Annotated in this window: 181 protein-coding genes (2 of these 181 running past the window's edge); 107 read left to right on the top strand and 74 right to left on the bottom strand. The window is 49.8% G+C overall.

All coding sequences use genetic code 11. The features are described from left to right. Window positions 1–135: the beginning of a glycosyltransferase gene (locus tag J2Y43_RS03880; protein ID WP_309981172.1), read on the bottom strand. 759 nt of this gene lie to the left of the window's left edge; only the first 135 of its 894 coding nucleotides appear in the window; its start codon is at window positions 133–135; its stop codon lies off the left edge, out of view. A gap of 142 nt (window positions 136–277) precedes the next feature. On the opposite strand from J2Y43_RS03880, the gene wecB reads away from it, so the two are divergent. Both wecB and J2Y43_RS03870 read left to right on the top strand, forming a co-directional pair. After that, entirely contained in the window at window positions 278–1,378 is a 1,101-nt protein-coding gene (gene wecB, locus J2Y43_RS03875) for a non-hydrolyzing UDP-N-acetylglucosamine 2-epimerase (RefSeq protein WP_309981173.1), read from the top strand. Between the two features lie 6 nt (window positions 1,379–1,384). Then, the gene (locus J2Y43_RS03870) at window positions 1,385–2,896 is read left to right on the top strand and encodes a polysaccharide biosynthesis C-terminal domain-containing protein (protein WP_309981174.1); all 1,512 of its coding nucleotides are present in this window, start codon (window positions 1,385–1,387) and stop codon (window positions 2,894–2,896) included. A 19-nt stretch (window positions 2,897–2,915) separates the two neighbouring features. On the opposite strand, the gene J2Y43_RS03865 is transcribed toward J2Y43_RS03870, so the two are convergent. Beyond that, entirely contained in the window at window positions 2,916–3,800 is an 885-nt protein-coding gene (locus J2Y43_RS03865) for an FkbM family methyltransferase (protein WP_309981175.1), read from the bottom strand. A 100-nt stretch (window positions 3,801–3,900) separates the two neighbouring features. Beyond that, window positions 3,901–4,617: a GNAT family N-acetyltransferase gene (locus J2Y43_RS03860; protein ID WP_309981176.1), complete on the bottom strand. Its 717-nt coding sequence runs from the start codon at window positions 4,615–4,617 to the stop codon at window positions 3,901–3,903. Between the two features lie 537 nt (window positions 4,618–5,154). Here J2Y43_RS03860 and J2Y43_RS03855 point away from each other — a divergent pair. The 3 genes from J2Y43_RS03855 to J2Y43_RS03845 all read left to right on the top strand — a co-directional run bounded on the left by J2Y43_RS03855 (window position 5,155) and on the right by J2Y43_RS03845 (window position 6,971). Next, on the top strand, window positions 5,155–5,775 hold the full coding sequence (locus J2Y43_RS03855; protein WP_106599727.1) for a response regulator transcription factor: 621 nt from the start codon (window positions 5,155–5,157) through the stop codon (window positions 5,773–5,775). A 78-nt stretch (window positions 5,776–5,853) separates the two neighbouring features. Beyond that, window positions 5,854–6,384, top strand: a complete 531-nt coding sequence (locus J2Y43_RS03850) for an RNA methyltransferase (RefSeq protein WP_309981177.1) — start codon at window positions 5,854–5,856, stop codon at window positions 6,382–6,384. A 140-nt stretch (window positions 6,385–6,524) separates the two neighbouring features. Beyond that, complete coding sequence (locus J2Y43_RS03845; RefSeq protein ID WP_309981178.1) at window positions 6,525–6,971, top strand: histone H1/H5 family protein, HCT subfamily; 447 nt, start codon at window positions 6,525–6,527, stop codon at window positions 6,969–6,971. Between the two features lie 65 nt (window positions 6,972–7,036). Here the strand turns inward: J2Y43_RS03845 and pgeF are convergent, their stop codons facing one another. Beyond that, window positions 7,037–7,807, bottom strand: a complete 771-nt coding sequence (pgeF, locus tag J2Y43_RS03840) for a peptidoglycan editing factor PgeF (protein WP_309981179.1) — start codon at window positions 7,805–7,807, stop codon at window positions 7,037–7,039. 204 nt (window positions 7,808–8,011) lie between these two features. Between pgeF and J2Y43_RS03835 the strand changes: the two genes are divergently transcribed. Continuing rightward, entirely contained in the window at window positions 8,012–8,998 is a 987-nt protein-coding gene (locus tag J2Y43_RS03835; protein WP_309981180.1) for a glycosyltransferase family 2 protein, read from the top strand. A gap of 50 nt (window positions 8,999–9,048) precedes the next feature. On the opposite strand, the gene J2Y43_RS03830 is transcribed toward J2Y43_RS03835, so the two are convergent. Then, the gene (locus tag J2Y43_RS03830; protein WP_309981181.1) at window positions 9,049–9,561 is read right to left on the bottom strand and encodes a DinB family protein; all 513 of its coding nucleotides are present in this window, start codon (window positions 9,559–9,561) and stop codon (window positions 9,049–9,051) included. A 215-nt stretch (window positions 9,562–9,776) separates the two neighbouring features. Between J2Y43_RS03830 and J2Y43_RS03825 the strand changes: the two genes are divergently transcribed. Next, the gene (locus J2Y43_RS03825) at window positions 9,777–11,006 is read left to right on the top strand and encodes a metallophosphoesterase (RefSeq protein ID WP_309981182.1); all 1,230 of its coding nucleotides are present in this window, start codon (window positions 9,777–9,779) and stop codon (window positions 11,004–11,006) included. A gap of 28 nt (window positions 11,007–11,034) precedes the next feature. Here the strand turns inward: J2Y43_RS03825 and J2Y43_RS03820 are convergent, their stop codons facing one another. Next, entirely contained in the window at window positions 11,035–11,220 is a 186-nt protein-coding gene (locus tag J2Y43_RS03820) for a hypothetical protein (RefSeq protein WP_106599721.1), read from the bottom strand. 386 nt (window positions 11,221–11,606) lie between these two features. Here J2Y43_RS03820 and J2Y43_RS03815 point away from each other — a divergent pair, with 386 nt between their 5' ends. Together J2Y43_RS03815 and J2Y43_RS03810 are read left to right on the top strand one after the other, a co-directional pair. Next, on the top strand, window positions 11,607–11,975 hold the full coding sequence (locus J2Y43_RS03815) for a hypothetical protein (protein WP_309981183.1): 369 nt from the start codon (window positions 11,607–11,609) through the stop codon (window positions 11,973–11,975). 98 nt (window positions 11,976–12,073) lie between these two features. Then, window positions 12,074–13,534, top strand: coding sequence for a gluconokinase (locus J2Y43_RS03810; protein WP_309981184.1), 1,461 nt, complete (start codon window positions 12,074–12,076; stop codon window positions 13,532–13,534). Window positions 13,535–13,589: 55 nt separating this feature from the next. Here the strand turns inward: J2Y43_RS03810 and J2Y43_RS03805 are convergent, their stop codons facing one another. The 3 genes from J2Y43_RS03805 to J2Y43_RS03795 form a co-directional block, all read right to left on the bottom strand. Next, window positions 13,590–15,965 (bottom strand): TonB-dependent receptor, encoded by a 2,376-nt coding sequence (locus J2Y43_RS03805; protein WP_309981185.1) that lies wholly within the window; start codon window positions 15,963–15,965, stop codon window positions 13,590–13,592. Between the two features lie 184 nt (window positions 15,966–16,149). Next, the gene (locus J2Y43_RS03800) at window positions 16,150–16,566 is read right to left on the bottom strand and encodes a cytochrome c (protein WP_309981186.1); all 417 of its coding nucleotides are present in this window, start codon (window positions 16,564–16,566) and stop codon (window positions 16,150–16,152) included. A 135-nt stretch (window positions 16,567–16,701) separates the two neighbouring features. Next, on the bottom strand, window positions 16,702–18,978 hold the full coding sequence (locus J2Y43_RS03795; protein WP_309981187.1) for a GH92 family glycosyl hydrolase: 2,277 nt from the start codon (window positions 18,976–18,978) through the stop codon (window positions 16,702–16,704). Window positions 18,979–19,155: 177 nt separating this feature from the next. Between J2Y43_RS03795 and hslU the strand changes: the two genes are divergently transcribed. Then, a complete protein-coding gene (gene hslU / locus J2Y43_RS03790; protein WP_309981188.1) occupies window positions 19,156–20,547 on the top strand; it encodes an ATP-dependent protease ATPase subunit HslU in 1,392 nt (463 codons plus the stop codon). 93 nt (window positions 20,548–20,640) lie between these two features. Here the strand turns inward: hslU and J2Y43_RS03785 are convergent, their stop codons facing one another. The 6 genes from J2Y43_RS03785 to fmt form a co-directional block, all read right to left on the bottom strand. After that, entirely contained in the window at window positions 20,641–21,051 is a 411-nt protein-coding gene (locus J2Y43_RS03785) for a putative toxin-antitoxin system toxin component, PIN family (protein WP_309981189.1), read from the bottom strand. Further along, window positions 21,044–21,271, bottom strand: coding sequence for a hypothetical protein (locus tag J2Y43_RS03780; protein WP_309981190.1), 228 nt, complete (start codon window positions 21,269–21,271; stop codon window positions 21,044–21,046). Before J2Y43_RS03780 ends, J2Y43_RS03785 begins: the two co-directional genes overlap by 8 nt. Window positions 21,272–21,395: 124 nt before the next feature. Then, window positions 21,396–22,484, bottom strand: coding sequence for an alpha/beta hydrolase-fold protein (locus J2Y43_RS03775; RefSeq protein ID WP_309981191.1), 1,089 nt, complete (start codon window positions 22,482–22,484; stop codon window positions 21,396–21,398). Between the two features lie 54 nt (window positions 22,485–22,538). Beyond that, on the bottom strand, window positions 22,539–23,039 hold the full coding sequence (locus tag J2Y43_RS03770) for a dihydrofolate reductase (RefSeq protein ID WP_309981192.1): 501 nt from the start codon (window positions 23,037–23,039) through the stop codon (window positions 22,539–22,541). Window positions 23,040–23,601: 562 nt separating this feature from the next. Further along, on the bottom strand, window positions 23,602–24,063 hold the full coding sequence (gene tnpA / locus J2Y43_RS03765) for an IS200/IS605 family transposase (RefSeq protein ID WP_309981193.1): 462 nt from the start codon (window positions 24,061–24,063) through the stop codon (window positions 23,602–23,604). Window positions 24,064–24,108: 45 nt separating this feature from the next. Then, window positions 24,109–25,029, bottom strand: coding sequence for a methionyl-tRNA formyltransferase (gene fmt / locus J2Y43_RS03760; protein ID WP_309981194.1), 921 nt, complete (start codon window positions 25,027–25,029; stop codon window positions 24,109–24,111). 229 nt (window positions 25,030–25,258) lie between these two features. On the opposite strand from fmt, the gene greA reads away from it, so the two are divergent. The 5 genes from greA to J2Y43_RS03735 all read left to right on the top strand — a co-directional run bounded on the left by greA (window position 25,259) and on the right by J2Y43_RS03735 (window position 29,886). Then, entirely contained in the window at window positions 25,259–25,744 is a 486-nt protein-coding gene (gene greA / locus J2Y43_RS03755) for a transcription elongation factor GreA (RefSeq protein ID WP_106596207.1), read from the top strand. A 192-nt stretch (window positions 25,745–25,936) separates the two neighbouring features. Continuing rightward, complete coding sequence (locus J2Y43_RS03750) at window positions 25,937–26,260, top strand: hypothetical protein (RefSeq protein WP_309981195.1); 324 nt, start codon at window positions 25,937–25,939, stop codon at window positions 26,258–26,260. 34 nt (window positions 26,261–26,294) lie between these two features. Continuing rightward, a complete protein-coding gene (locus J2Y43_RS03745) occupies window positions 26,295–27,365 on the top strand; it encodes a M42 family metallopeptidase (RefSeq protein ID WP_309981196.1) in 1,071 nt (356 codons plus the stop codon). A 90-nt stretch (window positions 27,366–27,455) separates the two neighbouring features. Next, window positions 27,456–28,508, top strand: a complete 1,053-nt coding sequence (locus J2Y43_RS03740) for a PA0069 family radical SAM protein (protein ID WP_309981197.1) — start codon at window positions 27,456–27,458, stop codon at window positions 28,506–28,508. A 115-nt stretch (window positions 28,509–28,623) separates the two neighbouring features. Continuing rightward, window positions 28,624–29,886, top strand: a complete 1,263-nt coding sequence (locus J2Y43_RS03735; RefSeq protein ID WP_309981198.1) for a DUF1343 domain-containing protein — start codon at window positions 28,624–28,626, stop codon at window positions 29,884–29,886. Between the two features lie 491 nt (window positions 29,887–30,377). On the opposite strand, the gene J2Y43_RS03730 is transcribed toward J2Y43_RS03735, so the two are convergent. Together J2Y43_RS03730 and J2Y43_RS03725 are read right to left on the bottom strand one after the other, a co-directional pair. Continuing rightward, entirely contained in the window at window positions 30,378–31,112 is a 735-nt protein-coding gene (locus J2Y43_RS03730) for a response regulator transcription factor (RefSeq protein WP_309981199.1), read from the bottom strand. A gap of 324 nt (window positions 31,113–31,436) precedes the next feature. Continuing rightward, window positions 31,437–31,601: a hypothetical protein gene (locus J2Y43_RS03725; protein WP_309981200.1), complete on the bottom strand. Its 165-nt coding sequence runs from the start codon at window positions 31,599–31,601 to the stop codon at window positions 31,437–31,439. 181 nt (window positions 31,602–31,782) lie between these two features. On the opposite strand from J2Y43_RS03725, the gene J2Y43_RS03720 reads away from it, so the two are divergent. Continuing rightward, window positions 31,783–34,041 carry a TonB-dependent receptor gene (locus J2Y43_RS03720; protein ID WP_309981201.1) on the top strand — a complete coding sequence of 753 codons (2,259 nt, stop codon included), beginning with the start codon at window positions 31,783–31,785 and terminating at the stop codon, window positions 34,039–34,041. On the opposite strand, the gene eat is transcribed toward J2Y43_RS03720, so the two are convergent. Beyond that, on the bottom strand, window positions 34,018–35,355 hold the full coding sequence (gene eat, locus J2Y43_RS03715) for an ethanolamine permease (RefSeq protein WP_309981202.1): 1,338 nt from the start codon (window positions 35,353–35,355) through the stop codon (window positions 34,018–34,020). The two genes, J2Y43_RS03720 and eat, sit on opposite strands and share 24 nt — an antisense overlap. 108 nt (window positions 35,356–35,463) lie before the next feature. After that, the gene (locus J2Y43_RS03710; RefSeq protein WP_309981203.1) at window positions 35,464–36,249 is read right to left on the bottom strand and encodes a phosphatidylinositol-specific phospholipase C/glycerophosphodiester phosphodiesterase family protein; all 786 of its coding nucleotides are present in this window, start codon (window positions 36,247–36,249) and stop codon (window positions 35,464–35,466) included. Window positions 36,250–36,446: 197 nt separating this feature from the next. Here J2Y43_RS03710 and J2Y43_RS03705 point away from each other — a divergent pair, with 197 nt between their 5' ends. Beyond that, entirely contained in the window at window positions 36,447–38,138 is a 1,692-nt protein-coding gene (locus J2Y43_RS03705; RefSeq protein WP_223402828.1) for an amino acid permease, read from the top strand. Window positions 38,139–38,182: 44 nt separating this feature from the next. On the opposite strand, the gene J2Y43_RS03700 is transcribed toward J2Y43_RS03705, so the two are convergent. The 3 genes from J2Y43_RS03700 to hxpB all read right to left on the bottom strand — a co-directional run bounded on the left by J2Y43_RS03700 (window position 38,183) and on the right by hxpB (window position 40,896). Further along, complete coding sequence (locus J2Y43_RS03700; RefSeq protein ID WP_309981204.1) at window positions 38,183–38,611, bottom strand: hypothetical protein; 429 nt, start codon at window positions 38,609–38,611, stop codon at window positions 38,183–38,185. Between the two features lie 242 nt (window positions 38,612–38,853). Then, window positions 38,854–40,167, bottom strand: coding sequence for an ATP-binding protein (locus J2Y43_RS03695; RefSeq protein WP_309981848.1), 1,314 nt, complete (start codon window positions 40,165–40,167; stop codon window positions 38,854–38,856). Between the two features lie 54 nt (window positions 40,168–40,221). After that, on the bottom strand, window positions 40,222–40,896 hold the full coding sequence (gene hxpB, locus J2Y43_RS03690) for a hexitol phosphatase HxpB (protein ID WP_309981205.1): 675 nt from the start codon (window positions 40,894–40,896) through the stop codon (window positions 40,222–40,224). Between the two features lie 180 nt (window positions 40,897–41,076). Between hxpB and thiM the strand changes: the two genes are divergently transcribed. The 8 genes from thiM to J2Y43_RS03655 all read left to right on the top strand — a co-directional run bounded on the left by thiM (window position 41,077) and on the right by J2Y43_RS03655 (window position 48,071). Next, window positions 41,077–41,874, top strand: coding sequence for a hydroxyethylthiazole kinase (gene thiM, locus J2Y43_RS03685; protein WP_309981206.1), 798 nt, complete (start codon window positions 41,077–41,079; stop codon window positions 41,872–41,874). A 185-nt stretch (window positions 41,875–42,059) separates the two neighbouring features. Further along, on the top strand, window positions 42,060–42,713 hold the full coding sequence (gene thiE / locus J2Y43_RS03680; RefSeq protein ID WP_309981207.1) for a thiamine phosphate synthase: 654 nt from the start codon (window positions 42,060–42,062) through the stop codon (window positions 42,711–42,713). Window positions 42,714–42,816: 103 nt separating this feature from the next. Next, the gene (thiD, locus tag J2Y43_RS03675) at window positions 42,817–43,638 is read left to right on the top strand and encodes a bifunctional hydroxymethylpyrimidine kinase/phosphomethylpyrimidine kinase (protein WP_309981208.1); all 822 of its coding nucleotides are present in this window, start codon (window positions 42,817–42,819) and stop codon (window positions 43,636–43,638) included. After that, window positions 43,635–44,285, top strand: coding sequence for a thiaminase II (gene tenA / locus J2Y43_RS03670; protein ID WP_309981209.1), 651 nt, complete (start codon window positions 43,635–43,637; stop codon window positions 44,283–44,285). Before thiD ends, tenA begins: the two co-directional genes overlap by 4 nt. A gap of 52 nt (window positions 44,286–44,337) precedes the next feature. Beyond that, a complete protein-coding gene (locus J2Y43_RS03665; RefSeq protein ID WP_309981210.1) occupies window positions 44,338–44,526 on the top strand; it encodes a DUF2281 domain-containing protein in 189 nt (62 codons plus the stop codon). Further along, the gene (locus J2Y43_RS33525; RefSeq protein ID WP_409021403.1) at window positions 44,498–44,929 is read left to right on the top strand and encodes a type II toxin-antitoxin system VapC family toxin; all 432 of its coding nucleotides are present in this window, start codon (window positions 44,498–44,500) and stop codon (window positions 44,927–44,929) included. The genes J2Y43_RS03665 and J2Y43_RS33525 overlap by 29 nt, the downstream gene beginning before the upstream one ends. Before the next feature lie 67 nt (window positions 44,930–44,996). Beyond that, window positions 44,997–47,312 carry a TonB-dependent receptor gene (locus tag J2Y43_RS03660; protein ID WP_309981211.1) on the top strand — a complete coding sequence of 772 codons (2,316 nt, stop codon included), beginning with the start codon at window positions 44,997–44,999 and terminating at the stop codon, window positions 47,310–47,312. A 258-nt stretch (window positions 47,313–47,570) separates the two neighbouring features. Continuing rightward, window positions 47,571–48,071, top strand: coding sequence for a pyridoxamine 5'-phosphate oxidase family protein (locus J2Y43_RS03655; protein WP_309981212.1), 501 nt, complete (start codon window positions 47,571–47,573; stop codon window positions 48,069–48,071). A gap of 74 nt (window positions 48,072–48,145) precedes the next feature. Here J2Y43_RS03655 and J2Y43_RS03650 read toward each other — a convergent pair whose 3' ends face one another. Then, a complete protein-coding gene (locus tag J2Y43_RS03650; RefSeq protein ID WP_309981213.1) occupies window positions 48,146–48,688 on the bottom strand; it encodes a ferritin-like domain-containing protein in 543 nt (180 codons plus the stop codon). 217 nt (window positions 48,689–48,905) lie between these two features. On the opposite strand from J2Y43_RS03650, the gene J2Y43_RS03645 reads away from it, so the two are divergent. After that, the gene (locus J2Y43_RS03645; protein ID WP_309981214.1) at window positions 48,906–49,826 is read left to right on the top strand and encodes an LEA type 2 family protein; all 921 of its coding nucleotides are present in this window, start codon (window positions 48,906–48,908) and stop codon (window positions 49,824–49,826) included. 186 nt (window positions 49,827–50,012) lie between these two features. Here J2Y43_RS03645 and J2Y43_RS03640 read toward each other — a convergent pair whose 3' ends face one another. Then, the gene (locus J2Y43_RS03640) at window positions 50,013–51,959 is read right to left on the bottom strand and encodes a beta-L-arabinofuranosidase domain-containing protein (protein ID WP_309981215.1); all 1,947 of its coding nucleotides are present in this window, start codon (window positions 51,957–51,959) and stop codon (window positions 50,013–50,015) included. A gap of 93 nt (window positions 51,960–52,052) precedes the next feature. After that, window positions 52,053–53,423 carry a sigma-54 dependent transcriptional regulator gene (locus tag J2Y43_RS03635; protein ID WP_309981216.1) on the bottom strand — a complete coding sequence of 457 codons (1,371 nt, stop codon included), beginning with the start codon at window positions 53,421–53,423 and terminating at the stop codon, window positions 52,053–52,055. Between the two features lie 374 nt (window positions 53,424–53,797). On the opposite strand from J2Y43_RS03635, the gene J2Y43_RS03630 reads away from it, so the two are divergent. Then, window positions 53,798–55,045: an efflux RND transporter periplasmic adaptor subunit gene (locus J2Y43_RS03630; RefSeq protein ID WP_309981217.1), complete on the top strand. Its 1,248-nt coding sequence runs from the start codon at window positions 53,798–53,800 to the stop codon at window positions 55,043–55,045. A gap of 59 nt (window positions 55,046–55,104) precedes the next feature. Here the strand turns inward: J2Y43_RS03630 and J2Y43_RS03625 are convergent, their stop codons facing one another. After that, window positions 55,105–55,464 (bottom strand): four helix bundle protein, encoded by a 360-nt coding sequence (locus tag J2Y43_RS03625; protein ID WP_309981218.1) that lies wholly within the window; start codon window positions 55,462–55,464, stop codon window positions 55,105–55,107. Window positions 55,465–55,550: 86 nt separating this feature from the next. Here J2Y43_RS03625 and J2Y43_RS03620 point away from each other — a divergent pair, with 86 nt between their 5' ends. From J2Y43_RS03620 to J2Y43_RS03610, 3 genes are all read left to right on the top strand, one after another. Then, window positions 55,551–56,228 carry an ABC transporter ATP-binding protein gene (locus tag J2Y43_RS03620; protein ID WP_015814280.1) on the top strand — a complete coding sequence of 226 codons (678 nt, stop codon included), beginning with the start codon at window positions 55,551–55,553 and terminating at the stop codon, window positions 56,226–56,228. 135 nt (window positions 56,229–56,363) lie between these two features. Further along, on the top strand, window positions 56,364–57,011 hold the full coding sequence (locus tag J2Y43_RS03615) for a hypothetical protein (protein WP_309981219.1): 648 nt from the start codon (window positions 56,364–56,366) through the stop codon (window positions 57,009–57,011). Between the two features lie 12 nt (window positions 57,012–57,023). Then, on the top strand, window positions 57,024–59,456 hold the full coding sequence (locus J2Y43_RS03610) for an ABC transporter permease (RefSeq protein ID WP_309981220.1): 2,433 nt from the start codon (window positions 57,024–57,026) through the stop codon (window positions 59,454–59,456). A 1-nt stretch (window position 59,457) separates the two neighbouring features. Here J2Y43_RS03610 and J2Y43_RS03605 read toward each other — a convergent pair whose 3' ends face one another. Both J2Y43_RS03605 and J2Y43_RS03600 read right to left on the bottom strand, forming a co-directional pair. Then, window positions 59,458–59,886 (bottom strand): PIN domain-containing protein, encoded by a 429-nt coding sequence (locus J2Y43_RS03605; RefSeq protein ID WP_309981221.1) that lies wholly within the window; start codon window positions 59,884–59,886, stop codon window positions 59,458–59,460. Continuing rightward, window positions 59,864–60,091 carry a hypothetical protein gene (locus tag J2Y43_RS03600; protein ID WP_309981222.1) on the bottom strand — a complete coding sequence of 76 codons (228 nt, stop codon included), beginning with the start codon at window positions 60,089–60,091 and terminating at the stop codon, window positions 59,864–59,866. Before J2Y43_RS03600 ends, J2Y43_RS03605 begins: the two co-directional genes overlap by 23 nt. 82 nt (window positions 60,092–60,173) lie before the next feature. On the opposite strand from J2Y43_RS03600, the gene J2Y43_RS03595 reads away from it, so the two are divergent. The 10 genes from J2Y43_RS03595 (at window position 60,174) to J2Y43_RS03550 (ending at window position 78,932) form a co-directional block, all read left to right on the top strand. After that, complete coding sequence (locus J2Y43_RS03595) at window positions 60,174–62,534, top strand: ABC transporter permease (RefSeq protein ID WP_309981223.1); 2,361 nt, start codon at window positions 60,174–60,176, stop codon at window positions 62,532–62,534. Between the two features lie 118 nt (window positions 62,535–62,652). Beyond that, window positions 62,653–65,037, top strand: a complete 2,385-nt coding sequence (locus tag J2Y43_RS03590) for an ABC transporter permease (RefSeq protein WP_309981224.1) — start codon at window positions 62,653–62,655, stop codon at window positions 65,035–65,037. Window positions 65,038–65,137: 100 nt separating this feature from the next. Further along, entirely contained in the window at window positions 65,138–67,519 is a 2,382-nt protein-coding gene (locus J2Y43_RS03585) for an ABC transporter permease (RefSeq protein ID WP_309981225.1), read from the top strand. A 55-nt stretch (window positions 67,520–67,574) separates the two neighbouring features. After that, window positions 67,575–67,877 (top strand): DUF433 domain-containing protein, encoded by a 303-nt coding sequence (locus J2Y43_RS03580; protein WP_309981226.1) that lies wholly within the window; start codon window positions 67,575–67,577, stop codon window positions 67,875–67,877. Between the two features lie 192 nt (window positions 67,878–68,069). Beyond that, on the top strand, window positions 68,070–70,526 hold the full coding sequence (locus J2Y43_RS03575) for an ABC transporter permease (RefSeq protein WP_310330802.1): 2,457 nt from the start codon (window positions 68,070–68,072) through the stop codon (window positions 70,524–70,526). Window positions 70,527–70,644: 118 nt separating this feature from the next. Then, window positions 70,645–73,059 carry an ABC transporter permease gene (locus tag J2Y43_RS03570; protein ID WP_309981228.1) on the top strand — a complete coding sequence of 805 codons (2,415 nt, stop codon included), beginning with the start codon at window positions 70,645–70,647 and terminating at the stop codon, window positions 73,057–73,059. Window positions 73,060–73,119: 60 nt separating this feature from the next. Then, window positions 73,120–73,344: a hypothetical protein gene (locus tag J2Y43_RS03565; protein ID WP_309981229.1), complete on the top strand. Its 225-nt coding sequence runs from the start codon at window positions 73,120–73,122 to the stop codon at window positions 73,342–73,344. Continuing rightward, window positions 73,341–73,889, top strand: a complete 549-nt coding sequence (locus tag J2Y43_RS03560) for a hypothetical protein (protein WP_309981230.1) — start codon at window positions 73,341–73,343, stop codon at window positions 73,887–73,889. Before J2Y43_RS03565 ends, J2Y43_RS03560 begins: the two co-directional genes overlap by 4 nt. Window positions 73,890–74,055: 166 nt before the next feature. Continuing rightward, the gene (locus J2Y43_RS03555; RefSeq protein WP_309981231.1) at window positions 74,056–76,470 is read left to right on the top strand and encodes an ABC transporter permease; all 2,415 of its coding nucleotides are present in this window, start codon (window positions 74,056–74,058) and stop codon (window positions 76,468–76,470) included. Window positions 76,471–76,556: 86 nt separating this feature from the next. Next, a complete protein-coding gene (locus tag J2Y43_RS03550; protein WP_309981232.1) occupies window positions 76,557–78,932 on the top strand; it encodes an ABC transporter permease in 2,376 nt (791 codons plus the stop codon). 11 nt (window positions 78,933–78,943) lie between these two features. Here the strand turns inward: J2Y43_RS03550 and J2Y43_RS03545 are convergent, their stop codons facing one another. Both J2Y43_RS03545 and J2Y43_RS03540 read right to left on the bottom strand, forming a co-directional pair. Then, a complete protein-coding gene (locus J2Y43_RS03545) occupies window positions 78,944–79,336 on the bottom strand; it encodes a type II toxin-antitoxin system VapC family toxin (protein ID WP_309981233.1) in 393 nt (130 codons plus the stop codon). Beyond that, complete coding sequence (locus J2Y43_RS03540) at window positions 79,337–79,546, bottom strand: DUF2281 domain-containing protein (protein WP_309981234.1); 210 nt, start codon at window positions 79,544–79,546, stop codon at window positions 79,337–79,339. Window positions 79,547–79,753: 207 nt separating this feature from the next. Here J2Y43_RS03540 and J2Y43_RS03535 point away from each other — a divergent pair, with 207 nt between their 5' ends. Further along, window positions 79,754–80,125, top strand: coding sequence for a hypothetical protein (locus J2Y43_RS03535; RefSeq protein WP_223402888.1), 372 nt, complete (start codon window positions 79,754–79,756; stop codon window positions 80,123–80,125). A 36-nt stretch (window positions 80,126–80,161) separates the two neighbouring features. Here the strand turns inward: J2Y43_RS03535 and J2Y43_RS03530 are convergent, their stop codons facing one another. Both J2Y43_RS03530 and J2Y43_RS03525 read right to left on the bottom strand, forming a co-directional pair. Continuing rightward, window positions 80,162–80,656: a hypothetical protein gene (locus J2Y43_RS03530; protein ID WP_309981235.1), complete on the bottom strand. Its 495-nt coding sequence runs from the start codon at window positions 80,654–80,656 to the stop codon at window positions 80,162–80,164. Between the two features lie 10 nt (window positions 80,657–80,666). Further along, entirely contained in the window at window positions 80,667–81,218 is a 552-nt protein-coding gene (locus J2Y43_RS03525) for a sigma-70 family RNA polymerase sigma factor (RefSeq protein ID WP_309981236.1), read from the bottom strand. 159 nt (window positions 81,219–81,377) lie between these two features. Here J2Y43_RS03525 and J2Y43_RS03520 point away from each other — a divergent pair, with 159 nt between their 5' ends. Then, window positions 81,378–81,719 (top strand): DUF6249 domain-containing protein, encoded by a 342-nt coding sequence (locus J2Y43_RS03520; protein ID WP_309981237.1) that lies wholly within the window; start codon window positions 81,378–81,380, stop codon window positions 81,717–81,719. Between the two features lie 278 nt (window positions 81,720–81,997). On the opposite strand, the gene J2Y43_RS33520 is transcribed toward J2Y43_RS03520, so the two are convergent. Then, entirely contained in the window at window positions 81,998–82,126 is a 129-nt protein-coding gene (locus J2Y43_RS33520) for a hypothetical protein (protein ID WP_409014396.1), read from the bottom strand. A 20-nt stretch (window positions 82,127–82,146) separates the two neighbouring features. Here J2Y43_RS33520 and J2Y43_RS03515 point away from each other — a divergent pair, with 20 nt between their 5' ends. After that, window positions 82,147–84,495: an outer membrane beta-barrel family protein gene (locus J2Y43_RS03515; RefSeq protein WP_409021404.1), complete on the top strand. Its 2,349-nt coding sequence runs from the start codon at window positions 82,147–82,149 to the stop codon at window positions 84,493–84,495. A gap of 33 nt (window positions 84,496–84,528) precedes the next feature. Here J2Y43_RS03515 and J2Y43_RS03510 read toward each other — a convergent pair whose 3' ends face one another. Beyond that, entirely contained in the window at window positions 84,529–85,737 is a 1,209-nt protein-coding gene (locus tag J2Y43_RS03510; protein WP_309981239.1) for an ATP-binding protein, read from the bottom strand. 226 nt (window positions 85,738–85,963) lie between these two features. Here J2Y43_RS03510 and J2Y43_RS03505 point away from each other — a divergent pair, with 226 nt between their 5' ends. The 17 genes from J2Y43_RS03505 to J2Y43_RS03425 all read left to right on the top strand — a co-directional run bounded on the left by J2Y43_RS03505 (window position 85,964) and on the right by J2Y43_RS03425 (window position 121,736). Next, complete coding sequence (locus J2Y43_RS03505; protein WP_309981240.1) at window positions 85,964–88,342, top strand: FtsX-like permease family protein; 2,379 nt, start codon at window positions 85,964–85,966, stop codon at window positions 88,340–88,342. A 91-nt stretch (window positions 88,343–88,433) separates the two neighbouring features. After that, complete coding sequence (locus J2Y43_RS03500) at window positions 88,434–88,856, top strand: hypothetical protein (protein ID WP_309981241.1); 423 nt, start codon at window positions 88,434–88,436, stop codon at window positions 88,854–88,856. A 148-nt stretch (window positions 88,857–89,004) separates the two neighbouring features. After that, on the top strand, window positions 89,005–91,386 hold the full coding sequence (locus J2Y43_RS03495) for an ABC transporter permease (protein WP_309981242.1): 2,382 nt from the start codon (window positions 89,005–89,007) through the stop codon (window positions 91,384–91,386). Window positions 91,387–91,567: 181 nt separating this feature from the next. Next, the gene (locus tag J2Y43_RS03490) at window positions 91,568–93,985 is read left to right on the top strand and encodes an ABC transporter permease (RefSeq protein ID WP_309981243.1); all 2,418 of its coding nucleotides are present in this window, start codon (window positions 91,568–91,570) and stop codon (window positions 93,983–93,985) included. A 103-nt stretch (window positions 93,986–94,088) separates the two neighbouring features. Then, window positions 94,089–96,518 carry an ABC transporter permease gene (locus tag J2Y43_RS03485; protein ID WP_309981244.1) on the top strand — a complete coding sequence of 810 codons (2,430 nt, stop codon included), beginning with the start codon at window positions 94,089–94,091 and terminating at the stop codon, window positions 96,516–96,518. Window positions 96,519–96,629: 111 nt separating this feature from the next. Then, window positions 96,630–99,011, top strand: a complete 2,382-nt coding sequence (locus J2Y43_RS03480; protein ID WP_309981245.1) for an FtsX-like permease family protein — start codon at window positions 96,630–96,632, stop codon at window positions 99,009–99,011. Window positions 99,012–99,121: 110 nt separating this feature from the next. Next, complete coding sequence (locus J2Y43_RS03475) at window positions 99,122–101,500, top strand: ABC transporter permease (RefSeq protein ID WP_309981246.1); 2,379 nt, start codon at window positions 99,122–99,124, stop codon at window positions 101,498–101,500. Between the two features lie 98 nt (window positions 101,501–101,598). Continuing rightward, a complete protein-coding gene (locus J2Y43_RS03470) occupies window positions 101,599–103,998 on the top strand; it encodes an FtsX-like permease family protein (protein WP_309981247.1) in 2,400 nt (799 codons plus the stop codon). A gap of 113 nt (window positions 103,999–104,111) precedes the next feature. Then, on the top strand, window positions 104,112–106,532 hold the full coding sequence (locus J2Y43_RS03465) for an ABC transporter permease (protein ID WP_309981248.1): 2,421 nt from the start codon (window positions 104,112–104,114) through the stop codon (window positions 106,530–106,532). A gap of 92 nt (window positions 106,533–106,624) precedes the next feature. Beyond that, entirely contained in the window at window positions 106,625–108,253 is a 1,629-nt protein-coding gene (locus tag J2Y43_RS03460; protein ID WP_309981249.1) for a serine hydrolase domain-containing protein, read from the top strand. 172 nt (window positions 108,254–108,425) lie between these two features. Then, window positions 108,426–110,831: an ABC transporter permease gene (locus J2Y43_RS03455; RefSeq protein ID WP_309981250.1), complete on the top strand. Its 2,406-nt coding sequence runs from the start codon at window positions 108,426–108,428 to the stop codon at window positions 110,829–110,831. Between the two features lie 92 nt (window positions 110,832–110,923). Continuing rightward, window positions 110,924–113,293, top strand: a complete 2,370-nt coding sequence (locus tag J2Y43_RS03450) for an ABC transporter permease (RefSeq protein ID WP_309981251.1) — start codon at window positions 110,924–110,926, stop codon at window positions 113,291–113,293. 125 nt (window positions 113,294–113,418) lie between these two features. Further along, window positions 113,419–115,788, top strand: coding sequence for an ABC transporter permease (locus J2Y43_RS03445; protein ID WP_309981252.1), 2,370 nt, complete (start codon window positions 113,419–113,421; stop codon window positions 115,786–115,788). Window positions 115,789–115,947: 159 nt separating this feature from the next. Continuing rightward, window positions 115,948–117,399, top strand: coding sequence for a capsule assembly Wzi family protein (locus J2Y43_RS03440; RefSeq protein ID WP_309981253.1), 1,452 nt, complete (start codon window positions 115,948–115,950; stop codon window positions 117,397–117,399). Window positions 117,400–117,565: 166 nt separating this feature from the next. Further along, on the top strand, window positions 117,566–119,962 hold the full coding sequence (locus tag J2Y43_RS03435; protein ID WP_309981254.1) for an ABC transporter permease: 2,397 nt from the start codon (window positions 117,566–117,568) through the stop codon (window positions 119,960–119,962). Between the two features lie 164 nt (window positions 119,963–120,126). Beyond that, window positions 120,127–120,414 (top strand): hypothetical protein, encoded by a 288-nt coding sequence (locus J2Y43_RS03430; RefSeq protein ID WP_106596148.1) that lies wholly within the window; start codon window positions 120,127–120,129, stop codon window positions 120,412–120,414. Between the two features lie 113 nt (window positions 120,415–120,527). Beyond that, window positions 120,528–121,736, top strand: coding sequence for a hypothetical protein (locus J2Y43_RS03425; RefSeq protein WP_309981255.1), 1,209 nt, complete (start codon window positions 120,528–120,530; stop codon window positions 121,734–121,736). A gap of 37 nt (window positions 121,737–121,773) precedes the next feature. Here the strand turns inward: J2Y43_RS03425 and J2Y43_RS03420 are convergent, their stop codons facing one another. From J2Y43_RS03420 to J2Y43_RS03410, 3 genes are all read right to left on the bottom strand, one after another. After that, complete coding sequence (locus J2Y43_RS03420; RefSeq protein WP_309981256.1) at window positions 121,774–122,703, bottom strand: serine hydrolase; 930 nt, start codon at window positions 122,701–122,703, stop codon at window positions 121,774–121,776. A gap of 6 nt (window positions 122,704–122,709) precedes the next feature. Continuing rightward, window positions 122,710–123,594: a carbohydrate-binding family 9-like protein gene (locus J2Y43_RS03415; RefSeq protein WP_309981257.1), complete on the bottom strand. Its 885-nt coding sequence runs from the start codon at window positions 123,592–123,594 to the stop codon at window positions 122,710–122,712. A 124-nt stretch (window positions 123,595–123,718) separates the two neighbouring features. After that, window positions 123,719–125,035 (bottom strand): hypothetical protein, encoded by a 1,317-nt coding sequence (locus J2Y43_RS03410; protein WP_309981258.1) that lies wholly within the window; start codon window positions 125,033–125,035, stop codon window positions 123,719–123,721. A gap of 1,017 nt (window positions 125,036–126,052) precedes the next feature. Between J2Y43_RS03410 and J2Y43_RS03405 the strand changes: the two genes are divergently transcribed. The 3 genes from J2Y43_RS03405 (at window position 126,053) to J2Y43_RS03395 (ending at window position 129,950) form a co-directional block, all read left to right on the top strand. Beyond that, the gene (locus tag J2Y43_RS03405) at window positions 126,053–128,011 is read left to right on the top strand and encodes a T9SS type A sorting domain-containing protein (RefSeq protein WP_309981260.1); all 1,959 of its coding nucleotides are present in this window, start codon (window positions 126,053–126,055) and stop codon (window positions 128,009–128,011) included. Window positions 128,012–128,129: 118 nt separating this feature from the next. Beyond that, entirely contained in the window at window positions 128,130–129,533 is a 1,404-nt protein-coding gene (locus J2Y43_RS03400; protein ID WP_309981261.1) for a GH1 family beta-glucosidase, read from the top strand. A 60-nt stretch (window positions 129,534–129,593) separates the two neighbouring features. Continuing rightward, window positions 129,594–129,950, top strand: a complete 357-nt coding sequence (locus tag J2Y43_RS03395) for a hypothetical protein (protein WP_309981262.1) — start codon at window positions 129,594–129,596, stop codon at window positions 129,948–129,950. A gap of 3 nt (window positions 129,951–129,953) precedes the next feature. On the opposite strand, the gene J2Y43_RS03390 is transcribed toward J2Y43_RS03395, so the two are convergent. Further along, complete coding sequence (locus J2Y43_RS03390) at window positions 129,954–130,184, bottom strand: hypothetical protein (protein WP_309981263.1); 231 nt, start codon at window positions 130,182–130,184, stop codon at window positions 129,954–129,956. A gap of 121 nt (window positions 130,185–130,305) precedes the next feature. On the opposite strand from J2Y43_RS03390, the gene J2Y43_RS03385 reads away from it, so the two are divergent. Together J2Y43_RS03385 and J2Y43_RS03380 are read left to right on the top strand one after the other, a co-directional pair. Continuing rightward, window positions 130,306–131,349, top strand: a complete 1,044-nt coding sequence (locus tag J2Y43_RS03385; protein ID WP_309981264.1) for a DUF4097 family beta strand repeat-containing protein — start codon at window positions 130,306–130,308, stop codon at window positions 131,347–131,349. A gap of 120 nt (window positions 131,350–131,469) precedes the next feature. Next, entirely contained in the window at window positions 131,470–132,432 is a 963-nt protein-coding gene (locus J2Y43_RS03380) for a helix-hairpin-helix domain-containing protein (protein ID WP_309981265.1), read from the top strand. Between the two features lie 45 nt (window positions 132,433–132,477). On the opposite strand, the gene J2Y43_RS03375 is transcribed toward J2Y43_RS03380, so the two are convergent. Beyond that, window positions 132,478–133,248 carry a TIGR00730 family Rossman fold protein gene (locus tag J2Y43_RS03375; protein ID WP_309981266.1) on the bottom strand — a complete coding sequence of 257 codons (771 nt, stop codon included), beginning with the start codon at window positions 133,246–133,248 and terminating at the stop codon, window positions 132,478–132,480. A gap of 126 nt (window positions 133,249–133,374) precedes the next feature. On the opposite strand from J2Y43_RS03375, the gene rpiB reads away from it, so the two are divergent. Further along, window positions 133,375–133,806 carry a ribose 5-phosphate isomerase B gene (rpiB, locus tag J2Y43_RS03370; protein ID WP_015814316.1) on the top strand — a complete coding sequence of 144 codons (432 nt, stop codon included), beginning with the start codon at window positions 133,375–133,377 and terminating at the stop codon, window positions 133,804–133,806. On the opposite strand, the gene J2Y43_RS03365 is transcribed toward rpiB, so the two are convergent. After that, window positions 133,803–135,215: a hypothetical protein gene (locus J2Y43_RS03365; RefSeq protein ID WP_309981267.1), complete on the bottom strand. Its 1,413-nt coding sequence runs from the start codon at window positions 135,213–135,215 to the stop codon at window positions 133,803–133,805. The genes rpiB and J2Y43_RS03365 overlap by 4 nt on opposite strands. A 205-nt stretch (window positions 135,216–135,420) precedes the next feature. Here J2Y43_RS03365 and rbfA point away from each other — a divergent pair, with 205 nt between their 5' ends. The 3 genes from rbfA to J2Y43_RS03350 all read left to right on the top strand — a co-directional run bounded on the left by rbfA (window position 135,421) and on the right by J2Y43_RS03350 (window position 139,720). Further along, window positions 135,421–135,804: a 30S ribosome-binding factor RbfA gene (gene rbfA / locus J2Y43_RS03360; RefSeq protein WP_223402948.1), complete on the top strand. Its 384-nt coding sequence runs from the start codon at window positions 135,421–135,423 to the stop codon at window positions 135,802–135,804. A gap of 16 nt (window positions 135,805–135,820) precedes the next feature. Beyond that, window positions 135,821–137,047, top strand: a complete 1,227-nt coding sequence (locus tag J2Y43_RS03355; RefSeq protein WP_309981268.1) for an FtsX-like permease family protein — start codon at window positions 135,821–135,823, stop codon at window positions 137,045–137,047. Between the two features lie 108 nt (window positions 137,048–137,155). Further along, window positions 137,156–139,720 (top strand): M1 family metallopeptidase, encoded by a 2,565-nt coding sequence (locus J2Y43_RS03350; protein ID WP_310226390.1) that lies wholly within the window; start codon window positions 137,156–137,158, stop codon window positions 139,718–139,720. Window positions 139,721–140,185: 465 nt separating this feature from the next. On the opposite strand, the gene J2Y43_RS03345 is transcribed toward J2Y43_RS03350, so the two are convergent. From J2Y43_RS03345 to rplU, 6 genes are all read right to left on the bottom strand, one after another. Further along, window positions 140,186–141,250 (bottom strand): substrate-binding domain-containing protein, encoded by a 1,065-nt coding sequence (locus J2Y43_RS03345; RefSeq protein ID WP_309981270.1) that lies wholly within the window; start codon window positions 141,248–141,250, stop codon window positions 140,186–140,188. A 423-nt stretch (window positions 141,251–141,673) separates the two neighbouring features. Continuing rightward, a complete protein-coding gene (locus tag J2Y43_RS03340) occupies window positions 141,674–142,726 on the bottom strand; it encodes a ferredoxin--NADP reductase (RefSeq protein ID WP_309981271.1) in 1,053 nt (350 codons plus the stop codon). Window positions 142,727–142,730: 4 nt separating this feature from the next. Beyond that, entirely contained in the window at window positions 142,731–143,843 is a 1,113-nt protein-coding gene (locus J2Y43_RS03335; RefSeq protein WP_309981272.1) for a hypothetical protein, read from the bottom strand. Window positions 143,844–143,923: 80 nt separating this feature from the next. Continuing rightward, window positions 143,924–144,520, bottom strand: coding sequence for a NifU family protein (locus J2Y43_RS03330; RefSeq protein WP_106596132.1), 597 nt, complete (start codon window positions 144,518–144,520; stop codon window positions 143,924–143,926). A 163-nt stretch (window positions 144,521–144,683) separates the two neighbouring features. After that, window positions 144,684–144,962, bottom strand: a complete 279-nt coding sequence (rpmA, locus tag J2Y43_RS03325; protein ID WP_015814325.1) for a 50S ribosomal protein L27 — start codon at window positions 144,960–144,962, stop codon at window positions 144,684–144,686. A 61-nt stretch (window positions 144,963–145,023) separates the two neighbouring features. After that, complete coding sequence (gene rplU / locus J2Y43_RS03320; RefSeq protein ID WP_015814326.1) at window positions 145,024–145,335, bottom strand: 50S ribosomal protein L21; 312 nt, start codon at window positions 145,333–145,335, stop codon at window positions 145,024–145,026. Between the two features lie 349 nt (window positions 145,336–145,684). Here rplU and J2Y43_RS03315 point away from each other — a divergent pair, with 349 nt between their 5' ends. The 7 genes from J2Y43_RS03315 (at window position 145,685) to J2Y43_RS03285 (ending at window position 150,576) form a co-directional block, all read left to right on the top strand. Then, window positions 145,685–146,311: a thioredoxin family protein gene (locus tag J2Y43_RS03315; protein ID WP_309981273.1), complete on the top strand. Its 627-nt coding sequence runs from the start codon at window positions 145,685–145,687 to the stop codon at window positions 146,309–146,311. A gap of 18 nt (window positions 146,312–146,329) precedes the next feature. Continuing rightward, the gene (locus tag J2Y43_RS03310) at window positions 146,330–147,238 is read left to right on the top strand and encodes an SMP-30/gluconolactonase/LRE family protein (protein WP_309981274.1); all 909 of its coding nucleotides are present in this window, start codon (window positions 146,330–146,332) and stop codon (window positions 147,236–147,238) included. Window positions 147,239–147,348: 110 nt separating this feature from the next. After that, window positions 147,349–148,029 carry a DUF1361 domain-containing protein gene (locus tag J2Y43_RS03305; RefSeq protein ID WP_309981275.1) on the top strand — a complete coding sequence of 227 codons (681 nt, stop codon included), beginning with the start codon at window positions 147,349–147,351 and terminating at the stop codon, window positions 148,027–148,029. After that, window positions 148,004–148,378: a diacylglycerol kinase family protein gene (locus J2Y43_RS03300; protein WP_309981276.1), complete on the top strand. Its 375-nt coding sequence runs from the start codon at window positions 148,004–148,006 to the stop codon at window positions 148,376–148,378. Before J2Y43_RS03305 ends, J2Y43_RS03300 begins: the two co-directional genes overlap by 26 nt. 79 nt (window positions 148,379–148,457) lie before the next feature. Further along, a complete protein-coding gene (locus J2Y43_RS03295; RefSeq protein WP_309981277.1) occupies window positions 148,458–149,585 on the top strand; it encodes a hypothetical protein in 1,128 nt (375 codons plus the stop codon). A gap of 48 nt (window positions 149,586–149,633) precedes the next feature. Next, window positions 149,634–149,930, top strand: coding sequence for a transcriptional regulator (locus J2Y43_RS03290; RefSeq protein ID WP_309981278.1), 297 nt, complete (start codon window positions 149,634–149,636; stop codon window positions 149,928–149,930). A gap of 121 nt (window positions 149,931–150,051) precedes the next feature. Further along, window positions 150,052–150,576, top strand: coding sequence for a hypothetical protein (locus J2Y43_RS03285; protein ID WP_309981279.1), 525 nt, complete (start codon window positions 150,052–150,054; stop codon window positions 150,574–150,576). Window positions 150,577–150,646: 70 nt separating this feature from the next. Here the strand turns inward: J2Y43_RS03285 and J2Y43_RS03280 are convergent, their stop codons facing one another. Beyond that, window positions 150,647–151,147 carry a DUF2911 domain-containing protein gene (locus tag J2Y43_RS03280; RefSeq protein ID WP_309981280.1) on the bottom strand — a complete coding sequence of 167 codons (501 nt, stop codon included), beginning with the start codon at window positions 151,145–151,147 and terminating at the stop codon, window positions 150,647–150,649. Between the two features lie 183 nt (window positions 151,148–151,330). On the opposite strand from J2Y43_RS03280, the gene recG reads away from it, so the two are divergent. Further along, window positions 151,331–153,451, top strand: coding sequence for an ATP-dependent DNA helicase RecG (recG, locus tag J2Y43_RS03275; RefSeq protein ID WP_309981281.1), 2,121 nt, complete (start codon window positions 151,331–151,333; stop codon window positions 153,449–153,451). Here the strand turns inward: recG and J2Y43_RS03270 are convergent, their stop codons facing one another. The 9 genes from J2Y43_RS03270 to J2Y43_RS03230 all read right to left on the bottom strand — a co-directional run bounded on the left by J2Y43_RS03270 (window position 153,452) and on the right by J2Y43_RS03230 (window position 163,340). Further along, window positions 153,452–154,795 (bottom strand): FGGY family carbohydrate kinase, encoded by a 1,344-nt coding sequence (locus J2Y43_RS03270; protein WP_309981282.1) that lies wholly within the window; start codon window positions 154,793–154,795, stop codon window positions 153,452–153,454. Between the two features lie 127 nt (window positions 154,796–154,922). Beyond that, window positions 154,923–155,618 (bottom strand): GDSL-type esterase/lipase family protein, encoded by a 696-nt coding sequence (locus J2Y43_RS03265; RefSeq protein ID WP_309981283.1) that lies wholly within the window; start codon window positions 155,616–155,618, stop codon window positions 154,923–154,925. Between the two features lie 83 nt (window positions 155,619–155,701). Next, window positions 155,702–156,394, bottom strand: coding sequence for a hypothetical protein (locus J2Y43_RS03260; protein WP_309981284.1), 693 nt, complete (start codon window positions 156,392–156,394; stop codon window positions 155,702–155,704). A gap of 6 nt (window positions 156,395–156,400) precedes the next feature. After that, complete coding sequence (locus tag J2Y43_RS03255) at window positions 156,401–157,075, bottom strand: hypothetical protein (RefSeq protein WP_309981285.1); 675 nt, start codon at window positions 157,073–157,075, stop codon at window positions 156,401–156,403. 241 nt (window positions 157,076–157,316) lie between these two features. Beyond that, the gene (locus J2Y43_RS03250) at window positions 157,317–158,630 is read right to left on the bottom strand and encodes a TolC family protein (protein ID WP_309981286.1); all 1,314 of its coding nucleotides are present in this window, start codon (window positions 158,628–158,630) and stop codon (window positions 157,317–157,319) included. 20 nt (window positions 158,631–158,650) lie between these two features. Then, a complete protein-coding gene (locus J2Y43_RS03245; RefSeq protein WP_015814340.1) occupies window positions 158,651–159,313 on the bottom strand; it encodes an ABC transporter ATP-binding protein in 663 nt (220 codons plus the stop codon). A 234-nt stretch (window positions 159,314–159,547) separates the two neighbouring features. Further along, a complete protein-coding gene (locus tag J2Y43_RS03240; RefSeq protein ID WP_309981287.1) occupies window positions 159,548–161,956 on the bottom strand; it encodes an ABC transporter permease in 2,409 nt (802 codons plus the stop codon). A 6-nt stretch (window positions 161,957–161,962) separates the two neighbouring features. Next, window positions 161,963–162,844 (bottom strand): winged helix-turn-helix domain-containing protein, encoded by an 882-nt coding sequence (locus J2Y43_RS03235; protein ID WP_309981288.1) that lies wholly within the window; start codon window positions 162,842–162,844, stop codon window positions 161,963–161,965. A 34-nt stretch (window positions 162,845–162,878) separates the two neighbouring features. Further along, window positions 162,879–163,340: a hypothetical protein gene (locus J2Y43_RS03230; protein WP_309981289.1), complete on the bottom strand. Its 462-nt coding sequence runs from the start codon at window positions 163,338–163,340 to the stop codon at window positions 162,879–162,881. Between the two features lie 229 nt (window positions 163,341–163,569). Here J2Y43_RS03230 and J2Y43_RS03225 point away from each other — a divergent pair, with 229 nt between their 5' ends. The 3 genes from J2Y43_RS03225 (at window position 163,570) to J2Y43_RS03215 (ending at window position 165,448) form a co-directional block, all read left to right on the top strand. Beyond that, entirely contained in the window at window positions 163,570–164,814 is a 1,245-nt protein-coding gene (locus tag J2Y43_RS03225; protein ID WP_223402990.1) for an MFS transporter, read from the top strand. 65 nt (window positions 164,815–164,879) lie between these two features. Continuing rightward, window positions 164,880–165,110 (top strand): DUF433 domain-containing protein, encoded by a 231-nt coding sequence (locus J2Y43_RS03220; protein ID WP_309981290.1) that lies wholly within the window; start codon window positions 164,880–164,882, stop codon window positions 165,108–165,110. Next, the gene (locus tag J2Y43_RS03215) at window positions 165,107–165,448 is read left to right on the top strand and encodes a DUF5615 family PIN-like protein (protein WP_309981291.1); all 342 of its coding nucleotides are present in this window, start codon (window positions 165,107–165,109) and stop codon (window positions 165,446–165,448) included. Before J2Y43_RS03220 ends, J2Y43_RS03215 begins: the two co-directional genes overlap by 4 nt. On the opposite strand, the gene J2Y43_RS03210 is transcribed toward J2Y43_RS03215, so the two are convergent. The 3 genes from J2Y43_RS03210 to J2Y43_RS03200 all read right to left on the bottom strand — a co-directional run bounded on the left by J2Y43_RS03210 (window position 165,449) and on the right by J2Y43_RS03200 (window position 172,901). Then, the gene (locus J2Y43_RS03210) at window positions 165,449–167,851 is read right to left on the bottom strand and encodes an ABC transporter permease (protein WP_309981292.1); all 2,403 of its coding nucleotides are present in this window, start codon (window positions 167,849–167,851) and stop codon (window positions 165,449–165,451) included. It abuts the gene before it with no gap. A 155-nt stretch (window positions 167,852–168,006) separates the two neighbouring features. Beyond that, a complete protein-coding gene (locus J2Y43_RS03205) occupies window positions 168,007–170,439 on the bottom strand; it encodes an ABC transporter permease (RefSeq protein ID WP_310226387.1) in 2,433 nt (810 codons plus the stop codon). Between the two features lie 65 nt (window positions 170,440–170,504). After that, window positions 170,505–172,901 carry an ABC transporter permease gene (locus J2Y43_RS03200; protein ID WP_309981294.1) on the bottom strand — a complete coding sequence of 799 codons (2,397 nt, stop codon included), beginning with the start codon at window positions 172,899–172,901 and terminating at the stop codon, window positions 170,505–170,507. A 273-nt stretch (window positions 172,902–173,174) separates the two neighbouring features. On the opposite strand from J2Y43_RS03200, the gene J2Y43_RS03195 reads away from it, so the two are divergent. From J2Y43_RS03195 to tnpA (J2Y43_RS03180), 4 genes are all read left to right on the top strand, one after another. Further along, window positions 173,175–174,659 (top strand): glycine--tRNA ligase, encoded by a 1,485-nt coding sequence (locus tag J2Y43_RS03195; RefSeq protein ID WP_309981295.1) that lies wholly within the window; start codon window positions 173,175–173,177, stop codon window positions 174,657–174,659. Window positions 174,660–174,825: 166 nt separating this feature from the next. Then, the gene (locus J2Y43_RS03190; RefSeq protein ID WP_309981296.1) at window positions 174,826–176,295 is read left to right on the top strand and encodes a nicotinate phosphoribosyltransferase; all 1,470 of its coding nucleotides are present in this window, start codon (window positions 174,826–174,828) and stop codon (window positions 176,293–176,295) included. A 10-nt stretch (window positions 176,296–176,305) separates the two neighbouring features. Continuing rightward, a complete protein-coding gene (locus J2Y43_RS03185) occupies window positions 176,306–176,539 on the top strand; it encodes a DUF3820 family protein (RefSeq protein WP_291199425.1) in 234 nt (77 codons plus the stop codon). A gap of 178 nt (window positions 176,540–176,717) precedes the next feature. Next, window positions 176,718–177,155: an IS200/IS605 family transposase gene (gene tnpA / locus J2Y43_RS03180; protein WP_309981297.1), complete on the top strand. Its 438-nt coding sequence runs from the start codon at window positions 176,718–176,720 to the stop codon at window positions 177,153–177,155. Between the two features lie 332 nt (window positions 177,156–177,487). Here the strand turns inward: tnpA (J2Y43_RS03180) and J2Y43_RS03175 are convergent, their stop codons facing one another. Together J2Y43_RS03175 and J2Y43_RS03170 are read right to left on the bottom strand one after the other, a co-directional pair. Then, window positions 177,488–180,298, bottom strand: a complete 2,811-nt coding sequence (locus J2Y43_RS03175; protein ID WP_309981298.1) for an insulinase family protein — start codon at window positions 180,296–180,298, stop codon at window positions 177,488–177,490. Window positions 180,299–180,353: 55 nt separating this feature from the next. Then, complete coding sequence (locus J2Y43_RS03170; protein ID WP_309981299.1) at window positions 180,354–180,977, bottom strand: GyrI-like domain-containing protein; 624 nt, start codon at window positions 180,975–180,977, stop codon at window positions 180,354–180,356. Between the two features lie 333 nt (window positions 180,978–181,310). Between J2Y43_RS03170 and J2Y43_RS03165 the strand changes: the two genes are divergently transcribed. Next, window positions 181,311–182,603, top strand: coding sequence for a hypothetical protein (locus tag J2Y43_RS03165; protein ID WP_309981300.1), 1,293 nt, complete (start codon window positions 181,311–181,313; stop codon window positions 182,601–182,603). On the opposite strand, the gene J2Y43_RS03160 is transcribed toward J2Y43_RS03165, so the two are convergent. Both J2Y43_RS03160 and dinB read right to left on the bottom strand, forming a co-directional pair. Next, the gene (locus J2Y43_RS03160; protein ID WP_309981301.1) at window positions 182,575–185,544 is read right to left on the bottom strand and encodes a DNA polymerase III subunit alpha; all 2,970 of its coding nucleotides are present in this window, start codon (window positions 185,542–185,544) and stop codon (window positions 182,575–182,577) included. The genes J2Y43_RS03165 and J2Y43_RS03160 overlap by 29 nt on opposite strands. A 24-nt stretch (window positions 185,545–185,568) precedes the next feature. Next, on the bottom strand, window positions 185,569–186,798 hold the full coding sequence (gene dinB / locus J2Y43_RS03155; RefSeq protein ID WP_409014398.1) for a DNA polymerase IV: 1,230 nt from the start codon (window positions 186,796–186,798) through the stop codon (window positions 185,569–185,571). Between the two features lie 133 nt (window positions 186,799–186,931). On the opposite strand from dinB, the gene J2Y43_RS03150 reads away from it, so the two are divergent. Next, window positions 186,932–187,699 (top strand): LexA family transcriptional regulator, encoded by a 768-nt coding sequence (locus J2Y43_RS03150; protein WP_309981302.1) that lies wholly within the window; start codon window positions 186,932–186,934, stop codon window positions 187,697–187,699. Window positions 187,700–187,709: 10 nt separating this feature from the next. On the opposite strand, the gene J2Y43_RS03145 is transcribed toward J2Y43_RS03150, so the two are convergent. The 3 genes from J2Y43_RS03145 to J2Y43_RS03135 all read right to left on the bottom strand — a co-directional run bounded on the left by J2Y43_RS03145 (window position 187,710) and on the right by J2Y43_RS03135 (window position 190,160). Continuing rightward, window positions 187,710–188,024, bottom strand: a complete 315-nt coding sequence (locus tag J2Y43_RS03145; RefSeq protein WP_309981303.1) for a type II toxin-antitoxin system VapC family toxin — start codon at window positions 188,022–188,024, stop codon at window positions 187,710–187,712. A gap of 77 nt (window positions 188,025–188,101) precedes the next feature. Beyond that, complete coding sequence (locus J2Y43_RS03140; RefSeq protein WP_223401214.1) at window positions 188,102–188,305, bottom strand: hypothetical protein; 204 nt, start codon at window positions 188,303–188,305, stop codon at window positions 188,102–188,104. Window positions 188,306–188,378: 73 nt separating this feature from the next. Continuing rightward, complete coding sequence (locus J2Y43_RS03135; RefSeq protein WP_309981304.1) at window positions 188,379–190,160, bottom strand: ABC transporter ATP-binding protein; 1,782 nt, start codon at window positions 190,158–190,160, stop codon at window positions 188,379–188,381. Between the two features lie 233 nt (window positions 190,161–190,393). Between J2Y43_RS03135 and nusB the strand changes: the two genes are divergently transcribed. The 6 genes from nusB (at window position 190,394) to coaE (ending at window position 194,144) form a co-directional block, all read left to right on the top strand. Beyond that, entirely contained in the window at window positions 190,394–191,560 is a 1,167-nt protein-coding gene (gene nusB, locus J2Y43_RS03130) for a transcription antitermination factor NusB (protein ID WP_309981305.1), read from the top strand. Window positions 191,561–191,661: 101 nt separating this feature from the next. Beyond that, complete coding sequence (locus J2Y43_RS03125) at window positions 191,662–191,967, top strand: YtxH domain-containing protein (protein WP_106596093.1); 306 nt, start codon at window positions 191,662–191,664, stop codon at window positions 191,965–191,967. A 3-nt stretch (window positions 191,968–191,970) separates the two neighbouring features. Continuing rightward, window positions 191,971–192,429 (top strand): DUF1573 domain-containing protein, encoded by a 459-nt coding sequence (locus tag J2Y43_RS03120; RefSeq protein ID WP_309981306.1) that lies wholly within the window; start codon window positions 191,971–191,973, stop codon window positions 192,427–192,429. Between the two features lie 24 nt (window positions 192,430–192,453). After that, window positions 192,454–192,753, top strand: coding sequence for a preprotein translocase subunit YajC (gene yajC, locus J2Y43_RS03115; RefSeq protein ID WP_090151062.1), 300 nt, complete (start codon window positions 192,454–192,456; stop codon window positions 192,751–192,753). 133 nt (window positions 192,754–192,886) lie between these two features. Further along, complete coding sequence (locus J2Y43_RS03110) at window positions 192,887–193,504, top strand: hypothetical protein (RefSeq protein ID WP_223401218.1); 618 nt, start codon at window positions 192,887–192,889, stop codon at window positions 193,502–193,504. A gap of 28 nt (window positions 193,505–193,532) precedes the next feature. Then, a complete protein-coding gene (gene coaE, locus J2Y43_RS03105) occupies window positions 193,533–194,144 on the top strand; it encodes a dephospho-CoA kinase (protein WP_309981307.1) in 612 nt (203 codons plus the stop codon). On the opposite strand, the gene J2Y43_RS03100 is transcribed toward coaE, so the two are convergent. The 4 genes from J2Y43_RS03100 to J2Y43_RS03085 are packed head-to-tail and all read right to left on the bottom strand — an operon-like array spanning window position 194,141 to window position 197,503. Then, window positions 194,141–195,955: a DNA polymerase III subunit gamma/tau gene (locus J2Y43_RS03100; RefSeq protein ID WP_309981308.1), complete on the bottom strand. Its 1,815-nt coding sequence runs from the start codon at window positions 195,953–195,955 to the stop codon at window positions 194,141–194,143. The two genes, coaE and J2Y43_RS03100, sit on opposite strands and share 4 nt — an antisense overlap. Window positions 195,956–195,993: 38 nt before the next feature. Continuing rightward, the gene (locus J2Y43_RS03095) at window positions 195,994–196,854 is read right to left on the bottom strand and encodes a glycoside hydrolase family 16 protein (RefSeq protein WP_309981309.1); all 861 of its coding nucleotides are present in this window, start codon (window positions 196,852–196,854) and stop codon (window positions 195,994–195,996) included. 17 nt (window positions 196,855–196,871) lie between these two features. Further along, window positions 196,872–197,060: a hypothetical protein gene (locus tag J2Y43_RS03090; RefSeq protein WP_309981310.1), complete on the bottom strand. Its 189-nt coding sequence runs from the start codon at window positions 197,058–197,060 to the stop codon at window positions 196,872–196,874. Beyond that, window positions 197,021–197,503 carry a DUF6934 family protein gene (locus tag J2Y43_RS03085; RefSeq protein WP_309981311.1) on the bottom strand — a complete coding sequence of 161 codons (483 nt, stop codon included), beginning with the start codon at window positions 197,501–197,503 and terminating at the stop codon, window positions 197,021–197,023. Before J2Y43_RS03085 ends, J2Y43_RS03090 begins: the two co-directional genes overlap by 40 nt. Before the next feature lie 150 nt (window positions 197,504–197,653). Here J2Y43_RS03085 and J2Y43_RS03080 point away from each other — a divergent pair, with 150 nt between their 5' ends. The 6 genes from J2Y43_RS03080 (at window position 197,654) to J2Y43_RS03055 (ending at window position 206,708) form a co-directional block, all read left to right on the top strand. Beyond that, window positions 197,654–198,655 carry a GSCFA domain-containing protein gene (locus tag J2Y43_RS03080; protein ID WP_309981312.1) on the top strand — a complete coding sequence of 334 codons (1,002 nt, stop codon included), beginning with the start codon at window positions 197,654–197,656 and terminating at the stop codon, window positions 198,653–198,655. 60 nt (window positions 198,656–198,715) lie between these two features. Further along, window positions 198,716–199,822, top strand: coding sequence for an Mrp/NBP35 family ATP-binding protein (locus J2Y43_RS03075; protein WP_309981313.1), 1,107 nt, complete (start codon window positions 198,716–198,718; stop codon window positions 199,820–199,822). A gap of 68 nt (window positions 199,823–199,890) precedes the next feature. After that, on the top strand, window positions 199,891–200,148 hold the full coding sequence (locus J2Y43_RS03070; protein ID WP_223401226.1) for a NifU family protein: 258 nt from the start codon (window positions 199,891–199,893) through the stop codon (window positions 200,146–200,148). Between the two features lie 162 nt (window positions 200,149–200,310). Beyond that, window positions 200,311–202,011: a D-alanine--D-alanine ligase gene (locus J2Y43_RS03065; protein WP_309981314.1), complete on the top strand. Its 1,701-nt coding sequence runs from the start codon at window positions 200,311–200,313 to the stop codon at window positions 202,009–202,011. 191 nt (window positions 202,012–202,202) lie between these two features. Continuing rightward, window positions 202,203–204,893 carry an MGH1-like glycoside hydrolase domain-containing protein gene (locus J2Y43_RS03060; RefSeq protein ID WP_309981315.1) on the top strand — a complete coding sequence of 897 codons (2,691 nt, stop codon included), beginning with the start codon at window positions 202,203–202,205 and terminating at the stop codon, window positions 204,891–204,893. Between the two features lie 51 nt (window positions 204,894–204,944). After that, window positions 204,945–206,708: a phospho-sugar mutase gene (locus J2Y43_RS03055; RefSeq protein ID WP_309981316.1), complete on the top strand. Its 1,764-nt coding sequence runs from the start codon at window positions 204,945–204,947 to the stop codon at window positions 206,706–206,708. Between the two features lie 54 nt (window positions 206,709–206,762). On the opposite strand, the gene J2Y43_RS03050 is transcribed toward J2Y43_RS03055, so the two are convergent. Together J2Y43_RS03050 and J2Y43_RS03045 are read right to left on the bottom strand one after the other, a co-directional pair. Continuing rightward, window positions 206,763–208,523 (bottom strand): M56 family metallopeptidase, encoded by a 1,761-nt coding sequence (locus J2Y43_RS03050; RefSeq protein WP_309981317.1) that lies wholly within the window; start codon window positions 208,521–208,523, stop codon window positions 206,763–206,765. Between the two features lie 33 nt (window positions 208,524–208,556). Next, a complete protein-coding gene (locus tag J2Y43_RS03045) occupies window positions 208,557–208,925 on the bottom strand; it encodes a BlaI/MecI/CopY family transcriptional regulator (protein ID WP_309981318.1) in 369 nt (122 codons plus the stop codon). Window positions 208,926–209,147: 222 nt separating this feature from the next. Here J2Y43_RS03045 and J2Y43_RS03040 point away from each other — a divergent pair, with 222 nt between their 5' ends. The 9 genes from J2Y43_RS03040 (at window position 209,148) to J2Y43_RS03000 (ending at window position 229,970) form a co-directional block, all read left to right on the top strand. Next, entirely contained in the window at window positions 209,148–212,267 is a 3,120-nt protein-coding gene (locus J2Y43_RS03040) for a SusC/RagA family TonB-linked outer membrane protein (RefSeq protein WP_309981319.1), read from the top strand. 6 nt (window positions 212,268–212,273) lie between these two features. Then, window positions 212,274–213,692: a SusD/RagB family nutrient-binding outer membrane lipoprotein gene (locus J2Y43_RS03035; RefSeq protein ID WP_309981320.1), complete on the top strand. Its 1,419-nt coding sequence runs from the start codon at window positions 212,274–212,276 to the stop codon at window positions 213,690–213,692. 21 nt (window positions 213,693–213,713) lie between these two features. Continuing rightward, entirely contained in the window at window positions 213,714–214,190 is a 477-nt protein-coding gene (locus tag J2Y43_RS03030; RefSeq protein ID WP_309981321.1) for a hypothetical protein, read from the top strand. A gap of 103 nt (window positions 214,191–214,293) precedes the next feature. Further along, entirely contained in the window at window positions 214,294–215,436 is a 1,143-nt protein-coding gene (locus J2Y43_RS03025; protein ID WP_310226384.1) for a carboxypeptidase-like regulatory domain-containing protein, read from the top strand. Window positions 215,437–215,789: 353 nt separating this feature from the next. Next, the gene (locus tag J2Y43_RS03020) at window positions 215,790–219,023 is read left to right on the top strand and encodes a TonB-dependent receptor (protein ID WP_309981323.1); all 3,234 of its coding nucleotides are present in this window, start codon (window positions 215,790–215,792) and stop codon (window positions 219,021–219,023) included. Between the two features lie 51 nt (window positions 219,024–219,074). After that, window positions 219,075–220,814: a RagB/SusD family nutrient uptake outer membrane protein gene (locus J2Y43_RS03015; protein WP_309981324.1), complete on the top strand. Its 1,740-nt coding sequence runs from the start codon at window positions 219,075–219,077 to the stop codon at window positions 220,812–220,814. A 105-nt stretch (window positions 220,815–220,919) separates the two neighbouring features. After that, a complete protein-coding gene (locus J2Y43_RS03010; protein ID WP_309981325.1) occupies window positions 220,920–224,471 on the top strand; it encodes a VCBS repeat-containing protein in 3,552 nt (1,183 codons plus the stop codon). Window positions 224,472–224,964: 493 nt separating this feature from the next. Beyond that, window positions 224,965–228,153, top strand: coding sequence for a TonB-dependent receptor (locus J2Y43_RS03005; protein ID WP_309981326.1), 3,189 nt, complete (start codon window positions 224,965–224,967; stop codon window positions 228,151–228,153). Between the two features lie 38 nt (window positions 228,154–228,191). Next, complete coding sequence (locus J2Y43_RS03000; RefSeq protein ID WP_309981327.1) at window positions 228,192–229,970, top strand: RagB/SusD family nutrient uptake outer membrane protein; 1,779 nt, start codon at window positions 228,192–228,194, stop codon at window positions 229,968–229,970. Window positions 229,971–230,069: 99 nt separating this feature from the next. Here the strand turns inward: J2Y43_RS03000 and J2Y43_RS02995 are convergent, their stop codons facing one another. Together J2Y43_RS02995 and J2Y43_RS02990 are read right to left on the bottom strand one after the other, a co-directional pair. Continuing rightward, window positions 230,070–230,474 (bottom strand): Hsp20/alpha crystallin family protein, encoded by a 405-nt coding sequence (locus J2Y43_RS02995; protein ID WP_309981328.1) that lies wholly within the window; start codon window positions 230,472–230,474, stop codon window positions 230,070–230,072. Between the two features lie 29 nt (window positions 230,475–230,503). Continuing rightward, window positions 230,504–230,686 carry the 3' portion of a hypothetical protein gene (locus tag J2Y43_RS02990; protein ID WP_309981329.1) on the bottom strand. Its footprint extends 78 nt past the window's final position, so the window shows 183 of its 261 coding nt (coding positions 79–261); its start codon lies beyond the right edge, outside the window; it ends in the stop codon at window positions 230,504–230,506.

Raw genomic sequence — 230,686 nt, 5'->3', positions numbered from 1 at the left:
GTGCTTCGGCCCGTCGGAATAGATATACAACTCGCTTTCGGAAGCGAGCGTATTCATTTGCAGACTTTTAACAGTCTGCTGCAAATGCGAGGGACGGTTGTAGCAAAAAAGAACGATAGGGGCATGGGCGCGCATGAGCTCATTTGTCGGTTATCGTTGCAAAAGTAGGTCGAATCGTTTCTAAATCACAACAAATGCGAAAGTAGTAAAAAGTCAGGACCGCGAGTTTTGGTGGCCAAACTGTACTACCTTTGCAGGAAAATCGTCATCGAAGTCGTTGAAAATAATATGCGTGATGGGGGCGCGGCCCAATTTTGTGAAGGTAGCGGCCCTGTACAGAGCCTTCTCAAAATGTCCGGAGTTTTCCGTCAGCCTGGTTCATACCGGGCAGCATCACGACGATGCCATGTATAAGGTATTTCTGACGCAACTGGGCCTTCCTGAACCGGATTTTTCATTGTGCATTCACGGCGGCTCCCACACCGAACAGACCGCCCAAATCATGCTGGCTTTTGAAAAGGTGCTTTCGAGCGAATCTCCGGACCTCGTGATGGTTGTCGGCGACGTCAATTCGAGTTTGGCATGTGCATTGGTAGCGGCCAAAGAAGGGGTTCCGCTGGCGCATGTGGAGGCCGGATTGCGCAGCGGCGACAAAAGTATGCCCGAGGAAATCAATCGTGTTTTGATCGATCATATGGCCGACGGGCTTTTCGTTTCAGAGGAAGCGGCTGTCAGAAACCTGCAAAATGAAGGGATACCGTCGGGTAAAATCCATTTTGTAGGTAATGTAATGATCGATTCGCTGGTTTATTGCCGGGAAAAAGCAATGGAGCTCCCGTTGCTCAATGATTTGGGATTGAAAAAGCGGGGGTATGTGGTGTTGACGATGCATCGGCCATCGAATGTGGATTCGCTCGCGGAACTGACGTTGCTGGCGGATTTGATACAGGCCTTGTGTAAAATCAGGCCGGTCGTTTTTCCGGTCCATCCCAGGACGAAATCGAGCCTGATCAGCCATGGAATCTGGGGTCAGCTTGAAAATTGCAGCGGCTTGCATTTGCTGCCGCCCCAGGGTTATCTGGAATTTATCAACCTGATTTCCCATGCTGCCCTCGTCATCACCGATTCCGGCGGCGTGCAGGAGGAAACGACATTTCTGAACGTGCCCTGTGTGACTTTCAGGAAGTCTACGGAACGCCCGTCCACAATCGGGGAGGGGACGAACCGGCTTGTAGGTGATTTGGATGTTGCTCATGCACTCGGCATTATAACCGAAGTTTTAAAAAAGGAGAAGAACCAGACATCTTTGCCTGCACTGTGGGATGGCCTCGCGGCGGATCGCATTGTGCAAATAATTCAAAAGAAGTATTTAAAATAGATTTACGTGGGAATTGTTGTACGACAAAGCTTAAAGGCAGGGCTGGGCTCTTATATCGGGGTTGGGATCGGGATTATTAATCAAATGTATGTTTCTACCAAATTCCTTTCGGTAGAAGAATTGGCACTGACCCGGTTGCTTTTCGAAAACAGTTTACTTTTTGCCGCTTTTGCACATTTGGGCACGCCGCTTATTGCAGACAAATTTTTCGCAAAATTCAGGGACGACGATTCCGGGCATAATGGCATATTGCCGCTCCTTTTGGGTTTGCCATTTGTGGGAGGTTTGTTATTCACGATCCTTTACCTGCTATGCTCGGGATGGATACAACAATACTACTCCGAAAACTCCCCGTTGTTGATCAAATACCATATTCTGGTAATTCCTCTTACGATATTCTGGCTATACCTGGCTGTATTGGAATCATATTGCCGGAATAATTCGCGCATTGCCGTTCCCAACTTTATCCGTGAAGTTTTCCTCCGACTGGCCAACATAATGGTCATTCTCATGTTCGGATTCGGATGGGTCAGTTTTCAATTAATGCTCTGGCTGCTGATCGCATCCTATGGTCTGGCCCTGATCTCGCTGATATTCTATATTCACAAGCTGGGGAAATGGTATTGGTTTAAACCCAATCCGCAAATACTCACCAGATCGTTGTTTCGGAATATGCTGGCTTATGGAAGCTTCTCGATTCTCGGAGGCATAGGCGTAAACCTGATGCTCTTTATCGACCGTTCCATGCTCGCGGGAGAGCGGGGGCTTATTCAAACAGGGATATTTATCATAGCCGCGTATATCGCCGGGGTAATTGAAATACCCAAGAAGGCTATTTCGCAAATATCCATTCCTTTATTGTCCACTTCTTTGGGGAAAGAAGATTACGAATTTGTCCGTCAGATCAACGTCAAATCCGCATTGAACCAATTGATAGCCGGGGGACTATTCTTTTTATTAATATGGAGTAGTATTGATGATATTTTCCTGCTCATTCCCAAAGGCGAAACCTACCGGGAGGGGAAACTCGTAGTGCTTTTCCTGGCATTGGTAAAAGTATTCGATACCGGAACGGGGCTCAATACGGAAATAATCCTGTATTCGAGGTTTTATAAATATGCGACGTATCTCATTCTCGGGTCGGCCATTTTGGGTTTCTTATTGAACGTTTTGTTCATACCCATGTACGGCTTTATCGGCGCGGCGCTGGCTACCATGATCACCACATTCCTTTATTCCATGTCCAGGTTATTTTTGGTCTGGCGCAAATTTGGCATTCAGCCTTTTTCACAGGGGACGGTGAAAGTGATACTAGTGCTGGCTGTGTTGTATCTATCTACTTTCCTTGAACCGGAATATACCGTCTCCAAATTGTCGGCTATGCTCGCCATCGTACTCCGGTCGGCGTTCTTATGTGTGGCTTTCGCCATATTGATCCTTAAACTGGACGTTTCGCCGGAGATAAGAGCGCTTTTTGAAACTGCCAAAAAGCGGCTGCCTTATGTGAATGGTAAATAATCCCGAGTGCGGGCGTTGTTTAAATATCCATTTTCCGGAATCGGATTCTCCTGGCGCTTTTAATGCGTTCCTGTACAAATTCCAGGTCCCGCAGGTAGATCGTGTCGTGTGAGCCGGTAGTTTCCAGCTTTTGCAGGACTCTTTTAAACGGATCGTAGCTGTGTGGTACAAATCCCAGGTCCAGCAGCTTGTTATGCAGGTAGTTTTGCCCGAATTCGTATTGATCTGAAAGGCCATTCGTTTCCATAATGATCACCCTCAAATTGGGATTGGCCAGGGTATCGGGTGCGCCGTTGATGACATTGGCCTCGAAGCCCTCCACATCGATCTTTAAAAAGTTCGCTGTTTTGTCTGCCAGCAGGTGGTCCAGCGTGTCGACAGGGACCTGAATCGTGGCGCCTGCCGACTCCTGGCTGTTACTGATTACGTGGTTAGTGGCGTCGAGATTGTTGGTGAAAACCAGTTTTTCCTCCTTATCACCGACTCCCAGGTTCCGCAGGTCAACCAGGCCTTCCAGCTGATTGTAGGTTACATTTCTTTTTAATTTCGAGAATGTCGACGGGATCGGTTCAAATGCGATGGCATTGGCGCCGGCTACGCCTGCGGCCAGGATCGTGTATACCCCCACATTGGCGCCTATGTCCACAAACGTGTCGCCCGGGCGCAGGTAATGCGTAAGGAAAAGCATTTCGTGGAGGTCGTACAGCCCCGTGTAAATCTGAAGTTCAGCACTGGACATTCCTTTTTCGACCACCAGCGAAGTATTTTCAAGAAAAGGATACACCATCGGGTGATGGTGCAAACGAATGACAATCCCTCTTTTGAAGAACGTCATCAAGGCCGGGAGTTTGTTGTTCTGATTTAAAGGGTGACTCAGTATGGTCTTGATCGTCTTTAACTTCATTAGGCTGTTCGAGGTTTTGTGCCAGGCCGGGAAAAATTTGGCTGCTAATGTAGCTATTTGCGCCCTGTAAGCAAAACGTTCCCGACCAGCTCTTTCATGTTCAGAGGATGGCCTCGTAAATAATTTTGGGGCATTCCCGGCCTCCTATGCGGCGTTTGAAACTGGCCAGTGATGCTTTTTCGTGACCGAAGTGGTCGAGGGAAATGCCGAGATCCAGGATTTCTATCCCGCTGTTCCTGCAATATTGATAAGCCGCTTCGAAAAGCATAAGGGAAGGACTGATTGTGCGGAATTCAGGAAGAAAGCCGGACAAAAAATGGTATAAAACATGGTCACTTACCCGCACCAATAATGCTGCGGCGACGGTTTGTTGCCCGTCTCTGACCGTCATACTGATGTAGCTTTCGGGTGTTGCATGGATGATCCTGGCTATTTCTCCCGGCTCTACCCGCCTATGCCGACCGTGCGCGCGGTCGCAGTCGTGAAGCAGGGTTTCTGTTGCCTCGTCACAAATCCCGATTTTCAGATCAATACCTAAACCGCTGTTTTTGCCTTTGGCTAATCGCCGTCGCTCCGCTGGCTCAATAATCTGGTCAAAACGCTGGTCAGTAATAGGAATATAATGATTAGAATAGGTATGATTGGGTGAAAAACCAGCAGCGAGGTAGCTGTGATGGCAAATTTCATGGATTAGCGGGTGGTAACATGCGGGCGCGGTTTTTATAGTAAGTGTTTTGCCTCCCATGCGGCTTACCCATTCCCGGGTGCATGAAAGCAGAAATATCAGCTGGCGTTCCGGGCAATGTGCTACTGGCATGATGCCGCCAAACGGGGCCAATGGTGGGGAAGTCCAGCCATGAGTGCCTGGCTGGCAGTGAAGTACGGCCAAAATATGACCGGATTCTTTGGAACTAAGAATAAATGAATAAATTAGGTCAGAAGTCTGAATAGCCAGTTGTTGTTTCCTGAAAAAAAGCCATGGAACGGCCGTGGGAAAGGGAGCGTCCTGCATTGGAAATACATCCACGATGCTGTCGTCATTGGTCCAGGAGCAGAGAGAAGTGCGTGTAAAACTATTACTTATCGGGCCCACAAGTTATAGTATGTGTGTTAAATGTGCTCAGATCAAGGATTTTGATAAATTATTGATATACTAATTTGATATTTTTTATGTTTAATACAATGCTGATTACTATTTTTGTTAATTCATCAAATCAGTTCAACCAGGATGTACAAAATAGTACTGGTTGGTAATCAGGATTTTCAGTTCAAGGGCAATCATCAGGCTGGAAATTGATTGTCCGGATTAATTTGACACCAGTAGTTTTTTACATCCATTGGACCCAACCCATCCATGAAACACATACTGATCGCCGAAGACCATGCTGTGGTAAGAATCGGTACCAAACACCTCCTCAAATCACTAATTCCGGATTCAACAATTTCGGACGTTGACGATTTTGATAAAATTCTTCAGGAACTTGAGACCAAAGCTTATGACCTCCTGATTCTGGATATCAATATTCCGGGCGGTAACACTACCAAAATGGTGGAAACCATCCGCGCGAAATCGCCGGGCGTCAGAATTCTCATGTTTTCGAGCTACGACGAACAACTTTACGGCCTGATGTACCTTCAAGCGGGTGCAGATGGATACCTGTCGAAGGATGCACCGGAGGAAGAGTTCAAAACCGCCGTTATGAGCGTCCTGAACAATAAGAAGTATATGAGCGAAGATATGCAGCAAATGAATATCAATCGCCTCATCAATCCGAAGGAATACATGCCGGATCCGATCGTGAGCCTTTCGCCGCGCGAGACCGACGTGATGAACCTTTTGAAGGAAGGCTTAGGAACCGCAAAAATTGCAGAAAAACTGAACTTGCAGCTATCTACCGTTAGTACTTACAAGGCCCGTATTTTTGAGAAGCTGGGCGTTAAGAACATCGTAGAGCTGATTACCAAGATTAAGTAATTTATTCTTACCATACCGAAAAAGGTTTCTGTACCAGGTGCAGAAACCTTTTTTTGTGAAATCAATCGAGTGAAATTCATGCGCAAGCTGAGTGTAGATGAAATGGACCGGATGTCGGTCGAAGAGTTTAGGGAATCGGAAAAATTCCCGTTTGTGATCGTGCTGGACAACATCAGGAGCCTTAACAACATCGGCTCGTTCTTCCGGACCGCGGATGCGTTGCGGGCGGAGAAAATAGTCCTCTGCGGCTACACACAGGCGCCGCCGCATCGCGAGATCACGCGCAGTGCCCTCGGAGCCGAAATGTCGGTGGCGTGGGAGAAGTGCCCAAGCGCGGCCGAGGCGGTTAAAATATTGAAATCGGAAGGATATAAGGTCTGGTGTGTGGAGCAGGCCGAGGGAAGTGTGCTGTTGCAAAATTTCGGGCCCGAAAGGGGAGTACCTCATGCCTTTGTATTTGGTAATGAGGTTGAAGGGGTGAGTGAGGCTGCCATCGCAGAATCCGACGGCTGTCTGGAAATTCCGCAGTTCGGGACGAAGCATTCTTTCAACGTTTCGGTGTCGGCAGGAATCGTATTGTGGGATTTTGTAAGGAGAAATATAACATAAAAATAATACCGAAAATTTGCTATTTATAAATTAATAATGGGTATTTGTAGGTTATTGCCTGATGGCAATTTTGACCTGGTATAGCTCCTCTGCGGAGCCGGGCTACATGTATTATTTATGAAATTCTTAATATCAGATTTATGAAATCCGCTACCAAAAAGTTATCGACAGAGATTGCTGAAACCCTTGCCGGAAAGATTGAAGCAGTCACTGCCGGTTCAAAAAAAATAAAGAAATCCATCGAGAAAGCGGCCGCGAAACTGGCTAAGAAGGTAGCCAAGTTTGAAAAGGAAACTCTCAAGAAAAAAGCCAAAGAGGCCAAGAATGCGGAGAAGAAAGTAAAGGATAAGAAGGAAGGCAAAAAGAGCAAGGCGGAGAAGAAAGAAAAAGTAGCAGCGCTGGTAGCGGCTGCATCGTCCAAAGCGCCTGTGGCTGCCCCTGCGAAGCCAACGGTGGGTAAAGAAGCGAGCGCTCCGAAACCGGCCGCAAAACCAGCCGCGCCGAAAGCTGCACCTGCCAAGCCTGCCGCGAAACCGGCAGCTGCTCCGAAAGCCGACGCACCTGCGCCGGCTCCTGAGAAAGCATAACGAGGCTGTGAATGCCAGAAAACGACCAGCAACGGATTTCCGTTGCTGGTCGTTTTGCTTTCAGGTTAGCTGGTGCGTCCTATTGTGACAAGTAACCGGCCGGTCAGGCCTTTCTCGGCGCGGTGTGAGAAATAATCCTGGTTGTGAAGTACGGTCGAATAAGGGGATATTTCCACATGTTCGGGCTTTATGCCGCTGCGGACCAGCTGGTCACGGTTGGAGGCTTTCAGATCCACGAAAAACTTGCCGGCGCCTTCATCCCAGCGTTTATAGGTCGGGGTGAAATGCTGTGCCACATCCTCGCCTACTTCAAAACTACATTCATCAATACAGGTACCCACATATCCGAAACAATCCCCGGGCCGGGTGCCGTAGTTGCCCTGCATGGTCGCAACCGTCTTTTCGACAATCCCACCCACAGTACCACGCCATCCCGCGTGAATAGCCGCCACCGCGCCCGTTACCGGGTCGTAGATCAGGATCGGCGTGCAATCGGCGACGGTCACCGCAAGCTGAATGCCCCTTATATTGGTCACCAGGGCATCGAATCCCTCGAATCGGGCCGGCGAGGTAACGGTTACAATGTCGGTCCCATGCACTTGATGCGATTTTGCGACGTTTTCGAAGGGTATGCCAAGTGCTCCAAAGAATATCAGGTTGTTTTGCATGATATTTTCGGGCGTATCCTGCGAGCCACCGAGGTTCAGCGACGCGTAGTGGCCGGTGCTTACACCGCCATGGCGCGTACTTTCGGCGGCAACCAACTCGGGGAACTGGCTAAATATCTGTGGTTTACGGAATATGGGTTGTTTGTCGGTCGTGGGGGAAGCGAGCATTCTTCTGAAATTAATGGAAAACGGTTCCAAAATTAAACGATCGCGCCGCCGGATTCATTTCGGGCTGAATTTATTTTGACGCATTGCCGTTATGTGCCCGGAAGTTCCCCGTAAAAGAACCGTAAAATAGCGGGGTACAGATTTTGCGTAGAATTCAGCTAAATTTGTGCCGAGCGACTCCGCTTATTCAATGAAACAGTGACTATGATAAAAGTGAGCGTGTGTGTAGTCACCTACAACCACGAAAAATTTGTAGCAAAAATGCTGGATTCGATCCTGATGCAGCAGACTACATTTGATTTCGAGATTATTGTAGGAGATGATTTTTCCAAAGACAACACCCGGGCGATATTAACCGAATACCAGCAGCGTTTCCCCGATAAGATAAGGCTATTGTTGCACCTGAAAAACATGGGCCTGAACGGAAAGTTCAATGCGCTGGCGACCTTTGCCGCTGCCAGAGGCGAATATATCGCCCAGTTTGACGGCGACGATTATTTACTTGTCCCCGACAAGCTGCAAAAGCAGGTTGAAATGATGGATGCCAATCCGCATTATTCGGCGTGTTTCCACAATGCGAGGGTCATATACGACGACAATTCGGCCCCTCCGCACCTGGTCAACTGGATTAATAAAAAAGAATTCACGGTGGACGACCTCATCGGCGAGGACGAGCTTTGCTTCATCGCGACGTCGAGCCTGATGTTCCGGACCGAGGATTTTGCCAAAAATCCGGACCCGGAATGGACGAACCTATCTACGAGCGGCGATATTCCCCGCAACATCATGCTGGCAACGCGCGGGCCGATCGGCTATATCGACGAGGTGATGTCGGTGTACCGGAAGCAACGCGGCGGTGCGAGTTTCGCGGATAACCATTACGGGAAGGATTTTCTTTTCAATCGCATTGAAATGTATTCCAATATCGACAAGGAATTGAAATACAAATACCACGACCGGCTCACGAAGAATATCGCGACGTACTATTATAAAATGCTGTTTTCGAGAGAGTATGGCGACACTTACTGGCCGCGCGTCAAATATGCGGTGAAGTACCTTTCGATGGCCGAGCCATCGCCGGAGCGGAAGAAAGAGGTGATCCGTGATTTCATCATTCCGCCGTTTTTTATGAAAATATACAGCTTTTTCGCGCTGAATCTCTATAACCTGAAAAGCAAGCTGTCGGGGTAGGGCTGATAGCAGCAAAAAGGGCCGGTTCGATTGAGCCGGCCCTTTTTGTTTTAAAACAGCTTCTCTTTCGGAGGCGTAGCACCCTTCATGCGAATGTAAGGGGTGGTTTGGCCGCGGTGGTGAGTCTGGTGTTCGAAAGCCTTTTCAAATGCAGTTCCGGCTGTCATATCCATCCCGAACACTTTGACATCCTTCGCAAGATCGGCGTCGGTCATGCCTTTCAATGCTGCGATCACGAAATCGTAGCTTTCCATCACACCTTTGGTTACGGCAGCTTTCGACTGATCGGCTCTTTTTTCAAGAGAACCCTCCGGTTTCGCCTTGCCGGTCGCGGATGACACAAACAGGTAGTTGGCGTCCCCAAGGTGGTCCATTTGCGCTGCAAACGAACGGATTTCAGGGGTAGGTTTCAATGCATAACCATCTTCGGGCATCGCATCCAGGTATTCTTTGGTGTATTCTTTTGCCCGTTCCCAATCTTTAATGTATTTGGCCGTCATGGTTTGTGCGGATGCAACTTTGCCCGCCACTAAAAGCATACAGATAATAGCGATTTTTTTCATTCGATTTTTGTGTTTGGTGGTTGATAAATTTTCGCGAAAGGTAACGGTAAGGAATGCGATTGTCAACATGGGAATCAAATATTTAAGTAATGGTAATGTGCCGAAGAGTGACATCTGATTGGGGCTGAGTTTCAAGAAAATCGTGCTGTAATCGTGGAGGTTAGGCGGGTTATTATTTTATTTACCATCCACAGCCATTTACGTAAAGGATCGCTATGCCCGGAACTTCCGAAGAACGTGCGCAGAAATACCTCAATCTCGGCCACAGTGAGGCCGAGAACCACGCGAAAACTCAACTAGAACTCTATGAAAAGCGGGTGGAACAAACGTCCTCGGTCACCAATGTCATCTCCGAGTTCTTCAAAACCAACCTGATCGGCTTTGCCTGGCATTACCTGCGCAGCCGGTTTGGCGCGAGGCATCCTTACCAAGCCTACCCGCGTAACGACGACACGGGCATTTACCCGCTGCAGTCTTCTATCGCTTCGAGGGATGAAATCAGCATTGCATTGCTTTCGGATTGGGCCAGCGATACGGCCGAATCCGATGCGGTAGCGAATCTGGTAGCACGCCATGCACCCGATTACACCGTGCATATGGGCGACATTTATTTTGTAGGAACGCCCAAAGAAGTGGAAGAGAACTTTACGGCTCCCTATGCTTCCTGGTATTATGGCGCTTCGGGCAGTCTGGCGCTTTCGGGAAATCATGAAATGTATTCCAACGGCAATGCATTCTTCCAGCACCTGCTTCCCGCGATGTACGCGCAGGTGGGCGATGTGCGCAAGACGCAGCAGGCCGGCTTTTTCTGTCTGGAAAATGAGCATTGGCGTATTATCGGTATCGATACAGGCTATACTTCGGTAGGCAGGCCTTTCTTTGAAATACTGTCTCCACCCGATTGCCATTTGCGGAAAGAGCAGGTAGCATGGCTGCGCGATGTGGTTAAGCTCGGTGACCCGCTGGATACACGCGGTATCGTGATCCTGAGCCACCACCCTTATATATCGGCATTCCGCGAAGAATATATCCGCCCGGGCGAGCAGTTGCAAAAGCTCATGGGCGATGCGCAACGACCGGTTGTCTGGATCTGGGGGCACGACCATCGCATGGTAGCCTACCGCTTCGACCGGAATGGCAAGGGGCCGCAGGCATACGGGCGCTGTATCGGGCATGGCGGCCTTCCGGTAGAAATCAGGCCGCCTGATGCGGGAGAATTGTATAAAATTGATTACTACGACACACGGGTGAGGAAGGAAATCAAGGGCCGTGCGCTGGGCTATAATGGGTTTGTGCGGCTGCTACTGCGGAATGAAAAGCTCGTGGCCGAGTACCGCGACCTGGAAGATACCTGTGTGATGGAAGAAAGTTGGATCGTAAACAAAGCGGACGGCCAACTCGAATGGGAGGTGGTTAATGTCCTTCCCGAGCTGGCCGTCCGTTGAATATGATCATGCCCATGCGGGCGTGGTGTCAATGATGATCGTCGTGGCTGTGGTCTTTGTAAAACGCTGCGAAAGTCACAACCAGACCGATGGTGCCAAGGATGAACACGAACAGGTCGCCAAATACTGCCAGGATGATAAAAAGGATAATAAACGCTGCGATGTAAGCGAAGGTTGGCAGCGAAGTAGACTCGGTATGCGATGTTTCAGACATATTCGGAATGTATTAATAGCTTTCGATGCTGCGAAAATAATAAATCGGGGTTAAGTTTCTCGCATTCACCTGTATTTTTTAGTCCTGTTTCAGCAATCTGTTTTGCTACGCGGCGGTCGTGCAGATTTCGGGATTTGGCTGCATTTTGCTGATTATCAGTGGCTAATTGTACTATTTAAACAAAGTGCATAGTGTTGGGTATTTTCGTGGTATCCTGCTAAGAATGGAAATGGCTATTTAAATAACTTTCAAGAGGCTCTGTATTTGGTAGTTGAATACTATTTTGGTATAAATTATTTTTGAGGTATCGATTTTCGAAATTATGTTCTGTAAATCGATGATTTAATGAAATAGAAATATTTTAATAAACCTAGCACCTCACTCCTATGAAAATCCTTTCCACTTTCGTGCTTGCCTTTTTATGCAACGCCTTTGCTGCCCGCGCTCAAACGGTAACAAATGCCGAACCTGACGCCTACTTCGCCGATTTTTATGTGATGCAGGTCAAACCGATGCAATTCGAGCTGAGTTACAAATACCCCAAAACGGACCGCGTGCTGGTGCGGATCAAAGACGAAGAGCAGAACGTTATTTTTGTCGAGAAGACGCTTATTTACAAGCGTTACCATAAGAATTTCGACTTGTCGGTGATGAAAGATGGCGAATACACTTTCGAATTGACAGACGGCAATGAGAAGTTTGTACAGACTTTCGTAGTAGCGACGAGAACGCAGCGTATGGCTACGGCCTTGTAGGTTGTTCGTTATTCCAAAATCCATACTTTTGTTTTAGTAATCGGTTGCCGTCTTTCTCGCGTTCGGGAATGCGGGTTTTGCCTCTAAAACAATTGCCAATGCCCTATATTATCGGTTGTGATATCGGCACAACAAACGTCAAATCTGTCGCCTTCGATACCGTTTCAGGAACAATCCTCGCTTCGCACAGTGAAAGTTATGAAATGCAGCACCCGCGGCCCGATTGGAGCGAGCAGGATCCGGAAGAGATTTTCCAGGCTGCCTGCAAGACTTTGAAAAAGGTTACCGAGAAATGCAGGCACCACGGCGAACCCGTCGGGATCAGTTTCAGCGCCGCGATGCATGGGGTACTGGCTCTCGACAAAGACGGCAGGCAACTTACTAACCTCATTATTTGGGCCGATAACCGCAGTGCCGACGTCGCGATCAAGCTGCGGGGATCACAGGTTGGCAAGAAGATCTACAACCATAACGGTACGCCCATTCATGCCATGGCCCCCGTGTGCAAGTTGTTGTGGATGAAGAAAAACGAGCCGGAGATCTATCGTAAGACGAGTAAGTTCATCGGTGTGAAAGAGTACATCGTATACAGGCTCACCGGTGAGTTCCTGGTAGATTATTCCATTGCCTCCGCCACCGGCATGTTCAATATCCGTGAACTGCAATGGGATGGCTATACATTGAAAAAATTGGGGCTGAAAGTTGAAAAGCTGCCCACGGCAGTATCGCCATATCACATTGTAAAGCTCCCGAAAGGCAATCCTGCCAAATTACGGGAGGGTACGCCGCTGATCATGGGCGCGAGCGACGGCTGCCTGGCCAACCTCGGCAGCGGGGCGATCAGGACGGGCTCGATGGCCGTCACGATCGGTACCAGCGCGGCCGTGCGCATATGCTCCGGCAAGCCATTCTCCGATCCGCTGATGCAGACATTCTGTTATGTATTGGATGAAAAGACGTACATCGTCGGCGGGCCGTCCAATAACGGTGCGGTCATTTTTGAATGGCTTATGAATACCTTCTTTCCAACGGATGAGTATGAGGCGGTTTTCAAAGAAGCCGAAGGCATTAAGCCCGGGTCGGAGGGACTGCTATTCTATCCCTATTTGCTCGGCGAGCGTGCGCCGCTCTGGAGTTCTTCTGTTCGGGGAGGCTTCTCGGGCCTCGACATCACGCATACACGGGCGCATTTCGCGCGGGCGGTCATGGAAGGGATTCTGCTGAACCTTTACAGCATTGGTAAAATACTCATGGAAATGCAGGGTATCGATACGATCTATGCCAATGGCGGTTTTGCGCGCAGTGCTACCTGGGTACAAATGCTTTCCGATGTTTTTGGGAAAACGGTAAAACTGAATGAGACCGTCGAAACAGGTGCAGTAGGTGCTGCTATGATGGGATTGAAGGCGCTCGGCGTTGTCAGTGATTTTTCGGAACTGACGGCATTTACACAGGTAGGGAAGGAGTTTGCCGCGCACAAAAACACGCACGAACAATATGATGCCCTCGGCAGAAAGTTCAGCAAAGGGGCTAAATTGATGATGGCCCACGCGGTATAGTCAACAAAAAAGGCCTCCCGCTGGGAAGCCTCTTTGTATTGATCTAACTATCCTATTAAAACTTGTAAGTAACGCTCAAACGATAATTTCTTGGAGGATCGGCCTGCCAGTAGTAGGCTTTCAACCAATCGTAATAACCGCCGCTGTACAGGTACTTGTCCAGAATATTGAACACGTTCGCTGTGAGGCGGATGTTGTCTTTCTCCCAGAACAGACCGCCATCCAGTTTGAAATAATCAGGCTGGTTAAGACTACTATTAGTTGACGACCAGTTAGTGGTAGCACGGCCTGCCAGATAAGTGAAACCCGCAGAGATACCGGCGTTTTTCAACGAGCCGTGTTGTACTTTATAGCTCAACCAGGCATTGGTTGTGTGCTTGGCATACCCGGGAATTAAATCGCCTACTTTCATATCGGTTACCCCCTCGGCCACTTTCGTAACTTCGGAAATCGTGTAAGCGTAGTTAGCTGTCAGGTTAAGTCCGTTGATGATCGTACCGCGAAGGTCGAATTCAACACCTTGGGCTCTTTTTTGGCCTAGTACCATGCTTAGTCCCGAGTTTGGATTGGTGGGATCACCTGTGAGCTCGTTGTTTTTCAAAATTCGGTAGAATGCGAGCGTGGTATTCCAGTGGCCTTCCGCCCAGTCGCGTTTTACGCCTATCTCGGTATTGTTTCCTGTAACCGGTTTCACCTTGCCGCCGCCGATCAACCGGCCTGCTTGCGGGATGAATGCCTGGTCGTACAATGCATACAATGAGGTATTCTTCGTTAGTGAGAGGCTCAGGCCCACACGCGGAGTGAAGTGCTTTGCCTCCTGGTCAGCGCCGCCGTATGCCGATTGCTTCACATACGTGTAACGGCCAGCCAATGTCAGGCGGACGCGGTTATCGAGGAAGCCCAGTTCGTCCTGCAAGTAGAGGCCAGTATAATTCTGATCCTGTAAACCTCCGCCTGCTGCCGCACGGGATTCAAGGGGCATGGAGCGATCGAATTGGGGGTAACCCAATACCGGTGTGCCATAATAGGGGTTTTTAGGGTCAAATTCAGCACCTGCGGAGTCGAGCGCGATAGATTGCGACCAGTCGGCGAAGTAATGCTTGCTACCAATATCAATCCCCCCGAGAATGCGGTGTCTTACCGCGCCGGTTTTCACATCGCCATTGACAAACACCTGTCCGAGCGTCATTTCGCTCTTGGCATCCCATAGTCCCACGGCCCGGATCAAAGTACCATCAGGGTTTACCACGTTGGGCCACATGCTGCTGCCTTGCTGGTTGTAATTGAAATAGCCAACCTGTGCGGTCAGTTTCCAGTCGGGGTTGAGCTGGTGCTGCAAATTCACAAACACACTCTGGTCGTTGATCCTGGTAGGAGCAATGCCGGGAGCCATGGTCGTGAAATCGCGCGGCAGCGTAGCGTAGCCATCGGGAGAGAACACATAGAAGGACCCTACGTTCGACATTTTCGCATATTGCAGCGTGTATTCAGCTGTCAGTTTCGTCTTCTCGTCGATTTGGTAAGAAATGACCGGAGCAATGCTGTAACGGTTGTTGTATTCATAGGGACGGAAAGAACCTTTGTTTTGCGCCGCTACATTGAGACGATAGAGGAACTTGCTATCCTTGCTCAATTTGCCATCGAGGTCGAGGGTGGCGCGGTAGAGGCCGAAGCTGCCTACATTGAAGCCCACTTCACCTTTGGTCTGACCGGTAGGTTTTTTGGTAACCACATTGTACAAACCGCTCGGATCGCCATTCGCAAGCATAAAGCCAGCCGGACCTTTTACGAATTCGATGTGATCGACGAAGCTCATATCCTCTGTCAATGGACCCCAGTAGGAGTTCACCACATTGAAGCCATTGCGGAATGCCTGGATTTGAGAGCCGCGCATGCTGATATTGGCATACATATCGCCCCAGTGTTCCAGACGGACCGCACCGCTGACGTTGCGGATCAGGCCGTCGCTCATGCTGATCACCTGTTGGTCGGCCAGTACTTTTGAGGTAACAACCTGCACGTTCTGAGGGGTTTCCAGGATCGGCGTGAGCAGTTTCATGCTGGATGAAAACTGGTCCGATTTGTAGGTAGTACCGCTCTTAACGATCACTTCCTGCAATTCGTTGGCGCTTTCGGACAGCGTGAAAGAAACGCTCACCGTTTCACCGGCAGCTACTTCCACATCCTTTTCCAGAGTGGCAAGTCCCACGAAGCTCACCAGCAATGTATAGCTTCCGGGTTTGATTCTTTCAATTGTGAATTTTCCTTGATTGTCCGAGACGGCACCGCGGGCAGATCCCTTTATTCCGACCGAAACTTGCTCGGCTGGTTGTCCATCCGAGCTGAGTATCTGTCCTGATATTCTGCCGTTTTGCGCAAATGCGGAAACGCTTATCAGCAGTAATAGGAAGAAAATATAAAATCTTTTCATTTATCTAAAATTGGACTAAATAGTTAACGAGCCGCAAATATCCGTCGGTAATTCTTACGAGGCAAGATTTTATTTAGATTTATTTAAAATAGTAGTTAACGGATTGTTACATAATGATTTTAGTCATAAAAAAGCCGCATTGTCCAACGGACAATGCGGCTGCATGCGGTTTGAAATGTTGCTGCTATTTTTCCTCGGCCGGTTTTACGGCTTCCACCATTTTCACGGTGATCATCTTTTTATCCGATGAATTGCCCCAGGAGTTCATGATGTAATTCATCACATCGGCGATCTGCTCGTTGGCTAGTCCTGGTTCGGGCATCATGTTGTCGTAGGATACGCCATTCACCGTCACTTTTCCGATCAACCCGAACTTGATCGCCTGGATCGCATTCTCGGGTGTTTTCATCAGGTAATCCGATTTGGCGAGCGGCGGGAAAGTGGCGGTAATGCCCTCGCCCGTGCCCATATGGCAGGAAATGCAGTTTTCGGAGTAAACCATTTTACCGCGTTCGATGCTTTTCGCAAGTTCATCGTCCTGGCCGGGAGATACCGCCGTGCAGAAGACCGCGGCTGAGAGTAATGTTAGTAATAGTTTCATGGTGATGTTTGGGTTAAGATAGTGCGAAGCTCCTGCTGCGCACACACTATTTGCAGGCCTCTGGCCGGTCTTGCATACCTGACCGGCCGGAGGCCTGCGAATATGCGGCACGAAGTGGGAGCATCGCACCATTTGTTATTTCGTGAGCGAGAAAGGAACCGCTTCCGGTTTCGTACCCCAGCTTTTCGAAGGCTTGCCGCTCAGATCGAATTGTACGTTTCCGCCTTTCTGAATATCTGCGTGTTCAAGGTAAGTCTTGTCGTAGGCCTTGCCATTCAGCTTCGCGCCCTGGATGTACAGATTGCTTTCGCTGCTCGCCGGTGCCTCGACGGTGAATTTCTTGCCGTCTTCCATCGTCAGCGTCGCTTTTTTGAACAGCGGTGAACCGATTACATATTGCGTGGTACCTGGTGTGACTGGATAGAAGCCCAGCGAAGAGAATACGTACCAGGCGGAAGTCTGGCCGTTGTCTTCGTCGCCGCAGTAGCCGTCCGGCGTTGCCTGGTAGAGGCGCTTCATTACCTGACGTGTCCAGTATTGTGCCTTATCGGGTGCTCCTGCGTAGTTGTACAGGTAAATCATGTGTTGGATCGGCTGGTTGCCGTGAGCATAGTTACCCATGTTCATGATCTGCATTTCGCGGATTTCGTGGATCGGGAAACCGTAGTAGCTGTCGTCGAATACCGGAGGCAATGTGAAGACCGTATCGAGTTTTTGTACAAATGCCTCACGGCCGCCCACGAGGTTGATCAGCCCCTTCACATCCTGGAACACCGACCAGGTGTAGTGAATGCTGTTTCCCTCCGTGAATGCATCGCCCCATTTGAATGGATTGAATGGCGATTGGAACTTGCCGTCCTTGTTCTTGCCGCGCATCCATTTGGTCTCGGGGTCGAACAGGTTTTTGTAGTTCTGGCTTCTTTTCAAATACAAATCCACTTCCGATTGCGGCTTTTTCAGCTCTTTCGCCAATTGTGCGATACAGAAATCCGCATAGGCGTATTCCAGCGTGCGGGCTGCATTTTCATTGATTTTGACATCGTAAGGAACATACCCGAGTTCATTGTAGTACTCATGTCCGAAACGGCCCACCGAGCTAACCGGGCCTGCATTCTGCGTGTTTTTCAGAATAGCCTCATAGAGTTTGTTGATATCATAGCCGCGGATACCCTTAATATACGAGTCGGCGATGAGTGAAGCGGAGTTCGATCCGATCATACAGTCACGGTGGCCGGGGCTGGCCCATTCGGGCAGGAAGCCGCTTTCGTCATATGCATTGGCGAGGCCCTCCATGATGTGCGCGTTCAATGTCGGGTACATCAGCGTGAAGAATGGGAACACCGCGCGGAAAGTATCCCAGAAACCGTTGTCGGTGAACATGTAGCCTGGACGTACCTCGCCATTGTAAGGGCTGTAATGCACGACCTTGTTGGCCTTATCCATTTCGTAGAACTTGCGTGGGAACAGCAGCACGCGGTAGAGGCATGAATAGAAAGTGCGGATCTGGTCGATATTGTCGCCTTCCACTTTAATGCGGGAAAGTTCGGTGTTCCACGCCTGTTCGCCTTTCGCTTTGGTAGCGTCAAAAGAATCATTGCCCAGCTCGCGTTGGAGGTTCAGGTCGGCCTGCTCGGGGCTGATAAAAGAGGATGCCACTTTGATACCTACCTGCTCGCCTCTTTTGGTTTTGAAACCGACAACCGCACCTACGTGCGCAGCGCTAAGTTCCAGCGTATCCTTTGCAAGCGTTTTACCGTGGAATGCGGAGGAGAATGTGAATGGTTTATCAAAAACCAAAACAAAGTAGTTCTTGAAGTTGGCTGGTACGCCGCCGCTGTTTTTGGTAGTATAACCAATGATTTTGCGCTCCTTAGGAAGGACTTTTACATAAGAACCCCTGTCGAATGCGTCCAACAGTACGTAGGAGGTATCTGCTTTCGGGAAGGTAATGCGGAATTGGGCAGCTCGTTCGGTCGGCGCGATTTCCGTGGTAACGTCGTAATCCGCCAGGTATACCTTATAATAGTGCGGTTTGACGGTCTCGGCCTTGTGCGAGAACCAGCTGGCGCGGCTTTCTTCGTCGATTTTCAGCTTACCGGTAATCGGCATGATCGCGAACTGGCCGTAGTCGTTGATCCAGGGGCTCGGCTGGTGGGTTTGCTTGAAACCGCGGATCTTCTCGGCGTCGTACATGTAGGCCCATCCGTCGCCCATTTTGCCGGTTTGTGGCATCCAGAAGTTCATTCCCCAGGGCAAGGCAATGGCCGGATAGGTGTTACCGGCCGATAAACTGAATTTCGACTGCGTACCCATCAGCGGGTTCACATAGTCGACCAGATTGGCGGTACCTTGCCCGTAGGATAATTGCAGCGAGGCAATAACGGTAAAAAGGCAGGACAGGAGTTTTTTCATGTTGGGGATAATTCTTTTTTATATTGGTTTCGGATTTTATAAATGCAGGGACAAAAGTAATCGAAGGGCAGAGAACAAAAAGTAATGGGGCCAAAGATTTACCAACGGCAGGTTTTCTGCCATTTTGTACCGGCATAATTCTTTTTAACGTTAGGTTTTGAATCCATAGCAATCAACATGACAGAACACCTTAACCGCCTTACACCGCGTCAGATCGTTTTCGAGCTCGACCAATATATCATCGGACAAAATGACGCAAAACGCAATGTGGCGATCGCCCTGCGGAACCGGTGGAGGCGCATGAACAGTCCGGAGGACATTCAGCGGGAGATTATCCCGAACAACATATTAATGATAGGAGCTACCGGGGTGGGTAAAACCGAAATCGCCCGCCGGCTGGCCAAGATCGCTGATGCGCCATTTGTGAAAGTGGAGGCTTCCAAATTTACGGAAGTCGGCTACGTGGGCCGCGACGTCGAAAGCATGGTTCGCGACCTTGTGGAGCAGGCGGTAGGCATGGTGCGGATGCAGAAGAAGGAAGAAGTGAAAATCAAGGCTGAGCAGGCCGTGGAAGACATTATCCTCGATGCATTGATCCCGCCGGTTCACGGTTCGGGGGCGGTGAAGCCTGTCGCTGACAACGGTTCCGAGGAGATGCCCCAGAGCGATGCCGAACTCAACCAGCGCACCCGCGAGCGTTTTCGCGAGAAAATCCGTAATGGTGAGCTCGATAGCCGGAAAATCGAAATTGAAGTGCAGCAAAACCAGGTGCCCAATGTGGGCATGATCGGCGGCGCGGTAGATGACGTTTCGATGATGAATATCCAGGAGATGATTGGCAATATGATGCCACGCCGGGGTAAAAAGCGCAAGGTAACCGTTGAGGAGGCACGCAAGCTGCTTTTGGACGAGGAAGCGTCGAAGCTGATCGATATGGACGAGGTGAAGCTCGAAGCCATTAAGAAGGCTGAAAACCTGGGGATCATATTTATCGATGAGATCGACAAAGTAGCATCCAGCCGTTCCGGTGGAAGCGGCCCCGACGTAAGCCGTGAAGGTGTGCAGCGCGACTTGCTGCCGATTGTGGAGGGAAGTGCCGTAAATACCAAGCATGGAGTGATCCAGACGGACCACATTCTCTTCATCGCCGCCGGTGCGTTCCACGTCTCCAAGCCGTCCGACCTCATTCCCGAGCTACAAGGCCGCTTTCCGATCCGCGTCGAGCTCAACAGCCTCACAGAAAGTGATTTTTACCAAATCCTGAAAGCGCCAAAGAATGCATTGACGAAGCAATACGCTGCGATGATGGAATCCGAAGGTGTAGAGCTGGAATTTGAAGACGGTGCATTACGCGAAATCGCCCGCATTGCATTTGAAGTAAACAGCGAAGTCGAAAATATAGGCGCCCGTCGTCTTCAGACCGTCATGAGCTCGCTCCTGAACGACTTCATGTTCGACATCCCGGATGTTATCGGCGACGGCTCTCAAATTTCCATTACCGCCGAAATGGTGCAGGAAAGGCTGTCAGCGCTGGTGAAGAATCGCGATTTGAGCCAGTATATTCTTTAAAGGAAAAAAGGAAGAAGGAGGATGGAGGAAAGGGAGGATGGATTTTTTGAAATTCCATTGTCCCTTTCCTCCTTCCTCCCATTCCACCTCTTTTCAAAACTCGGTTAGAAACTCGCTTCCGGATAGTATTGGGATTGACCTGAAAGGGTGCATTATTTTGAGATCTGCGTCACCCGTTACAATGCAGGCGGCTCCGCAGGTTATCGCGAGTTCGAGAATGATGTTGTCTTTTCTGTCCCGGCAATCACCGACTGTGATGGTTGGGGTAAACATCAAGGCATTTTCGATGATTTTGCGCAGAATGGCCTGTCTTTTTTCTTCGGACAAATATTTGTCGAGCTTCTTACGATAGATCACATTCATGTACTCTGAGAGTAGCGGCTCGCTTAGCGCGATATTGCCGACTTGAAGAATTTTGTCAAAGACCTGTGCGCTCGTAGAACCTTCGATTAGTTGAGCGCTGATGAACACGTTTGTGTCTATGACAATGAGTGGTTTACTCATCCCTGATAATGTTATCCAGCTCCTCCTGGGTAAGGCCGGCCGATGACATTTCAGATCTTAAAGATTGAAGGAACGAGATATAATCCAGAGTTGAGTCTTTGATAAGCTCGTGGGCAAGGGATACGTTGATTTTGTAGCGAATAGCCTCCCTAGCCGCTTCCGGCGCATTGCGCCAAGCCTCAGCCACACGGTCGTCTACTTCAATCACAATCGTTTCCATATCATTTGAGCTTAATCAAAGATACGAAAATTTAAGTTAAGGAGGAAAGGGAGGAAGGAGGAAGGGGAGGATGGAGTTGTAATTCCATTCTCCCTTTCCTCCCTCCTCCCTTTCCTCCCTTTTTTTAATAAAACAACCATTCAAAAGCCTTAGGAAACTCCTGGCTCCATTGTTTTTCGGCGTGTTCGCCTCGGGCGTCTACTGAAGACTTGATTTTTACGCGGCTGTAACCGAAGCTTTGTGTTTCGAGTGTTTCCTGAAGTTTCGTGACGTTCGGGATCATATGGGCGCCTTCCTTGCCGCCAGCGTAAAGGTAAATGCGCGTTTCGAACGGCTCGAAGAAATGCACGGCGTCGAAGTAAATCTTCTCCGAGATCCACAATGCCGGAGAAAATACCAGAAACTTGCTGAATGTCTGCGGGAACATCAGCGCCGCATAAGCGCTTAACAACCCGCCGACCGAACTTCCGCCGATGCCGGTATTCAACCTGTCAGACTTTGTACGGTACTTTTCGTCGATGTGCTTTTTAAGCGGTCCGGCGATAAATTGCATGAACTTGGCACCATAACCCTTGCCCAGTTTGGCATTATCGTATGGCGAAAGCTCCTGCACACGATCCTCTTCACCGTGGTCGATTGCTACGATGATCACACCGGCTTTATGGTCTTTCGCAAGCTTTGCGAGGCTTTTGTCTATTTCCCAGTTGCCATATTCCGAACCTTCACCAAAGAGATTCTGGCCGTCGGTCATGTAAAGGACCGGGTAGCGCTGGTCGGGATTTTCGTAGTAGTCGTGCGGGAGCAGCACGCGCACGCGGCGGGTACGGCTGAACTGCGTGATTTCAAATGCTTCCGAAACCGTTTCAACAAGCGGTGAAAGGTCTTTTTTTGTCGAAATGTCAGATTGCCAACGGATTACATTGTCTTTGACGAGCGTCTCGCCGGCTTTGATGAACCGGTTGCCGTAAGGTCGGCCGGCGCGGTCGAGTTCCACCTGGTTCCAGCCGCCGCGGGTATATTTATATTCGATCGGATCGGGCAACTCAGCGTCCTCGGGGAATTGAAAACGGTAGTTACCCGGACTTACAATTGTCATGCGGTACTCTTCCAGATCGGGAAGCCACTTGCAAAAATTGCCTGTGATGAAGACCGGACGATTATCGAAAGGTACTGTGCTTAGTTCAATGGTAAGGGTGTCAACTTCTACTTGCATTCTACTCTTGTACTTTCATTGAGTCACTATGGGTTACGAGGGGTACAAAAGTACTTATTTATCAGCTTTTTTAATATAATTAATGAATTCAAATGGAAAAAAATGACGCTCGTCAGGCTCGTGGAGGACTCTTTCGGTCTCAGTCCAGGCGTCTGGGTTTTCAATTTCGAAAAAAGTGTCGCCTTCGATTTCAGTATGTACCCTGGTGAGGTAAATGTGGGTAGCAATGTCTTGCGACTGTCGGTAAATCTCGCCGCCGCCGACAATGCAGGCTTCCTTTTCGTCAATTTCTTTCGCTTTTTTTAGTGCCTCTTCCAGGGAGTGTACAACGATAACTCCTTCAAATGCGAAATCGGCACTCCTGGTGATCACAATGGACGTCCGTCCCGGCAGCGGTTTTCCGATCGACTCAAACGTTTTCCGGCCCATGATCATCGGATGTCCTAATGTAAGTTGTTTAAACCGTTTCAGATCGTCCGGCAACCGCCAGAGGAGCTGGTTATCCTTACCGATCGCCCCATTTTCCGCGGCGGCTACGATGATTGAAATATGCATGTGATGGTAAATGTTTTTGCAAAGATGGGTCGAAATGTGGGTCTGGGGAAGCTTTCCTGGGTTGTTTTTGCATCTCTGACAGGATTGCCGGTGCAATATGCCATTGATAATGCTACCAATGTTACATCGCCGACTCGATTTCTAGTCGCACTGACAATCATCAGCACGACAATCAATGCCGTCAGGCATGTAATATCGGTAGAAAACCGTTGTCGTATGATGTCCGGGGAATGCCCTTGGGCATGTAACGACAATGCATTGCTTTTGCGCCGTTGTTGCATCCCTGAGGGGATTTGGCGATCGCCACGACATTCTGCATCTACCAATGTTACATCGCTAACGCGATTTTGCGGTTTCTTGCCACGATGACAATCATGCATTGACAATTAATTCCGTCAGGCATGTAATATCGGTAGCAAACCGTTGTCGTATGACGCCCGGGGAATGCCGTTGGGCATGTAATGACAATGCATTGCGTTGGCACTGTTGTTGCATCCCTGACGGGATTTTGGAAACGCACAATGCTTGGCGTTTCTACCAATATTACATCGCTAACGCGATTTTACTCCGGGGACTTAAAAATGTAACGTTCGTCGTATTCAATTTCGAATTTTTTGAGAAACGACAAATACTCCTGCCGGAACGTCAATTTTCGATGATGCTCTTTCTGTGTCTGAATGTAGTTGACCAAATTCGGTACCTGCGATTTGGAATAAGAAAATACTCCACACCCAGCCTGCCATTCAAACCGACTGCCGCAAAACCGATTGCCATTAATCCATTGCGACGAATCAGCCTTGACGTCCTGCATTAAATCGGCGATAGACTGGGTGGTACGAAAGCCTATCAGCATGTGCACATGATCACTCATCCCATTAATCGCAATCATTTTGTGTTGACGGGCTTCAACGATGCCGGTAATGTATTTATACAAAGACGTTTCCCAGCTATTGCAAATCAGCGCTTGCCGGAATTTGGGCGCAAAAATGAAATGCAGGTGAACCTGCGAATACGTGTTAGCCATGATATAGTTGTGTGTAAAAGTGTGTAAATGAAATGCCGGGTATATTTACAATTTATACCCCCTCAAAAAATCCCCAATTGCCATCCGTTTCTTCCCTTCAATCTGCAACTCCTCAATGGCCAGCCAACCATCGCCGGTCTTGAAATGCAGGTAGGATTTGCCGTCAGACCGGTATTCGCCAGGCAGGGCGTCGTCGGCCGATTCAGCAACTTTTGTTTTAAATACCTTACAAGAAAGCCCATTCAGGGTTGTCCATGCAGCTGGGTACGGCGAGAGGCCTCTTACAAAGTTGTGGATTTCGATGGCAGGCTTGTTCCAATCAATTTCGCAGGTTTCGCGGAAGATTTTCGGGGCGGCTTTAATGTCCTCGGGCTCCGATTGGGGTTCCTGCGGGTAGTTGCCTTCTTCGATGGCGTGTACGGTTTTCACAACCAGGTTCGCGCCCTTGCGCATGAGGCGCTCGTATAACGTGCCGGCATTGTCGTCTGGCGAAATGGGCTCCTTGTCCTGGAAGATGATCTTCCCGGTGTCGATGTCCTTTTCGATGAAGAATGTGGTGACGCCGCTTTCGGTTTCGCCGTTGATGATGGCCCAGTTGATGGGCGCCGCGCCGCGGTACTGGGGCAGGAGCGAGCTGTGCAGGTTGAATGTGCCTTTCGAAGGCATGCTCCATACCACTTCCGGCAGCATCCGGAACGCCACTACCACCTGCAAATCGGCGTCGTAGGATTTCAGCTCTTCGAGGAAGGCTGGGTTCTTCAATTTTTCGGGCTGCAATACGGGGATACCCTGTGATTCTGCGTATATTTTGACAGGTGAAGCCGTTTGCTTTTGCCCCCTGCCCGCTGGCTTATCGGGAACGGTCACAACGGCCACAACATTAGAATTGCTTTCGACCAGACTTTGTAAACTTGGGACGGCAAATTCGGGCGTCCCCATAAAAATAATTCTCAGCGGATTTGACATATCAGATGGCGCTTTTGGATAAAAATGGTGCTACCATTCACAAATATTGTTAATTTTGTCGTTCTTAACAGAAAATTATGGTGAACACAAAATCATATATCAACCGAAAAGAAAAGGTCTTCTAGCCTTCTACGAGAGTTTCGTTAACTCTGTAGAGCGGTCTTTGAGCCGTTCTTTTTTTTTATGCAGAATTTCAAAAATTAAAAGACTTATAAACAAAATAAAGGTCATGGCTAAAATTTCATACTATACGGAAGAAGGACTTACCAAGCTGAGGAACGAGCTGAATGAGATGAAAACCAAAGGCCGCACGGAGATTGCACGACAAATTGCAGAAGCGCGGGACAAAGGTGATTTAAGTGAAAATGCAGAATACGACGCGGCCAAGGACGCGCAGGGCATGCACGAAATGAAAATCGCCAAACTGGAAGAAATCCTGTCGAATGCACGCGTGATCGACGAGTCGACGATGGATACCTCACAGGTTTCGGTCCTTTCGAAGGTAAAGATCAAAAACCGTAAGAATGGAATGGAAGTGACCTACACGCTGGTGTCGGAAGAAGAGGCTGATTTGAAAGCCGGCAAAATTTCCGTAGGCTCGCCGATCGGCAAGGGGCTTTTGGGTAAAAAAGTGGGTGAAACGACAGAAATAAAGGTTCCTGCCGGCATGATGGAGTTTGAAGTGCTCGATATCAGCCGTTTCAGCGGGGAGTAATCTTTGACGGATATAATAGGTTGGGTTGTGGAACAAGCTGTTTCGCAACCCAACTTTTTTGTGGAGATTTGTTATGACCGCCGACCACCGACCGCCGATCGCTTGTTTGCGATATTAAAAACCATGTGATCGGCCGTCGGCCGTCAGTGGTCGGCGGTCACTTAGCAAATCCTAACCCAACACCACACCACTATGCGCATCAAAGGTTTCCTGCTCAATGTACCCTCCCTGCGAGTCGACGGAATGGCGCTGTTTCCATTCATTTTGTCGAAGCGGAAGGCCCCTTCGGAGGTCTTTCTCAATCACGAGCGCATTCATTTGAAGCAACAGCTTGAAATGGGGCTGGTTATCTTCTATGCGTGGTATTTGATAGAATATTTAATCCGATTCGTACAATTCAGGAACCATTATTTAGCCTATCTTCATATTTCGTTTGAAAAGGAAGCCTACACCCACGAGCACGACCTCGGTTATCTGCGGAAGCGGCGTTTCTGTGCCTGGTGGAAGTACCTTTGAGAATGCAGTTTTAGTCGTTATTTAATTAAAAAGTATGTCAGATCAGAGCACAGAGTTTCTTTATAAGTACCTGAACAATGCTTCGCCAACCGGCTTCGAATCGACCGGTCAGCAGATATGGCTCGACTATATCAAGCCATATATTGAAGAACAGATTATCGATGTGTACGGCACGGCTGTGGGCGTTATCGGTCCGGGCCAGGATTACAAAGTGGTGATCGAAGCGCATTCCGACGAGATTTCGTGGTTTGTGAACTACATTTCGGAGGATGGCTACATTCACGTGCGCCGTAACGGAGGTTCGGACGCGGCTATCGCACCTTCGATGCGTGTAAACCTGCATACGGCGAAAGGCGTGGTGAAAGGGGTTTTCGGATGGCCGGCGATCCACGTGCGCGACGTCGCCAAAGACCAGGTACCCAAAGTACATGAGCTTTTCATCGATGTGGGCGCAGCCAAGAAGGATGAAGTGCTTGAAATGGGCATTCACGTAGGTACCGTGGTGACATTCGCCGACGGCCTTGACGAACTGAACGGCAAATACTACCTGGGCCGCGCGCTCGACAACCGCATGGGCGGGTACATGATCGCGGAAGTGGCGCGTATGTTGCACGAGAATAATGTGAAGCTGCCGTTTACATTGTATGTGGTGAATGCGGTGCAGGAAGAAATCGGCCTGCGCGGTGCTGAAATGATCTCGCGCCGGCTGAAGCCTGATTTGGCGATCTGTACAGATGTTACGCACGACACACAGTCGCCGATGTACAATAAAAAGGAGCAGGGCGACCTGAAATGCGGCAGCGGACCGGTAATCTGTTACGGCCCGGCGGTACAAAACAATGTCCGCGACCTGCTGATCCGCGTGGCCGAGGAGAAGAAGATCCCGTTCCAGCGCCAGGCAGTAAGCCGCTCGACCGGCACCGATACGGATTCATTTGCCTATTCCACGGAAGGGATTGCGTCCGCATTGATCTCATTACCATTGAAATACATGCATACCACGGTGGAAATGGTTTCCAAAGAGGATGTGCAGAATGTAATACAACTGATGTACGACGTGCTGCTTTCGCTGAAAGGAGACGAGGATTTCCGGTACATTAAGTAATGCGTTGGCGGGGCCGCTAATTTCAGCCCCGCCAACTACACACACCTTTCGTTAGCATACTTCATAACTTCATCAACTTACTGGAAAACAATGGATAACCGGGCACGCGGGCGCGGGGCTGCTATCAACACGCCCAACAAATTCTTCAAGCACGAGATCGAATACACCTCCGAGGACTGGCAGCAGTGGGAAGATCCGGAGGTAAATCCCAAAACACAATTCATCGAAGAGGAGTCCAAGACGCTCATGAGTGTGTCGGACAGTCCTGATTTGCCCAATTTTCATTCGATCAACCCTTACCGGGGCTGTGAGCATGGCTGCATTTACTGCTATGCCCGCAATTCGCATGAGTACTGGGGGTTTTCGGCGGGGCTGGATTTTGAAACCAAGATTGTGGTGAAAAAGAATGCGCCGCAATTGTTGGAAAAGCTGTTCAATTCCAAGAAATGGGTGCCGCATCAGATTCATATTTCAGGTAATACCGATTGCTACCAGCCGGGCGAAAAGAAATACCGGCTTACCCGGCAGTTGCTGGAAATCTGTTTGCGGTATCGTAATCCGGTGAGCATCCTTACCAAGAATGCATTGATCCTTCGTGATCTCGATGTTTTGGAAAAAATGGCTAAGCTGAACCTCGTACACGCAGCACTGTCGATTACTTCTTTGAACGAAGAGCTGCGAAGTGCCTTGGAGCCGCGGACGGTGACAGGTAAAAGACGCTTGCAGGTGCTGAAAACGCTGAGTGAGGCCGGTATTCCCACGGGCGTCATGACGGCGCCGATTATCCCGGGGCTTAACGATCAGGAGATTCCTTCGCTGATCCAGGCGATTGCCGAAAATGGGGCATTATGGTCGCATTACACGGTGGTGCGACTGAATGGGGCCATTTCGACTTTGTTCGATGAATGGATCCACCATCACTTTCCCGACCGGGCTGCGAAGGTTCTGAACCAGATCAAAGAATGCCACGGAGGTGTGGTGAATGACTCGCGGTTTGGAATCCGGATGGTGGGAGAGGGTAACTTTGCCGAGCATATCCGGCAACTGCATGATCATTGTTGCCGGAAGTACCTTTCTGGTCGGGAGTTGCCGCCTTTGGATACTTCGCAGTTTATGCGGGCTGGGCAAATGAAGCTTTTCTAGATTTTTTTATGCCACGCAGGCACGAATATCCACGAATTCGTGCTAATTCGCGTCTTCACGGTCCGCCGCTGCGGTGACATTAAAAACCTAATTTGCCATTCCTAAATCTGACCCCATGAAAACGATAGCATTAGCCATAGGCCTCACAGCCGCATTAGCTGCCAATAGCAACTGTGTCAATTCTACCTCCCAAAAGAGCCCGACGATGGCGGATTCACTTTCCGCAGCGCCCGAAGATTTAACCAAAGCAAAAGGCCCAACTACCGGCGCGGACCAGATTTCGCAATATCTGGATTACCTGAAAGGCAAGAAGATTGGTATCGTAGTCAACCAAACTTCCATCATCGGCACCAAGCCGATTGTCGACAGTCTGGTAGCATTAGGCGTCAATATCGTCACCATCTTCGGTCCCGAGCACGGCTTCCGCGGCACGGCCAGTAACGGTGATAAGGTGAACGACAGCGTCGATCCGAAAACCGGTATTCCGGCTATTTCGCTCTATGGAAAGCTCAAAAAGCCCACCAAGGAGCAAATGGCGGCCATTGACCTGATGGTATTCGACATTCAGGACGTGGGTGCGCGCTTTTACACGTACATCAACACGCTCGGGCATGTGATGGAGGCATGCGCAGAGAACAACAAGGAAATGCTCATCCTCGACCGTCCCAATCCGAATGGCTTCCTCGTGGACGGCCCCGTTCTGGAAGACCATCTGCATTCAGGGATCGGGATGTACAAAATCCCTATTTCGCACGGCCTCACGATAGCGGAGTTAGCCCAGATGATCAATGGTGAGGGGTGGTTGCCGAACAAAATGCAGTGTAAGTTGAAGATCATCAAAGTGGCCAATTACGCGCACGACACGCCATACGTGCTACCCGTAATGCCTTCGCCGAACCTCAATACGCAGCAATCCGTAATGCTTTACCCGCACATCTGTATGTTCGAAGGCACCATTCTAAGCCAGGGACGTGGTACTTATATGCCGTTCACGGTACTGGGGGCGCCCTTGCTGAAAGGTAAGTACGACTTCACGTTCACCCCGCACAGTATTAAAGGCATGAGCGAAACGCCGCTGCATCAGGACAAGGAATGCTACGGCCTCGATTTGCGTAAATATGACCTGAAAGATATCCGCAAAAGCGGCAAGCTTCATCTGAAATGGCTCATCGAGCTCTACAAAGCCTATCCCGACAAGGAGAAGTTCTTCGATATGAGCCAAAGCAAGCAAATGGGTAACTTCGACAAGTTGGCAGGGACTGAAAATCTGAAAAAGCAGATCATCGCCGGGGTGTCGGAGGACGAAATACGCAAAAGCTGGGAACCCGGCCTCGGGCAATACAAAGAAATGCGAAAGAAATACCTGATCTACCCCTGACAATTTCTGACAATCCTTGACAATTCCTGACTATCCTTGATAACCCTGACGATTCTTCAAGTTCTTGATCATTAGTGGCTTAAAAACAAAACATCCCAGGGAAACTTCCCGGGGATGTTCAATTATTCTCAACGATATTTAATTAAAACTGATAGCGATTTAGTTTAGGTTTGATATGGTAAATATGGTGTGCGTTTGAGAAACAAATGTGTGCATAATGTTCAGTATCATGCCAAATATGCTCAATCGACCGTAATTACGTTTTTTGGAGTGAAACAGATGCCTGGACCTCAGAAAAATTTTAAAAATTTATTGAAGCCCAGGCCTTCTGTCGGGGTAAAGTATATATAAATAATAGAAGAGGGTGTTTACGTGCTATAAAATTACTTCGCACGTAACTCCTCAACAAATCAAAGTGGTGAAGTATAGCTTTTATGGGGTGTAGCCGGAGAAACAGTAAGTAACCGTTTTTCTGACGGATTGTACTAGTATCAGGAGAAGGTCCTGATACGGCTTAGCAGCTCGGTCCGGTTATCGTTCGTGATCGGGATCTCAATGTCGTTGATCATCACGTGCACGTAGTCGATCGCTGTGATGGCATTTAGGTTGATAATGAAGGATTTATGTACCCGGAAGAAGTAATTGGTGGGCAACTGCTGAAGCATGTTTTTCAGCGTCTCGCGGATGGTGTATTTCTTCTTGGTGGTGTGTAATTCGAGGTAGTTGTCGTCGCTCCGGATGTATAGAATATCAGTTAGCATGATCTTGGTGAACATGTGTTTTTCCTTGATGAACAGGGCGTCCTTGATCACCGTCGTGTCCTCTTTTTCCTCCGAAGTAGTTTCACCCGCCAGCGCCGCCAGACGGTAATTTTTCAGGGCCAGTTTTACAGCCGTATAAACGGTGATTTTCTGAAAGGGCTTTTGCAAAAACGCATGGGGCGCGGCCTGCAACGCGGCGTTCACCACCGCAATATCCTCATGGGCCGACAGAAATAGAAAGGGAATCTTGAAATTCTCCCTGATGTAATGCGCCAGGTCGATTCCCGTTTGATAGCCGTTGAGGTTGATATCCAGCACAGCGAGGTGAAAAACCTTGCTATGAAGCAGCTCAGTGGCAGTCGTATAATCGGTAGCGATATCGTTTGCGTCGTAACCGAAACCATTCAGCAGAAATTGGAGATGTTTCGCAATGATAAAGTCGTCCTCAACGATTAGAATATTCATCTTTGGTATATGTAGTCAGCCTTTGCCCTTCTTGAAAGAGATTATAAAATGGGTTATGTTCGGAAGCCGTCGTGGCGAAGTGCACAGCCGGTATACAAATAATAGGATAATATACGAATTAATTGCAAAGTGAGATTTGTGGAATTTGTCGAATTATCTTTCATAGAAAGTTCCCGAAGTAACCTCACGTTAAAATAACGGCAAAATGTGCTATCGCACAAGCGGTTGCCGTATTGTAGCAATAGTTTTACCCCGCAGCTTCCGGTGCATCCGAATCTTTTTAATTTGATTTATTTAATTTAATATTTACATAATTATACTCAACTATTTTCGGAACCATAGTTTTTTGCCTTTGGTACATCCGGGCGTTACGGTGGAAATGTATACAAGCCCGGATGGTTGGTAACACGGTGTTTGCCCTTCACCCACAATTGCTTCCGCGCTGACGGTTTCTTCGGTCAGCGGCTCGTTTTTGCAGATCACATTCATTCCAGTTTACGCATTTAAGCTTATTTACCTCATGCGAGTTTATCACGAACTGCTACGGGCGGGCCATCGAGGTTGCTACCGGGGATAAGGCCTGGGAAAACCGTTTGTTGGTGCAGGACAGAAAAACTAATCCTAGATTTGTGCTCTAAAATGCCAGGTTATATCACTCACCGACTCTTCTATGAAAAAAATTACGCTACTGTTTTCCTTTCTGATCGTCAGCTTGCGTGCACTGGCCCACCTGGGAGGAATTTCGGGTGTGGTGTACGATCAGTCGACGCGGCTACCGCTTAAAGATGTGACAGTGCAACTTTCCGGAACAGGAAAAGCGGCCATCACCAACGAGCTGGGCCAGTATCGTTTCGAGGACCTTGTACCGGCGCGGTATAAAATAGAACTCTCGCACGTAAGCTTCCGCACGCAGGTGTTCGAAGTGACAGTGGTTTCGGATGAGACGGCCTTTCTGAAAACGGAACTGCCCACTGCGAATGTGGAGCTCGGCGAGGTGACAGTTTCCAGCCGGCGGGCGCACGATCAGCAGCTGATCAGCAATCTCGACATACGGCTGCGCCCGATTACCAACTCGCAGGAGATCCTGCGCATAGTACCTGGGCTATTCATCGGGCAGCACGCCGGGGGCGGTAAGGCCGAGCAGATATTTCTGCGCGGGTTCGATATCGATCACGGTACCGACATCCGGCTGACGGTCGATGGTATGCCGGTGAATATGGTTTCGCATGCGCACGGGCAGGGCTATGCCGACCTGCATTTTGTGATTCCGGAGCTGGTGAATGCGGTAGACTTCAAAAAGGGGCCTTATACTACTGATAAGGGGAATTTTAGTACCGCAGGCTGGGCCGATTTCAGGACGAAAGACGCGCTCGACAAGTCGTTCGTCAAACTGGAAGCGGGGCAATTCGATACTTACCGCGCGGTTGCGGGCATTGATCTGCTGGGACAAAAAGGCAGGGAGAAAAATCAGGCGGCCTACATTGCTTCGGAATATTCATTTACCAATTCCTATTTCGATAACCCACAGAATTTCAACAGGCTGAATGTGGTGGGAAAATACCACGGACACATTACACCCAATACCAATCTGACATTGACCGGCTCTACATTTTGGAGCAAATGGAACCACTCCGGCCAGGTCCCGGACCGGGCAGTCGAGTCGGGGTTGATCGGTTTTTACGGTTCCATCGACCCGACAGAAGGCGGAGAAACCAGTCGGACCAATTTTAATGCCCAGTTTGTGACGGTTACTCCGCGCAACTTTGTAATCAAAAACCAGGTTTTTTACAGCAACTATAACTTCGAACTTTATTCCAACTTCACGTTCTTCCTGGAAGATTCGCTGAATGGCGACCAGATCCGCCAGAAAGAGCGGCGTAATCTGTATGGATATAATGGGAGTATTTCAAAAGAATCGTTTATTGGAAAATCCAGCTGGGTAACCACGCTGGGCGTCCAGTACCGCCATGATCTGACGCGCGGAACAGCGCTTTCCCACACCCAAAACCGAACCGAAACGCTCGAACAATACAAGCTGGGAAACATCAATGAACTGAACGCATCCATCTATCTCGATGAAGTGGTGCGCTTCACCGATCGTTTCTCCGTCAACGCGGGCGTCCGCGTAGATTATTTCAGGGATCAGTATAAGGACCTGCTCGGACAGCCCGTGAATAAAAAGCATGCAAGCGATGCCATAGTGTCGCCCAAGCTCAACTTTTACTATACATTTAACCCAAACCTGCAACTCTATCTCAATACCGGAAAAGGCTTCCATTCGAATGATACCCGCGTGGTGGTACCGCAAGGGGGCAAGCAGATTTTACCAGGAGCATATGGCTCCGATTTGGGGTTAATTTTCAAACCATTTCCCAAAATGGTGGTCAATGCAGCCGCGTGGTATTTGTGGATGCAGCAGGAATTCGTGTATGTGGGTGACGCGGGCGTGGTGGAACCCAGCGGGAAGTCGCGCAGGCATGGACTTGACTTGTCAGTGCGGTACCAGCTTACCAAAACGCTTTACGCGGATGCCGATTTCAACACAGCCAAGCCCAGGGCCGTGGGAGAACTGGACGGAGCAAACTATCTGCCCCTGGCGCCTGTATTTACTTCCGCAGGCGGGTTATCCCTCCAAATGCCCGGCGGCCTGAATGGCTCACTTCGCTATCGCTACATCGCGAACCGCCCCGCCAACGAGGACAATTCGATTGTGGCGAAGGGCTATTTTGTAAGCGATATGCAGCTGAACTATACCAAAAGCCAGTACAGCGTGGGTCTTTCGGTTCAAAATCTCTTCAATACCAAATGGAAAGAAACCCAGTTTGCGACGGAAAGCCGGATAAAAGGGGAAGCCGAGCCAGTGGAAGAAATTCATTTCACACCGGGAACACCGTTTTTCGCCAAATTAGGCGTGACGCTCTTCTTCTGAGTGCTGTAAAACTTCCAGTTTCTTGTGGCGGCCCGTCAGGCTGAAAATGACGGCTACCACCGCCAGCCCGCCGAAGAACCAGAGGCTGAGCTTCCAGTTGTAATACACGATGGCGATCAGGCACAGCACGGAAATCGCCAATGCAATGGCCGGGAAATAGGGGAATGCAGGTACGATGAAAGGTCTTTCGAGGTGCGGCTCTTTGCTTCTTAGTGCAAAAAGCGCCACCATGCTGATAATGTACATTACTACGGCACCCAATGCGGCAAGGATAATAACCTGATCGGTTGTGCCCAGTGATAATGCGAGGCAACCCGCGATCCCGCCGGCGACCAGCGCCCAATGCGGCGTTTGGAAACGGGCATTCACCCTGCCGAGGAATGAAGGCAAATATCCTTCTCGCGCGAGGGCGAAAATCTGCCGGGAGTAACCAATTACGGTCCCATGAAAGGACGCGATAAGGCCGAATAAGCCCAGACTGGCAAACAATTGCGTAAGCCCGCTGTCACGCCCGAGCACGATGCCCAATGCTGCGGGCAGGGGGTAATCGATGCCGCTGAGCTGCTGCCATGGCGCAATGCCTCCGGTAAAAATCATCACCGCCAATGCCAGTACCACCAGTGTAAGGATACCGTAAATGTAGCCTCGCGAAATGGTTCTTTTGGGGTCTTCCACCTCTTCGGCCACCATGGCCACCCCCTCGATGGCGAGGTAGAACCAGATCGCGAACGGCAGCGCGGCAAATACGCCGGCCCATCCGAAAGGCATCGGCTCAGAAACGAATGTATCATAAGAGAAATGCGGGGCGACGATACCGATGTAAATCAGCAGCTCCACCACGGCCAGCAATGTGACGACAAGTGAAAAAGTGGCCGATTCTTTGATCCCCATTAAATTAATGACAATAAAAATGGCGTAGCAGGCAAATGCGACTTCCAGTACTTGCAAGTTGGGGTAGAGGAAGTGGGTGTAACTCCCAAGCGCGAATGCAATGGCGGGAGGTGTCACCAGAAACTCCACCAGCGTGGCATAACCGGCTACGAGCCCGCCCCACCAGCCGAATGCGCGGTAGGCGTAAGAAAACGGTCCGCCCGCCTGCGGAATGGAGGTCGTGAGCTCGGTAAAGCTGAAAATGAAAGTCACATACATGACCGTCACCACGAGCGTCGCGATCAGAAAGCCGATGGTACCCGATACGCCCCAGCCGTAATTCCAGCCGAAATATTCGCCGGAAATGACCAGCCCGACGGCAATGGCCCAGAGATGGATAGGTTTAAGGACTTTTTTGAGCGCAGCGGTTTGTTCAGCAGACATGAAGGACAGGTTTGACTAATTGATGACAGTACAATATAGTCTATAACTCTTCCAAAGCCATTTGATACTACTGAAAAAAAATCGCAGGCCGTATTTTGTTTTGCAAAACTACCGTGGTGCAGTACGCAGATAGTCGCCGAGTTCGCGCACTTTGTCGGTATTGAGGTAATCGACGCTCAGCGCCATCATGGTTTTCCAGGAATTGATATTGTCGGGTGTGGCCCATATCCGCACTTTTTTGCCCAGGTCGTGCACGTCGTTGATCATCTTCTGGATCTTCTTTTTATCTTTTTCCAGAAGAGGCCCTTCGCCGTTCCATTTGGAATATTGCTGAAATGCCTGGCTGATCAGTCCCACATGCGCGAGTTGTGCGGGGGTGTAGACTTTTTCCGGGCGGCCATCGAAATAGATGAAGTTCGGATATTGCTCGAAGCGGGAGGGGTCGGGTACATTACCGCTGACCACGACTTTGACGCTACCGGTCGGCGCGAAAATATGCTTATGAGGTTCGAGCAGCTTGATCAGCGCCGCCAGTGTAGGCTCGCCTTCCGTTTTGAGGTCGATCAGCAATTGGAGCGGCACATTGTCCTGGGTATAAATGCGGCCGCCGTTTTGTTCCACCTTTTGAAGGATCGGAAGCAGGTATAATGCGGCAAAAGTCCGGTTGGGGCGAATGTCTTTCAGGTTATGGGCTACAAAAAGCGAATCGTTGACCAGGAAAATATCAGCCTCTATGGAACCGAACTGCTGTTCGTAAGCATCCTCAAACGGGCGTGCCCGTTCATAATCATTGTGCGAATGTGCCTGAGCGGTAGAATAGGACTTAACGCTTTGGGCTGCAATGAATTGAATAGATAGGATGACGCTGATGAAGCAGGTAGCGATTTTTTTCATGGCAAATTGGTGGAACGGAGTAACGGGGATTAGTTCGATAACGCAATCATAACCTGTTTGATTTCCCTTGCGAAGAATTTTCTACGGATTTTTTGGGATAAAAGGAACAAATTTTCAGCCAATGCCGCGATCGTTTTAGAATATCATTATTTTTAGCCCTGCTTATTACAAACTGATACCTGATAAATAGCGCCTGCATGAGCCAGAATTCTCCTCTATTCCGAAAAAAATCCGTCGACCAGATTCTGAAAGATGCCCATTCGGGAGGTGAGGGAGGTTTAGCCAAAGTACTGGGTGTCCGCGACCTGGTGTCACTCGGCATTGCGGCCATTGTGGGCGCGGGGATATTCAGTACTATCGGTCTGGCGAGCTACAATGGCGGCCCGGCGGTATCACTGCTCTTTGTATTCACGGCTGTGGCCTGTGTATTCACGGCGCTCTCGTACGCGCAGTTCGCGAGTACGGTGCCGGTGTCGGGGAGCGCATACACCTATGCATACGTAGCATTCGGTGAGCTGTTTGCGTGGATCATCGGCTGGGCGCTTATCCTCGAATATGCCGTTTCCAACATGGTAGTGGCCATTTCGTGGTCGGAATACTTTGTGAGTATGCTAAAAGGCTTTGGAATTACCCTGCCTGGCTGGCTCACGATCAACGGTGAATCGGCACGCGAGGCATTTCAGAAATTACAGAGTGTGGGGGCGGCACAGCTGTCGGATTATGAGCGCTTTGCGGCATCGGCTTACGAATCGGCCCCTACGATCGGGGACTTTCACATTCTGCTCAATCTGCCGGCGGGACTGGTAACCTTGCTCATTACGGCATTGGTTTACATCGGGATCCGCGAGTCGAGGACGGCCAGCAATATTATGGTGGTACTCAAAGTGGGTGTCGTATTGCTCGTGATACTAGCAGGTGCATTTTATGTAAAACCCGAAAACTGGTCTCCATTTGCCCCAAATGGTGTAAAGGGCGTGCTCAGCGGGGTAGCGGCGGTATTCTTCGCATTCATTGGTTTCGATTCCATTTCCACCACTGCCGAAGAGTGCCGCAACCCGCAGCAAGACATGCCGAAGGCGATGATTTACTGCCTCGTCATTTGCACGGTATTATATGTGTTGATCACGCTCGTACTCACCGGAATGGTGAATTACACGGAGCTGAAAGTAAGCGATCCGCTGGCATTTGTATTCCAAAAGAATGGCCTGGATTTTATGGCGGGCGTTATTTCGGTCAGCTCGGTTATCGCCATCACAAGCGCATTGCTCGTTTATCAATTGGGCCAGCCGAGGATCTGGATGACGATGAGCCGCGACGGCCTGCTCTGGAAACGGTTTGCTAAAATCCACCCCAAATACCAGACCCCGTCCTTCGCGACGATCGTGACCGGCTTTGTCGTGGGTATTCCCGCATTGTTTTTCAAGATGGATTTCTTCGTCGATCTCACGAGCGTCGGAACGTTCTTTGCATTCATCCTCGTGTGCGGCGGCGTGCTTTACCTCGATCACAAAGGGATTTCGGCCCGTTCCAAATTCCGTGTGCCTTATATCAATGGCAAATACCTGGTGGGAATACTGTTTGCCGTCGCGATTGTGGGCTTGCTCACTTATGGAAAGAGCGTCATTGTGGAATGGCGGATGCTCAGCTTCGCCGAAATCATGGAGCACAAGCTGCTGACCATTATCTTCTGGATTACCTGGTGCACGCTTTCTATTTTGAGTTACCAGCATAACTTCTCTGCGCTTCCGGTAGCCGGAATCCTGACAAACCTGTATTTGATGACCGAACTAGGTGCTTCCAACTGGCTGATTTTCGTCATCTGGTTGGCGATTGGTCTCGTTATCTATTTCAGCTACGGCTATAAACAGAGCAAACTGGCACAAAAATAGGGAAGCTGCCGGGCCTCCCTTTTTGAATATCGCTTGCCGATAAGTTACTTTTTCTCGATTTTCAGCTGTATCGAATACTTATCCTTGGTCCGTGTAGAATCGCCAAACTTGGGGTAGGGATTGACTGCGCTGAGCACAAATCTGTATTTTTCTCCGGCAAATGTCTTTTCCACTGTATCTGCGCCGGTCGAAGCATCGCATTCACCGAGGCACATTTTGACGTGCTCTTTAATGCCTCCTTCGGTAGTAACTCCCGACAACAGCAGATCAACCGCCGCACGACCTCCCCAAATACAAAGCAGGCCTTCGGGGCAACGGCTGTCTTCTATCTCAAAAAACGTCAGAGTAGCCGTCGGAACGTCATTCAATACGACGGTTTCCTTGTATTGGATGCCCTCATCTTTCTTATCCACACCAGTGCTCTTGCAGGCCACCGCCATGGCAGCAAAAAGCACGAAAACATACTTTTTCATCGGGTTCTCATTTAGGTTTGTGGAAAGACGCTGTGCGGTGGGGAATGGTTGTAACGTGGGGGATTTTGACTACCGACAGCCGACTGCCGACCGCTGACCGCCGATTTTTAGTTTGTAAATAAATGATATTTGAAGATTTTCAGATCGTTTTAATGATGCATTACAACACAACAACAACAAGAAATCGGCCGTCGGCGGTCAGCGGTCGGATGGTCCATGGTCGGCCGTCAGACCGCAGGCCCCTAAAACACCAACGTAAACACCGTTCCCTTACCCACCTGCGACTCAACGTTTAGCTGGCCGTTGTGTTGCTGTAAAATCTGGCGGGAGAGGCTTAGCCCGATGCCGGAGCCGGTTTTTTTGGTTGTATAGAATGGAATGAAGATGTTTTCCAATGCCTCGGGCTCGATGCCGTCGCCATTGTCGGCGACTTCGATCATCACGGTGCCGTCGACCTGGTAGGCCGAAAGCGTAATGAGGCGGTTGGTTTGGTGCGAGAATGCCTCGGAGGCGTTTTTAATGAGGTTGATCAGCACCTGCTGGATCTGGCTGGCATCGGCTTTCACGGTGAGCGTTTCCGGCTTTACCGACAGCTTCCAGAGTACGCCGGATTGTGTCAGGTCGGTTTGAAGCAATTGTAATACTTCCTGCAAAAGCTCTGCCACTTCCAGGCTGGCGAATACCGGTTTGGGCAACGTCGTGAAATCGCGGTAGGCATTCACGAACTGCATCATGCCTTTGCTGCGTTTTTCGAGCGTCGATAACGCTTCTTTCAAGTCATTTACGGCTTCCTGGTCATTTGTAGATTTCTCGATATCCTCGTTCACGATCAGGCGCATGGTGCCCACGAGGGATACGATGGGCGTCATGGAGTTCATGATCTCGTGCCGCAGCACCCGGGTGAGGTTTTGCCAGGATTCGACCTCCTGCTGCTGTAACTCGGTTTGGATGTTTTGTAATACCACAATCTTAACCCACATCCCGCGCAGCTGGATGGCGGCTGCCTGCAATGCAAGCGGCTGGTCGTTGGGCGTGCGGTAAAGATCGCGGACGCCTGTGTCGAGGTCGGAAAGCAGTTCGTAAAGGCGCGGGTGCTTTTCTTTGAGTTCGATGAGCTGGTGCAGGCGGTAAATACCCAGCATGCGCAGCGCGGCATTGTTGATGAGGTTTACCTGCCCGTTGGCATCAAATGTAATGAGCCCCGTCCCGATATGCTGAACGATGGTGTTGAGGTATTGCAAATTGGCCTCTTTCTCCGCCCGTGCCTGCCTGAATGCGAGCAGTACTTCGTTGAACTGCTGGTTGAGTTCTTTGAAGGTACGGCCCATTTTGTTGTCCGACCGGAAGTTGATCGTAAAATCCGAATACCGCACGGATTCGAGGAAGTAGGTCAGTTTGCGGTTGACATTCGTGACATACTGGTATAGCAGCGATCCCTGGATGAATATGAATATGGTGCCGAGGATGTACACCAGCGTTTCATTGGTATGCTTGGACGCCAGCCAGGCGAGGGCAATGACGCTCAGGACAATCACTACTATCCTGATCATAATCATAATACTGAAATGCCGGAGTCCGATCATACGGGGTAAGCGGGATAGGGTCGAGGTTTAGTTTTCGATCACACTTTGCGGCACACCCGACATTTCGCTCAGAATGTACTTTTCGAGCGAAGGGATTTTGTAATGTGCCATATCAAATTTTTTATCTTCAAAAACTTCCGCCGCGGGTACCGAAATCGTGATCATCCCCGCTGCGTGTGCGGCGCGCAGGCCCGCGTGCGAATCTTCGAAGGCAATACATTCTCCGGGCAAAACACCAAGTTTTTGGGCGGTAGTGAGGTACACCGCCGGGTGGGGCTTGGTGTGTTTTTCCAGCTCGCCGGAATGCCAGGTGTCAAAATAGTCAATAATTTCCAGTCTTTTTAATACCCCTTCGATGAGCTCCATATGCGAGGCCGATGCGACTGCGAGTTTCAGGCCCTGTTTTTTTAATTCCCTGACCAGCGCAACGGCGCCGGGCATGGCTTCGGCACGGGCCAGAATATCGTGGTGGGCCTTTTCCAGTATTTCTGTTTCAAGCTCTTCGAATGAAGGCGTGTTCCAGGGTTGGATCTGGTGGCACAAATCCAGAAATAGCTTGATGGACAGCCCGGTACTTTGAATGCGAATTGCGTCGGTGATTTCAAAATTGACTTTTTGCATGACAGAACGCGCTGCTTCCGTCCACATCGGTTCGGAGTCGATGAGCAGGCCATCCATGTCGAAAATTGCTGCTTTGATCATGATTAGGTGAGTGTGGGGATTTTTGATAACCACCCAAAACTACTACATTCGCTCGTGACCTGGAAGGAGTATCGGTTAAATGGGAGGAATGGGAGAATGGAGGAAGGGGAGGAAGTGCTGCATTTCTTTTTTCCTTTCCTCCATCCTCCCTTTCCTCCTTTTCTCCCAAACAAAGCAACAATGGTAATTCAACTCGAAACAAACCTCGAAAAACTGCGTGCTTCGGCGCCTTTGGTGCATAATATTACCAATTTCGTGGTGATGAATTTCACCGCCAATGCATTGCTGGCGGTGGGCGCGTCGCCGGTAATGGCGCATGCGGTAGAGGAAGTGGAGGATATGGTCTCGATCGCCGGGGCATTGGTGATCAACATCGGTACACTTTCGGCGCACTGGGTGGAAGCGATGAAGCTGGCAATGAAAAAAGCTGCCGAACTCGGCAAGCCGATCGTTCTCGATCCGGTAGGAGCCGGGGCGACACCCTACCGCAACAAGGTGCTAACCGAGTTGCTCGAAACTGCCCCACCGACGATTATCCGCGGCAATGGCTCCGAAATACTCGCATTGGCGGGCGCCAGCATCCAGACAAAGGGTGTGGACAGCACCGCCGACTCGATGGACAGCATCGGTGCCGCACAGGCACTGAGCGCGCGCTTCGGCTCGGTGGTGAGTGTGAGCGGTGCGGTGGATGTGGTCGTGCATGGCAGCCGCGCCGGCTGGGTTTCCAATGGCGTGCCATTGATGACCAAAGTGACGGGTATGGGCTGCTCGGCATCCGCTATTGCCGGCGCATTTGCCGCCATTTGCAGCGATCCGTTCGAGGCGGCGGTTTCAGCGGCTGCTACCATGGGCGTGTGCGGGGAGCTGGCTCACCGAGAGGCGAAATTACCCGGCTCGTTCCAGATCGCATTTTTGGATAAATTGGCGGAGATTAGCCCGGCACATCTGGCCGAATTGAGTAGGGTTAAATTTGAATAGTAACCAATCCCGTAGCGATTTAATATTGGTAGCGCCGATTGTAATCGTATGTTTCGAAATCCCGTGAGGGATGTAACGACAGAACAAATTCACATTGTTGTTACATGCCCAGGGGCATTTTCGAAAATTGATTGGAACATTTTATGCTACCAATATTACATGCCTGACGGCATTTAAATGAATGTATGATGTTGAATCTCGAACTGTATTTAGTCACTGACGAAGCTGCATGCCTGGGGCGCGATTTTTTCTGGGTCGTGGAAGAGGCTGTGAAGGGCGGCGTCACGATGGTGCAATTGCGCGAAAAATCACTTTCGACCCGCGCATTTATCGATAGAGCGAAGCGTTTGAAAAACCTTTTGGAATCTTATAATGTCCCTTTGATCATTAATGATCGGGTGGATGTAGCATTGGCGGTGGACGCCGACGGCGTGCATATCGGGCAGAGTGATATGCCTTTCCAAACGGCCCACCGGTTGCTTGGCGAAGGTAAAATCATTGGATTATCGGCCGAGAAACAATCTGACGTTATCGAAGCGGAGCATTGGAACCTGTCGTACCTTGCTGTGAGCCCGCTTTTTGCGACTCCCACTAAAACCGACACGGAGCAACCCTGGGAACTTGACGGGCTGCAATGGGTGCGGCAGCAAAGCAGGCATCCGCTGGTGGTGATCGGCGGGCTGCATACAGGCAACGCATACGAGGCCGTTCTGAACGGTGCAAGTGGTATTGCGGTCGTATCGGCTATTTGCAGCGCCCCTTCGCCAAGAGAAGCGGCAAAAGAACTTAAAAAAGCCATCCAGGACGCCATTCTCTGGCCCACCTCAAACAACACGTGACAACTCTTGGCCATACCTAACTATTTCTCACAATACCTGACTACCTCTGACAATACCTGTTTACACCTGACCACACCCGATTAACACCACCAACCACATTCCTATGAACCGTTACCCAACCGTACTTACCATTGCCGGATCCGATAGCGGAGGTGGCGCGGGCATCCAGGCCGACCTCAAAACGATTGCTGCGCTGGGTGCCTACGGAACATCGGCCATCACTGCGCTCACTGCGCAGAACACGCAGGGCGTGCGGGCCATTCATCCTGTACCGCCGGCTTTTTTGCAGGAACAGTTGGAGGCTGTTTTTGAGGATATTACTGTTGATGCCGTTAAAATCGGGATGGTGAATACGGGCGAAGTGGCGCATGTGATTGCCGAGGCGCTCGATCGTTTCAGGCCATCGTTTGTTGTTTTTGACCCGGTAATGGTTTCTACGAGCGGCTCCAAACTGATCCAGGACGAGACAGTCGCGGTGCTCTGGAAAGAGCTTTTCCCACGCGCGGACCTAATTACACCTAATCTCGATGAAGCGGAAATACTCATTGGCGGGCAAATCCGTACCGCAGCGACGATGAAGGGTGCGGCCATTCAAATGGTTGAAAAGGGCTGCAAGGCGGTGCTGCTGAAAGGCGGGCACCTGGTAGCGCCAACGATTTATGATGTGCTGGCCCAAAGAGGGCAGGAACCGTTGATCCTCGAATCGGACTATATTGAGAGCCGGAATGTCCATGGTACGGGCTGTACATTATCGTCGGCCATTGCCACTTACCTCGCTAAGGGTAACTCGCTGGCGGAATCGATCATTTTTGCGAAGGAATACATTGCCGGGGCGATCCGGGAGGGTAAAGACGTCGTTACCGGTCATGGGCCCGGCCCGCTGAACCATTCATTTTCACCAATTTCGATGCAGATTATATCATGAAATTCACTGACCTGCTTTGGGCCGAGGCGCTGCCGATATTTGAGAAAATACAACATCATCCGTTCAACCAGGAACTGAAAGAGGGCACATTACCACTCGAAAAGTTCAAATTTTACATTTATCAGGATTCCCTTTACCTCGCCGATTTCGCACGAGCGTTGGCGGTAGCGGGTACAAAGGCTGGTAATAGCCACGAGCTCCTCGATTTTCTGCAATTTGCCAAAAACGCCATCCTCGTAGAGCGCGCATTGCATTTAGGGTATTTCAAAGAATATGTAATTGATTACCAATCGGGGAAAGCACCGGGCTGTTTTGCGTATACCAATTACCTGATGGCCACCAGCGCATTCGAATCCTACGAAGTGACGGTAGCCGCATTGCTGCCCTGTTTCTGGATTTATAAGCAAATCGGCGACTATATTTACGCTAACCAGGCGACACCGAATCCCTACCAAAACTGGATTAATGCCTACGCAGGTGAAGACTTTGCGCATTCCGTGCAGAAAGCGCTGGATATCTGCGACCGGCTGGCCGAGAATGCTTCGGATGCTACGCGCGCGAAAATGATCGAGGCTTATCTGACGGCTTCGAAGTTGGAATATGTGTTCTGGGATAGCGCTTATCGGTTGGAAGCGTGGGGGGGTTAGGGGGTAGCAATTCGTAAGATATTTTTGTAAATTTGATTAAACACAAATTCTTATGACAGATACACGACTATACCTCACGCTATTGGAACTGTCTGACGAAAACAAAAAGGCAGTTCTGAAATTTATTGAATCACTTCCCAAGGAGCCAAGGCCACCGCAAAGACGCGTAGCTGGTCTGGCCAAAGGCATGATTGAAATGAAGGAAGGGTTTGATGACCCGATCGATTTTACCAGGCTTTAACATGGATTTACTATTGGATACGCATGCTGTCGTTTGGTATATTACTGAGGACAGTAGACTTCCTATGTTCTTACGTAGGCAGATAGAAGATTCAACCAATAATTGCTATGTTAGTATAGCGTCTCTTTGGGAGATGGGGATCAAACATGCCATCGGAAAGCTTGCACTTCATGAAGAGCTCAGTGTTGTACTGGAAGCCATCGAACGGAGTGGGATTAAATCTTTGCTAATAGGGACCGACCACATACTGTCGGCGAGTAGATTACCGCTACACCATAATGACCCATTTGACAGAATGATCATTTCTCAATGTCAGGCTGGTCAACTCATCATGGTTTCTTGCGACAAGCAGTTTCAGCATTACGACATACCCCTGGTTTGGAACCGTTCACATAACTGCTGAAAAATTTTCCCCCAAAATTTTTAGGGACATACCCGGCTGAGTTGTCAGAATTACAAAACAACCAGCCATGAAAAAATTTATCTTGACCTTAATGGCCGGGGCCATGAGCGCCCTGGCCTTTGCCCAGCCTGCCCAGACGGTCAAAGGACGCGTCGTTGATACGGAATCGCAGCAACCGGTGATCGGGGCGAATGTGATCGTGACTTCTGTGACGCCCATTATCGGTGGGGTGACCGATACCGAAGGGAATTTCCGCATCGAGAAAGTACCGGTCGGCCGGCATTCATTTAAAATTACCAGCATGGGTTACGACGATGCATTTGTTCAGGAAATCAATGTAGGCTCCGGAAAGGAAGTTGAATTGAATATCAAACTCGCGGAATCGTTCCGTGCTCTGAATGAAGTGGTTGTGAAAGCACAGAAGGAGAATGGAGCGCCTTTGAACGACATGGTAAGCGTGAGCGGCCGGTCATTTACCGTGGATCAGACGAAGCGTTTTGCAGCCTCGGTGAACGACCCGGCGCGGATGGCGATGTCGTTTGCCGGCGTGGCTGCGACTGACGACGGTAGTAATCAGCTGATTATCCGCGGAAATAGCCCGAAAGGAATGCTGTGGCGCATGGAAGGCGTCGAAATTCCCAATCCGAACCACTTCGCGCAGGAAGGAGCCAGCGGCGGGGGCATCAGCGCATTAAGTGCCAACGTGCTCGGCAACTCCGACTTTCTGACGGGAGCTTTCCCGGCTGAATACGGTAATGCAACATCCGGTGTTTTTGACCTCAAACTCAGAAAAGGGAACAATGAAAAACGCGAATACGCAATGCAGGCCGGTATTCTCGGGCTCGATTTCGCTGCCGAAGGCCCCATTGGCGCGAAGGGCGGCGCTTCTTATCTGGCCAATTACCGCTATTCTACTCTTTCCGTTCTTAACAAGATCGGCGTTAACCTTAACGGCGATGCTTCGATTGATTTTCAGGACGGCGCTTTTAAAGTATATATTCCTTACGACGACAAGGTGGTGGTGAGCGTGTGGGGGCTAGGGGGCATGAGCACCTCCAAAGTCGACGACGAGGACATGAAGGAGACTTTTAAATCGAATCGCGGGATGGTGGGTGTGAATTACCTGCGCTATATCAACAGCAAATCCTACATGGAAAATATCGTTTCCTACTCCGCTACAAGCCAGACAGGGGATTTTTACGACAAAAATATCGACGCCACCTACCAGCAGAAATTTGTAAACCAGGCACTTAGGCTCTCCTCTTTATATAATTACAAACTCAATGCACGTAACACGGTGCGGCTCGGTGTGATCATCAATCACCTGGATTTTAACCTGTATGACAAGGACAATGAAGACGGCCCGTATGAAATCAATGTGGACCGAAAAGGGAATACCCAGCTGTTTCAGGCCTATGCGCAATGGAAGTCGCGTTTAACGCCTACCGTTACATTGAATGCAGGCTTACAAGGCATGTTGCTGGGGCTCAACAACCGCTATTCGATCGAGCCTCGCGTAGGAGTGAGGTGGGCGGTCGCGCCGCGCTCGGCCGTGAGTTTCGGGGCGGGGTTGCATAGCAAGACGGAGTCGATTTCAACTTATTTCGCCCAGGTGAAGGTGTCTGAAGATAAGACGGATTTGCTGAATAAGAACCTTAAACTCACCAAATCGGCGCATTTGGTGGCGGGTTACGAGTTCAGGCCGTTGGCGAGCTGGCGGGTGCTTGCGGAAACGTACTACCAGCATCATTATAACATCCCGATCGGCCCTGCGAATACAACCACGCCCTATTTGCTCCATAACTCGCAGTTGAACGAGATCAGCGGTTTCGTGAGCGATTCGCTAACGAGCGACGGTAAGGGACGCAGCTACGGTTTGGAACTGACGGTCGAGAAATCGCTGACCGCCGGCATTTACCTGATGAGCACGACGTCACTGTACCAATCCAAATACACCGGCCGCGATGGTATTGAACGGGATAGCCGCTTCAATGGCAAATATGTACAGAACCTCCTCGCAGGCAAGGAATGGCGGGTCGGAAAGAACAAAACCAATATTTTCGCAGCGAATATCAAACTACTGGCCGCGGGTGGTAATCGTACCACGCCGATTGACCTGGAAAAATCACGGGAGAAAGGCCGCACAGAACGGGATTGGTCGCGGAGCTATTCGGAACAATTGCCTGCCTATTTCCGCACCGACCTGCGGGTGAGCTATACCAAAAACAAAAAACGCACGACGTCCACGATCTCGCTCGACATTCAGAATGTAACCAACCGGTTGAATGCGTTCGATCGCTATTATAACAAGAAGGAGGACCGGGTGAAGCTGATTACACAGACAGGTATGCTGCCGATCCTGAACTATCGCCTCGAATTTTAATGCTGGGGCGGTGGGGACGCCTGGTGGTTGCGACCGCCGATTGCATTTTTGCTACGGTAGTGGTCAAGTATGGTCAGTTGTTGTCATGCTTGGTCAAGTATTGTATTTCAATGACTATTCCTGACTACACATGACAACTTGGACTATGGTCGGTGGTCAGTGCTCGGAAACCCTCCGCTTTATCAGCCTGTCCTTGGAACGGTTGTTTTACAGACCTGGGTTCAAACCAAAATTTCAACAGATCTAAAAACAATTGTTATGGAGAAGGATTTTGAAGATAATCAGGCTATTAAGAAACTGAAATCGCTTGCGGAGGACATCCGGTTCTGCATGTACACGACCATCGAAGACGGTAAAATCGTGTCGCGCCCGATGACGACGCTCGATATCGACGCGGAAGGGAATGTGTGGTTCTTTACAAGCCGCCACACAGAGCTGGTGAGCGATGCGCGGCGTGGGGATACCGTGACGTTGATTTACTCAGATCCTAAAAATAATACTTACCTGAGTGTATCCGGCACGGCGTCGATCGTGGAAAGTGAGCACCGCAAGGAGGAACTGTGGAATCTGATGTCGAAAGCCTGGTTTCCGGGTGGGAAAGATGATCCGGACCTAGCGGTGCTGAGGGTTACTACGCAAGAAGCCGCCTATTGGGATAGTACTTCTTCCAAAATGGTCGTATTCTTCTCGATGCTGAAAGCAGTGATAACCGGCACCACGCCCGACGGCGGCGATCATGGGAAATTGAATCTGGTGTAGATGTATATATTGAATGCAAAAGAGGCGGTCGGGATTCCCGATCGCCTCTCTGTTTTTATAAAAGGCAAAAGCCTCTACTCTACACTTGCTTCCTCGTTCACATAGGCCTCTGCCAGTTCGGTGAGCTTATGGTCGGTTTCACCTTCCTGGTCAAGCGTTTGTTGCAATAGATCTGCGACGTCGCTGTGGCCGAGCGTGCGCGCGATGTTGCGCAGTGTGCCGTATGAAGCGATTTCGTAATGCTCCACTTTCTGAGCGGCCATAATGAGCCCGCAGTCGCGTACCATGGTACCTTTGTCGGTGCTTTCGAGGATTTCGTTAGCCTCTTCGATGAGCCCTTCCATGGCTGCGCATTTTTTGGCCTGCGCCTTTTCGCCGATCATTTCGAATACCTGCTCTACCACTTTAGCGTGCTCTTCGGTTTCGGTGGTATGTTGTTCGAAAGCCGCTTTCAGTTCCTCTGAAGTCGCGTTTTTCGACATTTTTGTTAATGCTTTTGCAAGGTTTTTTTCTGCCCAGTAAATGTCTTTAAGGCCATCTACAAACAGTTCTTTTAGTTTTGCACTGTCCGTTTCGGTGATTTGCTTGCTCGCTGTTTTGCCTTTTGTCGCTTTCATGATTACTAAGTTTTAATGGTCGTGGTATTGTTGAGATTCGTGGCAATCGCCATCGATTTGTCGCATCGTTTTTAAAAATCCATACCAAAACGAAAATCGCGTTTGTCCGGAAATTTTGGATGGTGCTTGAAGAGATTCCTACACATATACGTGTGGCGCGGGCACAAAAGCGGCAGGAATGCTTTTTGAAATAGTCGGGCATCAATCAATCGACACCATGAAAAAACGGAAGCCATTTAAATCAGTCATCATCGTTCTTCTGCTCGTCGGCGTCGCGTTCGCTGTTTGGTATTTTTTCAAAAAGAGCAAGCCCGATGCCGTTACCGGCCTTAAACCGCACGTGGAAATGAGTATCGCGCGCATCAGCGACGTTACCGACAGCACCATTAAAATGGAACTCAAAACGCTCGTCAATAACCCGCTGCCGGTGGGTATGCATTTAAAAAATATCAATTATGTGGTGAAAATGAATGGCAGTACGATCGTCGAGGACCATTATAACAAGCCGCTTGAAGTGAAGGCCGCCGACAGCTCGCTGCTCACATTACCCGCCAAAGTGAAAATCCGCAACCTGCGCGTGGAAGGCGACGAAGAAGCTGCGAAAGGCAACGACAGTGCCGATTACCATTTCAAAACGATCCTGCATTTTGAAAAATCATTTTTGGGAAAAGACTCCCTCGTTCTCGAAATGGACAAGCGATTGCCGCTCTACCGGCTGCCGATGATTAAAATGGCGGGTTATGATTTCAAAAAGCTCGGTTTGAAAGAGTCGGATATTGTGGTAAAAGTTGAGGTTACCAACCTGAACCCGTTCTCGCTGGAATTCCAGAATCCGAAATATGCCATGGATTTAGGCAAGCAAAAACGCTTCGCGGAAGGTGCTGTAACGGGCATTACGAAGGTGAAAGCGAAAAGCAAGGATATTTATGAAATCCCGCTTGAAGTAAGTTTAGGTAAAGTAATAAAGGCAGGAGCGCAGATAATCGGGAAAGGGAAAGAGTTGCCTTTCACATTCTATTTCAAAAGTAAAATCAAATCCGAAAGCGAGGTGCTGAATAATAGCGATATGAACCTGGTAATGGATGGCGAGTTGAAGGATGTGGAGGCGTTTCAACGGAACCTGGAAAGGAAGGAGTGAGGTTTTGACGGTCGACCGCCGACCGCCGACGATGGGGCCTGTCGGCCCGACCATAGACCGCCGACCATGTGGTTTTTGGAAAAGAGGCTACCTGTCAAATAATAGCTAACGTCCATGACACATGGTCCATGGTCCATGGTCTATGGTCCGCGGTCGGCCGTCAGCGGTCGGCCGCCGACCGTCAAACTACTCCCTCCCAAACCAGATCGTCATTTCATTCGCGCCGCGGTTGGCCCAGGCGTAATAGGGGATTAGCGTGATGTTTTGTTCTTTGGATTTCAGCACGTTAATACCGCCCAGCATTTCCTTCTGGTAAGTCGGGGTGAATTCCTGTGTTCCGGATATTTTGATCGCCAGCGCTTTTCCTCCATTATCATGTCCTTCCGCGCAGTAGAGCACCGGCCCGCGCTCGATTGCAACTTTTCCCTGGTTGGATTTCAGTTTTTCATTGGCAATTACCTTACGCACGGGCATATCCAGTATGAGTTCGATAACGTCGCCTTTTTTCCAGGTCCGATTTAACTTCAAATAGCCGTTCTCAATAGCAGTTTCCGCTTTTTTGCCATTAATAGTGAGGCTTACAGGTTTGGCGAGCTTGTCTTCATAACTATATAAATCGCCCGGGATGGCCTGCCCGTTGGCCCAACCGGGAATGCGAATGTGCAGCGGGAATGCCCCGCTTTTCTCAGGATCGACTTGAATGCGGATGTTGCCTTGCCAGGGATATTGCGTCTGTTGCGTGACCTGAATCTGCGTGTTGGGCAGTGCAATATTTGCTTTTGTGTCACCAAATAGGTTGATCACTAATGCATTACCCTGCGTAGCGTACATGTACGCAGGCATGGAAGGCAGGAAGCGCGAGACATTGGTAGGGCAGCACGCGGTACCGAACCACTCGTGCCGCACCGCGCCGGAGCCTTTGTTGAAATCGTTTTTGCCGTCGGACGACATTGGATTTACGTAAAAGAAAGTATTGCCTTTCACACCAATGCCGCCCAGGAAACCATTGTAGAGCACTCGCTCAAAAACATCCATATATTTGGCCTCACCGGTGAGCAGGTACATTTTGTGGTTCCAAAGCATATTGGCGATGGCGGCACAGGTTTCGGCGTAGGCGTTGTCGTTGGGTAAAATGTAGGGCTTATCGAAGGCTTCGCCGTCTTCCCGGGCGCCCATTCCGCCGGTAATGTATTGTTTTTTGTAAGTGGCGTCATTCCAGATCGCGTTCACGGCCGTTTCATCTTTGGGATCGGGGCGGAGGGTGAGCAGATCGGCTACGCCTGTGTACAGGTACTGTGCGCGCACGGCGTGCCCGACCGCCTCGCGTTGGCGCACGAAGGGTACCTGGTCCTGGAAATAGGCGGGGCCGAGCTTGTGCTCGTCGAGGAAGAGCGTGCGCTTGTCGGAGCGGCCGCGCATGTCGATGAAGAATTTCGAAAGATCGAGGTATTCCTTTTTGCCGGTGACACGGTAAAGGCGGATCAATGCGAGCTCGGTTTCCTCATGTCCCGGTACTACCACCATTTGCCCGGGTTTAGGCCCAATGGTTTTGACCAAATGGTCTGCATTCTTGATGGCTACATTCAGCAAAGTCTTTTTGCCCGTCGCTTCGTAATGCGCCACGGCGGCTTCGTACAAATGCCCGACATTGTACAACTCGTGGCTCCCATTCTCGAATGAATAGCGATAAGGTCCGGCAATCCAGTCGTAAGAGCCGGTAGTGTCCTTGTTAATGGTGCGGATTGTGTACAGGTAACCGTCGGGTTCCTGCGCGGCGGCGAAAAGTGTGATCAGCGAGTCGAGATAATGGTCCAGTTTAGGATCGTATTGATTTTGAAGTACATAAGAAGCGCCTTCTACGACTTTAAACACATCGGAATCATCGAATCTTGCCCCTTGGAATACCCCTTTTTTCAATCCGCCAGCTACCGCGAAGTTATCGAACCGGCCGCTTTCTTCGCATTGGTGCAATGCATGAGGAACGGTTACAGCCCGCGCCAATTCCACGCGATCGTGCCAGAAGCCTTGCGTTGTTTTAACGTTTTTAAGCGGCACCGGCTTGATCCCGCCGGTTTGGGCAAATGCGAAATGAGAGAAAAAAGTAAGGATAAATATGGAAAGTGATTTCGTCATCGGAAGTACAAAATTGGAACGCAGTTGAGCTTTGTATAGAAATTAAACCCAAAAAACATGCCAAAATTGTCCTTCCGCGCGGTTTGAAACGGATTATAAACCGTATTTCTCCATCCTCCGGTAAAGCGCTGCGCGGCTGAGTCCCAGCTCACGGGCGGCGTCGGTGATGTTTCCGTTGAAGCGTTTCAATGCTTTGATGATCATCGTTTTTTCCATGTCTTCGAGGTCGAAACCAGTGGCAGTGGCAGGCTGCCCGGCCGAACTTTTGAGGAAAAGATCATCAGGCTGCAAGGTTTTTTCCTGCGAAAGGATCACCGCACGCTCCACGGCATGTTGCAACTCACGGATGTTACCCGGCCAGTTGTACTGCTGCATTTTCTTCACCAATGCATTGCTGATGTCGTTGACGGGGCGGTTATACTTTTTGGCGTATTGTTTGAGATAATAGTCCGCCAGCGCACTGATATCCTCGGGCCTGTCGCGCAAGGGCGGCAGTTCGAGTTCGATGGTGTTGATCCGGTAGAGCAAATCCTGGCGGAAGGTTTTCTCCGTCACCATCTTTTCGATATTCATATTGGTCGCGCAAATGAGGCGCACGTCGAGTGCAATGGGCTTGTTCGAGCCAACGCGGGTTACTTTGCGTTCCTGGATGACGGTGAGCAGCTTGGCTTGCAATGGTAATGTGAGGTTACCGATCTCGTCGAGGAAAATCGTACCGCCTTTGGCTTCTTCGAAACGGCCGGCCCGGTCTTCTTTCGCATCCGTGAATGCGCCCTTCACGTGCCCGAACAGCTCACTTTCGAAAAGTGTTTCGCTGATCGCACCCAGGTCGACGGCCACGAATGGCTTGTCGGCCCGTTTGGAATGCTGGTGGACGTGTTTGGCGAGCTGCGTTTTACCCGTTCCGTTTTCGCCGAGGATGATCACATTGGCATCGGTCGACGCCACACGCTCCGCCGTAACCAGCACCTGCCGCATGCTATCGCTGGTGGCCACAATCGTGTCGGTTGTGGCTTTATTGTTCTTCTTATTATCGTCTTTGCTTTTTTCTTCTGCTACCGGCACTACTTTATCCTTGCCGCCTTCCAGCGCTGTGCTGATTGTCGCCAGGAGCTTATCGTTTTCCCAGGGTTTCAACACAAAATCAATCGCACCGGATTTGATCGCACGGATCGCCATTTCAATGTCGCCGTAAGCGGTGATCATGATCACTTTCGCGGCGGGGTTGATGTCGAGGATGCGGTCGAGCCAATGGAAACCTTCGCGTCCGCTGTTCACGTCGCGGGTGAAGTTCATGTCGAGCAGGATCAGGTTATAATCTCCGTTGGTAACGAGGAATGGCAGTTTTTGGGGATTCTTCTCAATGTCGACCGCTTTGGCGTGCCGTTTCAGTAAAAGTTTGGCGGCGCTAAGGACATCAACGTCGTCGTCGATAATCAGGATTTTGGCTTCTGATAGTAGCATGGCTGTTATTTCTTGTGGTGCGCAGGGCGGGTTAACACTGCCGGATAGGGACTTAACGGAATTGTTTGTCAAGATAAGGACGCAATTTGAAATATTATTTCCTAACAAGCTAAAATGTCGCTATTTTACCTTAAAAAGGCAGCTTGAAAGGCTTGTCCGCGCCCGAACAAATTTGTCCGATAACGAACAATATTAACCAAGTTCTGAATTTAAATTATATTGATTTTCAATGCATTAGATAGCGTAGCCTTCTTTGGCATAGTGATTGGATTAGTAAAGCCAAATACAAAAGCGAACTCAATCACTAGCATATAATGGAAGTTAAGACACCTAACTCGACAAGCACCAGTAACGGATTTTCCGGAGGATCAACAATGGACCGAGTAAAACCCAAGAAATTCTGGAATACCAAACGTATCAGCATCATCGGCGGTAGCGTACTACTGGCAGCGTTCCTGATTTACCAATTCATTTTTGCCGACAAGAGAAGCAAGCTGAATGTAGAGCAGGACAAGCTGACGATATCGACGGTCCAGAAAGGTAAATTCGACGAGTTTATCGTCGTGACCGGGGTTGTTCAACCCCTTAAAACCATCCAGCTTGATGCGATCGTAGGTGGTTATGTAACAGAAAAACTCATTGAAGGCGGTAATATGGTGAAACAGGGCGACGTACTGCTTCGCCTCGAGAACCAGAACCTGAAACTGAGCTTCCTTCAATCGGAAACAGAAGCAAGCCGATTGGTAAACGATCTTCAAAATACGCGTCAGAATTTGAAAGTGGCACGTTTTACACTCCAAAAGACATTAAGCGATCTCGATTTCCAGCTCGACCAGGCGAAAGACGCACATGAGCGTAACGTGAAGCTTTATAAAGACAAAGTGATTCCCGAGGCCGATTACCTGAAAACGAAACGGGATTACGAAAAACTGGTAAGACAGCGCGAAATCGAGATCGAATCGCAGAAATACCAGGAAGAAAACGCCAAAATGCAGATTACGCAATTGGAAGGTACCTTGGCGAGCACACAGAAAAACGTAAGCCTGTGGCGCCAGACGCTAGACAACCTCGTGGTGAAAGCACCGGTATCGGGTCTGTTGTCGTCCATGAACATTGAAGTTGGTTCTAACATCAGTCAGGGTCAGAATATCGGTCAGATCGACGATTTGAATGGTTTCAAAATGCGTGTCAGCGTGGATGAGCACTATTTGTCGCGGATTTTTGTCGGGCTGACGGGCTCTATGGAGTTCAACGGAAAAGACTACGGTTTGAAGATTATCAAAATATACCCGGAGATCCTGAGCGGGCGTTTCGAAGTAGATATGAAGTTCGACAACGGCGCACCGGAAATGGTGAAAAGAGGACAATCGGCACCGATCCGCTTGCAACTTGGCCAGCCTTCGCAGGCAACATTGCTGCCGGTAGGTGGTTTCTTCTCCGAAACAGGCGGAAACTGGGTGTATGTGGTGGCAGATGGTGGCAAGCGCGCCGCGAAACGCAAGATCACATTAGGCCGCAAAAATCCTGAATATTTCGAAGTTCTTGAAGGCTTGCAGCCCGGTGAGAAGGTGATTACCAGCTCGTATGAGAACTTTGGAGATAATGAAGTGTTAGAATTTTAGTTAGGGAGGAATGGGAGGATGGAGGAAGGGGAGGAACGGTGAGTGAATGGTAGGTGAGGTTAGAAGTTTGTTTCTCTTGTTTTGATCAGGTTTTGGATCATCGCAGATAAGAGGCGGCTCTTAGAGATTAGTTCTGTTCCTTTTTCCTCGGTTATCAAGCCCGTTCCTATGGCGATGTAAATTTGGCTTCTTAGTTCACCCGAAGATCCTTTTGCAATTCTTAAGAAACGTATAAACTCTTTATTTGAATGACGCTCGAAACCCTCAGCAATGTTAGACGGAACCGACACGGCAGCGCGGCACATCTGATCTTTGAGACTAAAATCGCGGCAGGCGCCAAGCGTTTGATAAACATGGATGGATAAGTTGATCCCATCCTGCCAAACCTTTAAATCTTCGAATTTTTCAACTTTTGACATAACTAGTAGGATTGATGAAAGATAAGGGCAATAATAACCATTTTCCCCTTCCTCCTTCCTCCCTTTCCTCCAAGCCTTTAAAACAAATGATCAAGATTAACAACATGCACAAGGTGTTTTCTACGGAAGAAGTAGAGACAACTGCCCTCAACGGCATCGACCTGGAAATTAAGGATGGCGAGTTTGTAGCCATCATGGGCCCTTCCGGTTGCGGGAAATCGACCTTGCTGAACATTCTGGGATTGCTCGATAATCCAAGCGAAGGTTCCTACGAGTTTTACGGCACGGAGGTCGCCAAAATGTCGGAACGCCAGCGTGCGCAGATCCGCAAGGGTAACATCGGTTTCGTGTTCCAGAGCTTTAACCTGATCGACGAGCTGACGGTTTATGAAAACGTGGAGCTGCCGTTGCTATATCTTAAAACCCCTCCGGCAGAACGCAAGGAGAAAGTAGAGGCGGCACTCACCCGTATGAACATGATGCACCGTCGCAACCACTTCCCCCAGCAGTTATCGGGTGGTCAGCAGCAGCGTACCGCCATTGCCCGCGCCGTAGTTGCGACCCCCAAGACAATCCTGGCCGATGAGCCGACAGGTAACCTCGACTCTAAGAATGGTGAAGAGGTAATGAACCTGCTAAGTCAGCTGAATGCCGCCGGAACCACGATCCTGATGGTTACGCACTCGCCTTACGATGCCGGTTTCGCACACCGTGTCGTGAACCTGTTCGACGGTAAGATCGTGACAGAGAAAATACATGTTTAGAATTCCTCCGGCTATTGACGACTAGCGCGGCTTTATAGCAGGAACATTTGATGCGGGGGCGAGCGCCTCCTGGAATGCAGTGTGGGGCTCCCGCGTGGTGCCAAAGCTAGTTTGAACAATATGCCAAATCTAACCATGAGAAAAATCCTAACCATCCTGTTGGCCGGCGTGAGTACGCTGGCCATTGCCCAGAAAAAGGCTTACCTGAGCAGAAGCATTGATGACGACGGCAAAAAGCTATCGATTAAAGTGTCCGGAACGCTGGACGGCAAAGAAGTTGATATCGACAAAACGTTTGATGTGGAAGGCATGAGCCAGGAGGACCGTGAGGCGCTGCGCGACAAGGTGTTGTCTTCGATAGCCGAGGGAAATCTGGAATTGCCTGCGCCAAAAGGCGTTTGCAAGGAATCGGTGGCCGTGGCGGCGCGTCAGCGCAAACCCAAGCCGCTTGTACCGCCGGTTGCTCCCGCCGCAGAGGCATCAGCAGATGAGCCTGAGACGATGGCATTCTCTTCCAATGAGGTAAATGCCGAAATGGTGTCTTCGGGGAAAGGATTTATCAAAGAACCTGCTTCGAAGTATCCGAAAGACTTCTCCAAACACGTGCGCTACAATTCCGAAACCGGTGAGATGTTTATCAAGTACCGGTTCATGAAGGATGGCGACGAGTATATCTACGAAAAGACTGTGAATGCCGCCGAGAAATCGGAGAAAGAACGGCAGCGGATCATTCAAAATTTTGAAAGTGAAATGGGCCTGCCGGGAAACGGCATGGAAATGTAAAAGCTTGAAATAATGCTGAAAAACTATCTGAAAATTGCCTGGCGGAATCTGCGTAAACACAAGTTTTACACGTTTCTGAACATATTCGGTTTGTCGCTTGGGCTGGCAAGTTGCCTGCTCATTACGCTTTATGTGGTGGACGAGTTGAGTTACGACAGCACATTCGCGAACGCGGACCGTATTTACCGGATCAATGCAGATATCCGTTTCGGCGGTGCCGACATGGCGCTCGCGGTAGCGCCCGATCCCCTGGCATTTACATTAAAAAAGGATTACCCGCAGATAGAGCAGGTGGTACGCCTGCGCGAAAACGGCAGCCAGCTTGTGCGTCGTGCCGATGCGACCGATAATCTGAAAGAAGACCATGTATACTACGCCGATTCGACATTCTTCAAGGTATTCTCGGTTCCCATGTTGCAAGGCGACCCGAATACCGCATTGCGCAATCCGCAGACGGTAGTGATCTCGGAAACGGATGCCCGGAAATACTTCGGAGATGCCAACCCGATGGGCAAGGCGTTGGTGGTGGATAATAACGCAACGTATACGGTTACCGGTGTCATGCGCGACATTCCTGCGCAGTCGCACATGCGAGACGTGAATATGCTGCTTTCTATGAGCTCGACCGAGGAAAGCAGACAAAATGCCTGGGGCAGTCATAATTTCAATACCTACATCCTTTTTCGTGAGGGCGTCGACGCGAAGCAGTTTGAAGCGAATTTTGAAACTGTTTTGCAGAAATATACTTCTAAATGGATCAAGAGTTTTCTGGGATCGACGCTGGATGAAGTCCGGAAAACGGGCAATTACCTCGTTTATACACTAATACCGCTTAGGAATATTCATTTGCATTCGGACCGTACGGCTGAGATTAATGCCAATGGCAATATCCAGTACGTGTACATTTTTGGAGTGGTAGCTATTTTCCTGCTTTCCATCGCCTGCGTCAACTTCATGAACCTCGCCACGGCGCGTTCAGCAAATCGGGCGAAGGAGGTAGGAGTGCGCAAAGCATTGGGGTCGGAACGCTCATCACTGGTGAGCCAGTTCCTGACCGAGTCGGTGATGCTGAGCTTCCTGTCGCTGGTACTCGCGATCCTGATCGCTTATCTCGCATTGCCGTTGTTCAACAATCTGGCAAGCAAGCAAATCCAGTTCCCCATCACGAATGTATGGTTTTGGTCGGTACTGCTGCTGACGGGCGGCATTGTCGGCGTGTTGGCCGGAAGTTATCCGGCATTTTTCCTGTCGGCATTTCAGCCATTAAAAGTCCTGAAAAATACGATCGAGCTGGAAGGCAGAGGAAGTGGTTACCTACGCAATGCATTGGTGGTATTCCAATTTGTGATTTCGGTGATGCTGATCGTCGGCACGGGTGTCATTTACCGGCAGCTCAACTACATTCAAACCAAGAAACTGGGCTTTAATAAGGATCAGATGCTGATTGTGAACGACGCATATGCGTTGGACAACCAAGTGAAAGCATTCAAAGAGCAGGTTTTGCAGCTTCCGAACGTCGAAAGCGCAACAGTTACCAGCTTCCTACCTACACCTTCTTCGCGTACCGACCATACTTTTTTCCCGGTTGGGGAAATGCAGCAGGATAAAGGCATTAATATGCAGAAATGGGCCGTGGATTATGATTTTGTGAAAACGATGGAGCTTCAAATGGCAAGTGGGCGTGCTTTCGAAGAAGCGTTCCCGTCCGACTCCACGGGAATCGTCATCAACGAGGCGGCGGCGAAAGTGCTGGGCTACGCGGACCCCATTGGCAAGAAGATATTCGGTTATGAAGACGCGGCACTAACGAAACGCGTCGACTATACGATCATCGGCGTGGTGAAAAACTTCCACTTCGAATCATTGCGGAGAAACATTGGTGCATTGAGTTTGATTCTCTATAAAAGTTCGGGTTCGGTGGTATTTCGCATGAAGGGCGGCGACGCACCCCGCACTGTGGAGCAAGTAGAGGCGCTCTGGAAGAAAATGGCGCCCGGTCAGCCTTTCAACTACAAGTTTATGGACCAGGATTTCGACAATGTCTATCGCAGCGAACAGCGGGTAGGGGAGATATTTATCACCTTTGCCACGATATCCATCATTATTGGTTGCCTCGGACTATTCGGTCTGTCAGCATTCACGGCCGAGCGCCGCACGAAAGAAATTGGCGTCCGTAAAGTACTCGGCGCGAGTGTGGTCAACATCGTGGCCCTGCTATCCAAAGAATTTATAAAGCTGATCGTGATAGCCATTCTGATCGGCAGTCCGATCGCCTGGTTTGGTATGAACCACTGGCTAAGCGATTTCGCCTACCACGTTGATCTGGCCTGGTGGATGTTCGCCGCAGCTGGCTTGCTGGCCATTGTGATCGCATTGCTTACGGTCAGTTTCCAAAGCATCAAAGCCGCACTGATGAACCCGGTGAAGTCGTTGAAGTCGGAATGAGTTATTGAAATTCGAGGTAGGGGTTGATGATTGTTAACTGATTTTCAACAATCATGTAATGTTGAAAATCTTCTGAATAAAGGATATTACATCCGGCCTGCAATGCTGATGCAACGATGATGCTATCAAAAACTTGGAAGTCATAGGTGACTACGAGTTCGCGTGCTTTGACAATGAGCTGATGGTCCATGCCGATCACAGTACAACCTTCGGTAAGTGTCAGACAATGATCGATGAGATGTAATTTAGGCGCTCGGAGCAACCGGTTTAGTACATTGATATATTCGGAAAGTACCTGACTCGATAGAATTGGGAAATTCCGAACTATGCTGTGAGAGACCTCGCATTTAAACGTCGGTGTGGCCTCATGGAGATAAACAAGGATATTAGTATCAACAGCTATTTTATCAGTCGTAATTGTTTGCTTCATTCCTATCGAACTTCCAGTTAGTAAGGTCTACTTTCAATTTGGATAGGGAATCGTTGAGTTTTTGCATTCTGGTGTCAATATCAGTCGGATTTGTGGGGCTAACTTCAACAGCGGTTACCTCGATTTGCTTTCCTACCATCTCCTTTGGCAGGTTCAGCATGTATGAGTCGGTTGTCGGGACGATAATTTTTCTGACTGGTTCCATAGCATTAGCTTTTACAGACAATCAAATATATCCAATAACATATTGCACATCCTATTTATTCCATCACCAATGAACAAACGGTATGTTTAAAAATTATCTGAAAATCGCCTGGCGGAATTTGTTGAAAAACAAGATGTTCAGTTCGATTAACATCCTCGGGCTGGCGCTGGGGATGGCTTGCAGTTTGCTGATCATGTTGTGGGTGCAGGACGAAGTGAAAATGGACCGCTTCCATGAGCATGATGCGCGGCTTTACTCGGTCATGGAAAATCAGCATTATTCAGGGGAGATCAACACTTTCGCGGCTACGCCTGGGATTCTGGCGGAGAATATCGTGAAAGACATTCCGGAGATTGAAAAAGCCAGTCAGGTACTCTGGGAGCAATCACCGGTTTTGAAAGTGGGTAATGTGTACGACAACGAAAAGGGCCGTTACGTACAGGGAGATTTCCTGACGATGTTCTCATTTAAACTGAAACAAGGCGATGCCCGCACAGCATTGAAGCGTCCCGATGGTATTGTAATTTCCCAAAAGCTGGCCGACAAGTATTTCAAGGGGCAGGACCCGATCGGAAAGGCCATGCGCGTGGATAATAAGGACGATGTAGTGGTTACCGGCGTGCTGGAAGAGATCCCACGCTATTCGTCTATGAAATTCGATTTCATGATGAGCTACGACCGGTGGCAGAAAGGCGCACCGTGGTCGAAGGAATGGGGCAACAATGGCCCGCGCTGTGCGGTATTGCTGGCCAAAAATGCGGATATCGACAAGGTCAATGCGAAAATCAAGGATTATGTCAAGACCAAAAACAAGGACAGCAACGTCGACCTTTTCCTGATCAATTACGGGAAGTCATACCTCTATTCAAACTGGGAAGCAGGCAAGCAGAACGGCGGGCGCATCGACTACGTGCGGATGTTTACCGTCGTGGCGATATTTATCCTGATTATCGCCTGCATCAATTTCATGAACCTCGCTACCGCGCGCTCGGTGAAACGCGCGAAAGAAGTTGGTTTGCGGAAGGTGGTAGGCGCTTATAAAACGAGTCTGATCGGGCAGTTTATGGGCGAATCCATCCTCATTACGCTGCTTGCACTGGTGGTTGCGATAGCCATTGTGCTGGCATTGCTGCCGGGCTTCAATTCGCTGACTGAAAAGCAGCTTTCCCTCGATTTTCTGGATCCGGCTTTCCTGCTCTTGCTGTTGGCGCTGACGTTAATAACGGGCCTGGTCGCCGGCAGTTATCCTGCATTGTTTATGTCGTCGCTGAACCCGGTTACGATTTTGAAAGGCGCATTGAAGTTCAAGCCTAATGCTACTTATTTCCGGCAGGGACTGGTCGTGTTTCAGTTCGGATTGTCGATCCTGCTGATCCTCTCGATGATCGTCATCTACCGGCAGATTGATTTTATACAGCATAAAAACCTCGGTTTTAGTCAGGAAAACCTGCTTTACATTCCTGATATTGAAAATACGATGAGTACCAACTTCGATGCATTCAAGCAGGCACTCGAAGCGGAGCGGGGCATCAAGTCGGTGGCGCGGTCGCAGGCGAACCCGCTTGCATACGGGAGCTCTACCATGGGCGTATCCTGGCCCGGGAAGGACACCACTAAGCAGCTGCTTTTCAACGTAAACCCGGTTGGTTTTGATTTCATTGAAACAATGGGGATCAAGCTCCTGGACGGGCGCGATTTCAGCCCTGCATTCGGGACGGATACTTCCAATTACCTGGTAAATGAAGCTGCCGCGAAGAAAATCGGTTATAAAGATCCGGTGGGTAAGGAACTGACGATGTGGGGCAAAAAAGGCAAGATTATCGGCTTGATGAAAGATTTCCACATTGGCTCTCTGCACGTGGCGATCGAACCTTTGATCATTAACCTTCAACCCAAAAAAGAAGCCTGGGGCGTAGGTATGGTGCGCGCGGAAGCGGGCAAGACGAAGCAAGCCCTCGAAAGCCTGGAAAGGGTTTTCCGGCGGTATAACTCCGGTATGCCTTTCAAATACCATTTTGCAGACGAGGAATTTGGAAATCTGTATAAAGCCGAAATGGTCGTCGGCAAGCTCTCCAACTACTTTGCATTCCTGGCCATTTTTATATCATGCCTGGGCTTGTTCGGTCTGGCCGCATTTACTGCGGAGCAGCGAACGAAGGAAATCGGAGTTCGGAAAGTGCTGGGCGCCAGTGTTTCGAACTTGGTAGGAATGCTCTCGGCCGACTTTCTGAAACTGGTGGGCATTGCGGCGGTGATCGCATTCCCTGTCGCCTGGTACTTCCTGACGGGCTGGCTTGAAAAGTACGCCTTCCGCATTGAAATGGAATGGTGGTATTTTGCCGTCGCAGGTGTGGCCGCATTGATGATCGCGCTGTTTACTGTCAGCTTCCAGGCGATTAAAGCAGCGCTGATGAACCCGGTGAAGTCGTTGAAATCTGAATGATGGAGGAAAGGGAGCAAGGAGGAAAGGGAAGGATGTAATCTTCCTTATAATTTTTCTTTCTCCCACTTTCTCCTTCCTTCCTACTCCCTTTCCTCCCTTTACTCCCTACAATTAAGCCATGCTAAAAAATTACTTCAAAATCGCCATCCGAAATCTCACGAGGAACAAGGTTTTCTCGGTGATCAACATCGCCGGCCTGTCGCTGGGGCTAACCTGCTGCATGCTCATTGTGCTGTACACGAAAGACGAAGTGAGTTTTGATCGCTTTCAGGCGAACAAGGACCAGTTGTACCGTGTGATGGTTACGAGCAAGGACGAGCATGAAACCCGCACATTCGGAAGTACCAATGCCATTCACGGGCCTACTTTCAAGCAGGATATTCCCGATGTAAAGGAGATCATCCGGGCGCAGACCAATTCTTTTGTGATTAAAAAGGGTAATGAGGTATTGAAGGAGGACGTGCTGTTTGCCGACGCTCCATTCTTCTCGGTTTTTTCGATGCCGCTGCTTTCCGGAGATCCCAAAAAGGTGCTGTCGGATATTCATTCTATCGTTTTGAGCGAAGACCTGGCTGAAAAGTATTTTGGGACAAAAAATGCGGTGGGGCAGACGATGCAGCTGAAAGTCGGGGATGAATTTGAGCCCTTTGTCGTGTCCGGCGTGGCGAAGCGTTGTCCGGAGAACTCATCGATCCAGTTTGATGCCGTGCTGCCTTTTGCATATCAGGAAGCAAAGGGCTGGACCGACAGCGAATGGATGGGTTTTTACATGAATACATTTGTATTGCTACATGAAAAGGCTGATTATCATGCAGTAGTGCGTAAAATGAATCAGGTCTCCAAGAGCAAAATCACCGCGGAGGCTGGTCAGGGTAGGGATATCAGGAATCAGGTTACCTTCGATCTGATGCCCTTCCTGGATATGCATTTGCAGAGCAATAACGGCGACCTGCGCAACGGCCTCGATCACGGCAGCAGCCCCATTTATTCTTATATCTTGTCGGGGATTGCGATTTTTATCCTGCTGATCGCCTGCATCAATTTTGTGAACCTCACCGTGGCACGTTCGCTCAACCGCGCGAAGGAGATCGGGGTACGGAAAGTGGTGGGCGGGTTACGGAAACAGTTGGTATATCAGTTTCTGGGCGAATCGTTTTTGCTCTCCTTTCTGGCATTTGCGCTGGCTATTGTACTCACGCAATTCGTGTTGCCCGTTTTCAATGAACTGGCCAACAAGCAGCTTGCGCTTTCGTATTTGCTGGATAGCGGGCTTGTATCGGGTTACGTGGCATTGTTTTTCATAACCGGCCTGGTTGCGGGCATGTATCCTGCATTGGTACTCTCCGGTTTCAGTCCGGTGCAGACGCTTTACAACCGCACCAAGCTGACACAGAAAAATTACCTGACCAAAGGGCTCGTCGTTTTTCAATTTGCATTATCGGTGTGCCTCGTTATCGGTACTATCGTGATTTATTCTCAATTCAAATACCTGACCAACAAGGACCTGGGTTACAACGACGAAAATCTGGTGAGTTTCAGCCTGGGCCGCGGCGGGCCGGGTAAGGAAGTTATGGAGGTTGTTCAGAATGAGTTGAAAGGCACCTCGGGCATTGCGTCGGTGGCGGCGTTTAATGGAAATTATAATGGAACAATTGCGAAAATAGACAACCGCGAGATCGGATTCGGCTACATTGGTGTGAGCGACGATTTCCTGAGCACATTGCAGATTCCCGTACTGAAAGGCCGGAATTTCTCCAAAAGCTTTTCTACCGATCCGGAGGAAGCGATTGTGGTCAATGAGGCATTTGTGAAGCGCGCGGGGCTTAAAAATCCGATCGGGCAGGAGGTGAACTTCGAATGGAAGAACAAGAAGATGAAGATTATCGGCGTGATCCGCGATTACCATTATGCATCGTTGAAAGACACCATCGCGCCATTGGTATTGACCCAGGATCCGAACTATCGCATTGGTACCATTATTGCGAAATTGGATAGTAAGGATACCCCGGCGACGATCAAAGCGATTGAGAAAATTTTCAGAAGCCATATCAAGAACCTGCCTTTCGAATACAAATTTGAAGACGAGGCAAACCTTAAACGCTACGAATCCGAGGCTAAATGGAAGCAGATGATCACTTTCGCGGCTGTGTTGTCGATTTTCGTTTCCTGTATCGGCCTGTTCGGGCTGGCGACTTTCAATGCCGAGACACGCGTGAAAGAAATCGGCATCCGTAAGGTACTGGGCGCGTCGGTAGCGAGCATTACGGCGCTGCTTTCAATGGATTTTGTGAAGCTCGTCGTCATTTCCATCGTCATCGCACTCCCGATTTCGTACTACGGAGCCAATTTGTGGTTGCAGGATTTTCCTTACCGCATCCCGATGTCGTGGACCTATTTCGCCTGGGCGGCGGTGCTGGCGGTCGCCATTGCCGTTCTGACGGTAAGTTACCAGAGCATCCGGGCGGCTATGCTGAATCCGGTGAAGTCACTTAGAACGGAGTAAGGGAGTAAGGGAAAAGATGGAGGAAGGGATGGATTTTTCCTTTTCTCCCCTTCATCCCTTCCTCCCTTTCCTCCTTTCCTCCCTTTTCTCCTTTTCAACCATGCTAAAAAACTACTTCAAAATCGCATTTCGCTCGCTGTGGAAGAACCGGCTGTTTACGGCGATCAATGTGCTGGGGCTTTCGCTGGGGTTGGCGAGCGCTGGCGTGCTGCTTCTTTTTATCCAGAGGGGCATTACCTTCGATACCTTCCACAAGGGCAACGATCAGATTTATTTTGTACAAACGGCCGACGTTTCGGGGCGGTATAATCAGACGGTATACCCGATTCTGGAACAGATGGTTAAGACCTTCCCGGAAATTGAAACCGGTACGCATGTACAGGGCTGGAATGACGTATGGCTGAATCACCATGGTAAGGACCTGCAACGGCAAACAAAGTATGTCGATAGTACTTTTTTTGATGTTTTCTCCTTCAAATTGAAATACGGTAATGCAGCGACAGCATTGAAGCGGAAACAGTCCATTGTGCTAAGCGACCAGGCTGCGGAGGCGTTGTTCGGGAACGTTAACCCGGTGGGCGAAACCGTGACGGTGGAGGACACCATGACTTTTACGATAACGGGCGTGCTCGAACCGGTTCCGGCGAATTCGTCTATTCAGTTTGAAGTGTTGCTCCCTGTTTCAAATCTCGAAGACAATAAGGGTTTTGCGTCGAATGCAGATTGGTACAACACCTTCGCCACCGTTTACCTCAAATTACGGAAAGGTACGGATCCCGGTAAACTCGAAGCGAAGTTCCCGGCCTTTGCGAAAACCCATTTTCATGCGGACGGGCAGAAGCGGAAAATCCACATAGCGCCGTTGGAAGAATACATTCATTATCAAAATCCTGGCTTCCGTTGGATGATTTACGGCGCCATCACCATTGCTGTTTTTATTGTGCTGATTATCAGTATAAATATGGTGAACCTGAACACCGCTATGTCGTTTACGCGCGCAAAGGAAGTAGCAGTGAGAAAGGTTACCGGTTCTACGCTAGGGCAGATGCTGGGGCAGTTCTGGACCGAATCGGCATTGGTACTGGCAGGTTCGTTGCTGATTGCCGTGGTCTTTGGCATATTGTATCTGGTGCCTCAATTCAATGAATTCAGGGAAGGTAGAATGCAGCTGGTGGTAAACTGGCAGCAGGATTCGGCTACTTTCCTCACTTTGATCGGCATTATCGGCATCATTGCGTTCGTAGCCGGAACCATCCCTGCGGCTTACCTCAATAAGCTCGATTTGCGGGACACATTGAAGGGGAAACTGTCGGGCAAACCCGGATCGAAAAGCTGGATGCAGGGAACGCTGATCATCGTACAATTGGTGATTGCCATTGTGCTGGTAGTAGGAGCGATTGCTGTTCGGTGGCAGATCAATTTCATGCGGCAGGCCGATACGGGTTTCAGGGGAGAAAAGGTGGTCGTGGTGTCGTCGGACTTGCAATACAAGGATGAGAATGCAGCCGTGCAGCAGTTTGTGCCTATTTTGAATGGATTGAAACAAAATTCGAAGATCGAAAGTATCGCTGTTTCAGGCATTGTACCGACGCGCTACTGGAACAACTATAATGTGTATACGCCCGAGGGCGAGGATCGGAAAAACATCCGGCTGCGCCACGTGGGTACGAGTACCAACTACACAGCCACCTACGATATCCGGATGGTGGAAGGAAGAGATTTCTCCGAAGAACTTGATAGAAACGGCGAACAGCATCCCGTGGTGATCAACGAGGCCGCACGTAAGGCTTTCGGCTGGACGACGGCAGTAGGGAAACGGCTCCGCCAGGGTAACAATGCGGAGGTTTATACGGTGGTAGGTGTGATGAAGGACTTCAATTATGGCCCATTGAAGGAGCGTATCGAGCCATTGCTGCATTGGTACGATGGCCCTCCCAGCCTGAATAGCTACCTTTCATTGAAGTTCACCGATATTTCACAAGCAAAGGGCGTTCTGGCCGGCCTTGAAACGGACATGAAGAAAATCCCGTCCAAACGCCCGTTCAAGTTTTTCTATATGCAGGAAGAACTCGGGCGCCAGTACAACGACCTCGATGGGATCTGGAAAATGGTCAATTTTGTGACGCTACTGGCAATTGTCATTGCCCTGGCAGGTATTTTTGGCCTCATATCACTTGCCGCGAGCAAGCGCACGAAGGAAATAGGCATCCGCAAGGTGCTCGGCGCGAGCGTTCAGGGGATTGCCATGCTGCTTTCCCGTGATTTTATCATTCTGCTGGTCGTTGCCATGCTGGTAGGACTGCCCCTGGCATACACTTTTGTGATTAAGTACCTGGCGAGTTTTGAATACCATGTCGACCTGCCCTGGTATATTTTTGTGCTTGTCGCCCTCGCGGCATTGCTTCTTACCATACTGACGGTTGGATTTCAGGGTATTAAGGCCGCACTGGCAGATCCGGTGAAGAGTTTGAGGAGTGAGTAGGGAGTTGAAGATATCTGTTTTGATGATATTTCTTAACTTTAAGAAAGAATGGTTTATGGAACTGAATAGAATCACTTTCGATCCCAATGTCATGGGCGGGAAGCCCTGCATCAGAGGAATGAGGGTAACGGTTGGAGCAATTGTGGGGCTTATTGCGTCCGGTAAAAGCTTCGATGACGTTGTTGCTTTCTATCCATATCTTGAAACACAAGATATCAGTGAAGCGCTAGCCTATGCGGCCTGGCGTGCTGATGAAATAGAAAAGTACAATTCTGAATTGGACGCAGCTGTGGCTCGTGTTAAATCCGGAAATTATTATACCCATGAAGACGTAGTCCTTGAAGTAAATAAATGGTAGGCTAGGTATTTGAGAGAATTTTTTGCGGCGAAACAACTAAGTCCAATACTGAACAAAGGTGTCCACTTTCGGACACCTTTGTTGTTTAATGTTGTATATAATCTATTGATTTTTAGATAATTATTTGCTTGTTGAGTGATTGGCACAATTCTTCATTCCAAAAGAACCGGAATGCAATCCAATGACCTAGCCATGATCCAGAACTATTTGAAAATTGCTTGGAGGAACGTCTTGAAAAACAAGATGTTCTCCGTTATCAATGTCTTCGGCCTGTCGGTCGGGATGACCTGTTGCATGCTCCTGCTGCTGTATATTCTGAGCGAGGTTTCGTTCGATAAGCATCAGGAGCATGTCAACGATTTGTACCTGGTTCGCTCCGAGAATGTGCAGCCGAACGGGGAGAAAATGGACAACCCGCGCGCACCGGCACCTTACGCACAAGCGCTGAAAGCCGAATACCCGGAAGTGGTACAGGTCACGCGCCTCTGGCAGAATTTCCTGGAAGATAAGGCATTACTGACGGTGAAACAGCCGGGAAAGGGCCCGCTCTCATTCTACGAAACGAAAGGAACACACGTCGATTCGACGTTTTTTGACGTTTTTACCTACCAATTCCTGGAAGGAGATCAGCGCACAGCGTTGGTTGACCCGCATTCCATTGTACTTTCCGATATTCTTGCTCAAAAGCTTTTCGGTAACGAACCCGCGTTGAATCGTACCGTGAAAGTGGGTGGCAAGACAGGCCATAACGAGAATTTCAAAGTAACGGGCGTGTTCCGCGACGAAAGTGCCCGCTCCCATATCGATGCGCATTACTTTGTGACATTTAAAGTGGGTTGGATAGGCGATTACCTGCGGCAGCCCGACCTCAATTTCACAAACAACAACATGTTTTACCATTACCTGCGCCTCAGGCCGGGTACCGATGGTGCGGCGTTCGAGGCGAAATTGCCTGCATTTATCGACAAGTATGCGCGGAAAGACCTCAAAATTGCGGGATATGATAAAAAACTGGTGCTGTTGCCCGTCCGGGATATACACCTTTTCAGCCAGATCGACCGCATTGTATCTTCCACCACGAGTTCAACTTATCTGTACGTTCTGGCAAGTATCGCGGTATTTACATTGCTGATCGCCTGTATCAACTTCATGAACCTGGCCACAGCGCGCTCTGCGAAACGGGCGGCTGAGGTAGGGATGCGCAAAGTGATGGGCGCAAACAAGGGTAGCCTGGTCGGCCAGTTCCTGGGCGAGTCGATGGTGCTGACGTTCCTTGGCCTGGTGGTTGCCATGGCGCTGGTGGTGTTGCTGCTACCATTCTTCAACCAGCTTGCCGACAAGTCGCTGGACTTGCATGAACTCCTGCAACCGAAAATTGTCGGCGGGTTTGTACTGCTCGCATTGATCACCGGTTTGCTGGCGGGAAGCTATCCGGCATTCTATTTGTCGGTATTTAACCCGCTGGATGTGATTAAGGGCCGGTTTGTGAACTCGGTATCGGCCACTACGCTGCGCCGGGGGCTGGTGGTGTTCCAGTTTGTGATTTCGATCGGGCTGGTAGTAGCTACGATCGTTATTCAGGGGCAGATCCGGTTTATGAAGGATCAGCCGCTCGGTTTCAACAAGGACCAGCAGATTGTAATCCCGTTCCGGAGCCAGGAAGCAAGGCAGGCATATACGGCATTGAAAAATGAACTTTTGCAGGACAGCAGGATTACGGCTGCCTCGGGAACTGCCTATTATCCGGGTATTCTCAATCCCAGTGACATGTCGGTTTATCTGCCGGGGCAAACCGTGAATGATGATAATCTGATTAAAACGAACTGGGTCGCGCCGGATTTCATGGAAACGATGGGTTTCAAGCCGGTTGTGGGCCGTATGTTTTCGAAGGAATTTCCGGCGGATACAAATTATAAAATAGTGGTCAATGAGGCCACGCTCCGCAAATTCAATGTGCCGTTGAACAAAGCCGTAGGACAGAAGTTTCTGTTCAATAACGGCGGAGATACGCCGGGTGCGGTGGAGGTGGTTGGCGTGGTGAAAGACTTCCATTTTCAGGATTTGCACAAGGTTATTGAGCCGTATGCTTTTTTCCTGAATATGGATCCAAGCTACAATTACCTGATTGCTCATATCGCAGGCAAGGATGCGGCATCAGCAATCCCATTTATAGAAAGCAAATGGAAATCGCTCGTGCCCGATGAGCCTTTCGCGTACACATTCCTTGATGAGGATTTTCAGAAAAATTACGCAGCCGACGCCCGTACTTCGAGGCTGGTGAATGCATTTACCATCATTTCGATCCTGATTTCCTGTCTGGGGTTGTTCGGTTTGGCCGCATTCGCCGCCCAGCAGCGCATCAAGGAAATAGGTGTGCGGAAAGTGCTGGGTGCTTCGGTGACAAACATTGTAGGGCTGCTCTCAGGTGATTTTGTGAAACTCGTAGTCGTTTCCATCGTGATAGCCACCCCGCTTACCTGGTACCTCATGAACCGCTGGCTGGACGATTTTGCCTATAAGATCAGCCTGCAATGGTGGATGTTTGCCGGGGCCGGGGCGCTGGCGGTAATCATCGCATTGCTCACCGTGAGTACCCAGGCCATCAAAGCAGCCGTAACGAATCCAGTGAAATCGTTGAAGACAGAGTAAAGGAGAAAAGGGAAGATGGAGGAAAGGGAGGACGGAGAAATGGGACTACGAATACTCTTCCTCCTTCCTTCATTCACCCTTTCCTCCATCCTCCTTTACTCCCTAAAAACACCTTCTTATGTTCAAGAACTATATCAAAATCGCATTGCGTAACCTTTGGAAGAGCAAGGGTTATGCTTTTATCAATATCGTAGGCCTGTCGGTGGCTTTTTGCGTAAGCGTTTTTTTGTTTCTGACGGCCTATTTCGCATTGTCGTACGACGATTTCCACGCCGATAAGGACAGGATTTTCGAGCCCTATTTCTTTGCCAATGATCCCGAGCGTGTGGATCGTACTGCATCCATGCCCTTTCCGATCACCCCCGCATTAAAGGCGGAGTATCCCGACATCGAGGCGATTGCGAGGGTTGTGAACGGCTCGGATGTAGTGGAATACAAAGGGAAGTATCTGGATAAGAATATCAAATTTACAGAGCCCGATTTTTTCAGGATATTTTCATTCCCTTTTACACAGGGTAGTGCCGAAACCGCTTTGAGCGACCTGAGCAGCATCGTCATTACCGATCATATGGCCAAGGCTGTTTTCGGCACTGAAAATCCGATGGGTAAGCACATTCAGGTGGGGTTGGAGGGAAGCAAGAAGGAGTACGTCGTAAGCGGCGTGCTCGCGGATTTTCCGGAAAATTCTTCCCTGCAATTCGACGCATTTGTGCGGAGTGAGAATGTGGGTGGTTATCAGCACCAGAAAGATCAATGGGACGCGTTTTCTCACAATATTTTCCTGAAACTAAAACCAGGAGTAGATAAGCTGGCATTTGAAAAAAAGCTCAAACCATTTACAGCCAAGTATTTCGCAGAAACGATCACGAAGCTCAAAAAGAAAGGGGCCAAGCCCGACGAACGAGGTGACTTCTATGCGCTCCGTCTTCAAAAACTGGATGATATACACTTCAACCGGGAGCTTTCCGGCGGAAAGGAGGGTTCCCTGATTTATGCATTAATGGGTATCGGTATTTTTATTCTGCTGATCGCCTGCATTAACTTCATTAACCTGAATGTCGCACGCTCGTTTATCCGCGCACGTGAGGTGGGTGTACGTAAGTCGCTGGGCGCATTGAAGCAGCAGCTTTTCTTCCAAATCTGGGGTGAAGCGGGGGTTGTTTGTTTCCTGGGCTTCTTGATGGGCGTAGTGCTCGCGGTCCTGCTTCTGCCGGTATTTAATGCCACATTCAGGGCGAAACTGACACTCGGGTACATCTTTGAACCCGATAAAATCGCCATGCTGGTCGGGTTGTTTTTGTTTGTTACCCTTGTCGCAGGCGGTTATCCAGCGCTTCAAATGTCGAAGTTCAATGCGGTGGAAGTTTTGAAAGGAAAGGTGTCGCTCAAAAAGCCGGGCATATTGCGTAATTCATTGATTGTAGCTCAGTTTGCGCTTTCCAGCTTGCTGATTTGCTGCACGATCATCGCCGTGCAGCAGGTCGACCACCTTCGGAAGCAGCCTCTGGGCTTTCAGAAAGAGGAGGTGATCAGTATTCCGGTTGGGAATAAGGTCAACGGCCAAACAGCGCTGCGCCGAATGCGCAATCGCCTGGCTAACGATCCCAACATCGTGGGTATTACGGGTTCAGGTGTGAACCTGGGCATGGGACTCGACCGAAGCAGCTCCCGCAGTTCTATTGGTTTTACATTCAAAGAGCGCGAGGTAGAGACCGACTGGCTGCACATTAGTTATGATTACCTCAAAACGCTCAATATCAAACTGATCGACGGACGCGAGTTCAACCCCGCCTATCCGACCGATTCGATGGGCAGGGTGATCATCACCGAAAGCATGGCGAAAGCTATCGGCGAAAAGGACCCGGTCGGCAAGTTCTTTCAGACCGATACGGCCGGTATCAAGCATCAGATCATCGGTGTCGTCCCTGATTTTAACCTGTACTCGTCCAAAGCCGAGAAAAAGCCCGTCACGATGTACCTTTCGCATACCGACGGCATCGGGTACATTTTCGTCCGTGTGACGCCTCAGAGCCTGACATCGTCGATGGAGAAACTGAAAAATATTTGGAAGGAGATCACGCCGGAATCGGAGTTTATCGGGTCGTTTCTGGACGAAAATACCAACAACTGGTACAAGGAAGAGGAGCGGCTTTCGCAGATTTTTAGTCTGGCGTCCGCCGTTGCAGTGATATTGTCGTGCCTCGGGCTATTTGCCGTCGCGCTGATCGTCATGGAGCAACGCACGAAGGAAATCGGCGTACGTAAGGTGCTAGGCGCCAGCATTGTGAGCCTGGTGTTCGTATTGTCCAAAGATTTTGTAAAACTGGTACTCATTGCCATCCTGATCGCCACGCCGGCGGCCTGGTATTTCATGCAGCTCTGGCTGGATAACTATCCTTACCGCATTGAAATCAGCCCGCTCGTATTTGTAGCCGTAGGCCTCGCCGCAGTACTCGTTGCCGTCGCCACCGTCAGTTTCCAAAGCATCAAAGCCGCGTTGATGAACCCGGTGAAGTCGCTGCGGAGTGAATAAGTACCGGATTGATGCAAAAGTAAGGTGTTGGGACTTAGGTTTCAACACCTTATCTTTGTAATGATCACACCTGAACTTATGAAAGACTACGTGGCAAGCAAAACCGGATTGATGAAGAAGCGTCCGGCGAAAATGAATGTGGAAGAGTTGCGTCAATGGAAAAAAGATTCCTACGAACGTGCCAAAGCCTATTTGTTTTCTATTGGGCAGCCTCTGGTCTATTACAACGCGGACGGGAAGGCTGTCGCGGAATATGCAGACGGGACGGTAATGCTCATTCAATGAACATTTACTTCATCGCCGGTCCGCCAGGCATTGAAAAGAGTACTTATGGGCGTGAACTTGTTCCCAACCACATTCCAATAGTAGATCACGATCTTGCGGCCTATCAGTACAAGAAAAAAGGATTTGCGGATTATTCAGAGCTCGCTTCGCTCAAAGCCAACGAATTCGTAGATTCCTGCATTAGCGATGGCCGGGACTTTGCTTTGGAATTGAATCTTGGTTATGAATCACACTACGATTATGTCAAAAGTCTGGCCGTATCTCGCAGAGATACCAAGGTCCACCTAATCCTGTTTTTTACTGACAGTGTAGAGCTCTGCCTGTTGCGCGCCAAAGTTCGCTATCAGAACGGAGGACATTTGGTGGAGGCTCATGTAATCCGTACTATGTATAGAGATACGATCCCATTGTTTAAGAAGCACAGTGCGCTTTTTACAAATGTGTCGTTCATTTCAGTTACGGACCTGGATGTTGAGGAGGTCACTCATAAATACTTACCCTACTGGATTTCTGCGAATAATTTAGGCCATTACGTTCGGAACTAAGCTAACTGAATGGGAAGTGCCTGATGTTCAAACGCGTACAGAAACTGTCCGAAAGCGGACGTGTGTATATTTTCTTATCTGGCTTAACCTGTTGAAAATGAGTGTCTATCTTGAATGGTACAGGATTTAGATATGTTAATCACGCCTGAAACCAATCAACCTAGCCATGATCAAAAACTATCTAACGACCTCATTCAGAAACCTTCGCCGCAACTGGAACTTTACGCTGATTAACATTACCGGCCTTACTTTGAGCTTGGCTTGCTGCCTGCTTATCTTCTTTACGGTGCGGTATGAGCTCAGTTTTGACAGCCATCACAAGCATGCCGACCGGCTTTACCGCCTGCTCAACCACAGCTTGGAGGACGGGGAAAAGGGTTTCAATGCAGGTATTCAGCTTCCGGCACTGGCGGCATTGCGCAATGATTACCCCGAGATCCGCGATCAGGTAACGTGTACCTATGGCCTCCGCGAGACATTGATTACGGTGACTCAAGGGTCGGAGAAAAAGAAGTTTTCGGATCCGGGCTACAATATTGCATTCATTGGCCCCGAATATTTCGGGATGTTCGATTATAAGTGGCTGAAAGGCTCGCCTTCGCAAGCGCTCAAAAATCCAGGTTCGGTGGTGCTGACTGAGGGACAGGCTTTGCGGTATTTCGGGAAAGTCGATCCGATGGGCAAGAGTATCCGGGTAAGAAACCAGATGGATTTCGTCGTGACAGGCGTAGTTGCCGACCCACCTGCTACTACCAACCTGCCATTTACGACCATGCTTTCCTTTGCCTCATTGAAGGAATTCGGCGCATTTACCAACTGGGACGATTGGGTTTCAACCTATGGCGGTGGCCAGGTATATCTGATGTTGCCCGAAAAAGTGAGCGAAGCGCAGTTTGAGCAGCAGCTATTGGCATTCAATAAAAAGTACAGGGAGCCGAAGGAGGATAAACGGGTCAAGTTCGTCCTGCAACCGGTTAAGGACATCCATTTTGCGACAAAAACAGGTAACTACGCCAGCCGCTCGATCAGCAAGGGGATGATCTGGGCCATGTCGCTGGTTGGGGTTTTCATCCTCATTACCGCCTGCGTGAATTTTGTGAACCTCGCCACTGCGCAGGCACTGCGCCGCTCACGTGAGGTGGGCGTGCGGAAGGTGCTGGGTAGTACCCGCGGGCAATTGTTGCGGCAGTACTTCTCTGAAACAGGGATCATAACCGTGTTTTCGGTACTGCTGGCATTGGTTTCGGCGCAGTTGCTACTGCCTTATATTGCCAATGTTCTCAATATCCAGACCCGCGACGTGGTGTTTTTTCAGGACCCGTCGATTTTGCTTTGCTGCATCGTATTGACGGTTGCTACCACTTTCCTGGCGGGTTTTTATCCTGCATTGGTGGTGTCGGGGTACCAACCTATTTTAGCATTGAAGGGGAAAATGCGCACAGCTGGCAACGGTCAGTCCAATTTGCGCAAAGGGCTTATCGTGCTTCAATTTTCGATTTCGCAGGTGATCCTGATCGGGACGCTGATCGCTTACAGTCAGATGAGGTATTTCAGTACGCTCGACCTGGGTTTTGAAAAGGACGAGATCGTGACCATCGCCATTCCCGATCAGCCGGAAGGCAAGCTGGAAGCACTGCGAGACGAGGTTCGGGCGATACCCGGCGTGAAGTCTGTTGCTTACAGTGCATTCACCCCGATGTCGAGAAGCAACTGGCAAACCGGATTCAGGTATGAAAATGATGCGGAAGAACTTGATTTTACCGTGGTAATGCGTCCCGCCGATACGGCCTATTTCAATACTTACGGACTGAAAATGGCAGCCGGGCGAATGTACCTGCCCGCTGATACCATCCGCGAATATGTCGTGAACGAAGCATTCGCCAAAAAGCTGGGTTTCAAAAATCCGGAGGGCATTATCGGAAAGCGGCTGACGATCGGTGGGGGAAGTTCGAAACTCCCGGTTGTAGGCGTTGTGAAAAACTTCAATACCTACACCCTTCACCAGGAGATTATCCCGTGCGTGATGACCTCCATGCGCAACAATTATCAGACATTAAGTGTTAAACTGGACAAAAACGCCGGGCTGGAACAAATCAACCGCATCGAGAAGCTTTGGACGGCCGCTTTCCCGGACTATTTGTTCAAATACACGTTCTACGACCAAACGCTGGATAGTTTCTATGAGAAGGAGGCCAAGTTCTTTTCCCTCTTCAAAATCCTGAGTTTCATTGCGATTTTCATCGGTTGTCTTGGTTTGTATGGTGTGGTCGCATTCATGGCCGAATCGCGTACAAAGGAAATGGGTATCCGAAAAGCCATAGGAGCTTCGGCAATGAACATTTTCGGGTTGTTTTCAATCGATTTTATCAAGCTAGTGGTCATTGCACTGGTGATCGCGTCGCCTATCGCCTGGTATTTCATGAATGAATGGTTGCAGGATTTCAGCTACAAAGTGAGCATCAGCTGGTGGCTTTTTCCTGTGGCGGGCGTCGCTGCGGTACTGATTGCACTGGTAACCATCAGCTTTCAGAGTGTCAAGGCCGCGATGACGAATCCGGTGAAGGCGTTAAGAAGTGAATAATCAAGAGTTTACAGATGCAACCAGCGCAGTGGTTTTTACATCTTTCGCGAAATGCGTTCTAAACTCCCATTATATCTATCCTGGCCATGATCAAGAATTATCTGGTAATCGCACTCCGTAACCTGCTTAAAAACAAAGTTTATTCCCTGATCAACATCGTTGGGCTGGCGGTAGGAATCGCCGTCACGATGCTGATCGGGCTGTGGGTCTGGGATGAATTATCCTTCAACAAATACCACAAAAACTACGACCGCGTCGTGCAGGCGTGGATCAGCCAGACTTTCAACGGTCAAACCGGGACTGGTACCGCGGTTTCGATTCCGTCGGTTACGGAAATGGCGACCAAGTATTCCGCAGATTTCAAGCATACCGCGCTCGCTTCCTGGAATTTCGGGCATTTGCTGGCCAATGGTGACAAGAAGATCAATAAAACGGGAATGTGGGCCCAGCCCTCGCTTCCGGAAATGCTGGGATTAAAAATGATCCGGGGTGACTACGACGCCTTGAAAAACCCGGGGTCGATCGTGATCTGTGAATCGCTCGCGAAAGCACTTTTCGGCAACGCGGATCCGCTGAACAAAGCACTCAAACTGGATATCAAGAAGGATGTGAAAGTGACGGGCGTTTATGAGGACATTCCTTTTAATTCGAGTTTCAATGAGTTGTACCTGATCCTGCCCTGGAACGATTACCTGCAAGCCGAAGGCTGGATAAAGGACGCACAGACGCAATGGGGCAACCACTCTTTCCAATGGTTCGCGCAGGTTGCGGACCATGCTGATATTGCGACGGTTTCGCGCAAAATCCGGGACGTGGAAATGCCGCACGCATTCTCCAAGACCGACAAGCCGCAATATATGCTCCATCCGATGAGCCGCTGGCACCTTTACTCCGACTTTAAGGATGGCCAGAATATCGGCGGGCGCATTCAGTTTGTGTGGTTGTTTGGTATCATCGGTGCATTTGTACTGCTTTTGGCTTGTATCAATTTCATGAACCTGAGTACGGCGCGGTCGGAGAAACGGGCGAAGGAAGTAGGGATCCGCAAATCGATCGGTTCGCTGAAAAGCCAGTTGGTATTCCAGTTTCTGAGCGAGTCGTTCCTGGTTGTGATGTTTGCATTGGTACTCGCGATCCTCATTGTGCTCGTTTCGCTACCGGCCTTTAACGACCTCGCGGGCAAGCACGTGAAGTTCCCGTTCTTCTACTGGCAGTTCTGGTTGCTGCTGATCTTTTTTGCGCTGTTCACCGGGCTTGTCGCAGGAAGTTACCCTGCCTTCTATCTGTCTTCATTCAATCCGCTATCGGTGTTGAAGGGCACATTCAAAGTGGGGAAATACTCGGGCGTGCCGCGCAAAGTGATGGTCGTGTTGCAATTCACGGTGTCGATCACGCTCATTATCGGGACAATTATCGTGTTCCAGCAGATTCAGCATGCAAAAGACAGGCCGGTTGGCTATGACCGTCAGGGGCTTTTGCAGATCAATATCTCTCCCAATTTGTGGGGTAAATATGATCCATTGCGTAACGATCTTTTGAAAACCGGCAGCGTGTACGAAATGAGCGAATCATCGAGCCCCACCACTGGTATTTATTCCAATCAAATAGGCTTCGAATGGGAGGGGTTGGAACCCGGCTCTGTGCCATTGTTCGGCACAATCGCCTGTACCCACGATTTTGGCAAAACGATCGGCTGGAAGATCATCGATGGCCGCGACTTTTCGAGGGAGTTTTCTACCGACAGCTCCGGATTCATTCTCAACGAATCGGCCGTCAAACTGACTGGTCTTAAAAATATCGTTGGCAAAACGATCCGTTACAATGGCAAGGAGCAACAGGTGGTTGGTGTGATCAAGGATATGGTCATGCAATCGCCTTACGAGCCGGCGGTGCCGACGATTTTTATGCTGAAATACGATTGGGCGAACCTGATCAACGTCAAACTTACACCCGGAGCACCGGTCGACAAAGCCTTGAAGAAAGTGGAGGCTGTTTTCCGCAAGCACGATCCCGACTCGCCATTTGAATTCAAGTTTGCCGACGAAGAGTATGATGCCAAATTCCGCGCCGAGGAGCGGATCGGGAAGCTGTCGCGGGTGTTCGCCGTGCTGGCCGTGTTCATATCTTGCCTCGGGTTGTTCGGACTGGCAGCGTATACCGCCGAGCAGCGCACCAAGGAGATTGGTATTCGTAAGGCGTTAGGAGCGAGCGTCGCGCAGATGTGGGCGATGCTTTCGAAGGAATTTGTATATCTGGTGGTGATCTCCTGTGTCATAGCATCGCCTATCGCGCTCTATTTTCTGCACGATTGGCTGGATAAATATGAGTACCATATTCAGCTGAGCTGGGTTGTATTTGTCGTAGCGGCGCTGCTGGCAGTCGCAATCACGCTGCTTACCGTCAGTTTTCAGGCGATTAAAGCAGCGCTGATGAATCCGGTGAAGTCGTTGCGGAGTGAGTGACGTAAGCCTCTTTACCAGATTAATTGTGCATTGGCATACAGAGGGAATTTTGGATCGTTTGAGATAATTTTCATGCTGTCATTTAATGCAGTGGCAATTATCAGACGGCCAAATGGATCACGATGCTCTTCAAAAAAAGGTAAAGCGTGATACGCTGTTAGTTGAGATGGAGAAATAGGTATGGTCTCTATTTGATTTGCAGTAGCTTTTGCGAAAATGAATTCGACGGAATCGGGAAGCGCTAGTTTCCCGATTTTTGTTTTGATGGCGATTTCAAACCAGCTGACGGCATGTATAAAGACTTCATTGCTGAGGTCTTCGATGAGTAGTTTGGCGTTTCTGGAAAGTCTAGGATTATCTTCAAGAAACCAAATCAGAGTGTGTGTGTCCAATAATATTTTCATTTACATATATTCTTTTAAATCATCGAGCGGTTCATCGAAGTCGTCGGCCATCCAGATTTTTGCCTTCAATATTCCAGCTTTGCGCTTTTTTATGGGTTTAGTGCCCTTGTCGGGAAAGGTAACGACTACCTCAGTGCGTGATTGGACGGGTGGCGTTCCTGTCAGCGTCACCTTTCCGTTTTCATAAATTCCCTTGACCGTCGTCTGCATAATTTTCCAGTTTAGACCTTATTCAAATTTAAAAACAAAAGAAAATTTTAGCAATTCTACCCAGCAGACGGTAGTCCATTCGTCGATCAAAAACCAGTCGTCATCTACTAGCAGTGACATTTCGCAGATTGTGTTTCCAGTGCGTTAAACTTGGGATGGAAATGTGCCTCTAAAAGACATAAACAAACAATTTAAATACTGGAAACCATGAAAAAGATCATTTTCGCCATCGCCGCAATCGTTACTTTCACCGCTGGAAATACTTTCGCTCAGCGATATAACAGACCCAACCCAGCCGTGATCGACGCCCGCGCCGACAATGCTGCCGAAGAGTTTAAGATCAATAAGCTGGACGAGATCGTGAAGCTGACCCGCAAGCAGGAGAACCAGATCAAAAAGATCGAAAACAAATATGATCGCCTGACCGGTAGAAACCAGCGATACCATACCTACCAGGGCATGAAGAGACTTGAAGAAGAGAAGCAAAAAGAGATCCTGGACGTGCTGACACCCGCGCAACGCCAACGTTTGTTCGCTTATCAGCACCGATTTGATAACCGTTACAACCGCAGAGGATAACAATTGAAAAAATAGCCATGAACGAACGGCCAGGTCTCAGGACCTGGCCGTTTTATTGAGCAGCATCCACTTGTTGCGTAGAAAATAATCGAGCAGCATAAGGCACGACAACCCGATAATCGTAAGTGTAACAGGCTGCGGAATGGCGGAGAATTTCTGGTTGAAAACCGGATTCGATACCATCATGCCATTCACTTTGCCCCAAAACGCCGGTTGGTCATTGCCGGGGACGAAGAAAGAGGCGACGATCAATGCCACCCAGGCAGCGGCGATCCAGTACCATACTTGCCGGGAAATGACCGGCTTCGGTGCTACGGTTGGCCGGGGAGCCTGGATTTGCGCGATAATGGCACTATTGAACGCCGGGGAAGGGGCGTCTGCAACATTCGTTTGCATCAGGGCACGGAATGCCGCTTCCTCGTGGACACGCCTCATCACCGCCCGCGTAAATGCGTCGGAAGGGGCGTCGGTACCCGTTTCGCCGATCAGTTTTTTGAAATGCGCTTCCTGTTTATCGTCTTGCTGTTCCATAATTCCTGCATTATAACAAAAACTGCAATTCTTTGCCCAAAACCTTTCGGGCCCTGAACAGCTTGATTTTTACGTTGCTGCCGGTTAATCCGGTTATTTCCGTGATCTCTTCAATCGTGCTGTCGTTCAAATAATACAAAGTGATCACCAATGCCTCGATTTTCGGCAGCCGGCTGATTGCATCTTTCACAAATTGCTCGCGCTCGCGCGCTTGTAACGCCTCGAATGGCGGCGGGCTGTATGCGTAATGGTAATTTTCTTCCAAATCTTCGTCGATGTTTTGCAGCGCGAGCCGTGGCTGCTGCAACTTCGATACTGCCGTTCGATAAACGATGGTGTATAGCCACGTCGAGAATTTGGACTTTCCCTCAAAGCTTCCGATTTGCATATAGGCCTTCACAAAGCTCTCCTGCGCCGCGTCCTCGGCGTCCTGAGCATTGGGCAGGATTTTCTTCGCAATGGTAAATGCCATGTTCTTATACTTCTCGACCAGATAAGTATAGGAGGCCAGATTGCCCTGCTTTACGTTTTCAATATAGGTCCGGTCGTCTTGGTTTTTCATGCATTTCATGGCTCGCGTGCCTATATGACCGTGCGGAAAGCATACCGGTTACAATTTTCGGTAAATTATTTTTGTGAAAATTTTTTTGAGAAAACTGTAACCGCACCCGCCGTAGTACCGTCCAATGGGTAACATTCGAAATTTAACCATCTTTTAGTCATGAATGCCGTACTTGTTTCTGTTGCAGCTTTTCTGGGCATTTTCGGGATCGTTTATGTGTTCCTGATGACGCGACATCGTGAACGTATAGCGCTGATCGAGAAAGGCGCCGATGCTTCCATTTTTACGGATAAGAACCAGGTCTATTATCCTACACTGAAATTCGGGATGCTTTTCGTGGGTATTGCACTTGGCATTTTGCTGGGCAACTGGCTGGACAAAACGTACGATTTCAGCAAAGGCGTAGCCTACCTCGCTATGGTATTCCTCTTTGGAGGGCTGAGCCTGATCCTCAATTTTCTCATCGAAAGACATCTGAACAAAACCAGAGTCCGCGAGTAGTACGAGAGCCTCGCCGGTCAACCGTATTATTCAGCCGCTCATCACTTAATCCGAAAAATCAGGCATAGTACCTTGCATCACAAAGTACCTTCCAATACATTTGTATAGTCAAATTTAGGTTAGTCTGTATGGGTGTGTCAATAGAATAGTTGCACATAATTCATTGATACACTGATCGCTGTCTGAAAGAGCCCAAAATCTCTTATCGGAATTCCTATGCCCGTTCCAAAATTTATTAGCCATGAAATTTTTCTCCATGAAAACATTATTCCAACTACTCATGTCCATCCTGATCCCGGGATTGGTTTGCTGCCAGTATTCATTCGCGCAAGTAGCGCCTGGCGCAGGTACACCTGCCGCAGGATCGCCTGTCGCAGGATCGCCTGCCGCAGGTACGCCTGCCGCAACCGTATCTGCGGGTGGGAGTATCAAAGGCATTGTAGCCGATTCTGCAACCGGTAAGGTGCTGGATTTCATCACTGTCAATCTGATGAAAGATAAAAGCACCGCGGTGAAGGCCGATTTTTCGAAGGCCGACGGTTCATTTACATTTCAAAGCCTGAAACCGATGAAATATGCGTTGGTACTGGTTGGGGTAGGATACAAAAACAAGACGATTGACGTGGATTTAACCGACAACACACGCCGGCACGTCGATCTGGGAAATATCACGATCAGCCAGCAGGCTGTCGGGCTCAAAGAGGTGACCGTTACCGCATTGAAACCGATTGTTAAACAGGAGGTCGACAGGATCAGCTACGACCTTGAAGCCGATCCTGAAAGTAAGGTTTACAGCGTGCTCGAAATGATGCGTAAGGTGCCGTACCTGTCGCTGGACGCCGAGGATAATATTTCCCTCAAAGGCAACACCGATTTCAAGATCCTGATCAACGGCAAGCCGTCGAGTATGGTTGAGCGGAGTTACAAGGATGTGCTGCGGAGCATGCCGGCGTCGTCCATTGTGCGGATAGAGGTGATCACGACGCCGCCCGCGAAATATGATGCGGAAGGCCTGGCCGGGATTATCAACATCATTACCAACAAAAAAATCGATAACGGATATAATGGAACGCTCAATGTCAGTGAACGCTTCCCGACGGGTGGACCGGGAGTCGGTGGCTCGCTCTCGGCCCAGCTCGGGAAGATTGGAATGTCGCTGAATGCGGGTTTGAACCAGTACAAAAACCCGGCTACGCAATCGATCACGAACCGTACGACTACGGGTACGAATCCTACCGAGCTCGATCAGCGCGGGTGGACCGAGATTAACAATAAGAATGGCTATATCGGCTACGAGATCACTTATGAGGTGGACACGCTTAACTTGTTGAGTGCACAACTCAACGTCAACGGCGGCAGGAATAGTCAGAATGGTTACCAGTCATCGCTTCTGAATGCCGATAAAGAAATCCTGGAACGCTACAACGTGACCAGCAATAGCTCCGATCGCGGTAATGGCCGGGATGCGGCGGTGAACTATCAGAAGAGTTTCAAAGCGGATAAAAATCGGTTGCTGACCTTCTCTTATCGCTACTATGGCTACGACAACAAACAAAACGGGAACATCGGGATCTCCGACCGGATCAATTACACACGCCCTGATTACCGGCAGGTTAACGACCAGAGCTTTTCAGAACAGACATTCCAGGTCGACCTGGTGTATCCTGTCAAAAAGCTGAATATAGAAGCCGGTTTGAAGGGGATTATGCGTGACAATAAGAGTGATTTTCAATATTTAGTTTTCGATTCGGAAACTCATTCTTATACACTGGACGCTGCAATGAGCAACAAATACAACAACACGCAAAAGGTATTTGGCGCTTATAACACATATTCGTACAATTTCAAAAACTGGGGCGTGAAGGCAGGCGCACGTGTGGAGCAGACGATCATCGACGCGGACTTTATCTCTACCGATTCGAAAGTGAAGCAAAATTACTTCAACCTCATTCCGTCCGTGTCGGTCAACCGGAAGCTTAAAAACAATGCGGGGATCAACTTCGGATTTAGCCAGCGTATTCAACGGCCCGGCATCTGGCAACTTAATCCGTTCGTCGACAGGTCGAACCCGAGCTTTGAGCGCACCGGTAACCCCGACTTGCGACCGGCCTATGTGAATGACCTGCAACTGAGCTACAACAAGGCTAAAAAAGGCAATATCAACTTCGGTGTGGGTTATACGCATTTTAAAGACCTGATTTTCCAGATCGCCGTCTACAATCCTGAAACACAGATTACACGTACCTCTTACGGGAATACAGGCCGGGCGCGGCTCATTAGCGGTAACCTGAATGCAAATTACCCGATCACAAAAAAATGGAATTTCAGCACCAACCTCCGCATTGCGCATGGCAAGGTGACCGGCATGGTGAATGGAATCGAAACGACCAACAGCGGGGTAATGTACCAGTTTTCACTTTCAACGGGTTACAAACTGCCGAAGGACTGGCGCGTGAATGCCAACCTGAATGCAAACGGGCCGGGTGTGAACCTGCAAGGCACTACCAATTCAATTCAAAGTACATCATTCAGCGTGAATAAGGATGTGGTGAAGGATAAGCTGTCGCTTTCAGCCGCCGTGAGTAACCCTTTCACGAAATTCAGAAGATTCCATAACTCTACTTTCGGTCCGGATTTCGACCAGTTCTCCGACCGCTGGAGTTATTTCCGCTCATTTAATTTCAGTCTGAACTATAAATTCGGAAAGCTGAAAGACGGTATCAAAAAGAACAAACGGGGCATTCGCAACGATGACGTGCAGAATGGAGGTAACTGATAAGCAGCGCCGGGCCCGAAAGCCCGGCGTTTGTCATTCTGCCAGATATCGGTGAGCGGGAACGACACGGGCTTTCACACCGTCCCGTTCGAATTCGTCGTTTTGATTGAATGTCACCAGCGTCCCTTCCTTTAACCCGAAATGCGCGATCGCCTCGAATAAGCCCTTCAATTCGCGATCCATATTATCGTGATTGAGATCATAGCAAACCTGCACGACCTGCCGCACAGTGCCTCTTTCCGATACCACGAAGTCGCACTCGCTTTTCTCCGAGAAATAGTAGATTTCCTTATAGTTTCTTCTCAAATGCAGGAAAATGAGGTTCTCGAATACGGCCCCGAAATCATCCGTAAACGATCCTGAATTAGCATTCACCAGCCCCGTGTCGATCGCATAAACCTTGCGGGGATTGATGAGCTGCTTGCGCAAGGAATAGCTGAATTTTGGAACGAAATGAAACAGGTAGGTATATTCAAAATACGAGAGATAATCCATCATCGTGCTTGTGGAACCCGCTTCGAACATCGTTTTCAGCCTGTTGCCGGTGATGAGCCTGCCTACGTTCGAAACCAGATACAATGCGAGCCGCTGCAAAGTCCGGACGTCGCGCACGCCGTAGCGCACGGCAATGTCGCGGATCAGGATATCCTCGAACAAATGGTGCATGATCTCTTCCAGCCCCGATTTTACATATTCAGGAAAACCGCCCGTTGCCATATAGTCACGGGTGATCTCGGCAGAAGGCGGTGTGTTTCTGTATGTGCTGAACTCAGCATACGAAAACGGGAAAAGCTCCTTGGTGATCTGGCGGCCGGTAAGCTTTGTGCCAAGTTCGCGGCTCAGGAGCGAGGCGTTGGAGCCGGTGATCACGATCTTGCAGCCTTCATCGAGCTTCTGCCGCACGTATGTTTCCCACCGGTCGACGATCTGAATTTCGTCAAAAAACAACACGGATTGCCCCATGTCCGTCACGAGGCTGTCGAGGCGGAGGAAATCGGAAGGTTCGAAATCGTATAGCCGGGTGTCTTCGAAGTTGAGATAAAAAGCATCGGGATGTTTTTCGCGCAGTAACTGATGCAGCAGCGTGCTTTTACCACAACGTCTCACACCGGAAACGATGAGCGCATGCGAGGTGATATCCGGCAATTTATCCAATGCGGCTCTCGCCAGTCCCAGTTCAAGGACGGAAAGGTTGGCCTTTTGTGCCTCCGCAACGCTCGCTATGGTGCTTTTTAAGATCATTGTTCAAGTTTGCCAATTCAAAAGTACAATATTGTATTTTGATATCAAACAAAAGTGTCCATTATTAATATACACTTTTGTTTGATGGTGGCGTGCACAATGTTGTGTGTCCGGTTTTGGACACTCTGGTTGGAGTAAATATTTGATATTGAGTATTTTGAATTGTTGGTACGACTTTGTTGTCTAATTGAGCTGAATCAGCAGTTGCAGCCTTTCTACGTTACCTATGTTTAAAAACTACCTCAAAATCGCGGTCCGAAGCCTTTTTCGGCACAAGACGTATTCACTGATCAACATCCTCGGGCTTTCCGGCGGGATATGCGTTTCTACGCTCATCCTGATGTTTGTGGTGCACGAGCATAGCTTCGACAGGTTCCATAGCCGGCACAGCGATATTTATCGTGTGCTGGGCAAAGTGAAAATGGGCGATAATGAATTCCAGATGAATAGTTTTGCGGCCACTTTTGCACCGGTGCTGCGGGAAGGTGTGCCAAGGGTAGCGGACTACGTCAGGGTTTTACCGTCGTACAGGAATACCGCCATGGCGAACCCGGCGCGGAAAGACGAGGCAATCCTCGAAAAGGATATTCTGTTTGCCGATCCGTCGTTTTTCAGTGTGTTTAGTTTCCCGCTGGAAAAAGGAAACGCAGCGGACGCATTGCAAAAGCCCTTCTCGATGGTGATTTCCGAACGTGCGGCGGAGAAATATTTTGGCAATACCGATGTGATCGGAAAGGCGCTGCTGTATGAGGGCAAGCACCTCGTGCAGATTAGCGGCGTCGCCCGGAATGCACCGTCCAATTCTTCGCTGGATTTTGATTTTGTAATTTCAAGTGCCACCTATCCTAAGCTTAGCGAGGCAAACAAGCAAAACTGGGAAGCGGGGGCAGGTATTTTCAACGCCTACTTGCTTCTGGATGCCGGCGCGTCGAAAGCGAAGGTCGAGCGGGGGATTAATCAACTGGGCTCTTTGAAGGAAACCGCAGGCGAACTTAAACCGCAATACACACTCGAAAGCCTTGATGATATGCACCTCGGCGGTGCATTCACCGACTCGGGCAATAGCAAGCTGATCCCGATTTTTGCGGTTGCAGCAATCGCGGTGCTGATGCTGGCCCTATTCAACTACATGAGTCTCACCACCGCCCGGGCGACGCAACGCGCACGTGAGGTGGGCGTGCGGAAGGTCGTGGGTGCAACGCGCGCAGGGCTGGGCAGCCAGTTTTATATGGAATCGGCATTGGTGTGTGCCCTGGCGTTCGGTTTGGGACTGTTGATGGTGTTTTATCTGAGCCAGCCATTTTACACTTTGCTGGGGCTGAAAATCGATACGTCCTTTGTGATCTCTCCTTTCTTTTTGTCGTTCCTGGCGGGTTTGCTGGCCATAACCGCATTGGTGGCGGGAAGCTATCCGGCATTTGTATTGTCCGGCTTTGCGCCTTTGGAAGTGATCAAAGGCCGGTTTACGGGTAATATCGGCGGGGTAGGTGTGAGGCGCGTTTTTATTGTATTTCAGTTTGCGGTTTCCATGGCGTTGATCGTAGGAAGCCTCATTGTGCGCGAGCAGCTGGTTTTCATGCAACGGAAAGAGTTGGGGCTCAATAAGGACCAGGTACTGAGCATTCCGCTCGGTCCGTCGATGGCGGCCAACTACATTCCGTTTCGTAATGCGGTGCGGCAGCAGGCGGGTGTTCTGAACGCTACTTTTGCGAACGCTGGCCTTTTCAAGGGGTATAACATGTTTTTTATCCCAAATAAAATCACCAAAAAGGATATTTCGCTGGCACAAATGGTTGTAGACGAACAGTTTGTAAAAACGCTCGGACTTCAATGGAAAATATCGCCGCCAGCCGGTACACAACGTAGTCAAGCCTTGTTGAATGAACAGGCCGTTACTGAATTGGGCTTTAAAGGTGACCCGATCGGACAACAGATCAGGGAAGGTATGACGCTAGATGGCATCGTAAAAAACTTCGATTTTTCGGACGTGCAACATGGCGGTAAGGCGATGATGTTGTCGGTAGCGACTGATACTACCAATATGCTCCGAATGCCGGGCGCAGCTCGGGGGGTAATGTACGTACGAATGGATGCGCAGACGGATATCGCAGCCAGCGTGAAAAAGATAGGCGAGCTTTTCAAAAAGTACGACCTCGAAACTCCCTTCGAATACTACTTTCTCGACGACGCATTCAATGAAACATTCAAAAACGAAATGCGGCTCTCGGGAATGTTTTCCGTGTTTACCGTGCTGGCTATCTTCATTGCCTGCATGGGGCTTTTCGGGCTCATCACTTTTACCACCGAAACCCGGACGAAGGAAATTGGCATACGCAAAATCCTGGGCGCTTCGGCTGCGGGCATTGTCGGAATGCTTTCGCGGGAATTTGTGGTGCTGGTACTTATTTCAGGGGTAATAGCCATGCCGGCCGCCTGGTACTTCATGTCGCATTGGTTGGAAGATTTTGCGTACCGGATCAGCGTTCCATGGTGGGTGCATTTCCTGACGATCACGATGATGTTGCTCATCACGCTTCTGACAGTGGGCCTCAAAGCCGTTCATGCAGCGATGGTTAACCCGGCGGCGTCATTAAGGAATGACTAGGTAGTCACGCTAAATAGGATTATTTTACAAAACGAAGAATATTTTGTAAAATTTGTATTCAGCTTTCCTCCATCCTTAGCCACCCATTACTATGAAAAAACGACTGTCTGTTTTAGGAGTGGTCTTGTTGTCGCTGTTTTTGTTCAGCTATTCATGTCAGGATCATCAGGTTCCGGGCGAGCCTCCCTTGCTGAGTACACACGAGTTGTTCTACGATTCGCTTCATGGCAAATGTTCGTTTACTACGGAGTTGGAGGTGCTCAATATCGGCACCATTCCGGTCACCGAATACGGCGTGGTGTTCAGCGCGGTGGGTGGCGGCGACGGGCCTTTCACCGATACCCCGGTGGTTGGAACCCATTCCAAGGTTATCTTTGACATGCCGTTCTCAACAGGGGTAAAAACCAAGGTGGGACCACAGATTTGTACAAGCAATAATTACTACCGTGCCTATGCCATTTTGAGCAATGGAACGGTTGTGTACGCGCAGACGCTGCATTTTACCAATCTTTGATCCGCCGTACAGGTGTAAAGCCCGGCTGTTCGTTTTCGGACAGCCGGGCTTTTATTTTGTTGTATTATGTGTTTGATTATCAATTAATTTGATTTCTGGTATGCATTTAATGGATGAGGAGATTGAAAGTATATCATACCTGACTGCCATGTTAAAAAACTATTTCAAAATCGCCTTCCGGAATTTGTGGAAGCATAAGGTGTTTTCATTTATCAACATTATGGGTCTGACCGTCGGGATGTCAGCCTGTTTGCTGATTTCTATGTACGTCAATTTCGAGCTGACTTATGATACTTTTCACACCAAGTCGGACCGCATTTACCGGCTGGTGACCGACGTGATTACGCCTTCCGAAACTATCAATGCAGGCATTACTTCATGGGCTTTCGGGCCGACCATCAAACAGGACTTTCCCGAGGTGGAAGCTTACACGCGGGTGAACGGGGGAAGTTTCCTTGTCCGGAAAGGAGATATCAAATTTCAGGAAGAGTCTACCGTATTTGCCGATTCGTCGCTTTTCCGCATTTTCGACTTCCCATTGATCCAGGGCGATCCCAAAACGGCGCTTATAGAGCCGATGAGCATTGTTTTCACGGAGAAAGCAGCCAAAAAATATTTTGGCGACGCCGACCCGGTGGGGCAGACGCTGCTGTTGTCGGGAGAGGGGATTCCGGCGAAAGTAACCGGTGTGATGAAAGACATTCCGGAGAACTCCCTGATCAAAGGCGATATGTTCGTTTCGATGACGACTATGACACAGCGCTTGAACCGTGGTATCGACGAACAGTGGGGTAATTTCGGTGCGAAAACCTACCTGCTCCTGAAACCTGACGCCGACAGTAAAGCATTGGAAAAGAAGCTCCCCGAATACCTCGAACGCCGTGCGGGCAAGCTCATGCGTGAGTCGAAAATGTCGTATAAGCTGTTCCTCGAACCGCTGCTGGATGTGCATTTGAAGTCGGAGCGGGATGTGGATGAGAAAGGCAGCATGAGTAACGTATATGTGTTCTCGGTTATAGCGGCATTTATCTTGCTGATTGCCTGCATCAACTTCGTGAACCTCACCACGGCGCGTTCCGCAGAGCGTGCCAAGGAAGTGGGCATTCGCAAGGTGGTGGGCGCCGCCAAGGGGCTGTTGGCAAGGCAGTTTGTGAGCGAGTCGATTTTACTTTGTATGATCGCATTCGTGCTTTCCCTCGTACTTTCCGCCGCGCTGGTGCCATTGTTCCATAACCTGGCCGGCAAAGTGATCGTTTCCGACCTATTTGCCGATCCGTCATTTTTGGTATACATGCTGTTGGCGGCGGTCCTTATCGGCATTCTGGCCGGCATTTATCCGGCGTTGGTATTGTCGTCGTTTGAGCCCGTTACCGTTTTGAAAGGACGTTTTTCGACCAGTTTCAAAGGTGTTTTGCTCCGAAAAGGGCTCGTTACCGTTCAGTTTTCGATTTCGATAGCGCTCATTATCGCTACGATGATCGTGTATATCCAGATGAACTACATGCGCAACCGCGATCTCGGTTTCAGCAAGGATCAAATGCTGGTGATTAATACCGAGGGTGATCCCAAGCGGGAGGTATTCAAAGAATCGTTGCGCGGGCTTACGGGTGTAAAATCCACTGCGGCATCGTCGAGTGTTCCTGGGAGCTCGAATCCCGGCGCATATTCCGAAATCGAGAACAGAAGCGGTGAGTTGCAGGTGGCCAACCTTGACCTCTATTTCGTCGATTTCGACTATATCCGGCAATTTGGCCTGAAAATGGCGGCTGGGCGGCCATTTTCGCGAGAGTTCGGTACGGATACCACCCAGGCCATGGTCATCAATGAAGCGGCTGTGAAGCTGCTGGGCTACGCCAAACCCGAAGATGCATTGGGGCGCCGCTTCAAGCAATGGGGGCGCGAGGGCAAGATCGTCGGGGTGATCAAAGACTTCCATTTCCGTTCTTTGCAGGAAAATATCAGGCCGCTTACCATGCGCATTGAACCAGGAGGGGCAAGCCTTGTTTCAGTCCAGATTGAAGGCAACCGCTTAAAGGAAACGGTTGCCGCCGTGGAGCAGAAGTGGAAAGAAGCGATTCCGGGCAGGCCGTTCTCCTACTATTTTATGGACGAATTCTTCGACCGGCAATACCGCAGCGAAGAGCGTTTTGAGAAGTTGTTTTTCAACTTTGCAATCCTGGCGATCTTCATTTCCTGCCTTGGTTTGCTGGGGCTGGCATCTTACAGCACCATGCAACGCACGAAGGAAATAGGTGTGAGGAAGGTCATGGGCGCGTCCATCGGCAGCATTGTAGGCCTGCTTTCTATGGATTTTCTCAAACTGGTACTGATTGCATTTGTGGTTGCGTCGCCGATCGCCTATTTCGGGATGGACCGCTGGCTGGAAAACTTTGCCTACCGCACCGATATTTACTGGTGGGTATTCGTGGTTGCTGCGGCATTATCTACGGTTATCGCTTTCGTGACAGTCAGTTTTCAGAGTATCAGAGCGGCCGTCATGAACCCGGTTAAGAGCTTGCGCAGTGAATAGGCTGTGTTCCACGCCCCGTTCCAAATCGAACGGGGCGTGTCCGATAGTGAACACCGCTGATTTGTTTTGTAAAAATATAAAAAATTGATTTTCAGTTTGTTGTGATATTGCTATCGACTGGTGCATAATTTGACTGTCGGAATGGGGAATCCATCCTTCAACCCCCGAAACCGGCGCAGTTATGATATCCAGCTATCTGAAAATCGCTCTCAGGAGCCTTTGGAACAAGAAGGCTTTTGCCTCCATCAATATTTTCGGACTGGCAATCGGGTTAGCGACTTGCATGCTGATCCTCCTGTTCGTGCAACATGAACTGAGTTATGATCGCTTCAATCTCAATGCTGACCGCATATTCAGGGTTACTTTGCATGGCCGGATCGGGGGGAATGATATCAACATCGCGGGCGCGTCCGCTCCCGCGGGGCCCGCTCTGATGCACGATTACCCGGGTGTGGAGGCTTACGCGAGGCTCAGCGGTAACGGTACATTTCTTGTTAAAAACGGCGAAAAGCGCTTCCTGGAAGAGCGTGTCATTTTTACCGATTCCAACTTTTTCAATTTCTTTTCCATACCCCTTTTGAAGGGCGATGCCAACAGCGTGCTGAAAGAGCCAAAGACAGTGGTTCTGACTCGGTCCACGGCATTGAAATACTTCGGGAATGAGGATCCGATCGGTAAGAGCCTCGAAATGGGTAATAGCGGTGCGTTCCGTGTGACGGGCGTCTGCGAAGATGTGCCCTCCAATTCGCATTTCCATTATGATTTTTTCGGATCGATGAAATCTGTCACGCTGGGGGATAAATGGTTGTCGAGCGGTGCGCATACCTATGTATTGCTGCGAAAAGGCTATCCGGTTGAAAAACTTTCGGCCCAGATGCCGCAGATGGTGCGGAAGTACATCGGCCCCGAAATCCAGGAGTTCCTGGGCATGAGCTATGACGAGTACCTGCGAAAAGGGGATAAGTTCGGTTTCGGTTTGCAGCCATTGACCGACATACACCTCACCTCCAATCTCGAAAATGAGCTGGAAGGGAACAGTAATATCAAATACATCTACATATTCACGGCCATCGCAGCATTCATTCTTCTGATCGCCTGCATCAACTTTATGAACCTGTCGACCGCTGGATCGGCCGGGCGGGCGAAGGAGGTGGGCGTCCGGAAAGTAATGGGTTCCGTGCGGCAGCAGCTCATGGTGCAGTTCCTTACCGAATCGGTTTTGGTAACGTTTTTTGCGCTTCTGGTGGCCTTAATGCTTGTAGCACTGCTTTTGCCGGGTTTCAACGACCTGGCGGGCAAGCGGTTCGATCTTCGATCCATTCTGAATGCACGGACGATCGGCTATGCCCTGGCAGGGTGCTTGGTCGTGGGGGTGCTTGCGGGCAGCTATCCCGCATTTTTCCTCTCGGCTTTCAGGCCGGTGGCCGTGCTGAAAGGGAGCATTCAGGCGGGCGTAAAAAGCGGATGGCTTCGGAATACGCTGGTTACCATTCAGTTTGTGGTTTCCATCGTGATGATCATCGGCACGATGGTCGTTTACCAGCAACTTCGTTTTATCCAAAATAAAAATTTGGGATTTGATAAAGAGCAGGTGCTGATCCTGCACGATACCCATTTGCTGGGGGATAAGGCAAAGGCATTCAAAGAGCAGCTGGGAGGCCTCTCCGCGGTGAGTAGCGTGACGCTGGCCGGTTATTTGCCTGCGGGAAATTCCAACAACGGTACAGATGGTTTTCTACCGGAAAGCGCCGACAACAACATTACGCCCTATCGTTTCACGACTTACCAGGTGGACGAAGATTATCTGAAAACGCTGGGGATCGGCTTGGTTACAGGCCGGAATTTTTCGAAAACCTTTGGCAGCGATAGCGCTTCCGTGCTGATCAACGAGGCGGCAGTGAAGCAATTCGGCTGGAAAGATCCGATCGGAAAGCGCATCAGGACCATTGGTAACGGCACGCCGGAAAGCAAGCGGTTTTATACCGTGGTAGGTGTTACCAAAGATTTCCACTTCCGCTCCATGCACGAGCGCATTGCCCCGCTGGTGATGTTCTACGGAGGTGACCAGTACCAAATGGCTGTCAAGATTAAAACGAACGATATTCCCGGGGTGATCAAAACATTGGAAAAGACCTGGAAGGCAACGACGGATAATCCGTTTGCCTATTCATTTCTGGATCAACGTTTTAACAATATGTACGAATCGGAGCAGCGGGTAGGGAAGCTGTTCGGGATTTTTGCCGGGCTCGCGGTCGTGATCGCCTGCCTGGGGCTGTTCGGGCTGGCAGCTTTCACGACGATCCAGCGGACCAAAGAAATAGGGGTGCGTAAAGTACTGGGCGCTTCGGTATTGAGCATCGTATCACTGCTTTCCAAAGATTTTGTAAAACTCGTGGGGATTGCCATCGTCATAGCTTCTCCGCTGGCGTGGTATGGCATGAGCCAGTGGCTGTCGGACTTTGCCTATAAAGTCAGTATCGAATGGTGGGTATTCCTCGTTGCGGGTGTACTGGCTGTGAGCGTGGCTTTGCTGACGGTGAGTTTTCAGAGTATCAAGGCTGCTTTGGTGAATCCGGTAAAGAGTTTAAAAAGGGAATAGTGGAGGAAGGGGAGAATGGAGGAAAGGGAAGAATGGAGAATGTATGAGAATTCCCTTTCATCCCCTTTCTCCTTCCTCCCTCTCCTCCCCAAAATAATACATCATGCTAAAAAACTATCTCAAAATCATCTTCCGCAACCTTTGGAAAAATAAGGGGTATTCGGCGATCAATATTGGCGGGCTGGCGATTGGTATGGGAGTAGCTATGCTGATCGGCCTGTGGATTTATGATGAACTTTCGTACAACCGTTATTTCAAAAGTTACGACCGAATAGGGCAAATCCTGCAAAACAGGGTAGAGAATGGCGAAAAGAAAACCTGGTTTTCGCTGCCTGTACCCTTCATTGCGGAATTGAAAACGCATTATGCCGGTCATTTCAAACGCATTATTGCTTCCACTCAAACTGGCGAAAACATTCTCACGGCCGGGAACACGAAACTGTCGCGCAATGGCCAGTTTGTTGATGGAGAAGCACCCGAAATGTTCTCGCTCCGCATGTTGCGCGGTTCGTGGTCGGCGCTGGAAGACCGCCAGGGCATTATCCTCTCGCAATCGACGGCCAGGGCACTGTTCGGCGATGCCGATCCGATGAACAAAATTGTGAAGGTAGATACCGATCTCGACTTGAAAGTGACGGGCATTTATGAGGACTTTCCGCAAAACACGAAGTTCAGCGACGTCCAATTCATGGGTTCCTGGGATTATTTTCTGGAAAAGAACCGCTACATGCGCGACAAAAAGTGGGATAATCACGCGATTTCGGTATATACCGAGCTAGCCGACAATACCGATTTCAAAACCGCCAGTGAGGCTATCCGCCTTTCCGAACTGAATGCGATCCGCAAAATGGACGACATGCGGGGGGAAATTGCCACCCACCCTGAGATGTGGGTACACCCGATGAAAGATTGGCACCTGTATTCCGATTTCAAAAACGGCGCAGCGGGCGACGGACCCGTTAAATACGTCTGGATGGTTGGTCTGATCGGCTTTTTTGTGTTGTTGCTGGCTTGCATCAATTTCGTGAACCTGAGCACCGCGCGGTCGGAGAAGCGCGCGCGGGAGGTGGGCGTACGCAAGGCGATCGGTTCGATGCGCATGCAGCTGGTTGGGCAGTTTTTCAGTGAATCACTTCTGGTGGTGCTGTTATCGTTTGTGGTCGCCTTGGTGGGCGTGGTAGTGTCGCTTCCGTGGTTCAATAACCTGGCTGCGAAGCAGATGGTTATTCCTTGGACTAATGCCTACTTCTGGGTTTGCAGCCTGGGTTTTGTGCTTCTTACGTCGGTGCTGGCGGGTGGCTATCCAGCCATTTACCTTACTTCTTTCCAACCGGTGAAGGTGCTCAAAGGCTCCGCGGGGTCATTGCGTACGCATTTCGGGCGTTTTGCCTACACGCCGCGGCAGGTGCTGGTGGTGTTGCAGTTCACTATTTCCGTCACATTGATCATCTGCACCAGCATGGTTTACCGGCAAATCAAATTCGCCAAGGAGCGGCCGGTAGGCTACTCGCGCGACGGACTGCTGATGGTACCGATGAAAACGACCGATTTTTACGGAAAAACCGACATTATACGCACCGAATTAAAGAATACCGGCATGGTGGAGGAAGTAGCCGAATCGCAAAGCCCGATTACCGGTGTGTGGTCGTCCAACGAAGGTTTCAGCTGGAAAGGAATGCCGGAGGGTTTTGTAGAAACATTTGCCACGCTGACCGTCTCGCCGGAATATGCCAAAACTGCCGGCTGGCAGTTCGTCGGTGGGCGCAATTTTTCGAAGGATTTCGCTTCGGATTCGTCGGGCTTCGTCATTAATGAATCGGCGGCACATTTGCTGGGCGTTACCGACCCGGTCGGAATGGTGGTTTCCTGGAAAAGCCAATGGATGACCGACAACATCCGCAAGCAGTTCACCGTCCTCGGAGTTGTGAAGGATATGGTCATGGAATCGCCGTTCGCACCCGTGAAACCGACCGTTTTCTTCCTGTTCGGTTCTCCCAACTGGATCAATATCAAACTAAGCGCGAATATAAGTCCGGCAGCGGCTTTGCCTGCTATTGAAAACGTGTTCAGGAAGCTGGTACCGGCGGCGCCGTTCGAATACAAGTTTGCCAGCCAGGAGTACGACGCCAAATTCCGGACCGAAGAGCGGATCGGCAAGCTCGCCGGATTTTTCGCCTCGCTGGCAGTCCTGATCAGTTGCCTCGGGTTGTTCGGGCTGGCCTCATTCACGGCCGAGCAGCGTACCAAGGAAATAGGCATTCGCAAAGTACTGGGAGCGTCGGTAGCGGCATTGTGGGGCATGCTTTCCAAAGATTTTGTTTTGCTGGTGGCTGTTGCGAGCCTTATCGCTATGCCGCTGGCCTGGTATTCCATGAGCGCGTGGCTGCAAAACTATCAATACCGCACCGAAATCAGTTGGTGGATATTTGCCCTTGCAGGCGCAGGGGCGCTCGTACTCACGCTCGCGACGGTCAGTTATCATGCGATTAAAGCGGCGTTGACAAATCCTGTAATGAGTTTGAAAAGGGAGTAGAGGAGTAAAGGAGTAAAGGGAGTAAAGGGAGGAAGGGAAGGAAAGGGAGGATGGATTTGTCCCCTTCCTCCCTTTCCTCCATCCTCCCTCTCCTCCCGAAAAAATAGAAGTATGATCAACACATCTGTAAAATTCACATTTCGGAGCCTGGCAAAGCATAAGGTTTATGCCGGTATCAATCTCATTGGCCTGGCCGTGGGGATGGCCGGTGCCATTGTGTTGTTCCAACTGGTGAAGTACCACCTCGGTGTGGACCGCTACCATGCCCATGCCGACAGGACCTACCGCGTGGTGGTGGACCTGCACCTGGAAGATGGTTCCGTGGAGCAGGAGCGGGGCTCGGCTTATGTTTTGCATGAAACGTTGAAAAAGGAATTCAGCTACGTCCAGGACGCCGCTTACCTGGCGCATAAGGAGCTGACTACCCGGGTCGATCACGGAGGGACTTCACGCAAGTTCATGGAAAAAGATCATCTGGCTTTTACAAACCCGGATTTCTTTAAAATATTTGATTATAAGTGGATTAGTGGCAGTGCTTCGGCGATGGCTGCGCCCAACCAGGCTGTGGTGACGGAACGGTATGCCCGGAAATATTTCGGAAACGGAAATGCCATGGGGAAGGTAATCCGCGCCAATAACCGTGAAAACCTTGTGATCGCAGGCATTGTGGCCGATTACCCCGATCAAACTAATTTCAGGCAGGATATTTTCGTTTCACTGCCTACGCTAAAAAAGATTGTCCCGGAATATGGCTACGAAGACTGGGGCTGGATCGAAAGCGGTCGCGAAACTTACATAACGCTTCGCTCGCCTGAGGATAAGGCTGCATTTGAAGCACAAATGCCGGCGTTCGCCAACAAGTATTACGGCGCCGACGGCAAGGTTTTCCATTACCATTTGCAGGATTTGTCCGATGTGCATTTCAATGTGGCCTATGGCGGGAAAATCAAGTACGACACCATTATCGTATTGGGGACGGTGGGTGTATTGCTTGTTCTCATCGCCTGTTTCAACTTCATTAACCTTTCGACAGCCCAGGCGTTCAAGCGCAGCAAGGAAGTGGGAGTAAGAAAAGTGCTGGGCGTTTCGCAGGCGCAGGTTTTCTGGCTTTTTATACAAGAAACAGCATTGCTAACCTTTGCCGCAGGCGTCATTTCCCTGGTACTCGCATGGGTTTTTGCACCGATGCTTAGCCAATGGCTGGATTTAAACGTGCGCATAGACATTCTGGGTGACCCTCAACTGCTGGCTTTCTGGGTGGCGTTGTTGCTGTTCGTGGTAGTGTTGGCAGGCGTTTATCCCGCATTTTTGATTTCAAGGTTTAACCCGGTGAAAGCCATTAAGGGAGTGTTGAAGGAAAATAGCCGAAGCTTTTTTTCGGTCAGAAAAGGGTTGGTAGTGACACAATTCAGCATTTCATTCGTCCTTATCGCAGTATCGACGCTCATCATCCTGCAATCCGAATTTCTGAAAAACAAAGACCTCGGAATGGATAAGGACCTGATCCTGCACATGAATTTGCCCGAAACTGAAACCAGCAAATTGACGGCCCTGCGCAACGAACTGTCGGCATTGCCCGAGGTTATCGATTTGTCGTTTTTCAGAAGCGCCCCGTCGGTTCAGATTAGCGGTGGCGGAACGATCAAATTTGAAAACCGCGACTGGGAGAAATTCGTAGCCCGGTCGAGGGCTGCGGACGACCATTTTGTAAAAACCTACGGATTGAGACTCGTTGCGGGCCGTGTTCCGGTGCATTCGGATACGCTCAACGAGCTGCTGATCAACCGGAAACTCGTGCGGTCATTAGGATTGAAATCGCCCGAAGCGGCGTTGAACCGCCAGCTGCATGTGGGCGACGCGGGCAAAACCGGTACCATCGTGGGGGTTTTGTCCGATTTCAACAACGGCGACCTCTACACGGGCATCGAGCCGACGATCGTATTTGCCGATCAGGCGCGCTACCGCAGGGCCGGGGTGAAGCTGAGCCGCATGAATGCGTCGACCATCAGCCGGATCGGTGCCGTTTGGCAGAAGCAGTTTCCCGAAAATGTATTTGAGTACAGTTTCTATGACGAGGAGATCGCGAAGTTCTACCAACGCGAAGAACTCGCGACGCGCCTGACGACCACTTTTGCATTGCTGTCGGTGTGTCTGTCGTGCCTTGGGCTGTTTGGGTTGGCCATTTTCGCCATCGAGCAGCGTACCAAGGAAATAGGAGTGCGGAAGGTGCTCGGCGCTTCCGTAGCCGGCATTACGGCTATGCTGTCGATGGATTTCCTGAAACTGGTGCTCGTCGCGATCGTGATCGCCAGCCCGGTTGCATGGTATTTCATGCATCGCTGGTTGCAGGATTTCGCCTACCGGATCGACATCCATTGGGGCATTTTCGCCTGGGCAGGTTTCCTGGCAGCCGGTATTGCTTTGCTGACGGTCGGTTTCCAGAGTGTCAGGGCGGCGCTGGTGAATCCTGTTAAGTCGTTACGGGCCGAGTAGCGACTTCGGCCAGACCATGGACGATGGACGATCGACCATGGATTTGTTAATGAATGATTAACTCAAAACAATGGTCTATGGTCGGCGGTCCATGGTCAAAATAAGCACCAATGTTCAAAAACTATCTAAAAATCGCATGGCGTAGCCTGATCAAGGATCGGCAATTTACGCTGCTCAATCTGCTGGGCCTTTCTACGGGGCTGGCTTGTACGCTGCTGATTTATCTTTGGGTGATCGACGAACTGCGGGTAGACAAGCACAATGCCAAGGATGCGCATTTGTTCCAGATCATGGTGAACCAGCCGCAGGAGGATGGTATCAAGACAGGAGAGCATACGCCGGGTCTGCTGGCGGACGCATTGAAAGCGGAGATGCCGGAGGTGGAGTTGGCGACGACGGTGGTGCCCGCAGAATGGTTTTCGAACAAAGGTGTGGTGTCGGTCGGAGAAACTCAGTTGAAGGCCGGGGGACAGTTTGTAAGCCGCGATTATTTCGATGTTTTTACCTGCCCGTTCACGCAGGGTGATGCGAGCGCTCTGACAGGCGACAAGAACACGCTGGCGCTGTCGGAAGAGATGGCCGAAAAGCTTTTTGGTACCGGGCAGAATGTGGTTGGAAAGACTGTGAAATGGGACGAAGGGCAGTTCAGCGGGCTTTACCGTGTGGGTGGTGTATTTAAAAGCAATCCACGCAACGCGAGCAACCAATTCGATATTCTCTTCAATTTTGAGCAGTTCAAGGCGCGGCGGCCTGGCATGGAAAACTGGGGCAACAGCGATCCGAACACATTTGTAATCCTTAAAAGCGGCGCAGACCTGACGTCGTTCAATGAGAAGATCCGCCATTTTCTGAAAACCAAGAATAAGGACAACGATTTCCAGCTTTTCGCGATTCGCTATTCCGATAAACACCTCCACGGGCAATTCGAAAACGGCGTGCAGGCGGGTGGGCGCATTACGTACGTGAGGCTGTTTTCGGTGATCGCGGTATTCATTCTGGTGATCGCTTGTATCAATTTCATGAACCTCTCCACGGCCAAAGCTTCGGGCCGCATGAAGGAAGTGGGGATCAAAAAAGTGGTGGGAGCATTGCGCAGCTCGCTGGTCGTGCAGCATTTGAGTGAATCGCTGATGCTCACGTTTGTTTCATTATTCGTCGCGGTGGGCATGGTCATGCTCCTGTTGCCGGAGTTTAATAGCATTACCGGCAAGCAAATTACGCTTTCACCGGACCCGACACTGATTTTCGCAGCATTGGCCATTACGCTGGTCACCGGGCTTTTGGCGGGAAGCTATCCTGCATTGTATTTGTCGGGTTTCGATCCGGTTTCTGTTTTGAAAGGCAGGCTGAAAAACACTGCGGGAGAATTGCTCGTGCGGAGAGGGTTGGTCGTGTTCCAGTTTGCAGTGTCGGTGATCTTCATCGTTTCGGTGATCGTCGTGTACCGGCAAATCCAGTTTATCCAGAACCGGAACCTGGGCTATAACCGCGACCACCTGATTCATTTTGAAATACCACTTGAAATGGACTCGCTGAAATTGAAAGCGGCAGAAGGATTTCTGGGTGAAGTGAAAAACACCCCCGGCGTCGTGAATGCTTCGAGCTATTACCACAACCTCACCGGCAAGCACGGTGCAATCTCCGGTTTCGAATGGCCGGGTAAGCCTGCCGGGACGGATATTGAGTTCTCGAACCTGGAAGTGGGTTATAATTTCATGGAAACAGTGGGTATGACGCTGCGCGAGGGCCGGTTTTTCTCCCAGAATCAGAATGCGCGCAACGAAATCATATTCAATGAGTCGGCTATTAAAAGCATGGGCCTCAAAGACCCTGTCGGCAAGACGGTGAAATTCTGGGGTATGGAGCGGCAGATTGTCGGCGTGGTGAAGGATTTTAATTTCGAATCGCTGTATGAGCCTGTGAAACCCTGTTTTTTCCAGATGTACCCCATTATGCCTAATGTGATGGTGAAAATTCAAAGTGGCGCCGAGGAGCAAACGATTGCCCGTCTGCGCAAGCTTTTCCAGGATCATCACAAGGGGCTGGTATTCGACTACCAGTTTTTGGACGAGAATTATAAGGCTCTGTACGCCTCGGAGCGGCGGGTAGGGGTGCTTTCACGCTATTTTGCCGGGCTGGCGATTGTGATTTCCTGCCTCGGGCTTTTCGGGTTGGCCGCATTTACGGCCCAGCGCAGGCAGAAAGAGATCGGTATCCGCAAGGTGGTGGGCGCCTCGGTGAGCAACGTGGTGCTGATGCTTTCCATGGATTTCGTCAAACTACTCGCGATCGCATTGCTCATTGCATTCCCGCTGGTAGGCTGGGTAATGTACCAATGGCTGGCCAATTTCGCATTCCGTATTGACCTCGATGCAGGAATTTTCCTAATCGCTGCCGCAGGTCTTGCACTCGTCACGCTCGCGACGGTAGGTTTTCAGGCGGTGAAGGCGGCGTTGGTGAATCCTGTAACGAGTTTGAAAAGGGAATGATGGAGGAAAGGGAGGAAGGGAGGAAGCGGTTTGTAAACTTCTCCCACTTTCATCCTCCCCTTTCTCCATCCTCCTTTCCTCCCCAAAAAAATACGATCATGTTTAAAAACTATCTAAAAATCGCGTTCCGTAACCTTGTCAAAAGCAAGGGCTACTCGGCTATTAACATCGGTGGATTGGCTGTGGGAATGGCTGTGGCCATACTGATAGGCCTTTGGGTTTATGACGAATTCGCGTTTAACCGCTATCACGCCAACTACGACCGCATTGCGAAGGTAGTAGAACGGGGTGTTTTTGACGGGAAAACCTATGACGGCGGTGAGCATACCTCGTACCCGTTGGGACAATATCTTCAAGAGCACCATAAGGACGATTTCGAATATGTGATTCAGTCGTCCTGGACGGATGAGCACATTTTAGCATACAAGGACAACAAGTTTACCAAAACTGGCGCGTACATGAGCGCGGGGGCACCGCATTTGTTCTCGCTGCAAATGCGCAGGGGCTCGCGCGATGGCCTCAAAGAACGCAATTCGATATTGATCTCGGAATCGGTCGCAGAAGCATTGTTCGGCAAGGAAAACCCGATGGACAAGATCGTGAAGCTGGATAACCAGTTTGATATGAAAGTGACGGGTGTTTATGAGGACCTGCCTTACAATACGGAATTCCGTGAATTGACTTTCGTCGCGCCCTGGGATTTGTACGTCGCGTCGCAGAATTGGGTGCGTGATGCGCGGGATAAGGAGCAATGGAACAACAATTCCTGGCAGTTGTTGACGCAAATCCGGCCCAACTCCACTTTCGAAGGGGTTACGGAGAGAATCAGGAATATCAAAATGGAACACACGCCGGAAGCACGGTTTTTGAAACCCCAAAACTACCTGCTGCCGATGTCGAAATGGCATTTATACGGCACCTGGGATGATGCCGGGCAAGCGGATGGGCGCATTCGTTACGTGTGGCTTTTTTCGATTATCGGGGCATTTGTGTTGCTGCTCGCGTCGATCAATTTTATGAATCTCAGCACGGCACGTTCCGAAAAACGGGCGAAAGAGGTCGGTATCCGAAAGGCAATCGGTTCGATTAGAGGACAGCTGATCAACCAGTTTTTCAGCGAGTCGTTTATGGTGGTGTTTCTGGCATTTGTGCTCGCGATCCTGATAGTGGTGCTTGCACTGCCGTCGTTCAACGAAATTGCCGACAAGCGGATCGGGTTCCCATGGGCAAATGGCTACTTCTGGCTGGCAGGATTTGCATTCTGTTTCTTCACGGGGTTGTTGTCGGGCAGTTACCCGGCATTGTACCTGTCATCGTTTCAGCCGGTGAAGGTTTTGAAAGGGACATTCAATGCGGGCCGGTTTGCGGCAGTGCCTCGTAAGGTGTTGGTCGTGTTGCAGTTCACGGTGTCTGTGACGCTCATCATCGGCACGGCTATTGTTTACAAACAGATCCAATATGCCAAGGACCGGCCGGTCGGCTACGACCGGAACGGACTCATTACCGTCGAAATGAACACGCCCGAATTGTACAGTCAGTATAACCGGATTCGCGGGGCATTGCAGGAAACCGGTGCAGTGGAGGAAATGGCTACGTCTTCGTCGCCATCCACATTCCTGGGCTCCAACAATGGCGGTTTCAGCTGGCCGGGCAAAGATCCTAACCTGCACGATAACTTTGGTACCATCGGTGTCTCCCATGATTTTGGCAAAGCCGTAGGCTGGCAGTTCATCGGTGGCCGCGATTTCTCCCGCCAATTCTCCACCGATTCTTTGGGGATGGTGATGAATGAATCTGCGATGAAGTATATGGGTTTCCGGCAACCGTCGGATATTGTGGGCCAAACGGTGAAATGGGGTGATAACCCTCACAAGGTAGTGGGTGTGATCCGTGATATGGTGATGGGCTCGCCGTTCAGCCCGGTACGTCCGACATTATTTATGGTTAATTACGGATGGGCGAACTTTATCAGCATCAAACTTAAACCGGGGCTTCCGCTGAGGCAATCGCTCGCGAAAGTGGCGGCAGTTTTTCGGGAGGTAAATCCCGGTGCGCCATTCGATTACAAATTCACCGATGAAGAATATGCCCGGAAGTTCGCGGCCGAAGAGCGCATTGCCACGCTGGCAACGGTGTTTGCCGGGCTGGCGATCTTTATCAGCTGTCTCGGATTGTTTGGCCTCGCATCGTTCACCGCAGAACAGCGGACGAAGGAAATTGGTGTGCGTAAAGTGCTGGGTGCTTCGGTATCCAATCTTTGGGCATTACTATCCCGCGAATTTGTACTGCTGGTTATCATCTCGCTCCTGATTTCAACGCCTACGGCATGGTATTTCCTGAACGGCTGGCTTCAAAAATATGAGTACCGAACCGAAATCCCATGGTGGATTTTCGCGGCAGCGGGAGGCGGAGCGTTGCTGGTCACGCTGGCAACGGTAAGTTACCAGGCAATCAGGGCCGCGCTGTTGGATCCTGTTAAATCGTTAAGGTCGGAATGAGGAAAATGGGAGGAAAGGAGGAAAGGGAGGATGGAGGAAGGGGAGGATGAGCTTTTTTTTACCCTTTCCTTCCTCCCTTTTCTCCATCCTCCTTCCTCCCAATTAAAAAAACAATGCTAAAAAACTACCTGAAAATCGCCTTTCGTAACCTCTTGAACAACAAGGGGTATACTGCTATCAATGTGTTCGGACTGGGGCTGGGGCTGGCGACTTGCCTGTTGATTGTGCTGTATGTTTCCGATGAGTTGCGTTTTGATAAACATCATCGGTCGGCCGACCGGCTTTTCCGCATTGCGATGGAAGCCCGGAATGAAAAATGGGCGGGCACGCCCGGGCCGTTGGCGGCGGGCCTCCAATCCGACTTCCCGGAAGTGGAATCGGTGGCGCGGGTACTGAAATTTTCGGGCATGGACCGTATGCTGCTCGAAAACCGTAATGGCGGGCAGACCACCACGCGTTTCTATGAAAACAATGGCTATTATGCCGATTCGACGCTGTTTGACGTATTAACCTACGATTTCAAATATGGGAATGCCCGCCAGGCGCTCAGTAGGCCTAATACCCTGATCCTTTCCGAGCAGGTAGCTGAAAAGTTGTTCGGAAGCGTCGATCCGGTGGGTAAGGTCATCCGCGTCGGGCTGACGTTCGGTGATTTTGACTATACCGTTACGGGTGTTTACCGTAACAATCAAAAATCGCATATCGATGCCCGCTTCTTATTATCCATGCAAAATGGCGATATGGGCGGCTGGGTTACAAGCCAGAACAACTGGGCAATGAACAATATTTTTCATACCTACGTGAAACTCCGCGAAGGCACCGACCCCGCTGCATTTGAATCCAAGCTAACCCCATTCCTGAACCGGCACGGTGCGGCGGACCTGAAAGCGCTGGGCATTTCCAAGGAGCTGTTCATGCAGCCGGTGACCGATATTTACCTGAAATCCAACATCGGGAACGAGATCGCCCCGAATGGCAGCATGACCTACCTGTACATTTTTGGTTCTATTGCGGTGTTTCTGCTGCTCATTGCCTGCATCAATTTCATGAACCTCAGCACCGCACGCTCCGAAAAACGTGCAAAGGAAGTAGGCGTGCGGAAAGTCCTGGGGGCTGTCAGGCATTCGCTGATGTACCAATTTCTGGGCGAGTCGATGATGCTGGCCGTCGTGGCCCTTGCGATTGCCGTGCTCGTGGTGCAGCTGCTTTTACCGTACTTCAACAATTTGACAGGCAAAAACCTGGATATGTTTGTGCATCCGGCGTTTCTATACTGGATGGCAGGAATTACCCTGTTCACAGGGCTTGTGGCGGGGCTTTATCCGGCCTTCTATCTGTCGTCGTTCAGGCCGGTGAGCGTACTCAAAGGCCGGCTGGTGAACATCACCTCGGCTGTATTGCTTCGAAAAGGACTGGTCGTGTTCCAGTTTACAGTATCCATTGTCCTCATTCTGGGAGCGATCGTGATCGGGCAGCAATTATCGTTTCTGCAAAATCAGAACCTGGGTTTTGACAAGGAACAGAAACTGGTAGTACCGTTCAGAAATGCGAAAGCGACGGCCCATTACAATACATTCAGAGAGGAAGTGCTGCGCATTCCTGGTGTGGAGAGCGCTACGAGCGGATCGGTGTATCCGGGCATTGAGAATATTGAAGACCTGCTTTTTTATGCAGAAAACAAGACTGTTCATGACGCCGTCGACATTCATTTCGCAACCGTCGGCGACGATTACGTTGAAGCCCTGGGCCTGAAAATGGCCGCCGGGCGTTCGTTTACCAAAGCATTCAGCGGCGATTCCAGCAGCATTATCCTGAACGAAACGGCCGTCCGGGAGCTGGGTTACAACGTGGCATCGGTAATCGGTAAAAATGTGTTTTTCGAGCTGGCAGGGAAGCGCCGGAGTTTGCAGGTAGTGGGTGTAGTGAAGGATTTCAACTTCCGCAGCCTGCATGAAGGGATTAAACCTTATGCGCTTACTACCAGCATTACCGATAAATACCAGTATTTCATTGCCAATGTAAAAACGCAGGACTACGCCCATGTAGTGGCATCGGTGGAAGCTACCTGGAAGAAGCTGAACCCTGATATCCCATTCATCTATTCATTCCTCGATCAGGATTTTCAGAAGAATTACGAAAAAGAGCACCTAACGGGCAGCATCGTGCTGTACTTCACTTGCATTGCGGTGGTGATTGCCTGCTTGGGCTTGTTCGGGATGGCGGCATTTTCGGCAGAGCGGCGGACGAAGGAAATAGGCGTCCGAAAGGTGCTGGGAGCGTCGGTAGGCAGCATTGTGGGTATGCTTTCGGGTGAGTTTCTCGTGCTCGTATGCGTCGCGCTCGTGATCGCCACGCCCGTTGCGTGGTGGGGTATGCGGGAGTGGTTGCAGGGGTTTGCCTACCAGGTAGGCATTCAATGGTGGATTTTCCCGGTTACGGGGCTTCTCGCAATACTTGTGGCATTGTTGACGGTCGGTTTCCAGAGTGTGAAAGCGGCCTTGATGGATCCGGTGAAATCGTTGAAAAGGGAATAAGGAGGATGGAGGAAAGGGACCACAAGTGTCCCTCCCCTTCTTCCCCTTCCTCCTTCTTCCCTTTCCTCCTTCCGTCCTACTACCCAAAAGCTATGAGATATATTCTGACGCTTCTTTGTTTTTTAGGCTCTTTTCAAGGATCGTGGTCGCAGGCCAGGGGCAGTTTTGAGAAGGACGTCGAGCATTACGCGCACATCATCGGCCTACCGGCGTATGCGCTGGGTGTGGCGGAGGGTGATAAGCTGGTGTTTTTCAAGAGCGCGGGATATGCAGATTCGGCGGGCAAGGTGCCTATTACCCAAGACCATATTTTTGAAATAGCTTCTATTACAAAATCGCTTACCTCCATTGCATTACAACAACTGGAGCAAGCCGGGAAGCTTTCGTTGAACGACCCGGTCGATAAGTTCCCGAACCGCTATTTTACGAGAGAGCGCTGGAATGCCCAGACAACCCTGGCGCATCTCGTGAGTCACACTTCGGAAAGCATGCCGCCGGGATCGTCGTTTGTGTACAACGGGAGCAGGTACAACATTGTTTTCAATGCATTTACGGCCATCAACCCGATGGATTCCACCGAAGAAATGACGCGTCCGTTTACGATACAGATCGAAAAAGGTATTCTAAACCCGCTTCAAATGACCCATACGCTCACGCGATTCTCGGAGCGGGAGTACGGGAGTTTGAGAAAATGGATAGCTGTAAAATATAGTTGGGATGCCGCAACCAATCAATACGTACCACGGCCTGTGAACCCGGCGGGTATGCAGAGCGGGCCGGGCTTCGGAATGATGAGCAGTATGCGCGACCTGGTACGCTACTCGGCAGCGATAGGTGAGGGGCGCATTCTGCCGGCCGATCGGTACCGCAAGATCACAACACCATTTTACCCCGGTAGCCCGCAGGGAATGGGCTGGTTTACCTATCCTGTGGCGGGCGTGGACCTGCATTGGTCGTATGGTTATGGCGATAACTGTTCGGCATTGCTGCTTCGCGTGCCGCAACGGAACTTGTCGTTGATATTGCTGTCACCTGCCAATGCGCATTCTGCGGCAGCACTCCTGGGCTTCGGCAATCCGCTGATGTCGCCTGTCGTAGCTTCGTTTGTTCGGAATTACCTTTTAAATGCATCGGAATCCATTGATTTTGAGGGAGACCCGGAGCGCATTGAAGCAAGTTTGGGAAAACGAAGAGCGGGGGATGTGGCCGATGTTTGGGTGCATGAAGCGTTTGGAACGGTGATGAGTCTCTCCTATTCGGGCAAAACCATCCGGGGTAACGCGGCGAAAAGTATTGATCTGTTGAAAATGCTGATCCGAAGGTACCCGGTTCACTCGCTTTGGCAGGCCGCGGCCGCGTTCGAGTTCATAGCGGAGGCGGATGATAAAGCGGTACTGGATTTTGGTAAAAAAATGGTTGCTGTTTTTGCCCGAACAGGCAAAGTACATCCCGCGAAATCCTTTTACGCCGGGTTGATACTGGAAAAGAATGGTGAAACGGAAGAGGCTATGGAATTTTATAATGCATTGGCCGCAGGTGACGATTTCAAAGAGCAGTCCTACAAGTTGGATGCGATGATGAAAGTGGCAAAGTACCAAATAACCCGGAACCCCGCCATAGCCAAGGCCATGCTCGAACGGCTCGTGCGCTATAAGGAATATGTGACGATGAAAGACAGGTTATATAACGATGCAAAAGAGATGTTGATCAAATTACAATGAAGGAGGAAAGGGAGGAAATGGAAATAGGGGAGGTATAGTCAGGCTTGGTCAGGTGTTGTGTGATACCAGGCAATTATAATAACACAATGCCTGACCATGTTTGACTAAACGTGACTAATTGTTCATTCTCCCTTTCCTCCATCCTCCCTTTCCTCCCAAAAACAAACAAGCCATGTTAAAAAACTACCTGAAAATTGCGTTGCGGACACTTGCGCAGAGCAAGGCCTATTCGGTGATCAATATCACCGGGCTGAGCATCGGACTGGCGGCAGCGATGCTGATCATGCTGTATACCAAGGACGAGGTTAGCTATGACGGCTTCCATGCCAACAACCCGAATATTTACCGGATCACTTTCAAGTCGGTGACCCCGGTCGGCGTGCTGGAAAATACCAGCGCCATTACCGGCTTTTTGCCGGGACCGAAGTTTTCGGCCGGTACTCCCGAAATCGAGGCATTCACCCGGTACCGGCAGCATCGGAACGACGTGAAGCTAGGCGACCAGGTGGTCAGCCAGGAAGTGTACCAGGCCGATCGCGACTTTTTCAGGATATTCTCTTTTCCACTGCTCAGCGGTAACCCGCTCACCGCGCTCGCGCAGCCGCGTTCGGTGGTTATTTCGGAGGCGATGGCGGAGAAGCATTTTGGTACCGTCAATGCGCTTGGTAAGACAATGCTTTTCAAGGATTCGTTTGACGAACACGCTGCTTTTGAACCCTTCGTGGTGACAGGCGTGGCAGCCAAATGTCCTCAGAATTCATCGATCCAGTTCGACTTTTTACAGCCATTGCCCGTTCCTGAATCGCAAATGCAGGGAGAGGCGTGGTTCAACAGCTCGCTCAACACATTTGTAAAACTGACTCCCGGGGCAAATCCCCAGGCAGTGAGCGCGACGATGAACCGCATTTACCAGTCCGACGCCCGCGACGCGATGAAAGCCGTTGCGGAAAAATATGGCCTGATCAACAAGCGGTATTATGGGTTGCAGTCATTTACGGCCATTCACCTCGATTCGCAATTAAGTGCTGAAAATGGTTTGATGAATGGCAGTAAGCCCTTGTTCTCCTACGTCCTTTCGGGTATTGCGTTGTTCATTTTGCTGATCGCGTGCATCAATTTCGTGAACCTGACCGTCGCGCGTTCGCTGAAACGTGCCAAGGAAATCGGGGTGCGGAAAGTGGTTGGCGGCGGGCGGTACCAGCTTGCGGCGCAATTCCTGGGCGAGTCCTTTGTGCTGTGTTTTGCGGCGTTCTTGTTGGCAGTTCTGCTGGTGGAGTCCGTTTTGCCTACATTTAACCAGCTCGCTAACAAAGCCCTGGCGCTTTCCTACCTGTTCGACTGGCAATTGATTGCCGGTTATGTTGCATTGTTTGTCCTCACTGCGCTGCTGGCGGGCTTCTACCCGGCCGTTGTGCTCTCGGGTTACGATCCGGTGAAAACGCTTTACAGCAGGTTTAACTTTTCGGGCAGGAATTATCTCCAAAAAACGCTGGTAGTAGTCCAGTTCGCGCTCGCCTCATTTCTGATCATCGTCACGCTGACTATGCGTTCACAATTCAATTTCCTCACCAACATGGAACTGGGTTATGACGATCAAAACCTGATTAGTATTGAAAAACAAAACCTCACGCGCCCGGAGGCCAGGCTATTGACCGACGAACTGCTGAAAAGCCGGTCGATTACGGCGGTTACGCCCAAAAATGGCGGGCAATGGGGGACGATAGCAAGGGTCAATGCGGGCACGGATATGGAGTTTTCATATGAAACGGTGGGCTCCAATTATCTTTCGGTGTTGCAAATACCTTTGGTACAGGGCAGGACATTTTCGGGAGAGCTGGCTTCGGATTCTACGAAAGCTGTGCTAGTTAATGAGGCATTTGTAAAAAAGGCAGGCTGGAAGAAACCGTTGGGGCAGGAGGTGGATTTTTGGTATACCCCAGGTGAAAAATATACCGTGGTGGGTGTTGTGAAAGACTATCATTTCCAATCGCTGACGACGACCATACGCCCTCAACTTTTTACCATGAAACCGGGCAATCCGTTCGGGAAAGTATTTATCCGCGTCAAGCCGGGGATGGAATCGGCCAGCCTGGCCCACATTGGAAAGATATTCCGTAAACTTTTCCCGCTGGTGCCTTACAGCTATCAGTTTGTGGACGAAGCCAACGCCAAAAGCTACGAGTCCGAAGCGAAATGGAAGCAGATCATGCTTTTCGGTGCGGTGCTGACGATCTTTATTTCGAGCATCGGGCTGTTTGGCCTGGCTACGCTCGCAGCGGAGCGACGCACGAAGGAAATCGGCATCCGCAAAGTGCTTGGAGCGTCCATTGCAGGTATTGTGGCATTGTTGTCCACGGATTTTGTGAAACTCGTGGCCCTATCATTTGTCCTCTCATTCCCGGCCGCCTATTATGCCATGCAAAAATGGCTGGAAAATTACCCTTACAAAGTCGAAATAAGTGCCTGGATATTCCTCTCGGCTTCGGGGTTGTCGTTGCTGATTGCCTTGTTCACAGTCAGTTTCCAATCCGTGCGAACGGCCTTAATGAATCCTGTTAAATCTTTGAGGAGGGATTAGGGAGGAAAGGGAGGATGGAAAAGGGGCCACTCCTTGCTTTCTCCTTCCTCCCTTTTCTCCCTAATCCCTTTCCTCCTAAAACAAACAAAACAATGCTAAAAAACTATATTAAAATCGCCGTGCGCAACCTTGTGAAAAACAAGGGGTATGCTTCGATCAACATCCTGGGATTGGCGATGGGAATGGCGGTGGCGCTGTTGATCGGCCTTTGGGTGCGGTACGAATGGAGCTTTGATAGCTTTCATGAAAACCGGGCAAGTATCGCGAGGGTCATGAAAAAGACCTATTTCAATGGCCAGAAGGGTACGGGGGACGGTATCATGCTCCCACTGGCGACGGAGCTGCGTACGAATTTCTCAGAGGCAAAGTATGTCACTAGGCTCGATTGGGGCGATAAACATAGCCTGGTAGCCGGGGACCAGAAATTGAGCAGGCCGGGCCATTATGCTGATCCTGACTTCCTGAAAATGTTCACATTCCCGCTCGTGAAAGGCAACGCGGAGCAGGCTTTGAAGAACCCTTATTCCATTGTGCTCACGGAGTCGCTCGCGCATGCGATGTTCGGCAATGCGGAACCGATAGGCAAGGTGATCCGGGTCGACAACCAGTTTGATGTGATGGTAACGGGCATATTAAAGGATATTCCCAAGAACTCGTCTTTGGAATTCGACTATCTCATGCCTTATGAATTGAATATCGCTACTTCCGACTTCGTACGCGGAGCGCAGGACCAGTGGGGCAACAATTTTCTGCAAACATTTGTGCAGCTGAACGATGGCGTTTCGCCGGAGGCATTTTCGGCTCGCATTGCCAACCTCGTGCGGACAAAGATGAATGATAAGGACGAAAGCCTGCTCTTTGTGCACCCGATGCCGAAATGGCATTTGTTCGGCGAGTTCAAAGATTGGGTGAACACGGGCGGCGCGATCGAGTATGTGCGGCTTTTTGCGGTGATAGGCGCACTCGTGCTGCTCATTGCCTGCATTAACTTTATGAATCTCAGCACTGCGCGTTCGGAGAAGCGGGCGCGGGAAGTGGGAATTCGCAAGGCGGTTGGTTCGCAACGGCAGCAGCTCATCGCGCAGTTCCTCATGGAATCGATGCTCACGGCATTCCTGGGCTTTGTGATCGCGCTGGTAATTGTCGGGTTTACATTACCTTTTTTGAAAGATGTTGGCTTTGAGAATATTACATTTAGTGTGAATGATATTCCGTTGATGGCAGTCGCCTTGGCGGGCTGCATTATCACGGGCTTGCTGGCGGGGAGCTATCCGGCATTATACCTGTCGGGGTTTGTACCGGTGAAAGTGCTGAAAGGTACTTTCCAGGTGGGCAGGGCAGCCAATTTACCACGAAAGATACTGGTCGTTAGCCAGTTCACATTCTCGATCGCCCTCATCATAGGGACAGTGATCGTTTTCCAGCAAATCCAGCATGCGAAGAGCCGGCCTATGGGTTATAATCCCGATAAACTGATCTGGCTGAGCCTTTCCAGCGACCTCCAAAAGAACTTCTTCCCGATGAAGACCGAGCTGCTGGGAAGCGGATATGTGGAGGCCGTGAGTAAAACTTCGAGTCCGATGACGGGCGTTTACAATCAATGGGAAGGGTTCTCGTGGCCCGGGAAGGACCCGCAGAGCCAGCCATTGTTTTCAGCATTGATGGTCGATCCTGCTTATTTCAAAGCCGCGGGCCTCAAACTGAAAGAAGGCAGGTTTTTCGAGGAAAAAATGCTTTCCGATAGCAATGCGATCGTTTTGAATGAAGCATCTGTGAAATTAATGGGTTTCAAGAACCCGGTCGGCAGCCATGTGAAGTTCGGCGATGACGATATGACGGTAATAGGGGTAACCAAAAATGTGATCCAGCAAAATCCTTACGAAGAAGTGCAGCCGGCAGTCATGCTCATGCGCCCCTATTTCACCTTTCAGGGGCTGATCCGTTTCAAGGACGGGGTTGATGTAAAGAAAGCGCTCGCGGCTATCCAACCGGTCATCGAAAAATATAACCCGTCCTACCCGTTCGAATACCGATTTGTGGATGATGAATATGATCAGAAATTCCGCAGCGAAGACCAGATCGGCCAACTGGCGGGGATTTTCGCCGGGCTGGCTATCCTGATCAGCTGCCTCGGACTTTTCGGACTGGCTTCGTTTATGGCCGAGCGGCGAACGAAAGAAATCGGCGTGCGCAAAGTACTCGGGGCTTCGATACCACAGCTCTGGCTCTTGCTTTCGCGCGATTTTGTGTTCCTGGTGCTGATCAGTTGCGTGATCGCGTCGCCTTTGGCCTACTATTTCCTCCAAAACTGGCTTGCTAAATACAATTACCATATCAGCATCAGTCCGTTCGTGTTCCTGGGCGCTGGCGTAGCCGCGGTGCTCGTGACACTCGCGACGATCAGTTTTCAGAGTATTAAGGCGGCATTGATGAATCCCGTTAAATCTTTGAGGACGGAGTAAGGAAGAAGGGAGGAATGGGAGAAAGGGGAGGATGTGAAGAAAAGATATCCCGATTCCTTTCCTCCATCCTCCATCCTCCTTTCCTCCCTTTCCTCCTTTCTTCCAATATTTCCATTCCCAAAAACATGATACGCAACTACTTCAAAATCGCATTACGGAACCTGCTGAAAAGCAAGGGGTATTCTGCCATTAATATTGGCGGGCTTTCGGTAGGGATGGCCGTGGCAGTGCTGATCGGCCTCTGGATTTATGACGAGGTGTCATTCGACCATTATCACCGGAATCATGGGCGCATCGGGCAGGTGTGGCAGTTTGTGCAATTCGGGCCGGAGAAGTCGTCGTATAATGTGGTACCATTACCACTGGCGGCTGATATGCGGGAGAAGTATCCCGACTTCGAAGAGATCAGTAAATCGGCTTACCGCGATATCATCATTTCCAACGGAGATAAGATGTTTTCCAAATCGGGGCAATATGTGGAGCCTTCCTTCACGAAAATGATGTCGATCCGGATCGTTGCCGGCAGTGATAACCTGGGGGATGTGAACTCCATCCTGCTTTCGGAATCCTTTGCCCGGTCGCTTTTCGGAAACGCCAATCCGGTTAACCGCATTGTAAAGCTCAACAGCACTCGTAATGTGAAGGTAGCAGGGGTGTTTGAGGAACTTCCCAATAACAGCACATTCAGGGACACGCAAGTGCTGGCGCCGTGGGGCCTTTTTATTGCTACCGATCCATCGATCGGGGGAGCTGAAAAGAATTGGGACGAAAACTCCTACCAAATATTTGTGCAGCTTCGTGAAGGCGCTGATTTCGCGGCGGTTTCAGCTAAAATAAAAGATTCGCGCATGAAGCGTGAAAATCCGCCGGGGTATAAGCCGGAATTTTTTCTGCATCCGATGGATAAATGGCACCTGTATTCGGATTTTCAGAATGGGGTAAATACGGGTGGGCTGGTCACATTTGTATGGCTGTTCGGAACAATCGGCGTTTTTGTGCTCCTGCTGGCCTGTATCAATTTCATGAACCTGAGCACGGCCCGGTCCGAAAAACGTGCCAAAGAGGTGGGTATCCGCAAAGCGATCGGCTCGGTACGGGCGCAGCTGGTGAGCCAGTTTTTCAGTGAATCGGTGCTGGTGGTGATGGTCGCATTTGTGTTGTCGCTGGTATTGGCCGGACTTGCATTGCCCGCTTTTAATGAAGTGGCGGAGAAAAAGATCACATTACCGCTGGCTAACCCGCTGTTCTGGGTTGCCGGGATTGTTTTTGGTTTACTCACTGCATTCATAGCCGGAAGCTATCCTGCATTGTACCTTTCCTCTTTCCAACCCTTAAAAGTGCTGAAAGGCACATTCAAAGCAGGCAGGTTCGCCGCATTGCCCCGGAAAGTGCTGGTGGTGATGCAGTTTACAGTGTCGGTCACGCTGATCATCGGTACGGTGGTTGTTTTCAGGCAAATACAGCATGCTAAAAACCGTCCGGTAGGCTACGACCGGCAGGGCTTGATAGAAGTGGCTATGACCACCCCGGCACTCTACGGGCATTATAATGCATTGAAAAACGACCTGATGAATACCGGCGTCGTGAGTGGCTATTCGCAATCATCGGGTTCGATGACGACACAGGCCGGAGGGATAACCAATTTGTCCTGGCCAGGCAAGGCCCCCGATGCGGTGCCGCTGCTGATGTCCAACAACATTTCACACGACTATGGTAAGACGGCCGGCTGGCAGTTAATTCAGGGCAGGGACTTTTCCCGCGCTTACCCGACGGATTCTACGGCGATGATTATCAATGAATCGGCATTGAAGCTGATGGGTCTTAAAAAGCCGTTGGAATCGATCCTGAACTGGGGCGGAAAGGAGTATAGAGTGATCGGCGTTGTGAAGGACATGGTGCGCGAGTCGCCGTTCAGCCAGAATAGCCCGGCGTTTTTTGTGGTTAATTACAGGAATACGAATGTGATCAATATCCGGCTCTCACCTTCGGTCGGGGTAAGCGATGCGCTGGAAAAAGTAGGTGCTGTTTTCCGTAAATATGACCCCGGCAGCCCGTTCGCCTATCAGTTCGTCGACGAGCGGTTTTCGAAAAAGTTCGCGGATGAAGAGCGGATCGGGAAGCTGGCTTCCTTCTTTACGGTGCTGGCCATATTTATTTCCTGCCTGGGGCTCTTCGGACTGGCATCTTTCGTGGCAGAGCAGCGTACGAAGGAAATAGGGATCAGGAAGGTGCTCGGCGCGTCCATCGCCAATTTGTGGCAGCTACTTTCCACCGATTTCATCATACTGGTTATGCTGGCATGCGTTATTTCGGGGCCTATCGCCTGGTACTTCATGAGCGGGTGGTTACAAAATTACTATTACCGCACCGAGCTATCCTGGTGGATTTTCGCGGGTACCGGCTTCGGAGCGCTTCTGATCACACTGCTGACCGTCAGTTTCCAAGCCATCCGCGCCGCGCTGATCAATCCGGTTAAAAGTCTTAGGGCGGAGTGAGGGGGGATGGCTGACGGCCGACGACTGACCGCCGACCGCCGGCCCCCCACAATTCATTCTTCGGTAACAAATATTCCTCCGCACGTTCCTATCTTGCAGCAGGAAACCTTTATCGATCGGAATCAATTGCGCAGAACCTTTACCCTTAGTGTCTTTGCGGTGTTTGCAATCATTTCCGGGCAGCTTTTTGCTCAGAAAAATACGATTGTGTCCAATCTCGAAGCGAGTGCGGAGGCCGGGGCGTATTTGTCTTCCAATGGCGAAACGCCGTTCTGGCTTCGTACCAATCAATTCGGAGCCGTTCCCGACCGCGCTACGGCCGGCGTGTTGCAGGCCACTGCGCGAAGGAACTATGTTTTCTACGACAGCCTTACTAACAGGAAGCGAAAATTCGATTGGAGTGCGGGCGTAAGTCCGGTAGGAGTGTATAATAAGGCAAACAAGTTTGAATTCGTGCTTCCTGAGGCGCATGCGAGCGTGCGGTTCAAGCGCGTGGAGCTGTGGGTAGGGCGCAGGCGCGAGGTAATGGGACTGGGGGATACCACGCTGTCGTCGGGCTTTTACGCGATGTCGGGGAATTCATTGCCAGTGCCCAAAGTGCAGATCGGGACGGTGGGCTTTTCACCGCTGAAATTCACCGGGAACTTCGTGGCCGTGCATGCGGGGTTTGCACATGGGTGGTTTAATACAGACTACATCCAGGGTGTGCGGTTGCATCAGAAGTTTTTGTATCTGAGACTGGGGAAACACAAAAGCAAGTTCTACCTCGGCCTGAATCACAATGTCATGTGGGCGGGGCATTCGGACTACCTGAAACTTCATCCCGAACTGGCGGTGAATGGCGAACTGCCGTCGTCGTGGTCTATCTACCCGAATGTAGTGCTGGCGTTCACCTCCAAAAACTGGTTTGAAAAAAATGGATATGGTGCGTTCGATAGCTACCGCGTTGGGAACCACCTGGGCAGCTACGATATCGCTTTTGAGACCAAAATCGATCGCTACCGGCTTTTTGTATACCACCAGCATCCTTTCGAGGATGTTTCGAGCATGCTTTTCAAGAACATTCCCGACGGGCTCTATGGCGCTAACCTGAAACTGCTGCCAGGCCAGGGAAATGCTGTGGCTCTTACGCATCTGACACTGGAATTCCTCACTACCAAAGACCAATCCGGCTCAGAGTTTTACATTCCCGGAAGCAAATACCAGGGGGCCGATAATTATTTCAACCATACCCAGTATTCGGAAGGGTGGTCGTACCAGGGCCGGACGGTGGGTACGCCGTTTATCATTCCTGGCAAGGATATGGACCAGTCGAAGCTCGGGAATTACCGGTATTTCCCCAACAACCGGGTGAATGTATATTACCTGGGTGCACAGGGCAGGGTAGGCCGTTCGCTGGCGCTTACCTTGAAATTCTCTTACAGCAAAAATTTCGGAACACCGGGTGCCGACTTCGATCCGCCGAGGGGGCAGTTTTCATCGGTTCTGGGAGCACAATATGCGGTTCCGGGTTTACAAAACACGAGCATCATCGCCCGTGTGGCTACCGACCAGGGCGATATTTTTACCAAAAGGACCGGTGGCTACATCGGTATTCGTAAGAACTGGTAGCAGCTTTCGCAAGGTATTTTTCCGCATTGTCCATCGGTGAACAAGATTGTCCGAATTCGGACAGTATTTCTTTGTTTTTGTGTATTAAAATATTGAACATCAGGCTGTTGTTCGATCTGGCATAAATTTGTTGCCGGGTGTTTTTAACCCTATTCAGAACAGCAGCATGCTCAAAAACTACCTCAAAATTGCCCTCCGGAACATCTGGAAGAACAAGGTTTTTTCGGCTATCAACATCGTGGGTTTGGCCGTTGGAATGGCAGCCTGCATTGTGATCATGCTGTTCGTTTTTTACGAACGTAGTTTTGACCGGATGCATTCCGGCGATATCTACCGGCTGAATGAAGTACAGACATTCGATGGTATGACACCGCAGAATGTGGCGCTTTCCATGTATCCAATGGGGCCGACGTTAAAACAAGAATTTTCTGAGGTCAAAAGCTTTGTGCGGATTAATGGAACGGGCAAGATTCCAGTATTCTATAAAGGCAAAAGGGTGGAGCTTGCGCAGTCTTTCCTGACAGACCCGGATTTTTTCACAATGTTCGATTTCCCACTCGAACAAGGCGACCGCAACCACGCCCTCATCGATCCCAACTCAGTAGTACTCACGCGCAAGGCCGCCTCGAACCTTTTTGGCACTGAGGCTCCTATGGGGCGGACTATCCATGTGTATGGCAATGATACCCTGACCCTCAAAGTAACCGGGATTATGGCCGACGTGCCGGGCACCTCGCATTTGCAATTTGACGCATTGGTGTCGTTCAATACGATTGCCAAGCCCGATTTTATGGAAAATTGGGGAAGTAACTGGCTCAATACCTATCTCCGGCTAGCCGACCAGACCGACGTGGCCGCTTTGGAAAAGAAATTTCCGGCCTACCTGAAAAGACACATGAAAGATGAGCATTGGAAGCATTTCGAGCTTTTCTTGCAGCCGCTGACCGACATCCATGCGGGTTCGACGGATATTACCCATGACTACGTCAATTTTCAGAAGTTCGACATCAGGTATACCTATGTGTTTTCAATCATAGCCGCGATTGTCCTGGTCATCGCGTGTGTGAATTTTATGAACCTCTCGACCGCCCGCTCGGCAGCGCGAGCCAAAGAGGTCGGAATCCGTAAATCGATCGGGGCGAGGCGTGCAGAACTGGCCAGGCAATTTATCGGAGAATCGGTGCTGCTGGCGTTGCTTGCATTGGTGCTAGCGCTCGGTATGGTATGGTTGTTGATGCCGGCAGTCGCGAATTTTAGCCAGCGGCCCCTCAATTTCTCTTTTCTCGAAACCCCCGGGTTGTTGCCGTTACTGCTGGCCGGTACGGTTTTGATCGGTGTGATCTCCGGCATCTATCCTGCGTTCTTCCTTTCAGCGTTCGAACCTGTGAAAGTGCTCAAAGGTGTTGTGCGTTCGGGTAAAAGCCGTTTCAGGAATGCATTGGTTGTAGCACAATTTTCCAGTGCTGTTTTCCTGATCGTTGCTACTGCTTTCGCCGCGCGACAATTGAATTACATGATTAACAAGGATCCGGGATTCGATAAGGAGCAGGTGGTAATTATACCGCTGGATTCGCGATCGGATACCAAATATGATGCTTTGAAAGGAGAAATGCTCCGTAGCGCGTTCATTAATGGCGTCACGGGTTCCCAGCAGCGATTGGGTAACAACCTTCATCAGACGGCTATTCATTTTCAGGGAACGGGTCCCAAAAGAGAGCTTACATCATCGCAGATCATTGTCGATCCCGACTTTTTGAGTTTGTACAAAATAAAACTGATCGCAGGTCGTGACTTTACCGATAGCCCGGCCGACAACGCAAAAACCTATATCATCAACAAAGCGCTGGCGCAGGAACTCCTCAAAAATGAACCGGATCTTACTCTGGAATCTCTGGTCGGTAAACAGTTTGGTTTCTATGGAATGGACTCACTGTCCCGCATTGTGGGTGTCGTGGAAGACTTTAACTTCAATTCACTTCACCACAAGATCGAGCCGTTGTGCATTTTCAATCAGAAGGACTGGAATTACTCCGAAATATCGGTACGTGTAAAGGGTAAGGATGCGCAGCAGGCCGTGGCAGCGATGCAGGCGGCATGGAGCAAAATACTCCCCGAAGAGCCATTTACCTACTCATTCCTCGACGAGCACTTCGATGAAATGTACCGTGCCGACAGCCAGGTGAGCGAGATCGTGGGCATACTGGCCGGGCTGGCGATTTTTATATCCTGCCTGGGGCTGTTCGGGCTGGCTTCCTATTCGGCGGAAAGACGGATCAAGGAAATTGGGGTGAGAAAAGTAATGGGCGCGTCGGTAGCGGGCATCGTCGCATTGCTGTCAAGGGATTTTCTCAAACTCGTGCTTGTAGCCATTCTGATCGCTACGCCGGTCGCCTGGTGGGCCGTGCGAACCTGGCTGAATGACTTTGCGTACCGCATCGATATCGAATGGTGGATGTTCCTGCTGGCCGGCGCGCTGGCAGTGCTTGTCGCATTGTTCACGATCAGCTTTCAGAGTATCAAGGCCGCATTGACGAATCCTGTTAAAAGTCTTAGAGCGGAATAGGGCCTGCGGCCCAGACCGCAGACAGCCGACCGCTGACCGCCGGGGATTTAAAGCGACACCCGACAAATCCGGAAATAAGGAGACCGGCGGTCGGTGGTCAGCCGTCCGCGGTCAAAAACAACAACGACCAGCACCAATGATTTGAATTTTAACCAGATAATACCATGAGCCACATTGCAATCCCTATCCCGCCGCTTCAAGGTAAGCAGGAGATCAAAGTTGAGGTAACGATCAACGGAATCAAGCAGAACCTGTTTTATAGGGTCGAGCTGTTTTACTGGGAAGATTGTACCAATCCGGTAGCGCACCGTGCCGATTGTATCAGCGAAATGCTGGCGCATCACGATCCGGAATGGACCGTCTATTATATCGGCGCGCCTAACGACGAGTTTGTGCCCATCACATTCGTGAAAAAAGAGAGCAGGAACCTGTTACGAGAGGCAATAGCCTGATAGGGGATTCAGGGGGCTCTTTAATTCTTTTTTAATCTTTATATGCAACATTGTTGCATTTGTAGTTTTTCTGAAACTACATTTGCATCATTGTTGCATATAAAGATTTTTTTATGAAAAAGCATTTATTCAAAGTAGTACTATCGATGGCATTCGGCGCATTGCTGCTGGCTTGCGACGACAAGGAGAAAGATGACGTAACACCGGTAGAGGACACCGAGTACAAGTTCATCCGTGTGATGGTGAATGACGAAGTTTCGAAGGAGCTGGTGCTGGTGGATCCGGTGAAACTTACCGCGGAGAAGTTTGAAGCACAATTTGCCAAATCGACATTGTATGGCACGCAGGGTGGGCGTTTTGGGGCTATTTTGAATGGGGCCAACAACTTTGTACAACTTTTTGACACAGGTTTTGAAGGCCACGGCGACCATGTGGATGTAAAAGGAACGCCGAAGTTCGGTGCGCTGACGGGCGACGGTAACAAGCCTACGCATTTCAAAAGCAAGGGGGATGAGATTATCACGTTCAACGATGGCGACGGTACGCTGAGCATTGCCAAAGAAGCGGATTTTCACACCGCAGGCAAGAAAATGACGCTTATCAATGCCGGGAACGTGGCGCACCACGGTGCGATGACGAAATTCGACAATGGCACCTATGCAATTACGGAAAAAGACGGGTCGGCGGCCGGAACATTGCCGGAGCGCGTGAAGATCATCGACGTTTCTGGCAAAACGCTGTTCGCCTCGACCATTCAAACCAAAGGTATTCACGGCAATGCGACGAACGGCAGCGTTTCACTGTTTGGCTCTTCCAGCGGCATTCTGGCAGTGGAGCCTACGGGTAATCAGCAGCTTATCGCGCATCCCGCCGACTTTGGCGAGGCATGGTTCGGGTCGATCCTGGAAGCGAAAGGTGCAGGCAAATTCCTGGGTTACACTGCCGCAAAAGGGGTTTACATCATTGATGTTGCTGCCAAATCGGTGACACCCGTGCTCGCCAGCACCGACATTATGCAGGCGAAGGTGGACTACGCGGGGAACAATGTGGTGATATTGCTGCACAGCGGCGAGCTCCGTATCTACGATTTGAAAACCAATACTTTGAAAATAAGCGGTGCGGTAACAGGTGCTACTGCCAAAGACGAAACGCAGAAGCCGCAACTGGAAGCGACCTCACGCTACATATATATTACCCAACCCAAGACGGGCGAATTACTCGTGGTAAATGCGGCGAATTTGTCCAAAATCAACAAGGTGAAAGTTTCCGCTACGCCTTACCGGCTGGCTATCCTGGGCTTCGAGTCCAGCGAAGGGCACTGACAAAAATCCCGGCAAGTGTTGCGCTTGCCGGGATTTTTCAGAACCAGAATTTTTCGGATCCCTCTACCGGTTTCCATTCGTTTTTTGGCTCAAAATGTTTCCAGATGATGGCCGATACCTTGCGGATCAACGCGTAGCCCTCGTTGTCCTTCTGCCACCGCTGATCCTCCTGGTCTTTGGTCGCAATGCAGAACACGTAGTCACCGTGCGGCGCATGTACCACCAGTACCTCCGATTTGGCCTGGTTCACGGCCCCGCTTTTGGCGGCTATTTTTACATTCGAAGGTAACTGGGAAATGGCCTCGCCGTCCCAGAATTGCATGCCGAGGTAGCGGTACATCCTGTCGCTCGCCGCCGGGCTGACGGCCTTCCCGTTTCGGATCATCGCCACCAACTCGGCCATTTCCCGTGGTGTAGTGACGCCCCAGCCGTAACGTGCCTGAAACTCCTTGCGCCCGGGTGTACGGGAGTTCACGCGCGTGTTCGCGAACCCGTTTCCATCCAGCCATTGGTTAATCGTCGCGCCGCCGCCGGCCATTGCCTGTAACCACAAGCTGCCGGTGTTGTCGCTTTGGGAGATCATCAAATGGACGACTTTCGACAGGGCGATTTTCGTGCTGTCGCGGAAAGAGCCCACGATTCCATTGTCGTATTTCAGTGAATCGCGGTAAACGAGTTCCTGATTGAATGCGATTTCCCCTTTTTCGATCTTGTCAAAAATGCCGCACATGATCGGCACCTTCACCATGCTGGCCGTAGGGTAGAGCGAATCGGCATTTACAGCGGCAATGCGGTTGGTTTTCAGGTTGCGCACATACACACCCACCCGCCCGTGAAAGCCCGCGAGCGCGGCTTCGAGCTGGGCTGTCAGTTTTTGATCGACTACCGTTTTGCCGGTTGCCTGTGGTTGAGCGGATAATGTCCCCGTTAACAGCGTGAGGAAAAGTAAAATAGCGGGCCTGGTCATACTTTATCAGTTTTGAGCGGTGGTTACTTCTTTGATTTTCCCGGCCTTCGAGCCGCTGAAAACCAATTTTCCCCAGTATTCGGGATAATGCATATTGATAATGCCTTGCGGCGACCATACCCAATTGTATTCGGGGATGATCTTTCCGGTTTCTGCATTGCGTTTGCGCTTATAGCGGCCATCCTCGCCGATTTCGTGCTGCCAGTTCACGCGGGAGAAGTTGATCCGCCACTCGGAGCCGTCGGCTGGGATTACGGGTTTTACATTTTCAGTAGATAATGATTCGAAAGGAATGGCGATTTCCAGAATCCACCGCTTGTCCTTGTCCTTTGCATTATTGACGGTGCCAATCACTGATACTGCCGATTTCAGGCCCTTGATATCCCATTTGAGTTGTGCTTTGCCGCCTTTACGGTAGGGTTTAGGCAAAAAGAGGTCGAATGTGTTATTAATGGCATTGATTTCGAGCTCATAGTAGTTTTCGGTGTCGCCGTCCGGGTCGATGAACACCTCGAAATCGTTTTCCAGGTACACAATCTGGTCCTTTTTGTCCTGATATGCCCAGATGTGCTCTTCCTCGATTTGCGCGGCAATGTAGAGGTATTGGTCGTCCCAAAGCATTTTCACGCGGGTCTCTTGCAGCGGCAGCGGTTTTTTGTCCCCTTCAATGTCCACGAACGAGGAAGTCCAGGCGGCTTTCTTCCATGAATGCTCGTTCATACGACCGTCGATAGCGATGCTTTTTTCAGTGCGGTAACAGGTGTAGGTTTTAGGAGAAGGTGAGGTTTGAGCCTGTGCACTGGCGTTGATCAGGGCCGCCAGTGTCAGTGCGGCACCGGTTTGGAAAATGTTAGGGCTGTTCTTTTTGGTGAGTAAATTAAAATTTTTCAAGATTGGTAAAAGGGAGTAGTTCAAAATGCTGAATATAGGCCATTTTACCCGCATTTTGAAGCGAAATCGCCAGTTTTGGCGACATTGGGTTCGGCCATTACTTCACGCTCCACCCATTGTTTTTTCACGGTGCGAGCAGGTCGCTGGCTTTGTTTTCGTTGCTTAGTAATGTTTCAAAAAGCTTCCATCGCTTATCGGGAGCGGCGGCGGTGCCTCCCTGTGCTTCTATGTGCTTCCGGATAATGTCCTGCCCGTAATTGTAGTTGATCACGTAGCTCCGGTACTTGCGGATGAACCGCAGGTAATCCGACGCGCCTTTTTCGGGCAGCAGGCAATAGTCGGTAAGCCAACGCCTGGCATCTTGCTCACTCATGCCGTTGCCGAGCAGCCCACGGGCTACTTCGTTGCGCGCGTAATTCAATGCCAAGCGGATCGCCAGGGCTTCGAAGTAGGCATTAGCCATTGTGGTGTCGAGGCCCGCGAGCGGGATCAGCACGGTTTTACAGAACTCCCGCTGTTCATTCCCCGGGAAAGCCATGGAAATGCCGTAGTTGGCGCTTCCTTCGGCGATCAGCGACTGCGGGCTGAACAACGGATAGAGCGAGATCTCCATCCAGCCTTTATCGTGGTAAAGGTTCTTTTCCAGCAATGCATTGTACACATGATGCCCCGGATATCCCTCGTGGCAAGCCAGATCTATGGCCCTTTCGATGTAAATCGGCTGACTTACGTTGATTTGGATCACACTTTTGTAATTGCCTTTGTACCAGTTATACCCCGACCACGGTTTATCCCGCACATATTCGAGTTTAAAATCCTCGCCCGCAGGTAGCGTGTAATGCGCCAGCGTGCGCCTACGGGCCTCTGCGATGGCCGTTCTGAATACGGTATCGATCTTCTCGGCCGGTATCAGGAAGTGATCGGCGAGCTTCTGGTAGCGTGCGGGAATAGGCCCCTGGCCAGGTAGCAGCCGGTCAAGCTTTGCAATGAGGTCCTGAAAATGCTTCTCGTCATATACCGGCGCCACGGCGTCGAAAAGGTCTTTGGATTCGGCATCAAAGGATACAAATGTGCCTGAAAACAGGTGTATGCGTCTTTCAAATGCCGTTAGCTGGGCCGTGAGCCAGGCAGCGCGGCGTGTGAGGGTGTCGTTTTGAGTGTTCGTTGCAAATGCAGCCAGCACCTTTTTCAGGGAGCCGGTTCTTTGCAGAAATGCATCTTTCGGGAATTGCGAGGTATCCGTTTTGGCCGGTCGCAGGGAGTCCGGGCCATAATAGGCATCCACAAAATCGCCGTCGTATTGGCCTATCGCCAGTCCGAGTCTGACGTACTCGCGGGCGATGCTGTCCAGGCGGGAGCCCTGATTAACCGTTGTCTTGCGTGTGCTGCACGAGCCGGCTAGCATTGCAAGTGTGAGTATAGTAAAGTATCGTTTGAGCATAATAACATGGATTGAGGCCTTGTACTGCAATTCGGACTTAAAATACACAGGTTATTCGGAAACCCGTCCTAATACAGCGAAACAGGGGGCGTAAGGAGCACCTAATTTTTGATTCCAGCGTGTTTTGAGCTCAAAATCCCATCATACATGGACTTAAATCCTATTTCAGGTTCGATTCCCTTTGTAAAAATAACTCGAGAGTTATTTGGTTTAACGACCAGTTTAATCATCGTTTGTTTTGTCAAGTTCCCGTGAATGCAGTATTTTCTATCGCATAACGAATATTTAGTCTAAGTTTATTTGGATGTTGTGGTGGGTAAATCCGAAGAAAACTTAGCTAAATGGCTGTGATACAGTCATGAAATGGCTGCATTTTGTTCGTAGTCAATAGAAATCTTGTAGAACCCGGGGTTTGGGTGAAAAAAAGTTTTGTCGAAATTCTTCAGTGAAAGTTCATTGATATCCACATTTCCGATCATTTTTGGCAACTGCCGTTGGTTAGTCAAAACAGGCATTTTGTCTCTAAAAACGACCCATATGCCATTTAGAAGTGTAGAAGTTTTACTTGCGGAGCCGTCACTATTGTGACTATGAGATGATTTCGAAGTAAACGAATAAGGTATCGGTGTGCTTATATAGAAAGCCATGATGACCTGGGATCGGACAAAATTTTCTTTTGTTTTCATGTAACCGAAGGGTATCTGAGAAAGGCGGGTAGTTGCTTGTGTTTATTGAAAAAGTACTATTATTAATTTTAAATTGATATGTAACCAATTGGCAATGATAATAGAATTGTTTTTGTCATAAATCAGCTAAGACGACAAATAAATGCGTATTTTTTTGTAGAAATACTTTCTAAAAATTACTTAGAAATAATTGAAAAATCGACATAAACATAATTTTTACGCACTTGTCATATAAAAAAAGTGCTATTTTGAGAGAATCTAATCTATACCTTTGTAGCGTACATTTTGTTGACAGGCCAGTGCAGCTAATCAATTACAAATCAAATACGTTATGAAAAATTTTACGTTCCTCTTTACCCTATTACTATTGAGCCTGGGCTTCGCCTTCCAGGCCAATGCCACAACCAGTTGTGGTTGTGACAACAACGTTCTGACCAACGCCAGTTTCGAAAACGGAACTACCGGCTGGTCGAAATCAACCAACACCAACTTCGGTACGGACGACGCGTACAACATGTGCGGTGACAAGAATGGTCTGATCTCCGGTTCGGGATCTGTCTGGCAGGACGTTAATAACGTTGTGGCCGGAAGCACAGTCAACCTGAGCGTATATGGTGGTACGCACGATAATAGCAAAGTGCACGAGTTCAAACTGATCTTCCTGACATCGGGTGGGAGCCAGATCGGTGATGCGGTAGTGAAGGCCATGAACTTCGAAGTAGGCAGTGGAAATCAGTTGCAACTTTACAGCATGTCGGCAACGGCACCTGCGAATACTGCAAAAGTTCGTTTCCTGCTGTATTCAAGCGGTAACTATTTCAAAGTAGATGCGGCATGTATGAAGATCACACCTCCTGCAACCCCGGTTGACTGTGACTGCGTGAACTCCAACCAATATATTAAAAATGCAAGTTTCGAAAACGGAACTGCAGACTGGTCAAAGTCGAGCGGTACAAACTTCGGTACCGATGGTTCTTATAAAATGTGTGGTAACTACAACGGTTTGATCACCGGCGCGGGATCTATCTGGCAGGATATTAATGTAGTAGCAGGTGCGAAGGTGGATGTCACTGCCTACGGCGGTACGCACAATACAGGTGCAACCCACCAGTTCAAGCTTACTTTCTACGACGGTGCCGGAAACAAAATCAATTCAGGTGAAGCGGTTGTAGACATGAACTACCAGGTGGTAGACAGCAAACTGAAACAATTCTCGATTTCAGCCACTGCGCCGGCAGGAGCTGTGAAAGTTCGCTTCTCGCTTGTTTCATCAGGTGATTATTTCAAAGTAGATGCAATCTGTACAAACATCACGCAGCCCGTTACCTGCCAGGAATGTAACGGCAATACATTGCAAAACCCAAGCTTCGAAAACGGTACCAACAACTGGAACGTAACCGGTACATTGACGGTAGAGCCAACCTACGCGGTATGCGGTGTGAACGGAGCGAAATTGAGCGGTGCAGGCAAATTCTGGCAGGATGTAGAATTGCAGACTACCACCGGAAACCAGGTTACACTGAATATCTACGCGGCATACAGCACTTCCAATAGCCAGAAAATCCAGCTGGTATTCCTCAGCGAAGCGCAGGTTGAACTTGGTCAGATCACGAAGGACATTACCAAAGCGCTTACCAGCGGAACATGGGGTCTTGAAAAGTATACATTGGCAGGAACCGTTCCGTCGGGCAGCAAATATGTACGCGTGCTGCTCTCGTCTAACGGAAACGATTTGCTTGCAGACAACGCATGTCTTACTTTCTCAGGTCCTCCATTGCCGGTAACATTGTCTGCATTCTCCGCGAAAAAAGAAGGTTCGGTTGCACAGCTGGCCTGGGCTACTACCGCTGAAACCAACTCGGCTTACTTCGAAGTGCAACACAGCCAGGATGGTAAAAACTGGACTGCGCTCGCACAAGTGGAAGCGAAAGGCGAAAGCAAGGAACTCAAAACATACACCTATACCCACACTAATCCATTTGCCGTGAACCTTTACCGGTTGAAAATGGTGGATTTGGACGAAACATTCGCTTACAGCGCCATTAAGAGCCTGAACTTCGACGGCCAGGAGCAGCTGAATGTTTATCCTAACCCAACCGCAGACCGTATCAAAGTGAGCAGCAACCAGCAGGTCACGAATGTAAAGGTTTATGCTCAGACAGGTGCCTTGGTGTTGAGCACTACGCCGGATTCGGCTAACGAAGTAGACCTGACGAAACTGGCGCAGGGAACCTACTACGTGAAAATCAACAATGGTCCGTTGATGCGCAAAATCCTGGTCGTACGGTAAGCTCCCCGAGCTCCGGATCGGTATTCGTGAAAGCCCTTCGTCCGCAGTTTCCGGACGAAGGGCTTTTGTTTACATATTAGTTTTAACTTTCGTATCTGAAAGTAACCGGTACACAGACTTGACAACAGTTATTAACCAACATACGAAGCAATCGGGGCACAGGCCGTCGACGACGAGCCCTTTGGCGCGGGAGGATTTTGGAAGTGATTTTAAATGGGGTGTGGCAACGGCGGCGTACCAGATCGAGGGCGCCGTACATGACGATGGCCGGAGCGATTGCGTCTGGGATGTTTTTGCAAGAAAGAAAGGCAAAATCCGGAATGGTGATCATGCACGGCATGCCTGTGACTTTTATCACCGTTACGAGCAGGACCTGGAACTGGTAAGGGAGCTGGGGTTTGAACAGTTCCGGTTTTCAATTTCGTGGTCGCGCATATTGCCCGACGGGCACGGGCGTGTGAACCAGGCGGGGATCGACTATTATAACCGGCTGATCGACCGGTGCATTGCGCTGGGTATCGAGCCGTGGATCACGCTGTACCATTGGGATTTGCCGCAGGTACTGGAGAAATCAGGCGGCTGGAAGAACCGGCGCATTGTGGAATGGTTTGCGGAGTACACCGCCGTGTGCGCCCATGCATTTGGTGACCGCGTGCGGCACTGGATCGTATTGAATGAGCCCATGGCCGTAGCCGGGCTTGGCTATACCACCGGCGAGCACGCTCCCGGGAACAAGGGAATCCATAATTTCCTGCCCGTGGTGCATCACCTGGCCCTCAGTCAGGCGGAAGGTGGCCGGGTGCTGCGGCGGCTGTTGCCCGAAGCGCGCATTGGCAATGCAATTTCCTGCTCTTACGTGGTTCCTAATAGCCAGAGTGCCGCGGATATTCGGGCGGCGCGTCGGGCGGACGCGCTCATGAACCGGCTTTTTATCGAGCCGGCATTGGGGCTGGGTTATCCCAAGGATGCATTTCCTTTTTTATCCAATATCAAAAGGTTCATGCGCGAGGGTGACCGCGAACGGTTAAAATTCGATTTTGACTTCTGGGGCCTGCAAAACTATTTCAGTGTGGTGGTGCAGCATTCGTACCTGGCGCCGGTAATGTGGCTAAAGGAAGTGCCGGCCACGCTCAGGAATGTTCCTACGACCGGTTTGGGCTGGGAGGTCAGCCCCATGGGGATGTATGAGATCTTAAAGCAGTTTCACCGATACCAGGGTGTTCGCGAACTGGTGATTACTGAAAACGGGGCTGCATTTAAAGATAAGCCGCAGGATGGTAAAGTGGATGACCAAGAGCGGACGGGTTACTACCAGGAATACCTCGATGCCGTTAAAAAGGCGAAGAACGAGGGGGTCAATATTACCGGTTATTTTGCATGGACGTTGCTGGATAATTTTGAGTGGGCGCACGGTTATTCGGCCCGCTTTGGTCTGGTATTTGTAGACTTTAAAACGCAGGAGCGCACGGTGAAGGAGTCGGGGAAATGGTTTGCCCGATTTCTTAAAAAGACAGAAAAGTAACTTTGCTTCCAACTAATTCGGAAAAGGGTGTGTCTAACCGAAATATAAACCCCTTTAACCATGAAAGCCCTGATTGTTTTATTCGGTTTGCTGGCCTGGATAGGCTGCCACGATGAAAGTGGCGACATCAATGAGCAGGTGTACGAAGAAGATGCAACCTGGACGAATATGCTTGCCACCGACGGTTGTTCATGGCACTTCTCGATCGCCTCCAAGGATTCGACCTATTCGGTGCTGCCAAGCGAAGCGTCCAGGGCGAAAATAGAGAAGGAACTGGGTAAGATCGAAGACTATTACAGCTTCACGCCGGTCCATTTGAAATACACCCTGACAGGTTCAAAGAGCACTGTACAATGCGGTTGGGGCCGCACTGCAACGTATGACGAAATCAACGTCGTTGAAATTCACAAAAAATAATCCTTACAAATGGAGGATTTTCTTTGCCTCCTGTTCGGAATAATAAGGCATCAACTCCGCTTCATCAATAATCTCCTGCACCTGCTCTTCCGTGGCAGGTGTAGTTGCTTTAGGCTTTGGTTCTATCTGTTCTTCTTCGAACACAATCGTTCCTTTTCGTTGGAGGTTTTGGAGGATTTCGAATACCAATGCTTCCTCGGTTTCACGGACGGCTTTTACGCGATATGTTTTCATGGTTTTACCTGGTTTTGACTCTAAAGTAGCAAAAATTGTACCGGGTTGTAACTTTTGAAGATACTACATGCAACCTGGGTGCCGGCTTTTACATCCTTGGTCAAACAAATCACAGACTTCCATGAAAATGAAACAATTACTAACTTTCGTCCTGTCCGCGCTGTGTTTCGTAAGCGCGTTTGCGCAAGGCGATGATGACAAACCTTACGTTACAAAAAACTTCAACGGCTCGTCCCTGAAAGAATTACAGGTAGAAACTTCCGGTGGCTCCATTTCGGTGCTGGGTGGTCAATCGGATGGATTCAAAGTAGAGATGTACATACGCAGCAATGGCTGGAACGGCAATAAGGAATTGAGTAAAGAGGAGATCGAAGATCGTCTCGAAGACTACGATATCCTGATCGGTACCGAAGGTAGCAAAGTGGTTGCCACCGCAAAAAGAAAAAGCAACCTGCAATGGAATGAAAAACGGAGCATCTCCATCGCGTTCAAAGTGACAGCCCCTCGCAATGTGGCTACGAATCTTAAAACCAGCGGCGGAAGCATTAAAATCGCTTCTCTGACCGGGCCTCAAAACTTCCAGACTAGCGGCGGCAGCCTGAAAATCGACGACCTCGACGGTGTAATTCATGGCCGTACTTCGGGCGGCAGCATTGATGTGGCGCATTGCAGCAAGGAAATTAACCTGCATACCAGTGGCGGAAGCATTAAAGCGAATGAGTTGAAAGGTAAAATCGAGTTGAAAACTTCCGGCGGCAGTATCGAACTGAACAAGTTGAATGGCGATATCCTGGCGCATACGAGCGGCGGAAGCATTCGTGGCGAGGGCGTTGACGGTTCACTCGATGCCGGTACCTCGGGTGGCTCGGTGCGGTTGGCCGACGTTTCGGGCAGCGTTCGCGCCAATACCAGCGCCGGCAGCATCGAGCTGGAACTGAAATCGCTGGGTAAATATGTTGACCTTTCTACATCCGCAGGCAGCGTGCGCGTCACGATGCCGCTGGATAAAGGCGTCGACCTGAACCTGAGAGGTAACAGAGTGGCTATTCCGCTTAAAAATTTCGATGGCTCGGCTGAAAAAGACCGTGTTCAGGGTAAAATGAATGGAGGAGGAGTTCCGGTAACATTGTCGGCCAGCGCGGGCGGTGTTTATGTAAATCAATAATTACATACAATTAAGGTTCACAAAATGGGCAGGCGGCTTACCGTCTGCTCATTTGTGTTTTAAAACCTGTTACCAAAATGCCGGTGCTGCGTCAAAAGGAGAAAACAATCCCGACGACGTATGTATCAGAGAATTTTAAATGGTTTAGAAGACTTTTTCGGAATATCCCGGAAGGAAGCGCGCGGTGCCCTGGTGATGATGGTATGCTGCGCGGTGATTATCTGGATGCCCTTCATTTTCCGACGCTGGATTTTGCCTTTCGTGCCAACCGGCAGTCCGCCGCCTGAGCGGAGGGTGCTGGATAGTATTGCATTGCTCTTGGAGAGGCAGCAGGCAACAAAGTACAAGCCTCGGAACAGGCCTGCTGCAAACGAGCCGGCTGCATTGAGGCCTGAACAAATAAAGCTCGTCAGGTTTGATCCTAACACAGCCTCGGTACGTGAGCTGATGGGGGTGGGCATTTCCGGGTTTCTGGCGGGACGCATTGAAAGGTTCAGAAATAAGGGCGGGCGCTTCAATCGGAAGGAAGATCTGATGAAGATTTACGATTTCCCGCCGGACCTCTATGCGCGGTTGGAGCGATACATGGTGATCAGCGACCAGAAACGGGGTTTTAATGCAGCGCAGCAAAGTTCTTCAAAACGTTCCCCGGGCACAGGTGGTAAGTACGAGGTAAAAAACAGCATTCAGGTATTCGACATTAACCAATGCGATACGACTGAGCTGATCCGCTTGAAAGGAATCGGCAGCAAGCTGGCTCTGCGGATTGTGAAGTTCCGTGACGGGCTGGGCGGTTTCCATTCTACCGAGCAGTTCAATGAGGTTTACGGACTCGATTCTCTTGCCTTATCCGAGTTGAAGCGCTTCGCGAAGGTGGGTAGCGCGGTTAAAAAGATCAACATTAATACTGCTACCGCGGAGGAACTTGGGCGGCATCCCTACCTGAGGAACAGAAAGCAAATGCAGGTTTTGATCAACTATCGCACACAGCACGGGGCGTTTCGTTCGCTGGAAGAGTTGCGGAACGTAAAAGTGCTGGACGAGGCGGTGATACAAAAAGCCGGGCCATACCTGTCGTTCTGATGATATGGCCCCGTTTGGAGAACCCGGTTAGGAGAATATCTGTTGTTAGAAGTTGGGTTTCAGGAGGTATTTCGAATAGAACATGTCGATCACTTTCACGGCCTCGTCGGGAGTATCCACCAGGCTGATCAGTTTCAAGTCTTCCGGATTGATATTATGCTCGGTCAGCATGGTTCCTTTGATCCATTCGATCAGACCTGACCAATAGGCAGTGCCCACGAGAACGATCGGAAAACGGCCGATTTTTTTGGTCTGTATCAACGTCATCGCTTCGAAAAGTTCGTCGAGCGTACCAAAACCGCCCGGCATGACTATGAAGCCTTGCGAATACTTAACGAACATTACTTTTCGCACGAAGAAGAAATCGAAGTTGATGCTCTTGTCGTGATCAATGTACAGGTTACTATGCTGCTCGAACGGCAGTTTGATGTTCAGTCCGACGGACTTACCGCCCTGCTCGAATGCACCTTTGTTACCGGCTTCCATGATACCGGGCCCGCCGCCGGTGATCACACCGTAGCCGTGACGGACAAGCTTTGCCGCAATTTCTTCCGCGGTTTTATAATGAGGGTTGTCGGGCAATGTACGGGCGGAACCGAAAATGGAGACGCACGGGCCAATTTTAGCCAGTTTGTCAAACCCTTCTACGAATTCGGCCATTACTTTAAATACAACCCATGAGTCGGCACTCTTGATTTCGTTCCAGTTGCGGTCTTCAAACGCCTCCTTGATCCTTTTCTCATCTTCCGGGACCGCCGGATTGAGGAGAGAAACATCCACTAATTCTCCGTTGGTAGGTTTTACTTCTTCACTCATATTTAGCATTCAATTGAGTTGTTGATCAGTATAATGGTAACTTTGTACCATTAACCCAATAATAAAAAACTTTTCACTCTGTCCGCTTTCGCTAACGAACGGTGGACTGTAATTAACAAAAAAGTAATGAGAAAAATTGCTATCGGCTCCGATCACGCAGGTTTCCCCTACAAGCAACCGGTTATCGACTGGCTTACCACCAATGGTTTCGAAGTAAAGGATTTCGGAACATACAGTGCTGACTCGGCGGATTACGCAGATTTCGCGCATCCGGTGGCCAGCGGTGTGGAAAGCAAGGAGTTCGAAAAGGGCGTGTTGCTTTGTGGAAGCGGACAGGGCGTGTGCATCACCGCGAACAAGCACCAGGGCGTGCGCGCTGCGCTCGTGTGGGATTTGCCGCTCGCGCCTTTGGCCCGCCAGCATAATGATGCGAACGTGATTTGTTTTCCCGTGCGGTTCATTGAGCTGGAAACTGCTCTGGCCAGCCTGGAAGCATTTTTAAGTACCGAATTCGAAGGAGGCCGTCACCAGACGCGCGTCGACAAGATTTCGTGCTAATAAGCTCTTTGGTAAATACCTTTCCAGGGGCTTAGAATATATTGCTTTTTCAATGCCGGAACCCGGTTCAGGAGTTTCGGCATGATATTTACCTTGTCGATCACGAATTCGGGCGGATCTTTGCGGAAGTTGTCGTAGACGTGGATCACGCTATCGAAGTTATCGAGGTTCTGCAAATCGTAGCTCGCCAGTTCCCAGTTGAGGTAGGGAGTGGCTGTGAGGTTATTGATGTACTCCCCTGAATTTTGTCCCAAAACCAGAATGCGCTTGTTCTGGATCTGCTCCGGCAAACTGGCCGGCTTGGCCCGCAGGTTTTCCAGCTTACCCATGGCCACGCCGGGTAGCACGCCGCGTAACCCCTGATACTGTATTAAAACGATCATCGCGCCCATGAGGGTGAACTGCAACTCATCGGCCCAGCTGTTCTTTTTGAAACTCTGGAAGTAATGCGTGGCGAAGAATGCCGCCGGCGGAATGAATATCACGAATTGCATGGGTGCCAGGAACTGCATCAACGGGATCGTAAATACCGCGGCAATAAACCAAAGAGCCATTACCTGCTGAATGCGCGTTTGATAGTTCACGAACCGGAGCGTCGTGAAAATCCGCATGAAACCCATGATCCCGAAACCCAGCGGCAGCAAAAGCGACGCAAGCAGGGACGAAAAGTCGTTGAGGTTGTATTGTTTTACCTGGAATACCGAGGTGAGCAGGTTCCGGTTCAGGCTCTCCATGCCGTTGTTCAGGTAGAAAAACAGCACGACCATCAGCAACGGGAATATCGAACCGAACAGGCCGAGCAAATGGTGGCGGAAAGTGGAACCGGTATAGAACAGCAATGCCAGAAATGCCCATACCATGAACAGCGACGCGGGCAGGTAAAACAGTGTAGCGATACCGATGTAAAGCCCCAGCTCGAAAACCTGCGTGGTGACCTCTCTCCTGACCAGCATTTTAACAATGGAGCCGAATGCGAAAAGCAGGAAAGTATTGGCCAGCAACATAGGCGACAATGTGCCCATATCGAAAGAGATATTCAGAAACAGTGCGTACAATGCGCCTGGCAGGAACGTGCGCTCGGGGAACACGTCGCGCGAGTGGATCACGTAGTTGAAATACAATATCTGCACAAGCGAAACGCCCATGGCCGCAAGCTGGTACACCCATTGTGCACGGCCGAAGAGGCTGTCGATGAGCCAGTAGGTAAGGCCCGAGAACGGGCTTACGTTGTCCCACACATCGCGGTAGAGCATAAACCCGCGCCCCATTTGCTCACCCACGAGCATCCAGCTCAGCTCGGGTATCAGCAACGGCGCGCCGCCCAGGAAAAAGGGGAGACGGAGCAGCAGGAAGAATACTACTAAACTGATGGTCTGGTACCGTGCATTTACGCGAAAAAAACTAAGCAAGCGGCTGGTGGATTAGGTATCTTATGGGAATAAGTTTCACGAAATTACAATGCCGGGTTCTACAAAAACAAAATAAGTATGGATATTTGTACTTATTGAAAGGAGAGAGGGAATGATTTAGGAGATGTTAGTTTACATCATCCTAACTGGTGAACCAGGATGTGCGGTCAGGACCGGATAAACCCCTCCGTTTAACATTCAAGACATGGAATCGAAAAGACAACAAAAAGTAGGCAGACAAATACAGAAAGACCTGGGCGAGATTTTCCAGAAGGATGCCCAGCATTTAACAAGTGGTGCTTTTGTGACGATCACGGCCGTGCGGGTAACGCCCGACCTGAGCATTGCGCGCGCGTACCTGAGTTTCCTGCCCGATAAAAACAAAACGATGCTGCTGGAAACGATCCGGGAAAATACCCGTTTCATCCGTCAGAAGCTTGCCGAACGTGTCCGCCACCAGCTAAGGATCGTTCCGCACCTGCAATTCTATATCGACGATACTGCCGAATATGCGGCTAAAATGGATCAGTTGTTTGCGGATCTGGTGATCCCGCCTGCACAGCCCGACGAGGAAGAAGATAGCTACTGATTTCAAGTTCGAGCCCATGGACATTTCCTACCGGATTGCCGTTCGCTACTTTTTTTCGCGTAACAAAAGGAGTTTCATCAGTCTGATCGCTCGCATCGCTATGGCCGGCGTGGCGGTCGGGACGATGGCTATGGTAGTGGTATTGTCGGTGTTCAACGGGATGGAGGACCTCAACCGGCAGATTTTCAAGACGTTCGATTCGGACGTGCGCATTGTACCCGCAGAAGGCAAGCGGTTTAAGATGACGCCGGCTTTGATGGATGAACTGAAAGCGGTAAAAGGGGTGAAACTCGTTACGAAGGTGGTCGAAGATAATGCACTGGCCCGCTATGGAAGCCAGCAAACGATTATCCGGCTGAAAGGCGTCGACAGTACATTCGAACAGCAGAAACAGCTTGATACCGCCATCATAGAGGGCTCGGTGAAGCTTGTCGGGGATAATGGCACACCCTACGCGATCATCGCCGAAGGTATCCGGAATGCATTGTCTATCTCTCTCGAAGACATATTCACGCCACTTGAACTGCTGTACCCGCGTACCGGCACGAAAACGCTTAACCTGACGTCCCCCGAGGCATTCAATCAGCTGAACCTTCGCCCGGGTGGTGTTTTCTCCATCGAATCGCGCTATGACGATTACATTATTGCCCCGTTGAAACAGGTTGAAAGCCTGATGGGATACAATGGGGAGCTTTCCGCCCTGGAAGTTTACACAGCACCGGGCTACACCGAGAAGGAAGTGAGCGAGGAAATCGGTGCGAAGCTGGGCAAGGCTTTTGTAGTGAAAGACCGGGATTCGCTGAATGCGGATCTGCTCCGGGCAATAAAAATGGAAAAGCTTTTTGTGGCAGTCACCCTTTCGCTGATTATTTTAGTAGCTGCAATCAATATCTTTTTCTCGCTCAGTATGTTAGCGATCGAGAAGAAGAAGGACGTTTCGATGCTGTTCGCGATGGGTGCAACGCAGTCGCTGGTCCGGAGGATCTTTTTGGCCGAAGGGGCGATTGTGGCATTTTCGGGCGCCATTGCGGGGCTTTTGGGCGGCATTGCGATTTGCTGGCTGCAAATGCGGTACGGCTTTGTTTCGATGGGTATGACCACCTCGCTGGTGGATGCTTATCCCGTTAAATTAATTTGGGAAGACATACTCTACACGGGCGTAATTGTCGTTATGATAACTATGGTTGTTTCGTACATCCCGGCCAGAAGGGCCGCAGAGGCGGGTGCGCTGCTGCGGGTATAGCAGTGGCCTGAAAACACCAGAAAATCGTTTATTAACTTATTTACATTGACTTACTTCCTAGCAATCAATCAGAAAGCGGATATGACCGGTGATATTAAAAGGCCTTCTTTGAACCGATTGATCTTTACAGTTTTTGGCATACTTTCTCTTTCATTCAGCGCTCCGGCCCTGGCTGGCGTCGATGCTGACACACTCTACAGAAGAAATCCAGGTACGGTAACCAAGCAGGGACCTTACCGGCCCGAAAGAGCCCGCAAAAGCGACATTTTATATACCCGGCTGGATTTGCAGCTGGATTGGGTAAAACAGCAGGTACCCGCATCCGCGATATTGAAGTTCAAACCCCACTTTTATCCGCAGAATACACTCGAACTCGATGCAAAAGGGTTTGAAATTAAGGGTATTTCCATGCTGGATGCCGCTGGTGAATATGGCGACCTGACTGGGGAGGAAATTGCGGGAAAAGTCAAAAAGAAGCTCGAATTTACCTACGACAAGCGTAAGCTCACCATTAAGCTGGGCCAGGAATATACCCGTAAGGATACGCTTTTCGTGAAAATCGATTACGTCGCGAAGCCAAACGATGTGCCGAGAGGAAAGGAGGACGACAGTGCATCCGATAAAGGGTTGTACTTTATCAATGCCGACGGCCTCGACGAAGGCAAGCCGCGCCAGGTATGGACGCAGGGTGAGACCGAGGGCAGCTCTTGCTGGTTCCCGACGATCGACGCGCCTAACCAGAAGTTTACCCAGGACATTTACATCACTGTCGACAGTACCTATAAAACCCTCTCCAATGGCTTGCTCGTGGGGCAGGAGGAAGGCAAAAAAGGCTTGCGTACCGATCACTGGAAGCAAACCCGCCCACACGCTCCTTACCTTGCGATGATTGCCGTGGGTGATTTTGCGGTAGCGAAGGATATGATGCCGAATGGTCTCGAACTAAGCTATTACGTGGAGCCGAAATATGGTGCCGACGCGCACGCGATCTTCGGGCGGACGCCGGAAATGATGGGTTTTTTTACCAATATCTTCGGTGTGGAGTATCCGTGGGAGAAATATGCGCAGATTGCCGTGCGTGATTTTGTAGCCGGCGCTATGGAGAATACCACGGCGACAGTGCATGAGGAAGGCGTGCAAAATGATGCCCGCTCGCTCGTTGACGGAAATTCCGATGCTGTAATCGCTCACGAGCTTGCACATCACTGGTTCGGCGATTATGTGACGGCCGAAGAATGGGGGCAATTGCCTTTGAACGAGTCGTTCGCCAACTATGCCGAATACCTTTGGAGCGAGTATAACGATGGTCGGTTCGAGGCCGACTGGGGGAATTTGCAGGAAACGAAAGAATACCTGGCAGAGTCGGAAACCAAGCAGGTGCCGATGGTCCGCTACTTTTATAAGGACCGCGAGAATATGTTCGACGCGCATTCTTATGCCAAGGGAGGCCGCATTTTGCATATGCTGCGGTCGCTGGTGGGCGACGATGCATTCTTCGCGGCATTGCAGCTGTATCTTAAATCACATGCATTCGGTACCGCCGAGATAGACGAGTTGCGCATTTCTTTCGAGAAAGTGACAGGCCAGGATTTGAACTGGTTCTTCGATCAGTGGTTCCACAGGCCGGGACATCCGTCGTTGAAGATCGACCAGCAATTTGTGCCGGCTCAGTCAAAGGTGGTTTTGAAAATAAAACAAACACAGGATACGCTGGCTACGACCGTTTATCGCCTGCCTACGAAAGTGGATGTGTGGGTTTCGGGCAAAAGAAGCCGTTACGATGTGGTGGTAGATAAAGTAAACCAGACGCTCGAATTCCCGGCGGCAAAAAAGCCCGACCTCGTGATATTCGATGCCGATGCGAACCTGCTGGCGGTTGTCGAGCATGAGAAGAATAGACCGGAAATGGAGTTTCAATATGTCAATTCCGACCGGTTCCTGCATAAATACGAAGCATTATCCTCACTCGAAGGAGCGCTGGCCGATACGACCGCACGCAAAATCCTGGTGAAAGCCATGGACGATCCTTTCTGGAAACTGCGCCAGATGGCAATCAGTAACTTCGCTGAATATGCCGGGGAAGGCTTTGCAGACATTGAAAAAGTGATCCAGAACCGCGCACAAAAGGACCCGCATCCGCAGGTACGCTCGGAGGCGATCATTACGCTGGCTTCATTCGGCGACAATAACAGCGATCCGATTTTCAAAGCGGCATTGGCCGATAGCTCTTACCTCGTAGCGTCGGTAGCCATTGAGAAATACCTCATGAGCCAGCCCAACGACGCGGCGGAAGTGGCGGCGCAGTTCGAAAATTCGCCTAATGACGCCATCATTACCTCGGTAGGTAATTATTACGCCGGCCTGGCCCAGCCCGAGCGCTTCGACTGGTTCCTCACGAAGATGAACGCAATGAAGCCGACGGAGAAATACAACTTCCTGCAAGTGTTTGGTAAGTACCTCATCAAATCGAAGCAGGACATCCAGCGCAAAAGCATTCCGATCCTTGAAGGCCTCGCACGCGACAATTCTTCGTATTTCGTACGTTTCGGCGCATTTCAGGCGCTGGGATTGCTCACGGACATTCAGGGCGTGACAGCGCTCCGGAAAGACATCCGCGCAAAGGAAACCGAGCCGAAACTCAAAGAAATGTATAGCCAGTTTGGGGATTTGTAACCTTTATGCGTAATGCAACTTGGAGGAGAGGTTGTCAAGTGTGGTCATTGATTGTCAAGAGAATCAGGTGTTGTCATTTGTGGTCAGGTGGTGGTCAAGGGTTGTAGGGTGCGTTTCGTTTTTAAATTGAACAGGAGCCCAATGCGATCAGGCATGTAACATCGGTAGGAAACGCAATCCGATGGATTATGTTAAAATGCCGTCAGGCATGTAACAACAATGCACTGTTGCTACATGCCTGACGGCATTTTTCGAAATATAGCATGCGGTCCGATTGCTACCTACATTTCATCGCTACGCGATTTATACGCTGCATTTTCCTTCGTCACAGAGTATAATTCCGACCATACTTGACCACAAATGACCATACCTGACTACAAATGACTACACCTGACTACACCTAACCATACCTGACTATAAATGACCACACGTGACTACACCTGCCCACCCAGCACCGTCGTTGCATCATTGCGGATCGAGATAGTAATCCAGATTTTCTTTGGTAATAATATCGAGCGGCAGGAATTTGATCGCAGGGATTTCCTTTTTGAAAATCAAATGGTTGGCCAGCTGGTGAATGCCCCAGTAACCCTGTCCCAGCGGATTTTGATTGATCAGGAAGTCGATAATGCCTTTGTTGAGGTATTGCTGGTTACGGCCGATAAGGTCATAGCCGATCAGTTTGATGTCCTTCAATGCGTTCTTTTCAAGATATGCTGCTACTTCAAATGCCTTGGAGTTGGTAACGTATATCGCACTTAGGTCGGGGTATTGCTTGCGTAGGTCGTCGAGCTGCTTATCGGGACCTTCATCGTCCGGGAAGTTGATTTCCTTGCTGATCACCTTAAATGTATCTTCCAGCTGCTCACTTTTGAAATAATCGCGAAAGCCTTCTTCCTTGGTGATCAAATGCGCCGAGTTGGAAATGTCCTCATTCACGTGTGCCACCAGCACAGTACCCGGTGAATGCAACCCGAAACGCAGTATTTTCGCCGCCAGCGAGCCGCTCCGGTACGAATCCTGCCCGATGTAGCACAGCGGGTTCACGTGCTCGATCTGCGTGTTAAAAAGGACATAAGGAATACCCATTTCTGCCCACTCTTTGAAGAACGGTAACGCTTCCTTATAGAATATCGGCGCGATTAGCAGGCCGTCGGGATGTTCGCGGCCTACTTCTTTGGCTTTGGCAATAAAAGAAGTGTCGGAATGCGAATTGAATATGAACTTGGTAATGCGTACCCCGTACTGCCGGAGTTCTTTCTCGGCCTTTTCAAGACCATTGTGGGGTGCTTCCCAGTAGGAGTCGAGGTTAGGGTCGGGGATAAGGGCCGCGAGATTGAAAGCCCGCTGGGATTTCAGCGATTGGGCGATCAGGTTTGGCTCGTAGTTCAACTCTTTAATGATGGCCAGGATTCGCTCCCGTACATCGTCTGCCACTCTGCCGCGGTTGTGCAACACGCGGTCCACGGTGCCTTTGGAGGTTTGTGCCCTTTCGGCTATATCTTTGATTCTGACAATTTTCTTTTTCACACTCGACTATTATTCAGGGATTTTTCGGTTCCGTTCAGCAAATCTAACAAGTAATTATGAAGATGGGTTAAATAGCGTGTTTCTAGTGAAAGGCAACTATGCTGAACAAAATTTTTCAAATTTTTTTTATGATAAATTTGAGATTATTGATGCCGCACATTAGCTTTACCTGACCAAAAACCACTATTAGTAGTCCTATGCGTGCACGAGCCCAATGTGCTTTTTTTAATGCGTGCTCGAACACTTTTTTAAATTTTGCTAGGAAAAACCAATTTGGCAAGTAATTTTGTAAATAAGATAAGAAAGAAAATTTTATTCTTTAATATTCCTAACACTTAACCTTTTCAGGAATTCATTCATTGAAATTCCTCTAATCCTAAACCTAAATGAAGCGTACGGCATCGTCTGTACGCTTCTTTGTTTTTATTCCTGCCTGAATTCGATCGCTACGTCGTCGCTATCGACGTAGGAGGAACAGGTTAAGATCCAGCCTTCTGCGAGGTCGCGATCGGTGAGGACCTCGTTCACGCTCATATGTACCTTCCCGCTCGTGCACGCGGCCGCGCATGAGGCGCAGCGCCCGCCTTTGCAACTGTACGGAAGCTGTATGCCCCCGGCTAATGCAGCATCCAGGATGGTCGAGTGTGCGGGAACGAGCAGGTCATACATCGACCCGCGGAAATCGAGCATGATGCGATGCGGGTATGAAACGGGCGGTGGCGGAGGCGGGGAGGGGATCACGAAGTTCTCCTTGCGGATCTGCTCGCTCCGGAAGCCCATGAAATGCAGGGTAATGCCCGCGGAACGCATCAGTTCAAATGGTCCGCAAATGAAGAAGCGGGCGTCTTCGTGCTTGAAACGGATGGATTTACTCACGAGCTGTTCCAGGCGGGTGTTGTTAATGCGCCCCTGAATGCCGCCCCAGTCTTCTGCGGGTTGGCTGTGGATGTGGATCACGCGCAGCCGTTCGGGAAAGCGTTCCTGCCATTCGATAATATTGTTCCAGAAAAGTGTGTTGCGTACGTTTCTGCTCGCGTAAATCAGCGTGACCTGGCTCTCGGGATCTTGCGTAAGTGTATGTTTTAGAAGGGAGAAAAGCGGGGTAATGCCGCTTCCCGCGCCGATCAGGACAATGTCCCGTACCCCGGTATCTTCTTTTTCCAGTACAAACCTCCCCGAAGGTGCGAGTACTTTGAAAGTATCCCCCGTTTTCACAGTGTCGATCCAGAACCGTGAAATCTCCCCGTTAGGCACTCTTTTGACGGTTATGGCGGGAAATGCATCCACGCCCGGTGCCGAACTCATCGAATAGGAGCGCCGCACCTCGTGGCCATGCATATCGATAAGGAAGGTGAGGAACTGCCCGGCTTTGTAGGTTAATGTGCTCCCGTCGAGTGTTTCGAAAACGAAGGTTTTGGCGTCGTCGGTTTCGCGGATAATCTCTCGGAGCTTTAATGATATCGTGTGGTCTTCCATTTGCCTAGCTGGGATTGGATAATGGTAAAGCGTCCTGGGGCTGCTGCTGGTTCCAAACTGCCTCATATTCTGCCAGGAGCGTCCAGCAATGGGCCTCGCACGTCCAGTGCATGTGCACGAGCGGGTTCACCGACAGCCTGTAAAGCACAGGGTTTTCATAGGCCGTCAGCAGGCCGGCTATAAAAAAGTAAAAGCCTTTGAAATCCTTCGCCGAATAATCCTCTACCGGGATACGCTCCGTGGCGCGGCCGAGCCGCATAAGCGACGTCGCAAGCAGGACCCGGTCCATGCGGTTGCGAGTGGTTTTCAAAATGTTTTCCGCGTCGTTTGCCAGCTGTTCCCAAACCGGTAGCAATGCGGCGGGTTTGAATGCCGCCATGAGTCGCGAAACATGGTAAATGATCAGCGGTGTGCGTGGGTACTGGTGTGCACAGCGGAATGGTGCATCAATATACCGGCGTGTTTCAATGACCGAACGGATATATTCGAAACTGGCTTCGTCGTGGACATTCAGCGGGAGATTATAATGTAGAATGCAGTACAGCATATTGCTCAGCACGCTCACATCAAACTCTACGTACATATTCTTGCCAAACCAGGTCGAGTATGCTGGCAGCTTCTGGTACTCGGGATAAGTGTTTTTAATCCAAAGCTTGGCACCGTTGGCGTGGAGCGTCAGTTTTTCTTTTAACCAAAATAATTCCTCTTGTGAAGGATCCGTGGTTAAATAGGCAAATGCAGTATCATCAATATCGTCGGGAATGCGGAAATGCTCGAAACGGTGGAACCAACGGCCATTCGGGAAGTGGCGTGAAGGTTTGGTTTTCCAGAAATTATAGGTTTTCAGGCCGTCTTTATTCTGAAAATCGGGATAGTTGGCGGTTACCCGGCTGCGGATAGTATCAATCTGCGCCTGGCTTTCGGAACTGCAATATTTGCGAATGGATAGCAGCGTGAATGCCGTGATCGCCGAAAAGAACATCGTCGTATCGGGCCGCCGGTAGCCGATCAGGTGGTTGGACCGTTGCGCCGGAAAGATGCCTTTGGGAAACAATGCATTACCGGTCGATTGTAATGCCTCAATGCGGTCGATAAATGCATCCAGCGGTGGCTTCATGCGCCGAAGCTAACAAAACGCCTCAAAAAAAGAAACCCTGTCGGGTTTCGACAGGGTTTTCAATGTATATGTATGAGGCATTAAACGCCTTCTGCTACCACTTCTTTCACGTCAGGCACCATGCGGGTGAGCAGGTTTTCGATACCGGCTTTCAGCGTGAGCGTTGACGACGGGCAGCCGCTGCAAGAACCTTGCAAAAGTACCTTCACCACGCCCGAACCTTCATCGAACGAATGGAAGTTGATCGCACCGCCATCCGATTCTACCGCCGGACGCACATATTGATCCAATGCAGCCTTAATTTTCTGTACCGTGTCTGAATCCCGCGCATCGACGATCAACGTATTGCTGTCGATCGTTTTTTGCTCGAATACCGGGTGATTTTCTTCGAAATAGATCTTGATGAACTGCTTCGTATCGCGCAATACTTCTTCCCAGGCAATGTCGTCGCCTTTGGTAATGGTAATGAAGTTGCTCGCGATGAATACGCGCTTCACGTGCGGGAACTGGAACAGGTCGGCCGCCAGCGGCGATGACTTGCCTTCTTCCAGCGCAGCTTCCAGGGAAGGGTAATCGAACGAGAGTCCATCGGGTACCAGCTCGAAATTCAGGACGAACTTCATCGAGTTGGGGTTGGGGCTCAGTTCGGTATATACAAAAATAGGTCGTGACAACATGGGGATGGTCGATAATGATAGGGTAAAACAACTTTCCGGTTTAGAGAACACCGAATGCGGCCTTTTGGTTTGGCATCGGGCGTATTAGCCAATAAAAAACCCGTCAAACTGGTGCCTGACGGGTTCTTTTTAGCTTCTTTGGGAAGTACTAACGGTGCATTGATTATGCTTCCGCAGCAGCTTCAACCGCGATCGGTTCGATGTGAACGTAAGATCTGTTTTCACGGGTCTTACGGAACACCACGTTACCATCAACCAATGCGAACAATGTGTGGTCGCGGCCGATACCTACGTTCTTACCTGGGTTGTGCTTGGTTCCACGCTGACGAACCAGGATGTTACCTGCTTTTGCCAACTGGCCACCGAATAATTTTACACCAAGACGTTTACTTTCCGATTCACGTCCGTTTTTCGAGCTACCTACACCTTTCTTATGTGCCATGATATCTTATACTTAAATTGTAGTTTCCTGTTTAGAACTGTTTCAGGCTTCCGCCCGATGATTAGGCAACGATTTCGTCGATGCTGATTTTGGTCAGATACTGACGGTGACCGTTTTTAACACGGTATCCTTTGCGGCGTTTCTTTTTGAAAACGATCACTTTCTCACCTTTCAGGTGTTCGAGAACAGTTGCTTTTACAGAAGCACCTGCTACTGTCGGAAGACCTACCTGTACTGTGCCTCCGTTATCAACGAGAAGGACTTTGTCAAATACAAGTGCAGCGTTCACGTCACCTTCAAGCCTATGCGTGAAGATTTCGCGACCCTTTTCAACTTTAAATTGCTGACCTGCGATTTCTACGATTGCGTACATGTTAATAATTATATTAAACTGGATTCAAAATTTGAGGTGCAAAGATAAAAAGAGAGTGACAGAATTACAATGTATTAAGCGGAATATTCCGGTTTTTTTAATATCTCGCAGGAACCCGGCCCGGTAACCAGGGTAAGACGCGATTCGGTTGTCATTAGTGGGGCTTGCCTGTGTTTGAATTATAAATGGCCGATGTAGTTAAAAATGCGCAAAAAGTTACCTTTATATGGTTCAGGGGAACTCCCGCGTTTAGACATGGAGCGTCAAGGGTTGCCTTAACAAAATTTAACAGGTCGCGCTTTTACTTTTACCTATTATTGGGGTCTTAGAGATAGTAGATTTAGAAAACATGAAGATAAAAGTCAGTCGGTGGGTTTTGATGGTCCTGTTTCTTGCATCGCTCGGGCGCCTCGCTCAGGCGCAGGGCCAGGGTGGTTACCAGGTAGGCGATGTCGTATCGAATTTCCGTTTGAAAAATACCGACGGAAGCATGGTATCGCTTTCGGACTTTACCAGTTCGAAGGGTGCGATTGTGGTTTTTACAAGCAACCATTGCCCGTTCGCAAAGGCCTATGAGGATCGCATTATCGCCCTCAACAACAAATTTGCAGGGCAGGGCTACCCGGTCATCGCCATTAATCCGAGCGACCCGGGAACACATCAGGACGACACTTTCGAAAAAATGAAGGAACGTTCTGCGGCCAAGCATTATGGTTATCCTTATCTTGTTGACGACATGCAGCAGGTGGCCCGCAAATTCGGGGCCGGTCGTACACCACAAGTGTTTGTGTTGCAGAAAAACGGCGCACAGTTTGCGGTGCGGTATATGGGTATGATCGACGACAACCCCCAGGACGCCGCCGGCGTGACGAAACTGTACGTGGATGAAGCGGTGACCAACCTCGTGGGCGGTAAACCGGTGGTAACCACCATCACAAAACCAGTCGGCTGCGCCATCAAGTGGAAAAATCAGTGATTTTGAAGATATTACCCCATGACCAGAATTTTAGCAATCCTCCTCACCGCCGCGTTGTTGTCGCCGGGAATCAGTCTGGCTCAGACAAAAAGTAAAAAGTTCTCCAACGAAGGAGAGTTCACCGCTAATTGCGAAGGCCCCGCGGTGGACGAAGACGGCAACGTCTACGCGGTGAACTTCGCCCGCGACGGTACGATCGCGCAGCTCAGTAAAAAGGGCAATGCGAGCTTTTTCGTGACCTTGCCGAAAGGCAGCACGGGCAACGGAATCCGGTTTGTGAACAAAAACACTTTCTATGTGGCCGATTTTACGGGACACAACATCCTGAAAGTGGATATGATCACGAAGGATGTTTCCGTTTTCGCGAACGAACCGAAAATGAACCAGCCGAATGACCTCGCTGTAACTGCTTCCGGTCACGTTTTCGCTTCCGATCCGAACTGGAAAGACGGGACAGGGCAAATCTGGCACATCACGCCCGAAGGAAAAGTGAATCTCGCCTTTGGCAACATGGGTACAACCAATGGCATTGATGTCAGCCCCGACGAGAAGAAACTGTACGTCAACGAAAGCGTGCAGCGGAATGTGTGGGTGTTCGACCTTGCGGCGGATGGTACGTTATCCAATAAAAAGCTGCTGCACCATTTCGAAGACGGCGGCATGGACGGAATGCGCTGCGACGTCCATGGCAACCTTTACATTACCCGCCACGGGAAAGGAGAAGTGGCGGTACTCTCTCCCGAAGGAAAAGTAATCCATACCATTCACACAATAGGAAAGAAGGTTTCGAACATCTGCTTCGGAGGTAAAAATGGCAAAACCTGCTACATTACCTTGCAGGACCGTGGCTGCCTGGAAACTTTCAAGGCTAAAACTGCAGGCCGTGAGTGGGCGATGATGAAAGCTTTCGCTGCCGATAAGAAGTAACCGTTTAATCAAAGTAACCTTTTCTGGACTTAATCCGGCCGGTGTGCTTGGAGTTATAAAATGTTTTATATTAACTTTGTATTTCAAAGTACTTTAAAAAATCTTAAACGATGCTTAGAAACCTGGTCAACTATTTGGAGAGCAATTTGAAAGTGGCGCTCCTTGCATTTGTTTCCGCCGCTGCGATGGCGTTATTGACTGTCAGGATTACCCTGCAAAACTGGGATTTCGTTTTTCTGGCCTGGAACCTGTTTCTGGCGTGGCTACCATTGCTTTTCATCAAGTGGGTGTGGGAAATGGAGAAGCGCAAATCGGCGCGGTTTGGGATTCTGATGGTCTATCTGGCGGTTTGGCTGCTGTTTTTCCCGAATGCGCCCTACATCATCACCGATTTGAAACACCTCCGCTTTGTGCCCGAAAACATGCTTTGGTACGATGCGTTGATGATTTTCACATTCTCGCTGGCTGGTTTTATGACCGGTCTTTACAGCATCCGCATTGTTCACCGCATTATTGCTCACCGCTGGAACGAGCGTTTGGCGTGGTTCGCGATCCTGAATTCGATGATTCTGAGCGGTTTCGGGATCTTTCTGGGGCGTTATGGCCGTTGGAACAGCTGGGACATCGTTACGCAGCCAGGTGCGCTCGCGAAGGGCATTTACCATAGTTTAAGGGATCCGCTGGCGATCAAACACACCATTACGTTTTCGTTCGTGCTCATGTTGTTGTACTTTGCGTTCCATATTTTTGCCGAACTGAAACAACATGAACGGACCCATCGATATTCTTAAAGCCGTCCGAAGCTTCCGTTACGCAGGTGCTGGGATTTACAGCCTGTTCCGCTACGAAAATAATGCGCGCATTCACCTGATTGCCTGCGTAGTGGTGGCCATTGCAGGTATATTTTTTCAGATATCAACTATCGAATGGTGCATTATAGTGATCCAGATCGCGCTCGTGTGGGCGGCGGAAGCATTCAATACCGCTATTGAGAAACTAGCCGACCTGGTTTCGGCCGATTACCATCCGGTGATTAAAGTAGTGAAGGACACCGCCGCGGCCGGCGTATTATTGTTGGCTATTTCGGCGGTTATAGTAGGAGGAATTGTGTTTATCCCAAAAATCCTGCTGCTCTTTTAACACGATGCCTGACCATACTTGACAACACCTGACTATTTCCAATAATCACTGACCGTTATTTTTACATTTTTATACGCTTATGAACCCGAATCAGGATTCTTTGCATACTTTGAACGAGATCCGCGACCTGATGGAGCGCTCGTCGAAGTTCCTATCCCTCAGTGGTTTGAGCGGGGTTTTTGCCGGCATTTTCGCTCTGATCGGCGCGGGGGCGGCGTATGTTCGCTTTAAAACCGACTGGCTGACCGACATCTTAGCTCCACTAGGTACCTACCAGGGGCATTCACGCGAGGATGTGATCGATTTTTTGTTTGTCGACGGCCTTTGTGTGCTCGTATCGTCGCTCGCGGTGGGGATTATTCTTACGGTACGCAGAGGGCGGAAAAAAGGCCTCACGGTTTGGAATGGCAGTTCAAAGCGGTTGTTGGTCGCGATGCTGATCCCGCTGGCAACAGGCGGTATATTCGCTCTGGCGATGCTGCATTATGGCTTTATTTGGCTGGTATTCCCGGTAACGCTGTTATTTTACGGACTGGCGCTGGTGAATGCGAGCCGGTTTACTTACCCGGAAGTGTTTTATATGGGTATTTCCGAAATAGGGATAGGTTGCATCGCATTGTTCCTGACAGGCTATTCGCTGATATTCTGGGCGGTAGGCTTTGGTATTCTGCATATTGTTTACGGCCTTACCATGTATAACCGGTATGAAAGAGAGAAGTTGCCAAGCGGAGAGTTACCTGGCGGGAAATCGGGCCTTGCAGTGGTGCTGCTAATACTCGCTTCGGGCTCGGTTTGTTCGGCGCAGGTGCGGATGCCATCCGACAGTACTGCATCAAAAGCGCGAAAATGGTACGATAAGGAGACCATTTATTTGAGAAATGGGAATAGTTTTGTCAAAAACAATGTCGTTTACGCCGGACAAAAGGCATTGCGGAACGAATTTATGGTTTCGCCGGAAGGCCTCGGTCTTTATTTGAAATCCAGGAGAACGCGCAGTATCGGGCTGGTTGTTTCACTGGCCGGGTCGGCTGGTTCGGTGATATCGCTGTTGTCGGGCAATCGCGACCATTTGAGGACTTTTTTCTGGATTTCGGTCGGTACAGGCCTGGTGGGCTCGGGGTTTACCATGGCCGCCAATAATCAACGCGACCAGGCAGTTTGGATCCGTAACCGGGATGCCATGCTGTTTCTGGAAGCCAATCAATAACGCGTTCGGCGCAATGCGGTCGGGCGTCCGCGTAACAGGGAATTTGTAATGGAGTGGTTAGAAAAGTTTAACAAGATATTCGAAAGCAAGATCAGGCTTGGGCTTATGTCCGTGCTCGTGGTCAACGATTCCCTGAGTTTTAACGAACTGAAAGAGCTATTGCAGCTCACCGACGGTAACCTCGCCTCGCATTTGAAAGCATTAGAAGAAATTAAATACATCGAATTCCAGAAGCAATTCAACGGCCGTAAGCCACTCACTACCTACAAAGCCACCGAGGACGGGCAGAAGGCCTTTACGGAGCATTTACAGGTTTTGGAGAATATGATTAAGCAGAATTTGTAGTCACCTTATCATTCCTCTTTTTCCTTTAATTTTTTCGCCCCTGCCGTTCGAGAGTTAGATTGTTTCACAAAAGAATCTGGACGTTTCTTGAGGTTAATGTTCATCTTTAAACATTCAGCCTATGAAAAAGTCGCTTTTGCTCTTTGTAATCTTGGTTGCCGTCCTTTGTTGTAAAAGCCATAGAGATAAAGATAGTGAAAACACCTTAGAAGCTGGAAATTACCTGTTGGTCGATAGTGAAAGATATTTGTTAGACAGCTTATCCGTGACTTATCAAAATGTTCCGGAAGGAAGGAGTTACCAACTAATGGCAATTAATAGGTCAAGTGGTGTATTTGTGGCTGTCCAATATTTGATTTTAAATACTAATCAGGATTTTCTGGCCGGCGAATTTGCTTACAAGAATTCCAAGGATCTAAAAAACTTACAGCGCAACCATTTCTACAACATTGTGGTTCGGTGCAAGGTTTCAAACGGTGCAATGGTATTGTTGGATGGGCTTGGAGGAGCGGTGATCGAGGGAGGAGCAGTGAAGGTCGCACAGGATGGTAAAGCATTCTATTTGCTGGTAGCCTGTACAATCAATGAACGGAAAGTGATGTTCAGATATGAGGGAACAATCAAGAGCGAGGAGTTTGATTGGTAGGGTGTGTTTAGTTAGAAATGACAAAGGGAGCTGCATTGCAGCTCCCTTTGTCATTTCTAACTAAAAAAAATCAGAACTTCACAGGCACCGAGAAACCAACCTTATCCCATTGGAAATCCAGCGAAGTGTCTTTCACGGTAAAAGTCAGTTTTTCTTCGGACGATGGATAGTTCTTGTTCGGAACGGTAATGTGTGCTACGTCTTTGCTTTTGTGCTTGTCGTACTCGTATGCACCCCATTGTCCGAGCTGGCTGTTCAGGATAATGGTCCATTCTTTTTCGTTGGGAGTTGCAAACAGCGTGTAGGTGCCTGCCTTGATAGGCTTTCCGCCGAATGTGGCGTCCTTTTTGAAAGTAATGGTTGTAGCGCTGTCCGCTCCGATACGCCATGGCTTGCCGTATGGTTCGAGGCTGCCGCTTCCCGCTTTGCCGAACAATACACGGCCTTTTTTAGAGGGTTGGCCGTATCTGACGCTCAAATTCTTGCCGTTCGCGGTTACGTGCGGGCTTTGTGCGGATGCCCAGGTGAATGCGATCAGTGTGAGGAAAAGCGATAACAATGTGGTTTTCATAAGTCGTGTAGATTTGATAATGGATTGGTGGTTTAAGAAATACAAAGCAGCAAGTAAAGCATTCAAAAGTTGCGAATCAAGCAGCTTGTAGCCGAAATTGATGGAATAGCTACTCCATTAACAGAGATTAACATTTGGGCCGTCAAAACCGGGTTTTTGGGTATTTCGGTTTATATTTGAATAATGACTTCTGAAACAAACCCATCTGTTAGAACCCGTTTTTTCGATACCAAGATCGAATTCCTGAAAGGCGTAGGTCCGCAAAAGGCCGCATTGCTGAACCAGGAACTGAATATCTTTACCTTCGGCGACCTTATCCAGCACTACCCTTTCCGGCACGAGGACCGCAGCGTTTTTCACAAGCTTAGTCAACTGAATGAACAAATGCCTGCGGTGCAGGTGAAAGGGCGGTTGCGTGATTTTGGCATAATAGGAGAGGGAAGTAAGAAGAGATTAGTAGGCACATTTCAGGACGGAACCGGCTATCTGGAACTGGTGTGGTTTCAAAGTATTTCCTGGTATGAAAAGTGGCTGAGGCCTGGCGGAGAATATATTGTTTACGGAAATCCCATAGCTTTTGGAGGTAAATGGAGTATTACCCATCCTGAAATAGAGGTCCTAACCCAGGAAAATGCGGCCGCCGGGTACTGGCAACCGATTTACCCGCTTACCGAAAAGTTGCGCAAGAAATTTCTCGATAGCAAGGCTTTAAGTAAAATGATGCGGAGCCTGCTCGAAATCGCGCACCCGCATATACGCGAGACATTGCCTGCCCCGTTGGTGGAAAAATACAGGCTGGTTTCGAAAGCGCAGGCCCTCTGGCATTTCCATTTACCGCAGGATGCCCGTACGCTTCACCAGGCGCAGCGGCGATTGAAATTCGAGGAGCTGTTCTATAACCAGTTCAGACTGATCAAGAACAAGCTATTGCATAAGACCGAGTACCCGGGATTGATTTTTGACAAAACTATGCTGGTAAAGGAGTTTTATGAGCAGCATTTGCCTTTCAAACTCACGGGCGCGCAGATACGTGTGTTGCACGAAATTCACGAGGACCTTAAAACCGGCAAGCAAATGAACCGCCTGCTGCAAGGCGATGTGGGTTCGGGAAAGACGATCGTGGCATTCATTACCATGCTTTTTGCATTGGATAACGACGCACAAGCCTGCCTCATGGCGCCCACCGAGATTCTCACCGACCAGCATTACCAGGGCCTCAAAAAGTTCGCGGATTTGCTTGGCGTCAACATTGCCAAACTCACGGGTTCTACCAAGAAAAAGGAGCGGGAAGTCATCCACCGCGAATTGCTGAATGGTACCCTCCATATTATTGTCGGTACGCATGCATTGATCGAAGATGCGGTACAGTTCAAAAACCTCGGTCTTTGCATTATCGATGAGCAGCATCGCTTCGGCGTAGCTCAGCGTGCCAAACTTTGGGCCAAAAATTCGCGCGTTAACCCGCATATGCTCGTCATGACGGCTACGCCCATCCCGCGCACGCTCGCGATGACGCTGTACGGCGACCTGGATATTTCCGCCATAAACGAGTTGCCCGCCGGTCGGAAACCCATTAAAACGGTGCACCGGTTCGATAAGCATCGCTTGTCGGTATTCGGGTTTTTGAAGGAAGAAATCGCGAAAGGGCGGCAGGTGTATATGGTGTATCCGCTGATCGAAGAGTCCGAAAAAATGGATTTGAAGGATCTGATGGACGGGTATGAAAGTGTTGCACGGGCATTCCCGGGCGTGCCGCTGAGCATTGTGCACGGCAAGATGCGTTCGCAGGACAAGGATTTCGAAATGGCACGCTTTGTACGGGGTGAGACCAAGATCATGGTCGCGACGACGGTGATTGAAGTGGGTGTGAATGTGCCGAATGCATCGGTAATGGTGATCGAGAATGCGGAGCGGTTTGGGCTGTCGCAGTTGCACCAGCTACGAGGCAGGGTAGGACGTGGCGCCGAGCAGTCGTATTGTATTCTGATGACGGATTATAAGCTCAGCAAAGACACCAAGCTGCGGATTGACACGATGTGCAATACTAACGACGGCTTTGAAATAGCGGAAGTGGATCTGCAATTACGCGGCCCCGGTGACATTTCGGGAACGCAGCAAAGTGGTTTGGTGGATTTATTGGTGGCGAATCTGGCCCAGGATGGGGAGATATTGAAAGCCGCGCGGGCGTCAGCAGAGGAAATCCTGACGGCCGATCCCGATCTGCTCCAGCCGGTTCACCATCCTATACGCAACCATCTCGAAAATTTGCGCAAGGAAGAAACCAACTGGAGCCGGATCAGCTAATCAAGGTTTTATTTCACGGATTTCGTTGGCAAACTCATACGTCTGCGGGCGTGTCACGTGCAATGCAGCGCCTAGCGACGTCGCATAGGGCAGATCGGATACGTAAACTTTGTGATTCGGATAATGCCGCGCCAGGAGCCTTGTGAATATTTCGTTCCGGGCAAATCCGCCGTCGACGTAAATAGCGTGTACGTCGTTGATATTCACCAAGTCCAGCGAAACGAAGAGCAGCTCGGTCAACCCTTTTATTAAATGATGGTATGCGGCCTCTGCCGAAGCAAACGCGCTGATCTGCCATTCCTGGGTATTTGGTTCCGGGAACGGACCGTTGCCGGTCATGCAGGCGGTGTAGAATTTCGGAGTGTCCTGTTTTAATATCTCTTCATCGAACACTACCCTTTTATAAAAATCAGGTGCTACTTTGAAATACTCCACAATGCGTGCCACTTGATAATCGTGCTCACGGCCCATGAACAGGCGTGATGCGGTAACGCCGCTACCTTCGGGTGTGAGGTAGTTCATACAGTCGCGTTCGAGCTGGTAGGAAGTCAGCGGTTTCGATGCGAACGAGTTGAAGTTGATACACCAGGTTCCGGTCGAAAGTAATACGAATGGCTTTTTGACAGCCATGCGGTAAGGTATCAATGCCGACGAGCTGTCATGCAACCCGAAACCCGACTGAATACCCTTGTCGCCATGGCGGTAAATAAACGACGACGAAGCGAGTACCGGCGCAAGTTTCTTGTGAATTGCTTCCTGCTTTACCCACTCGTGATAATCCCACATTTCGAAGCTCCATAACGCCGTATGGCAGCCCAGAGAGGTGTAATCGCTCACTTTGCGGCCAGTGAGCAGGTACAGGATATATTGTGGTAAATGTAAAGTCGTCGCGATCTGGCTGTAAATCTCCGGTTTGGTATGTTTGAGCCAGTACAGCTGCATCCCCGAGTTGAGCATACCCATCGCCGGCGAGCCGGTTTGGAGGGAAATGCGGGTAGGGTCGCCGTAGGTGCTGTAAAATTGCTTTAATAGATCTTCCGGGAAGGGTTTGAGGTAAGAATACAGCGGCGTAAGCGGACGGTTGGCAGCATCGAGGTGCACCAGGCTGGCGCCGTAACCGGCCACATTCACAGCCTTGATGTCAAATTCCGGATTGGCCAGTAATTCGGCCCAGCGGTCCTGCACCCATTTGGTCAACAATTCACAATCTTCGGTAGGGAAGCCGTCTTCGTCAACTGTTTCTGGGAGGGATTCTGAAAACTCATGAACGATATCATACTTCTCGTTGAAAAGTATATACTTCTTATTGGTCCTGCCAATATCAAAAACCGCTGTTACTTTCATTACTGGAATATCACTTTTTTACCCGGAAATGTATTTTTTCGGTCAATATAGTGACTTTACGTTAAAACCAATACCCTTATCTGTTCTTTTAAAATCTTTGTAAAAAACCGTAAAGTGCAGGATACTTTCAGACTGATTTTTCCAGTATCGGGCGGAACACTTTTGTCCATCTTCTGTAACCTTCTTCGTTCATATGCAGGCTGTCGCTCACGAAGATAGCGCCGTCCGGCCGTCCGTTTTTGAGCATCACCGGCCACACATCAATGTAGTGGTGATTCTTGTCTTTCTTAATGTAATCCTGAATGAGCTTGTTCGCCTTGATCACATCCTCCCGCTTCGCCCAGCGCGACGGTGAAGGTTTCAGCGACACCCCGTAAAGTTGCACATCTGGTTGTTTCTCGCGCAGCTTCTTCACGAGCGCCACGTACGCATCGCGCACCTGCTCGGGCGACTTCGGCTTTTTACCGAACATATCGTTCTCGCAATAGATCACGACCGTCTTCGGTTTGTATTTGGTAATCGTGCGATCGGAATAATGGATTACTTCCGGCAAGGTAGAGCCTCCGAAGCCACGGTTAATGATCGGTAGCGGCGCGAGGTCGTTTACTGCATTGGGCCATTTGGTAAATGAAGAGCTGCCTGTGAAAACTATTCCGCCTGGCGCCGGCATGTGCTCCGCATCTTTTCTCTCGAATTCCTTAATAGCACCTTCGGAGCGGGTCACATCGTAATCGGGCTCCCACGGGCCGGCGAGGTTGGTTGTTTGTGGTTTATGACAAGCGCTGAATGCAGCGAAAAGGACAATCAGAAGGTGTTTTTTCATTACTAAAAAAAATGGATATGGCCTTAAAAGCCATATCCACGGGGTTTTTAATGGTTTTTGGACGATTATCTTCGATTTTGAGCTCAGTAGAAATATCGGAAACCGAGCCCGATCGAACCAGATGAAAGCTGCGGCGCAAAGTTGTAGGCAAACCCTCGCGTATTTGTTTGCGGATACTGGCCATCCGGGCGAGGGTTGACGGTGTGAGTGATCTTACCAAATCCGTAGGATATATAGATCGGGTTTGAAAATGCAAAACTGCCGTACATGACCCATTTGGGTGCGAGACGCCATGCAATACCCGCACTTATATCGAAACCCAGTAAAAAGGAGTTGTCTTGGGTTTCTCTGGCGATCCTGTCGTCGATGACGTCGAAAGAATTTTTCAATGTGTAACTTAAACCTGCATCAGGACGGACATACAATGCAAACTTGTCGTTTAGCGGCTTATAAAACTCCCAAAAACGTTCTATCCCGAAGCCCAGGGTTTGAAGCGGTTTGGGATCTATATTGAAATTTTCCAATTTTTGGAAGGCCAGGCTATGGCTGAGTCCCCAGCCGGTGGCCATCGTGTTGCTCTTGAACTTACCCATCGATACGCCGATCGTATGGTTGTATCGCCTGTATTGGCTATCAATATCTTTTACTTTGTTGTCAAACAGATTCAGGTAGAATGAGCCCGATATAAATTTCTCTCCTTCTTTGAATTGTGCGAGGGCAGGCGATTGCGCCGTCACAAAGGCGCCGGTTAACAGGCAGATGATCAAATTTTTCATGGTGGGTCAGTTTTTAGGTTGAAGGTACCTTGCTATACGGAGCGAAAAATAGGAGGGAAAGCCGGTGCCAAACCCGGAGTCAACAGTGAATTGCCGCCCGTTATCTTCAGGAATGGGCATATAGTTGAAACTGAGCGAAAGAAAATTGGTATAAGCCTCCACCGACCATTTTTTGTTCGGGAATGTGTAAACTACACCGGGTTTGACCGCCAACCCGTATTGCCAGAGATCCCTCTTAGTGGTTATCGTTGTAACATCTTCGCTTTTCGATTTCCACCAGGAATAATTGGGCGCCAGCTCTCCGTGGATAAATAATGCCCATCTGTTTCCCAGGCCGTAATACTGTCGGACAAATGGTAGCAATTGCAGCGATTGGCTTAGCGTACTTGATTTATGACCGGATGGTTCGTAGATGGTTTTCTCCTGCTGTATGCTATACCTCAATCCAACGCCAAGCATGGTTTTATCAGAAACAAACCAGCCAAGTTGAGCCTCAGGGGAGATAATTGGCCTGCGGGTTTTGCTCACATTGTCCTTGTCGAATTTGTCTTGGTTATGATTCAAAGTACCGTTGAAGCTAATCGTGCCTCCCCAGTATTTCGTCCCTTTCTGCAACTGCGCCTCCGCACTTCCTGCCAGAAACACCATCCCCGGCAGTAACAATAGAAAAAGTTTTTTCATGGTCCATAAAATTAGTTTGCACCTAATTTACACACCATAATGTAACCACCTAACAATTTAGGTTTATTTAACAAAAAGAGGCAGCCAATGCGCCTGGCTGCCTCTAAGAATTACCGATACCAAATTTAACCTAACAGTCTTTGGGGCTTTAAGCTGTAAGCCTTAGGCTATAAGCTGATCCCCTTTTATGTCTTAATGCTTCGAGCTTACAGCTTAGAGCCTAAAGCTTACAGCCTATCATCTAAAACACCCCTTGCCAGTTGCCCTGACGGTAGTATTGCAATAATCTCTGTTGCATCAGGTAGTCATATTTTGCCTGAATAGCTATGCCTTGTGCCTGTGCGAGTTTCGCTTTGGAAAGGGTGTATTCGAAAATGCTTGATACACCCGCATTGAACTTGCTTTCCACCACCGCGAAGGCTGCTCCGAGTGATTCTACCTGACCTTCCGCTGCCGCGTGTTTGTCGGCCATGGCGTTCAGGTTCAGCACAGCGGTTTCAATCGCCTGGCGAAGCTGCTGGTTGGTGATGTCCAATGTATTCTGTGCCTGGCGCTCCTGCACTTTCGCCAGCTCTACACGTGGGCGGGTTACCCAACGACCCATGATGGGGATGTTCAGGCCGAGGTTGACGTAGCCGTTGCGCGTTGCATTCAGCTGTTTGAAATAATCGAGGTTGTCATTCGTCGACGCGTAGAATGCCCGCACATTGGTGCTGAGGTTCAGCGAAGGATAGTTCAATGCCTTGATCGATTTCACCAGGTACTTGTAGCTCTGGCGGTTCAGCTCAGCGCTGCGGATTTCCGGGAAAGACTTGGATGCATTTTCGTACAACTCCGTGGCATTGGCAGCAGCGGGCGTAATGCTTTCCTTCGGTAATAGCGGCTCGAATTCCACATTGTCGTCCGGCGTGATATTCATTCGCTGAAACAAAGCAAGGCGTGCCGTACGGTAATTACTGAGAGCCGTTACCTGCAAATATTTGTCATTCGAAAGCTGCGCCTTGATCTCGGCAAGGAGGTTGTTTCCGGCTGTTCCGGCGTTTACCTGTTTCTGTACTTTATCTACCTGCTGTTGCGAAGACGCTACTTGCTCGTTGGCGGCTTCGAGCAATGCCTTCGTCGCGAGCACATTCACGTAGCCCTGCATGAGCAGGATGGTTTGCGCATTCAGCACTGCGGTGCGGTTTTCCATCGCCGACTCTTTCAGTAATGTACCCTGGCGCGTCTGGTTTTGTAATTTTCCTGCCTGGAAAACGGGCATTTGGAACCCCGTACTGATTGAGTTGTAGCTGTAAAGCTGGTCTATATACGTGTTGGTGTACTGGTCGATACTGCGGCCGAGGTTAAGGCTTTGATCGGCCGAAATGTATATCTGCGGAAGGATTTGTGACTTTGTCTGCCGCAGCTGTGCCTGCGCTGCTTCCGCCTGCAATGTGCCTTGCTGGTAAATGAGGTTGTTTTTGGCCAGCAGATCCACGCAGTCGGCGAGGCTCAGCTTGGACTGTGCCTGCCCCAGTAATGGCAGGAGGCAGAAAAGAAAAATAAAACGTTTCATGGCTAATAGATTGAGTTAGGTCACGCCAGCCATCCGTCCTTCAACCGAACGATCCGGTTGCCGTAACCTGCATTGGTTTCCGAGTGGGTTACCTGAACGATGGTGACTTTATCTTCCTGGTTAAGTTTTTGAAATAATTCCATGATCTCGATCGCCTGTTCCGAATGCAGGTTGCCGGTCGGTTCATCGGCGAAAATCACTTTCGGATTGTGTACGATCGCCCGGGCAACGCCTACGAGCTGCTGCTGGCCGCCCGAAAGCTGATGCGGGAACAAGTCTTTCTTCGCAACCATATTGAAGCGATCGAGTAATTCCGCCACGCGGCTCTTGCGCTCCGACGACGACGTGCCTTTGTACAAAAGCGGCGTCTCAATGTTTTCATAAACCGTCAGTTCGTCGATCAGGTGATAGGCCTGGAACACAAAACCGATGTGGTGGCGGTGCAATTCGGTACGCTTCTTTTCAGAGAGTTTCTGAACCGGCTCGTCGAGGAAGAGGTATTCACCTTCGGAAGGCTCTTCCAGCAAGCCCAGTATATGTAACAGGGTGGATTTGCCTGAGCCAGACGGCCCCATGATCGACACAAATTCACCTTCTTTAATGTTCAAATCAATGTGGCGCAACACGTATGTTTTGCCAAAACCTGCCGGGTAATATTTGGATATCTTTTCTAACTGGATCATAAAAAATTGGAGTTTGAGATTTGGTATGTAATTACGGACAACCTGTTTTAAAAACAAATGCTTACATCCGCGTCTCTTATGCCAGTCCTATTTTAAAAAGCCTTGCCAAAAGTGTAAATAATTGATTTTCATGTTGTTTTAAAATAAGCGTGGCAGACGTTCGTCCGATACCGTACAAAATGTGTACGCAATCGGACGCGTTCCGGACACGGCGGTTGCCGTGCGAAATGGAGGCTATTCGGTCCTTAAAACCTTCACCGGATTGGCGGCGGCGGCTCTCAACGCCTGGGCGAATACCGTAACCAATGCCAGTGCCAGCGCCACGGCGCCCGAGCAGGCATACACCCACCATGGCAGACCCGCGTGGTAGGCAAACTGCCCCAGCCATGACTGCATCAGGTAATGCCCCGAGACGGAAGCCATGAGAATGGCTATAAAAATGATGCGGATGAAGTTTTTGGAAAAACCCAGGGCAATGTCGTAGCCGGTAGCGCCCAGTACAACCCGTATGCCCGTCTCGCGCCGGCGTTGCGTGATGGCGAGATGGGCGAGGCCGAACAGTCCTAGGCTGCAAATGATGATTGCTACGATGGCCGCCAGCGTGATGATCTGTTGCCAGCGAAGCTCCGTTGCGTAGGCGCGGGCATTGGCGTCGTGCAGGAATGTGTATTCAAAAACGGCATCGGGGACGACCTTCCTGAACGTCGTTTCAAGCCTGCTGATGGCATATGACTTCCGGTTTTGGGCAATTTTAATCCATAAATCCCCGCCTCCGTAATATGTGCTCATGGGCATGATCATAGGTCCTATGCGCTCTTTGAGGGAATTGAAATGGAAGTCGCCGACGACGCCGAGGATGGTCAGGCCCTGCTTACCGAAATGGTCATCGGGGATCAATGTTTTGCCGACAGGCTCGGTAATTCCTGATTTTTTGACGAAGGCTTCATTTACCAGAACACCGAACTTCTCGTCCGAAGAAAAGGCGCGGGAGAAATTACGGCCTTGGAGCAGTTTCATTTCCAGCATCGGGAGATAATCGGTATCGACCGTACGCACATTTGCAAGGAATTTTTGCCCCTTCACCACTACATCACGGTTGCCAAATTCGCCCGCAAGCGAGATCGCCCCGAATGCGGGATCGCCCGCGAGTTCGTTTTGAAAGCGGGTATGCACCTGACGAACATCCCGCACGCCCTGAATCGCTATCTTGACGATCTGATCAGGATTGTAACCGAGGTTTTTGGACCTGATAAAATGCATTTGCCTGTAAAATACCACGCTCGCAATGCCCAGTAGCACAGCCATCGCAAACTGAAAGACCATCAGCACATTTCCCGCCGGGTTCCTGCCCGCAAGCCGGGTTTTGGAATAAAGTGTTTCAATGGGAGTCAGCCCGGCAATCAGCCAGGCAGGGTAGAGTGCGGCGCAGGCGATGTTTACCACGAAAATAAATGCGAGCCACCCCATAAGTTCCAAGCTCCATAGCTGGTTCAGTGCGATTTGTTTTTGAGCCAGGTGATTGAATGCCGGGAGCAGCAATATCACAAATAAGACGGCAAAAACCATTGAAATACCTACCAGAATCGCCGATTCACCGAGAAATTGCATGATAATGGGCCCTCTGCCGCTGCCCGTGGCCTTGCGTATCCCGACTTCCTTTGCGCGCTTCATCGAGGAGGCAATGTGGATGTTGACAAAATTGATGCTGGCCATGATTAGAATAAATCCGGCCATACCGATGAAAATGTAGAAGTAAACGGGCCTGCTCGTGTTCACAATGCCGGATTCGCCGTTTTGGTTGGGGATTTCCTGCGTATTCAGGTGAATGTCGGTCATTTTTTGCAGGCCATAAGTAATGGTGGTGGCTTCGGGATGGTCTTTTCGCTGGGTTTGGGACAATGCGCTGGCAATGCGGTTGAATTTCCGTACTACCTGGTCTGGCCGGGCATCGGGGCGCAGCACGACGAACGTTCCCAGATAGGCATTGAGCCAGCTCGTATCGTCGAACGACACCTTCATGAATTCGAAAGGAAACAAGATGTCGAACTGAACCGAGGAATTGGCAGGCGGATCTTCCGCCACACCCGTAATGACCAGCGGTTTCCCGATCCGCATCGCCGACGGGTCGGCGTCCATTTGGAGCAATTCACCCAGTACATCGGTGCGGTTAAAGAATTTCATCGCGGTACGCCTGGTAATCACCACCGAATTGACGTTTTGTAATGCGGTACGGGCATCTCCAAGCAATAGCGGGAATGTAAACACATTAAAGAAAGAGGCGTCCACAAAAAGCAACTGCAATTTGAATGCATGATGCTCATGCCGCACGTCACCGTAGATGTCCCCGCCCATCACCCGCGCATAATGCATGATCTCGGGCATACGTGCCTGAAACGCGGGACCTTGTACCTGCCCCGTGCCACCGGACGAGATGCGTTCGCCGCGCTCGTGGTAGGAGCTGGTAATGCGATAAAGTTGGGGATTGTGGCGATGAAAGCCGTCGAAACTGCGTTCGTCGCTCGTGTAAATCGCCGCGAAAAGCATACAGGCAGTGCCAATTGCCAGGCCGATGACGTTGATCACGGCATACAGGCGTCCCTGCCAGAGCTGACGCGCTGCTATTTTCAGAAAGGTTTTGAACATGGATTTTTAGGAATGAACTTCCATTTTGTAGCCTACGCCGTGAATGGCGGTGATTTTGACTTGCGGATCGGCGGCCAGCATTTTGCGGAGGCGGGATACGAATACGTCCACGCTCCGTCCGACGGTGACGCCCTCATCCTCCCAAACCGATTTCAGGATCGCGTCGCGTTCCAGGACCTGGTTGATGTTTCGGACAAACAAGGTGAGCAGCTTAGCTTCGCGGAACGTAAGAGTATGGGTGGCTTGGCTGTTGTAAAGCGCCTGGTTGGCGGTATCCAGCCAGGAATTTCCGAATGCAATGCGCGAATGCGGGGCTTCCTGTGGCTCGGTTTCGTGCCTTTTTTTGTGCCGCGACCGCGTCCAGGCGATAAAGCCCAAACCTGCCAATGTCCCGCCCGCCGTAATCAACAACCACGTGTTACCGGCAGCTTGGGGTTTGGCGGCTTCTGGCGTGAAGCGTACCTGCAGCGTATAGCAGCCCGCTTCGCGCGAGCGCCCCCGGCACGGTACCCCGCCGGGTTGGTTCAGGTCGAAGAACTGGTAACCGAGACTTACCTTGCCGGTTTCACAGTTCAGTACGGCGACGCTGTACGGCCTGTCGATATGATAGGAGTTAAACGAGCGCTGTAATGTTTCGGGCAGTTTGTCGTAGTCGAACATATGGTCCATTTGCACCGAAAATGTGTTGGCGTCCGTCTGCTTTACCGGCGGGATCTGCGAGAGCGAATCGCCATTGGCCCGCAGTAGCAGGTCGACCGTCCGTCGGAGCGACAGGTTAACATTTTCGGAGAAGCGCACGGCGTCGCTATTGGCCATAGCCGGACGTGCCGTACATACGGATGCTACGAGCAGGAACCCTCCGAAAATCGCTTTGAAATACCGCATCATAAAGCCTCGAACCAATGATCAAATTTAGCGAATTTCAGCAATTGTCCTTTTTTTGCTTCAAAACATAAAACCACTGGAATCGCGGGACGATTTGCGTTTTTTTGATGGTGATAACTTTCCTCGTGGCGGTATTATGCGGTTTGACGAGATCGATGATGAGCTGGTCACCGGCTTCGGCATATTCCAGCATATCGCGAACGTCGGAGCTCCATACCGCAAAGTTGTGTGCATGGGATTCGGGATTCACGATCCTGCCGTCGCGTTTCAGGTAAATCAGGAAAGGTACAGTCGTGTTTTGATGTGAAACGGGGTTGCTTTTTGCGATTGTGAGAATGCCGCTGGTGACATATGCAAACTGTTCCGTTGTAACTACACGGCCGTTGATGAGCAAGGAATTCTCGTCGGGTGTATCGGCTGATTTTGGCAGTGCCACCGACGCTTGCAGGGCGAACAACAGGAGGATTGCCGGGATGATTTTGATTGCTTTGAAGTTCATGTCCGAATGTGTTTTGGATGAATGTGACTGCTTGATCCAAAAGTAGCTACACCCGAAGGCTACGCGAACAAATGCCTGTAAAACATTGTAAAGGAAATGTAAAACATTGATTTTGGGACTTTAACAGCTTTTTATAGCATTGGGATAGTAAATGGCATTAATTTTCAGTTAAAGCAGAACATTCTTCCCGACCGCCGGTGTTAGTTTTTTACAACACCCAAACACTCACTTGAAAACAGTAGCAACCAACGATCCGTACGCAGCACTCCGCTATTCTGATTTCCGGTTTTTTGTATCCAATTCCTTTCTTTTCTCTGCCACGATCCGCGTTCAGGAAGTGATTGTCGGTTATGAACTCTACAAAACCACGCACGACCCGCTTGCATTGGGCCTGGTGGGGCTGGCCGAGGCCATTCCATTTATCGTTACGTCGTTGTTTGGAGGCTATGTGGCCGATCAGAAGAATAAGATCACGATCATGCACATTAGCCTGGTGGTGATTTTACTGGGTTCGGGGATATTGTACACTGCTTTTCAGCCCGGGGTCTACAACCGGTTGGCGGAGTGGCAGCACCTGGCGGTCATTTATGCAGTGTTTGGGTTGATAGGTTTTGCAAAAGGATTCTATTCCCCCGCGGCAAGCTCGCTCAAACCCTTTCTGGTACCACGGGCGATTTACCATAACTCATCTACTTGGAGCAGCTCCTTTTCACAGGCGGGAGCGATTATAGGTCCGGCGGCTGCGGGTTTTCTGTATGCCTATATGGGGCTGACGCACACCTTGCTGATTGTGATCGTTAACTTTCTGATATGCTGGGTTTTGCTGGGGATGATCAAAACGCGTCCGGAGTTTCCGAAGATCGTGACGCCCATCATGGAAAGCTTGAAAGAGGGTTTTAAATTCGTGTTCAAAACGCGCATTGTGCTGTATGCCATGACGTTGGATTTGTTCTCGGTGCTTTTCGGTGGTGTAATCGCCTTGCTTCCCATTTTCGCAGAGGATATCCTGAAAGTCGGGCCGGAGGGGCTGGGCTTGTTACGCGCAGCGCCTTCGATTGGCTCCATGCTGACGATGTTCGCGATGGCTTATTTCCCGCCTACGCATAACGCGTGGCGCAACATGCTCGTGGCAGTGGCCGGTTTTGGCATATTCACGCTGGTGTTTGCGGCTTCTACTAACTTCATGCTCTCCTGCGGTGCCCTCTTCGCGACCGGCGTGTTCGATAGCGTCAGTGTGATCATCCGTCAGACGATCCTGCAAATCTATCCTCCCGATGAAATGCGTGGCCGAGTGGCGGCCGTCAACGGCATATTCGTCAGTTCTTCCAACGAACTTGGCGCCTTTGAATCCGGCGTAATGGCCAAGGCATTCGGCACCGTTCCATCCGTCATGATGGGAGGCATGCTGACGCTCGTTGTCGTCACCTGGGTGTACTTGCGTTCGAAGGATTTGTTTTCGGTTAAGCTGAGTTAGTCAGTACTTTGGTTTATGCTGTGGTAATTCGTTATTTTTGTTAAGCATCAGACAGATTACACAGTATGTATATCTACAAAAATATCATAACGCTGGAACCTGGGAAAAGAAGTGGTAAGCCCTGTATCAGAGGCATGCGTATCACAGTCGAAGATATTTTGCGCTGGCTGGCTTCGGGGATGTCATTTGATGATATTTTGGAGGATTTTCCTGAGTTGGCCAGAGAAGATATTACTGTTGCTTTGGAATTCTCCGCGGACCAGCTGAAAAGGACGCTTTATGACGTTGCTGCATGAAGGTTCTGATTGATCAGAATATCTCGCAACGGATTTTGCCGCTGCTGGCACATCAGTTTGATACTTTGAACCACGTAAGGCAGTTGGGGCTTACAGACGCAGATGATTACGAGATTTTTATGTTTGCCCGCGACAACGGTTATCAGGCGGTGATTACAGCCGACGAAGACTTTATCAAACTTATCAATCAGTTTTCACAACCTCCTAAAATTGTCTGGATCAGAGCAGGAAATTGTTCTACCAGAGTGCTGTCAGAACTGCTTACCGAAAAGGTCCAAATGATTAGAGAATTTATTATTGGTGACGATTTCGATATTTACGAAATTTTTAAACCCTGATCAGTCACTCTTCAAACTTTTCACAGGATCCGTTATCGCCGCCTTATACGTTTGCGCGCAGACGAGCACGGTGATCATCATTCCGAATAACATAGTAATTCCCGCGAACACTTCCCAGCCAATTTCTACACGGTAGGCATAGGTTTTCAGCCATTGATTTCCCAACAGTACAGCCAATGGGAATGCAATGAGTATTGCCCCGGCCAGGATTACCAAAAACTCTTTCAGAAATAGCATTACCACGTGCATACTGGTAGCACCAAGGACTTTGCGGATGCCGACCTCACGTGTGCGGCGGGCTACATTGAGCGAAACCATGCCTAAAATGCCCAATAGCACAATGACGACGGAGAGAAACGTCGCGACGCGGGAGGCTTTTTTGAGCTGTATTTCCGACTGATATAGTTTTTGCAGTGTTTCGTCCATGAATGCGTATTCGAACGGGGCGTCCGGCATAAGCGCGCGCCATTTTTGCTGAACGGCTGTCATTGCGCTGCCGATATTGCCCGGGTTCAGGCGAATGCTGAGGTATCGGTAGGTATTGGTGCCGCGGACGTCGGCAAACACCAGCGGTTTGATAGTCTGATGCATTGACTCAAAATGGAAATCTTGCGCGACGCCGACGATGGTCAGTGGGTTCGGATAAAAATGTACCCGTACCTGCTGCCCCAACGCTTCCTGCGCACTGGTGTACCCGAGCGACTTGATCGCCGTTTCGTTCAGAACGATGCGGTCGGGCTGGTAGGCAGTGTTGGAACGTTGAAGGTATTCGCCTGCCAGGAGCTTCACACCGTAGGTTTCGGCATAGGATACGTCGGTGCGCAGCAGGGTGGCCAAAACGGCTTCGGTGGAATCCTGGCCGGGTTTGTAGAAGCCAAAATAGCCGCCATTTCCATTCGGGATTTCGTAAGAAAGGGAAATGCTTTTAACCTGGGCGAGCCGACCTAGACCGTCACGTACTTGCTCCATTTTGGTCAGTCCGTTGGGTGTCCAATCGCGGGGTACGCCCAGTGTGACCAGTGATTCTTTATTATACCCGAGGTTTTTATTGAAAAAATAATCGACCTGCTGTGCTACAATACCCGCGCCGGCAAAGACGAACAACGCAATGATGAATTGCACCGCGATGAGCGATCGCCTGAATACAATACTACCTCCGACCGATTTGAGTTTGCCTTTCATCGATTCTACCGAAGGCACCCGCGAGAGTACCAGGGCCGGGTACAGTCCCGCCAGCATTCCCACGAGCAGGGAAACCAAAACCGGAGCGACTAGCGTGTAAGGCATCAGCGACCACAAAGAGGCTACTTCTTTGCCTAGCATATCACCGAAAAAAGGCCGTAGCAGCTGATACAACCCGAGCGAAATGAGCATTGCCAGAAATGCGAGGAGAGTGGATTCTGCCAGAAACTGTCCGATCAGCTGGCGCTTCTGGCTGCCCAGCACTTTTCGCACACCTATTTCTTTCAAACGCGACGAGGAGCTGCCTATGGAGATGTTGACAAAATTGACAATCGCCATCAGCAAAATGAACAGCGTAATGCCCGATAGGGTAAGGATCATTTTGTTGACGACGCCATTATTGGCTTCACGGTAATACTCGCTGAGAGGGGTGAGGTATACTTTGAGATTGGCATTGATAGCTTCCGGCGCGTGTGTTGCTACCTCTCGGGCTATCGGCTTGGCCAGGTCGGCAGGGGTGACGCCTTCTTTCAGCTCGATGTAGTTGACCATAAAAGCAAAGCCCCAGTTATCTTCCGAGCCTTTGCGGCCTTCGAGGCTGCTGAACGGGAAGAAAATCTCCGCCTCACTCGTCAGCAAATGCGTCACAGAATTGAAGGGCGGCTTTTTCATGACAGCGGTGATCTGGTACTCCTGCTTGCCTCCCACGAAATTATGCAGCGTAAGCGATTCACCCACCACGTCCGTCCGGCCGAAGTACTTTATCGCCTTGTTTTCTGTGATGACGATCGAATTGGGCGCATTCAATGCGGTTTCTGCATGCCCGTGCAGGAGCGGGAAGCCGTACATGGCCAGCAGGGTGGAGTCGCCCGTCTGCACATCCTCCCTGAAATGTTTATCCCCATGCGATACCGCTACGGTAATGGCGTCGTAGCGATAGTAGTTGGCAACCAGGTTGGGATAATCTGTTTTCAACGCTTTCCCCAGCGGCCCCAGCGTGGTCAGGTCCAGACCCATACCCGGGTCGGTCCATTTGCTGCGGATGATGTACTGGTTATCGGCATTGGCCAAATGCCGGTTGACCTGCCATTCACCCCAGACGTAGCTCATCATCAGGAACGAGAACGTCATCCCGACAGCCAGGCCGAGGATCGTAACCAACGCGTAAAAGCGGCGTTTCAGCAAATTCCGCCAGGCAGTTTTGAAGTAATTTTTTAGCATACTTCAAAACTAATGGTTTGTCAACTTGCTGATTATCAGAGGCGCTTTCTTTAACTTTTTTTAACAGAAAGAGAGGAGAGTAGGATGGAGGAAGGGGAGGAAGGGAGAAAGGAAATCTTCCATCCTCCCCTTCCTCCATCCTCCCTCTCTTCCCATTAATCATTCCGCAATGTCTCGGCCGGGTTGGTAACGGCTGCTTTGTAAGTCTGCACGCCGATGGTCAGCAGGCCGATGAGCCCGAGGCTACCGATGCAAGTAAGGAATACGCCGGGGCCCAGGTTGGGATGATAGGTGAAAATGTTGAGGAATAATGCGCCCAGCCCGTAGCCGATCGGCATCGCGATGATGGCCGCGATCAGGATCAGTTTTACAAATGAGCCGGAAAGCAATTGCATGATCTGGGCTGTACTTGCGCCCATTACTTTTCGCACACCTACTTCTTTTACACGCTTGGCGGTCGAATAGGTGACCATTCCGAGCAAGCCCATCGCTGCGATCGTGAACACGACGAACACCAGCAAATCGGTGATCTTTTGATCCTCATTTTCCAGGTAATCCTCGTGAAGCTGGTCTTCATACCAGGAGTACACAAACGACTCGTGCGGGTGATATCGTTTCCAGGTCTTGCCCAATGCCGCAGTGAGGCGTTCATGGTCGGTCCCGGCGGCTACTTCGAGCGAAAGCACCTTGATTTCCCGCGGATCGAATGCAAGCACAAGCGGTGCTACCGGCAGTTCGTAACGCATAAAGCAGAAGTTTTTCACAATCCCCGACACGATTACCTGTGTTTCATTTAGCAGAATGGTTTGTCCAACAGCCTCCTTGGGATTTTTCCAACCAAGCCATTCCGCCGCTTTCTGGTTCAAGACCACGAAATGGACTGTCGTGTCGATGGTAGCAGGTACATTTTCGCCGGCTATGAATTGCAGCCGCATATTCTCAATAAAATTTCGGTCGGTAGCGTAAATGAAGGTTTCCACCGCATTGGCGGGGTCGCGCTGCGACAATGGCGCCAGTTTGGCCTTTCCTGCGCTTTCGTTCAGCGTAGCGGAGGTGAGCCCCACGCGTTTGACACCCGCTTCCCGGCTCATTTCATTGGCCAGCAGTTTGAAATCGCTGTCAGGTGCCAGCGGGACGTTCAGGATGTTTCTCCGGTTGAAATTCTGGTTATCGTTCGCCATGAATTCAAACTGGCTGTTCATAATACCGGTGCCGGTCATAAACACCAGCGCGACCACGAATTGAATAATGGTGAGCGTCTTCCTGAACCCGAACTTGCCGAGTCCGGTAGGCGCCATTTCACCTTTCAGGATTTGCACGGGCTGGTAGGATGACAGTATACGCGCAGGTAAAATACCTGCCAGAAAGCCCGTAAACAATGTAAAGCCGACGAAAATTGCCCACAGCATGCGCGTGTCGCTCACCTCCCACGTGAGCCAGCCCACATGGATATACGCCTGCAAAAGCAGGAGCCCAAGATACCCAAGCCCGAATGCCAGCAATGCGATCACGATGGTTTCGACCAGGAACTGGCTCACCAACTGGAATTTTTTCGCGCCTGCGACCTTGCGTACGCCCACCTCACGTGCGCGGCTGAGCGACCGTGTGAGTGTGAGGTTAATGTAGTTGAAACCCGCCAATACGATAATCACCAGCGGAATGAGCAGGCTGACGCCCATTTTCCAGATCGGTTCCACGTCCGGGTTGTCCAGCAAGCCCTCCCAGTCGGGCGAAATCTCCGACAGCGCCTGGCTGCGGAATGAATGCGTTTTAATGTCCTTGAAACGGACAGTCTTTTGATTTTCGGCAGAAACTCGCGCCAGGGCCTGGTCGAGGTCGGCGCGGGAGGAGCCTTTGGTGATCAATGCGAAGGTATACGTATTGTAACTCAGCCAATCATCGGTCTTGATATTCTTGTTCACCAGCGGCAGGGTCGCCATCGATATCACAATGTCGGCATCCAGATGCGTCCTGAATTTTTTAACGGGTTTAAAAACGCCGGTAATGGTGAATGTGCCTATTTCGCTATTGGTGAGCGTCTTGCCAATCGGATTGGCATCGCCGAAATAACGTTCGGCCATGTCGTGCGTGAGGACCGCCGTCCAGGGCTCGGTGGCTGGTTTTCCTTTTTCCAGCGGGAAGCCGAAGATTTCGAAGTATGCCGGTTCCACATAAAGTCCGTAGGTACGGAGCGTTTTGATGCCGTTGCTGAGATTTGAGCTGAACGAGCGGTTAATGCGCACGGTCTTTTCGATTACACTCTGCCCATCGGCCAGCTTTTGGCCCAGGGGAAACGGCGTCGAAGCGAGCGAATGCTTTTCGCCGATATTATCGGTGGCGTCCGTGAGAACGCGGAACGTACGCTCCGGATAGGGGTGGAAGGAATCCTTTTCAAAGCTGCTTTGCACCTGTATGAGCTGCATGAAGCAGAACGCCATCGCCAGGCCCAGGCCGGTAATGTTGATAAAAGAGAACAACTTGTGCTTCCAGAGGTTGCGGATGGCGATTTTGAGGTAGCTTTTGAGCATGATGGTATGGGTGACGGTGGTGGTTTGAGGGCCGACGGCCGACCACCGACCGCCGACCATGGATCATGGTCAATTAGATTCAACAAAAGAACGGCGGTCGGCGGTCCATGGTCGGGCCGCAGGCCCTATTCCGCTCTCAACGCCTTCACTGGATTAGTAAGCGCCGATTTCAATGCTTGCGAGCTCACAGTTGCCAGTGCGATCACGATTGCGATGATGCCGGCCAGGGCGAAGACCCACCAGGACAGCGTTTCGCGGTATTCGAAGTTTTGCAGCCATTTGCTCATCGCGTAAACGGCGATAGGCGTGCCTATGACAATGGCGATGAGTACGAGTTTGACAAAATCTTTCGAAAGCATCAGTACTACATCCTGCACGCTCGCGCCAAGCACTTTGCGGACGCCGATCTCTTTGGTACGCGCTTCGGCTGCAAATGCGGCGAGCCCGAACAAACCCAGACAGGCGATCACAATGGCCAGTATTGCAAATGCCAGCAATACATTACCCTGGCGCTGTTCCGCCTGGTATTGTTTGGCGAAATTCTCGTCGAGAAACTGGAATTCCGGGCGGGCATCGGCGTCGAAGGCCTTGTAAACCTGGCTGATGTAGGCGAGCGCTTCGGATGTTTTGGTGGCGTTGATGCGCACATACATGTTGTCCTGCTCCTGAGGCGGCGCTAGCTGGATCACCAGCGGCTCGATTTTGTGTTGCAGCGAATAGATATGGAAATCGTTGGTTACGCCCACAACCGTCAGTTCTTTCACATTGCCATCCTTATCCGCAGGGTAACGCAATTTCTTCCCGATCGGATTGGCCCAGCCCTGTTTTTGGACCAATGCTTCATTCACCAAAACTGAACCGGCAAGGTCGGCGGGGGAATTTTTAATGAAATCGCGGCCTTGCAAAAGCTTGATCTCCATAGTGCGCAGGTAATCGGCGTCGGCCATGAAGCGCTGTGTTATTTGGGTTGTGGAAGGGATATCGCCGTTATTGGTTTCAACAAACAATGCAGCCGATCCGATGGTATTGTTGCCGATAGGGTTACTGGCTGCGGCGGCGCTTTCGATCACCGGGTTCTGTTCCAGTTTCTCCTTTAAAGAACCTACCTGCGTTCTTACTTCGTTTTTATCAATATGAAATGTCAGGACCTGGTCTTTATTGAAACCTAAATCCTTGTGATTCACATACCGGATCTGCCGGTACACAATGCCCGAGCAGGCGATCATCACTACCGTGGCAGCGAATTGGAATACTACCAATGACTGCCGGAAGCCCGCTCCGCCCGTTTGGCTGCCCAGCTGGCCTTTCAATGCGATAACCGGCCGGTAACCCGAGAGCATCAACGCCGGGTACAATCCGCTGAGCAAGCCGATCAGCAGGAGGAATGCGCCGCCGATAGCCATTGTGATAATGCTATTGTCATGAAAATCCAGACTCAGTGATTTCTCGGCAAGTCGATTGAAAAACGGTAATGCAGCTTTGGCCAACAAGAAACCTACAAAACCGGCGAGGATAGTCATCAGGAACGACTCCGTCAGAAACTGCGCGATCAGCTGGAAACGCTGTGACCCGATGGCCTTGCGCACGCCTACCTCACGTACCCGTTTGAGCGAGCGGGCGGTGTAGAGGTTCATATAATTAATGCAGGCGATAACGAGGATCAACAAGGCAATGGCCGAGAAAATGTAGACTGTTTTGATATTTCCTTTGGCGCCGATCTCAAATTCCAGGTCCGAATGCAGGTGAATGGAGGTCAGCGGTTGCAGCTTCATGCGGTACTCGGCGTCACGTATATATTTTTCGAGGTATTTGGCATAAAAAGTCGGGAATTTGGCTTCAAGCTTTTTAGCGTCGGCGCCCTGTTTCAGAAGGAGGTAAGTATAAATATCCCCATCCTGCCATCCGCCAGTGTAATCGACGGGTAGTGATCGCAATGCGCTGAAATTCAAGTGAGAATTGGCCGGGACGTCCTCGATGACGCCTGTGACGACATTGGGATAATTATTGGAAAAGAAAACGGTTTGCCCCACAGCCTTCGAAGCATCGCCGAAGATACGTGTTGCCAGGGTTTTCGTCAATACGATTTTCTGAGGCTCGCGCAAGGCCGTTGCCGGATTACCATACAGGAATGAATAAGAGAATATATCGAAAACGGACCCGTCGGCAAAAAAGACATCGGGCGCATCTACCTGCTTCTCACCGAACCGGATCTTGCCGCCACCCTCCGCACTGATACGCACGGTCTTGTCGATTTCAGGATATTCATTTTGTAATGCCGGCGCGAATGGTGGCGAAGTAGGCGCGAGTTTGAAGCTGCCGGTTGCCCATTCGGCCTCCTGCGTCACGCGGTAAATGCGGTCGGCTTTGGCGTGGAAGCGGTCGTAGCTCAGCTCGTCGGCCACATAAAGTACCATGAGCCACACGGCGGCGATGCCGATCCCGAGCCCAAGTATATTCAGCCCGCTGAACAACCGCTGCTTGCGGAAGTTCCTGATCGATATTTTGAGGTAGTTGAATAGCATAAGTCAAGGTTTGTTAGTCAGTGATCCTAAACCAATAAATTATATGCCAATGGTATTTCTGGTTGATTATTAGTGTTTTATGATAAGAAATGGCGCTCTGGTTGTTCACTAGCGGACATTCCTGTTCAGCGGCGCACGCGTGGTAATGAAAAATTAACGAGGGATTTCCCTCAGGCGAAGAATGCGCAATGCCGCCAAAATCCCTAATTTTGCCAAATTCATGATTTTGATGGATTTAATAGTCTTTTTTCTTATTGATTTTAAACGAATAGAATGAGCCAGGCATCTGCTACCTCTCTGCAAGACATTGTTGGGCATGCGAAGGAATACGGTTTTGTATTCCCGTCTTCCGAAATATATGATGGATTACAAGCCGTTTACGATTATGGTCAGAACGGTGTTGAATTGAAAAACAACTTGAAAGCGGCCTGGTGGAAGGCTATGACGCAGCTCCACGACAACATCGTGGGTATCGACGCGGCGATCTTCATGCACCCGCTTACCTGGAAAGCGTCCGGGCACGTCGATGGCTTCAACGATCCGATGATCGACAATAAGGATTCGAAAAAGCGTTACCGCGCCGACCAGTTGCTGGAAGGCAAAGCAGAACAATATGAAAAGGACGGCGAGCCCGAAAAGGCCAAAGCATTGCTCGCTGAAATGGGCCGTTTGCTCAGCGCCGAAGATCTGAACGGCGTTCGTGATCTGATCATCGCGGAAGGTATTAAATGCCAGGTGTCGGGTACCAGCAACTGGACCGAAGTTCGCCAGTTTAACCTGATGTTCAGCACGCAGGTAGGATCGGTGGCTGAGGATGCCAATATGATTTACCTCCGCCCGGAAACGGCGCAGGGGATTTTTGTAAACTTCCTGAATGTGCAGAAAAGCGGTCGTATGAAGGTGCCTTTCGGTATTGCACAGATCGGTAAGGCATTCCGTAATGAAATCGTGGCGCGCCAGTTCATCTTCCGTATGCGCGAGTTCGAACAAATGGAAATGCAATTCTTCGTACGCCCTGGTACCGAAGAAGAATGGTATAACAAATGGAAAGAGGCGCGGTTGAAGTTCCACAAGGCGATCGGTCTGCCTGCTGAAAAATTGAAATACCATGACCACGAAAAGCTGGCGCATTACGCGAAAGCGGCTGTGGATATCGAATTCGAATTCCCATTTGGCTTCCGCGAAATCGAAGGTATCCACTCGCGTTCGGATTTCGATTTGCGCAACCACCAGGAGCTTTCGAAGAAAAAACAACAGTATTTCGACGCGGATCTGGACGAAAATGGCAAGCCATACGGTAACTACATTCCTTACGTGGTGGAAACATCTGTGGGTGCCGACCGTTTGTTCCTGGCCACATTCTGCAATGCTTACACAGTGGAATCGGTAGGAGAAGGCGACGCCGCAAAAGAGCGCACATTCCTGAAACTGCACCCTGCATTGGCGCCATTCAAGGCGGCAGTGCTGCCGTTGGTTAAAAAGGATGGGCTTGCAGAAAAAGCGCAGGCATTGGCCAACTCGTTGAAATCGTCATTCCGCACCGTTTATGACGACAATGCGGCGATCGGTAAGCGTTATACCCGTCAGGACCTGATCGGTACGCCGTTTTGTATCGTAGTCGATTACCAGACCATGGAGGACGAAACCGTTACCATCCGTCACCGCGATTCAATGGAGCAGGAGCGTGTGCACATCAGCGAATTGAAAGAAAAAATTGGTTATCAGGTAGCAATCGAGCGTATTCTCGAAGCAATCTGATCTGATTTGAAGCAATAATGCCGGCGGGGTTGCTTTCGGAGCAGCCCCGCTTTTTGTTTTTGTGGTTAACCTTTCGGTCAATGGGTGTGCAGCAAACTCACTATTGGTAGCTATAATGCCGATTATTTAGTAACTAGGCGGTTTTAAGACACCAATCCGAAGTGAAATGATCAACCAGCTTTACGATACTTCGATGAGCCTTCTGACCGATCTGTACCAGCTCACCATGGCTTATGGCTACTGGAAATCGGGTAAGGCAGAGCAGGAGGCTGTTTTTAATCTCTATTTCAGAAAACATCCATTTCAGGGCGGATTTACCGTCGCGTGCGGGCTGAGCAGCGTGATTGAGTACTTGCAGGAATACCGTTTCAATGAAGAGGACCTGGCCTATATCGCTTCATTGACCGGTAGCGATGGCAACAAGCTTTTCGATGACGGGTTTATCGATTACCTCCGCAAAATGGAGCTGCAATGCAGTATCGACGCCATTCCGGAAGGTACGGTGGTGTTTCCGAACGAGCCGTTACTCCGTATTCAAGGACCGATCCTCCAATGCCAACTGCTCGAAACGCCGCTTTTGAACCTGATCAATTTTCAATCGCTGGTGGCTACCAAAGCAGCCCGTATGCGCCTGGTCGCCAAAGACGATGCGTTGCTCGAATTCGGCTTGCGCCGCGCACAAGGACCCGACGGAGGCGTTACAGCGAGCCGGGCCGCCTACATTGGCGGGTTCGATGCTACCTCCAATGTACTTGCGGGGAAATTGTACGATATTCCTGTGAAAGGCACCCACGCGCACAGCTGGGTGATGTCGTTCGACAGCGAACTGGAAGCTTTCGAAACTTACGCGAAGTACATGCCCAACAATGTGACTTTGCTGGTGGATACCTACGACTCGCTGAACGGCGTCCGGCATGCGGTAGAGGTGGGGAAACAGTTGCGCGCACAGGGGCACGATCTCGCAGGCATCCGGCTCGATTCGGGCGACCTTGCTTACCTGAGTATCGAAGCGAGGAAGATCCTGGATGATGCGGGCTTCGAAAAGACCAGCATTGTAGCCAGCAACGACCTCGATGAGTACATTATGGACAGCCTGAAAATCCAGGGAGCGAAAATAAATGTATGGGGAATCGGGACAAAACTCGTCACAGCATTTGATCAGCCTGCATTGGGTGGGGTTTTCAAGCTCGCAGCGATTCGGACGGATTCGGGGGAATGGGATTACAAACTGAAACTATCGGAGCAGGCGATCAAGGTATCGACGCCGGGGATCCAGCAGGTGAGACGTTTCAGGGATGCGAGCGGCTTTGTTTCGGATATGATATTCGACATCGAAACTCCCCTGATCGGCAAGGCTACGATGGTGGACCCGTATGATTTTACAAAAAATAGGTCATTCGACGAGTCAGTGCACTACGAGGATTTGCTCGTCCCCGTTTTCGCAAAAGGCCAGCTGATCTACAAATTGCCGTCCGTGCACGACACACGAAAGCGTTTGCAACAGCAGCTGGCACATTTTTATAAGGGAATTAAACGCTTTGTAAACCCGCACACCTACCCGGTAGGTCTTGAAAAGGAATTATTTGATTTAAAAACGAACCTGATTTTTAAACTTCGCGCAGGTAATCAGGCGTGAAAACAAGAGTATGCAAGAGTTAACACATCCGAACAGCGAGATCCTCAAAGATCTGATTAACTACAAAATGCCTTTCGGCAAATACAAAGATTGGGTCATTGCCGACCTCCCTGTTTCTTACCTCGAATGGTTCTACCGTGAGGGGTTTCCATCCGGCAAGCTCGGTATGTTGCTGGGAACGATGCTGGAAATCAAAATGAACGGATTGGAATTTCTGATCCAGGGTTTGCGAAAAGTCGCATAGCATCATTTCCGACACATGTACAACACGTGCACCTGGGGCCATGCTCCGGGTGCGCGTGTTATATAGTTTTCTACTTCACCGGAACAAATTCCCACAGTATTCTACAAGATGTGACCCTTTCGGAATCCTTACGTATCAAGGACATTAGTTATTGATTCACTTTCAATCCCGTACATCAATGTCTTACGTAAAAATCTGGATACATGCCGTTTGGGGGACCAAACACAGACAGCCCGTTTTACAGCCACCTATTCTGGCACAACTTTGCGCGCACATCCGGGAAAACGCGAAAAGCAACGATATATGCATCGACCGGATCAATGGACATCACGACCATATTCATGTGCTGATGCTGCTGAAAAGCGAGTATGGTATATCGAAGCAAATACAATTGCTAAAAGGTGAAAGTGCCTTTTGGGCCAATAAAATGAAATTGGTGCGCGGCAATTTCGAATGGGCTGACAAATATTTCGCAGCGTCCGTCAGCGAAAGCAGGATCCGTTTTGTAAGAAGGTATATCGATAACCAGCAGACGCATCACGCAAAGCGGAAGTTCCAGGAGGAGTTCGATGCCTTTGCGCGGGGGATAGGGTATGATGGTGGGGACTTGGAGTGATGAGGGCACTAGGCTGAAGCCTAGGGTTGCGGTATGGTTATCGGGTGGCTGTCACTGGCCTGTGATTGCGGGCGCTATCCCCTAGGCTGAAGCATAGGGTTGAGGGGGCTGTGATATAGATGACCGGCGGGTTGTATCATACATCCGCTCTGATGGCGATCGGGATTGGTAGACGTCGTGCGGCTAGTGACCAAGGGCGTTAAGCCCAGCATATGGCTTAGGACGAAGTGCATGATACGTGGCTCCGGATGGGCGAGGTAGCCTAACCGAGGGCTTCAGCCCTGGGTTAGGCAGCACCTCAGACGATCGGCTTTAGCCGAAGCTGATCAGCATCACTTCTTCTCCGGCATAAGCACCACTTTGATGAAATTGTCATCATTGAAGTACTTCTGCGCAGCAGCTTTGGTACTGGCCACGGTCACTGATTTCAATAGCCGGTCCTGCTCGAAAATTTCATTCAGGTCGTCGCCGAGGAATGTATTATCGTCGAGGTAATCGAGCCAGAAGCCGTTGGTTTTAAGCGCGGTTTCTGTTTTGCGCTGAGTTTCCGCGACGAACTTCTCGATATCCTTCTGATCCGCGCCGTTTGTTTTGATCTTGTTGATCTCTTCCTGGGCTCTTTTGATCAGTTTGTCTACATTCTCGGGCGCACAGCCGAAGCCGATGGAGAACCGGTAATGACCGGTCGGGAATTTGTCGGTACCTTCTGAAACACTCACTCCGTAGACGCCGCTTTCTTCCTCCCGCAGTGATTCGATCAGTTTGATCTGCAAAATCTCCTGCAATGCCTCAATCTGCACATTGTTTTCAGGGTTATAGTCATACTCCCCGCTCGAAACGAGTGTTACCCTGCTTTTAGGTTCCAAACCTTTGTAAATCACTTTCTCGATGCGCCCTTTCGGCGGGAAAATATTCGGGTGGCTGAACGTATCGTCCCGATCGCTCGATGGCAGGCTGCCCAAGTATTTCTCGATCAATGGCTTGATCGTCTCCGGCTTGAATGCGCCCACAATCGTGAATACAAAATCCGAGGCGTCGGCGAAGCGGTTTTTGTAAATTTCAAATGCACGGTCGAGGTTCACTTTGTCGATGCTCTCCGGTTTCAGCGGTTGGCGTTTGGGGTTGTGGCTTGTCAACACCGCATTCAATGAATCGGAATAGACTTTTTCAGGCGTTAAAGTCTTTTGCATATTTTCCAGGTATGCCTTCTGATTGGCCAGTATGCCTGTTACCACGTCCGCATCTTTACGGGGCTCTGTGAAATAGGCGTAGATCAGCTGCAATGTCGTTTCGAGGTCCTTCGGGTTGGTATTGCCGCCGACGCCTTCGGTGAGCTCACTCAGGTACGGGCCCGCGCTCGCTGTCTTGCCCGCGAGGAATTTTTGCAGTTGGGTCTGATTGTAAGGTCCTACACCACCCGATTGAACGAGGTAGCTCGTGAAAATGCCCGTCTCGCGCTCGCCCGGGAAAAGCGAATATCCGCCCTTCGCAGTCGCTTTGATCAGGATTTCGTCATTTTTGAAGTCGGTTGGCTTCAACAGCACCTTCACACCATTCGAAAGCGTCAGCTCGGTGACGCCGAGCTTGTCGAGCGATTTTTCGGCTGTGATTTTACCTGCAACAGGTTCGGTCTTTAGTAACGGTGCATCCACAACGTCGTCCACATAGGCTGTCACATCTTTGCCGGCTTCGTTCAACAATGTACGGATCTCGGCTTCGGTAGGAAGGGCATCCTTGCTTTTTTCTGGTCCCATGATCACGACCGCCCTGTTTTTATCGGTAATGTATTTTTTAGCCAGGCCGTTGATTTCGGCCAGTGTCACGCCGTCCAGGTGCTTCTTCACGAATTCGAAATAGGCGTCGGCACCCATAAAAGCCTTGTCGTGAAGGAAATGATTGAGATATTCCTGGACGTGGTTGGCCGATTTCGTTTTGTCGCGCTCCTTGTAATCTTCTTCAACGGCATTGTAAAAGTCTTTCTTTGCGCGGTCAAGTTCAGGTTGTGTAAATCCGAACTTCTGCACCCGCGCGTTTTCTTCCAGGAGCGTGGTCAATGCGGTTTTCATCGAAGCTGCGTCTTTGGCGAGCGCGATGGAAGTGTATGAATCCAGGTTTCCAAGGAAATCACCGTATTGGCTCGCGCCGTAGAGGAACGGCGGATTGGCCTTTTGGGTAAGTTCCTGCATCCGCTGGCCCATCATGGCATTGTACAGTTCCTGCGCAAAGCTATTCCGTACATCCTGCAACGATTTTTCTTTCGTATTAGGCTGTTTGTAAATCAACTGAATGAGGTTCTGCGGGTATTCAGGGTCGGTTACGATAGCCACTTTGGTAGAACCATCCAGCGGAATATCATAGCGAATGCGTTTTTTGGGATTGACAGGCGGTTTAATGGAGCCGAATTTCTGCGAAATGAGGGCTTCCACTTTGGCTACATCAAAATCACCGACTGCGATCACAGCCATCAGGTCGGGGCGATACCAATCCTGGTAAAATGCTTTGATCGTCTCCGGTTTGAAGTTTTTCAGAATGCTGTCTTTGCCAATCGGCAACCGCTCGGCGTAGCGCGAGTTGTTGAGGATCACTTTCAGGAACTTGTCGCGCATGCGCTGTTGCGCGCCCCGCCCCATGCGCGACTCTTCGAGCACCACACCGCGTTCTTTTTCAATTTCGGAAGGATCGAGCAATGCGCCGTGGGCCCAGTCTTCCAGCACTTGAATGCCTTTTTCGAGTAACCCCGCGGAATCTGTCGGGATAGGCAGCATGTAAACGGTTTCATCAAAACCGGTATAGGCATTCAAGTCGGCGCCGAAGCGTACCCCCGTCTTTTGCAGGAAATTGACCAGCTCATTTTTAGGGAAATGCGTGGTGCCGTTGAAATTCATATGCTCCATGAAGTGCGCCAATCCTTGTTGGGCATCGGTTTCGAGCACCGACCCCGCTTTTACCGCCAGCCGGAGTTCTGCGCGGTTCTTGGGTTCCGCGTTCTTTTTAATGTAGTAGGTGATTCCGTTTTTTAGTTTTCCAGTTTTTACACTGGGATCGAGAGGGATTTTTTGAGTGCTCAGGTTCTGCGCGTGCACCGTCGCAACAGAAACCACACCCCATCCGGCCAAGCATAGTGCTATGAACGCCTTTTTCATTTTTCTAATTTTAATTTTGATGAAATTCAGGAGGGGCGAAAGATATTGAAATAATCTATTTAACCGGCTCGCGTAGAATGCTTTTTAATTTGTGGGGCGGCGTCTTGCGAAAATCGGACAGATAAATCTCGTGATGCAGCCCATTACGTCCGAGTGCGTGGGCCGAAATAAAGTCATTCAGCTTTGCGAGTGTTTCAGGTTCATTATCAAACGGTCCGGTATGCAGCATTTGTACCACTTTCCCTTCATTCATTTCAAAATAGGAAACTTCCCTGATCGCCGCCTGGCCTTTTGATGCGAAACTGGCCTCTACGGCGGTTTCTACGTCTTTTTTCTCCACATAATCCGGAATGCGGATCAGAAGCCGGTATTCCCATTCGCTGCGGGGAATGGCCTTCGGCGAATCGGCGATCGAAATGCCGGCATACCGTACTTCGTCATACCACCACAAACCTTCCAGCTTGGCCACTGTAAAGTCCTTGCCCTGTGCTTTGAATGCGAATTTCAATGCATAAGCCACCGGGTAGATAGCCTGGATTTTTTGTGCAAAATCCTCCCCCGAAGGATCTCCTTTACCGGTAATAGACAGGTACCGGGCCTTTTCGATGTGCAGCACCTCGGGTTCAGCCTTTGCGGTGTAGTAACTTTTGAAATGTTTGGTAAGATCCAGTTTTTCCATAGCTCTGTTGGTTTCAGGTTGACAATGAGCGCAATTAATGGCCGGCCATTGACAACAGTATGACAGTAACCCCCGGAAAATTTTGGTGCGTAGGACAAATGCGACCCGTACGAATCAAAAAACATTTCGTAGGGTCATAATAGTTGGCGGAGCATTGTTTGAAAGCACCCGGAAATTGCTAGTTTTATATGATTTCTTCAAAGACAGACTAAAAGTGAAAATGTAACCGGAGAGTTATCCGGTATGCATGCCCAATGGTGCATGACTAATGGTGCATGACTAGTGCCGCTACCCACACCCGAAGGATGTAACCCCCGTAAAGCGTCCCGATGTATGTCTGAATTTAAAATCCCCGGAATACAGGTTGTCGCAGACAACGCTGTTGTCAGAAAGTACCTGATCAAAAGCCCGCGTCATGTTTTGGTGCTGTCGGTAATCCTGGTTTATCTTGCCCTTGAAAGCTATTACCTGTTTTTTCGCTTCCATGGCCACATTCAGGATCTCTCATTGTACCGAAGCATTACGTCCAAAATAATGGACGGCCAGGTGCCATTTCGTGATTTTCGCATTGAATACCCCATTTTTGCGCTCATTCCGGTATTGATTCCGGGCCTTTTGAGTCAATTAGCAGGCGGGTCGTTCGAAAGCTATGCTTGTTGGTTTGTGCTGCAAAATCTGGTGCTGGGGGTGGTGACGGCCTGGATGATTTCCGGCCTGGACGCCAGCGGCAAAGCACTTCCGCGGTATGTGATCACCACATTGTTCGCTTTCCCGATCTTTCTTTTTCGGTTCGATCCGTTCCCGGCTTTGCTGACCTTGATCGCGATCGTCAACGTTTCACGTAAACCGTTCGTTGCCGGAATGTCGCTCATGGCTTCCGTGGCCGCGAAATTGTATAGCGTTGTGCTCATTCCGGTTTTTGGCCTGTATTATGTTTTCAACCGTGATACCAGGAAAATGCTCGGGCTGATGGCGGGTATTGTTTGCATTTGCGCCATCATATTGGGCGGCATCGCCTGGCTTAGAATGGATGCAGCCGCCGATTTTATGCATTACCACCTTTTGCGCGGTATTCAGATCGAGAGCCTTGCGGGAGGGGTTTTACTGCTTTTTGAGCAGTTTGGGGGCGTGGAACTTGACGTGGCGCATAGCTTTGGCGCCATGCATTTGGTTACATCGCTTTCGGGCCCGGTTTTGCAATGTATTAATATCCTCACGCCGGTTTGCTTTGTGGCGATGCTGGCTTTTCTCGGTTGGTCATTTTACAAAACGGTATCGATCTCGGGTACGATTCCCTTCCGGCAGCTGAATGCTGCTGCGGCGGCACAGATACTGTTATTTATCCTCCTCAATAAAGTCCTGTCCCCGCAATACCTGATCTGGCTGTTGCCGTTAGTCCCGTTTTGCAGGTTTAGAGCATCGCTGATTTTTACAGTTACGCTAATGCTTACAATAATTATATTCCCAGGTCACTATTATAGTTTGATTTCAAAACAACTGCTGATGGTTATTATTCTGAACATACGGAACGCCCTGCTGATCTGGCTTTTCATTGAGCTTAGTTCGGAAATCGCTCCTGCGCGCGTTACGCGGAGCATCAGCGCGCCGCCGACTCCATCCGCGTAATTTCTGCTACTTCCACGGTGAGGAAGCCGAATTCTTCCGTCACGACGCCGCGGATTTTGTAAACGCCTTTCACAGACCCATTCACTTTGGCCGCCGCCGTGGGGAAATGGACGGTATCGATAAATTGCCCTTCATAATCCAGAAAAGTACCAAACTGCATCGACTCGCCGCGATTTGTCCGGGTGTTTTTCAAGGCCACCAGGTAGCCGTATTGGACCACTTCCTGGTTTATATAATTATGCAGGTCGCGCGACATGATACTCTTGGGCAACGGGTTTTTAAGCAGGTTGAAAGGGCTGCAAAGCGGAAAACCGAGCAATTCGATCTGGTCATAGGCGTCATCGAGAATCGACGAGTGGAATTCCGGCAGGTTGAAATCCTTGATTTCGGTATGGAACAACTGCTTTTGCGGTACTTTGACGGGCGTGGTACTCAGCCGGAAATGCGCCTTCCAAAGCAGTGTTTTTTTGCCGATACCCGTAAACCGGAATGCGTCGATCCGGATGAGGATCGTCAATTGTTCTATCGAAATCGGGACGCGGTCAAGAAAGTCGTTGAGGGATGTGAACGGGCCGTCTTGCCTGCGGGCACAGAGGATCCTTTCGATCGTTTTTTCTTCCAGTGCATTCAGGAATTGCATGCCGAGGTAAATCTCATGTCCTTCGATGGTCGCCTGGGCTTCGCTGTGGTTCACGCATGGTGCATGTACCAGCGCGCCGAGCATGCGTGCCTCGTGTATGTACAGTTCGGGTGCGTAAAAGCCGCCGCCGTTGTTGAGCACAGCTACCATGAATTCCAGCGGAAAATAGGCTTTCAGAAACAATGTCTGATAGCTTTCGACGGCATAGGAAGCGGAGTGCCCTTTGGCAAAGGCAAACCCGGCGAAGCTGGCGATCTGGTTCCAGATTTCCATCGTCATTTCTTCGTCATAACCCTTGCTCCGGCAGTTTTTGAAATACTTCTTTTTAACGCGCTCAAACTCTTCACGCCCGCGAAACTTGCCGCTCATACCGCGGCGGATCACATCGGCCTCTCCGAGCGTCAGTCCGGCAAAATAATGCGCGACCTTGATCACGTCTTCCTGATACACCATAATGCCGTAAGTCTCCTCCATCAGCTCCAAAAGGCGCGGGTGCGCCTCGTTCCGCTTTTCGGGATGGCGATGGCGGAGAATGTACTCACGCATCATCCCGCTTTTTGCGACGCCGGGCCGGATAATGGAACTGGCCGCCACAAGCCCGAGGTAGTTGTCCACTTCCAGCTTTTTGAGCAGCATCCGCATCGCCGGAGATTCTACGTAAAAACAGCCGATGCACTGCGCCTGCCTGATCAGGTCGTTGATCTTTGGGTCGGTTTTGAATTTCCGGACATCGTTAATGTCAAAATCTGCGGCATCGGGGCGGTTATAGCGAATGATTTCAAGCGTTTCCTTGATTTTCGCAAGCCCGCGCTGGCCCAGGATATCGTATTTATTCAGCCCGACATCCTCCGCAATCACCATATCGAATTGCGTGGTGGGAAAGCCTTTCGGCGGCACGTCGGTAGCGGTAAAGTAATGCATAGGCCGTTCCGAAATGAGGATACCACCCGCGTGGATACTCAAATGGTTCGGCTGGTTGTTGGTTTGGAAATAATCAGCATACCTGATCACCAGCCCGGAAAGCTGATCGAGCTTTTTCGGGTCATATTTACCATTGCTCAATGCATCGATTTCATAGGCAGGTAAACCAAATACTTTCCCCAACTCGCGCACGGCCGAGCTGTGCTGAAACGTGCTGTACGTCGCCAGCAGCGCCGCCTGGCCATTTTTACCGTAGGTGTCAAAAATATAACGCGTCACATCCTCGCGGTCGCGCCACGAGAAATCGATGTCGAAATCGGGTGGGTTTTTGCGGTGAAGGTTGATAAACCGCTCGAAATACAAATCCAGCTCGATGGGGTCGACATTCGTAATGTTGAGTAAATAGGCGATGATACTGTTCGCCCCGCTGCCCCGGCCGACGTAGTAGTACCCCTTCCGGCGGGCATAATTCACGATGTCGTGATTGACCAGAAAAAACGGTACGAAATTCTGCTGCCGGATCATATCCAGTTCCTTGGCAATGCGGTCAAAAATTTCATCGGTAATATTGTCGCCGTAACGATAACCAAGTGCCTGATAGCTCATCGACCTCAGCCGTTTGAAATCTTCTTCTTCGTTTTGGCTGAAAACTTTTAGATTCTGGTGCTCACGTTCATTCCCGAAACTGAACTGGATATTGCATTCGTCCATCAGTTTACGCGTGTTTTCGAGGATGGTGCGGAAGTCCTTTTGTTTAAAGTTGTATTCCAAAACCTTGGCCTGTACAATCTGTTCGTTCTCTTTGCCTGTTTCGCCGACTGTGAGCTTGCTGAGCAGCGTATTGCCGTCGATGGCCCGCAGCAACCGGTGCGCATTGAAATCCTTTTTGTTCCGGAAAGTTACCGGCTGCTGGATGATCAGCCTATCCATGAACCGGTGTAGCGGCGAGTAGTGCAGCTTATCCAGGTCCTGCATCGAAATGCCGATGTATTCGTTGGGCCGGAACTGCTCGCGGCGCTCTTTGTTCAGTTTTTCAAAAGGATAAATAATTGCGACATGCTCCATTTCAGGTGCGCGGTCGGGGAAAGGGACGTCCGTCAGTTTCTGGGCCGAGAGATAAGCATTCATAGTCTGAAAGCCGATGTTGTTTTTCGCCAATGCCACAAATTGCTGCGTCCCCCCATTCCGGAAATCGATCCCGACAATGGGTTTAATATCGAACCTGGGCGCCATACGAATGAAATTCAGGCAGCCCGAGGTGTTGTTGATATCCGTCAGCGCGGCACAGTCGTACCCATTCTCCCGGCAAAGCGCAAGGAGCTCATCCTCAGGAATCGTCCCGAAGCGAAGGCTGAAATAAGAGTGGCAGTTGAGTAACATGAGTATTTGAAAAACGGAACATCGCTAGGCATTTCTATGCGCCGGGATAATGGGCGGCTCACCGTTGAATGGGTTTCCCATTGCGCCGATATCCGAGATTCCCATTGTGCTGGCCCAGGTGAGGATCTGGTCGCCTTCCTTATTATAGGCGTATTTGGTTTTAATGTAATCCATGGCCTGATAGAGGTTGAGCCGCTCTTCGGTATCGTCGAAAAGGTTGATCTGGTAATTCCCCGTCACGAGGTCACTGAAACTGACTCCTACCAACCTTACCATCATTCTCCGGTTATAAAGCTGGTCGAAAAGCCGTTCGATATGCGGGATCAGCACATGGTCCGCGGAAGTGTAGGCGATTTTCAACTGTCTGGAAAATGTGTTGAAATCGGAATAACGGATTTTAACCGAAACACAGGAAGTGAGCTTTTCGCCCGTCCGCAGCTGAAAAGCCAGCGTTTCCGCCATCGCCCGTACCATTTCACGCATTTTTTTTACATCGCCGGTATCTTTCCCGAAAGTTCGTTCGCTGGAAATCGATTTGCGCTCGTGGAACGGGACGATGGGAGAGTTGTCGAGACCGTTGGCGCGGTTCCAGAGCGAGATTCCATTTTTGCCTAACACCTGCCCCATGATTTCCATAGGCATTTCCTGGATTGTTTTCACATACCGAATCCCGAGGTTGTTGAGTGTCTGGTTCATTTTTTCGCCTACCATCGGAATTTTCTGCACTTCCATCGGCGCCAAAAACGGTTTTTCCTGCCCGGCATCCACTTTGAGCTGATTGTTCGGCTTGGCCTCCCCGGTAGCAACTTTCGACACCAGCTTGTTGGTAGCCAGCCCAAACGAAATAGGCAGGCCGGTTTCGCGGATAATGCGCTGCCGGAGCTCGCTGGCCATTCCATAGCAACTGTGGTATTTGTCCATTCCCGACAGATCCGCGTAAAACTCGTCGATACTGGCCTTCTCAAACACAGGGACGCTTTGGCTGATGATCTCGCTCACTTCCTTCGATTGCTTGGAATACGCTTCCCCGTTTCCACGAATAACAGTCGCTTCGGGACAGAGCATGCGGGCCATCTTCATAGGCATACCGGAATGCACTCCAAACTGCCTGGTTTCATAGCTGCAAGCCGCTACCACACCGCGGTCGCCTGTTCCACCTACGAGTATCGGTTTGTGTTCAAGCCGGCTGTCTTGCTTGCGCTCTACGGATACGAAAAAGGTATCCAGGTCAAAATGTAATATCGCACGGTCCACTACTATTTGGATTTTTTACTAAATTATGGATTTATTCCAAATATATGGATCATATCCATTTGTTAAAAGGAAATATTCCAAAATATTTGTATGTTTGAAGAGTCAAGACATTGTCAACCGGTAATCATCACACATGCTTATGGCCATTGATGAAGAATTCAGGCGTTTCAAGCAAATCAGAGAGGAACTCAATCTGACCCAGGCGGCATTTGCCGAGGAATTGGGCATCAGCGCCACCACTGCCGACATCGAGCGGGGGCGTACGCGCATACCCGGGCAGGTGGTAAAGGAACTGCTTAAAAAATACCACATCAACCCGCTTTGGCTGTTCGGAGACAGTTCGCAGAAATACCTATATACGGACAGGGTATTCGTCAATCCGAAAGTAGTGACGGTCGATCAGGCGGGTAACGACAATATTGTGCTCGTCAGCGCGAAAGCGGCGGCCGGCTATCCCAACAATATCGGTGACGCGCAATGGTTTGAAGCGTTGCCAGCCTTTACAATACCGCTGCCGGAATACCGTAATGCGACGTTCAGAGGGTTTCAGGTCGATGGCGACAGTATGACACCGGCGTTGCAGTCAGGTGAATGGATTTGGGCTCGCGCGGTGGATGACTGGGATGCGCTGAGTGATAAACATATGTATGTCATCGTCACGATCGACAGCGTGCTGGTCAAAAAGATCCGGAAGGAAAAAGATTCCCTTTTTGTGAACCTGGTATCGCTCAATCCCGACTATGCACCGATTCGTGTTGATCGTAACGAGATCCGTGAAATATGGCAGGTAAACAGTAAGTTGTCTTTCAATCTGGAAGACGACAAGACGGAAATAAGTTTGCAAGGCCTGTATCAGGAAATGCGGGAGTTGCGCCAGGAGGTGAAGAAGCTGGCTAAATAGCGCTGCTAAACTATTGAGGATCGAATGGGTTAAGTAAACTCAATTTTTCGATTCCTACGAAATCTGTTGTGTTATCTGTAATCAGCGTAAGCCCGTGAACTATGGCAGTAGCTGCGACAATCGCATCGGGTAGTTCCAAATCATATTGTCTACGCAACTCAGATGCCTTTTTTCTGATATCTTTTTTGAGTTCTAACAGAACCGACATGTCTACAAACATATTGACTAAGTCGAAATCAAATTGAGCAGCTGATTTCCAGCTGAATAATTCTATTTCTGTGATTACTGAAAAACAGATTCGGGAATTTCCGGCAATGTCATCCATTACGTTCCCTGCATATGGAGGGAGCTGCTATTGAAGATAGTAGATGGCAATATTGGTATCCCAAAGATAGGCTTGGTTCATTTGCCGCGTAATCGTCTAAATTCCCGCTCAATTTCCTCAACTGGCTGCTTGGTCATTTTGCCCTTAAGAAAACGGATAGCGCTCGTGTCTTTCATCTGCAGAGTGCTTTCGCGCAGACGAATGACGCTCAGGTTTTCGAGTTTCCTTAAAAGTTCAAGCGCATTGTCGTCGAGGACATCGATTGTGACTGTATAGTGCATAGTGTGATTGATTAATTTTTGTAATTATTCAAAGTTAATCAATCACTACTGCATTTCAAGAATAGGGTGTATTTTACACCTCTTCGGAAATCAACTGCTTTTCATACAGTTCTTTATATGCTCCGTTTAATGCCATAAGCTCCGTGTGGGTGCCTTGCTCGACTATGTGGCCTTCGTCGAGGACTACGATCTTATCGGCGAGTTTGGCGGAGGAGACGCGGTGGGAAATGATCAGGGAAGTCCGCTGGTCCATGATCCGCTTCATATTGTTGAGAATAATGTTCTCGGTGTTGGTATCGACTGCGGAAAGACAGTCGTCGAGTACGAGGATTTTCGGGTCGCGGGCGATGGCGCGGGCGATCGATAGACGCTGCTTTTGGCCTCCCGAGAGCGTAATGCCCCGTTCACCGAGCATGGTTTCGTAGCCTTGCGGGAAATCTTTGATATTATTGTAAAGATCGGCGTCTTTCACGGCCTGTTCGATTCTTTCAAATGGCATATCTTCGGTACCGAATCGTACATTGTTCTCAATGCTATCCGAGAAAAGGAACACATCCTGCGGAACGTAGCCGATCTGGCGACGATAACCGTGGACATCGTAATCTTTCATCGGAATGCCGTCAATCAGAATCTGCCCCTCGGTTGGGTCATAGAGCCGGCATAGCAAATGAGCGAGCGTGCTTTTACCCGAGCCGGTGGTGCCGAGGATCGCCACGCTTTCGCCGGCTTCGACTGTCAGATCAAAATCATGCAATGCCTTAATACCTGAATCCGGGTAGACAAAGCCGACGTGGCGGAAAGTGATTTTGCCGTCCAGCGGTTTGCTGAGGTTTTTCTCGGATACCAACGTTGTTTTTTCATTCAAAAACTCATTGATCCGGAGCTGTGACGATGCGGCGCGCTGGATCTGGCTTGTGGTCCATCCCAAAGCCATCACAGGCCAGGTAAGCATATTGACATACAATATGAACTCAGTGATATTGCCAGGCGTAAGGCGGCCATTGATAATTTCCTGGCCGCCGACATAAATGACCAGGATGTTACTCAGACCGATCAAAAGGACGATCATAGGGTAGAAGAACGCATCGACTTTGGTAAGGCCCAATGATTTGGTCTTGAAAACCTCTGCCTCTTTTTGAAAATTAGCATAAGAACGATCCTCCTGTACAAAGGATTTGATCACACGTATTCCGGAAAACGCCTCCTGCACATAAGTGGAAAGCGCCGAAAGCTGCTTTTGAATCTCCTGCGAACGTTTCATGATCATGCTATTGACCACATACACACTCACCGAAAGCACCGGCAGCGGCAACAGCACATAAAGCGTCAGTTTTGGGCTGACGGAGATCATATAGGAGATCACCAGGAAGAACAGTACGATCAGGTTAATACCGTACATCAATGCCGGGCCGACGTAAATGCGGACGTTACTCACGTCTTCCGAAATGCGGGCCATCAGGTCGCCCGTGCTGTGGCGGCGGAAAAACGCGGCCGGTAGCGTCTGGTAGTGCTGGTAAACGTCGTTTTTAAGCTCGAATTCGATATGGCGTGACATCACGATGATCGTTTGCCGCACCAGGAAGAGGAATATCCCTTTAAGGAGCGCCATGAGCAGGATCAGGAAGCCGTAGAGCAAAATGCTGAACGCAAAAATGTCATACATATCACTTTGCAGCGATACGCCATTATAGAGGTAATAAATGTCGAGCGTTTCGATCACCAGGTCGAGCGCGTAACGCACGAGCTGGGCCGGAATAATGCCGAAAAGATTGGATACAATCGTAAAAATGATACCGAGGATGAGGTACCACTTATATTTCCACAAATATTTGTTGAGAGATTTTAATGCTTTCACCGGTTCAGATTTTGATCAGCCGTGCTGGACGCTTTCTAGCCAACATCCTATTTTACCAAAACGTTGCAAAATTAAAACGACGCATCTCAATTTTCCGATTGTGAACAAAATAGTCTAATTTTGCGGTCGATTTTAAAACAACTCATGCAGGGTACCAGGCAGAATGGCCCTGCAATACATGCAGACACGTTCTTTGATTTACTGTACCTTTTATCCAAATAGTATTCCGGCATATGCTGAATAGAAGATTACTAAGAACCAAAGCGGTTCAGGCACTTTATGCACGGCAGCTCACAGCCGATGCGAACCGTTTACTGGCACTCGATCAGATTGAAGAGGCATTCGCTCCTGACCTGAACTCGATGGAGTTTCAGGACAAGAAAAAGCTTTCGGGCATGAAAAGGCTCGCGAACATGACGCTCGACGAGTTTATTAAAAATGGTAAACCCAACGGTGACGAAGAGCTTCCCGATCGCGTGCTGAGAGTGGCTCAGACAGCCTATGAAGCATACAACCGGCAGACTAATACGGATGGAGAAAAACTCGTTAGAAGGGTTTTGAATGAAACGGAAACAATTTACGCCGACTTCATCCGAATCCTGTCGATGCTGATCGAACTATCACACCAGGCAAAAATCGACCGCGAGCGCAGGTACGACGATCCGGAGGCGCCATTCCCCAAAGATTCGGGATTGGATACCAACCGGGTGATCAAGGTTTTGCAGGAAGATAAGGCGCTGGAAGAGGAGATTATCCGCAGCGGCATCAACTGGACCAACGAAATGAATCTGATCCGGAAGATTTACCGGGAAGGTTTGCGGAAGGACGAAACTTACGAAACATATTGCAAATCGGCGACGCATATGCCGGAAGAAGACCAGGAGATTATCCAGCATGTCCTGCGTCAGATTATCCTCAAACACGAGGTGTCGCTCGAATACCTCGAACAACGCGATCTTTACTGGGCAGACCACAGCGAGCTGATCCGCAGCCTTGCAATCAAAACCTTGCGTACTGCCGATTTGGCACACACATTCCAGCTTGCACCGCTTACCAAAGATTGGGAAGAGGATAGGGCATTTGTGGAGGAACTTTGCAAAGTCGTGGTGAAAGAAAGTGATCAGTACGATGTTTATCTGGAAGACCAGCTGAAAAACTGGGAACTGGAAAGGATCGCGCTGGTGGACCTTATTATCCTCAAAACAGCCCTTGCTGAACTCATTCATTTCCCGGGTATCCCTGTGAAAGTCACCATTAATGAGTTTATTGAGATCGCCAAAAGGTACAGTACCCCAAAAAGTGGTAAGTTTGTGAACGGCGTCCTGGACGTGCTTTCCGTGAAACTGGCCAAAGAGGGCGTCATCAGAAAAAGCGGGCGCGGATTGATTGATAATAAATAAAAGCTGACGAAATTGTGGCCGGGTATAAATGGAACAATTTTTGGAAGCCATTATTAATACATGAGCTGACACCCGTTTGCAGCAAAAAAACAGCAGAAACCATGAGTAAAACCAGTAATACTTTAATCGCATTTCTGACAGGCGCTGCCACCGGCGCAGCATTGGGCATACTTTACGCTCCCGACAAAGGGGAGGTACTTCGTACCCAGCTGACATACAGACTGTCCAAATACCGTGAGAAACTACAAGAAGTGATTCAGGACCTGGTCGATAAGAAAGATCTGCCTGATAATTTTTCAAGAACAGAAGGCGAGCGCGTTGTGAATGATGCACGCGAAAAAGCCGAAAAGCTTCTGGAAGACGTAGACCGTCTGATGGCGCAGATCAAGGGCCAGGCCAGCGAATGACCTATGAAAAAAATAGCCCTTTTCGCGTTTCTGGGATTAGCAGTAGCTTTTTCCGGTTGCTCCAAAAATGAAAAGAGTGGTGAAGAAAAACAGGCAAATTCGAAACTGCCTGTTTTTGCTTTGATCGACAGTACGGAATATGATTTCGGTACCATTCAGGAAGGCGCCATTGTGGAGCACGAATTTAAATTCCGTAACGATGGCGAATATCCGTTGATTCTCAACAATATCAGCTCTTCGTGCGGATGTACCACGCCCGAATGGCCGAAGGATCCGATCGGTCCGAAGGAGACTTCGAGCATCAAAGTTCGTTTCGATAGTAAGCATAAGGCAGGTCCGCAGGTGAAGACCATCACGGTTTATGCCAATACGGAACCGGCTAATATCGAATTGAGGCTGAAAGGTATTGTAAACGCAGCACCTCAGCCTGTCGATGCAGATTCAGCTACGGCGAAGAAGTAATTTTTATACAACCCATCTACTACAATGAATTATTCTATTTTAGCACAAGCAGCGGGCGGCTCCCAGGGCATGATTTACCAGGTCGTAATGTGGGTCGGTATCATCGGGGTATTTTATTTTTTCATGATCCGTCCGCAGCAGAAAAAGCAGAAGGAACAGAAAGAATTGCTCAACAACCTGAAAAAAGGCGATCAAGTGGTAACGATCGGTGGTATCCACGCGAGAGTTTATACTGTGGAAGAAGCGACAGTTACGCTTGAGTTGGACAAAGGAGTGAAATTAACGGTCGAAAAATCGGCTATTTCGCGTACCATTGCCGGGTAAAAACTAATCATGAACGGCATGCATTCCCGCTAATGCATGCATTTTCAAAATTGTTGTGAGTCAAGTCCCACCCAACCAGAACAGGATCAAAACGTTTATAGGATGCTTGCTTGCAGCATCCTTTTTTTGGTTAATGAATGTCCTCAATAAGGACAATTATTCCCTTAAACTGAATTATCCGCTGTCGATCGAATATGATAACGCAGCCTATGTGCCGATGCAGCCGCTTCCGAAACGGATTTCGGTAAATGTAACGGGGGATGGATGGACTTTGCTTCAAAAATCCTGGCTGAATTTTAATGCAAACCCGGTGGTTTACCGTGTTCAAAACCCGACGGTGTCTAGTTTCATCAACTCTACCACCCTCACCGATCAGATCACGGAAATGTTCCCGAACCTGCACGTCAACTATGTGGTAGCGGATACATTCGAGCTTAATTTCGAGCCCAAAATCAGGAAGATCATTCCCATCCGCGTCGATAGCGCGGGTATTGATGTGCGCGAAGGCTATGTAATTTCGAGTTTTATCAACGTCTCGCCTTCGCTTATTTCAGTGGATGGGCCGGTTTCACTGATCAAGACCTTCCCGGATACGATCAAGATTCGCGTGCCTACACCTAAGATCCAGAACAACTACGACGAGAGCTTGCCTATCCCGCTGCCGGTTTCCCCATTGGTGGAAGTGAGTCATCGTGACGTTTATGTGAGTTTCGAAGTCGCGCAATTTCTTATTGCGCCGCCACAACAATAGCTTAGTCCTTCATTTGACCGATAACCACATGGATCTTCCGCTTCTGATAGGTGTTACTGGGGGTATCGGTTCGGGTAAAAGCATGGTTTGCAGGCTGTTTGAATGCCTGGACATTCCTATTTATTATGCTGATAGTCGTGCCAAATGGCTTACTAACAACGATCCGGAAATCCGTGCGAAGGTAGTGGCACTGCTTGGGCAAGAGGCTTATGATAACGACGGAGTGTACAATACCCGGTTTGTCGCGTCCTGTGTTTTCAAAAATGAGCCATTACTCAAAGAGCTCAATGCGATTATCCATCCTGTCGTACTTCGTGATACCAAAGCGTGGGTCACTCGAAATGCGGGAGCTTCGTATCTAGTGAAGGAGGCCGCCATTATGGCTAAGGCTGGACAGGCCAATGCGGTGGATGCGGTGGTTGTGGTGGAAGCGCCGGTCGAGTTACGTGTTCAAAGGATATTGCAGAGGGATCAGCGCCCAGAGCAGGAAATCAGGGCGATTATCGAACGGCAGGTTTCCGATGAATCGCGGCGCGAGATAGCCGATTATATTGTGAATAATGACGATGCTTCCGAGCTGATCCCGCAAGTACTGCATTTGCACGAACTTTTCTTGAAAAGGAAACCCTCCGAACGTTAGAAATCCACATCCAGCCCCAGTGCTTGCTTCAATTCGAGCAAATAGGGGTTTTTTTCTGCTAAAAAGTTGAATTTCTCGGCAGGCGTGTAAGGCAGTCTGTTTACCTCTTGTGGTGCAACTCGGGGATTAATGTCCAGCTTCGGTGCATCCATCCGTGCTTTCAGGAAGCCCAGCAACTCATACCGCATATTCATTACGGCATCCTGTTGGTGATCGTTATCCAGCGCGATTTCGATCGTGGTACCATTCAGCTGAATTTCACGGTTCAATGTGATTTGCTCGGTCGTTGAATTGCCGGCTTGCAGGCGTTTCTGGGAGAATTCGTACCAGAACCGTTGCAGATTGGCCAATGTCAGTTCTTCCCTTTTTGCACCATTTGGAACAGCAGCATAATCTACCGAAGGCTCGGCATTGCTTTGCTTGGTAGTTTGCTGTGCCGGTGGAGTAAGTGATTGCGTCAGCGAAACGGTGCTTTTAAGCCGTGAAGGTGCAGCTTGCTGGGGTGCCGACTGCTGCGGAGTTGCTTGCTGCGGTGCAGCTACCGGTTGTATGGGTGCATTCGCGTAAGCGCTTCCGTTTGACTGGCCGTTAGGTGGCGCCGCAGGTTGAGGTGCTGCTGCTTGTGATGGGGCTGCCGGATTGTTCAGGGGTTGTTGATGCTCAACTTTTTTTTTTGCCGTTTCATCAACGGCAGCAAGAGATTGAAGTTGAAGAACCTGGGGCAAATTGGCGAGTTTCATGAGACATAGCTCCACATGCAACCGCTGGTTTTTCGCCGATTTGTAATTGATATCGCATTGCCCGGTGATGCTCAGCGCCGAAAGCAGAAAGCTGAGATCGGCCATCAGGGATTGTTCAAGGTATTTCCGCTCAGCTGATTCGGAAACTTGCAATAAGGTTACTGTCGCCGGATCTTTGCACACGAGCAGGTTCCGGAAGTGTTCGAGAAGGCCTATAACAAAAAGATGCCCATCGAATCCTTTCCTTAAAATCTCATCAAACAGCACCAGCGAGCGTGCAATACTGCCAGCCGTAAGCGCGTCTGTGATTTTAAAATAGTAATCGTAGTCGAGAATGTGCAGGTTTTCCAGCACCACCGCGTAGGTGAGGTGGTTGTTGGTGGAAAACGTCACGTTAAGGTCGAACATAGAAAGCGCATCCCGCAACCCCCCGTCGGCTTTCTGGCCGATCAGTTCCAAGGCCTCATGTTCGGCATTGATACCTTCCTTTTTTGCAATATCGGCGAGGTGGTGCGCGATATCTTTCGATTGAATGCGGTTAAAGTCGAATATCTGACAGCGCGAAAGAATCGTCGGCAGGATCTTGTGTTTCTCCGTCGTAGCAAGGATAAAAATGGCGTACGAAGGCGGTTCTTCCAATGTTTTCAGGAATGCGTTGAAGGCAGCCTGAGAAAGCATGTGGACCTCATCAATAATATAGATCTTGTACTTCCCTGTCTGAGGTGGGTAACGTACCTGGTCGATCAGGTTACGGATATCTTCCACAGAGTTGTTGGAAGCTGCGTCGAGCTCGTGGATATTAAAGGAAGCGTTGTTCTGGAAGCTCACACAAGACTCACATTCGCCACAGGCCTCCACATCGTCGCCCAGATTCTGGCAGTTGATGGTTTTGGCCAAAATACGCGCACAGGTCGTTTTCCCTACGCCGCGCGGACCGCAGAAAAGGAAAGCTTGCGCGAGGTGATTGGTGCGAATGGCATTCTTTAATGTGGTAGTGATGTGTGATTGACCCACCACCGAATCGAAGGTGACGGGACGATACTTCCTGGCCGAAACAACGAAATGATCCATGGTGCAAGATACTTCCGAGCACTGGATTTTCAAAGCCGTTACTTCGTTACGAGCGGGTACACGCGCACGTAATCGACCTCCATTTTTTGTGGGAAAATGCTGTCATCCACGCCCTTTTGCCCGCCCCAGTTACCACCGACGGCGATGTTTAAAATTAAATGAAAAGGCTTGTCGAACGGCCATTCAGGCCACTGGTAGGAGGCTTCTTTTTTGAATGTGAAATAGGCATTGCCGTCGACGAGGATCGTCACCGCTTCGGGCGTCCATTCGCAGGTGTACACGTGGAAGTCTTCCGAAAGTCCTTTCACAATGATATTGTTGCCCTTGTTGGTTTTAATGGCATGGTTGAATGCTTTCGTATGGATGTTTCCATGCAGCCGGTCCTGGTCAAAGCCCACATGCTCCATAATATCGATCTCGCCATTGTCCGGCCATCCTTTGTTGCCGTAACTATTCCCGCTGGCAAGCATCCAGATTGCCGGCCACGTCCCGCGCCCCTTCGGTAACTTCGCCCTGATCTCGAATTTGCCATACGTAAAGTCGCCCTTGCCCTTCGAAACCAGCCTGGCCGAGCTGTACTGCTGCTTACCCGACGGCTCCTTAATGGCCGTGATCACGAGGTTGCCATTCTCCACTTTGGCATTCTCGATTTTGTCGGTATAGTTTTCCAGCTCATTATTTCCCCATCCATGATCGCCGAGGTCGTAGGACCACTTAGCCGGGTTGGGCTTGCCGGGCGTGTCGAATTCGTCCTGCCAGGATGGGGTGGTGGCGAATTCGTATTGGGATGTCGCAGGTTGCGGTTTCTCTGAGGGCTGGGCGCAGCCAGCTGATGTGGAAATCGAGGTGATGAATGCCGCTAGTCTAAGTCGTCGAAACAATGTGATGGTTTCCTGCATGGTTATGAGTCAGCCTTTTATGCTTTTTCGGTATGTTTCGAACCATTTCCCGGCGTGGAAGTATCCGGATGGTTTTCGCGTTTCGGCAGGTTATTCAAGTCGACGTTTCTTACAGCCCTTGCGAGGTCCCTCACTTTTTCGTCAACTATTTTCTGCTGCTCCGGCGTCAATTTAAAGTCTCGTCGCTTATTGATAGCCTTGTCCATGGTTTTGATTTTTTGATAAGATAGTGGTCGTAATCTACATTTGATTCAAAGACAACCACAGCCAGACTGGCTGTGATGCCGTATATTTCATATTTCCCAGCTACGTTCGCTAGTTCACGTGTAATGGCAATTCTGTACAACCTGTGCCTGCGGGCGTCACTTCCACGAAAACCGACCGCGGAGTCGGGGAATTTGTTTAAGAAGTCGCACACTATTTGGAAAACAGTAGCGAGTACAAGAGGAAGATCGCCATTCCTACTTTCTATTTTATCACTCAATTCACCGCTTTCGAGGGGATAAAGTAACGCAACGTTGAATATATCGGTGTTACCAATCCGCACAAACGAAACAGTTTTTAGGATTGTTTTATTCTCGCTGACACTCTCAAATTTATAGATCAGCCCGTCAACGCCGATCTCAAATGGATAGCTCCTTTCATCCATACATTAAACGACTTATAGTGTGTTTGATATTCTCCCTCAAACATATAAAAATCCCCCATAACCCAAATTATAAATTGCTAAACCCCAGCATTTAGTGAAATTCTGTGGTTTTCATGCTTAATTTTGTAGCCCGCTTGTCGTTTTTATGTAATGAAGGAAATAAAGTTGAGTACGGAAGTTGCCCTGGATACCCCGGATTGGAAGATCGATCACCACACTAAAATACTGACCATCGGCTCCTGCTTTGCCGAGGTGCTTGGCAGTCAGTTGGGTGATTTCAAGTTCGATGTGCTCAATAATCCGATGGGTACGGTATTCAACCCGCTTACTGTTTGTAAGATCCTGGATAGCGCGGTAGAGGAGAAAAGACCAAATCCTGCATTGTTCCTGCAAAATCCCGACCAAATTTGGTTGCACCACGATTTTCATTCGTCGCAATGGGCCAGTGGCCAGGGGGCGTTAGATGCCCTGCTTTCGGATAAATTGGACGAGATCCGCGAATTTCTGAGCGAGGCCGATTTGCTGGTGATCACGTTGGGCACCGCCTATGCTTACCGTCACCGAAAGACAAATCTGATCGTGGGCAATTGCCATAAGGTACCCAGCGACCGTTTTATAAAAGAGCTCCTGCATTTCGATCAGATTTCGATCGCATTTGAGCAATTAATCCAAAAATTGATCCCCTATAATCGTAAACTGCGCATACTGCTCACGGTAAGCCCCGTGCGCCACACGCGCGACACGCTTTCACTTAATCAGGTGAGTAAATCGACGTTGCGCCTGGTAGCGCACCGCCTTTCAGAGAAGTATAAGCACGTAGAGTACTTCCCTTCGTATGAGATCATGATCGACGAATTGCGTGATTACCGTTTTTATAAGGAAGACATGATCCATCCGAGCAATATTGCGGAAGAATACGTTTTCAATGCATTTGCACAAAACTATATCGAGGCCGGCTCTTTGAAATTCATGACCGAATGGGCGTCCGTTCGGGATACGCTGGCCCACCGGCCGCAGCACGGGAACACGCCGGGGCACTTGAAAATGCTGAAATCGCTGTGGAGCAAGCTCAATGCGATCTCACGGAATGTGGATGTTTCCGCCGAAATGGAGGAAGTGGAGCGTAGGATCGGAGAATTTCCGGGAATGTAACAAACTCATTGGCGGCATTTCGTGTTGCATAATATCAAGTCAAAAGTACCAACCATAATAATGGGAGAATTTACAATCAATAAAGAAAAAGTATTGCAGGCATTGAGTACTGTGGAAGAGCCCGATCTGAAAAAGGATCTGGTGACGCTCGGTATGATCCAGGATATAGAAATAGGGGTGAACCAGGTGCGGTTTACGGTAGTGCTTACCACCCCGGCTTGCCCTCTCAAAGAACTGATCAGGAAGAATTGTGAGAATGCGATCCATGAGCATCTGAGCCCGGAAGTGGAGGTGATTATCAAACTCACGGCGAATGTAACGACAACACGGCATACTGGGCCCCTGATCCCCGGCGTGAAAAACGTGATCGCGATCTCATCCGGTAAAGGTGGAGTGGGGAAATCTACGGTGACGGCCAACCTCGCGATGGCATTGCACCGCTCAGGCGCGAAAGTGGGGATCATCGATGCGGATATTTCCGGGCCATCGATCCCGGTGATGTTCGGTGCGGAGAATATGCAGCCCACAATCACGCCCAAAGACGGAAAGAATTTTATCAACCCGATTCGCCAATATGGTATTAAAATGATGTCGATTGGCTTCCTTACGCCGCCGGATAGCGCGGTTGTTTGGAGAGGGCCGATGGCTAGCCAGGCATTGCGCCAGTTTTTCGGCGATACCGACTGGGGTGATCTGGATTACCTGTTGATCGACCTGCCTCCGGGCACCAGCGATATTCACCTTACGTTGGTACAAACTGTTCCCGTAACAGGCGCTGTGGTGGTAACTACCCCTCAGAAAGTGGCGCTTGCCGACGCTGTGAAAGGGTTGTCGATGTTCAAGCAGCCGCAGATTAACGTGCCTGTTTTAGGTGTGATTGAAAATATGGCCTGGTTTACGCCCGAAGAACTGCCTGACCACAAATACCATATCTTCGGCCAGGGGGGAGGGCAATCGCTGGCAGATAAGTTCGATGTGCCTTTGATTGGACAAATCCCATTGGTACAAGGCATTCGCGAAGCTGGTGACGATGGCCGTCCCGCGGTAATGGATACGAATCCGATCGTGAACGAGGCATTTATGGATGCCGCTGAGGCATTGGCGCAGCAGATTGCCATCCGCAATGCATCGCGTGAGAAAACCAAAGCTGTTGAAATCCAGGTTTAGCAGTTAGTAACTGAATGATTTGATTTTTTGGATATAATCTTGCATCTTAGCAGACAGACTTTTTAACAATGGATTCAAAAGAAAAAACCATAGAATTGATCGAGCAGGCGCTCGAAACCGTGCGTCCTTACCTGCATGCAGACGGAGGTGATGTGAAATTGGTGGAGCTGACGGACGACATGATTGTGAAGCTGGAACTGCAAGGCTCGTGCCAAAGCTGCCCGATGAGCGCAATGACTTTCCGTGCAGGCCTGGAAGAATCGATCCGCAAAGCGGTGCCTTACATTAATAAGGTTGTTTCCTCGAATGTGCCTGAGCTGGCATAACAGCGGAAAATTGATATCAAATATTGATCAAAAGCAGTTTCCTGAACGGGAAGCTGCTTTTTGCTTTTTAATCCGCGCGGTAAATAGGCAGAAATTGATTCCTCCCGATTAGTCGCTTATATTGCGGGCATCATTGGAATGCATTAATCAGGAATATCAAACATGCGTATCGGAATTTTTTTTGGAGGTCCTTCCCGTGAGCGGGAGATATCATTTGCAGGTGGTAAAACAGCATTTGAATACCTCGATAAGTCACTTTTTGAGCCGGTACCGGTTTTTGTGGACAGCTTTGGCAGGTTCATTCTGCTGCAAAAGGAATTGATGTATTCATCCGAGATCCGGGAGTTCTATCCTGCGCCGGGCATTCAAAAAGACGGTTTTAAAACTTACATCGAATCTTTTCCCGAACTGGCTGCGGCCGGTGTTTCTGCTGAAATCGGGAAACTGATTTCACCGCTGGAATTCAAGGAGCATTTCGATTTCGCGTTCCTGGCTATGCACGGCCCCGATTGCGAGGACGGTGCGATTCAGGGTTTGCTCGAATGGTATAAAATCCCGTACAGTGGCCCTGGCTTGATGGGGTCGGCTGTGGGAATTGATAAGATATTACAAAATGAGATGATTGCCCTCGTGAACGGGCAGGAGAAGAAGAGTTGGACGCTCAAATACAGCCAGTGGGTTCCGAAAGATTACCCATTACTTTTCCAGGTGTTGAAAAAGCATCTGGGGCTGCCACTGGTCATTAAGGCTCCCCATCAAGGCTCGTCGATCGGCGTGGCGATTGTGAAGGAGGATTCTCTGGAAGAATTTGTGTCGGCTGTAAACCAGTGTTTCTTCCAGATTGAGCTAGATACCGAGACGTGGAAGGAGCTGGATGAAGCCGAAAAACTGGCCTGGGGGCAAAAAATCGCCAACCTGGATGAAGGTATCGGTTTCCCGGTAATCCTGGACGGCAAGACGATCTATCACCCCACGACATTGATCAGCGAGCTGGAAATCTACTTCTCCGAAGGCAATGACCATGCATTACTGAGCAGTTCCAATGCAGAAGATCAGGTGTTGGTGGAAGAATTTGTGAATGGCCAGGAGTTCTCCTGTGGCTGTATACAGTTCGACGACGGTTCGCCGCTGGCATTGCCCCCGAGCGAGGTCATCAAAATGGTGAAGGTCTTTGATTTTAATGCAAAATATAAACCTGGTGCCAGCCGCAAGCGCATTCCTGTGGATACTACGCTCGAAAAGAACCAGGAAATCCAGCAGATGATCGCAGCGACGTTCCAGCAACTGGGTATCAACGCCTGCGTGCGGATCGACGGCTTCCTGACCGAAAACGGCACCATCCTGCTCCACGATCCGAACACGATCCCGGGAATGTCGCCTACTTCTTTCATTTTCAAGCAAATGGCGGAGATCGGCCTGAACGTAACCCAGGCATTGACCTACCTCGTGCGGCAGTCTCTGCGCGAGCGTATACGTACGGGCAAGCACACGTGGGCGCTCCGCGCATTGCTCGAAAAGCTCGATGAGCGCATCGCTGCTAACGTCGCTACTGAAAAACCTGTCGAACACATCGTTTTTGACGCCACGGACGAAGCCTACGTCGAGGCACGGCGCCGCTACGGCTTGTTAAATGCGGGTGGAAAGGTAGCCCCTGTGCCCGTATTGAAAGCCGCCGACGGCCAGTTCTATCAATTGCCCAATCCATTGATGTTCAAGGAATATGTATCGGATGTGGAAGACTTGCTGCACGCCGACCGACACCCGCTGCTCGTCGAAACCTCCCAAAAGGCGGCTGCGCTCACGCATTTTTTCGCCGGGGACGTTTCCTATGACATTATCCGAATAGACAACCCGGTTCTGTAATTGCAAGTATTCTCGGGTTACTTATTTTGGCTCATTATGAGTCGATTATCCGTTTTTTCGTAGCCGCAGATAACCAGTTGCCGGATTGTTAAATTTTTTCAATTTTCTTTCGGTTTCTGGTGTTTTTGAAAACCGGTTTTCTAAATTGGGTAATTATTGAAATTCATTCCTTTCGAAAAATTGACGGATTAATGGCACAAGGAGCTGAAAAAGTTAGGTTAAGTCTTCAAAAGGAAAACAGGGGATGGAAGAAATGGGGGCCTTACCTGTCGGAGCGCCAATGGGGCACGGTACGGGAGGATTATAGTGGAAATGGCGACGCCTGGAACTATATTACCCATGAAATGGCCCTTTCCAAAGCATATCGCTGGGGGGAAGACGGGATCGGTGGTTTTTCTGATAACAAGCAACATATATGTCTTTCGTTCGGGTTCTGGAACCATAAGGACAAAATACTGAAAGAGCGCATTTTTGGTCTGACCAACCGGGAATCGAATCACGGGGAGGATGTGAAGGAGATGTACTATTACCTCGATAGCACGCCTACGCATTCATACACCAAAATGCTCTACAAGTACCCGCAGCAGCCATTCCCCTACGACAAGCTGCGTCAGGAAAACGGCCGGCGCGGCAAACAGGATCCGGAATACGAGATCATGGACACAGGTGTGTTCGATAACGACGACTATTTCGATATCTTCATCGAGCACGCCAAGGCCGATGAAGAGGATATCCTGATGAAAGTGACGGTTTTCAACCGGGGTAAGGAAGAAGCGCCGATTACTGTGCTGCCGCAGATTATGTTCCGGAATACCTGGTCGTGGGGCTACGAGGCGTTCAACTACAAGCCGATCATGAACGGTATTTCTAACCGGCTCATCGAGGTAACGCACCGGAAACACGGGAAATATAACCTTTACCTCGATGGTGCGGATGAACTGCTCTTTTGCGAGAATGAGACGAACTTCAAAAAACTGTACGGCACGGCCAATAATACCGCTTATCCAAAGGACGGTATCAACGATTACATCGTAAGCGGCCAGAAATCGAATACAGTCAATCCGAATAATATAGGTACGAAAGCGGCTGCGCGTTTTACCAAAACCATCAAGGGCGGTGAAAGCGTCACTTTACGCCTGCGGTTTGTCAATCATTCCATTTCGGAGCCTTTTGGCGGTTTTGAAGATTTTTTCAACAAAAGAATCCGCGAGGCCGACGAGTTTTATGACGATTTGCAGCGCGACGTGACCGACGCCGACCTCCGCTCGATCCAGCGACAATCATACGCCGGAATGCTTTGGAGTAAGCAGTTCTACTACTATAATGTATATGAATGGCTTAAAGGCGACCCGGCACAGCCAGGGCCTAACCAGGGACGGAAGTGGGGCCGCAACTCGGGATGGAAGCATTTGTATGCGGCGAATATCATTTCGATGCCCGACAAATGGGAGTATCCGTGGTTTGCGGCCTGGGATCTGGCTTTCCATTGCGTGCCGCTCGCGAGGGTGGATGCCGATTTTGCCAAAAGACAACTTGAAATCCTCCTGCGCGAGTACTACATGCACCCGAACGGGCAGATACCCGCGTACGAGTGGAACTTCTCCGATGTGAACCCGCCGGTACACGGCTGGGCCACCTGGAAAGTATACGAAATCGACCGGGAGCAAAATAATGGAGTAGGGGATATTGAGTTTTTGGAAAAAATATTCCACAAGCTCCTGCTGAACTTTACCTGGTGGGTCAACCAGAAGGATGATACCGGCAACAACATATTCAGCGGAGGTTTCCTCGGTTTGGATAATATCGGTGTATTCGACCGCTCGACACCTATGCCGTTCGGCGGTAAGCTGCAACAGGCCGATGCAACCGGCTGGATGGCGATGTACACCTTGAATATGCTGCGCATTTCAGTCGAAGTGGCGCTGGTACATGGTGTTTACCAGGATATGGCCTCCAAGTTTTTCGAACACTTCCTGCACATCGCAGGTGCGATGGAGTCGATAGGGGGCAAAAACTCATCGATTAGCCTTTGGGACGAGGAGGATCAGTTCTATTACGACGTTATCCACATTCCGAATGGGCAAAGCATTCTGTTGAAAGTTCGGTCGATCGTGGGGTTGATACCGCTATTTGCGGTGGAAATCCTGGATCCGCAGAACCTGGACAAGCTGCCGATTTTCAAACGTCGGGTTGAATGGGTATTGGCCAACCGTCCAGATCTGGCGAGGCTGATTTCGCGCTGGTTTGAATCGGGTAAGGGTGAAAACAGATTGCTGTCGATCCTGCGCGGGCACCGGATGAAAATGATCATGAAACGGATGCTCGATGAGAGCGAGTTCCTGTCCGATTACGGTGTGCGCGCATTGTCCAAATACCACGAGGAGAACCCCTACAAGTTTTATATCAACGGGGAGGTATTGCAAGTCGATTACACGCCTGCGGAGGCTTTGACCGACATTATGGGCGGTAACTCCAACTGGCGCGGGCCGATCTGGTTCCCGCTTAATTACCTCATTTTCGACTCACTGATGAAATTCCACACCTATTATGGTGAGGATTTCATGATCGAATATCCGACGAATTCCGGTAACCTTACGACGATCAAAGACGCCGCATTGGCCATTGCCTGCCGGTTGATCGACATTTTCAAGAAGGATTCGGAAGGAAAGCGCGCGGTGTACGGTCATGATGAGAAAATGCAGAAGGACCCTAACTTTAACGATCACGTGCTGTTTTACGAATATTTCCACGGGGATAATGGTCGCGGATGCGGGGCGAGCCATCAAACCGGTTGGACGGGCCTGGTTGCAGAGTTGATCCACAAAACCGCGAAAGAGCGGTTCTCGGCGATTGAGAAAGAACCGATGGAAGTTAGTAAATAAGGACGGTACATACATTTTACAATTCTCTTAATTAATTCTATTTAACTGATTATGACTGCAAAATTGGAACCGAATGTGATGACCAAAGTGAGCAGCTGGCTCAACGGTGATTATGATATCGATACGAAACAATCCATTCAACAACTGATCGATGAAGGCAACGATACTGAACTGACGGATGCGTTTTACAAAGACCTCGAATTCGGAACTGGCGGATTGAGGGGCCTCATAGGCATTGGTTCCAACCGCATGAACCGCTATACGGTGGGTACGGCCACCCAGGGATTGGCTAATTACCTGAATAAGGCATTCCCGAACGAAGCGAAAAGCGTGGCAGTGGCTTATGACAGCCGTATCAAATCGGATGAGTTTGCAAAAATCATCGCGGATATTTTCTCGGCGAATGGTATTTCGGTTTACCTGTTCGAAGGCTTGCGCCCTACGCCTGAGCTCTCTTTTGCGATCCGCCTGCTGGGTTGTAAAAGCGGGGTAGTAGTAACGGCATCGCACAACCCGAAAGAATACAACGGCTACAAAGCCTACTGGACCGACGGTTCGCAGGTGGTGGCGCCGCACGATACCAACATTATCAATGAAGTAAATGCGATCACGTCGATCGACCAGGTGAAATTTGATGGCGATGCCTCGAAAATCACTAAAATCGGTACCGAGGTGGATGAAAAATATATCAATCACATCCTTTCGCTTTCGATTTCGAAAGGTGCATTAGAGCGCCAGAAGGACCTGAAAATAGTGTACACGCCATTGCACGGAACCGGTGTGACGCTGGTGCCGCAATTGCTGGCAAAAATGGGTTTCGAAGCAGTAACCATGATCGAAGAGCAGGCGGAGCCAAAAGGTAACGGCCAGTTCCCTACGGTGGTTTATCCTAATCCCGAGGAAAGCGAAGCAATGTCCAAAGCGGTAGAAAAAGCAAAGGAAATCGATGCGGACCTGGTAATGGGCACTGACCCCGATTCCGACCGCGTAGGTATCGCTGTGAAAAACCACCACGGGGAAATCCAGCTGCTGAATGGCAACCAGACGGCCAGTGTGCTGATTTATTATCTCCTGAATGCATGGAAAGATGCCGGCAAGCTTACCGGAACGCAGTTCGTGTGTAAAACGATCGTTACCACCGACCTGATCGACAAAATGGCGGCGGCTTACGATGTGAAATGCTATAACACGCTCACCGGTTTCAAATACATTGCGCAAGTAATCCGCGAGAAGGAAGGCCAGGAGCAGTTTATCGGTGGTGGCGAGGAGAGCTACGGCTACCTCATCGGCGACGCGGTACGTGACAAAGATGCCATTGCTTCCTGCGCGATGATCGCCGAGCTGACGGCCTACGCGAAAGACAAAGGGCTGAGCCTCTTCGATATGCTGATGGAAATCTACAAGCAGTTTGGTTTCTACTATGAGGGGTTGATCTCACTGACCAAAAAGGGCAAGTCGGGCGCTGACGAAATCCAGCAGATGATGGCCGATTTCCGTGCCAATCCTCCGAAAACCATCGCAGGATCGCCGGTTGTAAGAATGGACGACTACAAAGCGTTGACAACGACCGATTTCAAATCGGGCAATACGGTTGCCATTCCATCCGGAGAAATGGGTATCGAATCGTCGAATGTATTGCAGTTCTTCACCGAGGACGGTACGAAATTCACTTGCCGCCCATCCGGCACCGAACCGAAGATCAAGTTCTACGTAGGCGTGCGCGCTGCGTTGGAGAAGAACGAGGATTTCGATAGCGTTTACGCTTCGTTGAAAGAGAAAGTGAAGGCGATCGGCGAGGAGCTGAATTTGAAATAGGACCTTACAATAGGTTAATAAAATGCGAAGGCGGCTCATTTGGGCCGCCTTCTGTTATTTGGTATGAATAATAAAGTAGGTCTTGTGTTGGTTGTCTTCCCGGTAGGAGATTTTTTTTATTTTATTAATGGAGAGTTTACTGACTTCTTCCCGGGTCGAGCGGTTGGTATTAATGTAAAATTCGGAATTCGCGTGCTTGTCAGTAAATTGTAATGTGTTTTGTTCTGATTTTCCGAAGCCTTCTCTTTCCAGCAATCCCTTGTTGCCCTTGCCATCGAAAAAACCTTCCTCTACGGAGCCACCTGAATTAGGCCCGATGGAGCCGAAGATTTTCTTCTCGAAAAAGTCAACCCCCTTTGCTTTCATAATGGCCAATGCGCTCTGGTAATCTTTTTCCATTTCGAGCTGCAATGGCGCAGGTGGACTTTGACCCATTCCGAGGCCACCTTTTCGCACAAAGCCGGAGTAGCCCTTCATCGGTGTAGTTCCGTCTTCGCCTTCATCACCTTCACCCATACTGCCTTGGCCTTTGATATGTACGGAAATAGAGGTGATGAAGTTTTGCAATGGATCATATTGCAACTTGTTGATAATCATGTTGTAACCGAACTTTTGGAGTTCGGGTTTCATCTGATTGATCTCATCCCAGGTCATTAAAGGGGTAATGGCCCAATACAATGTATCGTTTCTAACCAAAATGCCTTTGATCTTTGGGCCGGAGTCTTGTACAACCTGAATGGTGTCGATGGCTTTCGGTGCGACTGCCTCTTCCGGTGTCACCGCCGGAACTTCGTACTGGTCGTCCAGGCCTTCAATCAAATCCTTTTTTGCCGATTCTTCCATAATCGCCTCGCCCACCAGCGGCTTTACAAGCGGCCTGATCGCCTCCGGCGCCAGTTCGACGATCTGCTCGCGATATGGAGCCACGAATGCGGATGAAATGTAAACCAGTGCCACCGCAGCCACATATTTGCCCCAAACCAGATAATGCGAAGGCTTCCGGTTCATCATTTGAATGCGTTTTTTAAGTAACGACTGGACAAATGAGTTAGTTAGCGGCAGCTCGCGGGCCTGCATCACCGTGTTGAGTAAATTGTATTGATATTCCTTTTTCTCAAAACCATTGTCCAATACAGCTCGGTCGGCGAGGTACTCGAGATTTTCCTGCACTAATCTTTGATGGATCCACGCAAATGGGTTGAACCACAGGCAAATCTTCTGGATTTCTGCCAGCAGCAGATCGGCGCTGTGCCACTGCCGCGCATGCTCGGCCTCGTGCGCGATGATATTGTGCAGCTCGCGGCCGGAATGCTTCGAAAGGTCGAGCACGATCCATTTGAAAAACGAGAAAGGCGAAGCGCCTGCTACATGCACCACAGAAGTGCCGTCGGGGTATTCTTCGTTCTGGCCACGCGCAATCAGCAGAAATAAGCGGCAGATCTGAAAAAGGAAATACCCTGCCATTACGAGCATGCCCGAAAAGTAAATTGCGCCGATCCAATCGGCGACATTCATTGCCGGTAGTGCCATTTCTGCGGAAGGGGTGAACGGCTGCGATTGAATGGCCGCGATCCGTTCGCTGAGTATCGGCAGCTTTCCTACAACTTTGGGAATGCTGTGGTGAAATTCATTCTGCACTTCCACCGGCCCCCAGCTGGGCAGGCTGATCAACGGCAATGTCCAGGCGGCAGCTACATTGAGCCACAATAACAGGCGGTTGAGCTTCGAAAATGTTTCAAACTGGATCAGCCAGCGATAGGCCAATGTAAGCACAGCCAGCACAAGGCTGACTTTCATGAGGTAAGGGATCAGCATAAAGTCGGCGGATTAATGTGGTACATCAACACTTTACTCTCCTTCTTCGATCATCCGGATAATCTCGCGCAGATCGTCCGGCGTCACTTTTTCCTGCTTCGCGAAATAGGCAACCAGGTCCTTATAGGAATCATTGAAATACCCGCCAACGACCTTGCCCAACACAAAATGGTTCTGGTAATCCTCCTGTTTCACGACCGGAAAATATTCATAAGTATTCCCGAATTGCCGGTGCGACACATAACCCTTTTCTTCCAAATTCCGGATAACGGTTGAAACGGTGTTGTAATGCAGCTTCGGTTCCGAGAAAAGCGGAAGCATGTCTTTCACAAATGCATTGCCGAGCTTCCATAGCACCTGCATTACTTCTTCTTCCTTGTTGGTCAGCTTTTCAAGTTCCATGTCGTAAATATTGAAACTATTTTTATAGTTGACAAACTATTTTTCTAGTAATAATATTTTTTGACGAAAAATCCGGAAAGGAATCCCTGCACGGGGCAATCCCAAATGCACCGCTGGATAATCAATATGTTACCTTTTGTTGTCTTATGAAGACTATAAGTGATACTTTTTAAAGAACGAATTGTAAATTACAGGTATGATATAACGACACCTAGCTAATTGATGATGAAAAAACTACTTCACAACAACGCAATGTTGCTTTGCCTGACGATGGCTTTCTGCTGGAATGCCGCGCGGGCACAAAACGGTCCTGTGACGGGAAAAGTCACGGATAAAGACGGGGTCGAGATTCCCGGCGTCAGTGTGAGCGTCAAAGGAACCTCGCAAGGTACTTCCACCAACGAGAAAGGCACATACTCGGTGCAGGCCGGACCAGGGGCTGTACTGGTATTCAGTTTTATTGGTTTTAAAAAGCAGGAAGTCGTTTTGGGCAACCAGCGTTCCAATGTAAATGTGCAAATGGAAGCCGATGTGTCGATGCTCGACGAGGTAGTGGTAACTGCGCTCGGGCAGACGCAGGAAAAGCGGGCGATCGGCTATTCGGTGCAGTCGATCCGATCCGATGAAATCAAGGAATCGGGGAATCCGAATATGGTAGGCGCATTGCAGGGAAAGATTGCCGGAGCGGTAATTACGGGTTCGGGCGGTGCGCCGGGCGCGGGGGTAAATATCATCCTCAGGGGTATTACCTCGCTCAGCGGGAGTGCCGACAACCAGCCACTATTTGTGATCGACGGCATTATCATCAGCAACGCCACCACGGCAGGTAACCCGCTGCCCAGCGCGGGGTCGGCCTCTCCCGGAGCCTCCGAGCAGTTTGCGAACACCAATCGTGCGGCCGACATCAACCCCGACGACGTCGAAAGCGTCTCGGTATTGAAAGGCCCAGCGGCCACGGCACTTTACGGCTTGCGGGCTTCCAACGGCGCCATTATCATCACCACCAGGCGCGGAAAATCGGGCAAGCTCAATGTCTCATTGTCGCTGTCGGGTGGGGTGGATGTGCTGGGTAAATCACCGGATATTCAGACACGCTTCCTGCAAGGCCGCTTCGGAGAATTCATTTCACCTACGGAAGTACGCCAGCGGACGCCCTACCAGTCGTTCGGACCGTCGGTAATCGGTAACACCACCGACCGCATTTATGACAACTTCCGCGGGTTTTACCAAACGGGTTTTCGAACCAACAATAATATTACACTCACCAAGGGAAGCGAAAAAGGCAACATCTACGTCTCGGCAGGGCATAATTACCAGCAAGGCATTGTGCCGGCCACCTATTTCGAAAGAACTTCCGCCAAAATTGCGGGTACCTACAATTTTACGAAGCGCTTTTCGGCCTCGGGCTCGTTCAACTACATCCGCTCGGGTGGGAAACGCCCGCCTGCCGGTGATAAATCGGTATTCAGCGCGCTATCGTACTGGCCGAATACCTACGACGTGAACGACTATCTGAACCCCGACGGATCCTACAAGAACCTCTTGCCTGGTTTTACGGATAACCCGGTGTACCTCGTCAAAAAGAGCCCGCGGATAGACGCCGTTAATCGCTACATCGCCGACGTCACATTGAATTACAACATTACCGACTGGCTCTCGGCCAAATACCAGATTACTATGGACGCGTTCAACGAGCGGCGCAAGCGGCAAGTCGACAGTACTTTCGATGTAGGCACGGCTGTGAAAGGGTTTCTGATCGAAGAAAATATCAATTACCGCGAAATCAACTCCAACTTATATCTAACGGCCACGAAGCAGTTCAGCGAAAACTGGAACGGCTCGCTGATGGTGGGGAATTCGGTAGTAGGCAGCAAGCGGCCCGATAGCTACTACGAACGCGGCGAAGGCTGGAAAGCGCCCTTTACCGACGAGATCAGCAGCTACCGTAACCAGCAGAAACGTTTCTATTCGCCGCTGCAATACCGGATCGTGAGCTTTTTCGCAGATGCCAAGCTGAGCTATAAAGACATGCTCTACCTCAATGCGACGGGTCGCAACGACATTGTGTCCACGCTTCCGAAGGCCAATAATTCGTTCTTTTATCCCTCGTTCAGTGCCGGGTATATTTTTACCGAAAATCTTCCCAAAAACAATATCCTCAGCTACGGAAAGCTTCGCGCATCGTGGGCGCAGGTGGGCAAGGGCACAGATCCGTACGTGATAGGCGTGTATTACGAGCTCGCCGACAACTTTCCGTTTGGCAACACAGTGCCCGGCTATGTTCGGCGGTCTACCACCGCGGCGGATAACCTCAAACCCGAGCGTACTACCTCCATTGAGTTTGGTACGGAGCTACGTTTTTTCAGGAACCGGCTCATGCTCGATGCGACTTATTTTACGATGGATAGCAAAGACCAGATCGTCCGTGCGCCGGTTTCGAATGTATCGGGGTATTCCTTCTATTATACCAATATCGGCCTGATCCGCAACAAGGGTATCGAGTTGCTGGCCACTTTCAAGCCGGTGCAGACGGCGCGGTTTAATTGGGATATGTCATTGAATTTTACCAAAATGTCGGGCAAGGTGATCGAAATGCCCGAGGAACTTGAAGAAATCTCCTATTTCGACAACGGTAGTCGTGGCGTGCTGAAAGTGCGGGAAGGAAGTAAACTCGGCGAACTCTGGGGACTCGATTATCTCCGTGCGCCGGATGGGCAATTGCTCATTCAACCCAATGGTTTCCCGCTGACCAGCCAGGTGACCGTGCCCTGGGGCAATGCATTGCCGGATTGGACGGCTGGCCTTACCAACAGTTTTAACTACCGCGGAATAGGGCTCTCGTTCCTGCTCGAATGGCGGCAGGGTGGCGACGTGGTGGATCTTGGTGAACGGAATGCATTTCGCGCAGGGTCGATCGAAATTACCGGACGCCGTTATGAACGGGTTGTATTTAAAGGAGTTGTCGAACAAAAAGGTGCAGATAACTCCGTAACCTACGTGCCCAATACCAAATCGGTGGTGCTGGACGATGCATTCTATAATCCATCTACGGCACGCTACATGGGGAACTCCGCGCAGTTTAATATCCAGGACGGCTCGTGGTTCAGGCTCCGGACGGTGAGCCTTTCCTACGCGATCCCGAAAGCCGCGTTGGCCCAATCAATTTTCAAAGGTGGTGTTCGGTTCAATTTCACCGGCACCAACCTCTTTTTGAATACGCCATTCCGCGGGTATGATCCGGAAGCCCTCACATTTGGTTCCGGGACCAATATCATCGGTTTTGTGGGGCGTAACAATCCCGCTACTCGCAGTTTTCAGTTGGGTGTCAATGTCAATTTTTAGGAAAACATGAGAAATATCAGATACATATTCAAAATGCTGCCTTTGCTGGGGCTACTGCTGACCTCCTGCGATAAATTCCTGGACGTCAATACCGACGAAACGCTCAAAGGTGACGCGACCATGCAGGAGCTGTTACCGACCGCGCAGTTTTATACAGCCGAAGCCAGTTTTCAGCAGGCTTACGTGGCTTGCCAGTATGCACAGCAACTGGGTAGCGCGCTCGGCTCCAACGGGATCGATACTTATGCCGAAACGGATAATACGCTGGGCTGGTCCAACTTGTACCTCTACGCCCTGCCGCAACTCAATGCAATTATCCGGAAAGGGGAAAAGGAAGCCTCGCCGGCCTATGTGGGCATTGCCAAGGTGCTTACAGCCCATAACCTCGGTATCGCGACCGTCAACTGGGAGAATGTGCCGTACAGCCAGGCCGACAAAAATGATTTTTCTCCCGCGTACGATACGCAGGAGCAGATATATGCGACAATCGGCAAGCTGCTCGATGAGGCGGTGACAGAGCTGAGTGGCAGCACCGGCGCCAAGCCCGGCCAGGACGACCTCATTTACCAGGGAGACTTGGATAAATGGACCCGGCTGGCCTATTCGTTGCGGGCCCGCTACATTTGGCATGGCTCATTACGAAATCCACAGCAAGCCGCACAGGGAGCGCTTGCAGCATTGGAAAAGGGTATGAAAGGAAATGAGGATGATTTTCAATTACAATACAATTCCAAAAACCTCAGCCCCTGGTATAGCAAAGTGGCTATTCCGAACACGACGGGCAACCTCTCGGTGACGTTTTCGAATACCATTGTCGATCTTTTCAATGGAGCGGCGCAAGGCATTGTGGACCCGCGCTTATCGAAAGTGATTGGTTTGAAAAACAACCAGACTGTCTATTCCGGCGTTATCCCCGGCTCAGGCAGCGGCTCTACGGTCGACCTGAATAACAAGGCGTGGCATTCGAACATTAACTCGCCGCTGGTCATGATGACTTATTCCGAGCTGAAAGGGATCGAAGCGGAGGCGAGGTTGGCCGGCAATGCAAGCGGAGGTACTTCGGCGGCGGGCTATGCGGCTTATCAGGAAATGATCTCCGCCAATATGGAGAAAGTGGGTGTTGAACAGGCGGATATCGACAAATTCCTGAAAGATGTGAAGGTCGATATCGGTGCTTCGAAACTGACGGCGAAGCAAATCGTTACCGAGAAATTCAAGTCCATGCTGCTTATCGGCGACATTTGGACGGATATCCGTAAATACGGTTACCTGGATTTCCCGATGCCGGCCAATCCGAATCCCGACTTGCAGGGCAAACGCATTCAACGCATGAAATATCCTGATTCGGAGATCACCCGGAATTCCAAAACTGTGCTGGCCAACCAGAAAGATCCCGAAGTGCTGATGTGGCTGATCAACAAATAGATTTTATAAAACAGAAAGAATATGAAACTGATCTTGAAATATATGCTTGTATGCCTGATCCCGGCGGTGATGCTTAGCGGCTGCTATAAGGAGCCTGATTTGTTCGAGGAGCTGCTGGTCAGCAACGGAAAGGTGGCGCAGATTGCGGTTGTATGGCTCGGCGATGCGAAAGTCTATAATGCAGCCGGCGTGCTCCAAACGACCACTACCGTGGATTCGCTCAGTACGGTGAATGTGAATATCGAATATACCTCGGAAGTAGCCGTTAAGGAGTTCAAGATCTACTCGGCACCGACGGCTTCGGGCTCGCAAACACTTCTTGCGACCGTACCCGCGGGTGCTCAGAAGTATGATGCCGAGCTTCGTAACTATGTCATGAAAGTGCCCATTACCGCGCCAAAGGGCAAAAACACGACTTCGATCATTTTTGCGGAGATTGTTGCTGAAAATTCCTATGCATCGTCTCAAAAGACCGCCACATTGAAAACGAAACCATAACTGAAAGTGAAGGGATATGCAACGTTTGAAGGGTATTTCGGGTATCGGTTCAAAGTTTACAAACTCCTCATTTATCTTTGAGGTTTAAAGCTTTGAACATCCGATGCACCCCTTTTTGAACCGCATATCCCTTACTCGTTATTTGTTGATATTGGTCGTGATTGTTCTCGCGCGCACAAGCATGTACGCGCAGCAGGCAGGGACGGTTACGCTCACAGGTAAAGTGACCGATGAGAAAACCGGTAAACCGCTGCCTTTCGCCAATGTTTTCATTAATAATTCGACCATAGGAACCAATTCCGACGAAAACGGCAATTATCGCCTGCCCAATCTCGCAGTCGGTAATCTGGAATTGGTGGTGTCGTTCCTGGGCTATGAAACCATGAAGCAAACACTGCGCTTCGAACAGCCGGGTACCAAGACAGTTATTTTCAAACTGCGCGAAGGGCAGGAACTGCAAGGCGTGACCATTGTGGCTAAAAAGAATAAAAAGCGGGAGAGGCATTTGAAAATCATCATTCGTGAACTGTTAGGGAGAGGCAAATTCAGCAAATTGTGCAAAGTGCTGAATCCGGAAGTGTTGCGGATCTCGGAGGATGACGACGGGCATCTTGGCGCACAAACAACGAAGCCACTCATTATCGAAAACTATGCATTGGGTTACCGCATTCACCAGGACCTGGATGATTTCGATTATTTCAATGGAAAGGTCTATTACGGTGGTGCCACGCGTTTCGAGCTTCTGGCGCCGAAAGACGATGCACAGCGCAAGCAATGGCGCGCCAATCAGAAACAGGCTTATAAGGGTTCTCTCAAACATTTGTTGACAAGCATGGTCGCCGATAGTTTGCAGGAGCAGGGATTCAAGGTATTTCAGGTAATTCCGGATTCTCTCCGCATTTTTAAATCGGTCAGGAGCGTCAACGGATATAATACTATTAATAATCACATCCACAATCGGATCGAACCTGTGCGCGGTATGCGTCTGGTGCGTCTGGGAGAGCTGCCCACGGAGCGGCTCGTCGTGTCGGGTACGCAGCTGGAAGTATTTAATATGAACAAGCACGGCAAATCACCCTATTCCGACATGTCCTATGCCTACACGCAGATAACACTTCCGCAAGGTTACATGGTCATTACGCCGCAAGGGTGGGTTGTGATGCCTATGGGCTTTGAAATCGCCGGTGATCTCGGCAACGACCGTTTTTCCAACCTTCTCCCCGCCGACTGGAAGCGCGACGAGTAATCAAGTTTCTTTTTTACGTATAATCCTATCCGTCGCTGAGGGTAGGGGTACTCACCTTTTTGTGAGTGAATGTCGCATAGTGCTTAAAAGCGCACATGCTTCTTGCGTATATGTCACTCATTTTTTATAAATGTATGCTAATATCGTATAGTGTGCCGCTCCTTAAACGATTAAGTGGTGTTTTTGCACAAAAAGTCCATAAGTAACCGATAGTGATATGATGTAACATTTTTTTATCCATTTATGGTACTATTCTGTCAAAAAATAAAAAAGTGTCTTTTGTACGTATAAATATTTGATTAAATAGTTATAAATTTGATATGCCTAATAATTTATTAACCTAACTAAGGAATATGAAAATAATCTACAAAAGTCCCGGTCGGGATTTGTTCACTTTCCTCCTCCTTTTTCTGACTGTTTTTTCAGCTATTGCTCAGGATCGGAGAGTGACTGGCGTTGTGTCAGATCCCGCGGGCACAGGAATTCCCGGAGCTACCATTCTGATAAAAGGTACGCAGATCGGGTCGAACACAGATGCGGAAGGGCGTTTTGCAGTAAATGTCAGATCAGACAAAGACGTGCTCGTCATTAGCTTTGTCGGCTACAAAACGAAAGAGATCATCGTAGGTAACCAGACGGTGGTCGATGTGAAAATGGAAGACGACGTAGCGGCGTTGGAAGAAGTGGTAGTGACCGGTTATACGACCGACAAACGCCGTGAAACTTCCGGTTCGGTAGCACTCGTAAAAGCGAAAGATTTGACGGCCGTTCCGTCCGGTAACGTGGAGCAGCAATTGCAGGGCCGCGTAGCGGGTGTAACGGTAATTACTAATGGTCAGCCAGGTACCAACAGCCAGATCCGTGTACGCGGTTTCGGTTCTTTTGAAGCCAACGAGCCATTGTATATCGTAGATGGGGTGCCGGTGGGTTCTACGGACTTCCTCAACCCGGACGATATCGACCAGACCACCGTTTTGAAAGATGCCGCCGCAGCATCTATTTATGGAGCGCGCGCCGCAGCGGGGGTGGTCGTTTATACCACCAAGAAAGGTACCCGCAACAGAAAGCTGAGCGTTACCTATGATGGTCTGGTTGGTTTTACGACTCCGGGCAGCGGTCAGAAAATGATGAACCCAACGGATTTTGCAGACTGGACCTGGAATGCGTTCCGCAATTCCGGCTGGAAACCAGGCGATAAAAACTGGACTCACCCACAATTTGGTACTGGCGCTACGCCCGTAATCCCCGACTACCTGATGGTGGGCGGAACGTATGGCGTTACCGGTAACGTGGATCTGGCAGCAGAACGTAAAAAATACAACGTTGATCCTACGGCAGGAACGGTGTATCAGGTGGTAAGGGCGAACCGCGCAGGTACCGACTGGTATGATGCGATCACCCGCACAGCGCCCGTTACGCGTCACTCGCTGGGCTTCTCCGGCGGCGGTGAAAACGGTCGTTACTTCGTAGGACTAGGCTTGCAGGATCAAAAAGGTATTCTTTTGAACAACAGCTTCAAACGATACACTTTCCGTGTGAATACCGAATTCAATATCCTTAAAAACCTGAGGTTCGGAGAGAACATTCAGGGAACCTATCGTCAGGTGCTGGGTATCGGCGGAGCAAACAACGGCCAGGGTGTGGCAAACGACGAGAACGACATCCTGAGCGCATTCCGTATGCCTTCTATTATTCCGGTTTATGACGAGTTCGGCGGTTATGCAGGAACGGCAGCGAAAGGTTTCAACAACCCGAGAAACCCTGTGGCTACCCGCGACGGTATGAAAAACAACAACGCATTCAATGCGAACGGCTTCGGTAACATCTACCTCGAATTCGATCCGATTGAAAACCTGACGTTGCGTTCAAGCCTGGGTGGTCAGTATAACAACTATACCTATTGGAACTATTCTCGCCGCCAGTACGAAAACTCCGAAAACAACTCGGCAGTGGGCTACGGCGAAGGATCGGGATACCGTTTTGCATGGACATTGACCAACACTGCCCAATATCGCAAGACATTCGGCTTGCATAATCTGGACGTTTTGGTAGGTCAGGAAGCATTGAACACCGGCGTAAGCCGCGATTTGCAGGCGTCCGGTCTGAACCCGTTCTCGAACGACATCAATTATGTAAACATGTCGAACGTGTCGTCGAAAGTTACCAACAGCCAGTTGAGCAATGGGGTGACGTTCTACTCACTCTTCGGTCGTTTGAATTACATATTCAATGACCGGTACATTGTTTCCGGGGTGTTGCGTCGCGATGGTTCCTCACGCTTCGGTGCAGCTAACCGTTATGGGGTGTTCCCGGCGGTATCGGTGGCATGGCGTGTTACTTCCGAGAACTTCATGAAGGGCGTGACGTTCCTGAGTGACCTGAAAATACGCGGAGGTTACGGTACAATGGGTAACTCCAATGCCGTGCGGCCTGATAACCAGTATAGCCTCTACTCGGCAGGTATCGGAACATCGGCCTATGACATTACCGGTTCCAATACCAGCGCGGCCGAAGGTTATTACCGTAGCAAATTGGGGAATGCAGATGCTAAATGGGAAACCAGCGTTACCAAAAACATCGGTTTCGATGCGACATTCTTCAATGGCAAACTGGACGTAATCCTCGATTTGTGGCAAAAAGATTCCAAAGACCTGTTGTTCCAGAAAGGGGTGCCAGCCGTTGTTGGCTCGGGTGCAACGCCTCCGTATGTGAACGCGGGAACGATTACCAACAAGGGTATCGACTTCCAGATCATTACAAAGGGCAAAGCAGGTGGTAAGCTCGGCTATGAACTGAACGTAACCGGTAGCGTGCTCAAAAACGAGATCGGCGACCTTGGCGGCGATAAATACCTGGCGGGTATTAACCCGGGTTACCGTGGTCTGCAACCGATCCGTAACCAGCTCGGCTATTCGCTCTCGGCATTCTATGGTTACAATGTACTCGGCTTGTTCCAGACTCAGGAAGAAGTTGACCGGGCTCCGGCACAGGACGGAAAGGGCATTGGCCGGTTCCGTTATGAGGATGTCAATGGTGATAACCTTATCAATGCCGACGACCGCAAGTACCTGGGTAGCCCGGTTCCGAAATTCACCGGCGGTTTGAACCTGAAACTGACCTACATGAACTTCGAGGTTGAAACTTATATGTACACCTCCGTTGGAAACAAGATTTTCAATGCTTCGAAATGGTTTACCGACTTCTATCCTTCGTTTGCCGGTGCAGCCATCAGCGAAAGGGTGAAAGATTCCTGGTCGCCATCAAACACAGGTGCAGCTATCCCTATTTTCGAAAGTGCTTCCAACTTCAGTACGAATACGCAAGCCAACTCTTTCTATGTGGAAAATGGCAACTATGTGAGAATGCAGAATATTTCGCTGGGCTATAACCTGCCCAAGACTTTGCTGGCCAAGCTGAAAATGCAGAAACTGAGACTGTACGCCTCAGCCAACAACATTTTCACAATCTCCAAATACCAGGGTCTCGATCCCGGTGTAGGTGGTAACGCGGACACGCAATTCGGGATCGATGTAGGTAACTATCCTGTAACAAGAAGCTGGGTTTTTGGTGTAAACCTTGGTTTCTAATCTTAAAACAGGCTGTTTCTACATTGAATGAATCATTAATATTCTGAATCGATGAAAAAGATATTAACAAATAGTATGGTGATTATCGCCGGCGTTATGACGGTGTTTTTCTCCTGCAAAGAGAGTTTTCTGGAAAAGCCGGCCACGGGCGCGGTAAGTGAAGTCCTTCTCACGTCTACAAAAGGGCTTGAAGGAGCGCTGATCTCGGTCTATGGCCAGATTAACGGTAAGGGTGCGGGTGGCAGGATGGCCAGCCCGAGCAACTGGGTTTGGGGAAGTATCCGAGGAGGCGATGCCAACAAAGGTACCGACCCTGGCGATTACAGCGACATCAACCCGATCCAGCGCTATGAATACCTGAGTACACAAGGGGTTATCTCTGAAAAATGGCAGGGCAATTATGAAGGCATTTCACGTGCGAATGCCGTGCTGCGCCTCGTAGCCAAGGCTGATGCCGATGTCACCGATGCTACCAAGACGCGCATTAGTGCAGAGGCCCGCTTCCTGCGCGGACATTATTATTTCGAACTGAAAAAGGCATTTGGCAATACTCCTTATGTGGACGAATCGGTTGACTATGGAACCGGGATCGAAAAGGTGAAAAACGATGCGGACCTTTGGCCTAAGATCGAGGCGGATTTCAAATTTGCATTTGACAACCTACCGGTAACACAGGATGCAGTAGGACGTGCTAACAAATGGGCCGCGGCTTCTTACCTCGCCAAAGCATATCTGTACCAGAAGAAATTCCCCGAAGCCAAAACGCTTTTCGACCAGATTATCGCAAACGGCCAGACTACCAACGGCAAGAAATACGCTTTGGTACCTAAATATGCCGATGTATTCCGCGCTTCGAACGACAACAACTCAGAGTCCGTTTTTGCGGTGCAGGCAGCGGCCAACACGGGTAGTGTGAACAACGCGAACCCTGAATTTGACCTTAACTGGCCTTATAACACTGGTGCTAATGGCCCTGGTAACTGCTGCGGTTTCTTCCAGCCGAGCTTCGAAATGGTGAACTCTCACCGTACCGATGCGAATGGCTTGCCATTACTTGACGGTTCGTACAATTCGGATAAAAATGCGGTGGTATCGGATATGGGTTTGCTTTCCAAGGATAAATTCACCCCTGACGCTGGTAACCTCGATCCTCGACTCGACCACTCAGTAGGTCGCCGCGGCATTCCATTCCTTGACTGGATTGACCACCCAGGTGCCGACTGGATCCGTAACCAAGCCAATGGCGGCCCGTACAGCCCTAAAAAGTATGCTTATTACAAAACCGATGTAGGTTCGTTGCAGGATAATAGTTCCTGGACACCAGGTTACACAGCGATCAACTACACTGTAATCCGCTTTGCCGACGTGCTGCTGATGGCCGCAGAGGCAGAAGTGGAAGCTGGTACGCTTGAAAAGGCTCGTGAATACGTGAATATGGTACGTACCCGTGCCGCCAACCCCGATGGCTTTGTGAAAAAAGCAGGTGCTCCGGCAGCGAAGTATGTGATCGGAACTTACAAAACTGCATGGACCGACAAGGAGGCCGCTCGTACCGCCGTTCGTTTTGAAAGAAAGCTGGAACTGAACCTGGAAGGTCACCGCTTCTTCGACCTTGTGCGCTGGGGTGTTGCCGAAAAGGAACTCAATGCATACCTGACTTTCGAATCGAAGCAACTTACGGGTGCCTTGGGTAGCGCTAAGTTTGCAGCTAAATATGAATTGTTGCCGATACCACAGAGCCAAATCGACCTTCAGGGCGCTGATGTTCTGAAACAGAACCCTGGTTTCTAAGCATTTCAAACCTGACTAATTTATAGGAGATGGTATGTATTTACCATCTCCTTTTGTTAATTTCGGAATATCCTGATTCTGTCACTTTATTATCGCACCTGGCAAATGCTTTTTAAGCGCTTACTCCCTGTTTTGGTGGGCTCTGTCCTGCTTGTATCCTGTAAAAAAGAACTCAAAACGTTTACCGAACTGCCTGCTGATGAGACAGGCATCCGGTTTTCGAACCGTATTGCCGAAAACGATACGATGAATATTCTGGCGTTCGAATACGTTTACAATGGAGGGGGAGTGGCATTGGGTGACTTCAACAACGACAGCCTGCCCGACGTATATTTTACCGGTAATACCACCCCTAACAAGTTGTATCTGAACAAGGGCGACTTCAAATTCGAGGATGTTACCGAAAAGGCAGGCGTAGCGCCGCAAAACAAATGGTCGACGGGCGTGGCTTTGGTGGATATCAACAATGATAACTTACTGGATATCTACGTGTGTGCATCTGTGCGCGAGGTAGCGCAGCAGCGCGAGAACTTACTGTACGTAAACCAAGGCTTGGGGAAAGATAAAGTGCCGGTTTTTAAGGAAATGGGTAAAGAATACGGGATCGCAGATACGACGCATACGACCAATGCGGCGTTTTTCGATTATGACAATGATGGTGACCTGGATTTGTTCCTGATCGTCAATGAAATGGACGATAACAACTTTCCCAATAAATACCATAAAAAGGTAGTCGACGGCTCGTCGCGCCGTACCGACAGGTTGTATCGTAACGACTGGGACGCCAAATTGAATCATCCTGTTTTTACCAACGTATCCAAGGAGGCCGGTATTCTGATCGAAGGTTATAGCCTGGGTATCAATGTGACGGACGTAAACCAGGACGGTTGGAAGGACGTGTACATTACGAATGATTACCTCACGAACGACCTCCTCTACATCAATAATGGCAATGGTACTTTTACTGACCAGGCCGCAAATTATTTCAAGCATACCTCGCATTCGGCGATGGGCAACGACGTGGCCGATATTAATAACGATGGCCTCGTGGATGTGGTGGCCGTGGATATGATGCCGGCTACCAATCGCCGCAAAAAGATGATGACGCCCGCGAATAGCTATGTTACCTACCAGAACAACGACTTGTTTGGTTACCAGTATCAGGTAGCCAGAAATACATTGCAGCTCAATATGGGAAGCGCCTCGGGTAATGGTAAGTCTCCGGTTTTTAGTGAAATAGGGCTGCTTAGCGGTGTTGCCGAGACGGATTGGAGCTGGACGCCGATGGTCACAGATTTTGATAATGACGGTCTCCGTGACATTATTATTACAAATGGCTTTCCTAAGGACATTACGGATCTCGATTTTATTGCGTACCGCAACGAAGTATCGAGCATTATGGCCCCGATGATGATGCTCGACTATATTCCCAGCGTCAGGATCAAGAATTTTGCATTCAAAAACAAAGGCAATCTCGGCTTCGACGACGTGACCAGCGACTGGGGGATCGAGACACCCGGATTTTCAAGCGGGGCAGCCTATGCTGACCTTGACAACGATGGGGACCTCGACTACATCGTCAATAATATCAACGACTCGGCGATGGTTTATCGCAACAATAGTGTACAGTTGAAACCGGAGGAAAGCAATTATTTGCGCATTGCGTTTAAGGGGGATCGTTACAATGGTGCCGGGATCGGAGCCATTGCCGAAATTAGTTACGGAAGTGGGAAAAAACAGATAGCTGAAAACTCGCCTTATCGCGGCTATTTGTCGACTGTGGAGCCGGTTTTGCATTTCGGGTTAGGAAAAGAGAAAGCTTTGCAGGAAGTGAAAATCACCTGGCCAGGTGGAAAAAGCCAGGTGCTGAAAAACATCAAAGCTAACCAGGTGTTAGTCGTGCGGGAGAAAGATGCGACGGCGGCCCCGACGCCTGCGGAAAGGACTGTTTCGCCGCTGTTTTCGGATATTACCACTGACCTTAACGTGCCTTATCGCCATGAGGAAACGGATATCATTGATTTCAATGTTCAAAAACTGCTGCCACATAAAATGTCACAATTCGGGCCTGCACTTGCGGTTGGCGATGTGAATGGCGATGGGTTAGAAGACGTATTCGTAGGTGGGGCATACCTGCACAAAGGGCGTTTTTTACTCCAAAAACCTGATGGTAAATTTACGGTGGCGGATTTGCTTCCCGGACCGGAAGGTTTTGAGAAAACATCAGAGGACATGGGTGTATTGCTATTTGATGCCGACCGGGACCAGGATCTGGATTTGTATATCGTGAGCGGCAGTTATGAGATTCAGGAAGGTTCGGATGCATTGAAAAACGCATTGTATCTCAACGACGGGAAAGGCCATTTTACGCGCGATACCGCCGCATTGCCCGCATTTCTGGTGAATGGTTCATGCGTGAAAGCTGTTGATTTTGACCGTGATGGCGATCTGGATTTGTTTATTGGTGGAAGGGTAGAGGCCGGGAAATATCCGAAGCCGGTTTCAAGTTATATTCTGCGGAACGATTCCTATGGCACTACGGTGCGGTTTTCAAATGTCACGGCAGCGGTGGCGCCCGAGCTGGCGGGCATTGGGCTGGTTTGCGATGCCCTTTGGACTGACTATGACAACGATGGCTGGGCCGACCTGCTGCTGGCAGGAGAATGGATGCCTTTGACTTTCCTCAAAAACGAAAAAGGCAAATTTAAGAAGGTTACCACCGGGCTGGAAACTCAAAAAGGGTGGTGGGGTAGCCTCGTAGCGGGTGACTTTGATAACGATGGCGACATGGATTACATCGGCGGGAACCTGGGTACGAATACCCTTAGCAGGGCTTCGGAGAGCCGTCCCGTGAGCGTGTACGCGAAGGATTTCAACAACGACGGCTATTTCGATGCAATACCGACTGTGTTCTACAAGGCGCAGGACGATACTTATAAGGAGTTTCCTTACAACACACGCGACGATATGGGCAAGCAGGTGATCCAGGTGCGCCAGCGCTTTCAGGAGTATGGTAAGTTTGCAGAATCGGGTTTGCCGGATATTCTGAAACCCGAAGAGTTGAAAGATGCATTGCATCTGACGGCTACCTGGATGAAAAGCAGCTATATCGAGAACCAGGGCGGCGGAAAATTTGCTTTGCGGGAGCTGCCTGTTCAGGCGCAGTTTGCCCCACTTTTTGGAATGATAGCGGAAGATTTTGATCAGGATGGTAACCTCGACTTGATGCTCTCGGGAAACGATTACGGTTCCGAAGTGTCGGTAGGGCGGTACGATGCGATGTACGGGCTTGTGCTCAAAGGTGACGGTAAGGGTGGTTTTCGCCCGCTTAGCATTTCGGAGAGCGGTTATATGGCGGGTGGGAATATGAAAGCACTCGTGCGTGTTGCTTCTTCTGATGGCAGCTGGCTTTCGGTGACCTCTCAGAATCGCGACTTGCTGCGGTTTCATCGTGCGGCCAAGCCTACCCGGAAAATCGGCCTGGCGATTGGCGAGACATCCGTACTGCTGCATTTGAAAAACGGAAAATCGAGGCGGGAGGAGCCGGGTTACGGGTCTTCGTTCCTCTCGCAATCGAGCCGAGCATTGTTTCTGCCCGATTACGTTTCAACTGCAACCGTTACCGATTCAAAAGGAAACAAAAGAGAGTTGAAATAGGTCTATTCACATCAGTATCCCCTGCCGTGGGTATTATGGTATTTTGCCGCTGTGACTATCACAGCGGCTTTTTTATTGAAATATAAATTTTCCCATTTGAGGTTAATTTTGGATAATCTGAAATATGAATATTAAAGTTAATTATATAAAATAATCAAAGCTAGGTGCCGGAAATGGCCGGTGATTCATTTCTAGATATTTTATCTTTTTCAGTTCTTCCTTAAATCGCGGTTTTGTAACCAATATTTTACTATAAATCGTTGATTTTGTGTTATTTGTACGGTTGACACTTATTTATTTTGACATTAAAATTGGATTAAAATCAATGATATTCGAGTGTTAAATCTTGGAAAAGATCAATTCTGATTTACTTATGTAAATGAAATAGTACAATTTAATATTTGATTGAATATATTTTGTAGATATTAGATTATTTAATGATTCTAAATGAATATTTTTGAGTAGCATAATTATATTAACCTGACTAAATACGATGAAACAAAACTACCTTCACCTGGGAAGCAGGCTGGTTTTTTGCGTGCTTCTCTTTCTAATCTCCCTAACAGCTTTTTCACAGGATATCACCATCACCGGCAAGGTTATGGATGAGCAGTCCGGTTCAAGTCTGCCGGGAGCTTCTGTCACACTAAAAGGTTCGACAACCATTGGCGTTACCACTGACGCGGACGGTAAGTACTCCATTAAAGTACCTTCCAGCGCTCAGGTCCTCGTTTTTTCATTTATCGGCTACACGGCCAAGGAGGTGGCGATAGGCAATCGGACGGTTATCGATGTATCGATGACCAGTGACGTAAGTGCTTTGGAAGAAGTGATTGTGACGGGTTACGGCTCGCAGTCACGTCGGGATATTACCGGGTCGGTAACGACCGTCAATGCGAAGGATTTGCAGTCTGTTCCGGCAACCACATTCGCGCAGCAATTACAAGGCCGCGCGTCGGGTTTGAACATCGTGAACGACGCAACGCCGGGTGGGAACGCGACCGTACGTATACGGGGGTTCGGTACAATTGGTAACAATGATCCGCTCTTCATTATCGATGGCGTGCCAACTGAAAACCAGGGTAACCTTAACCCCAACGACATTGAGACGATCCAGATCCTGAAAGATGCGTCTTCTGCTTCCATTTATGGTTCACGCGCGGCCAACGGGGTGGTGATCATCACGACAAAACGCGGCAAAATCGGCAAGCCGGTTATTTCCTTTAATGCTTACTACGGAACGCAAAAAGCTTATAAGGATGTAGAAGCGTTGAATGCCAAAGAGCTGGGTCAGTACCTGTATCTGGCCGACAAATACGCGGGCAAAACGCCTTCCCATGGCCAGTATACCTTTGGCCCGAACGGTGAGGTTACTGTACCGGATTATGTATTTCCAAGTAAAGGCAAAGAGGGCACGCCGGAGGTAGATCCTGCGAAATACTCGCTCGTGCCAGGTAACATTTATGCCATCACCAAAGCGGCAGATACCAATTGGTGGAAAGAATTGACCGCCTCAGCACCCATTCAAAATTATCAGTTGTCCGCAACCGGTGGTACCGAAAACAGCCGGTATGCACTGTCAGTGGGCTATTTTAGCCAGGATGGTGTCGTGAAATTCATCGGTTACGATCGCTACACAGTCCGGGCGAACACCGAATTCTCGACTGCCAACAAGCGTTTCCGCGTAGGAGAGAACCTGGCGGTATCCTTCGATAACAGAAAAGGAGGTTTTGGTAACAACCAGGAACAAAATGCGGTATCGGGTAGCTACAAGCACCACCCGTTGCTCCCTATTTATGACATCAAAGGCAACTTCGCCGGTTCGCGCGGTGCTAACCTGGGTAACAACTCGAACCCATATGCGACGCTGTATCGTGAAAAAGACAACCGCACTTACCGTTTGCGCGCATTTGGTAATGTTTATGGCGAGTTTGATATCATTCCTAACCTGACTGTGAAAACAAGTCTGGGTATCGACGGAGTAAGCCAGAGAGGTCGCTACATCGGTCGCGCTAACCCTGAATATGTGGAAGGTAGCTTCAACAACGGATCGACCTCAACCGATTATTATTCGTACCAATGGGTTTGGACGAATACATTGAGTTACTCCCGCAATTTCGGCACCAATCACAAGGTAGATGCTTACGTAGGTATTGAAGCAATTCGTGAATTTGCCGAAGAATTCGGTGCCTCCCGTTCGGGTTATGCATTTGAAATTCCTTCGATTATCAATTACCTCAACCTCGGTGATGCTACAAAGGCAACCAACTACGGTGGTGTAAACAGGGATTATAGCCTTTACTCGCAATTCGGAAAAGTCAACTACGCATTTGCGGACAAATACCTGTTCCAGTTCATTTTGCGTAACGATGCTTCTTCCCGTTTCCAGCAGGCTTCCAGAAGTGCGGTGTTTCCTGCATTCAGCTTGGGATGGCGGTTATCGGATGAAGGCTTCATGAAATCGGTGAGCTTCATCAACGACATGAAACTTCGCTACGGTTGGGGTAAAACGGGTAACCAGAAAATCGGGGACTACAATGCCTACACCACCTACCGGGCAGATATTTTCCACGCAGGTTATCCTATCGACGGTTCGGGAAGTCAGCCAACCATCGGTTATGACGCCTCCTCTTTCGGTAACCCGAATGCGAAATGGGAGACGACAACTTCCAACAATATTGGTCTCGATGCGACATTCCTGAACGATGCGTTGACCCTCGAATTGGATTTCTGGAATAGAAAGACGACCGACATGCTCTTCTCGACGCCGATCACATTTACTGCCGGTGACGCGAACGCGCCTTCATTCAACGTAGGCCAGATGACAAACAAGGGTATTGACTTGGGGCTATCCTACCGTAATACCGCGATGAAAGGCGATTTGCGCTACGGAGCGTCGTTCAACTACTCGATGTACCGCAACACGGTAGATAAACTCGATGAAAGCGAGAATACCAAATACTTCGGTGCTGGCTCCCGCGTGCCGGCGGTGACGCTCACACAGGCCGGATTGCCGATCTCGTCTTACTACGGTTATAAAGTGCTGGGCATCTTCCAGTCTGACGAGGAAGCCAAAGCCTGGGCGCCTTATGGTTCTTACAATAAAGCAGGTAAATTCAAAATTGCGGATATTAACAACGACGGTAAGATCACTGACGACGACCGGACCGTTATCGGTAACCCGCACCCCGATTTTGTTTATGGTGTAAACGTGAATATCGGCTATAAAGCCTTTGACCTGACTGTTTTCGGTAATGGTGTGGTAGGTAACGAAATTTTCAGCTACCTGCGCTACTTCACTGATTTCAACACGTTCCAGGGTAACCGTGCGAAACGTGCATTGTACGATGCATGGCAGCCGGATCACAAACAAGGCACTGTACCTATTATGGATGCGGATGACCAGATCAGCAGCCGCCCGTCCAGCTATTTTGTCGAAAAAGGCACTTATTTCCGTCTGAAAAACGTGCAGCTCACCTACACGTTGCCCAAACCGCTTGCTGCAAAGATTGGTTTCAGTAATGCGCAGATCTACGTGCAGGGACAGAACATGTTCACGGTTAGTAAATATACCGGTCTGAACCCAGAAATTCAGACAGGTGAAGACCGCACCCTTGGTTTTGATGGCGGCTACATGCCTGTGTCGCGGACGTTCCTGCTCGGCCTTAACGTGTCATTCTGATAACCGGTTTTTCTTCTGATCTTAAAAATTCGATATATATGAATTCAAGACTTGTAAAATACATGCTATCGGTGGGTCTGGCAATCGGGATTGTCTCGGCTTGTAAAGACTCATTCCTGAGCCGCGATCCGCAAGGACAATACAGTCCGACGGCGCTCAAAACGCCTTCGGGTGTGGAAGGCTTGCTCGTGGGCGCCTATGCGATGATCGACGGGCAGGGCCTCGACGGACAGGATCCGTGGAACAACGACATTCAGAGCTGGGTTTTCGGCGGGATTGCTTCTGACGATTCTTACAAAGGTACCGATGCCGGTGACCAGCCGGAGGAATCGTTTATTGAAAAATGGGACTTTCAGCCTACCAACAACCACATTAAAAACAAATGGCGTGGATTGTATAAAGGCATTGCCCGCACCAACGACGTAATCAACACACTGGCAGAGGTGAAAGAGGTAAGTGACTCACGCAGAAAGCAGATCATCGCCGAAGCACGTTTCCTGCGCGGATTGTTCCACTTTGAAGCCAAGAAAATGTGGAAAACGATCCCTTATATCGACGAGACGATTTATAAACTCGACGATCTGGAAAGTACCAAAATCCCAAACGATAAGGATGTATGGCCGATGATCGAAGCCGATTTTAAAGCGGCATCCGAAGGACTTCCCGAAGCACAGTCGCAAGTTGGCCGCCCGACCAAATGGGCAGCGCTGGCTTTCCTGGCCAAGGCTTACATGTACCAGGGCTGGAATATCTCTACCGGTGCGGCTAATGTGGCTGTTTTGCAAAAAGCGAAGCCTATCCTGGAACAAATTATTGCGTCGGGCAAATTTTCGCTGGCCCCGAAATTCGAGGATAACTTCCTGATCGCGACTCGTAACAACGTCGAATCGATCTTCGAAATCCAGTATGCGGTTTCCAGTGCGTCGGGTGACGCGGCTGATGCGGGCGTAGGTTTGGCTCACCCTTACATTGATCCATGGGGCTGCTGCGGATTTTATCAGCCTTCACAAAACCTCGTGAATGCATTTAAAACCACTGCCGCCGGCTTGCCGATGCTGGATAATTTCAATGACAGTGACGTGAAAAACGACCAGGGTTTGAAATACACCGATCCATTTGAACCTTATACCGGAACACTGGATCCCCGGTTGGATCAGACAGTCGGCCGCCGCGGTATTCTTTTCAAGGATTTCAAGATCCACGGCAGTGACTTTATCCGCGACCAGACTTATGCAGGCCCTTATTCTCCTAAAAAGCACATTTCCGAGAAAGCGGGCTTCGGTATCAACGGCTGGGGTAACCTTTCGAGCAACAACTACCGCATTATGCGTTACGGCATGATCCTGCTCTGGCTTGCTGAGTGCGAGGTAGAGTTGGGTAACCTCGAAAATGCACGGAAGCTGGTAAACCAGATCCGTACACGCGCGGCCAATCCGGCTGGTTTTGTGAAAAAAGCGGTTCAGGGGCCAAAGTCGAGGGATGATTACTCTGTGCTAAATGAGCCGGCTGCAAACTACGTGATCAAGACTTACGACCAGGCCTGGACCGACGCTGCCGTTGCCCGTAAAGCAGTCCGTTTCGAAACCCGCCTCGAATTTGCGATGGAGGGACACCGCTTCTTCGATTTGACGCGCTGGGGAATTGCGGCTGAGGTATTGAATGCCTACGTGGCCGTAGAAGCCAATAAAAGAGTTTACAAAAAGGGTGCAGTATTTACCAAAGGTAAAAATGAGTTTTTCCCGATTCCACAGGAAGCGATCGACCGGTCGTACAAGGCGGGAGTAGCTACGCTCACACAGGACCCTGCGTATAAATGATTTTGGTTAGTTAAAACCAGTATTTGTTAAGCGTTTGTAATCAGAAAAGCCCCTGCGGATATGCGGGGGCTTTCTTAGTTGATGAAGGTTTTTAATTACTTAGCTAACATTAATCTCCTGCGCAGGCTTCTCCGAGCCGGGCACGATCGGTAGCGTCAGTTGCAGGATGCCGTTGTTATATTGAGCGCTGATATTTTCCGTATCGACGGTGCTGTCGATCATGAATGTCCGCTGAAAAGAACTCTTGCTGAACTCCTGCCTGATCCAGTTGCGCTTCTCGCTCAGATTATCTTTCAGTTCATAGGAAATGGTCAGTTCCAATCCCTGTACGTTGATTTTGAAATCTTCCTTGTTGCGGTCGGGGGCGAAAATGAGCATTTCGTAGCTGTCGTCGTTTCTGACGATGTTCACAGGTACGCGGAATTCGCGCTGCGGGCCGAAATGCCTGCCATAATGGTCGTGGCGCATTCCAAAGCCACGACGTCCGAATCTGTTATCACACATGGTATTTGATTGTTTGTTGAATGAATTGTTTAAACTTTTTGGGGCGCCGGGCCAAACGGGTCGGCCAGGTATTCGCGCTGAGGACCTCCGAAATCGGCATTAGGATAGCCGTAGAAGCCCGAATGATAATGTCGCCACCTGCGGTAGCGCCTCCTGCCTGTAAATAGCCTGAAAATCAGTCCGAGGAAAAGGAAGAAGAATATGGCTTTGAA

This window comes from Dyadobacter sp. BE31, assembly GCF_031457695.1.
GTDB lineage: Bacteria > Bacteroidota > Bacteroidia > Cytophagales > Spirosomataceae > Dyadobacter.
This window is presented reverse-complemented; position numbering and strand designations above follow the sequence as displayed.

Bases quoted from the DNA above. Each gene is read 5' to 3' on its own strand.
- J2Y43_RS03865 (WP_309981175.1), bottom strand. From the start codon at position 3,800: ATGAAGTTAAAGACGATCAAGACCATACTGAGTCACCCTTTAAATCAG.
- J2Y43_RS03860 (WP_309981176.1), bottom strand. From the start codon at position 4,617: ATGCCAGTAGCACATTGCCCGGAACGCCAGCTGATATTTCTGCTTTCA.
- J2Y43_RS03855 (WP_106599727.1), top strand. From the start codon at position 5,155: ATGAAACACATACTGATCGCCGAAGACCATGCTGTGGTAAGAATCGGT.
- J2Y43_RS03850 (WP_309981177.1), top strand. From the start codon at position 5,854: ATGCGCAAGCTGAGTGTAGATGAAATGGACCGGATGTCGGTCGAAGAG.
- J2Y43_RS03845 (WP_309981178.1), top strand. From the start codon at position 6,525: ATGAAATCCGCTACCAAAAAGTTATCGACAGAGATTGCTGAAACCCTT.
- pgeF (WP_309981179.1), bottom strand. From the start codon at position 7,807: ATGCTCGCTTCCCCCACGACCGACAAACAACCCATATTCCGTAAACCA.
- J2Y43_RS03835 (WP_309981180.1), top strand. From the start codon at position 8,012: ATGATAAAAGTGAGCGTGTGTGTAGTCACCTACAACCACGAAAAATTT.
- J2Y43_RS03830 (WP_309981181.1), bottom strand. From the start codon at position 9,561: ATGAAAAAAATCGCTATTATCTGTATGCTTTTAGTGGCGGGCAAAGTT.
- J2Y43_RS03825 (WP_309981182.1), top strand. From the start codon at position 9,777: ATGCCCGGAACTTCCGAAGAACGTGCGCAGAAATACCTCAATCTCGGC.
- J2Y43_RS03820 (WP_106599721.1), bottom strand. From the start codon at position 11,220: ATGTCTGAAACATCGCATACCGAGTCTACTTCGCTGCCAACCTTCGCT.
- J2Y43_RS03815 (WP_309981183.1), top strand. From the start codon at position 11,607: ATGAAAATCCTTTCCACTTTCGTGCTTGCCTTTTTATGCAACGCCTTT.
- J2Y43_RS03810 (WP_309981184.1), top strand. From the start codon at position 12,074: ATGCCCTATATTATCGGTTGTGATATCGGCACAACAAACGTCAAATCT.
- J2Y43_RS03805 (WP_309981185.1), bottom strand. From the start codon at position 15,965: ATGAAAAGATTTTATATTTTCTTCCTATTACTGCTGATAAGCGTTTCC.
- J2Y43_RS03800 (WP_309981186.1), bottom strand. From the start codon at position 16,566: ATGAAACTATTACTAACATTACTCTCAGCCGCGGTCTTCTGCACGGCG.
- J2Y43_RS03795 (WP_309981187.1), bottom strand. From the start codon at position 18,978: ATGAAAAAACTCCTGTCCTGCCTTTTTACCGTTATTGCCTCGCTGCAA.
- hslU (WP_309981188.1), top strand. From the start codon at position 19,156: ATGACAGAACACCTTAACCGCCTTACACCGCGTCAGATCGTTTTCGAG.
- J2Y43_RS03785 (WP_309981189.1), bottom strand. From the start codon at position 21,051: ATGAGTAAACCACTCATTGTCATAGACACAAACGTGTTCATCAGCGCT.
- J2Y43_RS03780 (WP_309981190.1), bottom strand. From the start codon at position 21,271: ATGGAAACGATTGTGATTGAAGTAGACGACCGTGTGGCTGAGGCTTGG.
- J2Y43_RS03775 (WP_309981191.1), bottom strand. From the start codon at position 22,484: ATGCAAGTAGAAGTTGACACCCTTACCATTGAACTAAGCACAGTACCT.
- J2Y43_RS03770 (WP_309981192.1), bottom strand. From the start codon at position 23,039: ATGCATATTTCAATCATCGTAGCCGCCGCGGAAAATGGGGCGATCGGT.
- tnpA (WP_309981193.1), bottom strand. From the start codon at position 24,063: ATGGCTAACACGTATTCGCAGGTTCACCTGCATTTCATTTTTGCGCCC.
- fmt (WP_309981194.1), bottom strand. From the start codon at position 25,029: ATGTCAAATCCGCTGAGAATTATTTTTATGGGGACGCCCGAATTTGCC.
- greA (WP_106596207.1), top strand. From the start codon at position 25,259: ATGGCTAAAATTTCATACTATACGGAAGAAGGACTTACCAAGCTGAGG.
- J2Y43_RS03750 (WP_309981195.1), top strand. From the start codon at position 25,937: ATGCGCATCAAAGGTTTCCTGCTCAATGTACCCTCCCTGCGAGTCGAC.
- J2Y43_RS03745 (WP_309981196.1), top strand. From the start codon at position 26,295: ATGTCAGATCAGAGCACAGAGTTTCTTTATAAGTACCTGAACAATGCT.
- J2Y43_RS03740 (WP_309981197.1), top strand. From the start codon at position 27,456: ATGGATAACCGGGCACGCGGGCGCGGGGCTGCTATCAACACGCCCAAC.
- J2Y43_RS03735 (WP_309981198.1), top strand. From the start codon at position 28,624: ATGAAAACGATAGCATTAGCCATAGGCCTCACAGCCGCATTAGCTGCC.
- J2Y43_RS03730 (WP_309981199.1), bottom strand. From the start codon at position 31,112: ATGAATATTCTAATCGTTGAGGACGACTTTATCATTGCGAAACATCTC.
- J2Y43_RS03725 (WP_309981200.1), bottom strand. From the start codon at position 31,601: ATGAATGTGATCTGCAAAAACGAGCCGCTGACCGAAGAAACCGTCAGC.
- J2Y43_RS03720 (WP_309981201.1), top strand. From the start codon at position 31,783: ATGAAAAAAATTACGCTACTGTTTTCCTTTCTGATCGTCAGCTTGCGT.
- eat (WP_309981202.1), bottom strand. From the start codon at position 35,355: ATGTCTGCTGAACAAACCGCTGCGCTCAAAAAAGTCCTTAAACCTATC.
- J2Y43_RS03710 (WP_309981203.1), bottom strand. From the start codon at position 36,249: ATGAAAAAAATCGCTACCTGCTTCATCAGCGTCATCCTATCTATTCAA.
- J2Y43_RS03705 (WP_223402828.1), top strand. From the start codon at position 36,447: ATGAGCCAGAATTCTCCTCTATTCCGAAAAAAATCCGTCGACCAGATT.
- J2Y43_RS03700 (WP_309981204.1), bottom strand. From the start codon at position 38,611: ATGAAAAAGTATGTTTTCGTGCTTTTTGCTGCCATGGCGGTGGCCTGC.
- J2Y43_RS03695 (WP_309981848.1), bottom strand. From the start codon at position 40,167: ATGATTATGATCAGGATAGTAGTGATTGTCCTGAGCGTCATTGCCCTC.
- hxpB (WP_309981205.1), bottom strand. From the start codon at position 40,896: ATGATCAAAGCAGCAATTTTCGACATGGATGGCCTGCTCATCGACTCC.
- thiM (WP_309981206.1), top strand. From the start codon at position 41,077: ATGGTAATTCAACTCGAAACAAACCTCGAAAAACTGCGTGCTTCGGCG.
- thiE (WP_309981207.1), top strand. From the start codon at position 42,060: ATGATGTTGAATCTCGAACTGTATTTAGTCACTGACGAAGCTGCATGC.
- thiD (WP_309981208.1), top strand. From the start codon at position 42,817: ATGAACCGTTACCCAACCGTACTTACCATTGCCGGATCCGATAGCGGA.
- tenA (WP_309981209.1), top strand. From the start codon at position 43,635: ATGAAATTCACTGACCTGCTTTGGGCCGAGGCGCTGCCGATATTTGAG.
- J2Y43_RS03665 (WP_309981210.1), top strand. From the start codon at position 44,338: ATGACAGATACACGACTATACCTCACGCTATTGGAACTGTCTGACGAA.
- J2Y43_RS33525 (WP_409021403.1), top strand. From the start codon at position 44,498: ATGACCCGATCGATTTTACCAGGCTTTAACATGGATTTACTATTGGAT.
- J2Y43_RS03660 (WP_309981211.1), top strand. From the start codon at position 44,997: ATGAAAAAATTTATCTTGACCTTAATGGCCGGGGCCATGAGCGCCCTG.
- J2Y43_RS03655 (WP_309981212.1), top strand. From the start codon at position 47,571: ATGGAGAAGGATTTTGAAGATAATCAGGCTATTAAGAAACTGAAATCG.
- J2Y43_RS03650 (WP_309981213.1), bottom strand. From the start codon at position 48,688: ATGAAAGCGACAAAAGGCAAAACAGCGAGCAAGCAAATCACCGAAACG.
- J2Y43_RS03645 (WP_309981214.1), top strand. From the start codon at position 48,906: ATGAAAAAACGGAAGCCATTTAAATCAGTCATCATCGTTCTTCTGCTC.
- J2Y43_RS03640 (WP_309981215.1), bottom strand. From the start codon at position 51,959: ATGACGAAATCACTTTCCATATTTATCCTTACTTTTTTCTCTCATTTC.
- J2Y43_RS03635 (WP_309981216.1), bottom strand. From the start codon at position 53,423: ATGCTACTATCAGAAGCCAAAATCCTGATTATCGACGACGACGTTGAT.
- J2Y43_RS03630 (WP_309981217.1), top strand. From the start codon at position 53,798: ATGGACCGAGTAAAACCCAAGAAATTCTGGAATACCAAACGTATCAGC.
- J2Y43_RS03625 (WP_309981218.1), bottom strand. From the start codon at position 55,464: ATGTCAAAAGTTGAAAAATTCGAAGATTTAAAGGTTTGGCAGGATGGG.
- J2Y43_RS03620 (WP_015814280.1), top strand. From the start codon at position 55,551: ATGATCAAGATTAACAACATGCACAAGGTGTTTTCTACGGAAGAAGTA.
- J2Y43_RS03615 (WP_309981219.1), top strand. From the start codon at position 56,364: ATGAGAAAAATCCTAACCATCCTGTTGGCCGGCGTGAGTACGCTGGCC.
- J2Y43_RS03610 (WP_309981220.1), top strand. From the start codon at position 57,024: ATGCTGAAAAACTATCTGAAAATTGCCTGGCGGAATCTGCGTAAACAC.
- J2Y43_RS03605 (WP_309981221.1), bottom strand. From the start codon at position 59,886: ATGAAGCAAACAATTACGACTGATAAAATAGCTGTTGATACTAATATC.
- J2Y43_RS03600 (WP_309981222.1), bottom strand. From the start codon at position 60,091: ATGGAACCAGTCAGAAAAATTATCGTCCCGACAACCGACTCATACATG.
- J2Y43_RS03595 (WP_309981223.1), top strand. From the start codon at position 60,174: ATGTTTAAAAATTATCTGAAAATCGCCTGGCGGAATTTGTTGAAAAAC.
- J2Y43_RS03590 (WP_309981224.1), top strand. From the start codon at position 62,653: ATGCTAAAAAATTACTTCAAAATCGCCATCCGAAATCTCACGAGGAAC.
- J2Y43_RS03585 (WP_309981225.1), top strand. From the start codon at position 65,138: ATGCTAAAAAACTACTTCAAAATCGCATTTCGCTCGCTGTGGAAGAAC.
- J2Y43_RS03580 (WP_309981226.1), top strand. From the start codon at position 67,575: ATGGAACTGAATAGAATCACTTTCGATCCCAATGTCATGGGCGGGAAG.
- J2Y43_RS03575 (WP_310330802.1), top strand. From the start codon at position 68,070: ATGATCCAGAACTATTTGAAAATTGCTTGGAGGAACGTCTTGAAAAAC.
- J2Y43_RS03570 (WP_309981228.1), top strand. From the start codon at position 70,645: ATGTTCAAGAACTATATCAAAATCGCATTGCGTAACCTTTGGAAGAGC.
- J2Y43_RS03565 (WP_309981229.1), top strand. From the start codon at position 73,120: ATGATCACACCTGAACTTATGAAAGACTACGTGGCAAGCAAAACCGGA.
- J2Y43_RS03560 (WP_309981230.1), top strand. From the start codon at position 73,341: ATGAACATTTACTTCATCGCCGGTCCGCCAGGCATTGAAAAGAGTACT.
- J2Y43_RS03555 (WP_309981231.1), top strand. From the start codon at position 74,056: ATGATCAAAAACTATCTAACGACCTCATTCAGAAACCTTCGCCGCAAC.
- J2Y43_RS03550 (WP_309981232.1), top strand. From the start codon at position 76,557: ATGATCAAGAATTATCTGGTAATCGCACTCCGTAACCTGCTTAAAAAC.
- J2Y43_RS03545 (WP_309981233.1), bottom strand. From the start codon at position 79,336: ATGAAAATATTATTGGACACACACACTCTGATTTGGTTTCTTGAAGAT.
- J2Y43_RS03540 (WP_309981234.1), bottom strand. From the start codon at position 79,546: ATGCAGACGACGGTCAAGGGAATTTATGAAAACGGAAAGGTGACGCTG.
- J2Y43_RS03535 (WP_223402888.1), top strand. From the start codon at position 79,754: ATGAAAAAGATCATTTTCGCCATCGCCGCAATCGTTACTTTCACCGCT.
- J2Y43_RS03530 (WP_309981235.1), bottom strand. From the start codon at position 80,656: ATGGAACAGCAAGACGATAAACAGGAAGCGCATTTCAAAAAACTGATC.
- J2Y43_RS03525 (WP_309981236.1), bottom strand. From the start codon at position 81,218: ATGAAAAACCAAGACGACCGGACCTATATTGAAAACGTAAAGCAGGGC.
- J2Y43_RS03520 (WP_309981237.1), top strand. From the start codon at position 81,378: ATGAATGCCGTACTTGTTTCTGTTGCAGCTTTTCTGGGCATTTTCGGG.
- J2Y43_RS03510 (WP_309981239.1), bottom strand. From the start codon at position 85,737: ATGATCTTAAAAAGCACCATAGCGAGCGTTGCGGAGGCACAAAAGGCC.
- J2Y43_RS03505 (WP_309981240.1), top strand. From the start codon at position 85,964: ATGTTTAAAAACTACCTCAAAATCGCGGTCCGAAGCCTTTTTCGGCAC.
- J2Y43_RS03500 (WP_309981241.1), top strand. From the start codon at position 88,434: ATGAAAAAACGACTGTCTGTTTTAGGAGTGGTCTTGTTGTCGCTGTTT.
- J2Y43_RS03495 (WP_309981242.1), top strand. From the start codon at position 89,005: ATGTTAAAAAACTATTTCAAAATCGCCTTCCGGAATTTGTGGAAGCAT.
- J2Y43_RS03490 (WP_309981243.1), top strand. From the start codon at position 91,568: ATGATATCCAGCTATCTGAAAATCGCTCTCAGGAGCCTTTGGAACAAG.
- J2Y43_RS03485 (WP_309981244.1), top strand. From the start codon at position 94,089: ATGCTAAAAAACTATCTCAAAATCATCTTCCGCAACCTTTGGAAAAAT.
- J2Y43_RS03480 (WP_309981245.1), top strand. From the start codon at position 96,630: ATGATCAACACATCTGTAAAATTCACATTTCGGAGCCTGGCAAAGCAT.
- J2Y43_RS03475 (WP_309981246.1), top strand. From the start codon at position 99,122: ATGTTCAAAAACTATCTAAAAATCGCATGGCGTAGCCTGATCAAGGAT.
- J2Y43_RS03470 (WP_309981247.1), top strand. From the start codon at position 101,599: ATGTTTAAAAACTATCTAAAAATCGCGTTCCGTAACCTTGTCAAAAGC.
- J2Y43_RS03465 (WP_309981248.1), top strand. From the start codon at position 104,112: ATGCTAAAAAACTACCTGAAAATCGCCTTTCGTAACCTCTTGAACAAC.
- J2Y43_RS03460 (WP_309981249.1), top strand. From the start codon at position 106,625: ATGAGATATATTCTGACGCTTCTTTGTTTTTTAGGCTCTTTTCAAGGA.
- J2Y43_RS03455 (WP_309981250.1), top strand. From the start codon at position 108,426: ATGTTAAAAAACTACCTGAAAATTGCGTTGCGGACACTTGCGCAGAGC.
- J2Y43_RS03450 (WP_309981251.1), top strand. From the start codon at position 110,924: ATGCTAAAAAACTATATTAAAATCGCCGTGCGCAACCTTGTGAAAAAC.
- J2Y43_RS03445 (WP_309981252.1), top strand. From the start codon at position 113,419: ATGATACGCAACTACTTCAAAATCGCATTACGGAACCTGCTGAAAAGC.
- J2Y43_RS03435 (WP_309981254.1), top strand. From the start codon at position 117,566: ATGCTCAAAAACTACCTCAAAATTGCCCTCCGGAACATCTGGAAGAAC.
- J2Y43_RS03430 (WP_106596148.1), top strand. From the start codon at position 120,127: ATGAGCCACATTGCAATCCCTATCCCGCCGCTTCAAGGTAAGCAGGAG.
- J2Y43_RS03425 (WP_309981255.1), top strand. From the start codon at position 120,528: ATGAAAAAGCATTTATTCAAAGTAGTACTATCGATGGCATTCGGCGCA.
- J2Y43_RS03420 (WP_309981256.1), bottom strand. From the start codon at position 122,703: ATGACCAGGCCCGCTATTTTACTTTTCCTCACGCTGTTAACGGGGACA.
- J2Y43_RS03410 (WP_309981258.1), bottom strand. From the start codon at position 125,035: ATGCTCAAACGATACTTTACTATACTCACACTTGCAATGCTAGCCGGC.
- J2Y43_RS03405 (WP_309981260.1), top strand. From the start codon at position 126,053: ATGAAAAATTTTACGTTCCTCTTTACCCTATTACTATTGAGCCTGGGC.
- J2Y43_RS03395 (WP_309981262.1), top strand. From the start codon at position 129,594: ATGAAAGCCCTGATTGTTTTATTCGGTTTGCTGGCCTGGATAGGCTGC.
- J2Y43_RS03390 (WP_309981263.1), bottom strand. From the start codon at position 130,184: ATGAAAACATATCGCGTAAAAGCCGTCCGTGAAACCGAGGAAGCATTG.
- J2Y43_RS03385 (WP_309981264.1), top strand. From the start codon at position 130,306: ATGAAAATGAAACAATTACTAACTTTCGTCCTGTCCGCGCTGTGTTTC.
- J2Y43_RS03380 (WP_309981265.1), top strand. From the start codon at position 131,470: ATGTATCAGAGAATTTTAAATGGTTTAGAAGACTTTTTCGGAATATCC.
- J2Y43_RS03375 (WP_309981266.1), bottom strand. From the start codon at position 133,248: ATGAGTGAAGAAGTAAAACCTACCAACGGAGAATTAGTGGATGTTTCT.
- rpiB (WP_015814316.1), top strand. From the start codon at position 133,375: ATGAGAAAAATTGCTATCGGCTCCGATCACGCAGGTTTCCCCTACAAG.
- rbfA (WP_223402948.1), top strand. From the start codon at position 135,421: ATGGAATCGAAAAGACAACAAAAAGTAGGCAGACAAATACAGAAAGAC.
- J2Y43_RS03355 (WP_309981268.1), top strand. From the start codon at position 135,821: ATGGACATTTCCTACCGGATTGCCGTTCGCTACTTTTTTTCGCGTAAC.
- J2Y43_RS03340 (WP_309981271.1), bottom strand. From the start codon at position 142,726: ATGGAAGACCACACGATATCATTAAAGCTCCGAGAGATTATCCGCGAA.
- J2Y43_RS03335 (WP_309981272.1), bottom strand. From the start codon at position 143,843: ATGAAGCCACCGCTGGATGCATTTATCGACCGCATTGAGGCATTACAA.
- J2Y43_RS03330 (WP_106596132.1), bottom strand. From the start codon at position 144,520: ATGTTGTCACGACCTATTTTTGTATATACCGAACTGAGCCCCAACCCC.
- rpmA (WP_015814325.1), bottom strand. From the start codon at position 144,962: ATGGCACATAAGAAAGGTGTAGGTAGCTCGAAAAACGGACGTGAATCG.
- rplU (WP_015814326.1), bottom strand. From the start codon at position 145,335: ATGTACGCAATCGTAGAAATCGCAGGTCAGCAATTTAAAGTTGAAAAG.
- J2Y43_RS03315 (WP_309981273.1), top strand. From the start codon at position 145,685: ATGAAGATAAAAGTCAGTCGGTGGGTTTTGATGGTCCTGTTTCTTGCA.
- J2Y43_RS03310 (WP_309981274.1), top strand. From the start codon at position 146,330: ATGACCAGAATTTTAGCAATCCTCCTCACCGCCGCGTTGTTGTCGCCG.
- J2Y43_RS03305 (WP_309981275.1), top strand. From the start codon at position 147,349: ATGCTTAGAAACCTGGTCAACTATTTGGAGAGCAATTTGAAAGTGGCG.
- J2Y43_RS03300 (WP_309981276.1), top strand. From the start codon at position 148,004: ATGAACGGACCCATCGATATTCTTAAAGCCGTCCGAAGCTTCCGTTAC.
- J2Y43_RS03295 (WP_309981277.1), top strand. From the start codon at position 148,458: ATGAACCCGAATCAGGATTCTTTGCATACTTTGAACGAGATCCGCGAC.
- J2Y43_RS03290 (WP_309981278.1), top strand. From the start codon at position 149,634: ATGGAGTGGTTAGAAAAGTTTAACAAGATATTCGAAAGCAAGATCAGG.
- J2Y43_RS03285 (WP_309981279.1), top strand. From the start codon at position 150,052: ATGAAAAAGTCGCTTTTGCTCTTTGTAATCTTGGTTGCCGTCCTTTGT.
- J2Y43_RS03280 (WP_309981280.1), bottom strand. From the start codon at position 151,147: ATGAAAACCACATTGTTATCGCTTTTCCTCACACTGATCGCATTCACC.
- recG (WP_309981281.1), top strand. From the start codon at position 151,331: ATGACTTCTGAAACAAACCCATCTGTTAGAACCCGTTTTTTCGATACC.
- J2Y43_RS03270 (WP_309981282.1), bottom strand. From the start codon at position 154,795: ATGAAAGTAACAGCGGTTTTTGATATTGGCAGGACCAATAAGAAGTAT.
- J2Y43_RS03265 (WP_309981283.1), bottom strand. From the start codon at position 155,618: ATGAAAAAACACCTTCTGATTGTCCTTTTCGCTGCATTCAGCGCTTGT.
- J2Y43_RS03260 (WP_309981284.1), bottom strand. From the start codon at position 156,394: ATGAAAAATTTGATCATCTGCCTGTTAACCGGCGCCTTTGTGACGGCG.
- J2Y43_RS03255 (WP_309981285.1), bottom strand. From the start codon at position 157,075: ATGAAAAAACTTTTTCTATTGTTACTGCCGGGGATGGTGTTTCTGGCA.
- J2Y43_RS03250 (WP_309981286.1), bottom strand. From the start codon at position 158,630: ATGAAACGTTTTATTTTTCTTTTCTGCCTCCTGCCATTACTGGGGCAG.
- J2Y43_RS03245 (WP_015814340.1), bottom strand. From the start codon at position 159,313: ATGATCCAGTTAGAAAAGATATCCAAATATTACCCGGCAGGTTTTGGC.
- J2Y43_RS03240 (WP_309981287.1), bottom strand. From the start codon at position 161,956: ATGTTCAAAACCTTTCTGAAAATAGCAGCGCGTCAGCTCTGGCAGGGA.
- J2Y43_RS03235 (WP_309981288.1), bottom strand. From the start codon at position 162,844: ATGATGCGGTATTTCAAAGCGATTTTCGGAGGGTTCCTGCTCGTAGCA.
- J2Y43_RS03230 (WP_309981289.1), bottom strand. From the start codon at position 163,340: ATGAACTTCAAAGCAATCAAAATCATCCCGGCAATCCTCCTGTTGTTC.
- J2Y43_RS03220 (WP_309981290.1), top strand. From the start codon at position 164,880: ATGTATATCTACAAAAATATCATAACGCTGGAACCTGGGAAAAGAAGT.
- J2Y43_RS03215 (WP_309981291.1), top strand. From the start codon at position 165,107: ATGAAGGTTCTGATTGATCAGAATATCTCGCAACGGATTTTGCCGCTG.
- J2Y43_RS03210 (WP_309981292.1), bottom strand. From the start codon at position 167,851: ATGCTAAAAAATTACTTCAAAACTGCCTGGCGGAATTTGCTGAAACGC.
- J2Y43_RS03205 (WP_310226387.1), bottom strand. From the start codon at position 170,439: ATGGTCGGCGGTCGGTGGTCGGCCGTCGGCCCTCAAACCACCACCGTC.
- J2Y43_RS03200 (WP_309981294.1), bottom strand. From the start codon at position 172,901: ATGCTATTCAACTACCTCAAAATATCGATCAGGAACTTCCGCAAGCAG.
- J2Y43_RS03195 (WP_309981295.1), top strand. From the start codon at position 173,175: ATGAGCCAGGCATCTGCTACCTCTCTGCAAGACATTGTTGGGCATGCG.
- J2Y43_RS03190 (WP_309981296.1), top strand. From the start codon at position 174,826: ATGATCAACCAGCTTTACGATACTTCGATGAGCCTTCTGACCGATCTG.
- J2Y43_RS03185 (WP_291199425.1), top strand. From the start codon at position 176,306: ATGCAAGAGTTAACACATCCGAACAGCGAGATCCTCAAAGATCTGATT.
- tnpA (WP_309981297.1), top strand. From the start codon at position 176,718: ATGTCTTACGTAAAAATCTGGATACATGCCGTTTGGGGGACCAAACAC.
- J2Y43_RS03175 (WP_309981298.1), bottom strand. From the start codon at position 180,298: ATGAAAAAGGCGTTCATAGCACTATGCTTGGCCGGATGGGGTGTGGTT.
- J2Y43_RS03170 (WP_309981299.1), bottom strand. From the start codon at position 180,977: ATGGAAAAACTGGATCTTACCAAACATTTCAAAAGTTACTACACCGCA.
- J2Y43_RS03165 (WP_309981300.1), top strand. From the start codon at position 181,311: ATGTCTGAATTTAAAATCCCCGGAATACAGGTTGTCGCAGACAACGCT.
- J2Y43_RS03160 (WP_309981301.1), bottom strand. From the start codon at position 185,544: ATGTTACTCAACTGCCACTCTTATTTCAGCCTTCGCTTCGGGACGATT.
- J2Y43_RS03150 (WP_309981302.1), top strand. From the start codon at position 186,932: ATGCTTATGGCCATTGATGAAGAATTCAGGCGTTTCAAGCAAATCAGA.
- J2Y43_RS03145 (WP_309981303.1), bottom strand. From the start codon at position 188,024: ATGGATGACATTGCCGGAAATTCCCGAATCTGTTTTTCAGTAATCACA.
- J2Y43_RS03140 (WP_223401214.1), bottom strand. From the start codon at position 188,305: ATGCACTATACAGTCACAATCGATGTCCTCGACGACAATGCGCTTGAA.
- nusB (WP_309981305.1), top strand. From the start codon at position 190,394: ATGCTGAATAGAAGATTACTAAGAACCAAAGCGGTTCAGGCACTTTAT.
- J2Y43_RS03125 (WP_106596093.1), top strand. From the start codon at position 191,662: ATGAGTAAAACCAGTAATACTTTAATCGCATTTCTGACAGGCGCTGCC.
- J2Y43_RS03120 (WP_309981306.1), top strand. From the start codon at position 191,971: ATGAAAAAAATAGCCCTTTTCGCGTTTCTGGGATTAGCAGTAGCTTTT.
- yajC (WP_090151062.1), top strand. From the start codon at position 192,454: ATGAATTATTCTATTTTAGCACAAGCAGCGGGCGGCTCCCAGGGCATG.
- J2Y43_RS03110 (WP_223401218.1), top strand. From the start codon at position 192,887: ATGAATGTCCTCAATAAGGACAATTATTCCCTTAAACTGAATTATCCG.
- coaE (WP_309981307.1), top strand. From the start codon at position 193,533: ATGGATCTTCCGCTTCTGATAGGTGTTACTGGGGGTATCGGTTCGGGT.
- J2Y43_RS03100 (WP_309981308.1), bottom strand. From the start codon at position 195,955: ATGGATCATTTCGTTGTTTCGGCCAGGAAGTATCGTCCCGTCACCTTC.
- J2Y43_RS03095 (WP_309981309.1), bottom strand. From the start codon at position 196,854: ATGCAGGAAACCATCACATTGTTTCGACGACTTAGACTAGCGGCATTC.
- J2Y43_RS03090 (WP_309981310.1), bottom strand. From the start codon at position 197,060: ATGGACAAGGCTATCAATAAGCGACGAGACTTTAAATTGACGCCGGAG.
- J2Y43_RS03085 (WP_309981311.1), bottom strand. From the start codon at position 197,503: ATGGATGAAAGGAGCTATCCATTTGAGATCGGCGTTGACGGGCTGATC.
- J2Y43_RS03080 (WP_309981312.1), top strand. From the start codon at position 197,654: ATGAAGGAAATAAAGTTGAGTACGGAAGTTGCCCTGGATACCCCGGAT.
- J2Y43_RS03075 (WP_309981313.1), top strand. From the start codon at position 198,716: ATGGGAGAATTTACAATCAATAAAGAAAAAGTATTGCAGGCATTGAGT.
- J2Y43_RS03070 (WP_223401226.1), top strand. From the start codon at position 199,891: ATGGATTCAAAAGAAAAAACCATAGAATTGATCGAGCAGGCGCTCGAA.
- J2Y43_RS03065 (WP_309981314.1), top strand. From the start codon at position 200,311: ATGCGTATCGGAATTTTTTTTGGAGGTCCTTCCCGTGAGCGGGAGATA.
- J2Y43_RS03060 (WP_309981315.1), top strand. From the start codon at position 202,203: ATGGCACAAGGAGCTGAAAAAGTTAGGTTAAGTCTTCAAAAGGAAAAC.
- J2Y43_RS03055 (WP_309981316.1), top strand. From the start codon at position 204,945: ATGACTGCAAAATTGGAACCGAATGTGATGACCAAAGTGAGCAGCTGG.
- J2Y43_RS03050 (WP_309981317.1), bottom strand. From the start codon at position 208,523: ATGCTGATCCCTTACCTCATGAAAGTCAGCCTTGTGCTGGCTGTGCTT.
- J2Y43_RS03045 (WP_309981318.1), bottom strand. From the start codon at position 208,925: ATGGAACTTGAAAAGCTGACCAACAAGGAAGAAGAAGTAATGCAGGTG.
- J2Y43_RS03040 (WP_309981319.1), top strand. From the start codon at position 209,148: ATGATGAAAAAACTACTTCACAACAACGCAATGTTGCTTTGCCTGACG.
- J2Y43_RS03035 (WP_309981320.1), top strand. From the start codon at position 212,274: ATGAGAAATATCAGATACATATTCAAAATGCTGCCTTTGCTGGGGCTA.
- J2Y43_RS03030 (WP_309981321.1), top strand. From the start codon at position 213,714: ATGAAACTGATCTTGAAATATATGCTTGTATGCCTGATCCCGGCGGTG.
- J2Y43_RS03025 (WP_310226384.1), top strand. From the start codon at position 214,294: ATGCACCCCTTTTTGAACCGCATATCCCTTACTCGTTATTTGTTGATA.
- J2Y43_RS03020 (WP_309981323.1), top strand. From the start codon at position 215,790: ATGAAAATAATCTACAAAAGTCCCGGTCGGGATTTGTTCACTTTCCTC.
- J2Y43_RS03015 (WP_309981324.1), top strand. From the start codon at position 219,075: ATGAAAAAGATATTAACAAATAGTATGGTGATTATCGCCGGCGTTATG.
- J2Y43_RS03010 (WP_309981325.1), top strand. From the start codon at position 220,920: ATGCTTTTTAAGCGCTTACTCCCTGTTTTGGTGGGCTCTGTCCTGCTT.
- J2Y43_RS03005 (WP_309981326.1), top strand. From the start codon at position 224,965: ATGAAACAAAACTACCTTCACCTGGGAAGCAGGCTGGTTTTTTGCGTG.
- J2Y43_RS03000 (WP_309981327.1), top strand. From the start codon at position 228,192: ATGAATTCAAGACTTGTAAAATACATGCTATCGGTGGGTCTGGCAATC.
- J2Y43_RS02995 (WP_309981328.1), bottom strand. From the start codon at position 230,474: ATGTGTGATAACAGATTCGGACGTCGTGGCTTTGGAATGCGCCACGAC.